Below are 230,686 nucleotides of genomic sequence, written 5' to 3'. Positions count from 1 at the left end.
AAGCATCAAGCATTGCAGAATTTACGCCTTCTCCGTTTGGAGGCAATAAATGCGCCGCGTCACCAAGCAAAGTTATGTTAGGTTGAGATTCCCAATATTGGTCTAAAGGCATAGAGAATAAAGGTCTTGGTATAAAATCGGTTTTTTCGTCGTCGAATATTTCAAGCCAGATGCTATCCCAATTGGCGTATTCTTTTTTAAACCATTTCAAAACTTCGGTACTGTTTTTAAAATCGATACCACTTTCTTTAGCCCAGTTTAGATCTGTTTTAAAGCCAATATAAATATCCATCGTACCATCGCCTTTAGCACTAGCAAATATTGTTTTTGATTCATCAAGCGCAGCAATTTTTCCGCCTTTTAATAAATCATAAACTTTAGGAGCATTCTTTTCAGCGTCATCAATATTACATACTAAATAAGTAACTCCTGAATAAACGGGTTTGATTGGCGTAAGAAACGGACGAATTTTAGAATTGGCGCCATCAGCTCCAATTACAACATCTGCCTTTGCCGTTTGGCCATTCTCAAAAATGATTTCCCAATTTTCCCCAATATTTTCAACTGAAACAATATGGCTGTCCCAAACAACAGTATCCGGTTTCAAAGAATCTATTAGCATATCTCTTAACGGGCCGCGATCAATTTCAGGTCGAAACCATTCATCTCCAAAATCACCCGTTGAATCTTTTTCGTGATCGTCATGAAAAATAACTGCGTTTTTGTCGACAATACGATATCGATCATTGCCGGGTCTGTAAGTTGCTTTAAATGCATCCATTAAATCAGCCGCTTCAAGAGCTTTTAATCCAGAATCAGTATGCAAATCCAGCGTTGCTCCTTGCACTCTTACATGTCTGTTTTCGTCTCTTTCGTAAACTTTTACGTCAACCCCTTTAAGTTGAAGTAATCTTGCCAACGTTAATCCTCCGGGTCCGGCGCCAATAATTGCCACCTTTTTATTTTTAAGTAATGTACTCATCTTCTTTTATTTAATTATTATGAAGCAAAATTATTGTTACTTTTACGAACAAAATAACCGTAAATGATAATAAAATAGTCATAAATGAAAATATCAGTTGTAGATCAAAAAGGTTCGGGAATTACACGTCAATTTGCAAAAGCGATTGGTGCAACCGTTCGCGGACGTTTTATTGATATTCCTGAAAGCAAAGGCGGAGGTTATTTGACGGGATTTTCCTGGAAACAAAATAATCTTCGAATGATGATACGCAATTATTATCTGCATGAAGAAATTTTACTGGAGCGAACCAATATTTTAGATGAAGGACAAGAAGATGTTGTTTTTATGCTGAGTGATGTTTTTCCGTCTCCGTTAGAAACAGAAAAACAATTATTGCCAGAACAGTCGAATGTGTTTATTTGCATGCATGCCGTTTCTGCCGTACTTACAATGCCATCAAATACTGTTTTTAGAAGTATTACAATTGCGGTTTCACGACAATATTTACGAGAAACTTTTGGAAATATAGAACATCCTGTAGTGGCAACGATTTTAAATGGAAAAGAAAACTTTGCATTTGAAACCAGCATTTCACCAGAGATGATTAAAACTGCCAGCGAAATTCTGGAACAACCCGTATCTGAAAGTTTAGAAAGTCATTACAGCAAACTGAAATGCGAAGAATTACTTTGCTGCATTTTTTCTCAATTGATACAACGCGAAGCTACGCCAACAAGTAACATGCATATCGAAGATATTAAAGCGATTTATGCGATCAAACTGAGTTTGCAATCAAATCTCGACGAACCGCCCAATATTGCTTTGCTTGCAAAAGAAGCCGGAATGAGCGAACCTAAATTGCGAAAACTTTTTAAACAAACTTTTGGCAAAGGCGTTTTCGAATATTTTCAATCCATGCGAATGCAGGAAGCAGCAAGATTGCTAAAAGAAAAACACTTGACAGTTTCAGAAGTTGGCTATCAATTAGGATTTACAAATCTCAGCCATTTTTCAAGAGTTTTTGAACAGCATATTGGCATGAAACCGAAGAAGTATTCTGTGAGTTAGTGTTTAAGAAAAAATAGTTTACTTTTATGATATAATCAATCAATTCAAAAAATGACACAATCAACAACTCAATTCGAAGAAACAATCAAAAAAGCATATACTGCTTTTAACGAAAGAAACATTGACAATGCACTTTCAACAATGCAACCGGATGTGCAATGGTCTAAAGCATGGGAAGGCGGCTACATAAGCGGACACGACGAAATCAAAAAATATTGGACAAGACAATGGACGGAAATTAATCCGAAAGTTGAACCAGTTGGTTTCGATGAAAGAGAAAACGGAAGCTTAGAAGTAAAAGTACATCAAAATGTAAAAGACTTAAAAGGCGATTTAATGTTTGACGGAATGGTGAAACATGTTTATACTTTTCAGAATGGATTGATAAAAACTATGGATATTGAATTGGTTGAGAATTAAATAATTTTTTCTACAACAAATAAAAATCTATGAAGAAAGTATTTATTTTATTGTTTTTGTGTTTTCAGTTTTATTCTTGCCAAAATAAAAAAGCAGAATTAAAGAAATTTGACGCTAATGGAAAACTTATCGTGTACAGCGAAGAAGTTTACGCCAATATGTGGATGAAAAATAGAAATTTAGATGTTACGGTAATTGATACGTTTTGTATTAATCAAAAAGCGAGAGCGCTTAGTGATATTAAAAATGGAAAATTAATATATTTTGGTTATGCTATCGACGGGATATTTAAAAAACTTTCGAAAAAGCTTAGTAAATATGGAATAGAAACAAAGGAACATTTAAGTGGATGTACCAGAATGGGTAGTTTTGAGCCTTATTGTTATCAAATTGAAATGTGGAAAGAGATAGACAGAAAATATGGAGAAAATTTTATTGATTCTCTTTCTGAGGAAGCAAAAAAAGAATTCATAATAGAAAATCCGAATGTTAAATACATGGAAGATGGAAAAGATTTAAGAGAAAAATATTTGCCTAAATAAAAGGATAAATATTGTTTCTTAAAAAACAAGACCGTTACCTTGGTTTGTAAAGTTCCAATATAAATTCTACAATTTTTCAGTTCCTTGTTTTTAAACTATTTTTGCATCGCAATTATTACGAAGTCAAAATCAAGTTAAATAAAGAGCAATTGGAAAAAGTGGAGAATGAAGAAGCAAGCTGGACGATTTGTCCCGAATGTAAGGGACGAGGCAAAAAAAGCCGAAGACTCAGCAAGAAAGTGCGACTCCATTACCAAAGAGAACTTGATCAATTTGAAAAATCAAACGGAGAAGGTACAACTCCAATCAAACCTAAAGCCCATTTAGATTCATGTCTAAACTGTAGTGCATCAGGATTGATTCCTTCTGTTAATCCTCCGGCAGCAGATAAAGAAAATTACCCGCACGTCGCCATTATTGGCGGCGGAATTGGCGGAGTGGCGCTGGCCGTGGCTTGTTTACACCGAGGAATTCCTTTTACGCTTTATGAGCGTGATATCAATTTCGATGCTCGATCTCAGGGCTACGGACTCACATTGCAACAAGCCAGTAAAGCAATCGAAGGATTGGGAATTTTCTCTTTACAAGAAGGAGTAATTTCAACAAGACATTTGGTTCATACTACAGAAGGAAAAGTGATCGGTGAGTGGGGAATCAGAAAATGGATTCCGTCAGAAACCAAAACATCTCCCAAACGTACCAATGTGCATATCGCGAGGCAATCTTTACGCCTGGCATTATTGGAACAACTTGGCGAAAAAGATGCCGTACAATGGGGACATCAATTAATAGATTTTAAGGAACAGGAGAACGAAAGTATTGATTTAACTTTTCAGGTAAACGGAGAGATAAAAACAGCCAAAGCAGATCTTGTAGTTGGCGCCGATGGAATTCGAAGCTCAGTCCGGAAGTTGCTGATTGGTGATGAAATTGCTCCTTTACGTTATCTGGATTGTATCGTAATCTTGGGTATTTGCCCTTTGAGCGCTCTCGAAGGAGTTGATAGTTCTCTACTGGATTCTGCAACTGTATTTCAAACTGCCAATGGCAACGAACGAATTTACATAATGCCTTATACGGCAGATTCGGTAATGTGGCAGCTTAGTTTTCCAATGTCAGAAGAAGAAGCTAAAACGTTAAGCGTTCAAGGTCCGAAAGCACTCAAAGAAGAAGCTTGTCGAAGAACACAATGGCACGATCCAATTCCTCAGATTTTAGCAGCAACATTAGAAGCGCAAATTTCCGGATATCCCGTTTATGACCGCGAATTACTTCAATCAGAATTATTAGAAAAAAACGGAGCAATAACTTTAATTGGAGATGCAGCTCATCCAATGAGTCCATTTAAAGGACAAGGTGCAAATCAAGCACTTTTGGATGCACTTTCGCTGGCTCGCGAAATCGTAAAAGAATGCAGGCCTTTATCGCAATGGAGAAAAGCAGGAGTGAGGCAAAGTGTATTAACCGAGTTTGAATCAGAAATGCTGGAACGAAGCGCCACCAAAGTAAAAGATTCTGCAGATGCCGCACAGTTTCTACATTCAGAAATCGTACTTTATGAAGGCGATGAACCGCGAGGACGAGTCTTAAAGAAAAAAGACGTTTAAATCAATAATTAGATTTTATTCGAAATATTTTTTTAATTGATTTAAAAAAAAACATAAGCAAAAACGCTCAATATAATAATTTCCTATATTCGTAGAGAACAAATTCAAATTCGATTGAGCAATTTATATGAAAAAAGCCCTAAGTAATCAGGAAGATTGGGAACAAAAACGAGGTGGTTATTTATTAGTTGCAGTAATTTCTATTCTTGTGGGCGTTTATTTTCTGATTAATTTAAAAATTGGCAGCTACGAAATAAAACCATCAGAACTTGAAATGGTTGAAGGTTTAATTATCAAAAAAAAACCGGAATTCAAAGTAAGTGGAGGTAAAAATAAAAGACACTGGATTGAATTTAAATGTTATAATAACCAAACTACATTCGAAATTGCCGATTATGATTACAAATGCATAAATAAGGAAGAAGTAGTAAACGAAATAAATATTAGCGATACTATTTCGGTTATGGTTTTGAAAAAGGACTTAGGAAATATTGATACTGAAACTTCTTGCGAAATTCATTCGTTGGTAGATAAAGACAAAGAATATCTCGATATTAATTGCAGAAACAATAAAGACCAAAAAGATGGAGAGGTGGGATATTTAATTTGTTCTGCAATTACGGTTATAACTGGTTCTGTATTTTTATTTAAAAAAAAGCCTAAGTTTTTTGATGATGTTGATCCACGTGTTATGATTTGGATAATTATAATTTTACTTTTTGTTGTACTTCGATCGATATTGACAAAATAAAAGAAACAGATGAAATTGAATTTAAAAAGAATGTGAAAAAATACAGAAAAATTGCAAAATCAGTTCAGAATTAAAAGGATAAAATTATTAATGTTTTTTTTACTATTACCATTTTTTGCACAAAGTCAAATTGACAGCGTAAATATAGGTGGTGTAAAATACTCTTATAGATATTTAGCAGAAATCATAAAAAAGGAAAAGAATGCATTATATTGGAGAATGCCTGAAGATTTTACAGGTTATTCGACCGACTTTAAAAAAGACAGTTCATATATTTTTATTAAAAAAAGAAAGTACTTGCAGGTAATTTATTTTTCAGATAAATTTAAATTAAAGACACTTAGGCCTATAAATAAAATGCAAAGGAAAATTTATATACAAAATGTTATAAATAATAAAAAAGGTGTAATTGAATTTACTGAAAATTGTGATTTAACTTTTAAAGGAGTAAGACAGAACAAAAAGTTAACGACCTTTTACTTTCAGGCAAAATCCGATGGTTATGAACAACGTTTCAGCTTAAAGTTTGATAAAGCTTTGATGCTTTTAAATTTTGATTTTCCATTTTTAAAAAAATGCAATTAACTAAATTCTAATATTGAGAAATCTTAATCGTTTTGCTGAATTTATGAATGCAAAACTCATTTTGAAACGATAAATTTAGCAACTACTTAATTTATATTATTATGAACGTACAAGATCAAATAACAGAATATATTGCAAATCAGCCTGAACCAAAACGCAGCGAAATGCAAGAGTTGCACCAACGTATACTTCGTATAGCTCTGGAGTGTAAATTATGGTATGAAGATGGTAAAAACAGCGAAAATAAAACGGTTAGTAACCCAAACATTGGGTATGGATTTCAGGTTTTAAAATATGCTGACGGAAAAACCAAAGAGTTTTTCCGAATTGGTGTGAGCGCAAACACAACGGGAATCTCTGTCTACATTCTCGGTATTAAGGATAAAACATTTTTAGCTCAAACATTTGGAAAAGATCTTGGTAAGGCAAGTGTAACGGGTTATTGCATTAAATTTAAAACGCTAAAAGATATCAACATTGATGTACTTGAAGCGGCGATTCGATATGGAATTGAAACAACGTGAAATGGTATAATATTTTTTATTGATTTGAATTAGTTAATTATTTAGAATAAAATAATAAAAATAACAGTTGTAGTAACAATATTGTTAATTTCACGTCCTATAAAAAAACATCAATCAATGAAAATAATTACAAGCGTTTTAATTTTATTATTAAGTAGTCAATTTATTTCGGGACAATCAGCAGTAAAAAAAATAGATTCTATTTGTCAGTCTATTTCCAATAAAAATCCGGAAATAGGTATTAGTATAGGATTTGTTGAGAATGGTAAGGAGTATTTTTTTAATTACGGAAAAATTAGCAGGGAAAGTAATTTGAAGGCAGATCAAAATACAATTTATGAAATAGGATCTATTACCAAGTTTTTTACAGCCAATTTAATAGTACAAGCCAACAATGAAGGCAAACTAAAAATTGATGATTTTATAGATGATTATCTGCCAAAAGAATATGTATTATCAAAAGAAATTAAAGGTAAACTTAAAATTTCTGATTTAGCTTCGCATCAATCCGGTTTGCCTGATCTGGATATAAAAAAACAAATGGAATTAAATCCTAAGCAGCCTTTAGATATAGGAAAGGAAGCAATTCATTCTCTTATCAACGAAAATACAAAGTTGATTGATTACGGAAATTATCGTTACTCAAACATTAACTTCATTTTAATGGGGATAATTTTAGAGAAAGCGTATGGAAAGGATTTTGAAACTTTATTGAAAGAAAAAATTCTTGTTCCTGTCAAAATGGAAAATACTTTGACAACATCTTTTGATGTAAAAAACAAAGTGACAGGATACGATTATAAAGGAGTTCAGCAAGATTTTTTTAATTGGAATTCGTTTGTGGCGCCGGCAGGTTTGCTAAAATCTAATACTTCAGATCTGACAAAATTTTTAAAAACCCTCTTATCAAATAAAGGTGAAATCTCAAAAGCAACTATACTTGCAGAAAATACTTTTTATAAAAATACGCAAAGAGAAATAGGTTTAGGATTGCAAATGGAACGAACCGATAAAGATGTTTATTTCTATAAAACAGGAAATACAATGGCGTGTGCTTCAATTCTTGCTTATGATAAAAAATCTAATTGGGGAATTGTAATCTTGTTAAACCATAACAATTCTGGTTTGATTGCAGATTTTATTAATATAAATTATGATGAGGTTTTGAAGAAAAAATCATTTTCAAAGTAATAAAACGCAATACATAAACGAGCTAGTTTTTATGAAACATACTATAACAAATAAATTATTAATTCTCTTATATACACTAATCGTAGGTTTAACGTTTTTTATGCTAATAGAAAGGCAGAAAGAATTATGGGAAAAATTAGCCTTACTAGCACTTGCCGTAATAATGGTATTATTATATATTAAGAATACAAACAGAATTAAATACTTCATGTTCGTTGATGATGTTTTAATTATTAGCCAAACATTCTCAAAGCAAAAACAATACAGTTTAAAAGATGTTTCTGGTTGGACTGAAAATCATTATCATTTATTGGACTTTAAAACTGGACGAGAAATAGTCTTAAAGATGAAGGAAGGAACTAAAATCAATCTATTCGAAAAGAATTCTAAAGATTTTGAAAAGCTTTCGGACTATCTGAGTGAAAATTTTCCTGAAGCTTTCGAAACTAAAAACAACAACGGTTTTACAAAATGGTTAAAAATATTTGAGCTATAACAAAAAACTCCTTAAGAAATTAAGGAGTTTTTTGTGGTTATTATGAAACCCGTTTACGAACCATTTTTTGCAGGATTTAAAGAATTTAGTAATCAAATAGAATACATCTTTTAGTTATATAAATTCCATAATTTCGGATAAGTTGCTGGTAGTTCTTCCTCTTTCCAATCAACACCTTTTGTTGGTGGTGCACCAAAATCATAATCTAACCCTTTTCCGATTGCAACATCTCTTGGGAAACTTTCATCTTCCTCCTCTTTACCTATTCTTATTTTATATGCATTCGTTGCGACATACATTAGTTCTTCAAAATCTGATTCCTCATCTTGATTTATATTTTCCGATAAAAAATCAGGATTTTTAAGAGTTTCTGTATAATTTTTTTCTCCTTTTCCAATTAGCCAACAACGAAAATATAGATAACTATCATCAGAAACATAACCTTCAATAATTTTTTGAGCTGCCATTATTTTAAAATCATCTGCTTGAATAACTAATTGTCTAAAGATTATTTCAAATTCAATAATTTGTTCAGGATTATACGTTGATAATTTTTCAATAATAACTTTTTCCTGTTCTAATTTATCATCATTAGATTTTGCAATCGAATATTCTATTATTTTCCAAAATTCAGTTTTATCCATTTTGTTATTTTTTATAAATTGTTTTACTTCAGATTTTGATTTTTTTTCTGAATCATTCTTACCTATTTGTCCGCATGATACAATTAGTAATATTATGAACAGTATAAATTTATGATTTTTCATTCTCTTTACGAATTTTGTCAAATGTTAACTAATAGCAGCTTTTATTCATTTGATGCTTTCCAGTATTTTTACAGTTGATTCTGTACCGGTTATTTTACAGTTTTCTTCATAGCTTACTTTTGGATTTAAACCGAACTCTTCCATAATTTCATTTTTCAATGTTTCATTTTTTGGATTTCTTAAATCAAATTCAGTTTTATAATAAGGATCACGATTGAAATCGAAAACATTATTATTCTTTATCGTTTCGATAATATCGACTTTGTAATAATGTGTACTAAATCCACAAGAATAATACCCATAAGGATTTTGTGTTAATATTGAATTGCTATTTTCTCGACTTATATATTTGTTGAATTTTGACAAGGGAAGTTCTTTATGTATAAATCCCCATTGAAGAAAAACATTTGCACTCCCATAACTAATGCTCCTCCCATAAGATATAGGAAACTCGAATTCTTTTTCTTCTAACTTTTTATTACCAATAATTTCATATTCTCCATAATGAAAATGATTGTCCATCATATAATCTGATGGTAAAGCTGTTAGATTTTCTAATATTTTTGTGTCTATATTTTTTTCCAGTGATATATATGGATATAATTTTACTAAAACAGGAGGTCCCATTAATAAATGTAAACCATGATTTTTTTCTAAAAAATTACTTTTTCTTATTTTATTAACGTCAAGTAAAATTCTCCCGAAACCATAATTTTTCCTGTCTATTTTGTATGCAAAAAAATCACCCGATTTATATTTTACATTTTGTTTTTTAGCATTTTTGAATTTACTAATTTCTTGTAAATGATTTTCGTCAGCATTTTTTATAAAATCTTCAACCCAAAAACTCAATTTATTTTCTGTTCTTTTTTTTCTGTCTTCCCAATTGCTGGAAAAAAAGGTAGTTTTAGTTGTGTGATTCCCGATCCATAAATCCCCAAAAAGATTTAAAGAAACATGTACACCAATTGGAGTTTTTGTCGACAGAACAGACGCTGTTAGTTTCTGTTCTTTTCCTTTTGCCGTTTTTGGAACTAAAATTTCTCTATTTTTTGTTAACTCATTATACTGAGTTTCTACATATTGATTTGAGTTTGAAATAATATGTCTTTTTATTGTATTATCTTCAAAATATAGAATGCTTGGTTCACGATAAGTATCTCCTTTTAATATTACTTTTTCCCAATTAGGTTTTATTTCTTCTAGACCTAGATATTCTCTTTCTTTATTTGATAATTCAAAATTCATTGCGTTTCAGTTTTTTTTTGGTAGATGATGTATAGTTATTTATAAAAAGAACTAAAATAATGTTTTTAATCATCTTTACGAGAGTTATTATTAAATGCTGTGCGAATGTCTTTGACTTCGCATCCGCAAATCTAAATTCGAAAATTATGGACATAAAAAACTCCTTAAGAAATTAAGGAGTTTTTTTATAAAGGATAGCCAATTTCCCAAATGTGTCCAAAAGGATCTTTCAGTTTTCCTATTCTCCAATCTTCTTCGGTTGTCATTGGACAAATTTCTGTTGCGCCAAATTTTAGTGCATTTTCAAATATTTCGTCCGCATTTTTAGTTTCTAAAATTATTCTAACCGGACTATTCAGATTTGGACTTAAATTCTCATTGCAAGGTTCTTCATCACTTAGATAAAAACCCGCATTTTCAATTTCAATTACTGAAGATATTTTTTTGTTTTGCAGTTCAAATCTTTTTACCTCAATAGCTCCAAAGGCCGATACATAAAACTCAACTGCTTTTATACCGTCGTTGACTGTCAGAAAAGGTTTTATAGTAGTTTTAAAGTTAGTCATACAAATTTATTTTTATTGTTTTGTTGATTAAATGAATTTGTGTCGTTTTACAATCGCAGTTATTTTCCTGGCCAGAAGTAGCACATATTAATATTTGTTTCTTTATAAACTAACCAATAATAAAATTACAAGAAATAAATTGTTGAACAAAAAAACTACTTAAGAAATTAAAGAGTTTTGGTGTAAATAGATTGTTTTACTTTTCTTTAAGTATAGCTTGTATTGAATTACTAATTTCTTCTAAGTTATTTTGTTTATTATTGGTCATTAAAATAATTGTCGAATTAAGATTGCTTATTAATAAAGCTTGATAATTAAAAGCTGCACCATCATGTATATGACTTATTACTTGTCCATTTTTAATATTTCCTGCACCAAGACCAGTTTGACTGTCTTTAGAAAAAGGTTCAAAAAGTTCACGTGTTGATTCTGGATTAATTATTTTAAATGAATTGATGGCTTCAGACCATTTATTGAAATCCTCTAAATTTAATGCTGTCCAGCCTGAAATGTTGTATTTAAGAACATCTGGTTTTCCTTTATTATTAAATGATTTTGCAAAAAGCGTTTCATTTTCATCAGGATCTACAACAGCATTTTTTATTCCGACAGGCTTTAATATTTTCTTAACTACAAATGAATTGAAATTCATATTTGTGATTTTTTCAATAATACGCCTTTGTAAAAACACATTATTGTTATTATAATCATATTTTGTTCCCGGTTCGAAGTCAAGTGCCAAAGTATTTTGCAAATGCGCCATGTTATCAGAATCCTGATTGACTTCACTCCATTTTATTTGAGGTAGTCCGCTTGTATATTGAAGCAAATGAATAATTTTAATTTTATTGGCCCATGACGGAAGTTCAGGTAAAAATTTAGAAATAGGGTCATCAAGTTTTAATTTGCCCTGTTCTTTAAGCATCATAATTCCAATGGCATTAAATTCTTTAGCAATTGAACCTATATGAAACCGATAATCCTTACTTAATTGTATGGTGTTGCTTGCATCAGCTTGTCCAAAAGCTTTTTCATATAATATTTTACCTTTTTCTACAATTAAAACATTTCCGTTAAAAGCTTTTGAGTTAAGTGCATTTTGGAATAAAGTATCAAGTTTTGCTTTTGTTTGATTTCTCTGGCTGTAACAATTAGCGCCCATTATTAGTGTAATAGTAAAAACTATAATTTTGATTTCTTTAATGATTGTACTCATTTTCTAAATTTTAATAAATATAAAAAAAAACTCCATTAGTAATAATGGAGTTTTCGGATGTTTTGCAAAAGGCTATTTTCCTTTTATTATTTTTTCAAGATATTCGATTTTGTCTTTTTCTGCTTGGACTAAACGTTCATATAGTTTGATTTGCTCTTCATGAGCTTGTATTAATTTATCTAAAGGATTAAAAGTGCAACCATAATTAACTGCAGAAGAATTGTCTACATGATAAGTATTACCAATAATATTTAAGACAGCTTCTTCTGAAAAATTTTTAATAGCTTCTACAGTTACACCTAATGCTTTTGCAATTTCTGCAAGTTTTCCATCTTCTATTGTTTCACTGTTTTCAATAGCAGATATAGCTTGTTGATTTGTTCCTAAAGCTTGTGCCAAAGCTTCTTGTTTCATGTCGCGAAGTTCACGAATACGGCTAATTTTTCGCCCTATGTGATTTGGTTTTGATAGTGTGCTCATAATTCAAAGATATTTAAAATTTCTCAGAAATTTCCCATTTGGTAAAAAACAGATTTAAATTGTGCGATACAATTATGTGGAAAACTCAAAATCTCATGATTTGATTTTCTTTTTTCAAAAGCTGAAGACTGTAGTTACAAAATCGGACATTACATAGTTCATCTTAAGATGATAAGCTGTTTACAAATATTTTACCAACTTGTATATAGTAATCTATTTTTGCTATTGGAATTCTTTTAGTAGAAACCAAAAATGCACCTGTATTAATTTGTAAGTAAGCTCCATAAGTAGAAATTATTACAATTTTATAATTGCCATATGTGCTAGAGGATCTATGTGCGACGTGATTTCTCACTTTTCTCATCTCTTCGTAAAAAGGTCCAAAATTTACTAATTCGACCCTTACTTTTTCAGTTGCTGGAATTATTTTTTTAATTGTATCAATTGAATATCTAGAATTTGTCCATTTAGGGCTTTTAGGAGTGACACGATTAAAATTTTCAAATTGTTTTAAGGCATTATTTACAGTTGTACATGTATGTAGAAGAGTTGGTAAATTACCGCTTCTATATGGAGATGCACAAGCAATTTTAGATGAAACATCTTTTATGTAGTTTTCTATTAAAGAAAATAAACGCAACAGAATAACCTCTGCAATCAAATGCTGATATTTAGGTTCTAAAGTTAACGAAGAATTTCTGTAGTTCTCTAGTCTATTTATGTCAATAATTACTTTGTTGTATGAAACAACTAAGCTAGGAGGTGGCATTATTAAGAAACAAATTTTTTAATATAAGAATCTCTTACTTTACGGCTTATAACACTTTGAGTTGTTGCTGCTAATGCTGCTGTAAAGTCAATATCATCTTTAGATTTGTCATCAACATTATCCATTAGAAATATAGAATCGATTTCAAAAAGACCTTTTGCTATTTTCTTTGTGTCTATCTTGTCCAAACTGTCAATTACTATCATCAAAGATAAAAGTAATGGAGGCCTGTTGAAAATTGTATTTTTTATGCTTTCAGGATCTAACTTAATAAGGGTTTCAAATATTTTATTTAGTCTAATAGAAATTTCTTCTGACTGATTAAATTCTAAATCATATAATTTATAAATTTTATTTATACTCGCGGAAGTATATCCAATTACTCCTTTAATAAGATTGATTATCAGATCTGAAATGAATTGTACTTCCGTCATCCTTGAAATATCTGTAGGTGTAAATATTCCATAATTCCTCCAAAATTCTAATCTAATTACCGATTGGCGAACAGCAAATTGCTTAAATTCTCCACTGAAATTTGCGTTTCTCTTCTCTTGTGCATTTAATGTTTTTGAAACGGAATTTATACGAGCGAAAATATCAATAACATCACTATCATTTGCACCTTGCAAATAACCGACAGGAACAGGAGTTAGTAAAAAATTTTGTTTCTGAGCTTTAGATAAATTTTCATATTTTACTCTTTTTTGCGTTTCTGGATGAATCGCAGAAAATTCATTATTGCAATACGAAAGAATTGCTCTTGACCTTTGTTGCCCATCAACAACTTCTTTAATGCTTTTTCCTAACTCTAAATCTAAAGAATGCCTTATGTAAATTGCAGGTATTGGCTTTCTTTCAAATAAAGTATTGATTAAGTAAGATTTTTGGCTATCATTCCAAACAGATCTACGTTGATACCAAGGATTTAGATTTAGCTCATCTAAATTTTTTAAATTAATAATATCTTGAATAATTAGTGATTGATAATCTACTCTTTCCATTTTGAAATTTTTATCAAATTTAATATAAAATAACGAATGTTGCTTTTTCTACAATTTACTTAAAAATGTATCCTAATAAACTTATACAATACTACGCAAAAAAACACTTACAGTTATTGTGGTTTTCCATAATTGTAGTTTTTTTTGGATAAGACAAAAATAATTACCTGCGTTAATGAAAATAGTAATTATAGATAATTAAATTTATTTATAAATTCAATAGAGCTTATTTGCAATATGTGCCAATAGTAGTTATATACTAAATATGGACATAAAAAAAACTCCTTAATTTCTTAAGGAGTTTCTTGGTGGGCGATGAGGGGTTCGAACCCCCGACCCCCTCGGTGTAAACGAGGTGCTCTGAACCAGCTGAGCTAATCGCCCTATTTTACTAGGTTGCTATCATTTTGTGATTGCGAGTGCAAATATACGCTAGTTTTTGAGTTCTGCAAAGAAAATAGAATAAAAAAGAAAACTTTTTTTTAAATTAATTATATCTTGCTGTTTATGAATTTGTTATTAAAATGTTTTTTTCAAACTTTTTTCTGCAAATTCAGATTTGCTTAGTTCAAAGGCAATTCTGCAACAACAAAAGTACTTCCGCCAACATAAATAAAATCGTTTTTCCCGGCATTATTCTTTGCAGCAGCAAAAGCTTCTTCAACAGAAACGTATCTTTCACCTATTAAATTATATTTTTTTGCCGCATCTTTTAATATTACGGTAGCTAAACCTCGCGATGAATTTGGCCTGCAGAAATAATATTGCGCCTTTTTAGGAAAAAGAGGCAAAATCGAATCAAGATCCTTATCATTAACAACGCCTAAAACAATATGTAAATTCTCGTAAGTCTCTTTCTGAACCTGATTCATGACAACAGCCAAACCGTGTTTGTTATGTGCCGTATCGCAAATTATTTTCGGATTTTCGCCCAATTGCTGCCATCTTCCCTGTAAACCCGTATTTTTTGAAACATTCAATAAACCCGTTTTTAAATTCTCAATAGAAACTTTAAAATCCGTTTTTGAGTTTAAAAGAGCCACAACCTGCTGCACCGTTTTTTTATTATGAAACTGATAATCCCCAATTAAATCAGAAGGAAAAACTCCCGAAATTAAATCAGCCGCAAAATAAATAGGCGCATCGTTTTCTTTGGCTTTGGCTAAAAATACAATTTCAGTTTCCTCTGTATATTCACCAATTACAACAGGAACATTTGGTTTAATAATCCCTGCTTTTTCACCTGCAATTGCCGTGGTTGTATTTCCTAAAAACTGAGTGTGGTCTAAATCGATGTTCGTAATTACCGAAACCAAAGGCGTAATGATATTCGTAGCGTCTAATCTTCCACCCAAACCAACTTCAATAATCGCAATATCTACTTTTTCTGAAACAAAATAATCAAAAGCCAAACCAACAGACATTTCGAAAAAACTCATGTCATTAGCCTCAAAAAAATCTTTGTGTTTGGCAACAAATTCACAAACAAAATCTTCAGAAATATCGTTTCCGTTAATTTTAATTCGCTCTCTAAAATCTTTTAAATGCGGAGAAGTATACAATCCAACTTTATAACCCGCTTCCTGCAAAACCGAAGCCAGCATGTGCGAAGTCGATCCCTTTCCGTTAGTTCCCGCAACGTGAATGCATTTTAATTCCTTTTCAGGATGACCCAGATGCGCCGCAAGTAATTTAATATTTGTTAAGTCTTCTTTGTATGCCGAAGCGCCTTGAAGTTGATACATTGGCAATTGGTTAAACATCCAATTTGTTGTTTCCTGGTAGTTCATTTATTTTGGATAAAATAGTGTTGAATTGAAATAATTTCCCGTTTTTTTAGTTTAATATTACAATGAAAATTATCTTTAGTGCAAATTTCAAATATTTTTTAGAATTAATTATTAAAAACCAGAATTAATATATGTTTAGTTTCATTCAATTACAAACAGATACCATTGCAAACGCCGCATCTAACGTAGTTATCGAGAAAATTGCTCCAAATACTGAAATCTCTGTTTTAGGATTTATCTTAAAAGGAGGTTTTTTCTTAATACCAATTGCCATTTTATTGTTTTATACTATTTACGTAATTTTTGAACGTTACTTATATATCAGCAAAGCGTCGAAAATTGATGCACGATTAATGCAGGATGTTGGAGATAAATTGAATGCAGGAAATATAGAATTAGCAAGAACAATTGTAGAAAGAAGCGATACAGCTGCCGCAAATATTCTGAAAGAAGGAGTTTTGGTTATTGGAAGACCAATTGCCGAAATAGAATCAAACATGGACCGCGCTGCTGATATTGAAATTGGTGAAATGGAAAGACGTTTAGGTCATCTTGGACTTATTGCCGGTATTGCGCCAACATTAGGTTTTATTGGAACTATTTCCGGAGTAATTAAAATTTTCTATAGTATTTCGGTAACTGAAAATATCAGTATCGGAAACATCTCCGGAGGTTTATACGAAAAAATGATCAGTTCAGGTTCAGGATTAATCGTAGGTATTATTGCGTATAGTGCTTACCATTTATTGAACGGAAAAATTGATGATTTTGCCTTAAAAATTCAGAAACAAATTTTAGAATTTGTAAATATAATTCAAAGAGCATAAGGTATGTCTATTAAAAGAAAAAGAAGATTTCATGCCGAAGTAGCAACTTCGTCATTGAGTGATATTATGTTTTTCTTGCTGTTGTTTTTCTTAATTATATCAACGCTAGCAAATCCTAATGTTATTAAAATGACATTGCCAAAAGCGAAATCAAATGAAAAAACCAATAAACAACTAATAAGTTTATCAGTTACCGAAGATAAAAAGTTCTACATAGATAAAGAACCCGTAGATTTCGAAAATCTGGAAACAAGTTTAATGTCAAAAATAGGAGCAGACAAACAACAAACCGTTGTCGTTCGAATTCCGTTTAATTTGCAAGTGCAGGATTTAGTAGATGTATTGCAAATAGGAGTAAAGAACAATTTGAAGTTTGTAATTGCTACAAGTCCGAAGTAATTTTTATCATTAGGGCGTGACCACAATAAAAAAATGGGCCAATCAGCATAACGTTGATTCGCCCATTTTTTTATTGCGGTCGGGCTATCCGCGCTACTTCGGTAGCCAGCTCCTATCCCTCACGCGGAAAAAAGAGAGAATAGAGTATAGAGAATAGAGTATAGAGAATAGAGTATAGAGGAAAGAGAAAAGAAGAAAGAGAAAAGAAGAAAGAGAAAAGAAGAAAGAGAAAAGAACATAGAACAAAAAGTAGCCATAAAGTATGTGTCATTTCGACGGAGGAGAAATCTCCGCAAGTAACTCCGCAGCGGGAATCAAATGTTTATCGAGCTTCTTGCGGAGATTTCTCGTTCCTTGAAATGACACAAAAAAGAGAAGAATAAAAGACAATAAAAAAGGCTTTCTGAAATTTTCAGAAAGCCTTTTTTATATAAATCTAATTCGTAAAAATTAGTGTAATTCGTGTTTTAATTCAAACTAAAATTATACACAATTTTTCCCACTTGTTTTGCTGCTGCATTATCATCAGGCGACCATTTGGTATTCATTGCGGCAATTTTGGCTTGTTCTAATAAACAGCTTGCCGTGTTTGTTGTTCCTTTTATTCCTGCAGTTGCGCTAATAGTTTTTCCGTTTTGGTCAACCGTAACTTCAACAACTACTTTTCCTTCTTCGTTACACGTATATTTTGGTGCAGGTTTCGATAACGCTTTTCGGTTTCCTAACGAATATCCTGATCCACCGCCAGAACCTCCGCCGCTTCCGGCTCCGTAACCGCTTCCGGTACCAATACCATTTCCAGTTCCGTTTCCACCGCCAGTTCCGCCACCAGAACCTCCGGTGCCATAATAACCGTTAGATCCTAAACTTCCGTTCGCTTTTCCTTTATTTCCTGCTGCTTTATCATCACCGTCTCCGCCTTTGTTAGAGCCTTTCAAAATGCTTGATAAAGCATCATTTGTAGAGTTCGAAACTTTTGGTTTTTCAGGTACAGGTTTTGTTTCCGGTTTTACAACAGGAGTATTTTTTTTAGGCTTTTCTTTTACGGGAATAATTACATCTTCTGCATCAGTAGTTGCGTTTTCTTGTGTAATAATAGCTTCGTCAGGAGTTGCTTTTGCAGGCGTTTGTTTGGCCTCGTTTTTAACATCTAAAACTTCGCTTTTATAATTAGCTCCGGAACCTAAATCACTGTCTCCAAAATTTACGGTCACGCCGCCACCGCCGCCACCTTCAGCAAGTGCAACATTATTTTCCGGATTGTATGGAGGCCAAAAACGAATAAAAAACAATAATAGAATAATTACTGCATATATCGCTGTGGTGAATAATAGTGATTTCTTTTTATCTGAAGAATCTGTCGAAGCCATTGTGATTCTGAATTTTGTATTGTATTAAATAAAAACGTTTAAAAGTACTAAAAATTGTTTAGAATCAAAGAGGGAACTCATTTTGGAAGTGATTGTTTTTTTGCTCGCAGATTTGGCAGATTTGGCAGATTTTTTGGCTCTTTTTTTGTTTTGCCACAGTTTGAATGAATTAAAATGATTTTTCTAAACTTTATGATAAGAGTTTCACGCAGATTTTATACAGATTTAAGCAGATCCGCGCAGATTTTTTCTTTGATTTTTTTAATCAATAATTATAAAATTTATATCTGTGCGGATCTGCTTAAATCTGCCAAATCTGCGTGAAACTTAACTTTGCATTTTAATTTATAGCAAAAAAAACGAGCCAAATTATTATTTGACTCGTTTAGAATATAATGTATAAAATATTATACTAATTGTTTCAGTGCAATCTCAAAAGCAGTTGCGCTGATATTTGTTTTTGATGGATTTAAAGCGTGAGCTTTTACAATCGCATTTTTTATAATTTCAGAAGTATCATTAAAAATAGCTTCATCGGTCATTTGAACTTTTTTCTCCATGAAATAAGCAAAAACCCTTGCCATTCCGCAGTTTGAAATAAAGTCAGGAATCAAACTTACTTTACGATCCACTTCTTCCATGATAGAACCAAAGAAAATCTCTTTATCTGCAAAAGGAACATTCGCTCCACATGAAATAACCTCTAATCCGTTTGCGATTAAGCTGTCAATTTGCGATTGAGCAACCAATCTTGAAGCAGCACAAGGCGTGAAAATTTCAGCACCAATTGTCCATATTTTAGCGTTGATTTCTTCAAACGGAATCATATTGTCGGCCACTAATTTGTTTCCGTCTTTATTTAAAAACAACGTTCTGATTTCTTCAAAAGAAAAACCTTCTTCTTTAATTAATCCGCCATCACGATCAATAATCCCGATAACTTTTGCGCCCATTTCAGCTAAATAAAATGCGGCTGCAGAACCAACATTTCCAAAACCCTGAACGATTGCTTTTTTACCTTTTATATCTCCACCGTAAGTTGCATAAAAATGACGAACAGCTTCTGCAACGCCATAACCCGTAATCATATCGGCAACTGTATATTTATGAGTTACATCCGGTGAAAATTTAGGGTTTTCGATAACCTTAATTACACCTTGACGTAATTGTCCAATTCTATTGATTTTATCAGCTTCGGTTGGTTTAAAATGTCCGTTGAAAACACCTTCCTGCGGATGCCAGACACCGCATTCTTCTGTCATCGGAATAACTTCATGAATTTCATCAACATTCAAATCTCCACCAGTTCCGTAATAACTTTTTAATAAAGGAGAAACTGCTTTGTACCAACGTTGCAAAACACCTTTTTTACGAGGATCGTTTGGGTCAAAGTTAATTCCGGATTTAGCGCCTCCAATTGCAGGACCAGAAACAGAGAATTTTACTTCCATTGTTTTGGCTAATGATAAAACTTCGTTCATATCCAAGCCTTTTCTCATTCTTGTTCCACCACCTGCGGCTCCTCCACGAAGTGAATTAATTACTGTCCAGCCTTCAGCTTCTGTTTCAGAATCTTTCCAGTTAAAAACAATTTCAGGTTCTTTATTTTCAAATTGCTGTAATAAATCTTTCATTTTGTTAAGATATGTATATTTTGCGTAAATGTATAAAATAGAATAATGCGAATAATGTATTTTCGAGCAATTTTATTTCAATAAAAAAATAAAGCCGAAAACGTAATAGTTATCGGCTCTAAAATTTATATAAAACGGGATATTAGATTATTGTCCCAATAAATGTTTTTTTAAGGTATCATCAACGGGTTTGTCTGAAAGCCAGATTCCGAATAATGCTTTTTTGAAATCGAATCCGGGAATTTGTCCTTTTACAACATCATTTTTAATAACATTTGTAGTTTGATCAAGCGGATTGTATGCCAAAATAAATACATCTTTTTCAGTAATTGCATCGCTTAACAATGTTTTAAACTGCTCAATTCTTGGTCGCAATTCTTCAAGATTGCTTCCTGCAGATTTTTCAAAACCGGCATTCATCGCTTTAGTCAATTTGTTTGAAGAAACCATAGATGAGGTAATTTCAATTCTGATCGCCATTTCGGTATCGCTGTCAATAATAAATTTTGGATCCTGGCTTAATTGAGATAAATACAAGGCCTGAACATAAACTTCTAACCACATTTTTGATCTTCCACCGGCGCCATTTAATTGTAAAGTTTTGTTTTGAAATTCAATTTTTCTAGGAACAGTAACGCCGTTTACCTCAAGGTGAGTTTGTGCAGAAACTGTCGAAAATTGTAAACTTAAAAGGAATGTAATTAATGGTAAAATCTTTTTCATACTCTATCGATATTTATTTTTTTTGTGGACAAAATTAGGGTTAATTTCTTAAATTTTAACACTTTAGATTTATTTTTTTTTATTCTACTCTATTCATAATCAAATTAGTAAGAGTTGCTTTACGTAGATATACGTGGTTTTGTAACTTTTGGTTTTAATTACATTCATATTATCTAAACGTTTATAAATTATGTCTTTTAATCAATAACTTAATTCTTAAATTTTAAAGAAAATGTTGCAAAATCAAGCTTAGTCAGTAGAAAATTCAAGATAATTACGAAAACGTTATCGTGATTCTTGATAATATCTTAAAATTATATGCACGCATTGTTAATTCGCATTTAAAAATTATCTTTGAAAACCTTAAATAAATGAATAAAAAGAGCATTCAAAAAACATAAAAAATAACAATTACCTGAACTAAATGTTTTGAGATTTGGTTTAGAAAAACAAAAAATAAAAAAACTATGGATTTCAACCTTACCGAAGAGCATTTAATGATTCAACAAGCAGCAAGGGATTTTGCTCAAAACGAATTATTGCCGGGTGTTATTGAACGTGATGAAAAACAAATTTTTCCGACTGAGCAGGTTAAAAAAATGGGACAACTGGGTTTCATGGGAATGATGGTTGATCCTAAATACGGAGGAAGTGGCCTTGATGCGATTTCATACGTAATTGCGATGGAAGAAATTTCTAAAGTAGATGCTTCGGCTTCTGTAGTAATGTCTGTAAATAACTCTTTAGTATGTTGGGGTTTACAGGAATTTGGAACTGAAGAACAAAAACAAAAATATCTTCCGGGTCTGGCTTCAGGAGAAATTCACGGTGCTTTTTGCTTAAGCGAGCCGGAAGCAGGAAGTGATGCGACTTCTCAAAAAACGACTGCCGTAGATATGGGAGATCATTATATTGTAAACGGAACAAAAAACTGGATTACGAATGGTAACACGGCTTCGGTTTATTTGGTAATTGCACAAACGCATCCTGAGAAAAAACACAAAGGAATCAATGCTTTGATTATGACCAAAGATATGCCAGGTTTTTCTATTGGCCCGAAAGAGCAAAAAATGGGAATTCGTGGTTCTGATACACATTCATTAATGTTTAGTGATGTAAAAGTTCCAAAAGAAAACAGAATTGGTGAAGATGGTTTTGGATTTAAATTCGCGATGAAAACCCTTGCGGGCGGACGTATCGGAATTGCTTCTCAGGCTTTGGGAATTGCTTCGGGAGCTTATGAATTGGCTTTGAAATATTCTAAAGAGCGTAAAGCTTTCGGAACAGAAATTTGCAATCATCAGGCAATTGCTTTTAAATTGGCAGATATGGCAGTGAATATCGAAGCGGCGCGTCATTTATGTATGAAAGCAGCGTGGGATAAAGACCAGCATAAAAATTATGATGTAAGTGGAGCAATGGCAAAATTATTTGCTTCGCAAGTTGCAATGGATACTGCTGTTGAAGCGGTTCAGATTCACGGAGGAAACGGTTATGTGAAAGAATATCACGTAGAACGTTTTATGCGTGATGCAAAAATTACCCAGATTTATGAAGGAACTTCTGAAATTCAGAAAATCGTAATTTCAAGATCTGTTATTGCAGGATAATCTTCTATAAAATAATTCATAAAAACCCTTTTGAAGTTTAGGCTTTAAAAGGGTTTTGTTTTTTCTGGGCTTTAGATTGGCACACGGATGACACAGATTCGCTTCGCGAAAACACTGATAAAAACGGATTTTTTTATGTTAGGAAAATAAAAATCTGTGTCAATCCGCGTTTTCGCGAAGCGAATCTGTGTCATCCGCGTTCCTAAAACTTATAATTAGATTTATTGTTAATTTAATTACATTTACACCAACAGATTTAATTTTTATGTACGAAGATTTAAAATATTGGTACTTGCGGGATCATAAATTGTTTAGAACACTTAGTTTTTCGCAAATCAAGCAATTGTGCATTATTACAGGTTTTAAAAAAGCATCAAAAGGAGAAATTATTTATTTTTCTTCTTCAGATGTGCCTCGTATCTTTTTACTTAAAAAAGGAAATATAAAAATTGTTGCTATTGATGAAGACGGCAATGAAACCATAAAAGACATTATTCAAAAAGGAGATTTATTTGGTGAATTGACTTTAGAAACAGATAATAAAGTCGAAGAATACGCAAAAGTACTTTCTGACGATGTTGCTATTTGCAGTTTTTTAATGTCTGATTTTGAAGATTTATTATTGCGAAATCCAACATTGGCCATTTCGTATACCAAATTTGTGGGTTTGAAAATGAAACGGATTAAAAATAGTTATGCTAATTTAATTTCTAAAGACGCTAAAACGAGATTGTATCAGTTTCTAAAAGACTGGGCTGAACAAGAAGGCATTAGAGAAGGAAATTCAATAGCAATCGAAAACTATTTAACCCAAAATGATATTGCCCAAATTATCTGTACTTCAAGACAGACCGCTACACAATTGCTGAATGAAATGGAAACAAATCAGCTTTTAAGCTACAACAGAAAAGAAATTATCATTCCCGATATTACCAAATTATAATTATTTTGGGCTAAGTGTAAATTAGCCGACATTTTGCTTTTTCATAGTACAATAATTTTACATCATCAAAAAAGATGTAAAACAATACACTATGAAAAAAATACTTTTTATGTTTTTAGTAACCCTCACTTCGGTTGCTAATGCGCAGAACATGATTGCTAAATCTGCGACAGATATCGCTCCTTTATTAATAGGAGAAAAGATCCCAAACTTTACTTTAAAAACATCTGAAAACGCAGATGTAGATATTTCAGATCTTCTTAAAAAGAAAAAAACAATCCTGATTTTTTATCGCGGCGGTTGGTGTCCGTATTGCAATATGCATTTGCAGGCAATGGCCGAAGCCGAAAAACAAATTCTGGATTTGGGCTACCAAATTATTGCCGTAAGTCCGGATTCTCCTGAAAACTTGAAAATTACAGAAGAAAAGGATAAAGTAAAATACACCTTACTTTCTGACTCAAAAGGATCATTAATTAAAGCGGTTGGAATTGCTTATGAAGCTCCGGAAAACTACAAATCGGTAATTAACGTACATTCTAATGAAGTCAATAAGAGTTTTTTACCAGTTCCGTCAGTTTTTGTAGTGAATACGGAGAGCGATATACTTTTTGAATATGTTTCTCCAGATTTTAAACAGCGCATTACGACAGAATTACTTGTTTCAGTATTAAAAAACTTAAAATAAAATAAGATGAAAAAGCTAGTATTACTTTTATTGATTTTGGTTTCAGGAATTTCATTTGCTCAAAATGATGCCAAACGAGTTAGCCAATATAATTTAGAAAATAAAATTGCCATTCAGGGTTATGATCCCGTGGGATATTTTAATCAGGGAAAAGCAATTAAAGGGAAAAAAGAAATTTCGGTTTCCTATCAGGGAGTGATTTATAATTTTTCATCAAATGAAAATAAAAATGCCTTTTTGAAAAACCCGTCAAAATACGAACCTCAATATGGCGGCTGGTGCGCTTATGCGATGGGAAGTGCCAATGAAAAAGTTGAAATAAATCCGGAGACTTTTAAAATTGTTGATGGTAAACTGTTTCTGTTTTACAATGCCTATTTTAATAATACGCTGAAAAGCTGGAACAAAGACGAGAGTAATTTGAAAACTCAGGCCGATAACAATTGGAAAAAAATCTATAAATAATAAGAGCCATGAAAAAGGAAATTATAGTTTGGATTCTTAGAATTGTGGCTTCGGTAATTTTATTGCAAACCTTGTATTTTAAGTTCAGCGGGGCCGAAGAAAGTATTTATATTTTCTCGACTTTGGGAATTGAACCTTACGGAAGAATTGGTTCAGGAATTGCCGAATTGATTGCAGCGATTTTGATCCTGATACCAAGAACAACCTGGATTGGCGCTCTTGGCGGATCCGGAATTATGATTGGCGCTATTTTATCGCACTTATTTGTGTTAGGAATAGTTGTTAAAAATGATGGTGGAACGCTGTTTACTTTGGCAGTTGTTACATTATTATGTTGCCTGGGATTGCTTTATTTCAATAAAAACAAATTGTCTAATCTTCTAAATTAAAAACCATGTTACTAAAATCAATACGTCACAGTTTAGATGAATTAATTGGTCTGTTGGATCAATTATCTGATAAAGATTATTCAAAATCATGCGAAGCTTTAAGCAACGCAACTATTGGTGAACACACAAGGCACATTCTTGAAATGTTTCAATGTCTTCAAAATGGATATGATTCGGGAATTTTAAATTATGATAATCGTGAAAGAAATACCAGAATTCAAACTGAAACCGAATTTGCAAAACAATGTATTATCGAAATTAAAGCGGGATTGCAAAGCGAAAATAAAATAATGTTTCTGGAGCAGTTTATTGACGGGCTTACGATGAGAATTCAGAGTAATTATTATAGAGAATTGCTTTATAATCTGGAACATTGCGTGCATCATCAGGCTTTAATAAAAGTGGCTGTGCTGCAATTTGAGAATATCTTAATAAATGAAAATTTTGGCGTAGCGCGCTCGACTATCGAATATAGAAAACAATGTGTACAGTAAGTTTTGTAAATAATAAAGGAGTTGCCATTATTACTTCAAACCGGGACGAAAAAGTAATTCGTCCCGGTGCTGTTGTGCCAAGAAATTATGCTCACAACGGCAAAAACATCATGTATCCAAAAGATTCAAAAGCCGGAGGAACCTGGTTTGCAATGGATGAAAATGGAACTGTTTTGGTTTTATTAAATGGCGGAATCAGAAAACACAATCCAATATTGCCTTATAGAAAAAGCCGCGGATTAATTGTTTTGGATATTATCGCGCAGGATTCATCAAAGGATTTTTGGCAACAAATTGATCTGGATAATATTGAGCCTTTTACTTTGGTTTTGTATCAGGAAAGAGAATTGTATGAATTGATTTGGGATGGTTTTGAAAAACGAACAACAAGATTAGATGAATCTCAAAACCATATTTGGTCGTCAGTTACTTTATATCCTAAAGAAATTAGAAAAGAAAGATCAGATTGGTTTTTTGATTTTTTGAAAGATAAAAATGAAATATCAGCTTTAGATATGCTGGATTTTCATAGAAATACACATAGCGATGATGCTCAAAACGGCTTAATCATAAATCGAGAGAATATGATGAAAACGCTGAGTGTAACGCAGGTTGTAACAGAACAAAATAAGGGCGTAATGAAATATTATGATTTAGTAAAAACAGAAGATTTTTCAACCTCTTTTATTCGAATTTAAAACATGTACAAATGAAACTATTTTTTCACAAAGTAACCAATTGGGAGTATTGGCCATTTCAGGTTTTGTATCTTCCTATCTATTTTCTTTGGGCATATTATGCCATCAAGGCAAGATCAGTTTTTTTCTTTAATGCCTCAAATCCAAAAATTAAAAATGGCGGATTTATCATGGAAAGCAAAAAACAGATTTATGATTTGCTTCCTAAAAAGCATTATCCAAAAACGATTTTAATTCGGGAGAATTCTGATTTAAAAGACATCGTAAATCTATTGGTCGAAAAGCAAATTTATTTTCCATTAATCGCAAAACCGGATATTGGTTTGCGTGGTTCCGGAGTGAAAAAAATTAAAACCGTTTCTGATCTCACAGATTATGCTAAAAAAGCAAATTTTGACTTTTTGCTGCAGGATCTTATTCCGTTTAAAAAAGAAGTAGGCATTTTTTATGTACGCCGTCCGCTTCAAAAAAACGGAAAAATTACCGGAATTGTTTCGAAAGAATTTTTGATTGTTATAGGAGACGGAAAATCAACTATTGAAAATTTAATCAAACAAACGCCAAGATTTGAGCTGCAGTTTGATGTTTTGAAAGAAGAATACGGAGATCAATTGCACCGAATTCTGGGAAAAGGAGAAACGTTGAATTTGGTTCCGTTTGGAAATCACGCCCGAGGCGCAAAATTTTTAGACGGCAGTCATTTGATTACACCAAAACTAACTAAAATGATTAATGAAATTGCGACTCAAATTCCTGAATTCTATTTTGGACGTTTCGATATCATGTACAATACTTTTGAAGAATTAGAACAAGGAGAAAATTTTCAAATTGTTGAGCTTAACGGTGCCGCGAGCGAACCTACACATATTTACGATCCTAAACATTCCGTTTGGTTCGCGTGGAAAGAATTGGCGCGACATATTACTTATATGTATGAAATAAGTGTTGAAAATCATAAAATGGGAGTTCCCTATTTAGATTACAAAGTGGGCATGCGCGAATACAGATTGCATGTGGCGCAAAACAATAAAATCATAAATTTTTAGAAATGAAAAGTTTAAAAAATATCTCGGTCGGGTTTCTGGTAAGTTTTCTGGGGTCAATTCCGCTGGGATATTTAAACTTAGTGGGATTAGAAATTTATGCAAAATCAGGACTTCATAATTTGGTTTTCTTTTTGTTTGGAGTTGTTTTTGTAGAAACTTTCGTGATTTATTTTACGTTGCTTTTTGCCAAACAACTTACAAAAAATAAAAAATTAATGAAGATAATCGATTTGTTTTCAGTCGTATTCATGTTTGTGCTCGCGATTGTTTTTTATGTCAGTTTTAATCAAACAATAAAATCAGATAATCATTTGCATAAATATTTAATGTATTCGCCTTTTGTAATTGGCGTAATTTTAAACTGTTTAAATTTTTTGCAAGTTCCTTTTTGGACGAGTTGGAATTTATATTTACTTAAAGCAAAGTGTATTACAATAGAAAAAGAGTTAAAATATTATTATATTGCAGGAACTTTGATAGGTGTTTTTTTAGGAATGTTTAGTTTGATTGTAATTTTAGAGAATGTTTTTGAGAAAACAAACCAATTTTCAAAGTATATAATGCCTGTTTTTGTTCCGTTATTTTTCATTGTTTTAGGAAGCGTTCAGGTGTTTAAAGTCTATAAAAAATATTTTAACCATCAACTTTAGAAATTTGAATTCTGAAGTTCATAAAAGCTTCATTCATGAAAAAAATCTACTTTCTTGTACTTCCATTTGTTTTATTAGGATGTAAATCAAATCCGTCTGCAACAACTGATAAAGCGTCAAAATCAGATTCAAAACCTGTTGAAATTGTCTATAAAGTTGAAGAATCAGAAGTTTCAGATTTCTTAAAATACCTTTCTTCGGATGAATTAGAAGGACGCGAAACCGGAACAAGAGGTATCGAAAAAGCAGCGGTATTTTTAGAAGATTTTCTAAAAAAGAATAATGTAAAACCTTATTTTAAAACCTATCGCGATACACTAACCAATTTTAAAGCCCCCGCATTTAATATTGTTGGCGTTATTGAAGGTACAGATCCTGAACTTAAAAAAGAGTTTGTGGTTTTAAGCGCACATTACGATCATATTGGTTTATTGAAAGATAAACAAGGTGATCTTATCAATAATGGGGCGAACGACGATGCTTCTGGAGTAACGGCTGTGGCTCAAATGGCAAAATATTTTACTCAAACAAAATCGAATAAACGCAGTATTCTTGTGGTGTTTTTTGCCGGAGAAGAAAAAGGTTTGCTAGGTTCTAAAAGTTTGGTTCAGAAACTTAAAAAACAAGATTTTAATTTATACGCACAATTAAATATCGAAATGATTGGCGTACCAATGAAACGCGATTATTTAGCCTACATTACAGGTTTTGATAAATCGAATATGGCCGAAAAAATAAATCAATATACAGGTAAAAACACGATTGGTTTTTTGCCGAAAGAAGCCGAATATAAATTATTCTACAGATCAGATAATTATTCTTTTTATGAAGCCTTCAAAAAACCCTGCCAGTCGATAAGTACTTTTGATTTTGAAAATTTTGAATTCTACCACCATGTTTCAGATGAATTTAAAGTGATGGATATTCCGCACATGACTTCTTTTATACAGGAATTTTTACCAGCAATAACTCAAATCTCAACTTCGCCAACAGAAGAAATTACAATGAAATAATAACAGTTCGTTTTATTGGATTTGCTTATTTTTGCTTCATGAAAAATATTATTATTACAGGTACAAGCAGAGGAATTGGTTACGAATTGGCTTTGCAATTTGCTAATGCAGGTCATCAGGTTTTGGCCATTTCAAGAAAAACTCCACAAACCCTTATAGAACATCAAAATGTAACTTGCCTTTCTGTTGATTTGGCAGATGAAAGTGCTTTGCAGGTTGTAGATGATTTTTTATCATCGACCTGGAAAAAAGTAGATGCCGTAGTGCATAATGCCGGCGCTTTATTATTAAAGCCTTTTGCAGAAACAACACAAACTGATTTTGAAAGTATTTATAAAGTGAATGTTTTTGCTGTGGCAAACCTTACCAGAATTTGTTTGCCGTATCTTCAAAAAGGAAGCCATGTTGTAACCATTAGTTCGATTGGCGGTGTTCGCGGAAGTCTTAAATTCGCGGGTTTAGCAGCGTATAGTTCCAGTAAAGGTGCTGTGATAACATTAAGTGAATTATTGGCAGAAGAATATAAAGAAAAAGGAATCTCGTTTAATGTTTTAGCATTAGGATCAGTTCAAACAGAAATGTTAAATGAAGCTTTCCCCGGATATCAGGCGCCAATTTCTGCTGAAGGAATGGCAACTTATATTTACGATTTTACTCTTAACGGAAATAAATATTTTAATGGAAAAGTTCTCGAAGTTTCATCTACTAATCCTTAAATTATTCTTATAACTAATCCCCAAATTAATCAACCAAAATTTATGAAAAAAAGAATTTTAATTCTTGTAGTTGCACTTTTTACTGTCTTTTTAAATCAAAAGCTTTCTGCTCAATCTTATAAATCAGAAACTTTAAGCTTTTATAATTTTGTTTTTCCAGAAAGTTATATTCCTGCAGGTTATAAAACTTATGGCGTTAAAATGAATCTTTCGGACAGTCCAATAGCAATATTAGTTGATGGAGAAAAAAAAGGGACACGTGATCGACTTTCTTATAATGAATTTTTTAAAGAAGAATATTTAATCAGGCCTCTTGCCGGAACAGTAACAGAGGTGAATTATAAAGGAACTCAAATTTCATCGATTGTTGATTTAAATTACAGAAGCCAACAGTTAAAAGCAGAAGACAATCTTATAATTGATATTTATATTAATAACGTTGCTTATGAAGGGTTAATAACTGTGAGCAATAGTGATACACCATATTCTTATGAAACATATTATAAGTATGATGTTGTTTATAAATTAAGAAATAGTGTGAACGACAATGTAATCATGGAAAAAACTTTTAAAGTTAAAGAACAAAAACTTGGTTCTGGAAGTTCTGAAGGTTATCAGGCTAATTTTAAAACAAAGCCAGAAGCGGTAAATTATCTAGCTGCAAATCTTGATAAAAATTTAATTTATAACGACCTTATAAATCATATTCAGAAAAATATGAGGATTCGACTGATGTCTTGGATTGGTGTTCCATTTTATATGGATAGTTATTATTTTTCCAGAATTTCTAAAGAAGATAAAAATCCGTTCTTTGTCAAATTAAATCAAGATGTAGATGTTATTGAAAGTTGGTGTAAGGGCAAATCTACGCCTAAAATAGATGAGGAACTTTTAAATAGCAATGCTGAATTTGTCAAGAATAATAATTTGGTAATTACAGATAATTCAAAAGCTTTTCACGATGAGGGAGATTTAATTAATTACAATAATTTTCAAGACAAGAAAAAAAATTTATGTGATTTTATTTTAAAAATGGATACATACGCCAAACAATTAGATGCAAATGATAAAGGCCAGAAAGCAGCTATGTGGGCTTGCTATGTAAATATTGCTTCGAGTTTTGAACTTTTACATAATTATAAAAGCAGTTTAGAATATATTCAAAAAGCACGTGCTTTAGATTATCAGGAAAATAAATTAAAGTATATGGAAACAGATGTTACAAAAAGACAAGCGAATAGAAATGTTTTTTTTGATGCAAATGGAGAAATTAAAAAAGATGTAAATAGTAATTACCTTAAATATTTAAATTTATAAATGGTTTTTATTTTTTGAATTAATTAAATAGCACTCCTTTGAACGAAACTTTAGCTAAATATTTACCGGAACATGCTGTAAAGCCTGCTTTTGATTTGATTGTTGCAAATCAGGTGCATCTTAAAATTGTTAATGAGCGTCAGACGCGTCATGGCGATTATAGAAGAGGGCATACCGGAAAACATGAAATTACAGTAAATTCGAGTTTAAATAAATATCGTTTTTTAATTACGCTTATTCATGAAATCGCACATTTGGTTGCGTTCGAAAAATTTGGCAGAAATATAAAACCGCACGGAGATGAATGGAAATTTTCATTTCAGCGTTTAATGGTTCCTTTTATTCGTCCGGAAATATTTCCGGGACAGTTATTGCCGTTATTAGCGAGGCATTTTAAGAATCCCACGGCAAGTAGTGATACTGATACGACTTTGTCTTTGGCTTTGAAGCAATACGACAAAGAAAACGATAAAAATTACATTTTTGAGATTCCGTACGGAAGTGTTTTCAGGATCAAAAATGGAAAAATATTCAAAAAATTAGCCGTAAGAACTAAACGTTTTGAATGTATAGAAATTAGCTCAGGCAGAACTTATCTTTTTAATCCAAATGCTGAAGTCGAGCTTTTACCCGGGAATCATTAATTAAATTCCAATAAAAAAATCCAAATTCCAACATTCATTCGGTTGAAATTTGGATTTTTTTATTGGAATTTTTCTCTTCTATATATTAGTTTTTTGTAAAGACTTAGTTTTATCAATTTATGATGTAGAATTTATCTTATATTTAAAAAATATTAAACCTTTATAAACTGCTATTAAATTGATTATGATAAAAAAACTACTTAAGATTATTTTTGTTTTAACGCTTTCCACTTCAATCTACGGGCAACAAACAAATGATGTTGAATCAAAAGAAAAAACCAATCCCATTATTTATGCAGAGCTTTTTGGAGGTTTTTCAGCTATGGACCATGTTGGTTTTTCCGGTGGCGTCGAACTAAATTATCAATATAAAAAGAGTCTTTTTAGTTTAAGATATGCTAATGCAACTGGATATATCTCAAATGAAATTAATCCTTTTTTTCCGTTTCCAACCTATTATAAATCCGAAGATAATTCTGAATACGCTTTATTATATGGTAGAAGATGGATGTCTGAAAGACGTTCTTTTAGTGTTTCTGCCGGAATAAGTTGTAATAATCTGGATTCAAAGAGAAGGTTTATTGATGAGGAAGCAGAAACTTATGGCTTTAATCAAAAATATGAAACCTTTTACGGCGTTCCTTTTGAGGCTAGTTATAAATGGTTTTACAAGAAAAAACGATCTAAATTAATTTACAATGCTTTAATACCGAGTATTGGCGCAAAGATTTTTGGTAACATTTCTAAAAACAGTTATATAGGATTTGGATTGTCAATTGGACTTGGATTTTCTAAGGAATATAAATAAATGTAAATAATAAAATACCAATAAAAAACTCCAAATTTCAATCTTATAAAATTGGAATTTGGAGTTTTTTATTTTGAAATTTAAAGAAGTTTAACCTTCTCTCAAATAAGCTTCTCTTACTTTTTTAAACAAGTTTGAAGAGTACACAAATTTGACAATATCTTTGTTGTCTGTTCTAAAGATTTCTTCTTTAGTTCCCTGCCACGCTTTTAATCCTTTTTTTAAGAATACGATATTCTCGCCAATTTCCATTACCGAGTTCATATCGTGCGTATTAATCACAGTTGTAATATTATATTCTTTAGTAATTTCCTGAATCAGATTGTCAATCAAAGTCGAAGTGTTCGGGTCTAAACCTGAATTGGGCTCATCGCAAAACAAATACTTTGGATTATTTACAATCGCGCGGGCAATCGCCACACGTTTTTGCATACCTCCCGAAATCTCTGAAGGTAATTTTTTGTGAGCATCAACTAAATTAACTCTTTCTAAAACGAAATCAACACGCTCTTTAATTTTAGCTTTGTTGTCATTCGTAAACATTCTTAAAGGAAAAGCTACGTTTTCGGCTACAGTCATTGAATCAAATAAAGCACTTCCTTGAAAAACCATTCCAATTTCAGTTCTTAATTCTCTTTTTTCATCTGGGTCTAAATCAGCATAAACACGTCCGTCAAACTCAATCGTTCCTGCATCAGGCGTATGAATCCCTAGTAAACTTTTTAATAAAACTGTTTTTCCGGATCCACTTTGTCCAATGATCAGGTTGGTTTTTCCAGTTTCAAAAACTGTCGAAACCCCTTTCAGAACTCTACTATCTCCAAATGATTTTTCTAAATTTTTTACTTCTATCATGATCCTAGTAACAATTGTGTTAGTATATAATTAAAAAGAATGATACAAACCGATGTCCAAACAAATGAAACAGTACTGGCTTTACCAACTTCAAGAGCTCCACCTTTCATATAATAACCATGAAAAGATGGGATTGTTGCCAATAACATTGCAAAAATTAAAGTTTTGATGAAGGCATAAACAATATGAAACGGAATAAATTCCATTTGAGCTCCGTCAATAAAAGCGGCACTTGTTGTAAATCCTCCATAAACACCTGCAAGCCATCCTCCAAAAATTCCTAGAAACATACTGATACCAATAACAAAAGGATATAATAGTAAAGCGATTATTTTAGGAAACACTAAGTAGTTTAATGAGTTTACACCCATAACTTCTAAAGCGTCGATTTGCTCTGTAACACGCATTGTACCAATACTTGAAGTGATAAATGATCCCATTTTTCCGGCCATAATCACCGAAATAAATGTTGGGGCAAATTCTAAAATCACGGATTGACGTGTAGCGAAACCAATTAAATATTTTGGAATTAATGGATTTGTTAAGTTTAAAGCGGTCTGAATGGCAACAACTCCTCCTACGAAGAAAGAGATAAAACAAACGATACCAAGTGAATCGATTATTAGGTCATCAATTTCTTTAAAAATTAAATTTCTCATAACAGACCATTTTGTCTGTTTATTAAAAATTTCTTTTAGCATTAAAAAATATCTTCCTATCTGAGATAAGTAACGAATTAGCATCATAAGTTTTACAAATATTGGCTAAGGTAAAAAGAAGTTACGAGTTTTGGGCAATGAGTTCAGGTAATTCGGTTGTTTTACTAATCAAATTAACTTTTGTTTCATTTTTTGTAAACGGTAATTTCTAATAAATTTAGCTTGTTCGGGGGTAACTAATAAAGGAGTTTTAGCTTTTTTAGCTTTCAAAAACCCTCTGATATAATCAAAAAAGAGAAAAGGTTTTTTCTTCATCATCGACAATTTAGCCGATGCAATTGCTGTAATCCAGAAACCGTATCCTAAAGTAAAAAAGGCTTCACCTTGTTTATAACGTGCCGTTTTGTTGTAATTGGCACCTGTTGGTTTTAGATGTTTTACATGTAAAGATTCATCGGTAACGATTTTCCAATCGTAATATTTACAAAGTAATTCATCTACGGTGTCCCAACCCATTGCAGGTTTTAGGCCTCCAATTTGCTGAAAAGTTGCTTTTCGATACGCTTTTAAAGCGCCGCGTATGTGATCTTTATCGGTTAGGTTTTCTAAAACCCAATCGCCATTTTTTTCGATGTAGCAAAATCCTCCGGCCATTCCAATTCTTGAATCAGATTCGAAATGTTTGATTATAGTTTCGAAATAATTTGGAGGAAAAATTAAATCTCCATCTATTTTTACAATAATATCATAATCAGAATCGAGCGTTTCAAAGCCTTTTTGAAAAGCCTGAATTACTTTGCTTCCCGGCATATGAATCGCATCTGAAGTTTTGTTTATAACAGAAATAAACGGATTTTCCTTTGCAAAACCCAGTACAATTTCTTCTGTTTTATCTGTAGAATTATCATTTACAACAACAACTTTTGAAGGTAAAACAGTTTGAGAAACTAAAGATTCTAAAGTTAAACCAATTAAATCTTGTTCATTGTGAGCAGGAATGACGATGTAATACTTCATTTAAAAAATTTTAGATTTCAGATTTCAGATTTTAGATTGTGTGAAAGTCATCTAAAAATCAAAAATCAAAAATCGTTAATCGAAAATCTTAGATCTTGATTTTTTCAGCCACAACAATATAATATCGCGGTGTGAAATATCTTAAAAGTGGTCTAAAACCAAACTTTTTTACCGGATGTGTAAATTTTTGACGGTCGATTATTTTCCAGCCTGTTTTTTCTAAAAGCCAGTCTAATTGCCAGTCTTCAAATTCATGATAATGTCTGTCCCACATATCTGTTTTAGAACGATATGCTGGTGAAAACCATAAACGTAACGGAATTGAAATTAACAATTTATCACATTTTACGTTTTCTAAAATGGTGTACGGATTTAATAAGTGTTCGAAAATTTCAAATGCTGTGAAAACGGTATATTGTTCTGTTTGTAGCGCCGTTTGATCGTTGTCTAAATCTTCACCTTTTGTGTTTTTTACGGTATACCCATTTTCTTCCATTATTTTTGAGAATGGATTTGGCACACCAAAATCAAAGATAGTTTCTGATTTGCTAACGTGCTTTTGTAAAAACTCTAAAGTAAGTTTGAATCTTTTATTTGGAAACGTTTTTTCGTACATAGTCATTGCGAGGAACGAAACAAGCTATCGTTCTTGATTTTAATTAGGTCGCAAATATACTAAAAAGTCCGCATTCTAAAATGCGGACTTTTTTAAGTTTTAAGTATTTAGTCTCAGTTTACAGTCACAGTGTTCATCAGCTGAAAACTGTGACTGCGACTGAAAACTAATATCGGTATACAAATGCATTAACATTCATTCCTGCCCCAACTGAAGCAAAAATGATAACATCGCCTTTGTTAATTTCGTGGTTTTCGATTTTTCCTTGTAGAATTAAATCGTATAAAGTTGGAACTGTTGCAACACTGCTGTTTCCTAAATCATGAATACTCATTGGCATAATGTCTTTAGGGGCACTTTTATCGTATAATTTATAAAAACGCTCAACAATTGCTTCGTCCATTTTTTCATTGGCCTGGTGAATCAGGATTTTTTTAACTTCATCAATTCCAATTCCGCTTTTGTCCAAACAATTTTTCATTGCTAAAGGAACCTGACTTAATGCAAACTCGTAAATTTTACGACCGTACATTTTAATGTATTTAATATCCGGATCTAAATCTGGATTATATGATTTTCCGAAGTAAAGATAATTAGCTTCGTCTGTTGCATAAGTAGCACTTTCATAGGATAATAAACCTGCTTCATCTTCTGAAGCTTCTAAGATTGATGCTCCCGCGCCATCAGAATAAATCATAGAATCGCGATCGTGATCGTCTACAACTCTTGATAAAGTTTCAGCTCCAATAACTAAAACTCTTTTTGCCATTCCGGATTTGATAAATGCGTTGGCTTGCAAAACGCCTTCAATCCATCCCGGGCATCCAAAAAGAATGTCATAAGCGACACATTTAGGATTTTTGATATTCAATTTATTTTTAACACGTGTTGCCAGACTTGGTAAAATATCAGTTTGATTTGTTCCTGATTTTACATCTCCAAAGTTGTGGGCAAAAATAATATAGTCTAAAGTTTCGCTGTCAATTCCGGCATTTGCGATTGCTTTTTCAGCAGCAAAAAAGGCTAAATCAGAAGCTGTGTGTTGAGTTTCAGCATAACGACGATTTTCAATTCCGGTGATACCCTTGAATTTCTTAATAACAACTTCATTCGGATAGCCAAAAGGAGTTCCGTCTTCATTCAAAAAAACATGTTTGTCGAAGTCAGTGTTCTTAACTTCTTTATTAGGAATGTAACTTCCTATACCTATTATTTTTATTTTCATTATTCCTCGATTATCCAATAAATTTAGGGCTAAATTATAAATAAAAATATGATAACTATCATAAAAAATACTATGCATGCATATAATTATGAAATAATAATTTTTTGAAGGATATATTGTTTATTTTTTAATGAATTTTGAATTTTACCGAGATTTCAAACGTTTGAGGTTAAGTTAAGATTATCTTTTTTTTATGGAGAGATTAATAAAATTTTAAAAAGTTTCAAGTTTCAAGTTTCAGTTTTAACTTAACCCGAAACTTGAAACCTGAAACAAAAAACAATTAAAATAGAAAACCCGACAGGTTTTAAAAACTTGTCGGGTTTGGATATTAATATGTTTAAACTAAAATTTCTTAGTTTTCCATGTAAGCTTCAATAGGAGCACAGCTGCAAACTAAATTTCTGTCACCATAAGCATCATCTACACGACGAACTGATGGCCAGAATTTATTGTCAGCAATGTATTCTAATGGATAAGCCGCTTTTTCTCTAGTATAAGGGAAATCCCAAGAATCTGTAGTTAACATTGCTAATGTATGAGGTGCATTTTTCAATACATTGTTTTTATCATCGGCAGTTGCAGTTTCGATCTCTTTTCTGATTGAGATAAGAGCATCACAGAAACGATCTAATTCTGCTAAATCTTCAGATTCAGTTGGTTCAATCATTAAAGTTCCTGCTACAGGGAAAGAAACCGTTGGAGCGTGGAAACCGTAATCCATCAAACGTTTTGCGATATCACCAACTTCAATTCCGTTTTCTTTAAATGAACGACAATCTAAAATCATTTCGTGAGCTGCTCTTCCACATTCTCCTGTATAAAGAATTGGATAGTGACCTTCGAAACGAGATTTCATATAGTTAGCATTCAAAATAGCATGTTCTGTAGCACTTTTTAATCCTTCAGCACCCATCATTGTGATGTAACCATAAGAAATTAAACATACCAAAGCAGATCCGTAAGGTGCGGATGAAATTGCTGTAATAGCTTGTTCACCACCTACTTTAAGGATTGGGTTTGTTGGTAAAAACGGAACTAATTTTTCGTTCACACAGATTGGTCCAACTCCAGGTCCGCCACCACCGTGAGGAATAGCGAATGTTTTGTGTAAGTTTAAGTGACAAACGTCAGCACCAATTGTAGCAGGATTTGTTAATCCAACTTGCGCGTTCATGTTTGCACCGTCCATATATACTAATCCACCATTATCGTGGATTAATTTTGTGATTTCAATAATTGAAGATTCGAAAACTCCGTGAGTAGAAGGATACGTTACCATCAAACAAGACAAATCATCTTTGTGTTCAATTGCTTTTTCTCTTAAATCTTCTACGTCAATATTTCCTTCCGGAGTAGTTTTAGTAACAATGATTTTCATTCCGGCCATCGCTGCAGAAGCAGGATTTGTTCCGTGAGCTGATGAAGGAATCAAACATACATTACGGTGACTTTCGTTTCTTGACAAATGGTAAGCACGAATCGCCATTAAACCAGCATATTCTCCCTGAGCTCCAGAGTTTGGTTGTAATGTTGTTCCGGCAAATCCGGTAATTACATTTAATTGTTGCTCTAATTTTTTAAGCATCGTGATGTAACCTTCAGCTTGTTCTACTGGTGCAAATGGGTGAATGCTGTTCCAGTTTGGCATTGATAAAGGCAACATTTCAGAAGCAGCGTTTAATTTCATCGTACAAGAACCTAATGAAATCATCGAATGATTCAACGATAAATCTTTACGTTCTAATTTTTTGATGTAACGCATGATCTGACTTTCTGAATGATGATTGTTGAAAACATCATGTGTTAAGAAAGATGAAGTTCTTTCTAATGAAGCAGGTAATTGACTAGCATCAGTTAATTCAGAAACCGTAACAGTTTCTTTTCCTAAAGCTTCAGCAAAAATGGCAATAATTTGGTTGATGTCGTTAATTGAAGTGGTTTCGTTTAATGAAATCGAAACAGAGTCAGCATCAGGATAAAAGAAGTTTACTTCGTTTTTCTCCGCTACAGCTTTTACTTTTTGTGCATCTGCTTTTACCAAAATAGTATCAAAGAAAGCTGTGTTAGTTTGAAAAACTCCTAGTTTATTTAAAGCTTCAGCAGTAGTAACCGCCGATGCGTGAACTTTGTTTGCAATATATTGTAACCCTTTTGGTCCGTGGTAAACCGCATACATTCCGGCCATAACCGCTAATAAAACCTGAGCGGTACAAATATTTGAAGTTGCTTTTTCACGTTTAATGTGTTGCTCACGAGTTCCTAAAGCCATACGTAAAGCACGGTTTCCATTTACATCAATAGAAACTCCGATAATACGACCTGGCATAGATCTTTTGTATTCGTCTTTAGTTGCAAAAAATGCAGCGTGAGGTCCACCGTAACCCATTGGTACACCAAAACGTTGTGAAGTCCCAACCACTACTGCAGCTCCCATTTCTCCCGGAGAAGTTAAAGCAGCAAGTGATAAAATATCAGCAGCAAAGGCAACTTTGATTTCGTTTTCTTTTGCTTTAGCGACAAAAGCGCTGTAATCATTTACCTGACCGTATTTTCCTGGGTATTGTAAAATAGCTCCAAAAAACTCATTTGAAAAATCAAATGTTTCGTGATTTCCAACAACTAATTCAATTCCAATAGGAGTCGAACGTGTTTGAAGTACAGATAAAGTTTGTGGTAAGATTTCTTCAGAAACGAAGAATTTGTGTGTATTGTTTTTCTTTTGATCTCTTGTACGAACATCAAATAATAAAGCCATTGCTTCGGCAGCAGCAGTTCCTTCATCAAGTAAAGAAGCATTTGCAATTTCCATTCCCGTTAATTCGATAACTGTAGTCTGAAAATTTAAAATAGCTTCAAGACGACCTTGTGCAATTTCTGCCTGGTAAGGCGTGTAAGCTGTATACCATCCCGGGTTTTCGAAGATATTTCTTTGAATTGGAGCCGGAACGATAGTTGGATGATAACCCAAACCAATATACGATTTGAATACTTTATTTTTCTTTCCTAATTCCTGAATATGATTTGCGAATTCGTACTCTGTCATTGCAGGATCTAAATTCAAAGGCGCTTTTAAACGAATATCGTCTGGAAGGGTTTCATAAACAAGTTGTTCAATAGATTCAACACCAATTGTTTGTAACATGTGTTGAAGATCTGTTTCTCTTGGGCCAATGTGTCTTAAAGCAAAAGCATCTGTTCTCATTTGTAGCTATCTATTTTTTAAAGTAATGTAATTAGCAAAGTGTAATCTTCAATTAATCAAGTCTACACAGGGTTTATTACATTTTATAGTAAATGTGTTGTTTTTTTGTGGCGCAAAATTAAGTATTATTAATAATTTAATGGGTATTTTTAACTTCAATTTTTATGAAATTTATAACTAAAGAGTTGATTTGTTACCAATTGATTAGATTTGAGGCATGAAACTTCTAAAACAAATATTAGATTTTTATTTAAACAGCAGTATTCACGTGGCTTTATCGTGTTATGCTTTGGTTCGGATTACTTTTCATTTCTTTCATATTCAGTATGATGAGTCAATGGCTTTGTTTGTTTTTTTCGGAACAATTGTAGGATATAATTTTGTAAAATATGATGCTTTGGTTCGGGTGAAAAGAAAACCAGTTGGCATTCAATTAAAAATTATTGCTGTTTTGAGTTTCATTTCGGTAATTTTAGTTGGTTATTATTTTTTCCATCTCAAAAGAATTACGCAGATTGTATCAGTTGTAATTTTTGCGATAACGGCGCTTTATACTTTACCGTTTTTCCCAAACAGAAAAAATGCCCGAAACTGGGCAGGAGTAAAAATCTACATTGTAGCACTTTGTTGGGTAGGAGCAACGTTAGTTTTACCTTATATAAATGCCGAAATCCCGTTTACAGGTAACTTTTTCATAAAATGTATTCAGCGTTTTGTTTTGGTATTTGTGTTGATTTTGGTTTTTGAAATTTTGGACTTGGCCAATGACGATCCGCATTTGCAAACTGTTCCACAAACGATAGGTGTAAAGCGTACTAAGATTTTAGGATTTTCACTTTTAGTTCCGTTTTGGGTTTTAGGAATTTTATCTTTTACACTTCATGATCTTATTATCAACCTGATAATGGTTGTGACTTTAATGTTGTTTATTTTGTTTGCCAACACAAACCGATCTAAATATTATACTTCTTTTTGTGTAGAAAGCGTTCCGATATTTTGGTGGCTAATGATTGTTTTTTTGTAATACTTTTACTTTTAAATGTTATATTTGAAAAATAAATAAAAATAACATGGATAAAGAAATTACTTTTCTTGGGTTTAAATTTACAGCGCTACAGTTTACATTATTTTTTTTCGGATGGATGATTTTTCTGGGTTTTATTTGGCCTCTAATTATAGGATCTTACCTTTTTATGTCCATTTTTGTTTGTGGTTTTTCTGTTATTTTTGTAGATCTTTTTAATAGATTGCTTGTTGGAATATTTTCTGTAGAAGAATCACGTGTACGCGTTTATCAGAATTTCATGTTGGTTGTAACGGCCGTTTTTGCCACTTTAATTTACACGATCTGGATTCCAATGAATTTCTTTATTTATACAGCACATCTTGCAATTAATGTTTTTTCTGTCTTTTTAATGTTTCCGATGTTTTATAAAAAAGAAAGCAAAATACTCAGGCTAAAATTATTAATATTAAGGAAGAGTAAATCTTTTAAAGTCTGCTTCTGAGACTTCTTTCAAAACCTTATTTCTTTCCAAAAGAAACTGAGTCATATGTTTTTCTAAAAATAAAATATCAAAAAGTTCTCCGAATATTCCAAACGGAGTTTCATATTGCAATACATCTTTCATGATAGTTACGCCATTTTGTTCCTCAAAAATATGTTCATGTCTGAAAGATTTGAATTTTCCTTCTTCCATTTCATCTACAAAATAATCGTAGAGATTCATTACGGGAATTCGGGTTTTGTGTGTGAGATAAAAACCAAAATGTTTTCCGCGCCAGGTTACCGTTTCGTTTAGATTGATCAAACCTGATGTTACGCCGGCTATTGCTTTTTCTTTTGTAGGACTTGCAGATTGTTGGTGAATATCGATATTTCGTGATGCATCAAAAACGATTTGTTTCGGTGCTTTTATTTTAGTTGTTAAGTTTATTGTTGTCATGATTCTGTTTCATCTTTAAAATATTGTGTAAAAAATAATCCTGTTATAATTGATGAGATTGAATAAGATATGGCAAGGTCAAGCCATACAGTTCCATTTATAAGTGCTGTTGTTATAAAAACTCCAATCATTACAATTATAATTAGAGCTATTTTTTCATTAAGCATTTTTATCTTTTTGTGCTTAAAATGGGTAAGAAGAAGAATGTAAAAAACATAAGTTGGCAGGGAAAAGAGAAATCCGATGAAGATCATAAACGGATAGAGTTGAAAAAAATCAAAATAATTATTTGAACTCCAATTGGTGTCAAAGCCATTTATTACTGCAAAAATAATTGGTCCGCATAATAGTGTGAAAGTCCAATGTCTACCCGTAAAAGTCCAATTCATTTGTTTAATAAATTTTTAAAAGTGGCATCAATATCCCCAAACTTAAATTGAAACCCGTTTTCTAAAAGTCGTTTCGGAATCACATTTCTACTTTTTAAAACCAATTCAGGTTCTGTTCGAATAAAGAAAGATCCAATTTTTAGAAGAAAAGTATTCATCGGAATTCCGAAAGGGAAACCAACTGCCTTTCGAAGTTTTTGCATAAAATCAGCATTGCGAATTGGTTCAGGAGAAACCACATTTATAATTCCGGTAATTTCTTTTTGAATTATAAAATCAACTGCATTTGCAAAATCTTCTTCATGAATCCAGCTTATAAATTGATTTCCTTTTCCTTGTTTTCCTCCAAAACCAATTTTTGCCAAAGTTTTTAACGGAATAAAAGCACCCCCATTTTTGCCCAAAACAATTGAAGTTCGCAAAGCTGTTTTTAAGGTATTTGGGGTTTCGGTTTTAAAGAATGCTTTTTCCCAAGATAAAGCGACATTTATAGAAAAATCATTTCCAATTTCGCCGTCGATTTCATTCATTTGTTTGTTTAATGAAAATCTATAAATTGTTGAAGTTGATGAATTCAGCCAATGTTTTGGTGGATTTTGGCAATTCAAAACGGCTTCATTTAAAATCTTAGTGCTTTTGATTCGGGACCATAAAATTTCTTTTTTGTTTTCTTTTGTATAACGACAATCAACAGATTTTCCTGCGAGATTAATTAAAACGGTTGCATTTTCTAATTCATTTTCCCATCCGGAAAAAGTTCTGGCATTCCAGTTTACATATTTAATTCCGTCAATTGTTTTTGAATTTCCTCGGGTCAGAATTACAATTTCTTCAAATTTATCTTTGAAATGGTTGACTAAAACTTCTCCTAGAAAACCAGTTCCGGCGGCGATTATGAGTTTTTTCATTGGGTGTAGATTTTTTGCCACGAATTATTGGCAACCTATTATTTTACAATTAAAAAGTTTGTTTTTTTTCAATATTGGGAAACACATTATCAATTCTTTTTGCCAATTCCGGTAATTTAATTGTTGGAACAGCTGGAAATAAATGATGCTCTAAATGATAAAACATGCTGAATGTAATTTTATTTTTCCAGCCTTCTCGCTGTGTTCTGGCAAATTCCGGAGAATCTTCGGTATCATGATGCACAGTCCAAACAGCAAAGAAAGCCATTAAAAATTCAGCGAAGACCATTATAATAAAATGATAGATTAGAAAATGAATTTGAAAATAGAAAATTATAAAGGTTACAACTGTAATAGAAAAAAGTTCTAATATTACGTTTTTGATATAATTTCTATTTCCTTTCTGCAAAGTTACTTTGTGAATCAAGAACATGTGAATTGGCCCATAAAGAATAGCTCCGTACCAGGTCATTTTTGCTGATTTTCCTTCGTAATCTTCATCAGACAAACAATATTTATGATGTCTTATGTGATTGAATTTAACTGCATGAATTGAAACCATCAATAAAATACTATTTGAATAAAGAGTAAACCAGGTTAAAAATTTGTTTGTTCCCAATGAATTATGAAAACCATTATGTACTTGTCTTAATCCGGCCAGAAAGAAAAAAGCTGAAAAAGGAATCGCTGCTAAATAATAGCCAAAATAAGCAAGCGTCATAGAAATTAAAAACCACGGAATTGTCAAGTTGTTTTCAATTAGCATTTCTTTAAAGCTAAGCGTTTTCAAATCTTTCCATTGCACTTTTTTGAGTATTTCCTGATGTGTCATTTTTTATGATTTAAGGTTTTCTTTAAACCTAACAGGTTTTTAAAACCTGTTAGGTTTCGTTTATCAGTTATGCTTTAAAAACCAATCTTTCTTCTCTTTGAGCTTCTTTAGCTTTTCTTTTTCCTCTAAAGAAGAAATACAAGTTGAAGAACAACATTATACCAAGATAAATAGAAAATCCTCCAATTTTATAGCTTAGCCTTTCAATTAATTCCTGATAACTGTTATCGCTTAATTGCATTTGTAAAATCATTAAGGCGAAACCAATGTTTAACAAATAAAATCCGGTTTCAAAAAGTTTGTTGGTTGCCTCTGCAATATCTTCACGGCCTTTAAAAATGTCCAGCATAAATATTTTTCCGTTTTTGAAAAGTGTTTTAGAAACATAATAAGTAAGGAATAAAGCGATTGGTAAATAGATGCCGTAACCGATTAGGATTTTTGTAGTTTCCATGATATTTAAATTTAAAATGTTATTGAATTAATTTATGAATGTATTTGGTTAGAATAATAATGTTGAGATAATGCAATATTGATATAATGAATATGATGATGGCAGTTTTTATACCAATTGTTTCAATTAGCTGAGTAGACGAATTAATTTTTTTCCAGGAAATTAAAGTCATCGCACAATAACCAATGTTTAACAGATAATAACCTAAAAGTAAAACCTGATTAATTTTTTGACATATATCAGCATGATTCGGAATTAGTTCTGCGACGTAAATGTTTCCGTTTTTGTAACAGATTTTTCCAACCTTTAGAATAATGAAAATCGTAATTGCGAGGTAGATAAAATATCCTATTATGTTGAGATTCATAGCTATGGAATTTTGTGAATTATTAAAGTAAGATAGATTGCGAGTATTGGTGGCATTGCAAACCATGCATAAGATAATAGATCGTTATAATTTATCTCAAAACTAGTAAGCCATAAAATGAAAAATAATACAACTCCCGCCATATATTTTTGAAGATCTTTATTTTTTGGACTATCAACCAACATTTTTACTCCTATAGAAAATTGCAGAAAACCTGTAATTATAGTTGATAACAAACTAAAGATAAGTGCTCCTTCCTGAATGAACGGATATGTCAATAAAATTGCCAAAGGCAATGCTAGAGCGAATGTATTGGTGTTCTTTATAGTTTTCATACTTATTGATTATTTTAAACTTTCAGAAAAAAATGAAAGTTTTAATTAAATTTTTTTAATTTGAAGATTTACTTCATAATTTTTAAAACCAAACGGCCTAACCAGTTATCATTAAATTCAGTCATTTTATCTAACATATTATCTGCTTTTAAAACAAAATCATACAATTTAGAAGTTTGATCTACAAAGTGTTTTTCTTCTTCTGAAGATTCTTTTGCCTCAATAGTTGAAACTTCTTTTAAGATTTTAAGAGCAGGTTTAATTTCTCTTTTGCTTCTTTCTCTTGAAATTTTTACGGCTAATTCATCTAAATCTTTTTCGGCAGTAAAAAACTCTCTTCTTTCTCCTGCTTTGTATTCTTTATAAACAATTCCCCAATCCATTAAAGCTCTTAGATTCATGCTGGCGTTTCCGCGCGAAATCTGCAATTCATCCATAATGTCTTCCATCGAAACAGCATCGTTCGAGACCATTAATAAAGCATGGATTTGTGCCATGGTTTTATTAATTCCCCATTGAGAACCTAACGCTCCCCAGGTTTGTACAAACTTATTTTTTGCTTCTTTGAATTCCATGGATCAAATGTAAACAAAAGTTTTTAAACTTTCAAAAATAAATGAAAGTTTATTAAAATAAATAAATAAACGTAATCTAATTCTTATCTTTACATTTGTCTTAGTGATCATTTGCCTTGCAACTAAATTTTAGTTGCAAAGCAAATGAAATATTTATAAATTTGTATGAGTAAAATTGATAAGCTTGTTGAAAGATTGAAATCTAAACCCAAAGATTTTACATGGGATGAATTATTAAAAGTTCTCTATTATTTTGGATATATTCAAATTGAACAGGGAAAAACGGGAGGATCAAGAAGAAAATTTGTAAATGAAGATATGCATATTATAAGTTTGCATGAGCCTCATCCACAAAAAGTATTAAAATCGTATCAGTTAGATATTATAATTGAATGTTTAAAATTGGAAAAATGAAAAATTATTTAGAATATAAAGGATATATCGGTACAGTTGAGTTTTCGGCAGAAGATAAAATTTTCTTCGGAAAAATTCAGGGAATTAATGATGTAGTAACCTTTGAAGGAACTTCTGTAACAGAATTAGAGAAAGCATTTCAAGAAAGCATTCTGGATTATTTAGAAACATGCAAAGTTTTGAATAAAGCTCCTGATAAAGTTTTTAAAGGTTCGTTCAATGTAAGAGTTTCACAAGATCTCCATCAAAAAACGGCCCTTCTGGCTTCTAAAAAAGGATTGAACCTAAATGATGTTGTAAAAGAAGCTTTATCTTACATTATTAAACATGAAGAAGTTTTAAATATTCATTAATAATAGCCTTTACAGATTGTTTTTATATGAAATAAAGTGATTTAAATAATAATCAAAATACGTAAAACCACTAATAACTTACTATAAAGTTGTTAGTGGTTTTTTTATGCAAATTATTTTTTCTTATAAAATAATCTTATGTCTTTTTTTACCTCATTCACAACCAAGAATCTCCCCCTTATACCATTTTTTTATTTAAGTCTATGAATCTGATATAGTTTTGAAATAGAAAATGAAAGAAAATCAATATTATTTTTCAAATCTGTCATAAAATTTCAGGTTTGAAGAATGAACAAACAAGTGGAGCAGAACCCACTTAAAAAAACGAGGCGGATCCGAAAAGCCTTATGAGTAGGAAAACCCAAAAACAAAAGTTATGTCAGATTTATTAGTAGGTGCTTATTTAGCAAATGGCACTATCGGAAATGTTGGAACACCAGGTGCTCCAATCGCTAAATTTAGTTTAGTAGTTGTCCCATCACAACATACAGTGACAGGTACAGTAGTTATTACACAGGCTATAAACGGTCCTGATAGTCATATTGTTGTTCAAGTAAAAGGAAAAATATATTCAGCAGGATTAGGAAAATATACTCAGTTAGTTAGTTTACACGGACAATATGTTCAATCTTTTCCACCTCCTGCAATTGGTGCTTTTTTAGCTGATTTTGATGCTCATTTTGCTATCGATAATGCGTGGAACGGAATTGGAGGTTTTTCATACTACCAACATCATATCGAAAATGTACCAGTTGCATCAGTAAAAAATTTACAAGAGGAATTGGCATAAGAAGTAAAATTCTCCATAAACAATTCAAAGAGGAATAAAAATCTGCAATATTCCCTACTCAATAAAATTTTATATAAAAGATCGCCTGGTTTGGGCGATCTTTTTGTTACCGGTTAACTTGAAATAGTATAATTCATTTGAGTTAAAAAAGAATTTACCAAAAAAACAAAAACACTATGAATGATCTTATTCCACAAACTAAAAGTTGTTGCTGCGCTGCTAAAGAGCAGAAAACTAAAGAACAGAAACCAATTTCTAAAACCAGAAAAACCCTAAAAGCAATTCCATCAATGTTTTTGAGCGTTCTTATTGCTTTTTTTCCAAAATGCCCAGTTTGTTGGGCAGTTTATATGAGCATGTTTGGAAGTCTGGGTTTGGCACGTTTGCCTTATATGGGATGGTTATTACCTGTTTTGATGTTTTTTTTGGCGGTTCATTTATTCATGATCTATAAAAAGTCGGCCTCAAATAATTATTCAGCTTTCTTCTTGAGTTTAACAGGAGCAGTAATTATTCTTGTTGGCAGATTTTCGTTTCCTAACGAAAAATGGTTGCTTGTAACCGGTATGATTTTTATTATTTCAGGATCATTACTTATTCAGTTTCCATCTTTTCGAATTCATTTATTTACACCTAAACATACCAATATCTAAAACCTATAACTATGGCTACCCAAAACCTGAAAATTAGAAAATCTATATTAGAAATACAGAGAGAGTACGAGAACGGCAATAAAACCGAATTAGAAAATTTAATGCGTGCCTGGAAAGGAATTAAAGAACTTCCTGCAGAAGATTCTCATTCGTTTTTTAAATTAGGCGGTTTCCACGGAGAACCTTTTAGAGGTGCCGGATGGGGAAGTAATGCTTATTGGGGAGGTTATTGCAATCACGGAAATGTGTTGTTTCCAACCTGGCACCGTATTTACATTTTAAAAGTAGAAGAAGCATTGCAAAGCATTAAAGGTTGTGAGTCTGTTATGTTGCCTTATTGGGATGAAACAAATGAAGATTCGTTAGAAAAAGGAATTCCATCTTGCTTAACAGATGAATTTTTTGAATTGGATGGAGAAAAAATCGCAAACCCATTGCGTTCTTTTGTTTTTCCTAAAAACATTGTAGATAATGTACAAGGCGATAATAATCTTTACAATAAACCAAAAGGATATGAAACAGTTCGTTATCCATTATCAGGTTTAGTTGGTTCAGATGAAGATCGTGCTAAAACAGCAGAACACAATGCAAAATATCCGGACTATAATAAAAATGTAGAAATATTAAATGATAATGTTTTAAACTGGCTAAACTCTTTCATTATTGTTAAAGGTAAAAGAATCGAGACAAACGTTAATCAAAAGTTTAAAGACTGTTTGAATGCTCCCAATTTTACTGTTTTTTCGAACACAACTTCAGCAGCCGAATGGAATATAAATTTAGAAGAAGGCAGCCTGCCGGTTGTATCGCTCGAATCTCCACACAATAGTATTCACCTTGCAGTAGGCGGTTGCGATTTGCCAACGTATGATCGTTCGCCTATTCCCGATGCTAATGGAGACATGGGAGAAAATGACACAGCAGGATTAGATCCTATTTTTTATTTTCATCATTGTAACATAGATCGCGTATTTTGGCTTTGGCAGAAAAAACACGGATTTACAGATCATCTTGAAATTTTTCCTGAATATCCCGGAACTAATACAGTCGACAATCAAGGGCCAACTCCCGGAATGGCACCTAATTCATGGCTAGATTTAGAGACTCCGCTTAATCCTTTTAAGATAACCGAAAACGGAATTGAAAGAACTTATAATTCTTTAGACTGCATTAACATCGAAAAACAATTAGGAATTACTTATAGTATTGGTTCTCTTGATGAATTTTCTAAAAACCGACTTTTAAAAGTAGAGGAAGATGATGCAAAAGTGATTAAAGTTTCGAGAATTAATAAAGCGCCAATAAGAGGTTCTTTCCTGATTTCTGCATTTGCAACGATCGACGGAAAAAAACAGCATTTGGGTACAGAAGCTGTATTAAGCCGTTGGAGTTCTCAATATTGTTCAAATTGCCAAACACATCTCGAAGTAAAAGCATTTTTTAAACTACCTGTTTTAAAAGAAACATCAAAAAGTACCTTAAAAGCGTCTGTTAATAGTGTAGAAATAGAAATACACGGTAGAGACGGTTTGCTTTCGGGCAATAACAATACCAGAAAACTATTTTCATTATTTAAAAAGACTGAAAAACCAGCAGTCAATTTTCATGTTGAAGTAGTTTAATATTTTAAATCAAAAGAATAAAAAACAAAAGAAAAACAAACCCATTAACAACACAAAATCATGAAAAAAATAAACATAAGAACGATAGCTATGTTTGCTGCAGTTTTGATAATCCTTTTTTTAGGATGTAAAAAAAATGATATTCTGGCTAAAGCAGATTCAGAATATGAATATCTGCCGCAAGATGTAAAACAATCTTGTACAGTAACAGAAACTGATTTTAATTCCTGGTTTAAATCAGGAAAAGCAACTGAAAACGGACTAGTTGAACCCGCAAATAGTGTAACATTTCCTCATAATAACAACTGTGATTTTTATAAATGGTCTGAGCAAATGTTTTTATGGATTACTTCACCAGCTTCTGGCGGAGCATATAAAAGTGGAGGAACTGTAATGGAATCTCCTGTGTTTTATAATGTTTCGGCTGCAGATAAAAACGGAAATCGCGTATTGACACCTCATGCTCCTAATACTATAATGAGTGCGGTAGGTAATATTGTTCAAACAGGACCAAATAGACTTCCGATTATAGTTGACAAGGATGGAAGAACATTTGAAGTAGAATCTCAAAAAGAGCACGAAGCTGTTAAAAATGCTGAGAATAAATCAGTTGAGGTAGGAAGTATTGTCTCTAATGCCAATGGATTACATTCTTTTATCGATACAAAAGGTAAATTGATCTCAAGTCCTAAAGCAATCATTGACAGCAAAGTTCATCCTGAAAATATTCTGCAAGAATTTAAACAAGGAAATAAAGCTGTTTTTCTGGATTCAAAAGGACATATAGTTGATACTGAACAAGGTCAGGCAGGTTCTAGTGGAGCATTAGTTGCAGTAAATAAATCATTAGTTTATTATATAACAATGGTAAATGATGTTTATGCTTACTTTTTGACTGGTGTAAAAGATAAAAAATTAAACGGAAATCAATTTCCAACAACTGCAGCTGCGAGAGATAGTATTCTTGCTTATGCAAAAGCGAACGGTTTGGCAACACCACCAGATCCGGATGCTTTAGCAATGGAATTAAAAACATCATGGGTTGAAGCTAAAGATTTACCAAATGCAGACAGCTATATCACCATTAAAGCTAAAGTTCCCGTGTATGATAAATCAAATCCTAAGTTGTGGGTATTAACAAATAAATCAACGACAACAACATTGGCATTGGTTGGAGCGCATGTGGTAGGAAGTGTTGCCGGACACCCTGAAATGATTTGGGCAACTTTTGAACATCAAAAAAATTCACCAAATACGGCATATTCGTATAGAGATGTTAATGATAAAATAAAACAAGTAAAAGCAGATAGCGGTACAGATTGGCTTTTTAATGTTAATGCCGATGATACAACTAAAAATACGCAGAGAATGACCGTTAAAAATAATACGATCATTATAGATTCTTTACATCCGGAATTAATATATAAGCCAGATGTAAAAAGAATTATGGCCTGGGGAGTTGCCTCAGATACTATACCAAATGGAGAAGATAAAACACCTGCAGATTCTAATAGTGAAATAATTTCTATTAATAATGCAATACGTAAAATGTTAGTTGGCAACGACATCAGGAAAAATTATTTGCTAATAGGTGCAACCTGGACTTTTGGTGGCGCACAGCCAGATGGTTCATCTTACCCTTATGGAGGAACTCCGGGAGCAGCTATTGGAACCGGACGATTAGCAAATAGTACTATGGAAACCTTTTTTCAGTCGCAGAGCTCAAATGCAGTTCCAAGCAAAACAGATCATAAAGCAGTTACTTCTTGTTTTTATTGTCATGGTTATTCATTAACTCCGGGAGGATTGAGTCATGTATTCGATTCTATAGTAGCATTACCGACTAATAAGAGAAACTTATTGAAAATAAAATAAATTACTAATTCAAGAAAAAAAGCCAGTACTAATTGTTTTTAGTTACTGGCTTTTTAATTTGTCATTATCTTTTATCATCTTTAGAATAATTAGAAGCTCCGTTGATATCAATTGGATGTCCTAAAAAATGAGGTTCACGATTTCTTAAAACATCAAAAAAAGATTTAAAAATAGAAAGATATTCCCTAAAAGTCACATATTGGTATCCTCGATATTCTCCTGAATTTGCAGAATATCCAACCGATCTTATTCCCAGTTTTTGACCAATATAAATTGCACGGTTTAAATGATATTGCTGAGAAATTAAGGTCGCTTTTTTAATGTTGAAAATGTGTTTAGCGCGATACATTGTAGAATAAGTATCAAAGCCGGCATAATCAATAAATATTTTTGTCGTGTCAACCCCATGGTTGAAACAATATTTTTTCATTACCGTTAATTCATCATATTCATCACGACCATTATCTCCTGAAAGAAGAATTTTATTGATTCGGTTTGCTTTATATAATAAAATACCGGCATCAAGACGATCCTTTAAATATTTACTTGGCTGATCACCATTAATTCCAGCTCCAAAAATAATCCCGACATCATTTTTAGGAAATTTTTTCAACGAATTATAAATATGTGTTTTAGTTTTAGACTTTACATACCAATTTACAGAAACAACTGCAACCAATCCGATAATGACAAGGTAAACGAAGATTTTGAAATATTTTTTCACTTTATTTATTTTGTAAGATTAATATTTAAAAAACGGCGAAGATAGATGAAAATATATTTATCAACTTAATCAAATGTAAATAAAAACCGAAGTATTTCTACCCCGGTTTTTAAAATATATTATAATCTAACGATCTAAGAAGTCTAAACCAATCCCGCTCTTTTCAATAAAGCTTCAGGTTTAGGTTCCTGACCTCTAAAACGTTTATACAAAATCATAGGATGTTCTGTTCCTCCTTTTGAAAGTACATTCTCTTTAAATTTTGTTGCTACTTCAGTATTAAAAATTCCTTTTTCCTGAAAATATTCAAAAGCATCAGCATCAAGAACTTCTGCCCATTTATAACTATAATATCCAGAAGAATATCCACCTTGAAAAATATGAGAAAAAGCCGTACTCATTGCATTTTCCTTTACATCAGGATACAATTGCGTGTTCGCAAATTGTTCTGTTTCAAAAGCTTTTAAATCAGTAATATTAGTTGGATCTTGTCCGTGCCAGGCCATATCTAATAATCCAAAACTTAATTGGCGCAACGTTGCCAAACCTTCCTGAAAACTGGCACTTTCTTTAATCTTCTGAACATATTCAATCGGAATAATTTCTCCCGTTTCATAATGATTCGCGAACAAAGCCAAAGCTTCCGGTTCGTAACACCAGTTTTCCATAATCTGACTTGGTAATTCTACGAAATCCCAAAAAACAGAAGTTCCGGATAAACTCGGATACGTTGTATTCGCCAACATTCCGTGTAAACCGTGACCGAATTCGTGAAATAAAGTCGTAACTTCATTAAAAGTCAATAATGACGGTTTAGTTTCAGTAGGTTTTGTAAAATTACAAACGTTCGAAATGTGTGGTCTTTCGTTTACGCCGTCTTTTATAGATTGTGATTTAAATGAAGTCATCCAGGCACCGTTTCTTTTCCCTTTTCTTGGAAAGAAATCAGCATAGAAAATCGAAACCAAATTGTTTTCAGCATCGGTTACTTCATACGTTGTAACTTCTTCGTGGTATTTATCGATATCAAAAACTTCCGTAAAAGTTAATCCGTATAATTTTTTAGCAACGGTAAATGCTCCGTCTAAAACTTTTTCTAACTGAAAATAAGGTTTTAGTTTTTCATCATCTAAATTAAAAAGCTGTTGTTTTAATTTTTCAGAATAATAAGCGCCGTCCCATTTTTCCAGTTTTTCGATTCCATCTAATTCTTTTGCGAAAGCAGTTAATTCTGCAAATTCTTTTTGCGCTGCAGGTTTTGCTTTTGCCAATAAATCATTCAAAAAAGAAAAAACTTTCTCCGGGCTTTCAGCCATTCTTTCTTCCAGAACAAAATTTGCATGCGTTTTATAACCTAATAAATTAGCTCTTTCAAAACGTAATTTGGCAATTTTTAGAACATTTTCCTGATTGTCGAATTCGTTATTCTGAAATGCTTTTGCACCAAAAGCGATTGCCATTTTTTTACGCAATTCGCGATTATCCGCATAAGTCAAAAACGGAATATAACTAGGATGGTCTAAAGTAAAAATCCAGCCTTCTTTTTCCTGACTTTTTGCCAATAATCTTGCAGCCTCAATTGTACCTTCAGGCAATCCGGCTAAATCACTTTCATTCGTTAAATGCAATTCGAAAGCATTTGTTTCAGCCAAAACATTTTCACCAAACTGTAAACTCAATTTAGATAATTTTTTATCGATTTCTCTTAACTGATCTTTTTTGTCTTCAGGCAAATTAGCTCCGTTTCTCGAGAAGCTTTTATATTTTTTGTCTAAAAGTGTAGTTTGTTCTGCACTTAAATTCAGTTTTTCCTTTTGCTCATAAACGGTTTTTATTTTAGCAAATAAAGCAGCGTTTAAAGTAATGTCATTTCCAAATTCAGATAATAAAGGCGAAACTTCCTGAGCGATTTTTTGCATTTCGTCACTCGTTTCTGCCGAATTCAAATTGAAGAAGACACTTGAAAGACGATCTAAAATATCGCCCGAAAAATCCATTGCAACAACAGTATTTTCAAATGTTGGAGCTTCAGGATTATTTACAATAGCATCAATTTCGGCTTTAGCCAAAGCAATTCCTTCCTGAAAAGCAGGAACATAATCTTCGATTTTAATTTGCGAAAAAGGTGCTGTATTATGTTTAGTTATAAATTTTGAAAGTAAAACGTTCATTATGATGTAATATTTTTTATTAATTGAAGTCAATATTTTTGAATTCCAAAGATAGTAATTTATAAAAATGTAATCATCTAAACAAAATCGATTCTCGGCATAAAATCCTCTTAAATTGTGTTATAGATATGTTATTTATTTCTGTAGACATTTTTAAAAGCGTAAATTGAAAAAATAAGATTAGAACTATAAATTGCTAATCAAAAATTGTAAAAACAGAAAAAGAATGAACTACCAAATTGTAATAAAGAGAATTGATACGGTTAATGAAGTAGAAGGATATTGGTCTGATGAAGATTTTGTTCAGTTATTAGAAAAATTCAATTATCCGGATGGTGCAACTGCGGATAAAAGTAGTTTGCCGGAGTTATTAGAAATGGCAATTTCCGATTACGAACCTAATGAAGCGGCCGAAATAGTATTGAAATATAAATTTCCTGATAGATTAAGCGACGGGCAAATAGAACAAGTAGCGCACAATATGTTAATTGATAAAGTGTGTGAGGAATATCCCGAAATAGATATGCAAGGCACTTTGTTCCATATTAATCAATTGCTTTTTAAAGCTTATAATGGCAAATTCCCAAATGCGAAAGCTTCTGTTGTTTATTTTTCATTAACACCAACGGACGGTGAACCACAAAAGCTAACTGCTGAAAACGTACTGAAATTATTGGATAATGGTTTGTCTGACAGAAATCTTATCAAAAGATTGTTTGAAAATCAAATATCTCATAACATTCCGTTTCCCGAAGCCGAAGGTATTATTTGGCAATTGACAACAGAAGATGATATAAATTATAATCTTGTCACTTCAGAAAATTGGATAAATAAAGAAGATATAACTGAATATGAATTTGAGTCTGTTCTGGAGGAAATTGAAGATGAAGTGTAATTTCATAACAGATCTTTTGAACAACAAAGGCTTCGCGTAATGTGAAGCCTTTCTGTTTGTATTTTTATCCTGCAAGGTTTTCAAAACCTTGTAGGTATTTGGATTTATAAAGTTCAATTAATACTTTAAAACACCTACAAGGTTTTGAAAACCTTGCAGGAATTGAGAAATGCTTTATTTCTTTAAACCTTCAGCAGCTTTATTAACCGCCGCTTTCAATTCTTCTTTATAAGAGATAATAGTTTCAAGCACTTTTTTATCATGGCTCCCGATGATTTGTGCTGCTAAAATTCCGGCATTTTTGGCTCCGTTTAAAGCTACAGTTGCCACAGGAACTCCGCCCGGCATTTGCAGAATCGATAATACAGAATCCCAGCCATCGATAGAATTACTTGATTTTACAGGAACGCCAATTACAGGAAGCGGCGACATCGAAGCCACCATTCCAGGTAAATGTGCTGCACCGCCCGCACCGGCAATAATTACCGAAATCCCGCGAGTATGTGCATTTTTACTGAAATCGAATAATTTTTCCGGCGTTCTATGTGCCGAAACGATATCTACTTCAACTTCAATATTAAATTGTTTTAATATGTCGATGGCATCCTGCATAACTGGCATGTCTGAAATGCTTCCCATTATAATGGCTACTTTGCTCATGTTTTGTATTTAAAGATTATATGATTGAAAGATTTAAAAATTATTACATTAATCTTTAAATTTTTCAATCTTTAAGTTTTTTAATTATTGTGAAATCACTTTAATAGTATTCTTAACTTCCTCGGCAATGCGTCTAGCTTCCTGCATATTTTCATTTACGATGGTAACGTGACCCATTTTTCTGAACGGACGTGTTTGTTTTTTACCATAAATATGTGGCGTAACACCATTCCATCCTAAAATAGTTTCTATGTTTTCGTAAACTACATCTCCGGAAAAACCTTCGGCACCAACTAAATTTACCATAACTCCGGCAACTTTACTATCTGTATTTCCTAACGGAAGATCTAATATTGCGCGTAAATGATTTTCGAATTGCGATGTATAACTTGCTTCAATAGAATAATGACCTGAATTGTGTGGGCGAGGAGCAACTTCGTTAACCAAAATTTCATCTTCGTTAGTTTGAAACATTTCAACCGCTAAAAGACCAACATGGTTAAATTTCTCCGAAACATTCAAAGCAATCGCTCTGGCTTTTTCGGCTACTTTTTCATCGATTCTTGCAGGACAAATTACATATTCAACCTGATTTGCTTCAGGATGAAATTCCATTTCTACAACCGGATACGTTTTAATTTCTCCAGATGGATTTCTTACCACAATTACCGCCAATTCGTTTTTAAACGGAACCATCGTTTCTGCAATACATTCTACATTTGGTAAATCATCCATATCAGAAATCTGGCGAATTACTTTTACACCATTTCCGTCATAACCAAATTCAGTACATTTCCATACAAACGGAATCGTAATTTCATTATTTCCAACTGATTTTTGCAAATGCAACGGACTTTCAAAACGTAAATAAGCTGCCGTTGGAATATTACTTTCAGTATAAAAATCTTTTTGAGTTCCTTTATTCTGAATTCCTTTTAAGGTTTTTGGAGAAGGATATACTTTTACGCCTTCGTTTTCTAATTGTGTTAAAGCTTCAAGATTAACCAATTCGATTTCAAAAGTTAGAACATCAACTTGTTTTCCAAAATTGTAAACCGTTTCATAATCCATCAAATCGCCTTTAAAGAATTTATTACAGGCAATTTTACTCGGAGCTTCGTCACTCGGATCTAAAACATAAGTTTGTATATCAAATTTTCGGGTGTCAAACAACAGCATTTTACCTAATTGCCCGCCGCCTAATATTCCTAATTTAAAATCAGAAGAAAAATAATTCATTGTAGTTGTGTTTCTGCAAAGATAATTGATAAAATAGAAATGCCAATTTATTGTATGTCGAATTGCTGTTTTTTCAAATTTCATAAACAAAAAAAATAATTATTTAAAACTGTAATTATTTTTAAACATCCGACTTATAATTTTTGGTTTGTTTGCCCGAATTTACTACGTTTGATGCTGATCTTCAACCACGACAGCTATAATAAACGCCATGAACACAAACAATTGGACACAACATATTCAGAAGTTTCTTTTTCTTTTAAAAGATGGCTTTTTCGAATTGCCTTATTTGTCTAATTCTCCTCAGGTAATGTTGGATGGACTTATTAAGCTGCCAATTGTAAAACATAATCCGGTACAACAAGTAATTGTTTCTGATAACGCGCTTTGGAAAGGCACAATGCGCTACCGAACGATTGAAGATGGTTTTTGGATTTTGGAAACAAATTTGTCATTGAACGAAAATATAGTAGCAAAGGCAAATTATACACAAGATCATGTTAAGGATTATTATATTTTATCTTTTTCTGTTTTTGAATATCGATTTCCGGTTAAAGGTTCTGAAGATATTGTTTTACTGAGTACTTGTTGGACATTTTATAAACCGGATACTGAAACTGCAACCTATTTTTATAAAGGAACCGAAGGCAAGTTTTTTAATATTGCCATGAACAAGCAATGGGTTGATAAAAATCTCAAATCAGATAAATTTTGTAAAAAAGGTGTTCTTGAACGTTTTTTTAATTCACAAAAAGGATTTTATACCTGGCTTGATATTGCTCCCAAAGCGCATGTTTTATCAAAAAAAATATCGAAAATTATGGAGGCAGAGAATCAAATTCATTTGAATAATGCCGAATTAAGAAAAAATACAATGAAACTGATTACGGAATTTTTTAATAATGCTTTTGAGGACAGCCGTATTGAAGATAATATTTCGTTAAGTAATTTAGACTATTATAATGTGGCAAAGGCCGAGAAAATAATTTTGCATAATTTGCAATCGGCTTTTTTAGGAATAGAGCTAATCGCATCTGAGGTTAATACTTCTCCAACAAAATTAAAGAACAATTTCAAAACCGTATTCGGGTTTTCGATGTTACAATATCATAAAGAAAAAAACATGCTTTTAGCGAAACAGCTCCTTCAAAATTCTGAAATTGAAGTTAAGATTATTGCGATGATAACTGGTTTTGAAAGTGCCAGTAAATTTACTGCAGCGTTTAAAAAACGTTTTGGGGAATTACCTTCTATCTTTAGAGAAAATTAAATTTTGAACTTGATGATATGAATGTAGGAAAGTGGATTAAATTTATAAAAGAGAATGTAAATTTTTATAGAGACGGTTTTTTCGAATTGCCGTATTTGTCCAATTCTCCTCAGGTAATTGTAAAAAGTATCGTAAATTCTCCATCAGTAAAACATGTTGAAGAAGAACAGGCTGTTTACAGAAACAATCCTTTTTCTAAAGGTGTAATGCGATACCGTGAAATCGAAGAAGGTTTTTGGGTTATCGTGACCAATATTACTTTTAAGAAAAACGTAATGCTTAAAGCCATTTACGACGAAGATTTTCCCATAGATTATTATACGCTTACTTTTTCTGTTTTTGAGAGTGAAGTAAAACTACAAAATACATTTGCCGATAAAACGCCTTTTTCGAGCAAATATTGGGGTTTTAAAAGACCTGGAACAGAAGTTGGCGCTTATTTTTATAAAGGATCTGAATGCGAATTTTATCTTTTTGCTTTTAGTAAAGAATGGGCAGAACGCAATTTTTCTTTTGAAACGCTTCCGGAAGATAATCAGATTAAAAAATTCCTCAATTCTGATAAAGGATTTATTACCTATCAGGATATTGTGCCAAATGCTGTAGTATTGTCTAAGGAAATCTCGGTTATTTTAGAAAATAATAAACAAGATCTTTTAAGCAAATCACTTTTAAAAACACAGGCATTTCAACTAATTTCTACTTTTTTTAAAAATGCTTTTTTAGATCAGCGTATTGGAAATTATACACTTACAGAAACTCCTGATTACAGAAAAATTGCAAAAGCTGAAAAATTGATTTTGGATACTATAGCAAGTCCATTTTTGGGTGTAGAATATATTGCTGAAAAAGTTGGAATGTCGCCCACAAAACTCAAACTAACTTTCAAATTAGTTCATGGTGTTTCGATGATGCAATTTCATAAAGAGAAGAAATTACTTCTCGCCATGCAGATGATTCAAAACACCGATATGCAGATAAAAAATATCGCTTTGGCAACGGGTTATAAAAGTTCTAGCAAGTTTACGGCAAATTTTAAAAAGCGTTTTGGAAAAATGCCTTCTGAAACCAGGCTTTAAGCGCTGTAAAATTCTTTCTTTTTTGCAGTTTTTGCTTTCTCAGGTATATTTTTTTATTTATTAAATCGTTTTAGTAAAAATAATTACTTGTTTGATTTTCAGTGATTTATTTTTTTTAAAGAAATCCATTACTTACACTTATTTTTTCTGAAATTTAGTTGGTCGTTTCGGGCTATCGATGTGTCCGAATGGGCTATTCGTGATTTTGATTTCAATATATTTTTGTTATGTAATCCTAAAGAAACACGTATGGTATAAAACTACGCTACACCGCGAATTGGTTTCGCATTTTTAAAAAACATCGCATCAAATTTGCGCATTAAAAAAATGGCAAATAGAGTATCACCCTTTCTGTCCCAAGAATTTGAATACTTAACGAGCAAAAAATTAAAAAAGTTATTCTGCTGTTGCACAGTACTATTCGTGCAAGAATAACTGATTTAAGAATTAGTAAGCACTTATTTTTAGCAATGTTTGCCAACAAAGTATTGGTAAAACTTATGGTAAGCACAAAAAATTGAACGAATTTTTTTTTCGTTTTAAATTTTAATATCCCCCAATAATTAGGATTTTAAAACGAAGATTAGTTTTATTTTTTATTGAGTAGTAAAAAAAAGAGGGCATAGCCTACAGCTGCCCTCTTTTTTGATTTTATAAATATCCTGAAAAATATAAATAGTTATTTTATTTTCTTCAAAACTTCTTTTGCAACAGCTTTATATGCTGCCGAATGATCTGCATAATCTTTGTTTAAAATAATCTGCAGTTCAGGATGAATCCAATCGTAATGATTTCCTAAAATATATAAGGTTCTGATAGAATAAGCTTTTGTTGCAACTTTAACATCATTTATCAGCCAGTCAAAAGATGCTTCAATGCAGTTTTGAAGATTATCTTCAGAAAGCAAAATGCCATTTTCGTCCTTCTTATAATGTGATTTTATTAAAAGTTGTGTCACTTTTGCAATTGGTCGAATGGCACTTTCATCTTTTAAGTTTTTAAGATTAGTACAAAAAAAGTCAAGATGAGGTTGTAGCCAGATTAACTCTTCATAAGATACAAATTCTAAAATCCAGCAAGCTTTATGATGGTTTTTATCAGATGCAGAAAAGCAAATCGAAACCAGTTCATCAAATAAAGATGAATTCTCCAGGATTTCCTGTGCAATTTTTGTCCTGTTTTCTCTGTAAGCAGTTACATAGTTTAGTTTTTTCTGTAGCTCAGCGTACATTTTTTTTGAATTTGGTTTTAAAATCAGCATCTAAAATAAATAATTTAGTGAAACGCTTCCGTAATAATTTATCGGAAGTCCGGGATAATAATAGCGTGGAGCAGCATTTCCAACGCCAACCGCATTAGGTAAAATCAACGAAGCATATTTTTCATTCGTTGCATTATTTATCCCAAATGCAAATTGAGTATTTAAGCGAGGTAAAATTTCAAAACCATAACCTGTTTTAAAATTGATAATGTTATAAGAATCGGAATAAGCCGAATTTGCATCATTCATGGGTATTTTATCTACAAATTGATAATCAGCAGAAAAATAAACTCCTAAACTTGTATTTAAAATAAGTCCGGCATTTACTTTATTTGCAGGAACTCCGGTTAATTTATTTCCCGAAAAATCATTTCCATTATCAACAAACTCTTTAAATTCATATTTTCCTAAAGATGATGCAATGTAAGAATTTATAGCAATAAACCGATTAATTTGCCAGTTGTGTTTTAAAGTAATTTCAATCCCTTCATGCAATGTTTTACCAGCATTTACTCCTTCATATTGATCATCACCAATTCTTTTTGCAACCAATAAATCTTTTATCTCCATTCTGTAAACCGCAAATTCTGTGTAAAGTTTTTTATTAAAAAAATAGAATTTTCCGCCAACTTCAAGATTATATCCATTTTCAGGTTTGATATCAGGATTTATAGTTCCGTCACTTTTCAGAGTTTCCTCCGTTGCCGGCATCGAAAATCCACGGCTTGCAGAAAAATAGAGCGTCTGTTCAGTATTTGGTTTAAACAACAAAGAAAGTTGAGGTGAAAAAACACCATCATAATTATATTTTTCAACAGAAGTTTTATTCGGAATATCATTTTCAATTTCAAAATGAGTCTGATTGTAATTTAATCCTGCCTGAAACTCTAATTTCTCTGAAAATAAAGTTCTGATTTGAGAGAAGATATTATAAAAATGTCTTTTTTGATTGGTCGCCGTAAGCTGATCGCCCTGTAAACTTCCCAAACCATTATTTTGAAGATATAAATTTTCAAAAGTATTTCCGTTATAATTATCACTGAAATATTCAGCGCCAACAATGAATTTCGTTTCTGTTTTTCTAATTTTAAAATTCCCGGAATACTGCGTTCTTGCTCCGGCAGCAAAAGTATATTGGCGCAAAATGTCAAAAGGTCTTGGCTCATTACTATCCTTATAATTGATGAAAACCGAAGTCGAATTGCTTAAATTATCATCAATTTTATAATCATAAGCAAGTCCGCCCAAAGACGATTTGTATTCCTTAAATCCTTTTGAAGCAACCCAGGTTGGAGCGCCCGATTTCGGATTGTTTTCATAAGCCGTTTTGTTGATAGAACTCGGAATAAAAGCTTTTAAATAAGTGTAATTTGAGAAATAAGTAAGTTTACTGTTTTGCTTTTTAAACAATTCTCCCGCAAGCGTTATTCCTTCTCTGTTGTAAGCACTATTTTCTCGCCAGCCATCTGTTTTTAGATTATGATAACTTAAATTCAGGCTTCCGCTTTTTTCATTCAGGCTATAATTTAAACTGTTTTTTAGCAAACCAAAAGAACCAAAAACAGCACTTATTCCGGCAGCTTGTCCGTCATGTTTTGAAAGTTGAGGCGAAATTAAAATAGCACCGCCCAATCCCGCACCATAAACACTCGAAAGCGGACCTTTTATAATTTCAATCTGGCCCATATTCTCCAAATCAATATCATCAATAACCGTTTCGCTATTTCCTGAAGTCAACGGAATACTGCCATAAAAAGCTCTTATTTTATTAGTTCCATACGGAGTTCTCGCGCCAATACCACGAATCGAAATTCGGGTTGTTGTAAAATTAGAAGACTGCATAAACACACCCGAAAGCGTATTAAGAACCGTGCTTATATCTGTCTTATTATTTTGTTGAAGATCATTTTTTGATAAAACACCAATTGCCGCCGGAGTTGTCTGCAACCGATTATCAATATGAAATGAGCTAATTACAACTTCTTCAAGTTTTTCTGTTTTGAGAGAATCAATAGGTTTGTCTTCTTTTTCTTGAGCTGCCATATTTTGGAAAAGGCAAAACACAAGAAAGAGAAAACAATATTTTTTTAAAATCATAAAAGAGTTTTTTGAGCAGTTTTAGGCGTGATTAAACACAATCTTGTGTCATTTCGACGGAGGAGAAATCACACTCGGGATTCGACAAAGATTAGCGATTTAGATTGCGGAGTTTCTAGTGCGATTTCTCCTTCGTCGAAATGACAAAAATGACTAAAGCTTTCTGTTCTCTGCGTTAAAATTTGAATTTGTAATTTACTTATTCGCAGTAACCTTCCAAATCGTATTTCCGCTATCATCATTTACCAAAAGTGATCCGTCATTCATAACCGTTACCGCGACAGGTCGGCCATAAACTTCAGCTTTTGCTTCATCAGCAACAAAACCCGTTAAAAAATCTTCAGGTTTTCCAGAAGGTTTTCCGTTTGCAAACGGCACAAAAATAACTTTATAGCCCGATATTTTTGCACGGTTCCAGGAACCATGTTGCCCAACAAAAGCACCGTTTTTATATTTAGCAGGAAAAGCATCTTTAGTATAAAAAGCCAAACCTAAAGAAGCCGTATGAGCACCAACAGAAACATCAGGAACAATAGCTTTTGCCACTAAATCTTTTCGTGCACCTTTTAATCTTGGGTCAGGAATATTTCCATAATATGAATATGGCCATCCGTAAAAACCATCTTTTTTTACACTCGTAATATAATCCGGAACCAAATCATCTCCCAATTCATCACGTTCGTTAACCGCAGTCCAAAGTTCCTTATTTGCCGGATTCCAATCCATCCCAACCGGATTTCTAATACCCGAAGCATAAACCTTTTCGCCAGTTCCGTCAGGATTAATTTCCAGGATAGCAGCGCGACGAACTTCTTTATCCATACCATTTTCACCAACATTACTTCCGGAACCAACAGAAACATAAATTTTAGTTCCGTCAGCATTTGCAATTAAATTTCTCGTCCAGTGATTGTTGTAACCTCCGGCAGGAAGTTCAAGGATTTTTTCTCCTTTGGTTTCTAATTTCAAAGGATTGTTTTTATATGGATATTTGTATAAACCATCCGTATTGGCAATATAGAAAAAGTCTTTAAGAACAAGCATTCCAAAAGGTTTATTCAGGTCTTTTATAAAAACTTCGCGAGTTTCAAATTTCCCGTCTTTATCTTTATCACGAAGAACCGTAATCTGGTTTTTACTGGTTCTTGTTCCGCTTTCCACCACAAAAATATCGTTGTTTGGTGCGATATAAGTCCAACGCGGATTTTCGAAACCGTCAGCAAATTTAGTTACCGTAAAACCTTCCGGGGCTTTTGGCGTTTTGCCTTCCGGCCAGCCAATAACTTTGCTATTATTAGTTTTAGATTCAGTTGCATACGGTGGAGGTAAAGTAATATCGCCAACAGCCGTTTTTACAATATTAGCAGGTTGTTTTGCCAAAGCCTCTTTTTCTTCTTTTTTTACCTGCCCTGTGCAGGCAGTCACTAATATTAAGAATGATGCCGAAAGTAATTGTATGGTTGTCTTCATTTTTGATTTGGGTTAAATGTTTTAAAAACAACAATTTAATAAAATTAGAAATAGTGACAAGAAACGATTTGTAATTATTAACTGATATTTAACATTGTTAAAATAAAATATACTGCGACTATAAAAAAATGTATGCAGACGCTATTTTTGATACTGACAGTTTGGTTGTAATTCTGTATCTTTGCGCATTATTTTAAATATAAAAATAATGATACAACTTCACGATAAACAATTTGTTCCGTTTATTTCGGCTAAAGAAATTGATTTTGCTTTAACAAAAATAGTTGCACAAGTAGAAGATGATTTTGCAGACGAAACCCCAATTTTTATTGGTGTTTTAAATGGAGCATTTATGGTCGTTGCTGATTTTCTGAAAAAATATAAAAGCCCTTGCGAGGTTTCATTTATCAAAATGGCATCTTACGAAGGAACTGAAAGTACAAATTCGGTTAAAGAATTAATTGGAATAAATCAGGATTTATCTGGCAGAAGCGTTGTTATTATTGAAGATATTGTAGACACAGGAAATACTATTGAAGAATTAAAGCATCTTTTTAAAGAGCAAAACGTAAAGCACTTTAAAATTGCGACTTTGTTTTTTAAACCTGAAGCCTATAAAAAAGATATTAAAATAGATTATATCGGGATCAGGATTCCAAATAAGTTCATTGTTGGTTACGGTTTAGACTACGATGGTTTAGGAAGAAATTTGACCGAAGTATATAAATTAGCAGAATAATATTAAACAAAACACAACTATATATTCATTTTAAACTTCTTTCATAAAAAGTTAGAAGTCACAACACTCACTCATATTATGATTAACATTGTTTTATTTGGAAAGCCAGGAGCAGGAAAAGGAACTCAGGCAGAATTTTTAAAAGAAAAGTACAAATTAACACATCTTTCGACAGGAGATATTTTTCGTTTTAATTTAAAAAATGATACAGATTTAGGTAAAAGAGCAAGAGTTTTTATGGACAATGGAGAATTGGTTCCTTGCGAAGTTACTACTGCAATGTTAATAGATGAAGTAAATAAACATCCGGATACAGAAGGTTTTTTGTTCGACGGATACCCAAGAACTTTAGATCAGGCAGAAGCTTTAGATAAGTTTTTACCAACAATAGGTTCAAGCGTTACCGCTACAATCGCGTTAGAAGCTGATGACGAAATCTTGGTTGCACGATTATTAGAAAGAGGAAAAACAAGTGGTAGAGTTGATGATCAGGACGAAGAAAAAATTCGTGTAAGATATCAGGAATACAACGAAAAAACAGCGCCATTAATAGGATATTATAAAGCGCAAAATAAATTTTATGCCGTAAATGGTATAGGAACAATTGAAGAAATTACAGAAAGATTAACGTCAGTTATAGATAATTTGTAGAAGCTAATCCAGCTGTCGTTTCATCCCGAAGTTTCGGGACGCTAAAAAAACTATTTTTCTAACCATAAAGCGAGCTTATCCGGATGCTTTCGGAGCCGACTCTTTTCTGGCAAGAAAAATTAGTTTTTTTAGCTCCGGGCTTCTGACATCTGGGCTGCAAATACAAATTCAGATTACCCAAATATATTAACGAACCAAACTAATAACGAATCTACTAAACATTGGAAATACTAATAATATTTTTTCTAATACTATTAAACGGAGTTTTTTCTATGTCTGAAATTGCATTGATTTCGGCCAGAAAAAACAGACTGGAAACAGCAGCAAAAAAAGGAAACAAAAGTGCCAAAACTGCGCTCGATTTAGCCAATTCTCCAAACAAGTTTTTATCAACCGTACAAATCGGGATTACTTTAATCGGAATTTTGACGGGTATTTATAGCGGTGATAAAATCACGGTAGATGTTGAGACTTTTGTAAGCGGATTTGCAATTTTAAAACCTTATGCACATTCAGTTGCCGTAGGAATTGTGGTTGTGGTTTTAACGTTTTTCTCTTTAGTTCTAGGAGAATTATTGCCAAAACGTATCGGATTAAATTATCCGGAAGCAATTGCAAAAGCTGTGGCGCTGCCAATGAAAATTATTTCTATAATAACGGCGCCTTTTATTTGGATGCTGACAACTTCAACTGATTTTTTATTGAATGTTTTGCAAATAAAACCTTCAGCTGACGGTAAAGTTACCGAAGAAGAAATTAAAGCGATCATTAAAGAAGGAACAGAAGGCGGAGAAGTACAGGAAATAGAACAAGATATCGTAGAGCGTGTTTTTCATATTGGAGACAGAAAAGTAAACTCGTTAATGACACACCGAAAATCGGTAGATATGTTGCCTTTAAATGCAGATAAAGCCAAAATAAAAGAATTGGTTTTAATGGATTTACATACCGTTTATCCGGTTTACAGCGACAACTATGATGATATCGTGGGTATCGTAACATTAAAAAATATATTTGCCAACATCGAAAGTGATCATTTCGATTTATCAGCAATAATGACAGATCCTCCATATTTAATGGAGCAGACAACGGCTTATAAGGCGTTGGAAAATTTTAAAAGAACAGGTGTTCATTACGCATTGGTTTCAGATGAATATGGTGTTTTTCAAGGTATAATTACCTTAAATGATATTCTTGAAGCTTTGGTTGGTGATGCATCTGATTTTTATAAAGATGAATTTCAGCTTATCGAAAGAGAAGATGGTTCATGGATGGTAGACGGACATTATTCATTGCACGATTTCCTAACTTATTTTGAGTTAGATGAATTGACAAACGACTACGAAGTAAATACCGTAAGCGGAATGATTATGACCGAGCTTTCTCATATTCCAAAAGAAGGAGAAAAGCTTATCTGGCAAAAATTTGTATTAGAAGTCCTGGATATGGACGGCGTAAAGATTGATAAAGTGTTGGTAAAAACGCTTAAAGAGTAAGAGAATTTGTTTCAGGTTTTATTATGTTTCAGGTTTCAGGTTAAGTGCGTTGCACCAACTTGAAACCTGAAACTTTAAACTTTAAACTATACATAAACAAAAAGAAAATGACAGAAGGAAATTTTGTAGATTATGTTAAGATTTATGTTTCTTCCGGTAAGGGAGGAAAAGGATCTACACATTTACATAGGGAGAAATTTATTGAAAAAGGAGGCCCGGACGGAGGTGATGGTGGTCGCGGTGGACACGTATATTTGGTAGGAAATAAAGGTTTATGGACATTATTTCATTTAAAATTTGCTCGTCACATTAAAGCCGGTTACGGCGGAGATGGAGGAGGAGACCGTAGTACAGGTGCTGACGGGGAAGATAAATTTATCGAAGTACCTTTAGGAACCGTAGTAAAAGATAAAGAAACCGGAGAAACGTTATTTGAAATTACGGAAGATGGTGAAAAAAGAATTCTTTCAAAAGGTGGAAAAGGTGGTTTAGGAAACTGGCACTTTAGAAGCTCAACCAATCAAACACCAAGATATGCGCAACCAGGTTTACCGGGTGTAGAAATGGATGTTATTCTGGAATTGAAAGTTCTGGCAGATGTTGGTTTAGTAGGTTTTCCTAATGCAGGAAAATCAACGTTGTTGTCTGTATTGACTTCGGCAAAACCAAAAATTGCAGATTATCCTTTTACAACCTTAAAACCAAACTTAGGAATTGTGGCTTACAGAGATTATCAATCTTTTGTAATTGCCGATATTCCGGGTATTATTGAAGGGGCTGCAGAAGGAAAAGGTTTAGGACATTATTTTCTTCGCCATATCGAACGTAACTCAACTTTACTGTTTTTAGTTCCCGTTGATACGCCTGATATTAAAGGAGAATATGATATTTTGGTTAATGAGTTAACAAAGTATAATCCTGAAATGCTTGACAAAGAGCGTTTATTAGTAATCTCAAAATGCGATATGCTTGATGATGAACTTAAAGCTGAATTGAAAGTAGAATTAGACGTTGCCTTCAAGGATATTCCATATATGTTTATTTCATCTGTTGCACAACAAGGTTTGACAGATCTAAAAGATAAACTTTGGAAAATGTTGAATGATTAAAAATCTTCTTATTTTAAAATAATAAACCCGACAATTATTAATTGTCGGGTTTTTACTTTTTGCGCGAATAAACAAAAAGAGTTAAAATTTAGATTGGCTAATATCTAAATATTATAGGTCAAAGTTTTTAGAAATTCCAAAATTGAAAGTTTTTCCAAAATTAAAACCAAAACGTTCTTGTCTTGGATCATTTTTGCCGTCAAGGTTATCATAGTTAACTCCTCCAATAGAGAAATTTAAACCAAATCCTCTTTTCACATTAATAAATAATGCAGGAGTAAGACTTGCATACATTCCTTTTGCATTGTTTAAAGAAGTGTTTTGATAACCAGCTCCTAAATCTGTGTAGAATGCAAATGTTTCAGAAAGAGGGATTGAATAACGTACAAAACCTCCAATTTTATAAGTTTCACTTTTGCCAAAACCTGTAATTTTTGAGTTAACAATAGAACCTTCTACACCGGCAGTCCAATTGTCTGTAAATTGATATCCAACTTTTGGAGAAAATTCAAAATCTTCTGCTTTAGTATTACCAATTTTCTCTGAAGAAAATCCAACGTTTCCACCTAATAAAACGGATCCTTTTTGAGCACTTGCAATAGTTGTAACGAAAAGTACAACTGCTAATAATAATTTTTTCATTTTTATTCTTTTTAAATAGAATGGCAAATTAAAGCAATTATTATTTGTAAGAAATACTTTCTTTTGTAATTTTATTATTGAAAGTTAATTTTTACAAATAGTATAGTTTTTTAATTTTTTCGAAACATTAAATATTTAATTTTAATTATTTTAATGATCATTTGTTATTAAAAACCTGTTTGTTTTTCTTCTTCATAAAATTATGGATTTCGCAATATTGGCTTCTTATAACTTTGATATTTTTATTTTAAGAATGAGTTAGTTGATATAATTACGAAAATGAGCTATATTCGCAATACTTAAACAAAATAACATGAAAAAAATAATTTTATTCTTAACCATGTGTCTAATGGCTTTTCCTGTAAGAGCAGATGAAGGAATGTGGTTTTTGATGTTTATCGAAAGGTTGAACCATAGAGATATGGCAAAAATGGGCTTGCAATTAACAGCCGAAGAAATTTACAGTATTAATCACCATAGTTTAAAAGATGCGATTGTACAATTTAACGGAGGTTGTACGGCTGAAATCGTTTCTAAAGACGGATTGGTTTTAACGAATCACCACTGTGGCTATAATGCCATCGCAGAACTTTCGACAGCAGAACAAAACTATTTGAAAGATGGTTTTTGGGCAAAAGAAAGAACCGCTGAAATGAAACCAAAATCATTATACGTTCGTTTCTTTGTTCGTATGGATGATGTTTCGAAAAGAATCTTGTCAAAAGTAAATGATACAATGACAGAAACGGAAAGAAACAAAATTATTCAGCAAGAAATTGCTTTGATCGAAAAGGAAAATAATGAAGGTGGAAAATACACTGTTTCTGTTCGTCCTTTCTTTCAGGGAAATGAATATTACTATTTTGTTTACCAGGATTATACAGACGTTCGTTTAGTGGGAACTCCACCAGAAAGTGTTGGTAAATTCGGGGGAGATACTGACAACTGGGAGTGGCCTCGTCAAACAGGAGATTTCTCTATGTTTAGAGTATATGCTGATAAAGACGGAAATCCTGCAACATATTCTAAAGATAATGTGCCTTTGCAGCCAAAACATTACTTACCAGTAAGTATTAAAGGTGTAAAAGAAAATGATTTTGCTATGATTCTTGGATATCCGGGAAGAACAAACCGTTGGATGCCAGCCGGAGGAATTGAGCAAAATATAAAATATGCTTATCCTGCGTGGGTTGAAGGTGCTAAAACCGGAATGGACGTAATGAAAAAGTATATGGACAAAGATGCAACAGTTCGTTTGCAATATGCTTCTAAATATGCTTCGACAGCGAATTACTGGAAAAACCGTCAGGGAATGATCGATGCTTTAACAAAAGCGGGAACGGTAGATGCTAAAACAGCGCAAGAAGATAAGTTTTATGACTGGGCAAGTAAACCGGTTAACAAGGAAAAGTATGAAAATGTAATACCAACTATTAACAGCTATTACAGAGAAACAAATTTAAAAGCACGTCATGATAATTATTTAATGCAGCTTTTACGTACATCAGCTTATGCAGCGGGACCAGCCAATTTAGGAAATGCATTGATTGCTTACTATAATGAAAATGATGCTAAAAAAGCAGAATTATTGCCTAAGATTAATACCTTAATCGATAACATTTATGGCGAATTTTATGCACCTCTTGAAAAAGATGTGTTAACTGCACAATTGAATTTGTACGCGTCTAAAGGTGAAGAATATGGTTTAGCAACACAAATTGCTAAAATGAAAACGGCAAATAATGGTGATTTTACTGCAGATGTTGCAAAAGCAACTGAAATAAGTTATTTTACAACTAAAGAAAAAGTATTGGCATTTATGGCTGATCCAAAACCATTAGCGATTGTACACGATCCTTTGTACATTATCTCTAATGATTTGATGTCAAAATATCGCACTAAAACTGAAGATCAAACAAAAGCTGATGATGGTTTTGCAATTGCTTACCGTGAATTGGTTGAAGGTTTAAGAGAATCAAAATTAAATGCAATTCAATATCCTGATGCAAACTCAACTTTGAGACTGACTTACGGAAAAGTTCGTGCTTTACCTGCAGATCCTCGTAACGATGCAACGATCAACAATTATACAACCATGGAAAGTATGGTGAAAAAGTATAAAGCAGGAGATCAGGAATTTGATTTGCCAAAACGTTTATTAGAATTAAACAAAGCAAAAGATTTTGGACAATATGCTGATAAAGCAGGGTATATGCCGGTAAACTTCTTGACTGATAACGATATTACAGGAGGAAATTCTGGTTCTCCGGTATTAAACGGAAAAGGAGAATTAATTGGAATTGCTTTTGATGGAAATATTGAAGCTATGGCCGGAGATGTTATTTTCGATCCTAAATTGCAAAGAACAATTAACGTAGATATTCGTTATGTACTTTGGATTATCGACAAATACGCCGGAGCTAAAAACATTATTGATGAAATGACGATTATAAAATAATCTGAGTTTTATTATAAAAGTAAACCCGACAGTTTTTTAAACTGTCGGGTTTTTGATTTTTTTTTCCGCCTCGAATTCACGAATTATTTTTTGACAATCTTTGAAAATAAAATTCGTGAATTCGTGGCGGAAATTTTTTTGCTGTATTCTTTGGAATTTTATTAATTTACTTTTACTCGAATTCCTTTAGTATGACTTGCAAATTCCGGAGCATACATACTTTCAATTGTGGTAATTCCGTTTGAGAATTCTCCGCTGTTGTTTACTCGAATTTCATATTCTAAAATATAAGCCCCTTTATTGATTCGATCAAAAAAGAAATGTGTTGCAGCATCTTTTGTACTCATATAATATCCTAGTCGATCTTTATATTGATATTCCGAAAGAACATTTACAGGTTCAAAACACGAAGCTCGCATATCTTTTAGATGCACAAATTCCATATCTTCTTTGGATGTAATTATTAATCTTACTGTAACTAAATCTCCTGTTTTTAAAGGGTTTTTATTTGTAATTCTTTCTAATTGATCACCTTTTGCCGAGTTTTTCTTTAGATATAATTCTTTCTTAACAGATAAAACAGCTCCGGAATTATTTTTTATTTTATCTAAATCTTCAAAATATTGCCAGTAAACACCACCAAAAGCAGGAACTTTAGATTTGTTTTCAATTTTTATCGAAGCCATTTCTTTTTTGATTTCGGCTGTTTTCCAGTTTAGTTTTATATAACCAGTTTCGGCTTCTTTTTCATTTTCTGCCAATTTTTTGGTTAGTATTTTTTCATCTCCAATTTTAATGACAGTGTTATCTTTTACAGAAAGCCAATCAGTTCCTTGCATCAATAAAGCATAAACAGCTTCGGTAGTTGCTTTTGTTGTTGGCCAGTTTTTGGTTTGCTTGTTTTTTAGCAGCCAAACTTTCATTGCATCGACAGATTTTGTATCATGATTCACTTCGGCGAAAGCCTCAATCAATAAAGCCTGAGTTTCTATTGGCGCCTGATACCAATACCAACCTGCTTTATTCGCGATCCAGTACATTCCCCAATCTTCATTGTTGGATGCAGTTTCTTTTAAACTTTCTATGATTTTTTTAGCAGATTCACTTTCTCCAAAACGATTTAAAGTCAATGCAGCCAATCCTTTTTCATAAAGCGAATATTTTAACCAATCTTTTTTAGCTGTTTCCAAATACAGTTTGGTTGCTTTTTTCAAAGTATCAGAAAGAGGATATTTTTCTAAATAAAAACTTCTGGTATAGAGATAATGCAAATCAGAATAAGGATTAATCCAGATCAGTTTATTTGTTGCTTTTAAGTTTTTAGTCTGGGTTTTATAATAGTCTAAAAATTTATTGTCGAGAAACGGAATTCCGGTTTTGGCAATAGCATCAATTTTAGCATCATTATCTTTGGTTTTATTCAATTTAGATAAATGACCTAAACCTGCCAAAATATGTCTCGTAATAAATTCGCTTTCGTTATCTCCATCAAACCAGGGGAATCCTCCCGATGGTTTTTGTTTCTGTTTTAATTTATCAAACGTGGTTTCCTGCGAAGTTTTCATTTTCTCTAAATCAAATAAAAGTGCCAGATTTTTTTTCTTTTCATCTTCACTTTGTGCATCATTTAGCCAAGGCGTTTCTGCCAGAATGATCGATTTTAATTCTTCGTTTTCTTCAAGTTTCGAATTCAGTTTTCCGTTTTTTCTCCAATCTTCAAAAACAGTTGCAATTTTCGGATTGCTTGAAATAACTTCTGAAGCCAAAGCATTTGCATAAAAACGGGCAAAAGTTTGTTCAGCGCATTCGTGTTCGTATTCCATTAAATAAGGCAAAGACTGAATGGCAAGCCAAGACGGATTTGAAGTATATTCTAATGTAAGTTGATGATTTTTTAAAGTGGTTGAATTGTTATTTTTCAAATTCTCAAACGTATATTCTTTCGTTGAATTCTCACGAACCCAAATCGGAATACTTTCTGTAACCAACATATTGTTTGTGAGAACCGGAAGTATGTTTTCTTCTCCATCTGAAAAATTACCTGATTTAGCCAGAATTTTATATTGAACGCCTTGTAAACCCTCAGGAATTGAAATCGTCCAGCTTGCCGTTGTATTTCCGAAAGCACCAACATTAAAATTTCTAACATTTTTTACATTTAGCATTTTCGCATCAATTGGCTGCATTGTTACAGCATCAAAAAACTGTAAAATGGCGATTCCGGTTTTTGCTTTATCTGTAATATTCGAGATTTTAGCAGAAATTACAATAGTATCTTTCTCTCTAAAGAAACGCGGGAAATTCGGTAAAAGCATTAATTCTTTTTGAGTTACAACGCTTTTCTCTAAATAACCGGAAACAGCATCTTTATTGTGTGCCAATAAACGAAGTTTCCAGGCTGTTAAAGCTTCCGGAGAAGTAAAGTTGAAACTCACTTTTCCGTTTGCATCTGTTTTTAAATTAGGTAAAAAGAAAGCGGTTTCAGAAAGATTTTTTCTGGCTTTTACTTTGGTTAAAGCTTCTAAAGCTTTTTTTGTTGTTATGATTATGGCGCCGTTTTTGGCTTTGCTTCCGTAAATGTTTTTTGCTTTTTCAGGAGTTAGAAAATCTATATCGAGAATACTTTCCGGACTTATATTTTTAAAATTGTTTTCAGATGAAATTTCCCCATCAATTATATACAATGTGAATGGATCTATAACCATAGAGGTCAGGCCATTGGTTATTTTTTCCCCAGGTATGAATTTGATTTTATTAGTTCGAAAATAATATTCTGGATTGTTTTTAGAGCGATTACCCATATATACGGGTTTTATAAAGAATACTTTGTCAACATTAACCGATTGTTCTGCAAGTACAGGAGCTGCATTTCCAACAGATTCTTCAACGGTTAAAATAGCATCAGGATCTCCTTTAATTGTTTCGCTGCCTACTTTTTTATCTTTTATGTCATAAATAGAAGTTCCAAAAGAACCATACATATAACCGCTGTCATTAAAATCAAATCCAAACCAATTTAATTTTGTTTCTTCATTGCGGAAAGCAGGATAAGTGATTTCTATTTCTTCATTTAAATTTTGTAATGTCACATAAGCAATTTCAGAACCTAAAAATCCTTTAAAATTAGTTCCATTATAATTGTATTGGTTAAATTTTAAAGTTTCCCATTCTTTTTTAGAAAACTGATCTAAAGAACTGTCATACATAGAAGCTAAAACTTCGGCTTCAGCTTTTGTATTAAAAGCTTTTAATTTGAATGACCAGGTTTCATCGCTTCCGGGCTGTATTTTGTTTCTAAAACTTTCAACTGTCCATTCTAATTTTGTTTCTTCGGTTTTTAGAACTATGCTAATTTCTTCCGTAAAATCGTCATTCTCAAAAACAGTTTGAAAACCTAATTTTATGCTTTTTTCAAACTCATTTTTCAACGGAATTTTTATAGTAGTCTCGTTATTTTGTAAATGAATATTGTCTTCAAAATACATGCTGCTATTGTAATTTCCATTCACCAGAATATAAAGTTCAGGAATAACCGAAGATAGTTTTACTTCTACATAACCATCTTTTTTTGGATCTTCATTGATTTGTTTTACAGTAAATAATTTACTCGGATCGAATTTATCCTTACTTTGAATAAGTTTAAAGTTTGAAATAGATTCAATAGAGTTATTAAAACTGTCTTTAGCCGAAAAAACAATTTTATAACTTCCCGATTTATAATTTGAAATAAAATCTAATACTATTTTTTTGTCTTTTTGAGTATCTATTTTTTGAGTGAATAATAAGATTTCAGATAGCTTTTCATTTGTTTGTTTTTCAGATTTCTCATAAGGAAATAATCTTTCAAAATCTTCTGCTGAAATAGTATCAATTTCCGGTTTTTGCCAAATACGATTTTTAAATTTATTCGATAGAGGTTCAACAAAATAAAGCTTGATTTCGCCTTTAGCAGCTAAAAACTCTCCGTTTAAATTGGTACTGGATAAGTTGATTTCGTTCTTGTCTTTGGTTTCAATCTGATTAGGTACACTGACATTAACAATCAAATTGTGGTAACCTACTTTTATAACCGTTTCTGCAGAATGTGTTTCGCCGTTAATGTCTGTAATTGTTGCGTATACTTTGTAATTGAAGACCGGTAAAAGTTCTTTTTTATTGTTTTTGGAAGGCAAAGCAACAAAATCAATACTAAATTTTCCAGAAGCATCGGTTTTCGTTTCACCAAAAGTTAAAACTTCGTTTTCTTCATCCTCAAAATAATTTCTTAAATAGCTTGTATATCTTGTATATCGTGTAACCGTGTATGTAACTTTTGCATCAGAAATGTTACTTCCTGCAAATGCTTTAGCGTTTCCTTTTACTTTGATCGCTTGATTTACTTGAAAACTTTCTTTTTTGGGATCAAAGGTTACTTCAAATTTTGGGCGCTTGTATTCTTCAACTTTAAAAGAAATTATTGATATTTCAAATTCTGCATTTTCCCAAAATGGAGAGTTGCTTTGTGGTTTAAGCGCATTGAGGCTAAATTCTCCTGTCAGGCCATTTTTTGGTAAAACAAATTCTCCCGAAAATGAACCAAACTCATTTGTGGTAACTTCAAACTCTTTAATTATTTGGTGATTTGTATCGTTTGCAGTTATTTTAAAAGTTGTGTTGGCAAGTATACTTGTTTTGTTTTTAATTTTCTGGATTGCAATTCCTTTATAAAAAACAGTTTGTCCCGGTCTGTAAATAGCACGATCCAGATAAAATTCAATTTTTACATTTGTTTTTTCGTTTTTAGATTCGTTATAATCTTTACTATATTGAATGTATCCTTCATTAACTAAAATGCTATCGTTTTGTGCTGAGATTTCGAGAATTTCATAATTATGATTATCGCTGACTTTTTTATAAGACGCTAATCCATTTAAATCTGTTTTAAGCGTAAAGTTTTCTGAACTTATAGTTGCATTTTCTATTGGTTTTCCCGTTTTTCGATCTAAAACCTGATAGTTTTCTATGCCATTTTTTTGGTCAGCAAGAACGGTAATATTAGAAACGGTAATAATTTCATAAGCATAATCTTCCTTATGTTTTGAGTCGGAATCACTTTCAAAATAAACCAGATAATTTCCGGTTTCTAAATGTGGCAAAAGAACTTCTGTAGTATACTCAAAATAATCTTGCTTATTTGGGAGTTCGTATTTCTGTGATGCAATTTTACTTTGTTTTTTAATAATTAGAGGCGCTAAACTATCTAGTAAATCATCATCGTACCTAAGTTCCAGGGTTTTCTTCTGAGTAATTTTAAAAAAGGAAATTGTTAAATGATTTACATTACTGTAATGAATCAGAGCTCGTGTATTTTCGTTATTGTAAGTATATTTTTGAAGCTGAACGGACAATGTCTTCGAAAGGATTTGTTCTTTTTTAACTAAAGCGGAGTGTGCAACTTTTGACTCATTATTTATTTTTATTATAGCATCATATATGGCAAGAGCTTCAATATTGTTTTTGGGATATGTTTCTTTTGAAGCTTGATTGAAGAGAATGTTCGCAATCTCTAATTTTATTTTCTGCGTTAAAATATCATCTTTAGATTTGTTTTGAATTTGATTTAAATACTTCATAAAATCCTCATCAGATTCTAATAAGTAAGTTTTGCAAAATTGCGCACGCTCAAATTGATTTTCTAATGCTGGATTATTTAGTTCCTGTTTTTGATATAAGGACAAAACTTTTTTTACATTTTCGTCTTTTATAAAATCTAAATTGAGTTTTATAAAAGTATCAGAATCAGCAAATAGTTGATCTTTATATGTTATAAAAATGCTTTTGTCAATTTCCCATTCGTCAATTTTTTCAGTATAATAAGCAATGTTTTCTTTTAGTAAATAATCGTAGAGATTTTCATTTTTAAGTTTCTCTAAAGTAAAAAAGTAAAAAATAGCCTGATAATTTATTAACGGTGTTGCTTTTAAAATGGTTTCATTTTCTAATGTTTTTTCGAAAACAGCAATAACTTCTTTTTCAGATGTTAATTCAGCAGATGGACTAACATAATCTTGCGCTGAAGGAACATCAACACTATCACTAACAGCAGATGTTTCTTTATCTACAACTGCTGCAGCGCTATCAACTACGGCAGCTGCATATTCTTCGTCAGAATAATCTTTTAGGCATTTTCCATAAACCAAATTCAATATTGCCTTTGAAGGAATTGAAACGCGATCAATATCTGTTTTAAGATTATTTAAAATTTTCTTTTTAGAATTTTCATCGACGGCCTGTAAATATCTCGATTGATAAAAAAAACATTTTATCATTTGTACTTCATCTTTGTCTGCAACTGCTTTTTTGTAAATTTTAACGACAATCTTGTTTGCAGACTTTATTTTTCCTTTCTCTTCAAAAGCGCTGACTTTTTCCCATCTTTTATCTGTTTGTTGCGCGAATAGTGCTGAAGAAAGTAATAAGAATACAAATAATATGTTTTTCATAAGTTGGTTTTAGTATATAGAGAGCGGTTTTTAGATAAACGTTGGCAAGCTTAGAAAATAAATTTCGTACAAATTAGTAATTTATCTCTAAAAGCAAATCACGGATGCTATATTTCCTTATTTTTGAAATATGAAAAAACTACTCCTTCTTTTTTTAGTTGCTCCAATTTTAGTTTGGTCACAAACTAATTTTGAGAAGGGAGAGAAATTATTTCAGGCAAAAAAATATAATGAAGCTCAAGTTATTCTTGAAGGAGTTTTAAAAACCAAACCATCAGACATTAAAACTCTTACCTATTTAGGAGAAATTGCAGCGTATCAAAAATCGTGGGTAAAAGGAGCACAATATTACAAGAAACTGAAAGAGCTAAAACCTACAGAAGCAGATTATTTTTATAAATATGGCGGTTGTTTGGCAATGCGAGCTGTTGAAGTGAATAAAATAAAAGCTTTTGGAATGGTCGATGACATGAAAGAAGCTTTTGAGAAAGCGATAGAATTAAATCCAAAACATATTCCGGCAAGATGGGCGTTAATAGAGCTGTATTTACATTTGCCGGGGCTTTTAGGCGGCAGCGAATCGAAAGCAATTTCATATTCAAATGAATTGGCTGTTTTATCTCCAGTTGATGGTTATATGTCAAAAGGACGAATAGATGAATACTTTGAAAGATATCCAGCTGCAGAAAAAAATTATATAAAAGCAAATGAAATTGGTAAATCAAAAGTCACATTTCAAAAATTATATAATTTATATTTGAACAAATTAAAAGACCCGAAGAAAGCGCAGGAATTGAAAAGAAAATTTGAAGCGTAAAGGTCAAATATCATAGACGAATTTCAAGTAATATTTGGAATTTAGAACATAAAAATTGGAATTTTAAATGAAAACACATTTCATCGCCATTGGCGGAAGTGCCATGCACAACTTAGCATTAGCATTGCATAACAAAGGATATCAGGTTACAGGAAGTGATGATGCTATTTTTGAACCTTCAAAATCAAGATTAGAAAAGAAAGGAATTCTGCCTGCTGAAATGGGTTGGTTTCCTGAAAAAATCACTTCAGATATTGAAGCTGTAATTTTAGGAATGCATGCCAAAGCTGATAATCCTGAATTGCTTAAAGCACAGGAATTAGGTTTGAAAATCTACTCTTATCCTGAATTTTTATACGAGCAATCTAAAAATAAAACCAGAGTTGTTATTGGAGGTTCTCACGGAAAAACCACAATTACTTCGATGATTTTGCATGTTATGCATTACCATAATATCAATGTTGATTATATGGTAGGAGCACAGCTTGAAGGTTTTGATACGATGGTGCATCTTACAGAGGAAAATGATTTTGTGGTTCTGGAAGGAGATGAATATTTATCTTCTCCGATAGACAGACGCCCGAAATTTCATTTATATCAACCTAATATTGCTTTGATTTCAGGAATTGCGTGGGATCACATCAACGTGTTTCCAACTTATGAAAACTATGTAGAGCAATTCGAAATTTTTATTGGTAAAATTACAAATGGCGGAATTTTAGTGTACAACGAAAATGATCCTGAAGTAAAACGTGTTGCAGAAGCAGCTACAAACCCAATTCGTAAATTAGCTTATCATACTCCGGAATATGTAGTTAGCAATGGTGTAACATTATTGAAAACGCCTGAAGGAGATATGCCAATTGAAGTTTTTGGAGCACATAATTTAAATAATCTTGCCGGAGCAAAATGGATTTGCCAAAACATGGGTGTTGATGAAGCTGATTTTTACGAAGCGATTGCAAGTTTTAAAGGAGCTTCAAAAAGACTGGAAAAAATTGCTGAAGGAAAAGGAAAAGTAGCTTATAAAGATTTTGCGCATTCACCAAGTAAAGTGGCAGCGACAACAAAAGCGGTAAAAGAACAATATCCGAACAGAACTTTGGTAGCGTGTTTAGAATTGCATACTTACAGTAGTCTTAACGCAGAATTCTTAAAAGAATACGAAGGCGCACTTGAATATGCTGATGTTGCAGTAGTATTCTATTCTCCAGATGCTGTAAAAATTAAACAATTGGAAGAAGTTACTTATGATCAGATTGCGAATTCTTTCAATAGAAAAGATTTAATTATTTACACAAATCCAACAGAATTTAAAGAGTATTTATTCAATTTAAATCTTGAAAATTCAGCTTTATTGTTGATGAGTTCAGGAAATTACGGAGGATTAAACTTTGATGAAGTTAAAGGTTTGATTGAGTAAATGATCACAATATAAAATTGAAAGGAGAAATCTAAGCAATACAAAGCCACGATTTCTCCTTTTTTGTTTTATTGTTTTTTATTGAATGATTTTTCTTATTTTTTATATATTAGCCATTTAAGATTTTATAAAATGAAACCATCTATAGAAGTTGTAAAAACAACAAGTGAAAACTCTGATTTTGTATTTTTAATTGAAACTTTCGATACCTTTTTATGGGAGAGATACCCGGAATTGAAAACAGATTATTGGGGAAATAATTTAATTGAGTTTAACGCGAACGTAATTATTATTTATTTGAATAGAAAACCTGTTGGTTGCGGTTGTTTCAAAAAATATAATGATACTACTGCAGAACTAAAAAGAATGTTTGTTTCGCCCGAAGCAAGAGGTTTAGGCTTGGCTCAGTTAATCATTAAAGAACTGGAAAATCAAGCCAAAAACCAAGGTTTTGAAACTTTCATATTAGAAACCTTATACAAACAAATTGAAGCAATAAACTTATACCAAAAAGTAGGCTTTGAAATCGTTGAAAACTATGAACCTTATGTAGGTTTGACAAATAGTGTTTGTATGAGTAAATCTATATAATTCCTGCTTGATATGAAAGAAGGGTATTTTCCAATTTCAGATTGGTCAAAAGACGATCGTCCGCGAGAAAAATTAATGCTAAAAGGTATTGATGCTTTAAGCGATGCCGAATTAATTGCCATTTTGATAGGATCGGGAAGTCGTAACGAATCGGCAGTTGATTTAAGTAAAAGAATTTTAGCCAGCTTAGATAACCTAAATTCTTTAGGTAAAATGTCAATCTCTCAATTAATGAATTTTAAAGGAATAGGAGAGGCTAAAGCAATTACAATTGTTGCTGCTTTAGAATTAGGAAAACGTCGAAAATCTAAAGATACAACTGAGTTTATAAAGAAAATTACATCCAGTAAATTAGTGTTTGATATTATGCAGCCAATCATCGGTGAGTTGGCTCACGAAGAATTTTGGGTGCTTTTTCTTAATAATTCTAATAAAGTAATTTCTAAATCACAATTAAGTAAAGGAGGAATGACCGGAACTATTGTTGATCCGCGTTTGGTTTTTAAATTAGCATTTGAAACTAATGCTACAAGCTTGATTTTGTGTCATAATCATCCTTCTGGCTCATTGATTCCAAGTGAAGCCGATAAGCAAATCACGAAGAAACTGAAATTGGCAGGTGAAAGTCTAGATGTTAAAATTTTAGATCATTTGATTATTACTGAAACAAATTATTATAGTTTTGTAGATGAAGGAATTTTTTAATTTATGAAAACTAATATTACCGACATTTTTTTCGACTTGGATCATACGCTTTGGGATTTTGATAAAAATTCTGAAATGGCTTTTGATCGCATTTTTAAAAGTAAGTTTCCCGAAATTAAAACAGAGGATTTTATTATAAAATACGCGCCAATAAATCAGGCTTGTTGGAAATTATATCAAAACGATGAAATTACACATTTGGAATTGCGTTATAACAGATTAAAATTTTCTTTTGATGCATTGAATTTCGAAATTTCAGATGAAAACATTAATGAAATCGCAAATGATTATATTGAATTTTTAACTGATAATAATTACCTTTTTGATGGGGCAATCGAGGTTTTAGAATATTTAAAACCAAAATATAAATTGCATATTATCACGAATGGTTTTGCCAATGTTCAGGATAAAAAGATAAATAATGCTGGTTTGGGAAGTTATTTCAGCACTATTACAAATTCAGAATTAGCAGGCGTAAAAAAGCCAAATAGTATTATCTTTGATTATGCTGTTAATTTGTCTAAAGCTTCAAAAGAAAACTGCATTATGATTGGAGACTGTCTTGATGCTGATGTTAATGGCGCATTAAATGCAGGTTTGGATGCTATATTTTTTAACGATAAAAAAATAGAAGCTCCCCAAAATATTAAACAAATAAACCATTTATTAGAACTTAAAAAATATTTATAATTATGAAAATTAAATTTTTGTTAGTTACACTTTTAATTTCAGTGATCGGATTTTCGCAATCTGTTAATGATTTTAAAGCTGTTATAATTCCATTAAAGTATGAATTTCTTAAAACAGAAAATCAATATAGATTAGCGACAATGACAAAATCTAATTTGATTAAAGCTGGTTTTACTGCTTTTTACACAAATGAAGAAATTCCTGCTGAATACAGTGATCGTTGTCAGCTTTTATATGTTGATGTAAAAAAAGAAAGTGGTTTTTTAGTTACGAAACTTTTTGTTGAGTTTAAAGATTGCTTTGGAAAAGTGGTTTATACTTCAGAAATTGGAAAAAGCAAAGAAAAAGATTATGAAGTAGCATACAAAGAAAGTCTTGATTTGGCTTTTGTATCTATAAATAAATTGCATTATAAATATAATGGTAAAGTTGTGGCTACAACGTCTAAAATTTCACCATCAGCTGCATCTGTTGCTGTACAAACAGTTGCGGTGGCTACAACTCCTCCTGTTGCAGATATTTCAGATCCAAATTTGCTTTACGCACAACCAACAGAAAACGGATATCAATTAATTGATAAAACGCCAAAAGTTGTAATGAAGTTGCTTAAAACATCTCGACCAGATTCTTTCATCGCAATAAAAGATGGAGTTCAGGGTTCATTAAACGCAAAAGACAATCAATGGTTTTTTGAGTATTATCAAAACGACAAACTAGTTTCTGAAAAGGTATCAGTTAAATTCTAAATATAAAATACGGTTCTAGTAACCGTATTTGTCTTTCCAACGGTTCTTTAAAAATTCGCGGTTGCTATTCTCTCTGGAATTGCTTCCTGGATTATAAAGAACCGTTTCTTTTATAGCATCCGGCAAAAATTCCTGTTCGGCAAAATTATTGGCATAATCGTGCGAATATTTATAATCTTCACCATAACCTAATTCTTTCATAAGTTTTGTGGGTGCATTTCGCAAGTGAATCGGAACAGGTAAATCTCCGGTTTGTTTTACCAATTGCTGCGCATTTCCAATCGCCATATATGAAGCATTACTTTTAGGAGAAGTTGCCAAATAAATAGCACATTGGCTTAATATGATTCGGCTTTCCGGATAACCAATCGTAGAAACAGCCTGAAAAGTATTGTTTGCCATAATAAATGCCGTTGGGTTTGCATTTCCAATATCTTCACTAGATAGAATAAGCATTCTGCGGGCAATAAATTTTACATCTTCACCACCTTCAATCATTCTTGCCAGCCAATAAACAGCTCCATTAGGATCACTGCCACGAATCGATTTTATAAAAGCAGAAACAATGTCATAATGCTGTTCTCCTGTTTTGTCATATAAAACAGTATTTTGCTGCACCAATTCAAAAACACGATCGTTGGTTATTACAACGTCATCGCTTGCGGAAGCATTAACAACAAGTTCGAATATATTTAATAATTTTCGGCCATCTCCGCCAGAAAGACGTAAAAGAGCTTCTGTTTCTTTTAGGACAATATTTTTTGCTGCTAATTCAGAATCTGTTTTCATTGCTCTGTGCAATAAAGCTTCTAAATCATCTTTAGTAAAAGCATTTAGTATGTAGACTTGACAACGCGATAATAATGCGGGAATAACTTCAAAACTTGGGTTTTCTGTTGTTGCACCAATAAGTGTTATCCACCCTTTTTCGACTGCCGCCAAAAGAGAATCTTGCTGAGATTTACTAAATCTGTGAATCTCATCAATAAATAAAATAGGATTTTTAGTAGTGAATAATCCACCGCTTTGTTTCGCTTTTTCAATAACATCACGAATATCTTTTACACCTGAATTTATAGCACTCAAAATATAAAACGGACGTTTAGATTCCTGGGCAATAATTTGAGCCAAAGTCGTTTTTCCAGTTCCGGGCGGTCCCCAAAATATAAGTGACGGAATAATTCCTTTTGAAATTTGTTGCGTCAATGAACCATTTGGTCCAACCAAATGGTTTTGACTAATATAATCTTCTAATTTCTGTGGGCGAATACGCTCTGCTAAAGGTGCTTCCATTTTGTAAAATTACTATTTTCAATTTTAATTATAAATTTTTAAAAGTTAATTACGCTCAAAGATCTATTTATCCGGCTGACAAATTATCAGTAAATTGTAATTGGTTAGTTTTTTGATGTTGATCTTTGAACTGATTATCAAAAACATGAACGACAACCACTTTAAATTTTCAACTTCCGTAATTGGGCTTCCAGTATTTTTTGTTCTTTTTTTGTGGATAGTGTATTGGGTTCAAATTAGGTTTGACTTCGATTTTTATCAAAACGGAATTTATCCTCGTGATTTTTCAGGTTTGCAAGGTGTTGTGTTCGGCCCTTTTATTCACGAAAACTTAGATCATTTATATAATAATTCTATTCCGCTTTTAGTATTGTTGGCTGCATTGCAGTTTTTTTATCCTAAACAAAGTTTTGGTGTTATTGCTTACGGAATTTTATTTTCGGGTTTAATTACTTGGGTTATCGGACGCGAAAATTATCATATTGGAGCAAGTGGATTAATCTACGTTTTGGTAAGTTTTATATTTTTTAAAGGAATTCAAACAGGTTATTATAGGTTGGTTGCATTATCATTATCTGTAATATTGCTTTATGGAGGAATGATTTGGTATGTTTTTCCGGATGTTGATGCAACAATTTCCTGGGAAGGTCATTTGGGTGGTTTTATTGCCGGATTTATGCTGACCTTATTTTATAAAACCCCTGAATATACTAAACCGATAGTGTATGATTGGCAAAAACCGGATTTCAACCCTGAAGACGATATTTTTATGAGGCATTTTGATGAAAATGGCAATTTTGTAAATACCGAAAAACCTGAAGAAGAATCTGACTCTGTTGATACTTATTTTAATTCTAATGTTTGGGTAAATTATACCGTAACTAAATCAGAATCAAATGACAAGTTGTAGATCTGGATGTTTGGTTTAAATTAAATGACTATTTTTGTATAGGTTGTTCTTAATTTAATTTACCAGATTATGAGAAATATAAATTTAGCAATTGTGTTTCTATTCATTATAATGAGTGCAAAATCGATTGCACAATGCGAGGCGAAAAATAGAATATTACCAGATGGAACTCTCGTATTTTATTTTGATCCTGCGGATTTCTATATTTCAAAATCAAAATCTTTAAAAATTAATATTCAAACAGATAAAGAACATTTTTTTATTGCATTGCAACCTTTACCATTTCCGTCGAAAGCTGAAGGAAAGAAAATCAAAGACGATTTAATTATTCTTTTGGCAGATCAAAAAGAATACGAATTATCCCATTATGATACACAATACAGACATAACGATTCGGTTATGCAGGTTTTGTATCTAATGAATGATAAAGATGTTGAAGCTTTCTCTAAGTTTGAAGCTGTAACAGCTAAAATTAATATGAAAGGAACTGAGTTTGTTCGCGATTATAATTTCAAATTGCATAAAAACGCCATAATACAACAATTGAATTGTTTTTTGAAAGAGGAGAAGAAAGATTAATCTTCATTTGTAGTAGTCTTGTTTTTATCTAATGATTTCTTATTAAGGTTTTTAAAAAGATTATTAAATGTAAGCGTAAGGGCGGCGGCATTTGTAATTTGATTTCCACCGTTTCTTGGAAGATATTCATTAGCATAAGTTAACTCTATCTGAATATCATCTGTAAATAAATAACCTCCTCCGATGTTAAATTTATTGCGATCAAAAAAACTTTGACCTGTTACTTTTGTTCCGGATTTAATATACACTTCGTCTGAAGCAACAGCGTAAATAACGCCTTCCCTAAGAACTTTGCTATTTATTGGTTGTAAGTACTTAATTTGCTGGCGATATCTAAAAACATTTTCAAAATCATCATCTCCATTTTTCATGTGCCTGAGTTCTATTCTCATTCGAGTACTTAAAGTATATCCCGTTTTGTGAAAATAATAGATGCCTTGTAAAGCAAATCTCCATTCAGGAGATTTATATTGACCTATTTCAGGAACATCTTTATTGTTGTAATATGCCAAAAAAGTGGAGAGTTTCCAGCGAGGAGACAAATAATAATGTCCCCATCCTCTGAATGATTTTTGTATGTTATTTTGAAAAATATTTGAAGTTGATTCTGTACTGCTATAAGAAGTCCCTAAATCCAGTTCAGTCGACCATTTATTATTTATTGTTGTATTGAGTTGAATTTCATTCCAAAATTGGCCATACGTTTTAGTCTGAGCATAATTGATTCCTGCAATAAAAAATAGCGCAAGGACACAATAGCTTAATTTAAATGACCTATTTCGAGTTAATGAAGAAGACATCAATTAAATATTTATTTTGTTGTCTGAAATTCTTAATAGTATTTAACTTCTTTGACGAACAGTTTCATAAAGAAAAGCTCCACAAGCAACAGAAACGTTTAACGATCCGATAGTTCCAAACATTGGTAATTTAGCCTTTTCATCAACAATTTTTAAAACAGATGGATTAATACCTCTGTCTTCAGATCCCATAATAATTGCTAATGGTTCGTTTAGAGATAAATCATAAATATTTGATTCTGTTTTTTCTGTAGCGGCTACAGTTTTAATACCTGATCCTTGCAAATAGAAAATAGCATCTTTAATATGTTCAACTTTACAAATTGGTACGTTAAAAACCGCTCCGGCAGATGTTTTTACAGTATCTCCATTAACAGGAGCAGAGCCAGCTTTTTGAACAATGATTCCGTTTACGCCGGTACATTCAGCAGTTCTGATAATAGCACCAAAATTTCTTGCATCAGAAATCTGGTCTAATATTAAAAATAATGGCTTCGCGCCAGATTCAATAGTTGATTCAACAAGATGTTCTAAATCAATGAACCCAATAGGAGATATTGTTGCAACTGCACCCTGGTGATTATTTGGTGTTAAGCGATTTAGTTTTTCTACAGGAACATAAGAGAAATTAATGTTAGCGCGTTTCATCACTTTCATTAAATCTTTCATTAATTCTCCAGAAATTTCTTTTTGGATGAATACTTTGTCTACCTCTTTTCCTGCCTGAATTGCTTCTATAATGGCTCTAATTCCAAATATTTGATGTTCTTTTTCCATGTGGCAAATATAGGTATAATGTTTATATAAAAAAAAACCACTCTGAATGAACAGAGTGGTTTAATATGTTTATTTGAGAATAAATTAGAATTTATCCCAGAATAATTTTGTTGTCAATAAATCTCCACCGATAGCATCCGAAGCTGCTTTCCAGTTTGTAGAATTAGCTTGTTGCTCAAGAACAGGATATGCCATTCTTACTGGAACTTTACCACCAGCATTAGTAATAGCTGTTGAAGGAGCTAATAAAACAGGGAAGTCTAATCTTCTCCAAAAGTTCCAACCAGTTAAAGCTTGATTGAACATGGCTACCCACGCTTGCTCCCCAATTGATTTTTTCCAATTAGCTGCATCATAAGGGTTTGCTGCTAGGTAAGTAGTAGCTTCTACAGTTGTACCACCCCATTCTGTGATAGAGGCAGTAACAGCTGTGTTATATGCTGCTGCTGCTGCTGCTGTATTCCAACGAGCATTTGCCTCAGCAATATAAAAAGCAACTTCAGTGTAGTTTAAGATTATACCAGGAGTAGTAGTTGTATAAGCAAATGAACCGATATTAGAAAAATCTCCAGGTTCACCACCTTGACCAATAACTTGACCAGTATAACCACCACCTTCTACTTCATCAAAATAGTGACCGATTCGTGGATCATTTGTTGCATTCATGTAATCAACTAGTGTTTTACCTGCAAAAAAGTCATCTCTACCACTAGCTGCTAGATTTTCATACAAAGGACTGTAGTTTGGAGATGCTGATAAATATTGAAATTGGGCATTATCAGCTGGAGATGTCATTACTCCGGCAGTGATAGCTGCTGTTGCTGTTGTTTGTGCTAAGCCTGGATTTGAATCAGCTATTCCAATTGCAAGTTTTAATTTTAAAGAGTTAGCAAATATACGCCATTTTGAAGCGTCACCATGATAATATTTATCACCATCACTAAAAGTGTCAAAATCATGATCTTCATCGACATCTACTAAATTTGGAACGGCAGCATCGATTCTTGCAATTAAATCTTGATAAATAGTAGCGCCATCATCATATTTAGGCAAAGGAAAAGCAGTAACGTCACCAGCTTGAGTGTAAGGAATGTTACCAAAAGTGTCTACTAAACGCTGGTAAGTAAAAACTTCTAAAATTTCAATTATAGCTAATTGATTTTTTTTATTAGTTGGCCAGTTTGCTAATTCAGTAGCAGTTGGTGCATACGCATTAATTATCTCTTTAGCTTTACCTAGGTTCTTTAATACATTTACATAATTATCTGAGTAAATTTGGTTAGAAACATTTCGGTTTGTAAAGTCATAATTACTTTCATTTACATACGTTGTTTCTTGCCAATATTGCATTGTTAGCCTAAAGTTATTTTCATTTACACTTGGAGTATTTAAGTAATCACTTAATTCTTTTTCAGCATAATTAATTAGCGACCCTGGCACAGTGGTATATGCACTGTTAGGATCTGTATTTACATCCTCATTAACACAAGCTGTCATCGACAGACCAATTGTTAATATTGCTATTATTTTTTTCATTTTCATTTTTTTTAAAAATTAACTTTGACATTAAAAGAAATATTTCTTGTTGTCGGCATAGGTCCTGATTGGTATCCTTGTGTGTTACCTGATGACAATCCAGCTTCTGGGTCTGAATATGGTAAGCTTTTATCAATGATCCAAAGATTATTACCTATTAAGCTAAATGAAGCTCCTTTTATAGATTTTCCTAAGATGCTTTCAGGAAGATTATATGTAAATACAACTTCTCTTAATTTTACAAATCCTGCATCGTAAACAAATGCAGCAGCAGGAGGATCTGTACCTAGAACCTGGCTAGATTGAGATCTGTCTAATCTTGTAGTGTTTGTTACATATTGTGGTTGACCGTTTCCTGGAGTATATGCAGGATTTGCCATAACACCTTGTAAAATTTCACCACCACCATTAGCTAAAGTATTTCTAATTGGATTTCCTAAATCATTGTTTCCAACTGAATTAGCGTAAATACCTGTTCCGTATCCATAATATTGATCAAGTGAGAAAACACTTCCACCTTTTTTAACATCAATTAAGAAGCTGAAAGAAAGATTTTTGTAAGTGAATTTATTATTGATACCACCTGCCCAATCAGCTTGATATGTACCTAGTTTATTATCTGTAGTAGTAGAAACTACATAAGCACCATTGTCTCCGATAATTCTGTTTCCAGCATTATCTAATACATAAGTTGTTCCCCAGATTTGACCATAGTCCTGATTAAGAGGAGCGTTAATACTAATACCACCTTGAAGAGAGTTAATATTGATGTTTTCGATACCCGGAGCCAATTTAGTAACTTTTGTATTAGGATTAGACCAGTTTACATTTACATCCCATGCAAAGTTTGCCGTTTTAAACGGTGTAAGGTTTAATGTAACCTCAAATCCTTTTGTTGTTAATGTACCCGCATTGATAGTGTTAAATGCTGATCCAGTAGAAGTTGATACCGGTAATGGTAAAATTTGATCGTAAGCTTTGTTTTGGAACCAAGCTACATCAAATCCAATTCGGTTGTTAGCAAATTGCATGTTTAAACCTAATTCGACGTTGTCTAATTGTTGAGGCTTTAAGTTTGCATTTTTTGCAGTAGTATTGTAAGAATAAACTGGAGTTCCGAATGGAGTTCTAGCAGTATAAGTATTTTCTAGTTGATTAGGATCTGTGTCAGAACCCACCTGAGCGTAAGCTGCTCTAAATTTACCAAAATTGATAAATTCAACATCTTTTAACCAGTTTGAGAAAACAACACTTCCAGAAACTGCAGAATACCAGTAAGCATTATTGTCTTGAGGCAAAGCAGATGATTGATCTCTTCTAACAGAACCTTCAAGATAGTAAGTTCCTTTATATCCTAAAGTAGCTTGTCCGAATAAACCAAGAACCTCTTTTCTTGTATCAATGATTCTAGGCAAAGCTGGAGCTGAAACAGAGTTAGAGATAGTATACAATCCTGGGATGTATAAACCTCCAGATGTCATTTGTTGATTAATAAATCTGCTTTGCGCATTATAGTTAGTTCCAAGTACAACGGTAAGATTTAATTCCTCTGCTAAATCTTTCTTGTAAGTTGCCAAGAAATCATAATTTTGTTCACTAAAATCATAAAGATCTAGAGCGTAACCAGATGGTTGAGCAGGTAGATTTGCAAGGTTTGAATTCGATCCAAGAGTTGCAGGAACAGACCCTTGAGCTATTCTATCCTCAGTTCTCATAGTAAATCCATCAGTCCCCATTCTACCTGTAAAACTAAGTTCTTTAGATACATCGTAAGTTATACTTGCATTAGCAGCAAATCTTCTTCTGCTATCAGTGTTATAATTCTCGTTTCTTCCGAAATAAGGATTATCCCAATACTGAGGTGCTATGTCTGCAGCGCTTGTCATATTCCAAGAATAGTTTTGGTGGCTCATGTTATAGAAAGCTTCTTGATCTTTAAGATCAACGTTAGTTGCCCACCATTGTCTGAAGCCTGCAATTTGATTTCCTCCGTAACCAGTAGTATTTCTGTTACGTGTGTTTTGAGCAACATAAGTCGCATTAAATGTAGAGCTTAATTTGTCGTTAAACTTGTAAGTAGCCGAAGCATTGAAGTTGTTCTTGCTTAATAAAGAATTTGGAAGAATATCGGTACTATTTGTGTTAGCATAAGTCAATCTGTAAGTAGCTTTATCTGTACCACCACTTAAAGCTATATTATTTACTGTCGATACTCCAGTATCGAAAAACTCAATTGGTCCATTTTTTGCAGCGACCCATGGAGTAGCTTTACCGTAATTAGCAGAACCAGGTATGAATGCATCATATTGATAAACTAAAGAACCATCAAATTTTGGACCATAAGAAGCATCATGTCCGGTTATTGATCTCGGTTGTCCATTATAAGTTGAAAATCTTTGCCCAAGATATCCTTGACCATATTCAGTTTGGTATTCAGGGAAAGTTTTTTTGTCTACAGTAGACATAGTGTAAGAAGATGAAAATTCTACAGCCATGTCATTTCTTGCTTTACCTTTTTTAGTTGTAATGATGATCGCCCCATTTTGTGCTCTTGATCCGTAAAGAGCTGTTGCTGCAGCACCTTTTAATACGTTGATCTCTGCGATATTATTTGGGTTGATATCAGATGCAGCATTTCCGTAATCGTATCCGCCTCTACCGCTTTTTTGATCAGCACTGTTTACGTTGTTGTTTAGAATTGGCACTCCATCTACAACAAATAAAGCTTGGTTGTCTCCTAAAAGTGATTTGAAACCTCTAAGAACTACGTTTGTAGATCCACCAAAGTTTGTACCATTAGTAACACTAAGACCAGCAACCTTTCCTGATAAGTTATTTACAAAGTTTCCTGTAGGAACTGTTGCTACTTGTTCTGCTGATACTGATTGAGCAGAGTAACCAAGAGATTTTTTCTCTCTTTTAATACCTAAAGCAGTTGTTACTACAACACCTTCAAGTTCTTGTGCATCTCCAACCAATTTTACATTGATAGAAGATGAACTTGCAGCTACTTCTTGAGTTTTCATCCCAATGTAGCTAAATACCAAAATTTGGCTTGTTGATGCTTTGATAGAGAATTTACCATCAAAATCAGATTGTGTTCCAGATTTTGTTCCTTTTACTAATACACTTACACCTGGTAAAGGCATACCTGCATTATCAGTAACAATTCCTGAAACAGCTCTTTCTTGCGCAAAAGTTAGTTGCGCCACTAGTACTAATAAAAGCACTAAGAATCCATTGAACTTTAGTTTCATTTTTAAATATTTTGAATTAGTATCGCAAAACTCTTAATAATTTGTTAACTATCCTAATAAATAAAAATCTTTTTTTGGTAAATACTAAAATTTAACATTATAACATATGTTTATGATAGTGTTATATAATTGTAACTCATTAATTTTTTCGCCTCCATTAGTAAGTGTAATTTTTAATAAACCATTTGTAGTCTGAATTCCTGTTCCAAAGCCAATTCCTGTTAATTTTTTAATTTCATTTTGGTTTGAATTACTTGTCAAGTCTTGATATAGGCCATAATCAACAATGGAATTTATGTATAAGTTTTTTGAGACTATATATCTGTATTCTGTAAGAATTAAAGCGCTGAAATTTGCTTGCAAACTATTTTCTAAAAATCCCCGAATTGAATTCATTCCGCCAAACCTGAATAATTCGTTGGAAATGTAGTTTTTACTGTTAAGATAAAAATTTTGTGAATTTATGTTAATGAAATTCTTGTTATTTAGCTCAAAGTTATAAGATAAATTTAGGGTTGTATAAAATTGTTTGCTCGATTCTGCTGTTTCCGGGTTATTGTTAGTGTTTCTTTTTCCGTAACCGACTATAATATTTAATGATGCTTTTTTGGGAAATAAGATTTCAGTATTATCGGTTTTTTTATATTCAAAAGAAGTTGTCAAATATGAGTTTTTATAATCACTAATAGTTAAACTGTTTGTGTTTTGAATGTCGCTTGATTCTGTAGACTGATATCCGAGATAAATTCGGGAATTGTAATTTAGGAAATAACCAAGATCTATTGCAGTTTTGGTGTTTTGAAAAGTACTGTCTTGTTTGAATATATTTAGTTGTGCTTTTATCCCAAGTGGGCAGTTGAAAATATATGGAATTTCTAATTTTGTATTAAAAGTTTTTTGTTGGTTTCCATCACTTTTCCAGTACAATGAAAATTGCTCTCCCGCATGAAGTGTATTTTGTAATGTTATATCTAAATACCCGTTAAGAATTAATTTTTTATTTTCATCGTTCGAAAATCCAATATAACCGTCAAATGTGTTTGCTTTTCTTTTTTGGATATAGGTGTAAATTTTAGTTGAATCTTTAGTAAATAATATTTCAGGATATTTTGTCTGACTTATAAATTCAAAGTTATTGATTTCGTTATATAATTCTTTTACGGTTTCTTGGTTAAAAATTTTATTGATATATTTTTTATTGAGTTGTTTTAAATGTCTTTTTGGAAAAATATTTTTAGTATTGCTATCTGTATAATTTAGAATAATGGAATTAAGGTTGCGTTTTTTTTCGGATTTAAAATTTAAGTCTGCATAAATTATCAAATTCTTTCTTCGAATATTTTCTAGTTTTATTTTAGTAAGTGCGTAACCTGCATTTTCAGCGTTACGTGTTTTTTCATTAAGATAGTTTTCTACTTGGTTGTATGGTAATATTATGCTGTCTTTTTTTGTTTTTTCTGATTCAAAAAAAACATTATTTATACCTATATATATATGTATCTTTTTTATTGGTTTTTTTAGCTCTATGATTGAGGTAAAGGTGCTGTCATTTATTTTATTGGTTTCTAGTATTTTGTTGTCTAAATATCCTTTTTTTGAAAGCTTTTCAGATGTAATTTTGAGTTCGTCAAAAAGAGATTTAATATTTGAATGTTTTGTTGAATAGTTTAAGGAATCTATGATTTGGTTTTCAATTTTGGATGTCCCGTTTATCTTTAAATGAAAACTTTGAGCATAACTGAAAATGCTTATTAGGAAAAAAATGAGTATATGTAGTAATTGTTTCAAGGGCAATTGTTTCTTTATATTATAGTATTGCAAATATCCATTGTTTGTTTCTAAAATCATAAGGATAAATAATGTTATTGAAAATTAATGAATTAACGTTTGTATAGTGAAAAATATTTTATACATTTGCAACCCCGTAAAAAGCGGGAATTTAATATACATAATAAATTTTTAGTATTAATTATGCCAACAATTCAACAATTAGTAAGAACAGGAAGAACTCAGATCACTAAGAAGAGTAAATCGGTTGCTTTAGATTCTTGTCCTCAAAGAAGAGGGGTTTGTACGCGTGTTTACACTACTACACCAAAAAAACCAAACTCTGCAATGCGTAAAGTTGCGCGTGTACGTTTGACAAATGGTAATGAAGTGAATGCTTACATCCCTGGAGAAGGACACAATCTACAAGAGCACTCGATAGTATTAGTGCGAGGTGGAAGGGTAAAAGATTTACCAGGTGTTAGATATCATATCGTTCGTGGAGCGCTTGACACGTCAGGAGTTGCAGGAAGAACGCAAAGAAGATCTAAGTACGGTGCTAAACGCCCAAAAGAAGCAAAAAAGTAATTTAAAACGTTTAAGAGTTGGAGGTTAGGAGTTGAGAGTTAGAGAATAAGCGAAAGCAATAAATCTTTGACACATAACATTTAACGGATAACCTATAACTTTTTATTAAAAAAAAGACATGAGAAAAAGAGCGGCAAAGAAAAGACCACTTTTACCAGATCCTAGGTTTAACGATCAATTGGTAACACGTTTTGTGAACAACTTAATGTGGGATGGTAAGAAATCTACAGCTTTCAAAGTATTTTATGATGCGATTGACATCATTGAGTCTAAAAAGCAAGATTCAGAAAAATCTTCATTAGAAATTTGGAAAGATGCTTTAACAAACGTTATGCCTCACGTAGAAGTACGTAGTCGTAGAGTAGGTGGAGCTACATTTCAAATTCCAATGCAAATTAGACCAGACAGAAAAATTTCTATGGCAATGAAGTGGTTAATACTTTATTCTAGAAGAAGAAATGAAAAATCTATGGCACAACGTTTGGCATCAGAATGTTTAGCTGCTGCTAAAGAAGAAGGTGCTGCGGTTAAGAAAAGAATGGATACTCACAAGATGGCAGAAGCTAATAAAGCTTTCTCTCACTTTAGATTTTAATTCGTAAGAAATGGCTAGAGATTTAAAATATACAAGAAATATCGGAATTGCTGCTCACATTGATGCTGGTAAAACAACAACAACTGAGCGTATCCTTTTTTATACTGGAAAGTCACACAAAATTGGTGAAGTACACGATGGTGCTGCAACAATGGACTGGATGGCTCAAGAGCAAGAAAGAGGTATTACAATTACTTCAGCTGCAACAACTTGTGAATGGAATTTTCCAACTGAGCAAGGAAAAATTTTGCCTGAATCATTGCCTTACCACTTTAATATCATTGATACTCCTGGGCACGTTGACTTTACTGTAGAGGTAAACCGTTCTTTGCGTGTACTTGATGGTTTAGTTTTCTTGTTTAGTGCTGTTGATGGTGTTGAGCCTCAATCAGAAACAAACTGGAGACTTGCTGATCAATACAGAGTTCCACGTATGGGATTCGTAAATAAAATGGATCGTCAAGGATCTAACTTTTTGGCAGTTTGTCAACAAGTTCGTGATATGTTAAAATCAAATGCTGTTGCAATCACTTTGCCAATTGGTGAAGAAAATGATTTCAAAGGTGTTGTAGATTTAGTAAAAAACCAAGCTATCATTTGGCATGATGCAACTCAAGGGGCAACTTTTGATATTGTTGAAATTCCTGCTGACATGGTTGCTGAAGTTAAAGAATACAGATCTATTCTTATCGAAGCAGTTGCTGACTACGATGAAAATCTTTTAGAGAAATTCATGGAAGATGAAAACTCTATTACAGAGGAAGAAATCAACAACGCTTTAAGAGCTGCTACTATGGATATGGCTATCATTCCGATGATTGCTGGTTCTTCTTTCAAAAACAAAGGAGTTCAATTCATGTTAGATGCAGTTTGTAAATATTTACCTTCTCCAATGGATAAGGAAGGTATCGAAGGAATTCATCCTGATGATGCTGAATTATTAGAAGAAGATCAAACTAAAATCTTGCGTAAACCAGACGTAAAAGAGCCGTTCGCTGCTTTGGCATTTAAAATTGCTACTGACCCATTCGTAGGTCGTTTAGCTTTCTTCCGTGCTTATTCTGGACGTTTAGATGCTGGTTCTTATGTTTTGAACACTCGTTCAGGAAGTAAAGAAAGAATTTCTCGTATTTACCAAATGCACGCTAACAAACAAAATCCAATCGAATATATTGAGGCTGGAGATATTGGAGCTGCTGTTGGATTTAAAGATATCAAAACTGGAGATACATTGTGTGATGAAAAACACCCAATTATTCTTGAGTCTATGAAATTTCCTGCTCCGGTAATTGGTATTGCAATTGAGCCTAAAACTAAAGCTGACGTTGATAAAATGGGTATGGCTTTGGCTAAATTAGCTGAAGAAGATCCAACATTTACTGTTAGAACAGATGAGGCTTCAGGGCAAACTATTATCTCGGGTATGGGTGAGCTTCACTTAGATATCTTGGTTGATCGTATGAAACGTGAATTCAAAGTTGAAGTAAACCAAGGTGAGCCTCAAGTTGAATACAAAGAAGCGTTTACAAGAACTGCAACGCATAGAGAAACTTACAAGAAACAATCAGGGGGTCGTGGTAAATTCGGTGATATCGTATTTACACTTGAACCAGCTGATGAAGTTGATGGTAAAGTTCCAGTTGGATTGCAGTTTATTAATGCAGTAAAAGGTGGTAACGTTCCTAAAGAGTATATTCCATCTGTAGAAAAAGGTTTCCGTGAAGCTATGAAAACTGGTCCTTTAGCTGGTTATCAAGTGGATAGTTTGAAAGTAACTTTAACAGACGGATCTTTCCACCCTGTCGATTCTGATGCTCTTTCTTTTGAATTAGCTGCTAGAATGGGTTATAGAGAAGTAGCTAAAGCTGCTGGTGCGATTATTTTGGAGCCAATCATGAAAATGGAAGTTATTACTCCTGAGGAAAACATGGGAGATATCGTTGGTGATATCAACCGTCGTAGAGGTCAGGTTAATGACATGGGTGACAGAAACGGTGCTAAAACTATTAAAGCTGATGTGCCTTTATCAGAAATGTTTGGATATGTAACAACATTAAGAACATTATCTTCTGGTAGAGCAACTTCAACAATGGAGTTTTCTCACTATGCAGAAACACCTTCTAATATTTCAGAAGCTGTAATTAAAAAAGCAAAAGGTAACGCCTAATTTTTAAGAAAATGAGTCAAAAAATCAGAATAAAACTAAAATCTTACGATCACATGTTGGTGGATAAATCTGCTGAAAAGATCGTAAAAACAGTAAAAACTACTGGAGCAGTTGTAACAGGTCCAATTCCGTTACCAACTCACAAAAAACTTTTCACTGTGTTGCGTTCTCCGCACGTTAACAAAAAAGCGAGAGAGCAATTTGAAGTAATGTCATACAAGAGATTGATTGATATTTATTCATCTTCATCTAAAACTATTGATGCATTAATGAAACTTGAATTGCCAAGTGGAGTTGAAGTAGAGATAAAAGTATAATTTTTTTTTATTATATTTTACATATAAAAAGCGAGATAGAAATGTCTCGCTTTTTTTGTGGATAAAAGTTTTGAGGTGTATTTTTTTTAAGATATTTTTTTTGAAAAATTATTTCGGTTTTGCTTGAAATGTCTTTTATTTAGGGTGTTGCGAGAATTTTTTAGTTGATGAGTTAGGTAATTGTTAAGTTAAATAAGGTTGTGAGTTAAGATAGTGAAATTTCATTTTTTCGATAAATTAAATATTGAAAGGAGAGGGAATGATGCTTTGATTTTGATTATGAGACATTTAATTTTTCTAACTGTTTGGTATATTCAATTTTAATGTATACTTTTGCACTCCCTGTTTGGAAATTTCTGTTATTTTCAAATTGAAGGGAATTTTAGTAATTAATAATTAATATTTATGTCTGGGTTAATTGGTAAAAAAATCGGCATGACTAGTATTTTCGACGAAAACGGGAAAAACATTCCTTGTACAGTAATCGAAGCTGGGCCGTGTGTTGTTACCCAAGTCAGAACCAAAGGTGTTGACGGGTACGAAGCGTTGCAACTTGGTTTCGATGACAAAAACGAGAAACATTCCACTAAAGCGGCTTTAGGTCACTTTAAAAAAGCTGGAACTGTTGCTAAGAAAAAAGTCGTTGAATTTCAAGATTTTGCAACTGAACAAAAATTAGGGGATCTTATTGATGTTTCTATTTTTGCTGAAGGAGAATTTGTAGATGTACAAGGTGTGTCTAAAGGTAAAGGTTTTCAAGGGGTTGTTAAACGTCACGGATTTGGTGGAGTTGGACAAGCAACTCACGGTCAACACAACCGTTTAAGAGCGCCAGGTTCTGTGGGAGCTTCTTCATATCCATCTAGAGTATTCAAAGGAATGCGTATGGCTGGAAGAATGGGAGGAGACAATGTAAAAGTTCAAAACCTTAGAGTTTTAAAAGTAGTTGCTGAAAAGAATCTACTTGTTATTAAAGGATGTGTTCCTGGACATAAAAACTCTTATGTAATCATTCAGAAGTAATGGAAGTAAAAGTATTAGATTTCAACGGAAAAGATACTGGAAGAAAAGTTCAACTTTCTGATTCAGTATTCGCAATTGAACCAAATAATCACGCTGTATACCTTGATGTTAAGCAATATCTTGCTAATCAAAGACAAGGTACTCACAAAGCTAAAGAAAGAGCTGAAGTGACTGGAAGTACGCGTAAGATTAAAAAACAAAAAGGAACTGGTACAGCTCGTGCGGGAAGTATCAAAAATCCATTGTTTAAAGGTGGAGGAACAATTTTCGGACCAAGACCAAGAAGTTATTCATTTAAATTGAATAAAAGCTTGAAAAGATTGGCAAGAAAATCAGCTTTCTCAATCAAAGCAAAAGAGTCAAATATTATCGTTCTTGAGGACTTTAGTTTTGAAACTCCAAACACTAAAAATTTCATTAACGTTTTGAAAGCTTTAGGGTTAGATAATAAAAAATCTCTATTTGTGTTGGGAGAGTCAAATAAAAATGTATATTTGTCGTCACGCAATTTAAAGGCTTCTAATGTCGTAACTAGCTCAGAATTAAGCACTTACGCTATTTTAAACACTAATAATTTAGTGCTTTTAGAAGGTTCTTTGGAGTTAATCGAAGAAAATTTAAGCAAATAATAGGAATATGAGCATCATAATTAGACCTATAGTAACAGAAAAAGTAACCAAAGAAAGTGAAGTTTTAAACCGCTTCGGATTCGTTGTTGACAAAAAAGCAAACAAAGTTCAAATTAAGAAAGCTGTTGAAGCTGCTTATGGAGTAACTATCGTTTCAGTTAACACGATGAACGTAAGACCGGATAGAACTACAAAATACACTAAAAGTGGTTTAATCAGTGGAAAGACAAATGCAATTAAGAAAGCAATTGTTCAAGTACAAGAAGGAGAAACAATTGATTTTTACAACAATATCTAAGATAGAAAAATGTCAGTAAGAAAATTAAAACCTATTACCCCAGGTCAGCGATTTAGAGTTGTGAATGGTTATGACGCCATTACAACTGATAAGCCGGAACGCTCTTTGATAGCGCCGATAAAAAACTCTGGAGGTAGAAATAGTCAAGGAAAGATGACCATGCGTTATACGGGTGGTGGTCACAAGCAGAGATATCGTATTATTGATTTCAAAAGAACTAAAGACGGAATTCCGGCTACTGTGAAATCAATCGAATACGATCCAAATCGTACTGCATTTATCGCTTTGTTAGCTTATGCTGATGGAGAGAAAACTTATGTAATTGCTCAAAATGGATTGAAAGTTGGTCAGAAATTAGTTTCTGGTCCAGAATCTCAACCTGAAATTGGTAATACATTGCCTTTAAGCAGAATTCCTTTAGGAACTGTTATCTCTTGTATTGAGTTACGTCCAGGTCAAGGAGCAGTAATTGCTCGTTCAGCTGGTACATTTGCTCAATTAATGGCAAGAGATGGAAAATATGCTACAATTAAAATGCCATCAGGTGAAACAAGATTAATCTTGTTAACTTGTTCAGCTACAATTGGAGCTGTTTCTAATTCAGACCACCAATTAGTTGTATCAGGAAAAGCTGGTAGAACAAGATGGTTAGGAAGAAGACCTAGAACAAGACCTGTTGCAATGAACCCTGTTGATCACCCAATGGGTGGTGGAGAAGGACGTTCTTCTGGTGGACATCCACGTTCAAGAAATGGAATACCAGCAAAAGGTTATAGAACTCGTTCTAAGAAAAACCCGAGTAACAAGTATATCGTAGAACGTAGAAAGAAATAATAAGATATGGCACGTTCATTAAAAAAAGGACCTTTCGTTCATTATAAGTTAGACAAGAAAGTTCAGGAAAACATTGAAAATGGAAATAAAGGAGTAGTAAAGACTTGGTCTAGAGCTTCTATGATTACTCCAGACTTTGTTGGACAAACAATCGCAGTTCATAACGGTCGTCAATTTGTACCAGTTTACGTAACAGAAAACATGGTAGGTCACAAATTAGGAGAGTTTTCACCAACTAGATCTTTTAGAGGTCATGCTGGAGCAAAAAATAAAGGTAAAAAATAAGAAGCAATGGGAGTTCGTAAAAGAGAAACAGCAGATGCGAGAAAAGAGGCTAATAAGTCTATTGCTTTCGCAAAATTGAATAACTGCCCTACTTCACCTAGAAAAATGCGCTTAGTAGCGGACTTGGTAAGAGGTCAGAAGGTAGAAAGAGCACTTAACATCTTAAGATTCAGTTCTAAAGAAGCTTCAAGAAAATTAGAAAAACTATTATTATCTGCAATCAATAACTGGGAGCAAAAAAATAGTGAAGGTAATTTAGAAGAAGCTGGATTATTTGTTAAAGAGATCAGAGTAGATGGTGGAATGATGTTGAAAAGACTTCGTCCAGCTCCACAAGGTCGTGCACACAGAATAAGAAAACGTTCTAATCACGTAACAATCGTGCTTGGAGCTATCAATAACACACAAAGCAATTCTTAAGCAGCATGGGACAAAAGACAAATCCAATTGGAAATAGACTTGGTATCATCAGAGGGTGGGACTCAAACTGGTATGGTGGAAATGATTACGGTGATAAACTTGCCGAAGATCACAAAATCAGAAAGTATATCCACGCTCGTTTATCAAAAGCTAGTGTATCAAAAGTAATCATCGAGAGAACTTTAAAGCTTGTAACCGTTACTATCACTACTGCTAGACCTGGTATCATTATCGGAAAAGGTGGACAAGAGGTAGACAAGTTAAAAGAAGAACTTAAGAAAGTTACTGACAAAGAGGTTCAAATCAACATCTTTGAAATTAAAAGACCTGAATTAGATGCTTATCTTGTGGCGACAAGCATCGCTCGTCAAATCGAAAGCCGTATTTCTTACAGACGTGCAATCAAAATGGCTATTGCTGCTTCTATGCGTATGAACGCTGAAGGTATCAAGGTTTTGATTTCTGGTCGTTTGAATGGTGCAGAGATGGCGCGTTCAGAAGGTTTCAAAGAAGGTAGAATTCCTCTATCAACTTTCAGAGCTGATATTGATTATGCTTTGGCTGAAGCTCACACTACTTATGGTAGAATGGGTATCAAAGTATGGATCATGAAAGGTGAAGTTTATGGAAAGAGAGATCTTTCTCCACTTGCAGGAATGGATAAAAAACAATCTGGAACTGGTGGTGGTAAAGGTGGAGATTCTCCAAGAGGAGATAGAAAACCCTTTAATAAAGGTGGTAAACCAGACGCTCGTAAAAGAAAGTAAATTTTTAAACTAAAGAAAAATGTTACAGCCTAAAAGAACAAAATACCGTAAGGTACAAAAGGGTAAAATGAAAGGTAACTCTCAAAGAGGGCATGAACTTTCTAATGGAATGTTTGGTATTAAATCTGTACATGAAGATGGAATGTTCTTAACTTCTCGTCAAATCGAAGCTGCACGTATTGCTGCAACTCGTTTCATGAAGAGAGAAGGACAATTATGGATCAAAATATTTCCAGACAAACCAATTACTAAGAAGCCTCTTGAGGTACGTATGGGTAAAGGTAAAGGTGCCGTTGAATATTGGGCTGCCGTTGTTAAACCCGGAAGAATTATGTTTGAAGTTGGAGGAGTTCCTTTATCAGTTGCAAAAGAGGCGTTACGTCTTGCAGCTCAAAAGCTTCCAGTAAAAACTAAATTCGTCGTTGCTAGAGATTTCGAAGCATAATTAAATTTATATTATGAAACAATCAGAAATAAAAGATCTTTCTGCAGCGGAGTTGCAAGAAAAACTTAGTCAAACTAAGAAAATATATGCTGACCTAAAAATGGCTCACGCTATTTCTCCAATTGAGAACCCGCTTCAAATTAGAAGTGTAAGAAGAACAGTTGCAAGATTGGCTACAGAGTTAACTAAAAGAGAGTTACAATAATTGTATTCTGCTGAAAGATGGAAGAAAAAAGAAATTTAAGAAAAGAAAGAATAGGTGTTGTTACTTCAAATAAAATGGATAAATCTATTGTTATTGCTGAAGTAAGAAAAGTAAAACACCCATTATACGGTAAGTTCGTGTTGAAAACAAAGAAATACGTTGCACACGACGAAACAAACGACTGTAACATTGGAGATACTGTAAGAATTAGCGAAACGCGTCCTTTAAGTAAAACAAAATGTTGGAGATTAGTTGAAATCTTAGAAAGAGCTAAATAATTATGGTACAACAGGAATCAAGACTAAAAGTAGCAGATAACACGGGAGCAAAAGAAGTTTTAACTATCCGTGTTTTAGGAGGTACCAAAAGAAGGTATGCCTCTGTTGGTGACAAGATTGTAGTATCTATTAAAGATGCAACTCCTAACGGTAACGTTAAAAAAGGAGCTGTTTCAACTGCAGTTGTTGTACGTACCAAAAAAGAAGTGAGAAGAGCTGATGGTTCTTATATCCGTTTCGATGATAATGCATGTGTTCTTTTGAACGCTGCAGGGGAAATGAGAGGGACTCGTGTTTTTGGTCCGGTAGCAAGAGAACTTCGTGAAAAACAATTCATGAAAATTGTATCATTAGCACCAGAAGTGCTTTAATTCGTTTTAAGATGATAAAGCTAAAAATAAAATCAGGAGATATCGTAAGAGTTATTGCTGGAGACCATAAAGGTGCTGAAGGTAAAGTTTTACGTGTTTACCGTGAGAAAAATAAAGCGATAGTTGAAGGTGTAAACATGGTTTCGAAACATACAAAACCAAGTGCTAAAAACCCTCAAGGTGGTATCGTTAAGAAAGAAGCTTCTATACAAATATCTAACATTTCACTAATTGATCCTAAAACTAAGGAAACAACTAGAGTTGGTATTAGAGTAGAAGGAGATAAGAAAGTAAGATTTTCAAAAAAATCTAATCAAGTACTATAGTAATGGCATATACACCTAGACTAAAAGAAGAATATAAGAGTAGAGTAATCTCTGCTCTTAAAGAGGAATTCGGATATACAAACGTAATGCAAGTTCCAAAATTGGAAAAAATCGTTTTGAGCCGTGGAGTTGGTGCAGCTGTATCTGATAAAAAACTTATTGACTATGCAGTTGATGAGTTAACAAAGATCACTGGACAAAAAGCAGTATCTACAATTTCAAAGAAAGACGTTGCGTCATTCAAATTGAGAAAAGGGATGCCTATTGGAGCAAAAGTTACTTTACGTGGTGAGAGAATGTATGAGTTTTTAGATAGACTTATTACTTCTGCTTTACCGCGCGTTAGAGATTTTAGTGGTATCAAAGCTACTGGTTTCGACGGAAGAGGTAATTACAATCTTGGAGTTTTAGAGCAAATCATTTTCCCTGAAATTGATATTGACAAAGTAAACAAAATTTCAGGAATGGATATTACATTTGTTACTACTGCAAAAACAGACAAGGAAGCAAAGTCATTATTGGCTGAATTAGGATTACCTTTTAAAAAGAATTAAGATATGGCTAAAGAATCAATGAAAGCCCGTGAGGTGAAAAGAGAGAAAACGGTAGCTAAGTACGCTGAAAAAAGAAAAGCTTTATTAGAAGCTGGAGATTATGAAGGCCTACAAAAATTACCTAAAAATGCTTCACCAGTTCGTTTACACAATCGTTGTAAATTAACAGGTAGACCAAGAGGTTATATCCGTCAATTCGGTATTTCACGTGTAACTTTCCGTGAAATGGCTAACAATGGATTAATTCCAGGTGTTAAAAAAGCCAGCTGGTAATATAAAAAGTTTATAAATTGATTAAAGGTTCAGGAAGCAAAGTGCTTCCTGAAAACCATAATCGCAATCAAATACATATGTATACAGATCCTATTGCAGATTATTTGACTAGAGTTCGTAACGCTGTGGCTGCAAACCACAAAGTTGTTGAAATTCCAGCATCTAATCTTAAAAAAGAAATAACTAAGATCTTATTTGATCAAGGTTATATCTTGAGTTACAAATTTGAGGACAACACTGTTCAGGGTTCAATCAAAATTGCTTTGAAGTATGATAAAGATACTAAAGAGCCTGTAATTAAAGATATCCAAAGAATTAGTAAACCTGGTTTACGTAAATACGCAGGTGCTGCCAAATTACCAAGAATCCTTAACGGATTAGGAATTGCTATTGTTTCTACATCAAAAGGTTTGATGACAGGAAAACAAGCTAAGCAATTAAATGTAGGTGGTGAAGTAATTTGTTACGTATACTAATTTTAAAGACTAAATAAGATGTCAAGAATAGGTAAAAGCCCAATTGTAGTCCCTGCTGGCGTAACTGTAGAAGTTAAAGACGGTATTATTACAGTAAAAGGAAAAAAAGGTCAACTTACTCAGGAGTTTTCGGACGTTACTGTAAAAGTTGAAGGCGATCAAGTACAAGTAGAAAGATCGTCTGATCATAAAGACCAAAGAGCAAAACACGGATTATACAGATCATTAATCAATAACATGATTGTTGGTGTAAATGAAGGTTTTACAAAAGAACTTGAATTAGTTGGAGTTGGTTATAGAGCTTCAAACCAAGGTCAAAAATTAGATTTAGCTCTTGGATATTCTCACAATATTGTTTTAGAAATTGCTCCAGAAGTAGTTCTAGAAACAATATCTGAAAAAGGTAAAAACCCTATCGTAAAATTAACATCATTTGACAAACAACTTTTAGGTCAGGTTGCTGCGAAAATCAGAGGTTTCCGTAAGCCTGAGCCATACAAAGGAAAAGGTGTTAAATTTGTGGGTGAAGTATTAAGAAGAAAAGCAGGTAAATCAGCTTAAAAAATAAGATTATGTCATTAACAAAATCTGATAGAAGACAGAGAATTAGATTCAGAATTAGAAAATCGATTAGTGGTACTGCTGCTAACCCAAGACTATCTGTATTTAGAAGTAACAAAGAAATTTACGCTCAACTTATTGATGATGTAAATGGAGTTACTATTTTAGCTGCATCTTCAAGAGAAAAAGAAATAGGAAAAGGTACTAACGTTGAAATCGCTGCTGCTGTTGGAAAATTAGTTGCAGAGAAAGCGTTAAAAGCTGGGATCGATACCATCACTTTTGATAGAGGTGGATATTTATATCACGGTCGTATTAAATCATTAGCAGAAGGCGCAAGAGCGGCTGGACTTAAATTCTAATATATTATGTCTAAATACAAAAATGTAGAATTGGTAAAACCAAGTGGTCTTGAACTTAAAGATCGTCTGGTAAGTGTTAATCGTGTTACTAAAGTTACAAAAGGTGGTAGAGCTTTCGGTTTTTCTGCTATTGTAGTTGTAGGTGATGAAAACGGAGTAGTTGGTCATGGATTAGGAAAATCTAAAGACGTTTCTGAAGCAATTGCGAAAGCAGTAGAAGATGCTAAGAAAAATTTAGTAAAAATTCCTTTGAATGGACAATCTGTTCCTCACGAACAAAAAGGTAAATTTGGTGGTGCACGTGTATTCTTAATTCCTGCTTCTCATGGTACAGGGGTTATTGCTGGTGGAGCTGTTCGTTCAGTTCTTGAATCAGTAGGTATTCACGATGTATTATCTAAATCTCAAGGATCATCAAATCCTCATAACGTAGTGAAAGCAACTTTTGATGCTTTATTACAAATGAGAAGCGCTCATACTGTTGCAAAACAAAGAGGTGTTTCTTTAGAAAAAGTTTTTAAAGGTTAATTCAAGGAAATTATGGCTAAATTATTAGTAAAACAAGTAAGAAGCAAAATCAACTGTCCTCTTTCTCAAAAGAGAGGTTTGGAAGCTTTGGGTCTACGTAAAATGGGACAAGTTGTAGAGCATGATTCAAAACCTGCTATCCTTGGGATGATAAACAAAGTTAAACACTTAGTTTCTGTCGAAGAAGCTAAATAACAAATACTGTTATGAATTTAAGTAACTTACAACCAGCTGAAGGGTCAACGCACAATCAAAATAAAAGATTAGGTAGAGGAGAAGGTTCTGGAAAAGGTGGTACTTCTGCAAGAGGTCACAAAGGAGCAAAATCTCGTTCTGGTTATTCTAAAAAGATTGGTTTTGAGGGAGGGCAAATGCCACTTCAAAGACGTGTGCCTAAGTTTGGTTTCACAAACATCAATCGTAAAGAATACGAAGGTGTTAATTTAGATACGCTTCAATTATTAGTAGACAATGGTGTGATTACTGATTCTGTTTCTATGACAGATTTCGTAGCAAATCGTCTAGCTACCAAAAATGAAATCGTTAAGATTTTAGGTAGAGGAGAATTGAAAGCAAAATTAAAAGTAACTGCCCACAAATTTACTGCTACTGCAAAAGCTGCTATTGAAGCTGCTGGTGGAGAGGCTGTAACTATATAACTTATCTATTAAGATGAAGAAATTTATTGAATCAATAAGTAATGTTTGGAAAATCGAAGAACTGAAAAACAGAATCCTAATTACATTAGGATTGCTTTTAGTATATCGTTTTGGTGCACATGTAACGCTACCTGGAATTGACGCAACTCAATTAACAGGTTTAGCGGGACAAACTAAAAATGGTTTAGGATCTATCCTAGACATGTTTACAGGAGGTGCTTTCTCTAAAGCTTCAGTTTTTGCTTTAGGTATTATGCCTTATATTTCTGCATCTATTGTTGTTCAGTTAATGGGAATTGCGATTCCTTATTTGCAAAAACTTCAAAACGATGGAGAGAGTGGTAGAAAAAAGATTAATCAAATCACTCGTTGGTTGACTATAGCTATTACACTGGTTCAAGGTCCAACTTATATCTATAATTTATACAGAACGTTACCTGGAAGTGCATTCTTACTAGGCTTTAATTCACCTGAATTTTTGTTCTCTTCTGTTATCATCTTAGTTACTGGTACAATTTTTGCTATGTGGCTTGGAGAAAAAATTACGGATAAAGGTATTGGAAATGGAATTTCATTATTGATTATGGTTGGTATCTTAGCTCGTTTACCGCAAGCTTTTATACAAGAATTTACAACCAGAGTTACCAATAACAATGGAGGTCCAATGTTGTTAGTTATTGAAATTATTGTGTGGTTATTAGTTATTATTTCTTGTGTATTGCTTACAATGGCAGTACGTAGAATTCCGGTTCAATACGCTCGTCGTACAACTACTGGAGATTACGAGCAAGATTTGGCAGGTGGTAATAGACAATGGATTCCTCTTAAGCTTAATGCTTCTGGAGTTATGCCAATTATTTTTGCTCAGGCAATTATGTTTATTCCTGCAGCTGTAGCCGGATTGTCTAAATCGGACACATCACAATCTATTGTTGGAGCATTTAGTAATATCTTCGGATTTTGGTATAATTTTGTTTTTGCAACTTTAATTATTGTATTTACATTTTTCTATACTGCAATTACAGTACCTACTAACAAAATGGCCGATGATTTGAAAAGAAGTGGTGGTTTTATTCCTGGCGTTCGTCCAGGAGCTGAAACTTCAGACTTCCTTGATAAAGTGATGTCTTTAATAACTTTCCCAGGATCTTTATTCCTTGCTTTGATTGCTGTGTTCCCAGCTATTGTTGTAAGTATTATGGATGTACAACAATCTTGGGCAATGTTTTTTGGAGGTACCTCATTAATAATTATGGTTGGGGTTGCGATAGATACTATTCAACAAATCAATTCATACTTGTTAAACAAACATTATGATGGTTTAATGAAGACTGGTAAAAATAGAAAAGCAGTAGCTTAATATATTTATGGCAAAACAATCAGCAATAGAACAAGACGGATCAATCATTGAAGCATTATCAAATGCGATGTTCCGTGTGGAGTTAGAAAATGGACATATTGTAATTGCTCATATTTCTGGTAAAATGCGTATGCATTACATCAAGTTATTACCTGGTGATAAAGTGAAACTAGAAATGAGTCCTTATGATTTGTCAAAAGCAAGAATTACTTATCGATATTAAAGGATATTCACTATGAAAGTTAGAGCATCAGTAAAAAAGAGAAGTCCCGAGTGCATTATTGTGCGTAGAAAAGGGAGATTGTACGTAATAAACAAAAAGAATCCTAGATTTAAACAAAGACAAGGATAATTATGGCAAGAATAGCAGGGGTAGATATCCCAAAAAATAAGAGAGGTGTTATAGCACTTACCTATATCTTCGGATTAGGAAGAAGTAGAGCTATTGAGATTTTAGAGAAAGCTCAAGTTAGCCAAGATAAAAAAGTTCAAGATTGGAATGATGACGAGATCGGAGCAATTCGTGAAGCTGTTGGAGCATTCAAAATTGAAGGAGAGTTACGTTCTGAAGTTTCTTTGAACATCAAACGTTTAATGGATATTGGATGTTACAGAGGTATCCGTCACAGATCTGGTCTTCCGTTAAGAGGACAAAGAACTAAAAATAACTCTAGAACAAGAAAAGGTAAAAGAAAAACTGTTGCTAACAAGAAAAAAGCAACTAAATAATAAGTAATATGGCTAAAGCAACTGCAAAAAAACGTAAAGTTATCGTTGAATCAACGGGAGAAGCTCATATTTCTGCTACCTTCAATAACATCATCATTTCTTTGACAAACAAAAAAGGTGAAGTTATTTCTTGGTCTTCAGCTGGTAAAATGGGTTTTAGAGGTTCTAAAAAGAATACTCCATATGCAGCCCAAATGGCAGCAGAAGATTGTAGTAAAGTAGCTCTTGAAGCTGGACTTAAAAAAGTAAAAGTTTATGTAAAAGGACCAGGAAACGGACGTGAGTCTGCTATCCGTTCTATTCATAACGGTGGAATTGAAGTTACTGAGATTATCGATGTTACTCCAATGCCTCACAACGGATGTCGTCCTCCAAAAAGACGTAGAGTTTAATTTTATTTATTCATAGTATAAACAAGGTAGAATATAGATTATCGAAGGATTTGACCTGAATTCATAATCTCTACCTTAAATTTAATTTTTTAGAAATGGCAAGATATACTGGTCCAAAAACTAGAATTGCTCGTAAATTTGGCGAAGCAATCTTCGGAGATGATAAATCTTTCGAAAAAAGAAATTACCCACCTGGACAACACGGGATGGCTAAAAAAAGAGGTAAAAAATCTGAGTACGCTGTTCAATTAATGGAAAAGCAAAAAGCTAAATATTCTTATGGAATTTTAGAAAAACAATTCAGAAATTTATTCAAAAAAGCATCAGCTACTAAAGGAGTTACTGGTGAAGTTCTTTTACAATTATGTGAAGCAAGATTAGATAATGTGGTTTTTAGAATGGGTATCGCTCCTTCTAGAAGAGGTGCTAGACAATTAGTTTCTCACAGACACATTACTGTAAATGGTGAAGTTGTAAATATCGCTTCTTACCACCTTAAAGCTGGTGATAAAGTTGCAGTTCGTGAAAAATCTAAATCTTTAGAAGCTATCGAACGTTCTTTATCAAATTCAAGTCATGTTTATGAATGGATTACTTGGAACAATGATCTTAAAGAAGGAACTTTCGTTTCTGTACCTGCGAGACTTCAAATTCCAGAAAACATTAAAGAACAATTAATCGTAGAGTTGTACAACAAATAATAATTGACTTAGTCGAAATTTATGGCAATATTTAATTTTCAAAAGCCCGATAAAGTTATCATGATCGATTCAACCGATTTTGAAGGTAAATTTGAATTTAGACCTTTAGAACCTGGTTACGGATTGACAGTTGGTAATGCACTTAGAAGAGTTTTGCTTTCAGCATTAGAAGGTTATGCAATTACATCTGTTCGTATCGAAGGTGTAGATCATGAGTTTTCTACTATTTCAGGTGTTGTTGAAGATGTTACCGAAATTATCCTTAATCTAAAACAAGTACGTTTCAAACGTCAAATTGAAGATATCGATAATGAAGCAGTTACTATTTCTGTTTCTGGTAAAGATCAATTAACAGCAGGTGATTTTCAAAAATTTATTTCAGGTTTTCAAGTTCTGAACCCAGACCTTGTTATCTGTAATTTAGATTCTAAAATCAAATTGAACTTCGATTTAACAATCGAAAAAGGTAGAGGATACGTTCCTGCTGAGGAGAACAAAAAACAGAATGCTGCAATTGGAACCATTTTTACAGACTCTATTTTTACTCCGGTAAAAAATGTAAAATATGCAATTGAAAACTTCCGTGTTGAGCAAAAAACAGATTACGAAAAATTAGTTTTTGAAATCAAAACTGATGGATCTATAAATCCTAAAGATGCTCTTACTGAGGCTGCTAAAGTTTTAATTCACCACTTCATGTTGTTTTCTGACGAAAGAATTACACTCGAGGCTGACGAAATTGCACAAACAGAATCGTATGATGAAGAGTCATTGCATATGAGACAATTGCTTAAAACTAAGCTTGTTGATATGGATTTATCTGTGAGAGCATTAAATTGCTTGAAAGCGGCTGAAGTTGATACACTTGGTGATTTAGTATCGTTCAATAAAAATGACCTAATGAAATTCCGTAATTTTGGTAAAAAATCTTTAACTGAGCTTGATGAACTTGTTGCAGTTAAAAATTTAACTTTCGGAATGGACTTAGCTAAATACAAATTAGATAAAGAATAATTCAATCCGCCACGGCGGATTAAATTTAAAATAGCAATGAGACACGGAAAAAAATTCAATCACTTAAGCAGACAGACTGGACATAGAAAAGCTATGTTGGCTAATATGGCTTGTTCTCTTATTGAGCACAAACGTATTAACACTACTGTTGCTAAGGCTAAAGCGCTTAAACAATTCGTTGAGCCTTTAATCACAAAATCAAAAGAAGATACTACTCATAATCGTCGTATCGTTTTTGCTTACTTACGTAGTAAATATGCGGTAACTGATTTATTCAGAGACGTAGCTGCTAAAGTTGGTGACCGTCCAGGTGGATACACTCGTATCATTAAAGTTGGAAATCGTTTGGGAGATAATGCTGATATGGCAATGATCGAACTTGTAGATTTCAATGAACTTTACAATGGTGGTAAAAAAGAAGTTAAAAAAGCAAAAAGCCGTCGTGGTGGTAAAGCAAAAAAAGCTGATGAGACTACTCCAGAAGCTCCAGCTGCTGAATCAGAATCGACTACTGAAGCTTCTGAATAATTATGAAAGTAATGATTCTATAGAAATCAAGGATAAACTAATTTTTAGTTTATCCTTTTTTTTTGATTTTTTTGAAAGGACTTTAAATTTAACTTATTTCAGTAGTATGGTTTTATTTTTATGAACGAAATTTTTAAAAAATCTTGGAAGCACTCTTTTAAAGAAGTAAATTTGCAAAATATCTAATTACAAATGAAATGAGCTTTGCGAGTTTCATGAAACAATTAAAAAACAATACAAATTAAAGAATGAAATACACAACACGACAAAGCGCCATTTTATTACTAAGTGATGGGACAATTTTTCATGGAAAATCTATCGGTATTAGCGGTAAGACTTTTGGTGAAGTTTGTTTTAATACTGGAATGACGGGTTATCAGGAGATTTTTACAGATCCCTCTTATTTTGGTCAAATAATGGTGGCTACCAATGCACACATTGGAAACTACGGTGTTAATGATTTAGAAATTGAATCTGATAGCATCAAAATTGCTGGTTTAGTTTGTAAAAACTTCAGCTTTAATTATTCAAGAGAAGATGCTTCGGGAAGTTTAGAAGATTATTTCACTAAGCAAAACTTAATCTGTATCTCTGATGTTGACACGAGAGCTCTTGTAAGCTATATTCGTGATAATGGGGCTATGAATGCTGTTATTTGTACAGATGGAACTTCGATTGAAGATTTGAAAAAGGAATTGGCGAATGTGCCAAATATGGAAGGTTTAGAGTTGGCATCAAAAGTTTCAACTACTGAACCTTATTTTTTTGGAGATGAGAATGCAACGTATAAAATCTCTGCTTTAGATCTTGGAATTAAAAAGAATATCTTAAGAAATCTGGCTAAAAGAGATTGTTATATTAAAGTGTTTCCATACAACTCTACATATAAGGACCTAGCTGAATTTAATCCAGATGGATATTTCTTATCTAATGGACCTGGAGATCCAGATCCTCTTTTTGGTGCTATTGAAGTAGCAAAAGAAATTTTAGCAAATGATAATCCTTTATTCGGAATTTGTTTAGGACATCAGGTAATTGCTTTGGCTAATGGAGTTCAAACTTATAAAATGTTTAACGGGCACAGAGGAATTAATCATCCTGTAAAGAATATTGTTACAGGCAAAGGAGAGATTACTTCTCAAAATCATGGTTTTGCTGTAAATAAAGAACAACTAGATAATCATCCTGATTTAGAGATTACGCATTTACATTTAAATGATGGAACTGTTGCTGGTATGCGTATGAAAAATAAGAACTGTTTTTCAGTTCAATATCATCCGGAAGCGAGCCCTGGACCACACGATTCATCTTATTTGTTCGATCAGTTTGTTGAGAACATAAAACTAGTTACTGCTAAAACGATATAGTTAATAAATAAAGAGGTTTAATAGTCGGAATGCGTTTTTACTATTGAATATTTTTATAATTTCGAAAAAAAATATATAATTTATTAATAAAAAACAAAAAATAATGAGTATTATAATTAAAGTTCACGCAAGACAAATTTTTGATTCCAGAGGTAATCCTACTATTGAAGTTGACGTAGTTACAGAAAATGGTGTTTTAGGAAGAGCAGCTGTTCCATCTGGAGCTTCAACTGGAGAACATGAAGCTGTTGAGTTACGTGATGGTGGAAAAGCATTCTTAGGAAAAGGAGTTTTGAACGCAGTGAATAATGTAAATACTGTTATTGCTGAAGAATTAGTTGGAACTTCTGTTTTCGAACAAAACACAATTGATCAATTAATGATTGATTTAGACGGAACTCCAAATAAATCTAAATTAGGAGCTAATGCTATTTTAGGAGTTTCTTTGGCTGCTGCAAAAGCTGCTGCAAACGAACTTGGATTGCCATTGTACAGATATGTAGGAGGAGTTTCTGCTAATACATTACCTGTTCCAATGATGAATATCATCAATGGTGGTTCTCACTCTGATGCACCTATTGCATTCCAAGAGTTCATGATTTTCCCTGTAAAGGCAACTTCATTTACACATGCAATGCAAATGGGAACTGAAATCTTCCATAGCTTGAAAAAAGTATTACACGACAGAGGTTTAAGTACTGCTGTTGGTGATGAAGGAGGTTTTGCTCCAAATTTAGCGGGTGGTACTGAAGATGCTCTAGATACTATCAAACTAGCGGTTGAAAAAGCTGGATATACTTTCGGTGACGAAATTATGATTGCTCTTGACTGTGCTGCTTCTGAATTTTATGTAAACGGAAAATACGATTATACTAAATTTGAAGGTGAAACCGGAAAAATCAGAACTTCTGAAGAGCAGGCAGATTATTTAGCTGAACTTGCTGCTAAATATCCAATTATTTCTATTGAAGACGGGATGTATGAAGATGACTGGAATGGATGGAAATATTTAACTGAAAAAATTGGACACAAAGTTCAATTAGTTGGAGATGATTTATTTGTTACTAACGTTGAGCGTTTATCAACTGGAATTGAAAAAGGAATTGCAAATTCAATTTTAGTAAAAGTAAACCAAATTGGAACTTTAACAGAAACTATCGCAGCTGTAAACATGGCTAAAAATGCAGGCTATACTTCAGTAATGTCTCACCGTTCAGGAGAAACAGAAGATAATACAATTGCTGACTTAGCTGTAGCTTTAAACTGTGGTCAAATTAAAACAGGTTCTGCATCTCGTTCTGATCGTATGGCAAAATACAATCAATTATTAAGAATCGAAGAAGAGCTAGGAAGCACTGCTTATTTCCCTGGATTAAACGCTTTCAAGATCAAATAATTGTAAGAGTTATATCTTAAATTTAAACCATTCGTTTTAGCGAATGGTTTTTTTTTGGAGTTTTAACAAATTCATAGCAGTATTCTTTTTTTAATTAGTCTTAAATTCCTTAGATTTGATAAATTATTATTTTAAAGATTTATTTCCGATATATTATGTCAAAAATAGCTACATTAGAAGTAGATGGTCAAAAAATTGAACTTCCGGTAATCACAGGAAGCGAAAATGAATCAGCTATCGATATTAACAAATTACGTGATTTAACTGGTATTATTACTATTGATCCGGGATATAAAAATTCTGGTTCTTGTAAAAGTGAAATCACTTTCTTAGACGGAGAATTAGGAATTTTGCGTTATAGAGGATACTCAATCGAAGATTTAGCTGAAAAAGCTAGTTTTCTTGAAGTATCATATCTTTTAATTTTTGGTGAATTACCAACAGCTCAGGAATTAGAGCAGTTCGAAAATGGTATTAAAAAACATACTTTGGTAAACGAAGAGATGAAAAATATCATTGACGGTTTTCCAAAAACAGCTCATCCAATGGGTGTTTTATCTGCTTTAACAAGTGCTTTAACAGCATTTAATCCAAAAGCAGTAAATGTTGAGAATGAAAAAGAAATGTACGAAGCCATTTGTAAAACAATGGGTAAATTTCTTGTAATTGCAACATGGACTTACAGAAAATCTATGGGTTACCCATTAAATTATTATGATAACACAACTGGTTATGTAGATAATTTTATGCAATTAATGTTTAAATTGCCTACAGGACCTTATGCAGCAAATCCTATTATTGTGGATGCGTTGGATAAATTATTTATTCTTCATGCAGATCACGAACAAAACTGTTCGACATCTACAGTAAGAATGGTAGGTTCATCTCATGCTGGTTTATTTGCTTCAATCTCTGCGGGAGTTTCTGCTCTTTGGGGACCACTTCACGGAGGTGCTAATCAAGCCGTTCTTGAAATGTTAGAAGAAATTAACAAAGACGGTGGAGATACAGATAAATTTTTAGCAAAAGCAAAAGATAAAAATGACCCTTTCCGTTTAATGGGATTTGGTCATAGAGTTTACAAAAACTTTGATCCAAGAGCTAAAATCATCAAAAAAGCAGCTAAAGAAGTATTAGAAACTTTAGGTGTTGATGATCCGATTTTGGAAATTGCAAAAAAATTAGAAGCAGCAGCTCTTGAAGATGATTACTTCAAATCAAGAAATTTATATCCAAATGTTGACTTCTATTCTGGAATTATTTACAGAGCATTAGGTATTCCTACAGATATGTTTACAGTAATGTTTGCTATTGGTAGATTACCAGGTTGGATCGCGCAATGGAAAGAAATGCGTGAAAATAAAGAACCAATCGGAAGACCTAGACAAATTTATACAGGACATCCTTTAAGAGACTTTAAGTCTAACAAATAAAATAACTTTAAAAGCTTCACTTAACTGTGAAGCTTTTTTTATATTTGCCCAAAATATAATAAAGTTATGTTGCAATTAAATGTAAAGAACGAAACATCAAGATTACGCGCAGTAGTTTTGGGTTCTGCTGTTCATAATGGGCCAACACCATCTTTGGATGAAGCCTATGATCCCAAATCATTGGAACATATTAAAGCAGGAACTTATCCTCTCGAAAAAGATATGGTTCCTGAAATGGATGCTTTTAACGCCGTTTTTCAAAAATATGACGTTACCGTTTATCGTCCTGAAATGATAGAGAATTATAATCAGATTTTTGCAAGAGATATTGGTTTTGTAATTGATGATACTTTTGTGAAATCAAATATTCTCCCTGATAGAGAACGAGAATTAGATGCTATTCAATATATAATTGATCAAATGGATGTTCAAAAAGTGGTTCGTCCGCCGGAAGAAGTTCATATCGAAGGTGGAGACGTTATGCTTTGGAATGATCATATTTTTATTGGTACTTATAAAGGTAGCGACTATAAAGATTATATTACTGCCAGAACCAATATGCATGGTGTCAACTTTATTAAAAACCTGTTTCCAAATAAAATTGTCAAAGAATTTGATTTAGTAAAATCTAAATTAGAAGCTCGCGACAATGCATTGCATTTAGATTGTTGTTTTCAACCAGTAGGAAAAAACAAAGGAATTATTTATAAAAGAGGCTTTCGCGAAGAAGCTGATTATTTGTATTTAGTAAATCTTTTCGGGAAAGAAAATTTATTTCACATCGAAAGAAACGAAATGTATAATATGTTTTCGAACGTATTTTCTATTGATGAAAATGTAGTTGTTTCAGAAAAGAATTTTACCAGATTAAATAACTGGCTGCGTGCAAATGGCTTTACTGTTGAAGAAATTCCGTATGCTGAAATTGCAAAACAAGAAGGTTTATTGAGATGTTCAACTTTACCTTTAATTAGAGACTAAATATTTGTTTGAAATTTCAAGTTTCACATTGTTATAAACGGAGACTTGAAATTCAAAACAAAATAAAAACATATAAAATGAAACAGACTACAAATGCAATCGTAATGATTAGGCCAGTTGCTTTTAGAATGAATGAGCAAACAGCAGTAAATAATTATTACCAAAAAGTATTAGACGGACTTTTGCCAAGTACAGTAAACGCTAAAGCACAGCAAGAATTTGATGTTTTTGTTGAAAAATTAAGAGCGGTAGGGGTTGATGTAACTGTGGTTGATGATACTTTAGAAACAGATACGCCAGATAGTATTTTTCCAAACAACTGGGTTTCTTTTCATGAAAATGGAGATGTAGCTTTGTATCCAATGTTTGCTGAAAATCGTCGTCAGGAACGTCGTGAAGATATTTTAGATACACTTGAAGATAAAGGTTTTGAGATCGCTAACATAATGGATTATACTTCTGCAGAAGAAGATGGTATTTTTTTAGAAGGAACAGGAAGTTTGCTTTTAGATCGTGCCAACGGAAAAGCATATTGCGCATTATCGCCTCGTGCAGACGAAGAATTATTTATTGAATTCTGTGAAGATTTTGATTATGCTCCTGTCATTTTTGAAGCTTTTCAAACTGTAAATGGCGAACGTAAATTAATCTATCACACAAATGTAATGATGTGTTTAGGTGAAACATTTGCTGTTATTTGTGCCGATTGTATTGATGATAAAAAAGAAAGAAAAATGGTTCTTGAAAATCTAAAGACAGACGGAAAAGAAATTATTTTAATTACAGAAGCGCAAGTGAATAATTTTGCAGGTAATATGTTAGAGGTTAGAGGAACAAATGACAAGAAATATATTGTTATGAGTGCATCTGCACATCAAAGTTTAACTCCAAAACAAATTGCTCAATTAGAAAATCATGCAGAAATTTTAAGCTCAAGTTTAGATACAATTGAAGCTTGTGGCGGCGGAAGCGCCAGATGTATGATGGCAGAAGTGTTTTTGCCAAGAAACTAGAATATTTTATAAAAGAGAAAAAAGGGATAAAACGCTATGTTTTATCCCTTTTCTATTTTGTATAAATGTGGAAATATTACATTAAAAATTTCCTTTTATAATATTGACGATCGAACTTACGATATATTGAATTCCGATAGAAATTACAATAAAACCAACAATTCTGGAAATTGCTACAATTCCTGATGCACCTAATATTCGGGCTAAATAATGAGCGCTTTTTAGAATTACAAAAATAGCAACCGCAATAGCCAGAATGGCTAAACTAGAAATAATGATTTCCTCCATTGCGTGATGTTCCTGGTAAAAAGCAATCAGTAAAGAAATAGACCCAGGTCCAGCAAGCATTGGTATTGCCAAAGGTGTTAGAGCGATATCATTTCGTTGTTGTGCATCGGTTTCGATTTTTTTATTGATACCTCGCTTTTTATTGAATTTTCCTGAAAGCAATGAAAAACCTGAATTTACAATTACAATTCCACCGGCAATTCGCAGAGCATCAATACTAATTCCAAAAAAAGTCAGAACATATTGCCCGATAAAAAAAGAAACAATCAAAATAATAAAAACGTTTATGGCTGTCCATAAAGAAATTCTGGAACGTTCCTTTTGAGAATCGTGTTGTGTAAGTCCAACAAAAATAGGTACAGTACCAATTGGATTTAATACTGAAAAAAGAGCGGCAAATAAATAAATGAATAAATCCATATTGTTTGGGTTAGTAAAGTAAAAATAGTCATTTTTTAGTAGCTTAGAATAAAATCATGATGGGATATCGTTTTTTTATTCTTGTTAATTCTGTATCAACAACCTAAACTAAGCTCATTCTTTTTGATTACTTTTGTGAAATATTTAAAAATGATGAAAAATAAAAAAACCTTAGTTCTTGGTGCTACTACAAAACCAGATCGATATGCTTTTAGAGCCATAAATATGTTAGTTGAAAAAGGACACACTGTATTGGCAATTGGTCAAAATACTGGCGAAGTAGCCGGCGTAAAAATTCAGACCAAAGCTATTCCCGTTAAAAATATTGATACCGTAACTTTATATTTAAATCCTGCACGTCAGCGTGATTATTATAATTACATTATTGAAGCACAACCAAAAAGAGTGGTTTTTAATCCTGGAACTGAAAATCCTGAATTGTATCAATTGTTAGAATTAAACAACATCAAGTCTGAAGTTGCTTGTACTTTAGTTCTTTTAGCAACAAATCAATATTGATTTTATAAAAAAAAACAGTTGTTTCTAATGTCTTTTTTATTCTCTGTTAAAAATAAAAAAGTACGCCAATCTCAACCGGATTAAAAAATAACGATTTATACTATATTTGTATTTTAAAAGTACTGATTTTAGTCGCCCCAAAGACTACTAAACCATTTAAAATATTACTTTTGTCGTCATGGAATTTTCATCAAAATTAATAGAAAAAGCAGTGAACGAAATGTCGCAATTACCAGGAATTGGTAAACGTACGGCATTACGCTTGGTTTTGCATTTATTAAAACAACCCAAGGAACAAACCGGCTTTTTATCTCAGGCATTGCTAAATATGCGTGAGGACATTAAGTTTTGCGAAAATTGCCATAATATTTCAGATACAAAAGTTTGCGAAATCTGCGCTAACGAAGCAAGAAACCATCAATTAATTTGTGTGGTTGAAGATATTCGCGACGTAATGGCTATCGAAAATACAGGACAATATAAAGGCATTTATCATGTTTTGGGCGGAAAAATTTCTCCAATCGAAGGTGTTGGCCCTAGTCAGTTAAATATTTCAAGTTTAGTTGTAAAGGTAAAATCCGGTAAAGTGCAGGAAATCATTTTTGCATTAAGCTCAACTATGGAAGGCGATACAACAAATTTTTACATCTATAAACAAATTGGAGAGTCTGACGTTGTAATTTCTACAATTGCCAGAGGAATATCTGTGGGAGATGAGCTAGAATATGCAGATGAAGTTACTCTCGGAAGAAGTATTATACATCGGGTTCCATTCGAAAAAACTTTCAAAAACAACTAAATAAACCCAAATAACAGTTAGATTTTCTGAAGATTAAAGGAAAACCTATATTTGCCGATAAATTTTAAATAATGACAAAAAAAAGCTTTTATATACTGCTATTAATTAGTACACTTTTTACATCTTGTATTCCTATAAAAGATTTAGTGTATTTACAAGATAAAGATTCTTCAGGAGAACAAAACACTGTTGCTGCAGTTGAATCTAAACCATATCGATTACAAGTAAATGATGTTTTAAGTGTCGATATAAAAGCAATTGATTCAAAACTTGTGTCTATTTTTAACACAACAGATACTGCTTCCGGAGCTTCCGGAAAAACAGAATCAGGTTTATATTTTACCGGCTTCACTGTAGATGATCATGGAAATATTCGAATGCCAATCTTGGGTGAAATAAATGTTATTGGATATACTCTTGAAGAAGTAAGAGTTATAATTGAAAAAAAATTACTCGAGGAATATTTTAAAACTGAGGCTAATATTTTTGTAACCGTAAAATTAGCTGGTTTTAGATATACAATAAATGGTGAAGTTGCAAGTACAGGAACAAAAACATTGTTTAAAGAACATGTTACCATTTTAGAAGCTATTGCAAATGCAGGAGATATTACAACAGTTGGAAATAGAAAAGCTGTAACAGTAATTCGTCAGATTCCTACAGGAGTTGAAATGCACGATATTGATCTTACAGATGTAAATGTTCTTAAATCTCCATATTATTATCTGCAACCTAATGATTATGTTTATGTAAAACCATTAAGGCAAAAAACATGGGGGACTGGTCAAACAGGAATACAATCAATTGGTACAATAATAACTTTGTTGTCTTTAGCAACAACAGTTTATTTGATTCTTAAAAATTAAACTAAATTCAAAAGATGTTAGATATAAAAGATTTTTCGATTTTTGAGAATCATTCAAATTTTGATTTTAAAGGATTTCTATTAAAAATTATCAGTTATTGGAAATGGTTTCTTGCTAGTTTATTAATCGCACTTACAATTGCGTATCAGGTAAATATTCGAAAAGAGAAAATTTATGCGATGCAAACCATGATTTCTATTAAAGAAGAAAGCAATCCGTTTTTTACTTCTAATACTAGTTTGGTTTTTAATTGGGGGGGAATTTCAGATCAGGTAAATGGTATTTCAACAATATTGAAGTCGAGATCACACAATGAATTGGTTGTTGATAAATTGCAATTTTATATTGACTACCTGCAACAAACAAAATATAATTTAGTTGATTCATACGGATCAGTTCCTTTTTATATCAATATTGATAAAACAAAAGGACAGCTTGCAAATGCCTTAATTAGTATTAAGTTTTTGAGTGATAAAGAATATGAAATTCGAATTCCTTTTGAAAACAGTTCGATGTCATTAGTAAATTATTCTACCAATTCTTATGTAAGTACAAACGTTCAGCCTATAGAATTTGTAAAAAAATGTAAAGTTGGGGAACAAGTTGTATTGCCTTTTTTAAATTGGAAATTAGAACTAAATGATAATCCTGGGTTTTATAAAGGGAATGAATATTTTGTGAGATTTAATGACTTTAATGGTACAGTGTCTCGTTACAGAGGTGTAAATATTGATTCTGATGACAAAGGTGGATCAATATTAACTTTAAGTATGACTGGCACAAATAAAGCCAGAATGGTAGAGTACTTAAATGCTACAGTTAAAATGTTGATAAAAATTCAGCTTGACGGAAAAAATCAATTTGCAAACAATACAATAAGATTTATAGATAGCACTCTGGTTGCTATGGAAGGGCAATTGAAGCAAAATGGAAATGAACTAAAATCTTTCAGAAAAGACAAAAACATATACGATATTGAAGCTGGAGGAGCTAAAATTTCGGATAAAATAACTGATTTTGACTTAGAAAAAGATCAGATTTCGAGAAAAATAGCATATTACAATTCACTTAAAACATATCTAAATAATAGTGTTGATTATTCAAGACTGCCTGCTCCGTCTGTTGCAGGAATAGATGATCCGAATATCGTTGTTAATGTTTCAAAAATAATATCACTTTCTACTCAAAGATCTGAAATGTCTTATGCGGTAAAGAGTGATAAGATTTTTAAAGATTTTGATAACCAAATGGCAGCTGTAAAAAATGTTTTGCTAGAAAATATTACCAGCGCTAAATCATCATTATTATATGATTTGTCAATCGTTAACGCAAAGATTGGCCAAGCTGAAAATACAGTTAAGAAACTGCCTGAAGAGCAACAAGAGTTATTGAAAATCAAAAGAAAATATGATTTAAATGACAATATTTATACTGAATTTCTTCAGAAAAGAAACGAAGCAGAAATTGTAAAAGCATCTAATTTATCAGATATTCATTTTATAGATTCTGCAAAAGATATTGGTGGTGGTTTAATAGGTCCAAAAACTTCAGTTAATTATGTACTGGCACTATTTTTAGGAATATTGATACCTTTATTATTTATTTTAGGAATTTTCTTTATCAATAATTCGATTCAAAGTACTGAAGATATTAGTAAATTAACTCAAATACCACTTATTGGAGTTATTGGTGTAAATAAAGACAATGTAAATTTAGCCGTATTTGATAAACCTAAATCTGCACTTTCAGAATCTTTCAGGGCAATTCGTTCATCATTGCAATTTCTATATAAAAAACAGCAAGTAAGTGGCGCTAAAACGTTAATGATTACATCATCTATAAGTGGCGAAGGAAAAACATTTTGCTCTATAAATATTGCTACAATTTTCGCTTTAAGCGAAAAGAAAACAGTTATAATTGGTTTAGATTTAAGAAAACCAAGATTAGCCGATGAGTTTAATTTAACTACTCAGGTTGGAGTTGTTAATTATTTAATTAAACAAAAGACCTTGAGTGAGATAACAAATGCTACAGAGATTCCTAATCTTGATGTTATTCTTTCAGGACCAATTCCGCCTAATCCATCTGAGCTTATTATAAGTGAAGCAATGAAAGAACTAATCGATGAATTAAAACAAAAATACGATTATATTATTTTAGATACTCCTCCTGTTGGTTTGGTTTCTGATGCTTTAGAATTGGCTCAATATGCTGATGTAACATTGTATATTGTTAGACAGAATTATACCAAAAAAGATATGATTACGTTATTGAACACAAGAATAAAAAGGGGTGAGCTCAATAATACCAGCATTGTTTTGAACGGATATGAAAATAAAGCCAAATATGGCACCTACGGATATGGTTATGGAGCCTATTCTAACGGATACTATGAAGTGCAGGAAAAACCAACTTTGCTGAAGTCTATTTTTAATAAATTTGGTAAAAAATAAATCAAGAATATGAAAACATCCACTCAATATAAAATTCTAATTACTGGTGGAGCTGGCTTTATTGGTTCAAATTTATGTGAGTATTTTTTAGAATTGGGTCATGAAGTTGTTTGTTTAGATAATTTTTCAACAGGACATCATCATAATTTGAAAGATTTGAAAGATAATCCCAATTTCAAATTAATTGAAGGAGATATTCGGAATATTGATGATTGTGTTTTAGCCGTTGAAGGAGTTGATTATGTATTACACCAGGCTGCTCTTGGTTCTGTTCCAAGATCTATAAATGATCCCATAACTACAAACGATGTCAATGTTTCAGGTTTTTTAAACATGCTGGTAGCTTCTCGAGATGCCAAAGTGAAACGATTTATATATGCTGCGAGTTCTTCAACTTATGGAGATTCTCAAGGATTGCCAAAAGTTGAAGATGTAATAGGGAAACCTTTATCTCCCTATGCAATTACAAAATATGTAAACGAATTGTACGCCGAAATTTTTAGTAAAACTTACGGATTAGAAACGATAGGATTGCGTTATTTTAATGTTTTTGGAAGAAAGCAAGATCCCAATGGCGCTTATGCAGCTGTGATTCCGAAATTTGTTATGCAATTTATGAATTACGAAAGTCCTGTGATTAATGGGGATGGCAATTATTCGAGAGATTTTACTTACATTTGTAACGTTGTTCAGATGAATGAACTGGCAATGACAAGCGAGAATCCGGAAGCAGTAAATACGGTTTACAATACCGCATTTGGTGACCGAAATACATTGAACGATTTAGTTGGGTATTTAAAAGAATATTTAGCTGAATTTGATCCTAAAATTGCTGATGTTGAAGTTGTTTATGGAGTAAACAGAGCAGGAGACATACCACATTCATTAGCAAGTATTGATAAAGCAAAAAAAATATTGGGTTATGATCCAAAATATTCTTTACAGGAAGGATTAAAAGAAGCTGTAAGTTGGTATTGGAATAATTTGAAATAAATAAAAATTTAAGAAATATATATTAAATGAAAATTACTAAAATTTGTTGCATTGGAGCTGGTTATGTAGGAGGACCCACTATGGCAGTAATTGCTCAAAAATGTCCTGATATTCAAGTAACAGTTGTAGATCTTAATGAACAAAGAATTAAAGATTGGAATGATCCTAATACAGAAAATATTCCTATCTACGAGCCAGGCCTTTCAGAAATTGTAGCAGAAGCAAGAGGTAGAAATCTTTTCTTTTCAACAGAAGTTGAAAAAGCGATTGATGAAGCACAAGTTATTTTTATCTCAGTAAATACGCCAACCAAAACCTATGGAAAAGGAAAGGGCATGGCTGCGGATTTAAAATATATTGAGTTATGTGCAAGACAAATTGCAAAAGTTGCTAAACAAAATAAAATTGTCGTAGAAAAATCTACTTTACCAGTTAGAACAGCAGAAGCAATAAAAAGTATTTTAGATAATACAGGAAACGGAGTTCAGTTTCAGATCTTATCAAATCCTGAATTTTTGGCTGAAGGAACTGCTGTTACAGATTTGCTAAATCCAGATCGTATTTTAATTGGTGGAGATACAACCCCAGAAGGTAAAGATGCCATTAATGCTTTAGTTGATGTTTATGCAAATTGGGTAAGCAGAGATAAAATTTTGACGACAAACGTTTGGTCATCAGAATTGTCCAAGCTTACAGCAAATGCATTTTTAGCGCAGCGTATTTCATCTATAAATGCAATGTCAGAACTATGTGAAAAAACTGGTGCAGATGTTAGTGAAGTGGCAAGAGCAATTGGAATGGATAGTAGAATTGGATCTAAATTCTTAAAAGCATCAGTAGGTTTTGGAGGTTCGTGTTTTCAAAAAGATATTTTGAATCTTGTTTACATAGCGAAATCATATGGTTTAAATGAAGTTGCAGATTATTGGGAACAAGTTATTATAATGAATGATCATCAAAAAAGAAGATTTTCAAATAAAATTGTTCAGACATTATATAATACTGTAGCTGATAAAAAGATTACATTTTTAGGTTGGGCCTTTAAAAAAGATACGAATGATACTCGTGAATCTGCAGCTATATATGTTGCGGACGATTTAATAAACGAAAAAGCAAATATTTCAGTATACGATCCGAAAGTTTCAAGAAATAAAATATTGAGCGATTTAGATTATTTGGAAACAAGATCTGCAGAAGAAAATAATAATTCAATTTTGACGTTTGATAATGCGTATGAATCTTGTAAAGGATCACATGCAATTGCAATTCTTACGGAATGGGATGAATTTACAACTTACGATTGGCAGAAAATTTACGACGCAATGCATAAACCAGCATTTCTTTTTGATGGAAGAAATATTTTGAATGCTAAAGAATTAGAGTCAATTGGATTTATTTATAAAGGTATAGGTTCTTAGTAAGAGATAAATGTAAAAGATAATTGAAGTAAAATTTAAGATGAGATGAGAAGTAATGTGGAAGATATAAATGTTTTATTTCAATATAAAAAAGCATGAGTTGGTATGTAATATATACTAAGCCTAAATGGGAGAAGAAGGTAGCTGAAAAACTGAATCAAATTGGTATAGAATGCTATTGCCCGGTAACTATACAGATAAAGCAGTGGTCAGACAGAAAGAAAAAAGTTGAAGTACCACTATTTAATTCGTATGTTTTTGTACAATTATTAGAAAAAGATCGAAATTCTGTTTTTCAAATTGCAGGTGTGGTGCGATATTTGTACTGGTTAGGAAAACCCGCTATTGTTAGAGACGAAGAAATAGAAAGTATTAAAAATAATTTAGCATCTCCTAATATAAGTGAAGTTTCAGTTAGTTCTATTCAGGTTGGTGATAGAATAAAATTAGAATCAGGCGCTTTTAGTAATCAGGAAGCTATTGTAAAAGAAGTTTCAAAGACACATTATATTTTGGTTTTAGAAGCCTTAGGTTGTGTTTTAAAGATAAAATATAAATAATTTAATGGCGTTACAAAAGTCAATTAATGGCTATAGAGGATAAAATCACTTTATAATATGATTTTTTATCCTCTATTTTTTTTGTAAAAAAATTCTTCTATTATCTGATTTATAGAGGTTTGAAAATAGATGCTTTTTTTATTCTTTTTCTTTTAGGGTTCTAAAGGAAACTGTCTTGAATAAATTGACTGAATGTGTTATATTTGCCTAAATAAATTTCGAGTGCCTGTGTCCAATTTTGTGACTCAGAGTGGCGAAGCTATGAGTTATGATGACCAAAATTGATTAAAATATAAGAAAAAATGGATAAATCCATAAAAATTGCCATAATAGGTTTAGGTTATGTTGGTCTTCCTTTAGCTCGATTATTTGCGACAAAATATCCTGTTGTAGGTTTTGATATAAACGAATCTAGAGTTAGTACTTTAAAGTCTGGAACAGATACAACATTAGAAGTTGATGATGCTACTTTGCAAAAAGTATTAGTTACTGATTCAAATAATGAAAATGGTTTATATTGTACTACCTCTTTAAATGATATTGCAGATTGTAATTATTTTATAATTACAGTTCCAACTCCAGTTGATAAAAATAATCGCCCTGATTTAACGCCTTTATATAAGTCTAGCGAATCTGTTGGAAAAGTTTTAAAAAAAGGTGATATTGTAATATATGAATCAACAGTATATCCTGGTGTAACAGAAGAACAATGTGTGCCTGTTTTAGAAAGAGTTTCTAGCTTAGAATTCAATGTAGATTTTTTCGCAGGATATTCTCCAGAAAGAATAAATCCGGGAGATAAAGAACATACTGTCGAAAAAATTTTAAAAGTAACATCCGGATCAACTACTGAAATAGGTTTAAAAGTAGATGCTCTTTATAAATCAGTCATTACAGCCGGTACACATCTTGCTCCATCCATAAAAGTTGCAGAAGCAGCAAAAGTTATTGAAAATTCACAAAGAGATATTAATATCGCTTTTGTAAATGAATTGGCTAAAATTTTTAATTTGATGGGTATCGATACTCAGGAAGTATTAACGGCTGCATCAACAAAATGGAATTTTTTGCCATTTAAACCAGGCTTGGTAGGAGGTCATTGTATTGGCGTTGATCCTTATTATTTAGCACAAAGAGCACAAGAATTTGGATATCATCCTGAAATAATTTTAGCAGGAAGACGTTTAAATGACAGCATGGGAGAATATGTTGCGTCTCAGGTAGTCAAATTAATGATTAAAAAAGGAATTTCAGTTAATGGAGCTAATCTCTTAATGCTTGGAATTACTTTTAAAGAGAACTGTCCGGATGTAAGAAATACCAAAATTGTCGATGTTGTGAAAGCATTAACTGAATATGGAATTTCAGTTGTAATATTCGATCCACTTGCTAATGCAAATGATGTAAAAAAAGAATATAATTTAGTAACAATTAACAGTATTCCGGATGATAAATTTGATGCAATTGTTCTGGGAGTTTCACATGCAGAATTCTTAAAATTAAATTTTGCCGAATTACAAAAAACAAATAGTTTATTATACGATGTGAAAGGAGTTTTAGGTTCTATAGCTGACAACAGATTATAGCACTTAAAAACCTTTTTTTACTTGAAAAAAAATGGAGAAAAGCAATTCAATTATACATGTAATTTTAACTGGAGGAGTAGGAAGTAGATTATGGCCTCTTTCCAGAAAAAGTCAACCCAAACAATATTTAGAGATATTTGAAAATAAATCTTTGTTTGAAATGACAGTGGATAGAAACAGTCATTTAGCTAATAAAGTAATGGTTGTTGGCAATGTAGACAATCATCATTTGAGTGGTAAAGTTATGGATAAAACCAAAACTTCTTATGTAAATATAGTTGAAGCTACACCACGAAATACAGCTGCAGCTATTGCTTTTGCAGCATTTGCATCTAACCCAGAAGATATTTTAATTGTAACTCCTTCTGACCATATTATTGATAAGATGGATAACTATAATGATGCAATAAATGAAGCTATTTCAAAAGCGCAAGATGGTTTTATTGTAACATTCGGAATTATCCCAACCAAACCAGAAACGGGATATGGTTATATAGAATCAAAAGGAGATAGAGTACTTTCATTTAGAGAAAAACCAAATGAAACTACAGCAAAAGAATTCATAGCAAAAGGTAATTTTCTATGGAATAGTGGAATGTTTTGCTTTAAGGCAGGAGTATTGTTGGATGAATTGAAACAATTTCAGCCTGATGTTTATGAGAAATCTAAAGCTGTTTGGGAATCAAGCAAACAAGGGTTTTTAGATTTAAATTTATCATTAGAAATCCCATCAATTAGCATTGATTATGCTGTAATGGAGCGCAGTAAAAAAATAAAGGTTGTTCCGGCATCATTTGCATGGTCGGATTTAGGTTCTTTCGAATCAGTATACGATTATTTACTAGCAAAAGGACATTCTGTAGATAAAAATGGTAACATGGTTATTGGATCTGAAAAACATACTACATTTTTAGGATTAAAGAATACAATCTTCGTTCATACTGAGACGGCTAATTTAATTTTGCAAAGAGAAAATTCACAAGATGTAAAGGATATTTACAATGAATTGGAAAAGCAAAATTCAGATTTGTTAAACTAATTAAATAGAAAAAATGAAAAGAATTCTTATAACTGGTGGTGCTGGTTTTATTGGATCACATGTGGTTAGGCGTTTTGTAACAAAATATCCGGATTATCAAATTTTTAATTTAGATGCACTTACTTATGCAGGAAATCTGGAAAATATAAAAGACATTGAAAATCAACCTAATTATCATTTTGTAAAAGGAGATATAGTTGATGAAGCTTTTATAAATGAACTTTTTTTAACTTATAATTTTGATGGAGTATTGCACTTGGCAGCAGAATCTCATGTTGACCGTTCTATCGAAGATCCGTTAGCATTTGTAAAAACAAATGTTATTGGTACAATGAATTTGCTGAATGCAGCAAAAAATCAATGGAAAAATAATTTTGAAAGTAAAAGATTCTATCATATTAGTACAGATGAAGTTTACGGTTCTCTTGGAGCTGAAGGGTTTTTTACAGAAACTACATCTTACGATCCTAATTCACCTTATTCTGCTTCAAAAGCAAGTTCAGATCATTTTGTGAGAGCATATGGGGAAACGTATGGTTTGCCTTATGTTTTAACAAACTGCTCTAACAATTATGGATCTTATCATTTCCCGGAAAAGTTAATACCTCTTTTTATTAATAATATCATAAACAATAAGCCATTGCCGGTTTATGGCGATGGAAATTACACTAGAGATTGGTTGTTTGTTGAAGATCATGCAATTGCAATTGATTTAGTTTTCCATGAAGGAAGAAATCATGAAACATATAACATTGGAGGATTTAATGAATGGAAAAATATTGATTTAGTAAAATTGTTATGCAATATTATGGATCAAAAATTAGGTAGAAAATCAGGTGCCTCACAAGAATTAATCACTTACGTAAAAGACAGACCAGGTCATGATTTACGTTATGCTATTGATGCATCAAAAATTAATAAAGAATTAGGTTGGAAACCATCTGTAACTTTTGAAGAAGGTTTGGAAAAAACGATTAATTGGTATCTTAATAATGAAGAATGGTTGCAAAATGTAACTTCAGGCTCTTATAAAGATTATTATCAAAAACAATACTCATAAACAATAAGCAATTTTATTTCAACCAAATTCAGGTTAAATTATAATTCAATATGAAAAAAATAATACACGTTCTTGCTCTGTTTTTTATTTTACTTATGTCCTTGAATGTACATGCACAAGACATACTTAAATCTAAAGATTTAAGCACTGTTCAAGTAGATTATTTATCTGATGATGATATAGCGAAGATTAGTGCACAACTAAAAAGTAATAATGCAACTATTGATCAAGTTGAGCCAATGGCCTTGTCTAAAGGAATGAGTCAGGCCGAATTCAATAAGCTAAGAGTAAAACTTGCTCAGTTTGAGAAAAAAAAGCCTAAAAACATTGATTCTGATAATAGTAAAGCCAAAGCAACAGATAAAGATTCTGAGTTTGGAAGAAAACAAGAGAAAATCAAAAATGAAAAAGTTAAAGATTCTGCCAATGCTCTAATTTTTGGATCAGAATTATTCGATAATCCAACTTTAAATTTTGAACCAGATTTAAAATTAGCAACTCCAATGAACTATAGCTTAGGGCCTGGAGATGAATTGCAAGTTAGTGTATATGGAGTTCAGGAATATAATGCTAGTATTCCAGTAAGTGTAGAAGGTAAAATCACTATTGATTACGTAGGGCAAATTGCTGTTTCAGGAATGTCAATAGAAGCTGCTACTCAAAAAATAAAAGCTGCAATTGCAAGAGTTTATAGTACCGTTCGATCTGGACAGTCTCAAGTTAGCGTAAGTTTGGGTCGCATCCGAACAATCAAAATAACTGTAGTAGGAGGAAAACAACCCGGTAATTATTCAATTTCATCTTTAGCAACAGTTTATAACGCATTGCATTTAGCAGGCGGACCAGGCAAAAATGGTAGTTATAGAAACATTGAATTAATTAGAAACAATAAAATATACAAAAACATTGACATCTATAAGTTTTTAGTAAAAGGAGATCAATCAGATAATGTTAGTTTAAAAGATAATGATGTAATTAGAATTCCTGCCTATACCCAAAGGGTGACAGTTGAAGGAGAAGTAAAACGCCCAGGAATTTTTGAAATAAAAAAAGGAGAAACATTTTCAGATTTATTGAATTTTGCATCAGGATTTAACGAATTTGCTTATACAGCATCTGTGAATGTAACGCAGAAAACCGGAAAAGAATTTAAAGTTCATGATATAAACGAAAGTCAGTACACTTCCTACCTACCACAATCAGGAGATGTTTTTAGAATAACTAAAATTTTAAATCGATTTGAGAATCGTATTAAAATCGAAGGTGCTGTTTTTAGACCCGATTATTATTCATATAGTGAAGGAATGCGAATTTCCGATCTTATTACGAGAGCCGAAGGACTTACGGAAGATGCTTATACTAAAAGAGCAAGAATCATTCGTTTAAAAACAAACTTAACTACAGAAATAGTAAATATTGATTTAAGTGCAGCTTTGTCAGGTGATTTAAATGCTGATGTAGAGCTAAAAAGAGAAGATATTGTAACTGTTTACTCTATTTTGGATTTCAGAGAAGAATATAAAGTTACTATCGATGGAGAAGTAAAAAATCCTGGAGAATATGAATACTTTGAAAATTTGACTTTAAACGATTTAGTTGTACAAGTTGGAGGTTTAACAGGTTCAGCTTCTAAAAGAGTTGAAATTGCAAGAATGGTAAAATCTGATGAAATAGATGATGCTGATCCGAAACGAATAGAATTAGTTGAACTTGAAATTACTGCTGACAATAACGAGCAAATTAAAAATTTCGTTTTAAAACCTTTTGATGTTATTAATATACGTCGAATGGCAGTTTATGAAAAGCCACAAATGGTTATTGTAAGCGGTGCTGTTGGTTATCCTGGCAAATATGTATTAGCCAATAAAAAAGAAACGGTTTACAATGTAGTTATGAGAGCAGGCGGACTAACTTCTATCGCTAATTTAGATGGTATGAAAATAAAAAGACCAATTAAACAAGAGCAAATTGAAAAATTAGAAAGCGTTGATTTAAACCTGTCAAAGAATGACACATTGAATGATAAACTAACTAAACGATTAAAGGAAGAATTAAAATATGCTACAATTCCAGTTAACTGGGAAAAAATTGTTCAAGATAAAAACCATTATTCAAATGTTACTTTATTTCCTGGTGATGAAATTGAAGTATCAGTGTATAATGAGGGTGTGAAAGTTACAGGAAATGTTTTATTGACTTCAGAAATTCCATATAGAAATGGAAAAGGATTTAAATATTATATAAATGCAGTTGGTGGAGTAGATAATAAAGGCTGGAAGAAAAAAGCTTACATTATCTATCCAAATGGTAAAGCTTCAGTTACCAGCTCTTTCCTGTTTTTTAGATCTTATCCTAAAGTGACCCCAGATTCTCAAATTGTGGTTCCTGAAAAACCAGAAACGAAAAAGATGAGCGCTGGTGAATGGGCAGGTCTTGGAACTGCTTTTGCAAGTCTAGCATTATTAATTGTTACAGCTTTTAAATAAGAATTTAATGGATAATACACCTATTCAAAACGACGAAATATCTTTAAAAGAATTAATAATTAAAATAAAAGAATGGTATTCTTATTTGCTATCTAAATGGAAAATTATTGTTTTAGCAGGAATAATTGGAGCTGCTTTAGGATTAGCGTATTCTTTCATGAAAAAACCAATTTATACAGCAACTTTATCTTTTGCATTGGAGGATGAAAAAACTGGCGGAGGTGGTTTAGGAAGTGCATTAGGATTAGCCAGTTCCTTTGGCTTAGACTTAGGAGGAAGTGGAGGAGGCATCTTTACGGGGTCTAATTTAACAGAGCTTTTTAAATCCAGATCTATGGTCGAAAAGACATTGTTATCTCCGGTTAATTTAAATGGTCGAAAAATATCGTTGGCAGAAATGTATATTGAAAATAACGAATGGAGGGACAATTGGAAAAAGAATCCTAAATTATCAAATATACAGTTTTTACCTAATGCAAATCGCAAATATTTCACTAGAATTCAAGATAGCATTATGGGGACAATATATGGTAATTTATCTAAGACAGGATTATATGTTGGTCAAAAAGATAAAAAAGTATCAATTATTGATATCGATGTGTCATCAACCAATGAGCTATTCTCAAAATATTTTTGTGAAGCATTAGCAAAGGAAGTTGGTCAATTTTATGTTGAAACAAAAAGCAAAAAAGCCAGAATGAACATGACCATTTTAGAACGTCAGGTTGATTCTATAAGAAGAGAATTAAATGGAGCAATAACAGGTGTTGCTGTTGCAAATGATAACACCTTTAATTTAAACCCTGCTCTCAATGTTAGAAGAGCACCTTCAGCTCGAAGACAAGTTGATGTTCAGGCTAATACTGCTATTTTAACAGAGTTGGTTAAACAATCAGAATTGGCTAAGGTCACATTACGAAAAGAGACTCCATTGATTCAAGTAATAGACCGACCTATTTTACCTTTACCCAAAGAAAAATTTGGGAAAGCAAAAGGAATACTGATAGGCGGGATTTTGACTGGATTTTTAGCGATATTGTTTTTATTGGTAAAAAGAATATTTAATAATTTGTAGCAGTGCCTTGCGAATCTGCTACCTCACTAATTTTTCTATAACAGAACTCAGAAAATTAAGTTTATATCTTCTGAATTTATTTGGACTAATTTAGGTTTCTTAATTGATATACGATTATTTGGCAGATTGCATTCTATTGATAAAAATGCTAAGCAGGGATTATTGGTACTCCAGTTTATTCTGTCTTTAATAAACTTCAAATAGAAAATTCCCAAGAAGTTAAAACTATTTATACAGCTTTATATAAAATAGATTCACCTTTACTTAACTAAGAAATGAAGAAAAATACAAAAATATACATTGCAGGCCACAAAGGGATGGTTGGAAGTGCCATTTGGAGAGCATTAGAATCAAAGGGATATCACAATTTAATTGGTAAGTCAAGTGCCGAATTAGATTTAAAAAATCAACAGGCTGTCACTGATTTTATTGCTGCTGAAAAACCTGAAGTTATTATTGATTCCGCGGCTAAAGTAGGAGGGATCTTAGCTAATAATGACTATCCTTATCAATTTATTATGGAGAATATGCAAATTCAAAATAATCTGATTGATGCCGCTCATAAAAACGGAACTGAAAAGTTTATCTTTTTGGGGAGTTCTTGTATATATCCAAAGTTAGCTCCACAGCCGTTAAAAGAAGAGTATTTATTAACCGATACTTTAGAGTCAACCAATGAATGGTACGCCATAGCAAAAATTGCAGGTGTAAAAGCCTGTCAGGCAATTCGCAAGCAATTTAATAAAGATTATGTCAGCTTAATGCCGACCAATTTGTATGGGATAAATGATAATTTTGATTTGAATACATCACATGTGCTTCCGGCTATGATACGTAAATTTCATGAAGCGAAAGAAAATAATAATGCCTCAGTTACCCTTTGGGGGAGTGGGACTCCTATGAGGGAGTTTCTATTTGTAGATGATATGTCTGAAGCGGTTGTTTTTGCCTTAGAAAATAAACTTCCAGATTATTTATATAATGTAGGTACTGGTGTTGATTTGACGATTAAAGAATTGGCGGAAACGATTCAAAAAATAACAGGACATCAGGGTGAAATTATTTGGGATTCTACTAAGCCAGATGGAACGCCAAGAAAATTAATGGATGTTTCTAAAATGCATGAATTAGGATGGAAACATAAAGTGAATTTAGAATTAGGAATTCAAAAAACTTACGATTGGTTTTTAGAAAACGATGGTAAATATAAAGAAGTAAAATTATAGAGAAGTGGTTAGTGAATAGTTTTTAGCAATTAGTAAAAGGAATATTCTATCATAACACACAACTTAGAAATTAAATCATATGAGCACACAAAAAAGAGCATTAATAACAGGAATCACAGGTCAAGATGGATCATATTTGGCTGAATTATTATTAGAAAAAGGGTATCAGGTGCATGGTATTAAACGTCGTGCGTCTTCTTTTAATACTCAACGAATTGATCATATCTATCAGGATCAGCATGAAACAAATGTGAATTTTAAATTACATTATGGTGATCTAACTGATTCGACTAATATTATAAGAATTATTCAGGAAGTACAACCAGATGAAATCTATAATTTAGGAGCTATGTCACATGTTAAAGTATCTTTTGATTCGCCAGAATATGTTGCAAATGTTGATGGAATAGGAACTTTACGAATTTTGGAAGCTGTTAGAATACTGCGTTTAGAAAAAAAGACAAGAATTTATCAAGCTTCAACTTCAGAATTGTATGGTGGTTTGGCTGAAAATAAAAATGAAAAAGGTTTTTATGATGAAAACTCCCCATTTTATCCTCGTTCTCCGTATGGTGTTGCCAAGATTTATGGTTTTTGGATAACTAAAAATTATCGTGAAGCCTACAATGTATATGCTTGTAATGGTATTCTTTTTAACCACGAGTCTCCAAGACGTGGGGAAACTTTTGTAACGCGTAAAATTACTATGGCAACTGCGGCTATTGCAAAAGGAAAGCAAGAATGTCTTTATCTTGGAAATCTAAATTCACAAAGGGACTGGGGACATGCAAAGGATTATGTAGAAGCGATGTGGAGAATTTTACAACAAGATGTAGCGGAAGACTATGTAATTGCAACTGGTGTTACTACCTACATTAGAGACTTTGTTATAATGGCTTTTGCTGAAGTAGGTATTGAATTAACTTTTGAGGGTGAAAATGAATACGAAACAGCTAGAGTTGCAGCTTGTAATAATCCTTTGTATCAGGTGGAAATTGGTAAAGTTATTGTTCGTGTAGACCCAGAGTATTATCGTCCTACAGAAGTAGATCTTTTAATTGGTGATCCTACTAAATCTAAAACCCAATTGGGTTGGCAGCCTAAATATGACTTAGCTGCATTGGTTAAAGAGATGGTGGCAAGTGATTTGAGGCTGTATTAAGAGATCAAAATAAAAAATGGGAATTTTTGCATAAATAATTTTCTAACAGTTTAAATAAATAATACCGAAATGGACGTTTTAAAATTGATTGGTAGAGAATCTGAAATATTTGAAAAAGATGTATCAATACATGAGCTTGAATTACAGACAGTCATAAAGCAGTCATCCTTTTTAGTTATTGGTGGAGCTGGTTCAATTGGGCAGGCTGTTACTAAGGAATTATTCAAAAGAAACCCAAAAAAACTGCATGTTATTGATATTAGTGAAAACAACATGGTAGAATTAGTAAGAGATTTAAGAAGCTCTTATGGTTATATTGATGGTGATTTTCAAACTTTCGCATTAGATATTGGTTCTATTGAATACGATGCATTTATCAATGCTGATGGTCAATTTGATTATGTTTTAAATTTATCTGCATTAAAGCATGTTAGAAGTGAGAAAGACCCCTTCACTTTGATGCGTATGATTGATGTGAATGTTTTTAATACAGAAAAGACATTGCAACAATCTATAGAAAAGGGAACAAAGAAATATTTTTGTGTTTCAACTGATAAAGCAGCCAATCCTGTAAACATGATGGGAGCGTCTAAGAGAATAATGGAAATGTATTTGATGCGCAGAAGCCAGCAAATTAAAATTTCGACGGCTCGTTTTGCCAATGTTGCTTTTTCAGATGGCTCACTATTGCATGGATTTAATCAGCGAATTATTAAAAAGCAGCCAATTGTAGCCCCAAATGATATTAAGCGTTATTTTGTAACACCAAAAGAATCAGGTGAACTTTGTTTAATGTCATGTATTTTTGGAGAAAATAGAGATGTGTTCTTTCCTAAATTAAGCGAAAGTCTGCATTTAATTTCCTTCGCCGATATTGCTGTAAAATTTTTAGCAGAAATAGGTTACGAACCCTATTTATGCAAAACTGAAACTGAAGCAAGAGATAATGTTGAAGATTTAATCAAGCAAAAAAAGTGGCCGTGTTTATTTACTGAAAGTGATACTACAGGAGAAAAAGATTTCGAGGAGTTTTTTACCGATAGCGAAATTTTGGATATGGAACGTTTTGAAAACTTAGGAGTTATTAAAAATGAGGCTAACTTTGATGAAACTAAATTAGAAAACTTTACTACCCAAATCAATAAAATGAAAGCTGACAAGAAATGGGAAAAAGAAGAAATTGTAAGTGTGTTTCATACTATGATTTCTAACTTTGGACATAAAGAAACAGGCAAATATTTAGATTCAAAAATGTAATTATGAGCGCTATTAATTCGGCCATATCTTTTATAAAAGAACAATATAAAACTGAAAATTTCATACCACTGCATGTTCCACATTTTGGAGGTAATGAGAAAAAATATTTATTAGATACTATTGATTCCACTTTTGTCTCTTCAGTTGGTGCATTTGTCGACCAATTTGAAGTAACAATGCAAGATATCACCAAGACACAAAAAGCTGTCGCCGTAGTAAATGGTACAGCTGCTATTCAGGTTGCTCTGCGCTTAATTGGTGTTAAGACTGGTGATGAGGTATTAACCCAAGCCCTGACTTTTGTAGCAACTGCAAATGCTATAGCATATCAAAATGCAACACCTGTATTTTTAGATGTTGATCTCGATACAATGGGATTATCTCCTAAAGCTGTTTCCGTTTTTTTAGAAGAATTTGGAGACTTGCGTGAAGACGGATGTTACAATAAAAAAACACAAAAAAAAATAAGTGCTTGTTTGCCAATGCATACTTTTGGTTTTCCTGTACATCTTGACGAATTAATTGCTGTTTGTAACAGATGGAAAATTCCGGTGTTAGAAGATGCGGCTGAATCCTTAGGAAGCCAGTACAAAGGAAAACCAACAGGCAGTTTAGGTAAGCTGGGAGCTTTCTCATTTAATGGAAATAAAATTGTTACATGCGGAGGAGGAGGCGCAATCGTTACCAATGACTTGAAGCTGGGTGAAAAAGGAAAGTACCTCACTACAACTGCCAAAATTCCACATCCTTATGAATATGTTCATGATGAGATGGGATATAATTTCAGAATGCCTAATTTGAATGCTGCTCTCGCTTGTGCACAATTAGAACAATTAGATGGTTTTTTAGAAGAAAAAAGAAGCTTGGCTCTTGAATATCAAACTTTTTTTTCAACTACTGGCATCAATTTTAGAACTGAAACACCCAATACAAAAGCTAATTATTGGTTAATGTGTGTAGAATTGTCCAATAAAATCGAACGTGATTTGTTTTTAAAAGAAACAAATAGTAATAATGTTATGACAAGACCTATCTGGCAATTAATGTTTCGCTTACCAATGTATTCTCATTGTTATAAAGATGAACAGAAAAATGCTGTATTTTTAGAAGAAAGAATAGTTAATATACCAAGTAGTGTCAGATAAAAAAGTCATACTTATAGGATATTCAGGTCATGGTTATGTTGTAGCTGAAACGGCTTTAGAACATAATTTGACAATAGTTGGATACTTCGAAAAAAATGAACAAAAAAATAATCCTTTCAATATTAAGTATTTAGGATTTGAAGAATTTGAAGGTTTTTTAGGCTGGAATGAGGCTGATTGTTTTATTTTGGGTATTGGAGATAATACTATAAGACAAAAGGTTGCAAGCTTAATTACGAGTAAGAAAAAAAATATATTACCCTTAGTTCATAGCTCTGCTTTGATTGCTAAAAGTGCTAAGATAGGACAAGGAACATTTATAAATAAAAATGTTTCAATAAATGCGTTAGCAATTATAGGAGAAAATTCTATTTTAAACACTGGGTGTATAATCGAGCATGAATGTGTTTTGCATGATGCGGTACATATAGCACCTGGAGCAGTTTTAGCAGGAAATGTTCAAGTAGGAGAAAGAACTTTTATAGGAGCTAATGCCGTTGTAAAACAAGGCATAACAATTGGAAAAGATGTTATTATAGGAGCTGGATCTGTTGTGCTGAAAGATGTTTTAGATAATGAAATTTGGTTTGGCAATCCTGCTAGAAAAAAATAAATTGTTTTATGGAAAAAGTTATAATAATAGCCGAAGCAGGTGTAAATCATAACGGTGATTTTGAGTTAGCAAAAAAATTAGTTGATGTCGCGGCTGACGCTAAAGCTGATTACGTAAAATTTCAAACCTTTAAAGCTAATAAAATTGTTAGTAAAGAAGCTAAAAAGGCAGATTATCAGATTAAAAATATAAATGATAATGACGATTCTCAATATGCAATGCTAAAAAAATTAGAAATGCCTGATGAATGGCATTATCTTTTATTAGACTATGCAAATTCTAAAAACATAAAATTTCTATCAACCGGATTCGATGTGGATAGCATTGATTTTTTAGATAAACTGGGAATTGAAGTCTTTAAAATTCCATCGGGTGAATTAACCAATCGACCGTATTTGGAACATATAGCTCGAAAAAATAAAGAAATAATTATTTCGACAGGAATGGCTACTATGTTAGAAATAAAAGAAGCGATAAATGTTTTAATTGAAGCTGGAGCAACAGAAAACTTAATTTCTGTTTTACATTGTAACACGGAATATCCAACTCCAATGAAAGATGTTAATCTAAAAGCCATGAATGAAATAGCTAAGGAGTTTAATGTTAAAATTGGTTATTCTGATCATACGCTAGGTATCGAAGTACCAATTGCAGCAGTGGCAATGGGAGCTAAAATAATAGAAAAACATTTTACAATTGATAGAACGCTCATTGGTCCAGACCATCTGGCTTCTTTAGAACCTGAAGAATTAAAACAAATGGTTTCTTCTATTAGAAATATTGAGTTAGCGATTTCAGGAAATGGTATAAAAGAACCAAGTGAATCTGAAAAGAAGAATATTCAAATTGTTAGGAAAAGTTTACATTTTAAACATGATTTAGATAGTGGACACATTTTACAAAATGAAGATATTTTAATTATTAGACCAGGAAATGGAATTAGTCCAATGCAAATTAATGATTACATTGGAAAAAAACTTATTGTTTCAGTAAAAAGCAGCGAACCACTATCTAAAAAACATTTTGCATGAGAAAAATCTGTGTAATAACCGGAACTCGTGCAGAATATGGCTTGTTGTATTGGACAATGAAGGCTTTACAAAATGATAGTGATGTTCTATTGTCTATTTGCGTAACTGGCATGCATTTATCTCCTGAATTTGGTTTGACTTACAGGCAAATAATAGAAGATGGATTTCATATTGATGAAAAAGTTGAAACATTACTTTCTTCAGATACCTCAGTAGGAATCTCAAAAAGTATTGGTTTGGGAGTTATTAGTTTTTCGGAAGTTTTTAATAGATTACTACCTGATTTAATAGTTGTGCTGGGTGATCGTTTCGAAATTTTTGCCGCATGTACTGCTGCTATGATTTCGAAAACACCAATTGCGCATTGTCATGGCGGAGAAGCCACTGAGGGATTAATTGATGAAGCAATAAGACACTCAATTACCAAAATGTCTCAAATTCACTTTACTAGTACAGAAGAATATAGATCACGGGTTATTCAACTCGGAGAACAACCACACAATGTATTTAATGTAGGAGCATTAGGTATTGAAAACATAAATAAATTAGATTTGCTTAATAAAGATGGGTTTGAAAAATCAATTGACTTTACTTTGAAAGAAGTTAATTTTTTAGTCACATTTCATCCTGTAACATTAGATCATTCCTCTGCAGAAATGCAATTCAATGAGCTTTTATTAGCATTAGATAAATTTGAAAATGCCAGTATAATTTTTACAAAGCCAAATGCAGATACCGAGGGTCGGGTAATTATTCATATGATTGATGATTATGTAAGTAAAAACCATGATAAGGCAATTTCATTTACTTCAATGGGGCAATTAAGATATTTGTCAGCCATACAATTTATGGATGTTATAATAGGAAATTCATCAAGTGGATTAATTGAAGTTCCAACATTTAAGAAGCCAACTTTAAATATTGGCGACCGACAACAAGGACGCGTTAAAGCAATTTCAGTTATAGATTGTAATGCAGATAAAATTGAAATTGAAAAGGGAATACATCTTGCAATGTCTTCAGAATTTAAAGAAAAGATTAAACATTCTAAAAATCCCTATGGTGACCGAAATTCATCAGATGAAATTGTAAAAGTATTGAAAACTATAAGTTTGAATAATATAATAAAGAAACAATTTTATAATTTATAATATGAAGATAATTTATATAGGTTCTGTTATTTTTTCAGCAAAGGCATTAGATAAACTCATCTCTATTGGAGCCGAAATTATCGGAATAGTTTCTAAAAAGGAATCAAGTTTTAATAGTGATTTTTGTGATTTAAAACCAATTGCAGATAATAATAAAATTCCATTCCATTATACTTTAAATATTAATTCAGATGAAACTGTAGATTGGATAAAAAAATTAAATCCAGATGTAATTTTTTGTTTTGGATGGTCAAATCTTATTAAAAAAAATGTTTTGGATATAGCTCATTTAGGAGTGGTAGGATATCATCCAACTTTACTTCCAAACAATAAGGGGCGGCATCCCTTAATTTGGGCTAAAGTACTCGGATTACAAAAATCTGGCTCAACGTTTTTTTTCATGGATGAAGGAGCTGATACAGGAGATATTTTATCTCAGAGTGAGTTTAAAATAAATTTTGAAGATGATGCAACCAGTTTGTATACTAAATTAATTGATACAGCTTTATTACAAATTGAAGATTTTCATTTCAAATTGAAGAATAATGCTTTTATAAGAATTCCGCAGAATAAAGATCAAGGTAATAATTGGCGCAAAAGAAGTATGAAAGATGGACTGATTGATTTTAGATTAAACACAACAACAATCTGCAATTTGGTTAGAGGATTAACAAAGCCTTATGTCGGTGCCCATATAGAATATAAAAATGCCAATATCGTAATTTGGGAAGTAGAAATTGGTAAAGTTAAAAATGATTTGGAGAATTTAGAGCCTGGTAAAGTATTGAATATTGAAGGAAATAAAATTGAAATAAAGACTGGAGATTCCTCTATTTGGTTAGTAAAACATGAATTCAATGACCTGCCACAAATAGGATCATATATACTTTAATTTAAAAAAATGAAAAATATTATAGTTGTTTCAGCACATCCAGATGATGAAACTTTAGGTGCTGGAGGTACATTATTAAAACACGTTAACAACGGAGATAAAGTATATTGGTTAATTGTAACGAATGTATTTGAAAGTCAAGGATTTTCTAAAGAAAGAGTCGAGAGCAGACAAGAAGAAATTAAAAAAGTTGAAAAGTTATTGGGAATTACCAATACTTTTTTTCTTAATTATCCTACCATGACCTTATCTTCAAGTAGTTTGATAAAAATGGTTCCTGAAATTTCTGAAATTTTCACAAAAGTTCAACCTGAGGTAATTTATACTTTAAATCGCTCAGACGCGCATTCAGACCATAGGATAATTTTTGATGCAGTAATGGCTTGCACAAAATCTTTTCGATATCCTTTTATAAAGAAAATTTTAATGTATGAGTGTATATCTGAAACTGAATTTGCTCCAGCTCTTGCAGAAAAGGCTTTTTTGCCAAATTATTTTGTTGACATTACTGATTTCTTAGATTCAAAACTTGACATTATGAAAATTTTTGAAAGCGAATTAGGGGAACATCCATTTCCAAGATCATTAGACAATATTAAAGCGTTAGCCCATTTTAGAGGAGCAAGTGTAGGTGTGAAATATGCTGAGTCATTTCAATTATTGAAGTATATCGATAAGTAATTAAAAAATAAATCCTTTAGATTAAGATGAGAGTATATAAAGATCATTTGATTTTGTCTGGTAGTAAAATAAAACAAGCTTTATTACAGTTAAATGTTTTAGCGCAAGATGCTATTCTTTTTGTTGTAGATAAAGAAGACAAATTAATTGGCGCACTTACTGATGGAGATGTGCGCAGGGGATTGCTTAAAGATTTAACGATCGAAAATTTGGTAGATGAAATTATTCAAAAAGACCCAAAATATATTACTAAAGGTGAAAATAATTTAGATAAAATTATAGCATACCGGGAAGGTAATTTTCGAATTGTACCTGTGCTAGATGAAAATCATAGAGTTGTAAATGTTATTAACTTCAGAATTATAAAATCATATTTGCCAATCGATGCTGTTATCATGGCAGGTGGCAGAGGACAGCGGTTACAGCCTCTCACAGATATAACTCCTAAACCACTGCTAAAAGTTGGAGATAAACCTATAATGGAGCATAATTTAGACCGATTGACTTTATTTGGGATTGACGATTTTTGGGTATCGGTTAAATATTTAGGAGAACAAATTGAAAATTATTTTGGTAAAGGAGAAAGTAAAAACATTAGGATAGAATACGTATGGGAAAATGAACCCTTAGGTACTATTGGTGCTGTATCACAAATAAAAAATTTTGAGCACGATTATATTCTTGTAACAAATTCAGACTTATTAACGAACATTGATTATGAACAATTTTTTCTTGAATTTATAAAACAAAAGGCTGATTTAGCGGTTTTAACAATTCCCTATCAGGTAAATATTCCTTATGCGGTTTTAGAAACAGATAATGGTGCTGTAAAAAGTTTAAAAGAAAAACCTATTTATACATATTATTCAAATGGGGGCATTTATTTAATAAAGAAAGAAATGTTGAATTATATCCCGAAAGATACTTTTTTTAATGCAACTGATTTAATGGAGGAATTGATTAAAAACAAGTTAAAAGTCATTTCTTTTCCATTTTCAGGATATTGGCTGGATGTTGGTAAATACGAAGATTTTGAGAAAGCTCATATTGATATTCATAATATAAAATTTTAAATATGAAGATATTGACAACTATTTGTGCTAGAGGTGGCTCAAAAGGAATTCCTGGTAAGAATATAAAAAAAATTAATAATAAACCATTAATAGGTTATTCAATAGAATTTACAGAAAAGTTAAAAGAAAAATTTGATATAAAAGTTGCATTGTCTACAGATGATGAAGCTATAAAAAGAACAGCAGAATCATTTGGTGTTTTTACAGATTATGTCAGACCAGATTATTTAGCAACTGATTCTGCTGGGAAAATGGAAACGATAAAAGATTTATTATTATATGAAGAATCTCTTGTTAAAGATAAATATGATTTTATTTTAGATTTAGACGTTACTTCTCCTTTGCGAAATCTAGAAGACATTGAAAAAGCTTTAGATTTAATGATTGCTAATCCTGAGGCTAAAAATTTATTTTCTGTAAATCATGCTGTCAGAAATCCATATTTTAATATGGTTGAAGAAAATAGTAATGGGTTTTATTCTTTAGTAAAAACCAATCCCGACGGAAGTTTTATGACTAGACAATCAGCACCAAAAGTGTATGATTTGAATGCCTCATTTTATTGGTACAGAAGATCTTTTTTTGATTCAGATCCAAAAAGTGCAATTACAGATAAATCGTTAATTTTTGCAATGGATCATATTTGCTTCGATTTAGATCATTCTGTAGATTTTTTATTTATGGAATATTTATTGATAAATAATAAACTGGATTTCCAATTATGAATGTTTTGATAATTGGCTTAGGTTCTATTGCTAAAAAACATATTATTGCTTTAAAGGCTATCAATTCAAGTGTAAAACTATATGCATTACGATCGAGATTAGATGCTGAAAATATTGATGAAATTACAAATATTTATAATTTAGATAAATTGAATGTTGTATTTGATTTTGCAATTATTTCCAATCCAACAAGCCTTCATTCGGAATATATTAAACTTTTAAGCGACAAAGAAATAAATCTTTTTATTGAAAAACCTCCTGTGAGCTCACTCGATGAAGTCGATTATTTAATTGGTAAGATTCAGGAAAAAAATATTAAAAGTTATGTTGCTTGTAACTTAAGATTTCATCCTTGTATTAATTTTATAAAAGAATTTTTAACAAAAAATAAGACAAAAATAGTCAATGAGGTTAGTGTTTATTGTGGTTCTTATCTTCCTGATTGGAGACCAGGGAAGGATTTTAGAACAATTTACAGCGCTAACCCGGAAATGGGCGGAGGTGTACATTTAGATCTTTTTCATGAATTAGATTATATTCATTGGCTTTTTGGAACACCAATAAAAACTCAAACTATTAAAAGAAATGTTTCATCACTCAATATAAAAGCTATTGATTATGCTAATTATATTTTAGAGTTTGAATCCTTTACTGCAAATATTGTTCTTAATTATTACAGAAGAGATCCTAAAAGAACAATAGAGATCCTGTTTGAAGATGAAACTATAACAATAGATTTGATAAGAAACAGAATCTTAAATAGTAAAGAAGAAATTTTATTTGAAAGCAAGAATTTTAATATGATTGATACCTATACTAACCAAATGGAATTTTTTATAGAAAGTCTCAATAATAAACAGGAGCAAATGAATACTTTTAGTGAATCGATAGAAGTTCTTAAAATATGTTTGAATAATGAATAGGCTTAAAAATAAAATTATAATTGTTACAGGCGGCAGTGGACTTCTTGGAAGTAATATAATTGATAAAATTAAGAGCGAAGGTGCTTTTTGTATAAATGTTGACATAAATCACGAAACAACAGAAAATCTGTCATTGATTAAATGCGATATAACAGATACAAAATCAATTGATAAATGTGTTAAATCAATTATTGATAAATATAAAAAGATAGATGGGCTGGTAAACAATGCCTATCCAAGGACTTCAGATTGGGGAAATAAATTTGAAGATATTGACTATCAATCTTGGCAAAAGAATGTAGATTCACAGCTAAACAGTTATTTTTACTTTACTCAACAAGTATCTAATTTTATGGTCAAAGAAAAATTTGGATCAATTATTAATATGGCTTCTGTTTATGGTATCGTTGGGCCAGATTTCACAGTTTATGATGGAACTTCCATGACAATGCCTGCAGCATATTCAGCAATAAAAGGCGGCTTAATTAATTTATCCCGGTATCTGGCATCATATTTAGGTCAGTACAATATTCGGGTAAATACAATTTCACCAGGAGGTATTTTTGACAATCAAAACCCAATATTTGTCGATAATTATAACAGAAAAGTACCAATGAAAAGAATGGGGCAACCAGATGATATTTCACCTTCAGTCGTCTTCTTATTATCGGATGAGGCAAGTTATATTACAGGACAAAATCTAGCTGTAGATGGCGGATGGACTGCAATATAATTGGTTTGGTAACGAAAGAGAAATATAACAGCTCGGTACGTTTCTTCGTTCATGGGAGGCTGTATTAAAATCAAAAAATAAGTGTCAATATTAAATGTTTTGACTTAAGTTAAAAGTATAAAAAAAAAATTACCGTTACTAGATAAGAAGAAAAATTATTTTTTGACAATTTATTATTTCTCAATGCATAAGTATTTATATTTTAAGATTAATTTGGATAATTTGTTTTATTTATTTATTTAAATTAATTAGTATGTTTAAAAAAGTTATTTCTCATAGTTTAATTTATGGGTTAGGTCCATTTATTCCAAAAATAATAGCCTTGTTGATGTTGCCCATTTTTACTAAAGTTTTAACAACAGAGGATTATGGAATACAATCAATAATGAATTCTAGTTTAGGCTTGATAAGTGTTTTGTCAATGCTAGGATTGCAGTTACCAATGGCTAATGTTTTTTTTCATCATTCAAACCATTTTAAAAAACGTTGGTCTCAATTCTATGGTTTTTTAAACATTTGGATGCTTTTTTACTCTTTGATATTAGCCGTTATCATCTATTTGATTATACCGAAAGAAGCAAGTGAAAATTTATATTGGATAATAATATTGAATATTGTCCCAATTGTTTGCTTTGGCCCTGCTGATACTATTGGGCAGCTATACTATCAGCTTAATCAAAAACCTAAGCAGGTAGTCGCCAGAACAATTATAATTTCTTTCATAACAATAATTTTAAATTATTATACAATTGTAGTTTTAGATTTGCATTATATGGGTTGGTTTATTGCCAACTGTATTTCAATGCTACTACTTCATTTTTCTTATTGGTATCCTTTACGTTTCATTCTGAAAATTAAACCGATTTATAGGTTTAAAAAAGTAGTAATAAAAAGAGGATTGTCTGTTTCGTTGCCTATGCTCCCACATTATTATGGAAGCTTTTTGCTTAGTTCTTCTGATACTTTATTGTTAAAGTTTTTTTTGATAAGCACGGCTCAAATAGGTTATTATGGTTTTGCTGCATCTTTTGGAGGCTTAATGGCAATGGCTGTAGGCGCAATTAATACAGCAGCTGCTCCTGTTATTTCAGAACAGATAAAATTGAAAAACTATGATTCTGTTAGAAGCCTAACCTGGGCATTACAATTTTTATTATTGATTTTGTCTTCGATAGGCTGTTTTTGGCTTAAAGAAGTTTTTGCAATTATGGTCAATAATATAGAACTTAGAACAACTTATTTTTTAGCGGCTATTTTTATTATGTCACATAATTACAGACCCATGTATTTTGGTGTTAATACCGTATTGTTTTATAGAGAAAGAACCCGTAATTTATGGAAAGTAACTTTTGGAGCAGGGTTAATATGCGTTTTGTTGAATGTTTTGTTTATTCCAATTTACGGAATTAAAAGTCCAGCCTATGTTTTGTTTTTTAGTTATTTAATTATGGGTTATGGAACTTTTTTTCTTAAGGATTATAAAGAAGTTGCAGTTACAGAATTTATGCCTTTACGATGGTTTTTACTTACAATTTTTTCATTTATAGTTGTATTATTAGTAATTGATTTGTCTGTAATTTGTAAATTTTTTATTTCTCTATCATATGTTGTCATTGCCTTCATATTTTTTAAAAAGAATAAAAATACTTATGTCGTGGGTTTTTAAGCAGTAATCCTGTCGCCTATATTTGTCTTTACTAATATGAATTATTGATGCTTTAGATTAAATTTAAAGTCAATTATGTAGTTAAATTAGATAAAATTAGTCTCTGTTTAAAGTGAAAAGTTAGATAGGAAATTTTAAAGTTGTAAATTAATAAAATTATAATTGTAAGGTAAGGATGATTTATTTTTTGGTAAACAATAATTATCATGTCCATTTGGATATGCAGCTGGCAAAACAATTGCCAGAATTTGAATTAGGATTAATTCAAATTCCGTATTCTCTTACTGCAATAGAAGAAAGTGATTTATTTCACAAAATTTACTATCATCCTGATAGATTAGTTGCTTCTCTAAAGAATTTATTGTTAAATCCTAAGAAAATTAGAAGCATTATTAAAAAAGTTGATACTGAATTAATTCCTAAGAATACCGATGTGCTGTTAGTTCATACAGAAATGGATTTATTAAATCAGCACATAATAAAAAAATTTTATAAAGCGGGTTCGAAAATATTTTTACTTGAAGACGGTATAGCCACAATTTGTCATTACAATATGGTAAGCGGTAAAATTAGTTTTAAAGAGAATTTCAGAAAATTTTTATTGAAATATTTTTATAGTTTTGATTATTTGAAATTTAAAAAATATGGAGTGCAAACACTTCCGGAAATGAATAATTTTATTTTTAAAGGTGTTATTTTAAATCATGGAAACAATATAAAAAGAGATATTCCTTTATATAAACTCAAACCTTTTGAAGAACCAATTAAATTTCTTGATCAAAATGGCGTTATTTTTTTTAGCCAGCCATTGTATATATGGTTTTTAACAGAAGAAGAGTATGTTGGGTATATTGATGATTTATTTTCTGTAGCAAGTCATTTTTCTACATTTTATTTTAAATTTCATCCTTCTGATAGTGAAGATGTCAAAAATAAAATATTAAAAATAGTAGAGAAAAAGCATCCTAATGTTATTGTTCTTCATGAAAATGGTATAGCAGAAAGTATTATCGAAAAATATCCTGTTAAATACGCAATAACTTTTAATTCTACAGCTGCATTAAATTTAATAAATAGAGGCGTAGTACCTATTTTTATTAATAATATGTTTAGCAAGCTTTATCCATTGGATTCCTCTGAGGCTTTTGGTCAATTTTTAAAATCAATTAATTGTCATTCACCTTCAGATTTTAATGATATTAAACCTGGATTTGTTGCTTTTTCAAGTGACGAAAAAGAGCAAAAAAAGTATTCACTAATTGATATAATAAATAAATAATGATAAGTATTATTACTGTTGTTAGAAATGGTGCTTCTACAATTGAACAAACAATATTAAGTGTTCTTAGTCAGGATTATCCAGATTTTGAATATGTTATTGTAGATGGAGTTTCAACTGATGGTACTTTAGATATTTTAGAAAAATATTCGGACAAGATAAGGTATGTTTCAGAGTCAGATGCAGGAATCTATGATGCAATGAATAAAGGTATTTCATTAGCAAAAGGTGACTGGCTATATTTTTTAGGCTGTGATGATGTATTTTATAATAATTCTGTATTGTCAAATATCTTTTCAAATTCCAAATACTCAGAGTTTAACGTAGTTTACGGTAACGTACAATTTCTACATTCTAATGTAGTATTTGACGGAGTATTTGACGATGTTAAAATGTATGACAGAACCATTTGTCATCAAGCTATTTTTTATAGAAAAGAAGTATTTGTTGAATATGGTAATTTTAGTATTGAATATAAAACAGCTTCAGATCATATTTTTAATGTTTACGTTTATTGCTTTAATCCGAAAGCTTGGCATTATATAAATCAAATAGTTGCAATTTATAATGAGAAAGGGGCAAGTGAGTTTGCAGATGCTAAATTTTTAGATGATTGTTTTGAAATTTGCTATAAAAACTTTAAAAAACTAAAGTCTAAGTTCATACTGGGGAAAATATTTTGGTCTTCTTTTTTTAGATATTTTAAGACGCATGATAAAAAAAATGCAAAAAAGTATTTCTGGATGGTAATCAAAGACGTGGGGGTTTGGAGTTTATTTTCCACTCTGTTGATTTTAATTAAAAAAAAATATTTAAATGCTTCGTAATTTTTTTTTTAAAGTAAAAAATAATAAATCGTTAATCTTAGTATGGATTACTCTTACTAGTACGGCTCCATTTATTTTTTATTCTTGGCCAGGACACCCCTATAAATTACTTACTTTAGCAGGAATTGGCATTATGACTTTACAAATTCTTCTAAAAAAAGAAAAAAAGATATTTGACTTTAAAATATTTTCAATCATTATATTGCAAATAGCTTATTATATATTTATTTCTTTTTATCACGATGATTATTCTAATATAAATCTGTGTATCCAATTAATTTCTTTTTTTATTATTATCACATACATTAATGCATTTATTGGCTTTAAAACTTTTGTAAGATCTTATATTGATGTGACTCTGGTAACGGCAATTGGAGGGACATTAATTTTCTTCCTTCATGCATTTATCGGAGTAAAGCCGTTGTTTATTGTTGATTACTCTGCAACAGGAACATCTTATTTTTTATGGCTCACAACTACAAATGTTTATTATGATGTATCAGGCATTAGGTTTATCAGATATTCTGGTTTTTTTGATGAACCCGGAGCATTTGGTTTATATTCATTTTTTGCTATAGTACTTAATAAAATTTACTTTAGAAATTCGAAAAAAGAGTTGTGGCTAATTTTACTTACAATGTTTACTACGTCATTAGCTTTTTACATGTCGATGGTCCTTTATTTTTTATTTTTTTATGTTAACAAGTCAAATTTAAAATATGTTGTATTCTTGTTTGTGGGAATTTTAACTATACATCTTTATTTAAGTTCAAATCTAGAAGATGAAACAACAAAAATGATATATGATTCTACTTTTAAACGATTTGAAATAAATGATTCTGGTTTGGCTGAGAATAACAGATCTGAGTTGAGTGATAATGATAAAAAAATCTTTTTGAAATATCCGTTATTAGGTTCAGGAACTACGAAAGAAAAAATTTCCGGATCAAATTTATATTCAATATTATCAAGTTATGGTATTTTTGGTTGTTTATTTTATTATGCCTTTTTATTATATTTTATTTTCCAAATTATCTTAATGTCCTATAAGTATTTTTTGTTTTATTTAAAAATATTGATATTAATATTACTCAATTTTTATTCCAGACCAGAAATATCTTCTGTTTTTACACTATTAGTTTTTGTTTCAATTATATACTATATAAGATATAATTCTGAAATTCAACACAAACAAACACGCAATATATTTACATAAAACAAATATAAATTTTAAATTATGCTACCTAAAATAACAGTAATTACAGCATCGTATAATTCGGAAAAAACAATTTCTGACACTATTGAATCTGTATTGAATCAAAAATATCCTAATATCGAATATTTAATTATTGATGGTAACTCCTCAGATAATACAATATCAATTATAAAACAATATGAAAATTTATTCGAAGGCAGATTAAAATACATTTCAGAGAAAGACTCGGGTATTTATGATGCTTGGAACAAAGGAGTAAAAATGGCTCAAGGTAGTTGGATATCATTTGTTGGGAGTGATGATATAATGTTTGAAGATACATTTTCAGATTTTATAGAATTTGCAAAAGCAAATGAAAATGTAAATTTTATTTCATCAAAATATTTATTAGTCACTGAGAATCTTAAGCCAATTAGAGTAGTTGGTGTACCATGGAGTAATTCAATGAACTCTTATTGTTGTATAGCTCATGTTGGTAGTTTACATCATAAAACTCTTTTTGATAAGAAAGGGATATTTGATTCAAACTTTAAAATAGCTGGCGATTATGATTTTTTGCTTAGATGCAGAGATATTATTAGACCTGGTTTTGTTGATATGGTATCAGCTAATGTCAGGGATGGTGGAATTAGTGGGAGACAGATATCGAGAGTTGCACGAGAAACAGTTATGGCAAAGAAAAATAATAAATCACAAGGGATATTTAAAATATACACAGACTACTGTATAATGATATTTAAGTTTGTTGTTAGAACTAACATTATAAATAAATTAAAATAAATGAAAAAATAGACGTTCTACTATTGATTGAGTTTGGTTGATGAATGAAGAAGTCTATAAAAATATTAATTCTATAAAGAACAATTCTATAATGAAAGTTTTATTAATCGCACCTCTTCCGCAACCAGTTAATGGTCAATCTAAAGCTTCTAAAATGGTTTTGGATAGTTTAGCAAAAGATGATGTAGTTGCTACCGTTAATCTTAGTAAGGAAAGTTTAAAAAATGGGTTTAATTCTTTAGGAAGATTTCGGGAAATTTTTAAAGCTTTTAGTAATGTATGGAAAAATAGAAAAGGCAATGATGTTATTTACTTTTCGATAGCAGAATCATTTGCTGGAAACTTAAGAGATTTGCTAATTTATTTAATTTTTTTTTCAAGCCGTAACAAAATAATAATACATATGTTGGGCGGTGTAGGTATGACAAAAATACTGAATGGAAAGGGACCGCTTAATTATTTAAATCGCTATATAATTTCTAAAATTGGAGGAGTGATAGTGGAGGGTGAAGTTAATTTTATTACATTTAGTAAAGTAATATCTAAGGAGAAAATACATATAATTCCAAATTTTGCAGATGATTTTTTATTTGTTAATGATGAGGAAATTTCTCAAAAATTCAGCAATATAAATTCAATTCAAATTTTATATTTAAGCAACTTAATTCCGGGGAAAGGATATGACGAATTGGCAAGCGCGTATATTGAATTAAGTGATAAATATAAAGAAAATATAGTGATCAATTTTGTAGGTGGTTTTGAATCTTTACAAAGTGAAAAGGATTTTCTTTCTAAAATAGAAACGCATAAAGGATTAAATTACTTAGGAAAATTTATTGATGGCTCTAAAAAAAGAGAATTGTATTGTAAGTCTCATGTTTTTTGCTTGCCAACATATTATCCATTTGAAGGACAGCCTATTAGTATTCTGGAAGCTTACGCAACAGGATGTGCTGTAATTACAAGTAATCATAGCGGAATCCCTTATGTTTTTTCTGATCAAATCAATGGGTTTGGTGTTGAAAAAAGATCAGTTTCTTCGTTAAGAAAAGCAATTGAAAATGTTATTAATCATAAAGACGAATTAATTGATATTGCATTTAATAACAGGAATGAAGCACTAAAAAAATACAGAACTTCAATTTATCAAGATAAAATTAGAGAAGTTTTTGAAACATATAGATAAATGTTTTAAGGTTGAGGAAATCAATTGCTCCTATACGAGATGGTGGTTTCATAGGAAGAAATCTGTACTTAGTACAATAACAAGGTGTTAATCGAAATTTTTTAAAATATTAAACTGAATGAAAAAAGAATCGATGAATAAGTTTTTACAATCGGCCATGACGGAAGAAAATCCGTTTATAAGCACTTCAGAAGTGAAAAACTGGTTGGTTAAGAAAAACAATGAAGTAAACGTTGATGTGCAGCAAATTGAATTTTCGAAATTAGATAATTGGGAGTTTACCCCAGATCAATCGAAGTTGGTTCATCATACTGGAAGATTTTTTTCAATCGAAGGAATCAATGTTAAAACCAATTGGCGTGAAGTGAAAGAATGGGATCAACCTATCATCAACCAACCCGAAATAGGTTATCTGGGTATTATTACCAAAGAGATTAATGGTATTTTATACTTTTTATTGCAAGCTAAAATTGAGCCGGGTAATATTAATAATGTTCAGTTATCACCTACGTTGCAAGCTACTAAAAGTAATTATACTCAGGCTCATGGAGGCAAAGTCCCAATGTATCTGGAATATTTTAAAGATAATAAAAATCCAACAGTTTTATTAGACCAACTTCAATCAGAGCAAGGGGCGCGGTTTTTGAGAAAGCGAAATCGCAATATAATTATTCAGGTAGACGAAGATATCCCTATAGCTGATGAATTTGTTTGGTTAACATTGGGTCAAATTAAGAAGTTGATATTACAGGATAATTTGGTAAACATGGATACTCGCACAGTGATATCAGGAATCCCATTTAAGATAATTAGTGATATAGGTTTATATACCCATATGGAAGAATCTATCAAAACAAGTATGTTGATATCGTCAATAAATAAAGGCATTTCAATGTATTCATTTGAGGATTTAGTAGCTTGGTTAACCGATTTAAAATGTCGCTACGATTTGAATGTGACTTCAATTCCGTTAAATAAAGTTCGCAATTGGACCATAACAAATTCTGAAATTATCAATAATGACCAACGTTTTTTTAAGGTAATAGCAGCCAAAGTCACTATCAGTAACCGGGAAGTAAGCAGCTGGTGTCAACCACTGGTAAAACCTGCACAGGACGGTATTATTGCATTTGTTGTGAAAAAAATTCACGGTATCTTGCATTGCTTGGTGCAGGCTAAATTAGAGTGTGGGAATTTTGATATTTTAGAACTTGCTCCAACTGTGCAATGCTTAACAGGTGATTACAGGCATCCAGATTATGATATTCCGTTTTTAGACTTTGTGCTGAACGCAACTCCGGATATGATCCGGTATGACGCTATGCAGTCCGAAGAGGGAGGCCGTTTCTATCATGAACAAAATAGGAATATGATTATTGAAGTGGGTGATGAGTTTCCAGTACAATTACCGGAAAATTATACTTGGATGACCTTAAACCAGATGAATACATTTATTACATTCAATAATTATTTGAATATTCAATCAAGGAGTTTGTTGTCTGCGATTAGTTTTATATAAAGTGTATTTATGACAAAAAGGGTCTTGTTCATATCAATTGTATTCTAAACTATTGTCGTTTCAAAATTTTAATTTAACATTATTGAATATGAATAATAAAATACGCATCGGTATTTTAGGATGTGCAGACATTGCCAATCGTTTGGTAATTCCAAATATAATTCAAACAGGTAAATTTGATGTAGTAGCAGTTGCTAGTAGATCTATGGAAAAAGCAATTGAGTTTTCAAACAAATTTAATTGTGAACCTGTAGAAGGTTATGAAAATTTGGTATCAAGAAAAGATATTGATGCTATATATATACCTCTTCCTACTGGTATGCACTATGAGTGGATTATCAATTCTCTAAATGCTGGTAAACATGTATTATGTGAAAAAGCATTAGCAATAGATATAAATGAGACATTATCAATTATTGATTTAGCTAGAGAAAAGAAGCTTTGTGTTTTCGAGAATTTCATGTTTGTTTTTCATTCTCAGTTTGATTTTGTAAAAAAGCAAATTAAACAAGACATCATAGGCGACATTCGTCTTTTACGTTCTTCTTTTGGTTTTCCTCCATTTAATGTTGACAGTAATATACGATATAAAAAAGAACTTGGAGGAGGAGCTTTGCTAGATGCTGGCGCCTACACGACGATGGCTGTTCATTTGTTATTGGGTCAAAAACAACAGGTTTTGTCATCTTCACTGGAAGAAGGAAATTGGGAGGTTGATTTTCAAGGAAGCGCTATGTTCAAGAATGAAACAGGTATTATTTCACAAGTGGCTTTTGGATTTGATAATTTTTATCAGAACAACATAGAATTGTGGGGGAGCAAAGGCAAAATGACAATTGAGAGGGCATTTACAGCTGGTCCTGGTTTTATGCCTAAAGTGATTATCGAAACTCAAAATAATAAAACTGAGATTACATTACCGGCGGATAATCATTTCCAGAAGTTGTTAGAAAAGTTTGCAGAATGTATCGTTACTAATCAATACGATTTTTTATTTGAACAGATAATTTGCCAATCAAGTTTGTTAACTCAAATTAGGACATTAGCAAGCTAAAAATTTTATACATAAGAAATGTCAACATCAATAGTTATAGGTTCCAACGGTTATATAGGTCATAATTTAACGGACTATCTAAGAAGCTTAAACGAAGAAGTTTATTGTTTCGATATCCAGGATAAATCAATAAATGATTCTGATAATTATAATCAATTGGATATTACAGATTACAACAGTGTTTGTGAGTTAAATTTAAATGTAGATTATATTTACCTATTTGCCGGTCTGACCGGAACTTCACAAGGGTTTGACAGTTATGGCAAATATATTGACATTAATGAAAAAGGATTGCTCAATATTTTGACAAGAATGAATGAAAGTGGTTCTCAAGCAAGGATTGTTTTTCCGTCAACAAGGTTAGTTTATAAAGGAAAACAAAATACGTTATTGAAAGAAGATGCCGAAAAAGAAACCAATACAATTTATGCACTTAATAAGTTGACATGTGAGTATATACTAGCAATGTACCAAAAAGCTTTTGGAATACAGTATACAATCTTCAGAATTTGTGTGCCTTATGGTTCTTTGGTTAAAAGTGAAATATCATACGGCACTCTTGGCTTTTTTTTACAGAAAGCAAAAAATCAACAAAATATTGAGCTTTATGGCGATGGATCATTGCGAAGAACATTTACCCATGTAGTTGATATTTGTAATATAATCCACAGTGCTATACAATATGAAGAATCGAATGGTAAAACATATAATATAGGCGGTGAAAATCTTTCCTTACTAGATGTAGCTTCAGAAATAGCTAAAAAACATAGTGTTAAAGTTGTTTTCACTGAATGGCCAAAGTTAACTTTGCAAATTGAGTCAGGTGATACTATTTTTGATAGTGAAGATCTTGATAAATTGGTAAATAAAGGAACCTATTATAATTTCCGTGAATGGCTATTAAAAGAATAGAACATTAAGTAGAAATAAAAGTAAGTGTTTTTTGAAATTTTTAAAAAGTAAAAATATATTTTTTGTAAACATAAAATAAAATGAATAAAAGAAATTATCAAATCTGTACCAAAACTATTATGGATACCTCAGATCCGAATATCGTTTTTGATGAAAATGGAATATCAGATTATTATCATAATTTTCAAAATATCATACTTCCTAATTGGCACACAGGCGAAAAAGGTTATGAAGAATTAATGCAAGTTGCAGAAAAGATTAAAAAAGAAGGAAAAGGAAAAGATTTTGATTGTATTATTGGCCTAAGTGGAGGATTAGACAGTTCTTATGTAGCTTATGTAGCTAAAGAAATTATGGGTTTAAGACCACTTTTATTTCATGTTGATGCAGGTTGGAATACTGACAAAGCAGTTGGAAATATAGAAAAGCTATGTAATGGTTTAGGTTTAGACTTGTACACTGATGTAATTAATTGGGAAGAAATGAAAGATTTACAGGTTGCATTTTTGAAATCTCAAATAGCAGACCAAGACTTACCACAGGATTATGCTTTCTTTTCCGGATTATATAAATTCGCTAAAAAAAATAAGATTAAATATGTATTAACCGGAGGAAATTTCTCTACAGAATGTTGTAGAGAACCTGAAGAATGGGGTGGGTTTCCTGGTATTGATACAATGCTGGTAAAAGACATTCATTCTAAATTTGGTAAACGTGCTCTTAAAACTTTTCCTTTGGTAGATATCTTAAGCTATAAACTTTATTATAGGTATGTATTGGGCATGAAAGTCTTTAAACCATTAAACCTGGTTCCGTATATTAAAGCCGATGCTGAAAAATTATTGATGAAGAAATTTGGATGGGAATCATTTCAACACAAACACCATGAATCTCGATTTACGAGATTTTATGAAGATTATTGGCTGCCTAAAAAATTTGGTTATCAAAAACGACGAGCTCATTTCTCAAGTTTGATTCTTACGGGACAAATGACAAGAGAGGTTGCTTTAGAAAGAGTTTCTAAACCTGAATTAAGTGAAGAGTTTTTACAAAAAGAATTTGAATACGTAGCTGATAAATTAGATTTGTCTATAAATGAGTTGAAAGAAATATTTGAAGGCCCAAACAAGACTTTTCACGATTATAAAAATAAAATAAAAATAATTAGATTAGGAGCAAAAGCAATGTCTATTTTAGGTTTAGAAAAGAGATTATTCAGATGATAACAATTATTGATTACGGTGTAGGTAATATTAATGCTTTTATAAATGTTTATAAAAGAGTGAATGTTGCAACTAAGATTGCCAAAACGGCTGCTGATTTAGAAGATGCTCAAAAAATAATTTTACCAGGGGTTGGTCATTTTGATCACGCAATGTCAGAGCTTATAAAATCAGGTATGCGTGAAAAACTTGATGAATTGGTAATCGTAAAGAAAATACCTGTAATTGGTATTTGCGTTGGAATGCAGATGATGGGTAACTCAAGTGATGAAGGTAAATCGCCAGGGTTAGGATGGATTGATGCTTCAATCAAAAAATTTGATGAAACCAAAATTAAGCAAGTTACAAGATTGCCACATATGGGTTGGAATGACGTACAACCTGTAATTTCGAATCCTTTATTTGACGGATTAGAAAAAGATGCTCTGTTTTATTTTTTACATTCTTATTATTTTGAATGTAATAATACTAGGAATATATTGGCAACCTCAGATTATGGAGGGGAATTTGCTTGTGCAGCACACCATGAAAACATCTATGGAATTCAATTTCACCCGGAGAAAAGTCATCATTATGGTGAAACTTTATTACATAATTTCGCAAAACTCTAAACATGCTTAGACCTAGAATAATTCCAAGCCTTTTGGTTCATGATAATGGATTAGTGAAAACTGTAAATTTCAAAAATCCTAAATACGTTGGAGACCCTATTAATGCAGTTAAAATTTTTAATGAAAAAGCAGTTGATGAATTAGCTATTTTTGATATAGACGCGACAGTATTAGGAAAAGAACCTAATTATAGCCTAATTGAAAGACTTGCAAGTCAATCTATGATGCCTTTATGTTATGGTGGTGGAGTAAAAACAGTAGAGCAAGCTCAACGGATTTTTAGTCTGGGCATTGAAAAAATAGCACTAAGTTCAGCAGTATTGCAAAATCCAAATTTAATTACTGAAATTTCTGATCGGGTGGGAGCACAAAGTGTCATTGTTGTTTTAGATGTTAAAAAGAAATTATTAGGAGGGTATGAAGTGTATACCCATAATGGAAAAAAAGGTACAGGAATTAATCCTTTTAAATTTGTAGAAGAAGTTCAGAAATTGGGAGCGGGCGAGATCGTAATCAATTCTATTGATAAAGACGGGCAAATGAAAGGATATGATTTGGATTTAATAGATAAAGTAAGAGAAAAAATAACACTGCCTATGACTGTTTTAGGTGGAGCAGGTTCTTTGAATGATATTGAAAAGATTATTGACAGACATGGTGTTATTGGAGTTGCTGCCGGAAGTTTATTTGTTTTTAAAGGACCTTATAAAGCCGTTTTAATAAATTATCCCACTCAATTAGAAAAAAATAAGATTTTCAAATTAAATCAATAATGAAAATACAAAACAAAACTCTTCTTATAACAGGAGGAACAGGCTCTTTTGGGCATGCAGTGTTGAATCGTTTTTTGCATACTGATCATTTTAAGGAAATTCGTATTTTTTCTCGTGATGAGAAAAAGCAAGATGACATGCGTAATCAATTAAAAAACGATAAACTTAAGTTTTACATTGGTGACGTTAGGGATTATAATAGTGTCGAAAGAGCAATGCGTGGCGTAGATTATGTATTTCACGCAGCTGCATTAAAACAAGTTCCTTCATGTGAATTTTTTCCATTAGAAGCTACTAAAACAAATGTTTTTGGTACACAAAATGTTATCGATGCGGCTGGAGCTAATAAAGTGAAAAAGGTAATTTGTTTAAGTACAGATAAAGCAGCTTATCCTATTAATGCAATGGGAATTTCAAAGGCTTTAATGGAAAAAGTAGCAGTCGCAGCTTCTAGAAACTTGATCGATACTACAGTTTGTTTGACCAGATATGGAAATGTAATGGCATCCAGAGGTTCAGTGATTCCTTTGTTTTTAAAACAAATAAAAGAGAATAATCCAATAACTATCACTGACCCTAATATGACACGTTTTTTGATGTCATTAGATGAGGCTGTAGAATTAGTATTATTTGCTTTTGAAAATGGTAATCCTGGAGATTTATTTGTAAATAAAGCGCCTGCAGGAACAATTGGAGATCTTGCACAAGCCTTGAAAGAGCTTTGTAAAGCAGATACTGAAATTAAGATTATTGGTACGCGTCATGGCGAAAAATTATATGAAACTTTATGTACTCGTGAAGAAATGGTAAAAGCTGAGGATATGGGAGATTTTTATCGTATTCCGGCAGATAATCGCGATCTAAATTATGCACAATATTTTTCTGAAGGAGAAGAAGATGTTTCTTTAATTGAAGATTATCATTCGCATAATACTGAACAGCAGGATATTGAAGGAATGAAAAAACTTTTGTCGACTTTGCCGCTTATTAGAAAAGAAGTTTTCGGTGAAGATGTTACTCAAATGCCAGGCTAGATAACAATGGAACCAAATTTAATTAGTGGAAATTGTCATTCTGATCACCGAGGAACCTTATTGTACAATAATGATTTTGATGCTTCATTAATCAAAAGAATTTATATTATAGAAAATGAGAGTCCACAATTTATTAGAGGCTGGCAAGGACATCAGATCGAGCAAAGATGGTTTTGCGTTGTTAGCGGAAAATTTAAAATCCAGCTAATCAAAGTAGATAATTGGGAAAAACCATCTGTAAATTTAGAAATCCTTACCTATTTAATTGATTCTGAAAAATTAAATGTACTGCATGTTCCTAAAGGATATGTGAGCAGTATTCAATCTTTAGAGTTAAATTCTAAATTACTGGTAATGGCTGATTATTTGCTGGGCGAAATTAAAGATGAATATCGATATGATATTGATTATTTTAAAATATAAAATCAAAGAATGTTAAAAGTAGGTATTACAGGTCAAGCAGGTTTTATTGGGGCACATTTATATAATACAATTGGACTCTTCCCGGAAGAATTTGCACGAATTGAGTTTCAAAAGGAATATTTTGAAGATCAGAATAAATTAAACGACTTTGTAGCAGAATGTGATGTTATAGTACATTTGGCAGCAATGAATCGTCATAATGATCCTCAAGTGATTTATGATACTAATCTAGGGTTGGTTCAAAAACTGGTGCAATCTCTTAAAGCAACAAATAGTAAATCTCATGTACTTTTTTCTTCATCAACGCAAGAGGGAAGAGATAATCTTTATGGAAAATCTAAAAAAGAAGGCAGGGAATTAATGATCAATTGGTCAAATAATTCAGGAGGGCAATTTACAGGAATGATAATTCCAAATGTTTTTGGGCCCTTCGGACACCCAAATTATAATTCTGTTGTAGCGACTTTTTGTCATAAACTTTCACATAACGAAAAATCGATAATTGAGGTAGACGGTGATTTAAAACTGATATATGTTGGAGAATTAGTAGGTACAATTATTTCTGAAATTAGAAGCAAAAAAGGCAAGCCTGAAATTGTAGTGCAACATACATCAGAATCTAAGGTGTCACAAATTTTAACTCTATTAGAAAAATATAAATCAGAGTATCAGGATAAAGGTATTATTCCAAGTATAGAAACTGTATTTGAGTTGAATTTATTCAATACATTTCGTTGCTATATGGATATTAAAAATCATTTTCCTGTAAAATTTATTGAACATACCGATCCCAGAGGTTCATTTGTAGAAATTATTCGTTTAGGAGTTGGCGGACAAGTTTCTTTTTCAACAACCGTTCCGGGAATTACAAGAGGGAATCATTATCATACCAGAAAGATTGAACGTTTTGCAGTTATTAAAGGCAAAGCTTTAATTCAGTTACGTAGAATAGGTACGGATGAAGTTTTGGATTTTTATCTTGACGGAAACGAACCGGCGTACGTAGATATGCCAATTTGGTATACTCATAATATTAAAAATATTGGAGAAGAGGTATTGTATACTAATTTTTGGATTAATGAATTCTATGATCCAAATGACCCAGATACTTATTTTGAAAATGTATAATTAAAAATAATAATATCCTAGATAAGATATAATGAAATCAAAATTAAAAGTGATGACAGTGGTCGGTACGAGACCAGAAATTATTCGTCTTTCAAGAGTAATGGCAGCTCTGGATAATTCAGAAGCTATTGAGCATGTAATTGTTCATACTGGACAAAATTATGATTATGAACTTAATCAAATATTTTTCGATGATTTAGGAATACGTAAACCAGATTTTTTTCTTAACGCTGCAGGAGCAACTGCTACTGAAACGGTGGGACAAATACTTATAAAAATTGATCCTTTATTAGAGACAGAAAATCCTGATGCTTTTTTAGTTTTGGGAGATACAAATAGTTGTCTTTGTGCAATTCCAGCAAAAAAAAGACATATTCCTATTTTTCATATGGAAGCCGGAAATCGTTGCTTTGATCAACGTGTTCCAGAAGAAACGAACAGAAAAATTGTTGACCATATCTCAGATGTTAATTTGACTTATAGTGATATCGCAAGAGAATACTTATTGAGAGAAGGCTTACCTGCAGATCGAATCATCAAAACAGGTTCACCGATGTTTGAAGTTTTAAATCATTATTTACCATCTATCCAATCTTCGGATGTTTTGCAGAGACTAGGACTGGAAGAAGGTAAATTTTTTATAGTTTCTTCACATAGAGAGGAAAATATAAATAGTGAGAAAAATTTTCAGGGTTTAATGGATAGCTTGAATCTTATTGCTGAGAAATACAATTATCCAATCATTGTAAGTACACACCCGAGGACTAGAAATATGATTGAGAAAAAAAATATTCAAATGCATAAAAACGTTCAGTTTTTAAAACCGCTTGGGTTTAATGACTACAACGCTTTGCAAATGAAATCTTTTGTAGTTTTATCAGATTCAGGAACAATTTCGGAAGAGTCATCAGTATTAAATTTTAGGGCTCTTAACATTAGAGATGCACATGAAAGACCAGAAGCGATGGAAGAGACTTCTGTAATGATGGTTGGTTTGAGTCCAGAAAGAATTATGCAAGGATTAGTGCAATTACAATATCAGAAAATTGGAACGGAAAGAAATTTTAGACTAGTAGCGGATTATTCAATGCCAAATGTTTCCGAAAAAATGGTTCGAATTATTTTGAGCTATACTGATTATGTAAAACGTGTAGTCTGGAGTGAAATAAAATAAGCATGAAAATTTTATTTGTTTCTCAGTATTTTTATCCTGAAACTTTCAAAGGAAATGATATTGTTTTTGACTTGGTAAAAAAAGGTCATGAAGTGACAGTTTTGACAGCAAAACCAAATTATCCGGGTGGAACATTTTTTCCAAACTATTCCTTTTTTAATAAAAGCACAGAAATCATAAAAGGTGCTAAAGTAATTAGGACCCCAATTTATCCAAGAAAAAATGGAAAAGGAACTCACTTAATTTTAAATTATTTATCCTTTATCTTTTTCTCTTATTTTGCTTGCATTTTTAGAGTTAAAGGTAAATTTGATGTTATTTTTGTTCAGCAATTGTCACCAGTTACAATGGCTTTGCCTGGATTGTGGCTAAAAAAGAAAAAGAAATCCCCTGTTTACCTATGGGTTTTAGATTTATGGCCTGAAAGTATTTTAGCTGCTAGTAATTTTAAAAATATTAAAATTATACAGATTATTGAAAAACTAGTTAGATATATTTATAATAATTCAGATGTAATTTTGATTAGTTCAAAATATTTTGAAAATTCTATTGTGGAGAAATTAAAAGATAAAAGTAAAAAAGTTATCTATTTTCCTAATTGGGCTGAGGATATTTTTACTGGAGATCCTCAAAAAGAGATTTCTGTACCAAATCTTCCTAATGGCTTTAACATTATGTTTGCTGGAAATGTTGGAGAATCTCAAGATTTTGAAACAATTTTAAAAGCAGCCCATAGTACTAAGGATCAAAATATTAATTGGATTATAGTTGGAGATGGTAGAAAGTTGGATTGGGTGAAAAATGAAATAAATGAAAAAAAAATAGCAAATATTCATTTGTTTGGCAGATATGAAATCGAAGCAATGCCTTTGTTTTTTAAAAAAGCGGACGTAATGCTAGTATCTTTAAAAGATGAACCTGTATTTGCTTTAACTGTTCCTGCTAAAGTTCAAGCATATATGTCTTCGGGTAAAATTATATTAGGAGTGCTTAATGGAGAAGGAAATAAGCTCATAAATGATAGTAAATGTGGTTTTGCGGTAGCTGCGGGAGATGAAATTGAATTGGCTAAAAAAGCTATAGAATTAAAAAATATGACAGTAGAGGAAAAACTTAAAATGGAATATAATGCTAAATCATATTATGAAAATAATTTTTCAAAAAAGATGTTGCTGGATAAGTTAGAATCTTTGTTCTTGAAAAATATAAAATAGGATAAACATTTTTAGATTTTAATTTTTTAGAAGAACAATCAGTAAATTATAACAAATAATGCAATACACAATACTCGCTATTCTTTTAATGATTTTAATGCTTCTTTATTTTAAAGTTGCGGATAGATTTAATATTATTGACAAACCTAACCAAAGAAGTTCGCATACAGAAATAACATTAAGAGGAGGAGGAATCATTTTTTGGTTCTCTGGATTACTTTATTTTGCACAGCATATTCAAAACAACTATTTTTTCTTCATTGGAATAACTTTAGTCAGTTTGGTTAGCTTTTGGGATGATATTAAAAATTTATCAAATAAAATTAGAATCACCATTCATTTTCTTTCGATTACTTTAATTTTTTATGACTTAGACTTGTTTACTTTAGTTCCAGTTTGGGGTATTGCAATAGCTTATTTCTTTGCTGTTGGATTAATAAATGCCTATAATTTTATGGATGGGATTAATGGTATTACCGGTCTATATACTTTAGTAGTAATGGGAAGTTTATTGTATGTTAACACAAAGATCCAGCTTTTTACGGATAATAGTTTTATAAAATATGCAATGGTAGCGAGTCTTGTTTTTTTGTTTTTTAATTATAGAAAAAAGGCAAAATGTTTTGCTGGTGATGTAGGTAGCATTGCTATTGCTTTTTGGATTATTTATTTAGTTTTAAAACTTATTTTGATAACGAATTCAGTTATCTGGCTTTTATTCTTAGCAATTTATGGAGTTGATGCTATTTGTACTATTGCACATCGTTTGTATTTAAAACAAAACATTTTTCAAGCACATCGCTTACATCTGTATCAAATTTTAAGTAATGAATGTAAAATAGAACATAGATTAGTTTCATTATTTTATGCAATTTCTCAACTTATCGCTTCGATCATAATTATCTTTTTATATCAAAAAGTTCAGGATGTAATATTATTTGCGATTGTTATTTTGCCTTTACTTTTAGTATATACACTTAAGTTTTATTTATTAAATAAAAGTAGTTTAAGTAATAATGGATAATAAACGAATTTACTTATCCCTTTCTCAACAAAGTGGTTTTGAGAACGAATATATTCAAAAAGCACTAGAAAGAAATTGGATTACTTCTGGAGGACCAAATGTTAATGATTTTGAGAATCAATTACAAAATTATTTTGATGACGGATCATTCTTGACAGCTTTAAATTCAGGGACTTCTGCTATACATTTAGCATTAATTTTATTAGGAGTAAAAACTGGAGATGAGGTCATTTGCCAAACTATGACATTTTCAGCATCAGCAAATCCCATTTTATATCAGGGGGCAATACCTGTTTTTGTAGATAGCGAACCTGAAACTTGGAATATTAGCCCGGAATTTCTTGAAACTGCAATAAAAGACAGAATAGAAAAAGGAAAAAAACCTAAGGCAATAATTACTGTTCACTTATATGGCAATCCTTATAAAGTCGACGAAATACATGCTATAGCTGTAAAATACGATATCCCGATAATAGAAGACAGTGCTGAGGCACTAGGAAGTTCTTATAAAAAGAAAAAATGTGGAACCTTTGGGAATTTTGGGATTCTTTCATTTAATGGAAATAAAATCATAACAACTTCAAGTGGTGGAGCATTGATTTCTAATTTAGAGGAATCAAAACAAAAAGCGATTTTTTATGCTACTCAGTCAAAAGATACTGCAGTTCATTATCAACATAGTGAAATTGGTTACAACTATCGAATGAGTAACATTTGCGCAGGTATAGGGCTTGGACAAATAAAAATGTTAGAGAAGAATATTGCAGCAAGAAGAGAAACACATTATTTTTATAAAGAAGTTTTTGAGAACATTAAAGATGTAACTCTTTTTGAAGTATTGAATGAAGATTACTTTTCAAACTATTGGTTAAATGCCATTTTGATTGAACCAAATCTTGCAAAAAATAGAAATACAGAAAATTTAAGAATGGCTTTTGAAAAAGCAGATATTGAAAGCAGACCGCTCTGGAAACCAATGCACTTACAGCCAATTTTTATGAGTTACCCTTATTATGGTGATAAAATTGCCGAAGAATTATTTGAAAAAGGATTATGTTTACCATCAGGATCAAATCTCACAGCAGAAGATAAAAATAGAATTAAGGAAGTGATTACTACTTTCTTTTCAGTATAGAATTAAAATTTTAACATGAAAATTGAAAAAACGTTTATAAAAGATTTAGTTATTGTTGAACCAACAGTTTTTGGTGATGAAAGAGGTTATTTTTTTGAGTCATACAATAAAATTAAATTTAAAGATTTAGGAATTAATATTGATTTCGTTCAAGATAATCAGTCATTCTCAAAGAAAGGAACTCTTCGAGGCTTACATTACCAAAATCCTCCTTTTGCACAAACTAAATTAATACGAGTTTTAGATGGTGAAATAGTAGATATTGTAGTTGATCTAAGAAAAAAATCGCCTACTTATGGAAAAGCATTTAGCGTTTTATTATCTGCTGAAAATAAAAAACAATTATTAGTACCACAAGGATTCGCGCATGGTTTTTCTGTTATCAGTGAAACCGCTTCCGTAATGTACAAATGTGATCAGTTTTATAATAAAGATTCAGAAGGTGGTATTAAATTTGATGATCCTTCATTAAATATTGATTGGGGAATGAATTTAGAAGAAGCAATTGTTTCTGAAAAAGATCAAATACTTCCTTTTATCGAAAATTGTAATAGCTTATTTTAATGAAAAAAATACTAGTTACTGGAGCAAGTGGGCAGTTAGGCTCTGAACTTTCAGTTTTATCTTCAAAATACCCACAATATGAATGGATTTTTGCTGACAGAAATAAAATCACACTCGATAATCTAGAGTTGCTTAAAGTTCAATTAAATGAAATTAATCCTAATATAATTTTAAATTGTGGTGCATACACTGCAGTTGATAAAGCTGAAACAGAAAAAGAATTAGCTTTTACAATAAATCATTTGGCTGTTGAATTAATTGCAAAATATGCTTTTGAAAATAATGCAAAATTAATTCACATTTCTACAGATTATGTTTTTGATGGATCTTCTTCTATTGCTTTAAATGAAGATGCAGAGACAAATCCTATAAATATATACGGTGAAAGTAAAAGATCAGGAGAAATCTCTTGCTTAAAAGCAAATCCAAACTCAATCATCATAAGAACTTCTTGGGTTTACAGCAAATTTGGAAACAATTTTGTAAAAACGATGCAACGTTTAATGCAGGAAAAAGAATCAATTAATGTTGTAAATGATCAAATTGGGTCTCCAACTTATGCCGCTGATTTAGCTCAGGCAATAATTGATATTTTAGAATCTTCTGAATGGGTTCCGGGAATCTATAATTATTCAAACGAAGGCGAAATAAGTTGGTATGAATTTGCGTTGAGTATAAAAGAATTAGGAGAATACAATTGTAATGTTGGCGGAATTCCATCTGCGTCTTATCCAACTCCGGCAAAACGACCAGAATTTTCATTATTAGATAAGAAAAAAATTAAAGAGGTTTATAGCTTAAATATTCCAAGTTATAAAGAGAGTTTGAAAAAAATATTTATAAAATAGAGGTGATTTTAAGATTTAATTTAAGATTTCCAAAGGAGAAATTTAAAGTCTAAATCTAAGATCTAAAATCAAATATATGAAAGGAATTATACTAGCAGGAGGCTCAGGAACTCGTTTACATCCATTAACATTGGCAATGAGTAAACAAATGATGCCTGTTTATGATAAACCAATGATTTATTATCCATTGTCGACTTTGATGATGTCAGGAATCAATGAAATATTGATTATTTCTACTCCGCATGATTTACCAAATTTCAAAAAATTATTAGGAGATGGATCAACTTTAGGATGTAAGTTTAGTTATGCTGAGCAAGCTATTCCAAATGGTTTGGCACAAGCTTTTGTAATTGGAGAAGAATTTATAGGTAATGATGATGTAGCTTTAATATTAGGAGATAATATATTTTTTGGATCGAACATGCAAGAACTTTTAAAATCTAATACTAAACCGAATGGTGGTGTAGTTTTTGCTTATCATGTATCAGATCCGGAGCGATATGGCGTTGTAGAATTTGATGAAAATTTAAAAGCTATTTCAATTGAAGAAAAACCAGAAAACCCAAAATCTAATTTTGCAGTTCCAGGGTTATATTTTTATGATAATTCAGTAGTAGAAATTGCTAAAAATATTAAGCCAAGTGCCAGAGGAGAATATGAAATTACTGATGTAAATAAAGTATATCTGGAAAGAGAAGCTTTAAAGGTTGGTATTTTAAGTAGAGGGACAGCCTGGTTGGATACGGGAACATTTAATAGTTTAATGCAAGCCGGTCAATTTGTTCAGGTACTTGAAGAAAGACAAGGATTAAAAGTAGGTTGTATTGAAGAAATTGCCTGGAGACAGGGATATATAAATGATGCTCAACTTGAAGAACTGGCTTTGCCTTTAGTAAAATCAGGATACGGAGGTTATTTAATAGAATTTTTGAAACAAAAGAGAAAAGGTGTTAAAGTTTAAATTCAGCTTAATAACCTAACCTTTTAAAAACTTTAATTTGTATTTTTGTTATCATACAAAGTTTACAAAAACTAAACTAAACCAAAATTGAATCCAGAAGAATCAAATAAAATAAGATCTTTATTTCATAACTTTTTTTCACCAAGGAACTTAAGGGCTAATATAAACAACCTTAGTTATTTACCTAGGTGGATTATTGTTGCCATAGATGTAATGGTTCTTATTTTTTCTTTCACATTTACTTATATGTTGTTTGAAGGAACAGCATTAGGATATATTATCACATCACATAATTTTTCTTTTGTTTGTACTTTAATTTTTGTAAACGTATTTTTCTTTTGGCTATTTAGAACATATTCAGGAATTATTCGACATTCTTCTTATATAGATGCTATAAAACTGTTATTCTCACAAATGTCAGTTTTGGTGTTTTTCTTGTTTTTTAATTTAGTATTTGAATTATATGCAGGACATAAAGCTTTTTTAAATACAGCACTATTTATAAATTTAGTTTTATCCTTTTGTGGACTGTTCTTATATCGTGTAATCGTAAAACAAACTTTTGAACTGTATTTCTCTGAGAAAACAAGTACAAAGCTAATTAGAACAGTAATTTACGGAACTGACGCAAATGCTATATCAGTAGCGAATGCATTAAAGTTTGAAACTCCTTCCCGATTTAAAATAGTCGGATTTGTAGATAAGAATAATCAAAATGCATCCAAAAGAATGTTGGATTTGCCGATTTTGATTTTAAGAAAAAAATTACCTGCCTTAATGCGTTCTGTTGCTGCAGAAGGTATAATTATAGCCGATAAAAGTTTATCTAAAGATGAGCAATTAATTATTGTTGATCAATGTTTAGAATTCAATTATAGAGTTTATACAGTTCCATTGATTTCGGATTGGGAAAATCAAAAGGAAATTTCTCAAAAAGTAAAGAACATTCAAATTGAAGATTTACTGGAAAGAAAACCGATAGTTTTGGATAGTAAATCGATCTCAAAACAATTAAAAGACAAAACGATTCTGATAACTGGAGCTGCAGGATCAATAGGAAGTGAGATAGCAAGACAAGTACTAGGATTTAATCCTAAAAAGGTTATTATCTTAGATCATGCAGAAACTCCTTTACATAATTTGTGCTTAGAAACATTAAGCATGAATTCTCAAACAAATATTGTAGCTGTAATAGCTGACGTAAAGAGTAAAAAAGCATTAGATAAAGTTTTTAAAAATCATAATCCGCATGTAGTATTTCATGCTGCGGCATACAAACATGTTCCGTTGATGGAGGAGAATCCATCACAAGCAATTTTAACAAATATAAAAGGAACAAAGAATCTGGCTGATTTATCATGTAAATATTTTGTCAGGAAATTTGTTATGGTCTCAACAGATAAAGCTGTTAATCCTAGTAATGTTATGGGAGCCAGTAAACGAATTGCAGAGAAATATGTTCAGTCTTTATTCTTGAAAAACCAAAGAGAGAATGTTGAAAATGCTACAAAATTTATTACAACTCGATTTGGAAATGTTTTAGGTTCAAATGGATCCGTTGTTCCTTTGTTTACCAAACAAATTGCAGAAGGCGGTCCGGTAACAATAACGCATCAGGATATTATTCGTTATTTTATGACAATACCCGAAGCCTGTCAATTAGTTCTGGAAGCAGGTGCAATGGGAAATGGAGGCGAAATTTATATTTTTGACATGGGTAAACCCGTTAAAATAATTGATTTAGCTAAAAAGATGATCAAACTTGCTGGTTTTATTCCTGATAAAGAAATTAAAATAAAAATCGTTGGACTAAGACCTGGAGAAAAATTGTATGAAGAGTTATTAAATGATACTTCTAAAACATTACCAACTTATCATAATAAAATTATGATTGCTCAGGAAATACAAGACGAATACGAGAATTTGCATACAGAAATCGACGAACTTATCGGAATTGCAGATTTCTATGATAACGATGATATTGTTGCCAAAATGAAAAAAATAGTCCCTGAATTTAAAAGTATGAACTCGGCTTTTGAAGTTTTAGATAAATAGCTATTCATAGATTTAAATTTACAATCAAATAATTAGAAAGGTGTTTTTTTATAAAAACGCCTTTTTTGCTTTTTAAAACAATTCACAATCGGGTAAAAATCCTACTAATTTACCACATAAAAGATTTTGCAATAATAATGTATAAACAGTTAGGAAAATTGACCTTTATTTCTAATTTTGGGGCACAAATTATTACACCCCAAATTGTAATGAAAAACATAAAATGAACACTACAAATAATTCGAATGATTGGTTGTTTGAAATAACACCCAAAAATAAATTCTTCTCCCTCAACCTTAAAGAAGTTTGGCAATATCGTGATTTACTGTTTCTATTTGTAAAACGCGATGTTATTACCGTATATAAACAAACAGTATTAGGTCCGCTTTGGTATTTAATACAACCATTGTTTACTGCGATAACATTTACTATAATTTTTAATAACGTTGCAGGAATAAATACAGGAACAGTTCCTCCATTTTTATTCAACCTTGCCGGAATTACAGTTTGGAATTATTTTACTTCATGTCTTAACGGAACTTCAGATACTTTTAAGTCTAATGCAGCAATATTTGGTAAAGTATATTTCCCAAGAATTATTACACCACTATCTGTAGTAATTTCTAATTTAATCAAGTTCGGAATACAATTTTTTATTTTTATTGCTTTCTATTGCTATTACTACATAATCGGAAAAGACTTAAGCTTAAATGGTCTGGTTGTATTTTTTCCTCTGTTGATTATTGTTATGGGATTTCTTGGTTTAGGACTTGGAATGCTAATTTCTTCGGTGGTAACTAAATATCGTGATTTTAGTAATCTGTTAGGTTTCGGGATACAATTATTAATGTATTTATCTGCTGTAATGTATCCAATGGAATTAATAAAAGAGAAATTACCAAAGTTTGGCTGGTTAGTAGAATACAATCCATTAGCTTATACAATCGAAACTTCTCGTTATATGCTTCTTAATGTTGGAGGAATATCAGTTTTAGGGTTATGTTATACTTTTGTATTGACCGTTGCAGTATTTTTTATAGGACTTTTGGTTTTCAATAAAACGGAGAAAAGCTTTATTGATACCGTTTAATTTAGAATTCTGAAAGATTTTAAATAATTCATAACTAAAAAAATACAACTGAAAATTGAAAAAAGATATAATATTAAAAGCCGAAAATGTTTCTAAACAATATCGTTTAGGACAAGTAGGAACAGGTACTTTGGCTCACGATCTAAACAGATGGTGGCATCAGATACGTGGCAAAGAAAATCCGTATTTAAAAATAGGTGACGTTAATGATCGTTCTACAAAAGGAACTTCTGATTACGTTTGGGCATTGCAGAATATTAATTTTGAAGTAGAACGTGGAGAAGTTCTTGGAATCATTGGGAAAAATGGCGCAGGAAAATCAACTCTTTTAAAAATATTATCAAAAGTAACAGCGCCAACTACAGGAAGTATAAAATCGCGTGGGCGTATTGCTTCGCTTCTTGAAGTAGGAACCGGTTTTCACGGTGAAATGACCGGGCGTGAAAATATTTTCTTAAACGGCGCTATTCTCGGAATGACCAAAAAAGAAATCGCTTCTAAAATCGATGAGATTATAGAATTTTCGGGTTGTGAGCGCTACATCGATACTCCGGTAAAAAGATACAGTAGCGGTATGACAGTTCGTTTGGCATTTGCAGTAGCTGCTTTTCTGGAACCTGAAATTTTGGTTATAGATGAGGTTTTGGCCGTTGGTGATGCTGAATTTCAAAAGAAAGCTATTGGTAAAATGCAGGATATTTCTAAAGGTCAGGGGCGTACCGTTTTGTTTGTGAGCCACAATATGGCTGCAGTCGAAACATTATGTACAAGAGTTATCAGTATGCATAACGGAAGCATTTTTGGAGATGGTAGCCCTACAAAGATAATATCAGACTATTTGCAAAGCAGTTCTTTCTCTGAGCGTAAAATTAGTTTTGATTCTATAGAAAATGCAAAAGGAAACAAAGACATCAAAATCATGTATGCAGCTATAGAAAATGCTTCTACAACAGATAAAGATGAAATTATAGATGTTGCTTCCTTAATTGATTTTAGAATGAAAGTTGTAAATCAAACAGAGAACGAACGAATTTCAATCGGATTTGATTTACTAACGATAAAAGGCGATGTTGTCTTTGGTTCTGGTGGTAAATTTGATTGTCCTACAGGCGAGACTACAGATATAAGCTGTCAAATTCCGGCTAATTTCCTTAACGACGATGTTTACCAAATACATTGTTATTTCTTTACAGAAGATATGCGACCTTTATTTCATGATGAAGAATTACTAACTTTTGAGGTGAAGGATATAAAGCGCGAATCTGGATATTTAGGAAAAGTAAACGGAATGATTAGACCACAACTAGACTGGACTGTAAAATAATATGTTTAAAATATTTAATTTAAAAGTTAACGCAACAGGACTTTCGATATTCAGGATATTTTATTCTTTCGTTTTATTCTGTGAGCTCTTGCAATTATATAAATTCAGAAATATTATTTATGATAAAGTTCCATTTGTAAATACAGGGGAATTAGATGTTTCATTTATTTTTTATTTCTGGTTTCCGGTTGTTTTATTGATTCTTTTAGGATTGTGCACTCGTTTTGCTACAATCGTTAACTATATATTTTCAGTTATTATATTCAGTTCAGCGACACAGTTTGAATACCATGTTTTTTATGTTTACGTGGGCATAAACTTTTTGCTGATGTTTATGCCAATTTCGAGAGTTTTGTCATTAGATAACTTGCTGCAAAAACTTAAATTCTCTACCATTTATAAAAAATATGAGGTCGATAATAAAGTTTTGCAAATTAATTATTTAATTGTTGTCTTTATTGCAATTGGCTTGGTTTATATTGATTCTATTTTTTATAAGGTTTCCAGTAAAATGTGGATGGACGGTCTAGGCGTTTGGTTACCATCAAGTTTACCAATGGTGACTTGGAATGATACTTCTTTTTTACTAAATCAAGAATGGCTCGTTAAATTTTTAGGTTATTTAGTACTGGTTTTTGAAGCAAGTTTTATATTTATATTTTGGCTAAAAAAATGGAGATTTCCATTATTTATTTTAGGCGCCTTTTTTCACTTTGGTATTTTAATAGCTTATCCAATACCATTATTTGCCCTTACTTATATTTCAATATATTTGCTTTTAGTTCCAGTTTCTTTTTGGGGGAAAATAGCTCAAAAATTAAAATTCAAGAAACCAATTTATAATTTTTATTACGATTCAGAATGTCCTTTATGTCATAAAGTTGTAATAATTATAAATCATTTTGATATTTTTAATGCAATTAGTTGTCAAACTGTTCAGGATAATTATCTAACTAATGAGGTACTTAAAAAATTTGATCAGGAAGTTTTATTATTAAACATTCATGGTTTAAGCACAAATGGAAAAATATCAGTTGGATATTGGGCATATATCGAATTATTTAAATCATTATTATACACCTATCCTTTAGGGTTAATAGGAAGTTTGCCGGGTATTTCGTTTCTAGGTAAAAAATTGTATACGTATATTGCAGGGAATCGTCTTACTGAAAGATGTACGGTTGATAATTGTTCGATTCCGGTTTACAGCAAACCGATTACTGAAGATCAGGATTTTTTGATAAAAGGTTTGAACAGGTTAAGTATAACTCAATTTTTTTGGAAAGCAATAATTATTATTGTTGTATTTGGACAACTACTTATGATTTGGTTTACGCCAACTATTCAAGATCATTTTCCAAAAGTAAATTACATAAATAAAATAGCCAAAGTTTTTTATGAGCCAATGCAAGGCAGTTATAAAAGTTTTCTGGGATTAACACATCATCCTGTGTTTATGTATAACATTCATTTTAATAAATACAATCATATTTTTAAAATTGAAGGCATAACAGATAAGAATGAGAAAACATTAGTTCCTTTATTAGATAATGATGGCCTTGTAAAGAATAGTTACGCTAACGGAGCTTTATGGGTAAATTATACATTTAGAGTAAATCAACCTCAATTTGATTTAGAAAATTTTAAAACCGGAATAGTTCCCTATTTAAAATATTATCAAAAAACGAATAATAAACCTATTGTTGAGTACACTTTTTATGTAAAGGAAATAGTTACTCAGGAAAATTGGGAAAAAGATTTTCTTAAAAAACAAATCGCTAAACCTTGGGTAAAAGTAGGTACTTGTAAAATAGTAAAAGACTCGGCTGCTTTTTATTGGAATGATAAAATGCAAGCGATTTTGAAGAGTGAAGCTAATGCAAAATAAACTATTTTTTAGTGGTTTAAATGAGCTAAGAGCCTTTGCAGCCCTGGCTGTTGTTTTTCATCATATTGAATTATACAAACACCGTTTAGGAATAAGTTCGTTACTCGATGTTAGTGTAATAAAAAGTTTTATAGAAAATTTAGGTAAAAATGGAGTTTATCTGTTTTTTGTATTATCCGGATTTTTAATTACTTATCTATTATTAGAAGAAAAAATAGTTACAGGAAAAATTTCAGTTTCTAAGTTTTATGGTCGTAGGATTTTAAGAATATGGCCTTTGTATTTTATTATTTTAGGAGTTGGTTTCTTTCTATTACCCTTCATCTATAAATTGTTTCCACATTTTTTTGAAGCTCAAACATTTTATAATGAAAAGATTGAAAACTTAATATATGGCAAAAATTTGTTATTGTTTGTTTTCTTTTTCTCAAATGTAGCTTTACAAATTTTTGGCCCGGTTGCTGGTGCATCTCAATCCTGGAGCGTAAGTGTCGAAGAACAATTTTATTTTATATGGCCGTGGATAGTGAAGTTTTTTTCAAATATTTTATGGATTGTTTTGTTGCTGATAATCATTGTAATGACTGCAATTAATTATAAAATTAATTCTTTTGCCTCATTCCCTTATCTTCAGGCATTTCTATCTTCATTCAATATTGATTTTATGGCAATTGGAGGAGTTATAGCAATAATTTACAGAAATTATAAAGACGTTGTTCAAAAATTAATAACCAATAAATTTCTAATTGCATTAATCCTATTTTCAATATTGATTCATTTGTTTTTTGAAATCTCACACATAACTTTAGGATTAAGTTTCGGATTATTGATTTTATTGTTTATCGAAAATAAGGTAGAAATAAAATTGTTTTCAGTTCTGGGAAAATGGTCATACGGCATTTACATGTACCATCCATTAGTAATGTATTTTTCTTTTTCTCTGGTAGATCAAATGCATATTACATCTTTTATAGGAGCAAATTTGGCTTACTATATTCTAATTATCGGTATGACAGTTTTACTGAGTTACTTCTCATATAAATATATAGAATTGTATTTTCTAAAATTAAAACACAAAGTTTCACCAATCGTTAGTGGGAATTTATGAAAATACTAATTACAGGAATATACGGATTTTTGGGAACTCATTTAGCTAATAAGTTAGCTGAAAACCATACCGTTTTCGGATTATATAATACTGAAAAAGACGTTGTGTTTAAGAAAAATATAACCTGTTTTAATCAATTAGATTTGGTCGATATTGTGCCGGATGTCATAATTATGTGCCACGCAGCAGTATCTTCAGGAACAACAAATATTAACAAATCTGCATTAATTGAAACAAATGTGAATTTTACAAAAAAAATTGTTAAAAAATTCGCGACAATTAAAAGTATTTATGTTTCTTCGGTCTCGATTTTTGGCAACCAAAAAGAGGTTGTAAACGAACAGTCAATTCATAATCCGGAAACAGATTATGCGTTGTCAAAACTGTTTGGAGAGAACGAAGTAAGTCAAAATCCGGATTCAGTTATTATACGTTTTTCGTCATTATACGGAAACGGAATGAAAGAGAATACCTTAATACCCAACTATTGCAATCAGGCATTAGAGCATAAAACGATTCAGGTTTGGGGAAATGGAAGCAGATTTCAGAATTACATTCATATCAGCGATGCAGTACGTTTAATTGAAAAAACAATAGATTATAAATCGAAGATTAGTTTTCCTGTTTTGGGAGTTTCATCAAAAGAATATTCTAATGATGAAGTAGCAAAAATAATTTCAAAACAAACTAATTCAGCAATAGATTATATCAATCAGGATAATTCGCCGTCATTTCATTACAATAATAAAATGACTCAAAAAACGTTAGATTGGCAACCTGAAATCGAACTCGAAAAAGGTTTGAAACAATATTTAGAATGGAAAAAAAAGTAATTTTAGTTACCGGAACCGGCGGAAATGTCGGACAAGGCGTTTTACGAAATATAAAATCACTCGATCTTAATATTGTTGTAATAGGAACAGACATTGCTTCTTTTACAGCAGGAAATCATCTTTGCGATTTTACCTATCAGGTTCCTTATTCTTATGCTGAAAATTACATTGCTACAATTCAAAACATTGTCGAAAAAGAGAAAGTCGATTTAATTATTCCCACAACAGATTACGAAATTTATTATCTCGCACTACATCAGGCTGATCTAAAAGCAAAAGTTGTGGCAAGCAACCACGAAACGGCAAAAATATATCTCGATAAATATTTAACCTTTCAGCATCATAAATCATTAAATATTCCGTTTTCACAATCATGGTTGCCAAGCGAGTTTAAAAATGAAATAAATGATATAATCGTAAAACCACGTGAAGGAAGAGGATCAAGAGGAATTCACCTAAATCCCGAAAACCCAAAAAGCTTTTCAGATGATTTTATGATTCAGCCATTGCATAAAGGCATTGAAATTACAACCGCTTTCTACGTTAAAAAAGACGGCAGTCTGCACGGCTTGTTTACAATGCAAAGAGAATTAAGCAATGGAGCAACTTCAAAATCGCAAACCACAAGATTATACGACGATCAATTAAGAAATATCATCGAAAAAATGATTCAGGTAAAAGGATTAGTCGGAAGCATAAATTTACAATCGATAGTAACTTCTAAAGGAGAAATTATTCCCTTTGAAGTAAACTGCAGAATTTCAGGAACAAATTCGATAAGACACAATTTAGGATTTCAGGATGTAAAATATACCATTCAGGAATATTTACTAAATCAAGAGCCGGACGAAGTAAAAACGATTGACGGAATTGCTGTAAGATTGTTGTACGACGTTATATATCCTAATGCAGAAAATGAAGCAGATTTAAATAATAATAAATCTCAACATATAATTTATTAAATGAAGTATTTATTATTAGACGTTGCAGGAACTATTTTGTACAAACCCGAATTAGTTACAAAAATAAACGAAACCCTAAACAGTTTCGGGCATGTTATTGCTGTGGATAAACTTAAATACAATCATAAAGTATTATCAGAAGTAATTAAATTTCCGGATAGAACAAATGCTGATTTTTACACTAGTTTTAATGCAGAATTGCTTTATTCCTTAGGAATTGTTCCGAATGAAGAATTACTAAACGCCATTTTTAAATCGTGTTCATATTTACCATGGGAAAAATTTGAAGACACAAAAGTGCTGAATGAAATTGAAATCCCAATTGGAATCATTTCTAATTTTAATTCTTCACTAAAAGATAAATTGAACGAATATTTTGGACCCATTTTTTCAGATATTTTTGTTTCTGAAGAAATTGGAATTTCAAAACCATCAACAGAATTCTACAAAAAAGCACTCGATAAAATAAATATAAATCCAAAAGACATTTTATACATCGGAGATTCTTTTAAGTTAGATTTAAAACCCGCGCGTGAATTGGGAATTACTTCTTATGTAATTGACAGAGATAACATTTATCCTGACAATGCCAATATAATAAGATCGCTTTCAGAATTAAAAAAACTGATTAACTAATATGAAAACATTAGCTATCATTGGTTCAGGAGATTTAGGACAGCAATTGGCGCATTATGCCTTGTCTGATATTCATTATAGTAATGTGGTGTTTTTTGATGATTTTTCTACAGAAAAAACAGTAAACGATATTCCCGTAATAGGCAAAACAACAGATGTTGAAAAAGCTTTTGAATTGAAACAATTTGATGAATTGTTAATTGGAATTGGATACAAACATCTGGAAGAAAAGAAAAAAATATTCGAAAAATTTCAAACAAAAATTCCTTTTGGCAGAATTATACATTCAACCGCTTTAGTAGATTCAACCGCAATAATAGAAAGAGGCGCAGTAATTTATCCCGGTTGCATCATTGATGCTCAGGCAGTCATTAAAGAAAATGCAGTTTTGAATATCGGCTGCACAATCGCGCACGATACCATTATCGGAAGCCATTCTTTTTTATCGCCAAGAGTTGCCGTTGCAGGATTTACAACAATCGAAGAACAATGTTTTTTAGGAATAAATTCGACAATAATAGATAATATAAATATTACAGCTAAAACCCAAATAGGAGCTGGATCGCTAGTCATAAAATCAATAGATAAAAAAGGTTTATATGCAGGCAGTCCGGTACGATTTATACGATAATGATAAATTTTAATAAACCATATTTAACAGGTAAAGAAACCCAATATATTGAGGATGCAGTAGCTTCCGGAAAAATATCAGGAAATGGAAAGTACACGCAATTGTGCCAGCAGTTTTTTGAACAAAAGTATGGTTTCGGAAAATGTTTATTGACAACATCTTGTACTGATGCATTAGAAATGGCCGCTATTTTAATAAATATCGAGCCTGGAGACGAAGTTATAATGCCGTCATACACTTTTGTTTCAACTTCAAACGCTTTTGTGTTAAGAGGCGCAAAAATCATTTTTGCAGATTCTAATCAAGAAAATCCAAATATAGACGCCAGTAAACTAGAAGCTTTAATTACGCCTAAAACAAAAGCCATAGTTCCCGTACATTACGCAGGTACAGCTTGTGATATGGATACTATAATGGAATTGGCCAATCGATATAATTTATTTGTTGTAGAAGATGCTGCCCAGGCCGTAGACAGTTTTTATACCGGAAAAGACGGAGTTAAAAAAGCTTTGGGATCTATTGGTCATTTAGCGGCTTTTTCGTTTCATGAAACCAAAAATATTATTTCCGGAGAAGGCGGAATGTTAGCCATTAATGACATGCAATTTGCCAATCGTGCCGAAATTATCTGGGAAAAAGGAACAAATCGTTCTGCCTTTTTTAGAGGAGAAATAGATAAATACGGTTGGGTTGATATAGGTTCATCATTTTTACCTTCTGAAGTTATTGCTGCTTTTCTTTGGGCTCAAATCGAGCATTTAGATGAGATTCAGGATAAAAGAAAACATATCTGGAATCAATATTATAACGGATTAAAAGAAACTGCAGCACAGCAAAACTTTAGATTACCGCAAATACCGGAATATGCTACAAATAATGCACACATGTTTTATTTGGTTTTTGAAACCTTAGAAAAAAGAAACGAATGTATTGCCCGCTTAAAAAATAATGGAATTCATGCCGTATTTCATTATTTAAGTTTGCATAAAAGTCCATTTTATACCGATAAACATTCAGGCGGAGATTTGCCTTTAACAGATCATTATTCAGATACATTATTGCGACTTCCGTTTTATTATGAATTGTCGAATGGTGATGTTGAACTTATTTTAAAAGTTTTAAAAAATGAATAAGCTCAACGTATTATTTGTTGTTGGTGCATTGCATAAAGCAGGTGCAGAACGCTTTGCTTATGAAATAGATTTAGCTTTAAATAAAGAAAAATTTAAAACATCAATCTTGTGTTTACAGCAAGAACAGCATACATCTGCCACATGGAGCAGCAGATATTATGAAGATAAACATAAAGCTATCGGTACAAATATTCTTTATATCGATGCGTTTTTAGAAAGTCATAAAACGACCAGATTAGAACGCATCTTTCATAAATTGACAAAAAGGAAATTTAAGAAAGCAAAAGAAAAATACAAAAGCAACCTGATTTCTTATTTAAATGAATTTGACGTAATTCATTGGATGGGAGAATATACCTTCATTCATCAGGTTCCAACAGCAATTAAAAAGAAAAGTTTAATTCATTCTATGTGCGCTAAATTTCAGGTGCCGGCATTATATGATGAATATGATTTTGAATATCCTTACCAGTTTATTTCCGGATTTCATAACGAAGAAATAAAATTTGAATACAGTCAGTTTAAAAATATTTCACATACTTATTTTCCTTTGGCGCTTAAAATGCATCAAAATGAAAACAAATGGAAATACGTTTCAAGCGAAACTAAAAAAATAGGAATATTTACAAGATTAGATAAAAACAAACCGCTCGATCCTTTTTTCTACGCCTTTCATTTGCTTTTAGATACAATTCCAAACTGCGAATTGCATGTTTTTGGAAACGGCGATCCTAAAGCAGAAGGAATGATTGCTTACCTGGACAGACTTGGCATTGTAGATAAAGTGATTTTTAGAGGACATCAGGAAGATATTGTAGTAACAGCAACGACTGAACATCTCGATTTATCATGGTTTCAAGGCTATAATAATCGTACACCGGCAGGTTTTGCAGGTCTCGATATTTGTTTAACCGGAACACCTTTAGTTTGTTGGGATTTTTACTCAAAACCATTAGATTTTTTTAATGGCGTTTATCCACACTTTAAAAATTTAAATCAATTTGTAAATTTTAGTTCAGCCATTTTAAACAATAAAAATGATGCTGAAGAATTATCGAATGCACAATTTCAGGATGTATTGCAAAATCGTGATATGGATAAATTGATTCCCGAAGTAGAAGAATTATACGTAAAAATATCCCAAATAAAATAAAAATGTCAGATCAGGATATTTTAATAAGTATAATAATGCCGGCGTATAATGCTGAAAATTATATCAGTGATTCGATCAATTCGGTTATTGCACAAACGTATCATAACTGGGAATTAATTATTGTAGATGATGGTTCTGTTGATAATACTTCTCAAATCGTAAAAGAGTGGGAGCTAAAAGACAATCGAATTCAATATTATTACCAACAAAACGGCAAACAAGGAAAAGCAAGAAATCTGGGAATTTCAAAATCAAAAGGAATTTACCTTGCATTTCTTGATGCAGACGATTTATGGCTGCCGGAAAAGCTCGATATTCAAATAAAAGCCATTCAGGAAAAAAATGTAGATTTAGTTTTTGCTGATTCTTATATTTTTAATGATAATGAAACAGAAGATATTTCTAAAAAAATGAATATTTCAACTTCAGTTTTTTATGATAAAAATGCTTTAAACTTGTTTTTAGATTGGAACAGAATTCCAATTTTGACCGTTTTGGTAAAAAAAGATAAAGTAATAAATGTTGGCGCTTTTTCAGAAGAATTAGAAATTCAAAACGTCGAAGATTATCATCTTTGGCTAAAACTGCTCATGGCGGGCAATATATTTTATGCCTTAGATTATACATTAGCCAAATACAGAGTTCATGGCAATTCGGCAACATCAAGCGATAAATTAGTATTAGATAAAATTCCAAACATCTTTTTTAGTTTGTCACAACTTTATCCGGAATGCAAAAAGCAAATCCAACAGGAGTTGAAATTAAGATTCAATTTTATTTATAAAAATAATCTTTTTACAAAACCCGAATTATCGGTTTGGATAAACAAGAACACAAAATACTTATCAAAATCGCAAATGCGTTATTTCTATTTATTTTTGAATTTTCTGTTACCAACAAAAGTCACAAAAAGATCCTTAATCTATATATTAAATGCCTAAGATTTCTATAATAGTTCCTTGTTATAATCAAGCTCAGTATTTAGACGAAGCTTTGCAATCTGTAGCGAATCAAACCTATGAAAACTGGGAATGCATAATCGTAAACGATGGCAGCACAGATAATACCGGTGAAACGGCAAAAGGATGGATTGAAAAAGACAAGCGATTTAGTTATTTGCTTCTTGAAAACGGCGGATTAAGCAATGCCCGTAATTCAGGAATTTCTAAAGCAATTGGAGAATTTATATTGCCACTTGATGCAGATGATAAAATAGCATCAGATTATGTAGCATCAGCGCTTGACGCTTTTGAAAAAGACAATACATTGAAAGTCGTTTATTGCAAAGCCGAAAGATTTGGCGAAGAAACAGGAATTTGGAATCTGCCTTCTTTTTCTCTTTATAATCTGGCGCAAAAAAACATGATTTTCTGTTCTGCTTTCTTTAGAAAAAAAGATTGGGAACTTGTTGGAGGATACGATCCCGGAATGATTTACGGTTGGGAAGACTGGGAATTCTGGATCGCTATTTTAAAAAATGGAGGCAATGTAAAATGCTTAGATCAGGTTGGTTTTTATTATAGAATAAAATCAAAATCAATGCTAAATCAGGTAAATCAAGATCATTCAGCTTATTTACAAGAATATGTAAGTATTAAACATGCCGATTTTTTTGTGAAGACTTTTGGTTCTTTTGCATTCCTGAACACCCAACGCGATGATCTTAAAAAGGAATATGAAGCCAAACTAAAAAGCGAAAAATTTGTTATAAACCTGTTTTGTAAAACTTTTTTCGGTTTTAAAATATTTAAAAAATAGATCCCAAATCTTATCAAATACTATTTAGAAATTGCAAAATGAGTCTACATAAAAATAATCCAATTCAGTTTTTAGCCTATTATTTGCCCCAATATCATCCGATACCGGAAAATGATCTTTGGTGGGGAAAAGGTTTTACAGAATGGACAAATGTTGCAAAATCAAAACCTTTATTTAAAGGACATCACCAGCCGGTTTTGCCCGGAGAACTGGGTTTTTATGATTTAAGAGTTCCACAAGTTCAGGAACAGCAAGCACAATTGGCCAAAGAATATGGTATTGACGGTTTTGTATATTATCAATATTGGTTTGGAAAAGATAAAATGCTGCTCGAAAAACCGGCAGAAACAATGCTGCAGAATAAAAATATTAATTTACCGTTTTGCTTTTGCTGGGCAAATGAAACCTGGAAAGGAATCTGGCACGGACTTGAAAATGCAGAAGTTTTAATAGAACAAACCTACGAAGGAGAAGAAGCATATAAATCTTATTTTGATTATTTATTGCCGTTTTTTAAAGATGAGCGTTACATCAAAATAGATAACAAACCAATGTTTCATATCTATAAACCGGATGAAATTCCGGATGTAGATCTTTTCCTGAAATTGTTTAACGATTTGGCCGTAGCAAATGGTTTTAGCGGAATTCATTTTATTGCCACAATATGTTCAGAAGAATTTGTTCTGAGCAAAGATGAAATATATGGAAAAGTGGGCGTTGACGTTTTTATGCAAATGCGTTACGGATCGCAAAACGAGAATTTCTCGGCAAAAGTCAATCGAAAAATAAAAAAGATCATCAGCAAAAAACTGAAGATTAATTATCAAATCGATAAAAGAGTAAAGCCTTTAATATTTGATTATAAAAAAGGAGTAGAAAGATTAAACAGCAAACTGCACAATAAAAAGTCAATACCCTGCGTGTTTCCAAATTGGGATAATGCTGCGCGAAGTGGCAAAAAAGCCATGATTTTTAAAAATTCAACGCCACAAATCTGGCAGGAACATTTACAAAAAGCAGTTGATAGTTTAACGGAAAGCAAAGAGAATCCTCAATTTGTAATCATAAAATCATGGAACGAATGGGCAGAAGGAAACCATTTAGAACCCGATGCTAAATTTGGACATCAATGGCTTCAGGCCGTAAAAAATGTAAAACAAAAACTAGGATAATTGTAATGCAAAAAAGCCAGTTGATTTCTATTATAATCCCATGTTATAGTCAGGCAGCGTTTCTCGATGAAACATTGTCTTCAGTGCTTGCGCAGACTTATCAAAATTGGGAATGTCTTATTCTTAATGACGGAAGTCCGGATAATACAGAAGAAATTGCCCAAAAATGGGTCGAAAAAGACAGCAGGTTTAAGTATTTTTTCAAACAAAATAGCGGCGTTAGCAGCACCAGAAATTTTGGATTAGAAAAAGCAACCGGTGAATATATACAGTTTCTAGATGCAGATGATGTACTTTTTGATACAAAACTGGAATTATCATTACAAGCGATTCAAAATGCTGTAAATGAAGATATTCAAATTGTATTTACGAATTTTAAAATGTTTACCAATAATGCGAAAATAACAACCGAACCTTATTGCGCTTTTCAACAAGAACTGTTTACATACGAAAACCTATTATACAAATGGAATGATGGATTTTCAATTCCAATACAAACCGCATTTATAAAATCATCATTATTGCAAAATATTCGTTTTCCGGAGCACATGACAGCGCAGGAAGACTGGATTTTTTGGGTTAATTTATTTAAAAGCAATCCAAAAGTGCTATTTATAGACCAAACTCTTGCCTTATATCGCGTGAATATGGCCAGCAGAACAATGAGTCGGGATATGCTTGAAGATCAATTAAAAGCGTACGAGTATTTTAGAAATTTTCTTAATGAAGAAGACTTTCATAAAATGTCAGTGGTTTTGATTTCCAGATATTATAAAAAAAGTTCTTATTTCATCACAAAATATAACGACACAAAAAATTCAAACACGTATAAAATTGGGAATTTGATTAAAAAAAGCTTGCGAAAACTACATGTTTTAAACTTGTCAAAATCAATATTAAGAAAATTAAAATTCTAGTTACATGCTTGCAATCGTAATTCCGTATTATAAACTTACTTTTTTCGAAGAAACACTTGAATCTTTAGCACTTCAAACCAATCAAGCTTTTAAAGTCTATATTGGAGACGACGCAAGCCCGCAAGATCCGCAAGATTTACTCGAAAAATACGCTTCAAAAATTAATTTTAAATACCATAAATTCGAAACAAATTTAGGCGGAATATCGTTAGTGAAACAATGGGAACGCTGTATGAAATTAGCTTCTGACGAAGAATGGATGATGATTTTAGGAGATGACGATGTTCTCGAAAATAATTGTATTGCCGCTTTCTATGAAAATTTAGAAGAAATCGAAAAGGGTGAAATTAAAACCGTAAGATTTGCATCAAAAGTAATCAACGGCAAAGGAGAATTTCTCTCAGAAAAATTTTCTCATCCGAAAACAGAAAAAGCAACAGAATTTTTAAGCCGAAAATTGAAAGGCGGAACAAGAAGTTCTTTAAGCGAATATATTTTTAAAAGTAAAAATATAGAAACCATAAAGTTTAAAGATTTTCCATTGGCCTGGAATACCGATTTATTAGCGGTTTTGGAATTTTCCGAATGGAAAAACATTTTTACGATTAATGAAGCCGAAGTTTTTTTTAGATGGAGCGAACTGAATATCACCGGCAAAAAAGATGATTTTATCACTAAAAATAACGCCACTTTTCAGTTTTACTATTATTTGCTTGCCAAACAATCAAATAGATTTCAGAAAGAATTTATCAATATTCTTTTCGAAAAGCTTGAAAAAACCATCTTAGACAACAAGAAAAATAGTATTTACTGGATAAAATTATTTTATCTGTACCTGAAATTTTTAAAGATAAATCGATTTTTAAGTTTAGGTTCAAAAATAAAAAAAAGCATAAAATGAAGATTTTAGTCATTGCACAAGATTTAAGAGTTTCCGGTACGAGCGAAGGTGTTGTATCAAGATCTTTTATTGTAAGATTAAGAAAATTGTATCCGGAAGCAACCATTGATGTTTGCTATTTTATGGGATACAAACATGAATATGATAAAGAATTATTGAACGTAAATTCGATTTCAGAACATACAATAAACAGAAAACCGCCATTTCATATTAAATGGTCAAACGCTATTTACAGACGTTTGTTTACCAAATCGATTTATAAAACGTATTATTTCGGGCAATTTAAAAAAGTTATTGCCCAAATTCCATATCAGGATTACGATCAGGTTTTTATAAGAAGTTCAGGCTTAGAATATGAAACTATTTTGGCTTGTAAAGATTTGCCAATTCTTAGAAATGCCATTATTAATTTTCATGATCCGTATCCGTTTTTCTTTGATACAAGTTCAAGCAAAGATTTGACAAAACGCGAACTCCTTGATTTTCAGGAAATGTATGAAGTCGTGCAATTGGCTAAAGCCTGCACAACGCCATCATCGTTGCTTTCTAAAGATTTGCAGGTGATTTATGGCAATCGCAAAAAGTTTTACACTTTGCCACATCAATATGATGCAAACTCTTTTGATTTATCTGATAATGCTTTAGTTCGAAAAAAAGAAAAAACTATTTCATTTTCTTACCACGGCGGATTGCAGTTTGGGAGAAATCTTGATATTTTATTAGATGCTTTTGCTGAATTGTGCGATGAAAATCAAAATGTTTATGAAAACACAGAAATGGTTTTTAGGTTGAAAAGCTCTGAAAATAAACGCCTGACAGAAAAATACAGTAAGTACAAAAACATTCATATTCTCGACGGATTGAATTTTTCTAACTCGGCAAACGAACAAATAGAAGAATCAGATATAACGCTAATACTCGAAAGCTATTTAGAATACAGCAATATTTTGTTAGGAAAAGCACCTTTTGTAGCGTCATTAAACAAACCGGTTTTTGCATTATTGCCTCAGGAATGTGAGTTGAGAAAAATAATTAAAAACGAAAATTATATTGCAACCTCTAATAACTCAAAAGAGATAAAAGAAAAGCTGCACAATCTTATTACGAACTTTTCGAATGCATCGTCAGAGAATCCTTTTCAGGATTATTTTTCATTAGAACAATTCAAAAATAAGTTAGAAATAATTAATTAGAACATACCGTTTTTAGATGCTTGCAATAGTTATTCCGTATTATAAATTAACATTCTTTGAGGAAACTCTAAAGTCTTTAAAAGCGCAAACCAATCAAAGGTTTAAAGTTTATATTGGCGATGATGCAAGTCCTGAAAATCCAAATCAGTTATTAGAAAAATACCACGAAAGCTTTGATTTTCTATACCATCGTTTTGAGGAGAATTTAGGCGGAACAAGTTTAACCAAACAATGGGAACGCTGCATAAAATTAACCAAAGACGAAAAATGGTTAATGATATTAGGAGATGACGACGTTTTAGACACGAATGTCGTAGAAGAATTTTATAATAACCTGAATGAAGTCGAAAGCGGAAATATCTCCGTAATTCGATTTTCAACCGTAAAAATGGATGAAAACAGTCAAATAACGACAGACGTTTATCAGCATCCAAAAGTGGAAGAAACAATCGATTTTTTGTTCCGAAAAACAAGAACATCATTAAGCGAATATATTTTTTTAAAAGCAAAAGTTGTAGAAATCGGATTCAAAAACTTTCCGTTAGCTTGGTTTTCAGATGTTTTGGCGATAGTCGAATTTTCAGATTTCAAAAGAATTTTTACCATTAATACAGCCATTCTAAAAATTAGAATTTCAAATATAAGTATATCAGGAAATCAGGATAATGTAAAACTAAAATCGAAAGCAACATTCGAATATTACCATTATTTAATAGTCAATAAAAGCAGATATTTCAATAACGAACAAAGGAAAATTCTTTTGCTTAAATTGGGTAAAAGCTATATTAACGATAAAAAAAATGTAGGTTACTTTTTTAAAATCTCAAAAATATATTGGTCTGATTTTTTAATTAGCGATTATTTCGAATTTATAAAATCAGTAATTAAGGCCTTTAAAACTCGTAAAAAAAATATTTAACACATAGAAACATAGTTTTTTTGTTGTTTGAAAAAAGAGCAAAAAAGAAACTAGTTTCTAAACATAGCTATGTGAATTAATGCAAGTGAAACGTCTTTTTATGCGTAAAGAATCTATGTTACTATGTGTTAAAATTAACTAATGCAACGAGCTACAATTAATAATTATTAAAAAAAATGAGAGTAGGATATAATCCACATAAAGACGAAGTATTATCGAAATCAGAATATCTGCATCAAATTATTATTCCTGTTTTTATACCACATCAGGAAGAATATTTTAAAGATAGTTTTGCGATTTTAAAATTATGCCTCGAATCTTTATTTGCAACCATTCACGATAAAACGTTTATAACAATTGTTAATAACGGAAGCGATAGCATTATTGTAAATTATCTTGATTCGCTCTTAAAAGAAAATAAAATTCAGGAACTTATTCATACCCAAAACATAGGAAAACTAAATGCGATTCTTAAAGGTTTGGCCGGAAACAATATAGAATTAGTAACCATTTCAGATTCAGATGTGTTGTTTTTAACCGATTGGCAAAAGGAAACGGTAAATGTTTTTCAAGCCGTCCCAAAAGCCGGAGTTGTGGGCATTGTGCCGCAGTTTAAAATGTATGAAAGCAATTGTGGCAATCTATTATTTGACACATTATTAAGTTCAAAACTTCAATTTATTCCCGTAAAAAACCAAGAGGGCTTAGTCAGGTTTTACGATAGTTTAGGTTGGGCGAGAGATTATAATCAGGATTATTTAAAATATAATTTAGGATTAAAATTAAACGAAAACCAAAGTATTCTTGTAGGTTCAGGTCATTTTGTAGCCACTTATAAAAAAGATATTTTTGAAGAAATAACAAGTTATATCGAGTTTAAAATGGGCGGATCGAGTGAAGAATATTTGGACAAAGCCCCGCTTAGAAAAGATTATTGGCGCGTAACAACATTAGATAATTACGCTTTTCACATGGGGAATACGCTGGAAGAATGGATGACAATTCCTCAGGTTGCAGAAATAAATACAGAACCGGCTTACGGTTTTAGTAAAAATAAAAAAGCCAATAGTTTTATATATTGGCTAAAAAACAGACTTTTTGTAAAGTTTATTTCGATAAAAATACTAGTAAAGTTGTTTTTGAAATGGAAAAAATTACCAAAAGAAATGATCTCAAAATATTAAGCAATGACATTAATTTCTAAAGGATTCTCCATATTAATTACAACCAAAAATCGGAAAGACGATTTGGCTTTTACGTTGCAAAAATGTCAATCTCTTTTAGATCGAGAAGATGTCGTTTTTATAATTTGCGATGACGGATCGACAGACGGAACTAATTTATTTATTCAGGAAAATTATCCAAAGATTCGGTTTATCAGAAATGAAAAAAGCAAGGGATTAATTTACAGCCGAAACAAATTAATGGATTTGGTTACGACTGAATTCGCCATTTCTATCGATGATGATTTGCATTTTATTACACAAAATCCGTTAGAGATTATTGAAAAAGCATTTCATGAAAACCCTAAAACAGGCTTAATCGGATTTAGAATTTTCTGGAACCTTCAGGAACCTGAAACCACATACTCTAATGAAGTTTCACATCGAATGAAAAGCTTTGTTGGCTGCGGACACGTTTGGCGTATGAGCGCGTGGCGTGATATTCCGTATTATCCGGCATGGTTTATTTTTTATGGAGAAGAAGATTTCGCATCCTTTCAGTTATTCAAAAAAAACTGGGAAATACAGTATTTGCCAGAAGTTTTGGTAAACCACAGAGTTGATATAAAATCCCGTAAAAAAAATGCAGATTACGCCGTTCGTTTGCAACGCTCATTACGTTCCGGCTGGTATTTGTATTTTTTATTTTATCCTTTAAAATTAATTCCAAAAAAAATAGCCTATTCAATTTGGATGCAATTGAAACTAAAAGTTTTCAAAGGAGATTTTAAAGCCTTAAAAGCACTATTATTGGCGCAGTTAGATTTGTTTTTAGCAATTCCAAAAATCATAAAAAACGCCAATAGATTATCAATAAAAGAATATCAGGAATATCAAAAATTAGAAGAAACAAAAATTTATTGGAAACCAGAAGATAAATAATTTTGCCAAATGAAAACTATTGCAATTATTCCGGCTCGCGGAGGATCTAAAAGACTACCGCAAAAAAATATAAAACTGCTTGATGAAATTCCATTAATCGCGCACAGTATTTTATACGCCAAAGCAAACAAAATTATCGATGCCGTTTATGTTTCTACAGATGATAACGACATCAAAAAGATTGCTTTAGAATATGGGGCAAAAGTGATTGACAGGCCTGAAAATATTTCCGGAGATCTGGAACCAACCGTTTCAGCCTTAAAAAATGTATTGGAACAAATCGCTGATGAGGTTGAAAATGTTGTTTTATTACAAGCAACAAATCCGCTTCGTCCAAAAGAATTATTACAGGAAGCATTTACGGTTTATCAGCAGGAAAATCACGATAGTTTATTTACCGTTTCCAGAAATCATCAGAAATTTGGAAAAATAATTGATCAGAAATTCATTCCGTACAATTACGAAATTGGTCAGCGAAGCCAGGATTTAGAGCCTCTTTTTTACGAAAACGGATTGCTTTATATTACAAAAGCAACGTTGATTCTTGAAAATATAATTATTAGTAAAAATGCTTTTCCTTTCAAAATAGATTCTATTTTTGCCAACGTAGATATCGATACGCAAGACGATTTTGATTACGCGGAATATTTATACCAAAAACATATAAAACCCTAATTCATAACCTACTTTATGAAACCATTTATAGAAATTGCAGGACGAAAAATTGGACCGGATTTTCCTCCTTTAGTTATTGCCGAAATCGGAATTAATCACGAAGGCTCATTGCAGGTTGCCAAAGAAATGGTAGACGCAGCAAAAAGAGCCGGAGTAGAAGTTGTAAAACATCAAACCCATATTGTTGAAGACGAAATGAGCGGAGCCGCTAAAAAAGTGATTCCCGGAAATGCCGATGTTTCTATTTATGAAATCATGGAGCGTTGCTCGCTTAATGAAGCTGATGAATTAGAACTTAAAAATTACGTAGAAAGCAAAGGAATGATTTTTATATCAACTCCTTTTTCCCGCGCAGCTGCAGAAAGATTAAAGAAATTTGATATTCCGGCCTATAAAATAGGTTCAGGAGAATGCAATAATTACCCGTTATTAGAGCATATTGCTTCTTTTGGGAAACCGGTTATTTTAAGTACCGGAATGAATACGATAGAAAGTATTCAAAAAGCCGTTGCTATTTTCGACAAACATAATATTCCTGTTGCACTTTTGCATACCACAAATTTATATCCAACGCCTATTCATTTAGTTCGTTTTGGCGCAATGGTAGAATTGCATGAAGCTTTTCCTGATAAAGTTTTTGGTTTAAGCGATCATACCTTAAATAATAATGCATGTTTAGGCGCAGTTGCCCTTGGCGCAAGTATTCTCGAAAGACATTTTACAGATCACATGCAGCGCACAGGTCCGGATATTGTTTGCAGTATGGACGAAAAAGCCTGCCAGGAATTAATTGTTTCAAGTGCAGAAATGGCTTTAATGCGCGGCGGAACTAAGAAACCGGCATTAGAAGAACAAGTAACCATAGATTTTGCTTTTGCAACAGTTTGTGCCATCGCTCCAATTAAAAAAGGCGAAAAATTATCCATGCAAAATATCTGGGTAAAACGTCCGGGAACCGGAAAAATACTAGCCGAACATTTCAATGATTTAATTGGAAAAACAGCTTCGAGAGATATTGAAAATGATGCGCAATTAGATTTTTCTGATTTTGAATAATTCAGCAAAAAAAATTCTTTTCCTGACTGGAACACGCGCTGATTTTAGTAAAATAAAGTCATTGATTTCTATTCTCGAAAAACAACCAGAATTTGAAGTTTTTGTATTTGTTACCGGAATGCATTTGCAGGAAACATACGGTTACACGCTCATAGAAATAGAGCGCTGTAATTTTAAAAACGTTTTTACTTTCGAAAACCATACACACGAAACCACGATGGATTTGACTTTGGCCAAAACCATCGAAGGATTGTCTAATTATTGCAAAGACATCAATCCGGATATGATTGTTGTGCATGGTGATAGGGTCGAAACGTTAGCCGGTGCCATTGTAGGATCGCTGAATAATATTTTGGTTGCTCATATAGAAGGAGGCGAAGTTTCAGGAACTGTCGATGAATTAATTCGTCATAGCGTTAGTAAATTAAGTCACATTCATTTCGTGTCTAACAAACTAGCTGCCAAACGATTGATGCAAATGGGGGAGATTAAAGAATCAGTTTTTAAAATTGGTTCTCCAGATGTTGATATTATGTTTTCAGATCAATTGCCGGATTTAAATACGGCAAAAGCGTATTATAAAACAGATTTTGAAGAATATGCCATTGTCATGTTTCATCCGGTTACAACCGAAATTAAAGACATGCAAAAGTATGCAGAAACTTTTGTTGCTTCTTTATTGCAAGACAATCACAACTATATAGTTATATTTCCCAATAATGATTTAGGAAGCCAATTTATTATTGATGCTTACGAAAAACTAAAAGGCAACAGCCGATTCAGGATTTTCCCGTCTCTTCGCTTTGAATATTTTCTGACGCTCTTAAAAAACAGTCAGTTTATTATTGGCAATAGCAGCGCCGGAATTCGTGAAGCGCCTTATTACGGAATTCCGATTATTAACATCGGAACCCGTCAGCAAAACAGAGCCGTTCACGCTGATATTATCAATACAGATTATTCAGAAACAGCTATAAAAGAGGCGCTTTCAATAATCGATTCACATAAAGTACAAATTGTGGAAGATGATTTTGGACAAGGAAATAGTAATGAATTATTTTTGGAATGCCTGCAAAAAGAAGATATCTGGAAGCTAAATCATCAAAAACAATTTAGAGATGTTTAATGAAATTATCACTGTAATAAAATGATAACATTTTCTAAACTTGGAGCAAAAGGAAATCTCGGAAATCAATTATTTCAAATAGCATCTGTTGTTGGTATTGCTGAAAAACATAAACATGGATATTTTTTTCCAAACTGGAATTATTCGAAATGTTTTAAAAATCAGTTGCCCGTTTCTTATATAGACGAAACCTTTAAAATAGTTAAGGAAAAAAAATTCAGCCATTATGAATGGGATTTAGAAACTGAGAATTATGATCTTGACGGCTGGCTTCAGTCAGAAAAATATTTTAATATTGAAAGAACAAAAGCACTTTTTCAGTTTGAAGATTTTAGTCACGATTTATATGAAAAGTATCATTTTCTTTTTTCAAAAAAAACGATACTAATATCAGTCAGAAGAGGCGATTTTGTAAATAATCCGTATTATTTTCAATTATCCTATTCGTATTATTTTAAAGCATTGCTTAAAAATTTTCCGGATTGGAAAGATAGAAATCTCGTATTTACAAGTGATGATATTGATTATTGTAAATATCATTTTTCATTTTTAAAAAATAGTTTCTTTCTGGAACATTTAACTGCGATCGAGCAACTTGCTTTAGGTTCAAGATTTGATGATTTCATTATAAGCAATTCTACATTTTCATGGTGGATTGCGTGGTTGGGAGAAAAGAAAGAATCTAAAATTGTGAGGCCCGTTAAAAACTTTCGTGGCGAATTTGCAAAGTATAACGATGATTCTGATTATTTTCCGGAAAGATGGATAAGCTTTGATGACAATAAGTTTAGCGCACAAAAAAGATATTTTATCTTATATATAAAAGGTTTCATTTACGCGTTTTTAGTTGATGTTAAATACGTATTCAACAAAGGCAAAAAACGAATTAAAAAATTAATAAAACGATTATTTTGGAATTTAAAATGAAAAAAATAGGAATAGTAATTACAGACGGAGTAGGTTTTAGAAACTTCGTTATGAGTGATTTTATTACTGAAGCCGTACAAAAATTTGAAACCATAATTATCTATTCAGGATTACCCATAAACTGTTATAATAATTTCGATTATCCGAACATAGAAATAAAAGAATTACCTGTTTTTAAAGAAGGCAGACTGACTTGGTTTTTTAGAAAATGGAAAGAACTTGCCCATCTTCAAAAAAATAAAAAATTCTACGGAATGCAGGATAACCTGACTTCAGGATATCCAAAAAGTTTTTCTGCAAGAGGAATTTTGATTAAAGCATTGTATTTTTTCACGAGAATAATTCACAGTAATTCAAGTATTTTATTCGCAGAAAAATTACAGTTTTTATCATTTTCAAAAAACAGTATTACAAAAGAATATTTAACGTTACTAAAAAACGATAAACCGTCGCACGTGTTTTTTACGCATCAGCGTCCGCCGTTTTTAGCACCGTTTTTATATGCTGCAATTCAGTCAAAAATTCCAACAAGCACCTTTATTTTTAGTTGGGATAATCTTGCATCAAAAGGCAGAATGTTAGGCGCTTTTGATCAGTTTTTGGTTTGGAGCCAATTAATGAAAGACGAGTTGCTGTATTTTTATCCAAACGTAAAAAATGAAAATGTACAAATTGTTGGAACGCCTCAATTTGAACCTTACGTTCTTGATAAATACAAATCTACAAAAGAAGAATTTCTTGCAAAATTTGGATTAGATGCCAATAAAAAAATAATTTGCTACAGTTGTGCCGATGTTTCAATTGGACCAAATGATCCCGTTGTTATAAAAGCGATTGCTGAGGCAATTAAGAGTAACGAAATAACGTCTCAGGTTCAGCTTTTAGTACGAACATCTCCGGCAGAAGATGATAGTAGATTTAAATCGATTCGCGATGAGTTTCCTGAAATTGTATGGAACGTTCCCAAATGGATTTTAACGAGAGAAAATCATCAGGAAAGCTGGTCACAGCGAATTCCAAGTTATGAAGACATCAAGGATTTAAGAGCTTTATTAGAATTTGCAGATCTTAACGTAAACATGTGTTCTACAATGAGCCTTGATTTTATGTTGTTTGATAAACCGGTTATTAATACGGTTTTTGGAAATATCGAAAACGGATTATATAACGATCAGCGCTTTTTAAATTACGATCACTTTAAAAAAGTAGTGGATAGTAACGCAGTAACGATTGCAAAAAACAAACAAGAATTAATTGACCAGATTAATGAGGCTTTGCAAAATCCTGAAAAAAGAAAATCAGAAAGAAAAGGCATGATCGAAATGCAGGTAAGCAAATCATTATCCGGAACAAGTAATAGAATTGCTGCCGTTTTATCAGAGTTATGAGCAGCGATTTAGAACTTAAAAAAACAGATAAAAGAATTTCAGTATTAGACGGATTTAGGGCAATTGCTATTATTTCGGTTCTTTTATACCATTATTTTTACCGTTGGAACGATGTGGAATATCCTTATTTTGGAGGAGATTATTTTCATTATGGTTTTAAGGGCGTTTCGTTTTTCTTCATCATAAGCGGATTCGTAATTTGCTATTCGCTGGAAAGCACGCAAAGTTTTTTTGCCTTCTGGAAAAAAAGATTTATTCGCTTATTTCCTTCCATGTTTATTGCTTCAATACTAACATTTACATTTTTGTTCTTTTTTGATTTTGATAAAACTTTTGGCGATAGCAATCATTTTAGAAACGTACTTATAAGTTTTACTTTTTTGCCTCCTAATTTGTTCGATTGGCTTTTTAGAATCAAAAATCATTTTAGTTATCTCAATTATTCTTATTGGAGTTTGTGGCCGGAAATTCAGTTTTATTTCCTGGCGAGTGCCATTTATTTCACGGACAAATTTAATTTTAAAAGAAATTTTTTAATCGTTTGTTTTACAATTGTACTCCTTTATCACGGATTGCTTTTCCTTAATTTTAATGAAAATGTATATTTTGAAAAACTGACAAACTTGTTCAATCTTGTACAGTTCTTAGCCCTTTTTCTTTGCGGAGCATTATTTTATATGTTGTATAAAAATAAAATAAACATAGTTTATGCGGTTCTTTTACTGCCGGTTTTTCTTATTCTAAACTTTTCCCACACAAGAATTGATCTTATTGTGACTACAATTACGTTTTTGCTTTTTTACGGATTTATATATAATCCGGAAAAATTACGTTTTTTAGAAAACAGGTTTATAGTAAAAATTGGCGTTTCATCTTATTTCCTGTATCTGATTCATGAATATATTGGCGTAGTCTGGATTCGTAATATCGTAGGCAATTTTTATCCAAACAGTTTTATTGCGCCCGTTTTAATCCTGATTTTCATGATTGTTTTTAGTATACTATATACACAAAAAATAGAATTTAAGATTGGTAAATACCTCAATAACCTTTTGTTAAAAAGAAAAAATGAATAAAATTGCTATCATCTGCAAGTATGAATTACTTCCTGAACGCGTAGGAGGTATGGATTATTTTTTCTGGGATTTTGATAAAAAATGCAAAGAAAATGGCATCGAAATCGATTGGTTTTTTCCCAATCATTCGAACCACGGCCAATATTCTAATTTGAATATTTACAGCAATACAACAAAAAGTCTGGAAAGTAATTTCCTTTCTTTTTGCCAGGAAAACAAACCGGAATACAGTTATATTATTACTCATTTTGTAGAATTATGCACGCCTTTTTTCTCCAAAATCAGCAAATTATCCAAAGCTAAAATTATTGCCGTAGATCATAATCCGAGACCTTTAAACGGATATCCTTTCAAAAAGAGAATCAATAAAAGACTAAAAGGATTTTTGTTTTCAAAATACATCGACGTTTTTGTTGGCGTTTCAGATTATACCGTAAATGCAATTTTGCAGGATTTTGGAAATCATTTAAAATCTAAAACCCAAACCATTTATAACGGCGTAATTATCGACAGCATTTTGGTTAGAGAAACCAGAAATGACATTAAACCCAGTTTTTTGGTCGCCTCGCATTTAAGAGAATCAAAAGGAATTCAGGATTTAATAGATGCTGTAAATGGGCTTTCACCTTCAATAAAAGAAGATATTACAATAGATGTTTACGGAGACGGACCTTATAAAGAAAAATTGCTGGAAAAAATTAAACAATATTCTTTAGAGAAAGTTTTTGTTTTAAAAGGAAGCAAAGCCAATCTAAATGAGATTTTTTCGCAATACGATTATATGCTGCAGCCAACGCACATGGAATGTTTTAGTTTATCGATTTTAGAAAGTCTTGCGGCAAATGTTCCCGTAATTACAACAGCTGTTGGCGGAAACACAGAAGTAATTACAAATCAGGAAAACGGATATATATTTGAAGCAAAAAACACTCAGGCTTTAACCAACATTCTTGAGGACATTTACTTAGGAAACAAAAAGATATCGATTAATACAAGAGAATTAATTGCCAATTCCTTTTCTTTGCCGAAAATGGTAGAAAATCATTTAAAACTAATTGTAGAGAGCACAAATTAAATTTAAAATTTCATAAATATCACAGATGTTTTTTAACTCCATAGCATTTGCTATTTTTTTGCCAATCGTGTTCTTCCTGTATTGGTTTGTTTTCAATAAAAACAAAAGCACACAAAATGCTTTATTAATTATTGCCAGTTATTATTTTTATTCTTGTTGGGATTGGAGATTCCTATTTTTATTGGTTTTTTCGACATTTCTGGACTATTATACCGGAATTCAAATCGAAAAAGGAAAATCAGAAAACAGTCGAAAATTTTGGTTTTGGCTTAGTATTTTAGTCAATTTAGGTTTCCTGGGAATCTTTAAATATTATAACTTTTTTGCTGCCTCATTCTCAGATTTATTAAACTCTGCAGGATTTAAAGCAAGTCCAATTTTATTGAATGTTATTCTTCCGGTCGGAATTTCATTTTATACTTTTCACGGTTTATCGTACGTAATAGATATTTATTTCAAGAGAATAAAAGCCGAATATAACTTTGTAGATTATTCATTATTCGTAAGTTATTTTCCGCTTTTGGTTGCCGGACCAATCGAAAGAGCCACGCACTTATTGCCTCAGGTAAAAGTAAAAAGAGAATTTGATTTTCAGATTGCCAAAGAAGGAGTTTATCAAATTGTTTGGGGATTAGTAAAAAAAGTAATTATTGCAGATACTTGCGCCACGTATGCAAATGCAATTTTTGACAATTATACATCTGTCAATTCCTTCTCCTTAATTATGGGAGCTATTTATTTTGCATTTCAAATTTACGGAGACTTTTCAGGATATTCAGATATCGCATTGGGAGTATCAAAACTGTTTGGGTTAGATTTACTTCGAAACTTTAATTATCCTTATTTCTCAAGAGATATTGCAGAGTTTTGGCGTCGTTGGCATATTTCGTTGTCGTCATGGTTTCGCGATTATTTGTACATTCCGTTAGGCGGAAGCAAAGGCGGAATCTGGATGAAAATCAGAAATACATTTATCATTTTTGTTGTCAGCGGATTTTGGCATGGCGCCAATTGGACGTATATCGTCTGGGGATTCATAAATGCCGTTTACTTCCTGCCATTGCTTTTATCAAACAGCAATCGTAATAATATGGATGCTATTAAACTCAAATTTGATTTTGATTCTGCAAAAGTAGTTATGAGTATTTTATATACCTTTTTCTTAACCTGTGTTGCCTGGGTATTTTTTAGGGCCAAAACCATTACAGATGCTGTTTTGTATCTAAAACGAATTATTACCAATCACGATTTCAGTTTTCAATATCTCGCTAATGAGCGATATAGTTATGAATTATTGCTTGTAATTGGTGTTTTTGTTTTAATTGAATGGAACAATCGAAACCAAATAGAACCGCTTTCAGGAAAAAGAAGCATTTTAAAATTGTCGCTGGCAATATTGGCTATCATGGCTTTTGGAACATTTTCAGATTATAAAGAATTTATATATTTTCAGTTTTAATGAAGAAATTTATAATATATACCGCTAAAGTTTTAATCATTACGATATTGATTGCCGTCGCGTTAGACGGACTTTATACCGCTGTTTTTTTGCAATCTAAAAACAGAGGAAAAATTGAAACCGTTTTTAATTCAAAACCTCAAAAACTAGATGTTGTAATTCTGGGATCTTCAAGAGCGAATAATCATTTTGTGTCGCAAATGTTTGAAGACAAAGGATTAAAAGCCTTTAATTACGGAATGAGCGGCGGACATTTATTTGAGGCTTCATTAATGTTAAAGTTAATGATTGAAAGAAAATACGAAATTAAAAACGTAATTCTCGAAGCAGATTTAAACCTTTCTAACGATCACGAAGCCGAAGGTATCGCAGCTTTGTTTTTGCCTTATATTCATAATTCAACAGTGATTAAAGACCATTTTTCATCTCAGGAAAACTTTAATGAACTGTATTATATTCCCTTTTACAGATATATTAAATATGACACTAAAATTGGTTTCAGGGAAACGTTTTTTACGCTAATCCATAAAAAAACAAATGCGTTAGATAATCTGGGTTATTATCCGTTAGAAAAACATAAAAATGGCAATATGAAAAATAATATTGTCAATTTAAATCCGTTGCCTCACAATAAATATTACGAAGAAATTAAAAATCTTTGCAAAGCCAATAACATTAATTTCATCGCCGTGATGACACCAATGTGCGAAAATGTTACCGGTATGAATTATTTTGATAAAGTAAAAAAAGCATATCCCGAAATTTATAATTATGAAAATGTCGTAGTCGAAAATAAATATTTTTCTTCATGCGGACACATGACAGATACGGGATCAAGAATGTTTACAGCCAGAATTTTAAAAGATTTTTTTAAGAAATAAAACATGAAAATAGCCTTTTTAACACCAGAATATCCGCACGCAAAAACAGGAAATTCAGGAGGACTCGGGACAAGTATTAAAAATCTGGCCATTGGTTTATTAGATCAGGGCGTTGAAGTAAGAGTTCTTGTATACGGTCAAAAAGAAGATACTTTTTTTGATGACAATGGCGTACTTATTCAACAGATAAAAAATGTAAAAGTAAAAGGATTATCATGGTTTTTTACAAGAAAAAAAATTGAAAAAATCATCGATAAGCTATATTCAGATAAAGAAATAGATTTAGTTGAAGCGCCTGACTGGACCGGAATTTCATCTTTTATAAAACCAAAATCATGTCCGCTAATCATAAGATTAAACGGATCTGACGCTTATTTTTGTCATTTAGACAATCGTCCGGTAAAATGGGTAAACAAGTTTCATGAAAAAAGAGCTTTGCAAAAAGCAGACAAATTACTGTCAGTAAGCCAGTTTACAGCAGATAAAACGAATTTTGTTTTTGGTTTAAATAAAAAATTCGGAATTATTCCAAATCCTATAGATTCTCAATTGTTTCAACCGGGAAACCAAAATAATGAAACCGGCCAGAACATTTTATATTTTGGAAGCCTTATTCGTAAAAAAGGACTTTTGGAGTTACCGTTGATTTTTAATAAAGTTGTAGAAAATAATCCTGAAGCCAAATTAATTTTAATAGGCAGAGATGTTCCGGATATTATCTCCGGAAATTCTTCAACATGGCAAATGATGCAGGATCTTTTCTCAGAGAAAGCATTCAAAAATGTTGAATATCTTGGAGGCGTTCCGTACGACCAAATCAGACAAAAAATTCTCGAATCAAAAGTATGTGTTTTTCCATCTTTTGCCGAAGCTTTTCCCGTTTCGTGGTTAGAAGCTATGGCTTTAGAAAAACCTATTGTAGCTTCAAATGTGGGCTGGGCAAGCGAAATGATCGACGACGGTGAAAACGGTTTTTTAGTAGATCCTAAAGATCACGCCTTATACGCACAAAGAATAATTCAGTTTTTAGACGATGAAACATTATGTTTAAAAGCAGGAAAATCAGCCAGAGAAAAGGTCGAGAAATGTTTCGACATTCAGGTTTTAGCCAAAAAAAATATTGAATTTTATAAATCCTTAATCGCTTAGTTTTGGTTCTATTATATCATAATCATAATAAAGTAGTAAAGGTTATTTCAAAAGGTAATGCGATTTTATCTTTTGATAAAAAAGCAACTATAGCTACTGTATTACTAGATTTGGCGATACAAAATCCGCAGTCGAAAATAATTTGGTGCCACGAAAATCACCAGGAATTTTTGAATTTAGATGCAATAGATTCTGTTTTTCATCACAACAAAATGATGTTGTCTTATAACCCGAATGAAATCAGTTTTTTAGGAAAAAAAATAGGCTACATTGATGAATCGCCATTTATTAAAATCAATAAAAAGGTAACATATCCAACTTGGATAATGAGCGGTTTGGTTGGCGTTATTCACGCAACGGTATTATTAGAAGTAAAAAACAAAATAAAACCGGATTCAGATTTTGATTATTATTTAAGTTCTATCGCCAAAGTTTGCATGCCGTTAGGATTATTATGTTATTCTGAGCCAAAATTATTAGCAACGAATAATATAAATGCAACCGTAAAACCTTCAAACTTTACACTCTTTAAGTTTGTAAAACAACATTACAGAACAAGATGGATCTTTTTGCTGTTTTTAAATTTAATGGTTTATGAATTCAAATTTCCTGTTTTAGCATCGATTTATAGCCTCTTTTTTAAGAACAGAAATAACAATACTATAAAACTGGATAAAATTGAAGTTAACGCTTCAACAAAAGCAATCGATTCACAAACCGTAGATATTTTAATTCCTACTATTGGCAGAAAAAAATATTTGTATGATGTTTTGGTAGATTTATCAAAACAGACACATTTACCAAAAAACGTCATTATTGTAGAACAAAATCCTGATTTACAAAGCACATCAGAACTTGATTATTTAGTTTCTGAAAATTGGCCGTTTAAAATAAAACACACATTTATAAACCAAACGGGCGCTTGCAATGCCAGAAATGTTGCTTTAGATCAGGTTGAAAGTGAATGGATCTTTTTTGCGGATGACGATATTAGATTTAATGAAAATTTTATTGAATCAGCAATTGATCTGATTTCTCAATATAAATGTAAAGCGGTTACGTTTAGATGTTTTCAGGAAAACGAAAAGCAAACAATCAAAGAAATATTTCAATGGAGCGCTTTTGGTTCAGGATGTAGTTTTGTTAAAAGTGAAGCAGTCAAAAATGTTCAGTTTGATTTACGATATGAATTTGGATTTGGTGAAGACACTGATTTTGGAATGCAGATTCGCAATTCAGGATGCGATGTTTTGTATTTTCCAACTCCGGAAATATTACATTTAAAAGCGCCAATTGGAGGCTTTAGAACAAAACCAAGCTTACTTTGGAGCAATGATGAAATCAAACCAAAACCATCGCCAACGATAACATTGTATAAACTTTTGCATGAAACCAAAGAACAGCATAACGGATACAAAACCATTTTGTTCTTTAAATACTATAGAAATCAATCTGTTAAAAACCCGATAAAATATTATTTTAAGTTTCAGAAAGAATGGAAGCGAAGTTTGTATTGGGCAAATGAACTAATCAATAAAGCATGAAATTTTCTCTAATCATTTGTACGTATATGCGTCCTGAACCTTTGCTGAAATTATTGCAATCGGTTCATAAACAAACCATTTATCCCGATGAGATTTTAATTATTGATGGTTCATTAAACAATGAAACAGAAGTTATTATAAGTCAAAATCAATTTGAAAATTTAAACTATTATTTGGTTGACAATGCAAATCGCGGACTTACCAAACAAAGAAATTTTGGTATCAACAAGGTAAACAATACTATGGAAATTGTTTGTTTTCTTGATGATGATACCATTTTAGAAACAGACTATTTTAAAAACCTGCTGGATACTTATAATTTGTTTCCTGAAGCTCTTGGCGTGGGAGGTTTTATTACGAATGAAGTAAAATGGGAGAAAACTCCGGAAAATTATATCCCGACAATAAATGAATTTTATTTTGATGGCTGGAAACGTAAAGACGGAAGCCGTTTTATATTAAGAAAAAAACTAAATCTCGACAGCGATTGTCCTCCGGGTTTTTCTCCGTTATTTTCGCACGGCAGAAGCGTTAGTTTTTTACCGCCAACAGATAAAATATATGAAGTAGAACAATTAATGGGAGGCGTTTCATCTTTTAAAAAATCGGTTTTTGAGAAACTTTCTTTTTCAGAATATTTCGCAGGTTACGGATTATATGAAGATGCTGATTTTACATTAAGAGTTGCTAAAACAGGAAAATTATATATTAATACAGCAGCAAAACTGGGGCACTTTCATGCCGCATCAGGAAGACCGAACCAATATTTGTATGGCAAAATGGTCGTTAGAAACGGTTGGTATGTTTGGCGTGTTAAAAATTCAAATCCAAACGTGAAATCGCGTCTAAAATGGAATGCAATTACTATTTTGCTAACGCTAATACGATTTACGAATGTAATTACGGGCAGTGATAAAAAAGCAGCTTTTACCGAAGCCATGGGAAGAACAATTGGCTGGTGGAGTTTGATTTTTAATAAACCGGTATTAGATAAGGAATAACTCAAAACGAAGATGACTTTACTACAAATAATTAATTCAGATTATAAAAAATATAAAAAATACGGAGGTAATTTTTTTGCCATTGTATTTTTTACACAAGGTTTTTGGGCTGTTTTTCAACACCGCATTGCGCATTTTTTTTATGACAATGTAAAATGGAAACTGTTTAGAATTCCGCTTTTGTTTTTGACATTATTATGGCAAAAAACAATTGAAATTATGACCGGAATTTCGATTCCGTCTTCTGCAAAAATTGGACATTCTTTTTATATTGGTCATTTTGGCGGAATCATAATTAATGCAAAAGCTGTTATCGGAAACAATTGCAATATTTCGCAAGGTGTTACGATTGGCGTTTCTGGAAACGAAGATCAAAGAGGAGTTCCTGTTTTAGGCGATGATATTTATATTGGTGCAAATTCCGTTATCGCCGGAAAAATAACTATTGGCAATAATGTTTTAGTCGGTGCCTGTTCTTTGGTCAATTCTTCAGTTGCAGATAATGCGGTTGTATTAGGCGTTCCCGCGATTGTAATTTCGCAAAGCGGATCAAAAAAATATATTTAATGAAATTATTAATTGTTTCGAATGCGCCGCTTATCTACAAAGATGAAAAAGCATTTGCATATAGTCCGTATATTAAAGAACTAAACGTTTGGCAAAAATATGCCGATGTCAGTTTTTGTTGCCCTGTTTGGGAAACGGATAGAGGATTGTTGATTGCCGAAATACCTTTTAAGGTTCACAATCATTATAAATTATTAGACACCAATCTTAACTCATTAAAACAGATTTTAAAATCATTTGTTTTTAATTTCTATAATCTTTTTGTGTTGTTTAAGGCGATGAAAAATGCAGATCATATTCATTTGCGTTGTCCCGGAAATATAGGATTATTGGGTTGTTTGGTTCAGATATTTTTTCCGCATAAAAAGAAAACCACTAAATATGCCGGAAATTGGGATCCAAATAGTAAACAGCCACGTTCATATCGTTTACAAAAATGGATTCTGAACAATACATTTTTAACCCGAAACATGCAGGTTTTAGTTTATGGAAGTTGGGAAAATCAATCCAAAAATATAAAATCATTTTTTACAGCAACTTACTCAGAAACAGAGAAAGAAATTGTAACAAAAAGTGATTTATCTATAACAATAGAATTTGTTTTTGTTGGAAGTCTTGTCATTGGAAAAAATCCGCTTTATGCTATAAAACTGATTCAGAGATTAATTGAAAACGGACGAAATGTTATTTTGAATTTATACGGTGATGGTGTAGAAAAAAATAATCTGGAACTTTACATAAAGGAAAATAAATTAGAAAATCATGTCTTTTTGCAGGGAAACCAAAATCAGGAAGTAATAAAAAAAGCTTATCAAAAAAGCCATTTTGTTATTTTGCCTTCTAAAAGCGAAGGCTGGCCAAAAGCAATTGCAGAAGGTATGTTTTGGGAATGTGTTCCTGTAGCGACGAAAGTTTCCTGTGTTCCGTTTATGCTCGATTTTGGAAATCGTGGTATTTTAATCGAAATGAATTTAGAAAACGACAGTATTCAAATAGAAAAAATGGTAGATGAAGAAACTGCTTTTGCAATCAAAAGTAAACTAGCTTCAAAATGGTCACAAACCTATACAACTGAGTTTTTTGAAGACGAAATTAAAAAGTTATTATAAACAATGAGAATTGCACAATTAATAGATTCTTTAGATGCCGGCGGTGCTGAACGAATGGCGGTAAATTATGCCAATGCGTTAGCCGGAAAAATAACTTTTTCTGGTTTGGTTGCAACCCGAAAAGAAGGAAGTTTGAAGGATCAGATTCATCCGGATGTTTCCTATCTCTTTCTGCAAAAAAAAAGAAGCTTGGATTTTTCGGCAATTTTAAGATTACGAAAATATATTGTTTCCAATAAAATAGAAATATTACATGCGCATAGTTCGTCGTTTTTTATAGCAGTTTTAGTAAAACTGACATTGCCAAAAGTAAAAATCGTTTGGCACGATCATTACGGAACAAGGGCTAAGGAAACGAAAAAAGAGAACCGGGTTTTAATCTTTTTATCAATGTTTTTTTCTTCCATTTTTGTGGTTAATCTTCAATTGAAAGAATGGAGCAAAAAAAACATGAAATGTTCAAATGTCATTTTTATCCCTAATTTTACAGCTTCTGAAAATGTTTTTAAACCGGAAACAACTTTAAAGGGAATAAATGGCAAAAGGATTGTATTTTTGGCAAATCTAAAAAATCCTAAAAATCATATTTTAATTTTAGAAGCATTTTTAGCATTAAAACTGAATGAATTAGATTGGAGTTTACATTTGATAGGAAAAGATTATTTTGATGCTTATTCTGATGTTTTAAAAGATTTTATAAAATTGCATTCGCTGGAAAACGATATACATTTGTACGGCAGTAAAAATGATGTTAAACACATTTTATCGCAAGCCACAATAGGTGTGTTATCATCAACACAAGAAGGTTTTCCGGTTACATTGTTAGAATACGGATTGGCAAATTTGGCCGTAGTTTCTACAAACGTCGGGTATTGTTCGGTTGTTATTAAAAATGAAGTAAACGGATTATTGTTTGATCCGTCTTCTAGTACTGAAACGAAAAAACAATTGTCGAAAATGATTCAGAATGATTCATTTAGAAAAGAAATGAGCAATAATTTGAAACAGTTAGTTGTAGAGAATTATTCAGAAGAGGTTGTGATAAACAAATTAATTTCAGCCTACCAATAAAATAGTAATGAAAAATAAAACATTATCGTACACACTTATCGTAATTATACATGCAGTAATTGCTTTGGCGGTTTTTGTTGCTCCTTTTTTATCCAAATTATATGCACTTTTAATTCCTGTAGTTGGTTTTTATATCGTTTATAACTCACAAAACAGAAACAACGAAGTACTTTGGGTTACAGCCTATTTGGTTGGTGCTGAGGTGTTTCTTAGAATGACCGGAGGTAATTTTAATAACGAATATGTAAAGTTTAATGTCGTATTCTTTATGTTTTTAGGAATGGGATACAGCAATTTTTCTTCCAATGCGTATATCTATTGGTTTTTCCTTATTTTATTAGTTCCCGGAATTTTAATGACTTTTACCGAAATAGATTATAATGGAGATGTTAAAAAATCTTTGGTTTTTAACTTATCCGGTCCGGTTTGTCTGGCCATTTCTTCTATTTATATGTTTAAGCGGAAGATTAGTTTTGATAATCTTCAAACCATTTTGGTAGCGATAGGAATGCCTATTTTAACCACAACGGTTTATTTGTTTTTATACAATCCAAGTGTAAAAGATGTAGTAACCGGAACACAATCTAATTTTGAAACTTCAGGAGGATTTGGTCCTAATCAGGTTTCAACCGTTTTAGGATTGGGAATTTTTATCTTTTTTACACAAGTAATTCTATTTTCAAAAACTAAAAAAGAAACGTTTTTAAACGCAGCTTTATTAATATTTGTTAGTTACCGCGGCGTTGTAACTTTTTCAAGAGGAGGTGTTATAACAGGAATTGTAATGATCGTTTTGCTGTTGTTTGTACTTTATTATTTTTCTAACGCAAAAGGCAAAAGTAAATTTGCCCTTATTTTTATACTCACGGGATTAATGGGCGTGGGAATCTGGACTTATACATCGGTACAAACCGGAGGACTTATTGATAAGCGTTACGCGAATAAGGATGCAAAAGGAAGGATGAAAAAAGATAATTTAGGGGGACGTGAAGAAATCATGGATTCTGAAATAAAACTTTTTCTGGATAATCCTGTAATGGGCGTAGGAGCCGGAATGGGAAAACAGTTTAGAAAAGAAACTTTTGGTGCAGAAATTGCATCTCATAATGAAATAACACGTATGTTGAGCGAGCACGGTATCTTTGGTATATTGGGGCTTTTAATACTATTTATAACACCATTAATACTTTATCTTAATAATAGGCAGCATTTGTATATTTTCTCTTTCTACATTTTTTGGCTGCTTACAATTAACCACGCCTCTATGCGTACAGCGGCTCCAGCATTCGTTTACGCGTTGACTTTACTTTCGGTTCAATTTAAAAATCCAAAAAATCCTGAGAATTAGATCGGTTATATTATTTTTTTTGTAATACATTTGTTCAAGTTTTTGCCCCAAAACAAAACCAAATAACCAATGTTTACAAAAAATAAAATTCATTTCGAGATATCGGAAAGGAAAGTACTACTTCATATTTTTGATGCTTTCTTTGTCCTTGCTATGCTCTATGTTTTGAGCCAGATCTCAAATTTCCAATATTTCAAATTCTCAATTGAAAGCTATTATTGGGAGATTGTATTAATATCCTACATATTCATTTTTGGTTCTATATTTGAAATGTATAATCTGCAAGTTGCAAGTAACCAGCTGCAAACCACTAAAAGTACGGTTTTTACTGTAACCACAACCGTATTTGTTTACCTGTTAACGCCGGTTTTATCACCGGAACTTCCCAAAAACAGGATTGCAATTTTAATCTTTTATTTTGCTATTCTTTTCGCATTATTATCCTGGAGATATTTATATTATTATTTTTTGGCCTCGCATCGTTTTGTCCAAAACGTAGTTTTAATATGCGATAAAAATCAAGTCGAAGAATTGGTTTTAGGACTTGAAAATGTTGACCCGCATTATAAAATAATTGGTTTCGTAAACTCAGATTCTGTTTGCGACAACGAGACCGATTTTCATTATGTAAAAGAAATCAAAAAGGAGAAACTGAGAAGTTTTGTAGTGAGTAATGATATTTCTGAAATTGTAATAGCTTCTCAAAACACAGACGGTATTACAGCCGATTTATATCAGCAATTACTTCATTTACTAGAATCAGGAAATATTATCAGAGAGTATACGCAAGTTTACGAAAGCAAAACACAGCGAATTCCTGTGCAGTATATTGCAAGGGATTTTTATCGTTTTTTCCCTTTTAGCCGAAGCAATAATAACAAGTTGTATTTGTTATTGGTTCGTTTTATTGAGCTTATTTTCTCTTTATTTGGCTTGCTTGTTTGCTTTGTCATTATTCCTTTTCTTTATATCGGAAATCTTATTGGCAACAAAGGAAGTTTGTTTTATACACAAGAGCGAATAGGCAAAAACGGGGTTGCTTTTAAAATCTATAAGTTTAGAACGATGGTTGAAAACTCTGAAGTAAACGGAGCTGCATTTGCAACATCAAACGATAAACGTATTACGCCGCTTGGTAAATTTATGCGTAAAGCCAGAATTGATGAACTGCCGCAGTTTTTTAATGTTTTAATAGGCGATATGGCTGTGATAGGCCCAAGACCTGAGCGACCATTTTTTGTTGACGAAATCGCTAAAATAATGCCGTTTTATGAAACAAGACATGTGGTAAAACCTGGTTTAACAGGTTGGGCACAGGTTAATTATTCTTACGGAGAATCGATCGAAGAAAGTTTGATAAAGCTGCAATATGATTTATACTACATCAAACACCGAAGTGTTTTTCTAGATTTAAGCATAACTTTCAAAACTATTACAACAATTGTATTTTATAGAGGACAATAGTTGTTTAGATAATAATCGGAATACGTTTTTTATTTCGAATAGCAACTCTGACCAAAACAAAACCACTTGTAATTATCATTGGTAAAACAATAAAAAAGTGTGCTTTATTGATCATGAATATCCCGTAAATTATCAGAAAAAGTAAATGTAAAACAGCAAACCTATAAGTCCATCTTTTGTTTTTTGCGATTGAGAAAAAAATCAAAACCAACAAAAGTGGGCTAAATAAAAGGATATTGTAATTCATCGATAATTCGTGGTGGAAAGAATAAAATCCAACAGAAACAAAAAAGATTCCCATTAAGGATAAAATTAAAAGATAGATTTTATCTACAATTTTATTATGGGCCAAAACTACAAAAGCAAGAATAATTAAATAAGAATAAATATTATTCCACCATGAAGTTGGTGTTTCCTTATCAAAACTTATTATCGTTTGGCTTTTTGAAACTAAAGCATGATTTTGATAGGTAGTTTTATCTAAACTGCTTTTTAATTCAAAAGGCAAAAAGATTTTTGTTCCTAACTGATCTACTTTTGTTCCGAAAATAATGCTCGTTCCTAATTTTTCGTAAAAGTGACCATCAAAATAAGGAAATAAAATAGAGCGATAGGTTATATCAGTATCTCCTTTTTTTACAATTACATTTTCATTTAAAACCGAATTGATAACATCGACGACCATCGAAGTACAGTTTTTATCAATAAATTTATAAGTATAATAACGATCTTCAGAAAGTAAAGTCGCATTTAATTTATCAAAAAGCCTCTGCTTTACATCTTGAGGAATCAGTAATTCCTGCTCAAAAACACTTCTTTTCTCCGTATTATATTCATCAACAAACTCTGGGAAAGAATGTGTAATTACAAAATATTGTAAATCTCCTTTAGTAAATTTTGCTACGAAATTTGGAGTCCTGAAATCAAATGCGCCATAATTATAAACCACATCAACATTATTCGCCGGATCTGCAACCCTGATGGCTGTGTGACCAAAATAAGAATATGTTTCATTGCCAAGACCGCAAGTAATAACGCTTATTTTTGCATCGTTTGACAATGGTATACTCTGACCAAAACCAATACTAAAACTTAGTAATAATAATAAACTCAAAAGTGTTTTTTTGAAATTGACTTTTTTCATGATTTAAAATTTTAAGAAGTTGTATGAGGTTTTTAATTATTATCTAAAGATACCTAAATCTACTTTCAATGAGAAAATATTTGAGTATAAAGCGGTACTTTGATTTCCTAAATCAGTTAAAGCATAATCTACCTGAATGCCTTTATACTTAAAGCCTAACCCAATATTAGGTTGAAAGTTTACTTTTTCGCTATTGTCTAACTGCGTTACATTTTGAAAATTTCCTACACCGGCTCTTAAAAAAACCAAGTCAGTATAACCACCTTCAAAACCAATTGCGGGATCAATACTAACTACTTTTGATGAAATAATATCGTTAGTCTGCTCAAAACGCATGTTTAGGTTTGTGGCTATTAAAAGGCTGTAATCATTATGGAATTCAATTTTTTTCGAAACTCCTAATTGCGCTTTTGGTAAAGTGATTTCTGTGCTTTCCGGCAATTCGGTATTTTCTCCCGGAATAGCATTCGCAATTTTTTTGTATTCTTCCTCATCAATATTCCAAACATTATAAGTTGTGGTAATATCGCGAAGCATCAAACCGAATTTCCAGTCGTTTTTTTCAAACTGAAGCCCAAAATCAAAACCAAATCCCCACGAATTAGCAAATTTTCCAATAATCCTGCGAATAACCTTTGCATTAACGCCATATTGAAAACCCTCAACAGGTAATTTTTTTGCATACGAAAATGTAAAAGCATAATCAGCTGTTGAGAATAAACTAACACGATTATAATCTATATTTCCCTGATTATCGATTAATTCCGTAGTATCTAAAATATCATCGACACCAAAACGAATCATCGAAATTCCCCAGGCGCTTCTGTCGTCAATTGGACTTGCATATCCTATATAATCGTACTGCGCAATATTTGCAAAATAATTGGCATGCATCAACGAAATCTGATGATCTTCAAGATGCGTTAAACCAGCCGGATTCCAATAAACTGCATTTACATCATCTGTAGAGGCAACCACAGCACTCGACATTCCTAATGCTGCAGCATCAACACCAATGTTCATAAACTCATTCGAATATTTTCGAACAGTTTGTGCATATTGTGTAGTGCAACTCCAAAATAATAAAAGCCCAAAAAGTTTCTTCAAAGGATATTTTTTTGCAAACCGAAGCCTGTTTTAATTTTTATCAAAAATATAATATTTTACTCATCTAATTTCTTCCTTTCGATAAATATTACGAAAGTGTGAATTTCGGCTAAAAAACTCTTCATAAAACACAATTTAGATACAGTTATTATGTTAAATTTGCTGCTTACCATTTATCAAAAATAAATCATGAATATTAAAAAGCACATTCCAAACCTAATTACGTTAATTAATCTTTTTTGTGGTTGCATCGCAGTTGTTTTTGTTTCTAAAGCGATTCAAACGGGTGATTCCTCAAACTACGAAATGGCTTTTTATTTTGTTTGTTTAGGGATCTTTTTTGATTTTTTTGATGGTTTTTTCGCCAGATTATTCAAAGTGTCAAGCCCGCTTGGTTTACAATTAGATTCTTTAGCAGATATGGTAACAAGTGGCGTTGCTCCTGGTTTTGTTATGTACACAATGTTTCTAAACAGTGCTCATGAATTAGGAACAAATCCTGCCATTCCGTTTTTAGGATTCATAGTAACTTTAGGATCTTGCTACAGATTAGCGAATTTTAATATCGATACACGCCAAACTGATTCTTTTATTGGTTTGCCAACGCCGGCTAACTCACTTTTTATTTTGAGTTTGCCATTAGTTCTTAAATTTTCAGATTCTTTATTCATGCTGGAAATTTTAACGAATCAATGGATTTTATTAATAATTACGTTGTGTAGTGCTTATATTTTGAATGCTGAAATTCCGTTATTTTCTTTGAAAATCAAGAAATTCAATCTTAAAGATAATGCACTTCAAGTAGTATTTTTATTGATTTCTATCGTATTGGTAGTATTGCTTCATTACATTGCAATTCCTTTAATCATCATTTTTTACGTATTGCTTTCGATCGTAAATAATCTGTTTCTGAAAAAGTAGTTTTATTCGAATGGCAAGAAAAACGACACGACGAACTTCTTATTCCCGAAAATCTCAACCAACACGGTCTGTTTTTAGCAGAGTGATTCGCTTTATTGTATTTTCTTTTTTAGCCTTGGTTTTGCTTGCGACTATTTATCATTATCGCGCCGGATTAGCTTTTTATCTTGGTTTTAAATCAGGAAAGGTTTTAGAAGAGGATGAAGTTGATAAACATCTTTCGGATGTGCGAAACATTCAGGTTCTGGAAAATCACAAAGGAAAAGTGATTGGAATCGACGTTTCTGAATTTCAGGGAACTGTCGATTGGGATGACGTTGAGATCCTTGAAGAAAAATATCCTGTAAAATTTGTTTTTATTCGCGCAACGGCCGGAAATGACAGAGTCGACAGACAGTTTAAACATAATTGGGAAGGCGCAAAAGAAAATAAAATTATGCGTGGCGCGTATCATTATTATCGTCCAAACGAAAATTCAATAGAACAAGCCAATCTTTTTATTAAAACAGTAAAATTGCAAAAAGGCGATTTGCCTCCGGTTTTAGATATTGAGAAATTACCCAAAAACCAATCTTTAGATAGTTTGAAAAAAGGCTTAAAAAGATGGTTGACTAAAGTAGAAGCGCATTATCAGGTTCGTCCGATAATTTATACGGGAGAACGCTATTACAGTGATTTCTTAAAAGAAGAATTTGGAGAATATTTGTTTTGGATTGCCAACTACAATTTCTACAGAGAAAAAATTGAAGATGACTGGCTTTTTTGGCAGTTTACAGAAAAAGCATCATTGCCAGGAGTTGAACATCGTGTTGATGTGAATATCTACAACGGCGATTTAGAACAATTGCAATTTATTACTGTTGAGTAATTTTCAGTTTAACTGATATGCTGTTTATCTGGATAATAATCCGAGAACAGCTATTGACAGTATCGCTAAAATAATAAAAGTAGAAAAAGGATTGGCGAAATTAATCGTATTACCCATGGATGGTATTCTCTTAGGGGGAAATAATCTTTTGTCTTTTGGATTATAATAAAAACAGAGCAAATACCAATTGTTTGGATCTTTGTGCCAATTGTCGTAATCTTCCTGAGTTGGTTTTTCTGAATTCATATCTTTAAAAAGTTTTTAGTCGCAGTCAAAAACGGAAAACTGCGACTGAAAACTGAATACTTTTTTAAAACTCAAGTTTCTTTTTACGAAGTTCGAAGTTTTGTCCAAGATAAACACGGCGAACCATTTCATCTTCAACCAATTCTTCAGGAATTCCCGCTTTTAGGATTCCACCTTCAAACATTAAGTATGTTTTATCGGTAATTGCTAATGTTTCCTGAACGTTGTGATCCGTAATTAGAATTCCGATGTTTTTGTTTTTTAATTGCGCAACAATTCTCTGGATATCCTCAACTGCAACCGGGTCAACTCCGGCAAAAGGCTCATCCAGTAAAATAAATTTTGGATCAGTTGCCAAAGCACGTGCAATTTCGGTACGACGGCGTTCTCCTCCTGAAAGTAAATCGCCTCGGTTAGTACGAATATGTTCTAAACTAAATTCTTCAATTAAACTCTCCATTTTTGCAATTTGTGCCTCTTTAGAAAGTTTGGTCAATTGTAAAACGCTTAAGATATTATCTTCAATACTTAATTTTCTAAATACCGAAGCTTCCTGAGCCAAATAACCGATTCCTTGTTGAGCACGTTTGTACATCGGATAATCAGTAATATTCAAATCATCAAGATAAATATTTCCCTGATTTGGTTTTACCAGTCCAACAATCATGTAAAATGAAGTTGTTTTTCCGGCACCGTTTGGTCCCAAAAGTCCAACGATTTCCCCTTGATTTACTTCAACAGAAATTCCTTTTACAACGCTGCGTCCTTTATAAGTTTTGATTAAATTATCGGCTCTTAATTTCATTTTTTAATTTTAATCGTTTAACTGTTTAGTTGTTTAATCGATAAATCGTTTAGTCGTTGCAAATAAACGAATAAACGATTCAACAAATAAACCTATTAACAATTATTTAGTTTCAGATTCTTCTAAAGCTTCCCAGAATTCGTAAGCTCTTCTTAAATGAGGAATAACAATTGTTCCTCCAACAAGAGTTGCAATTCCCATTGCTTCCATCATTTCTTCTTTGGTAACACCTTCTTTATGGCTGGTTTCTAAATGGTATTTTACGCAATCATCGCAACGTAAAACCGCAGAAGCGACCAATCCTAAAAGTTCTTTTGTTTTTACATCAAGAGCTCCGGCAGCATAAGCGTTAGTGTCAAGATTAAAAATTCGCTTTACAATTTTATTGTTGTCAGCCAATAATTTTTCGTTCATTTTAGAACGATAGTCGTTAAATTCTTGAATGATATCAGACATTATCTTTTAATTTATTTTTATAAACAATCCTCGAAATCAGGATACTTACTTCATATATAATCAACATTGGTATCGCAACAATAGTTTGACTCACAACATCCGGAGGCGTAACAATTGCAGCAATAATCAGGATTAATACAACGGCATATTTCCAATATTTTCTTAAAAACTCAGGAGTTACTAATCCTAATTTTGTTAAGAAATAAATAATAATAGGCAATTCGAAAAATAATCCGCTGGCAAGAACACTCGTTTTTACCATTCCCATATAAGATTCTAATGTAAATTGATTTTTTACAACATCACTCACAGAGAAAGTCGCAACGAAATTTACAGACATCGGAATTACAATAAAATAACCAAATAATACACCTAAGAAGAATAAAAGGGAAGAAGTGAAAATAAATACTCTCGCATTTTTTCTTTCTTTCTCATACAAAGCCGGGCTAATAAATTTCCAAAGTTCCCATAAAATATAAGGAAAACTCAAAATAAAACCAGCCAAAAGACACATCCAGACAAAAATATTTACTTGTCCTTCCATTTCCGTATTCTGAATAATGAAATTCAGTTCGGTAATACAAATACTGTCAGCAAATCCTAATTGATGTGATAAGTCACAAAACCAAACGTAAGTAAAAAATGTTGGTCTTATGGGGCCTAAAATAATTTGATCAAATAAATAATCACTAATAAAATAGGTAACAAAAGCCATTATCATGATGGCAATTGTACTTCTAACTAATAACCATCTTAATTCTTCAAGATGGTCTAAAAATGACATCTCGCCAAGGTTTTTTTTTGCCATTATACGATTCCTTCTTTTAAAATGTCATGTAAATGTAATACTCCTTTGTACTCGCCATTGTCAGCAACAATTAGCTGTGTTATCGAAAAATCTTCTAAAATATTCAGAGCATCTACCGCCATGGTTTCCGAAGATACTAATTTAGGATTTCTTGACATAATATCTTTTGCAGTTAAGTCAGCAATAGTATCTACGTCATTTAGCATTCTTCGGATGTCTCCGTCAGTAATAATTCCGATAATTTTATCATTTTCGATAACGGCTGTTACACCTAATCTTTTTTCTGAGATTTCAAAAATCACCTTTTTAACCGAAGTTTCCGGAGTAACTTGAGGTTTTAACGAATGTTCAATCATGTCTTTTACACGAAGCAATAATTTTTTACCTAAAGCTCCGCCCGGGTGATAAACCGCAAAATCTTCTGGTTTAAAATCGCGCATTTCCATAAGGCAAACTGCAAGAGCGTCACCCATTACAAGTTGAGCCGTTGTACTGTTTGTTGGTGCCAAGTTGATAGGACAAGCTTCCATATCGACTGTAGTGTTCAAAACATAATCAGAACCTTTTGCCAAAGATGAAGTTATATTTCCTGTAATAGCAATCAGAATATTTCCGAAACGTTTTAATAAAGGAACTAAAACTTTGATTTCAGGACTATTACCACTTTTTGAAATGCAAATAATGATATCTTCTTTCTGAATCATGCCTAAATCACCGTGAATGGCTTCTGAAGCATGCAGGAACATAGATGGCGTTCCGGTTGAGTTAAAAGTGGCTACCATTTTTTGAGCAATAATGGCGCTTTTTCCGATGCCTGTAACGATCAATCGGCCTTTAGTTTCGTAAATACGTTGGGTTGCTTCGTAGAAATTTTCGTCCAGAAAATCAATTAGCTTTGTAATTGCTTCACTTTCAGAGAGTATTGTTTTTTTGGCGATCGCCAATATATTTTCTTTTGTAATCAAAACAGGATATTTAAAATTTGTATGTATAAAAGAAAGTTGTATCTTTATGTGTTGCAAATTTATACAAAATATCCATTAATATAAAGAATGAATTCAAACGAAATTGAAATACACAAGGAATTAAAGAAGTATTTCGGCTTTAGCCAATTTAAAGGCTTGCAGGAGCAAGTCATTACAAGTATATTAGGTAAAGAGAATACATTTGTAATTATGCCTACAGGCGGTGGAAAGTCTCTTTGTTATCAATTACCCGCTTTAATTCAGGACGGAACAGCTATTGTTGTTTCTCCTTTAATTGCTTTGATGAAAAATCAGGTTGATGCTATTCGAAGCCTTTCTTCAGAAAACGGAATTGCGCACGTATTAAATTCCTCACTCACAAAAACTGAGATTGCACAAGTAAAAAAAGACATAACTTCCGGCTTAACAAAACTTTTGTATGTAGCACCAGAGTCTTTAACAAAAGAAGAATATGTAGCATTTTTGCAAAGTGTGCCTATTTCGTTTGTGGCTATTGATGAAGCACATTGTATCTCAGAATGGGGACATGATTTTAGGCCGGAATACCGAAACCTAAAAAATATAATCAAACAATTGGGTCAGGTACCTATTATAGGACTTACTGCAACCGCAACACCAAAAGTTCAGGAAGATATTCTTAAAAACCTGGATATGTCTGATGCAACTACTTTTAAAGCATCATTCAACAGACCTAATTTATATTACGAAGTTCGTACAAAAACTAAAAATATAGAATCGGATATTATTCGGTTCATCAAACAACATAAAGGCAAATCAGGAATTATTTACTGTTTGAGCCGTAAAAAAGTAGAATCGATTGCCGAAGTTTTACAGGTTAACGGAATTAGTGCCGTGCCGTATCACGCAGGTTTAGATGCAAAAACTAGAGCCAAACATCAGGATATGTTTTTGATGGAAGATGTAGATGTTGTAGTTGCAACAATCGCATTTGGAATGGGAATTGACAAACCCGATGTTCGTTTTGTAATTCACCATGATATTCCAAAATCATTAGAAAGTTATTATCAGGAAACCGGTCGTGCAGGTCGTGATGGAGGAGAAGGACATTGTTTAGCCTATTACTCTTATAAAGATGTAGAAAAGCTGGAGAAATTCATGTCTGGAAAACCCGTTGCTGAACAGGAAATTGGTTTTGCATTATTACAGGAAGTTGTGGCTTATGCCGAAACATCAATGTCAAGAAGAAAGTTTTTACTGCATTATTTTGGTGAAGAATTTGACAGTGAAACAGGCGAAGGAGCAGATATGGATGACAACGTTCGTAATCCTAAAAATAAAATTGAAGCGAAAGAACAAGTCGTTAAATTGTTAGAGATTGTTCGCGATACCAAGCATATCTACAAATCAAAAGAAATTGTCTTTACTTTAATAGGTAGAATAAACGCTGTAATTAAAGCGCATAAAACAGATACACAGCCTTATTTTGGTGCAGGTTCTGGTCATGACGAAAAATATTGGATGGCTTTGCTACGACAAGTTTTAGTTACGGGCTATCTATCAAAAGATATTGAAACTTACGGAATTATAAAAATCACTCAGGAAGGATTGGATTTTATTAAAAGTCCGGTTTCATTTATGATGTCTGAAGATCATGAATATAACGAATCTGAAGACGAAGCAATCGTAACAGCAGCAAAATCATCAGGAACTGCTGATGAAGTTTTAATGGGAATGTTGCGTGAGTTGCGTAAAAAAGTAGCCAAAAAACTGGGAGTTCCTCCATTTGTAGTTTTTCAGGATCCTTCTCTTGAAGACATGGCTTTAAAATATCCGATTAGTTTAACAGAATTATACAACATTCACGGTGTTGGTGAAGGAAAAGCCAAAAAATACGGTGGAGACTTTGTTACCTTAATTAACCGTTATGTTGAAGATAATGATATTATTCGTCCAGACGATTTAGTGGTAAAATCTACCGGAGTAAATTCTGCCAATAAATTATATATCATTCAAAATATAGATCGAAAATTATCACTAAATGATATTGCTTCCGCGAAAGGACTTACAATGGATGCCCTTATTAAAGAAATGGAGCAAATTGTATATTCTGGAACCAAACTAAATATCAAATATTGGGTTGATGATATGCTTGACGACGATCAACAAGAAGAAATTCACGATTACTTCATGGAATCAGAATCAGATAAAATCGAAGACGCACTAAAAGAATTCGATGGCGACTACGATATTGATGAATTGCGATTGATGCGTATAAAGTTTATTAGTGAAGTAGCGAATTAAATTGCTTTTATGGGATTTATAAAATTTTATTGTCTTTTTGTTTTTTTAATTTCAACTAAATTATTTGCGACAGCTCAAACTCCAGACTATTTGATAGTCGGAAAAGATACGTTGTCAATTCAGTCAAATCCTTTACAGGAATATTTTGATTTACATCCAATACCTAAAAATTTAAGTACTATGGTCTCGAGTGGAAACTGGAGAGGTTATATTGCTTATTTCCAGTTTTTGGATGGAAAATTGGTTGTAGAGAATATTTACAAAGAAGATTATAAGGGAAATGATGATTATTTTTTGACCTCAATTTACAAGGAAGTTTTTGGTGAGAATAAAAATTTTGAATGTAACTTTTATTCGGGTCTTCTAATTTGTCCTTCGGGAAAAATGCTGCAGTATGTTCATATGGGATATAGTTCTATATTTGAAAATTATACGTTGATAGAATTAAAAAATGGAGTAAACGTAAAATCTAAAAAATTAACCGCTGAAGAATTTATGGATTTTAAAAAGAAATATTTTAAATACTATAAAAAGACTGACGAATACAAACAAAAGGCAAAAGAATTTAAAGGAATGACGGCTGAAAGTGATAAGCTTTTAAATCAATTGGCAGTTGAAAATTCAAATAGTAATAAAAAAGAAAATAAATATTTAAAACAGAAAGAAGCTGATTACAAGGCTGATAAAGAGGTAGAGTCTTTTATATTTATTTTTTCAAATGATTATATAAAAACAATTGAAATTCCCTTGAACTAATTATTATGAAAAAAACATCATTAGTATTCACATCATTAGGCTTTTTAGTATTGACAATGTTGATTTTTGGTTTTTCGACAGAAAATAAAGAACAAGATTCTAAATTAATTGGACTCTGGAAAGGTTTTGAAGTTGAAAAACAGATTGAAGGGGTTGAAAAACACTGGATACAGCAAAGATTTGAAAACGGAACATATGTAATTATGTTTACCACAAAAGAAGATTGTCAAATAGAAACTTTTACCGAAAAAGGGAAATGGTGGACAGAAAAAGGAAAGTTTTATGAACTTTCTTCTAATGCAAAAGATCCAGAAGTGTATAGTTATGAAATGAAGAATGATGAAGTTGTAGAATTTAAAAGCATAAAACTTTCAGGAGAAAAAAATGAGACCTACACCTTTAGCGATTATAAAATTAGTTTCTAATTGCTGTAAAATAAAAAATTCCAAATTTCAATGGCTATAATAGCTTGGAATTTGGAATTTTTTATTAGAATTTTATTCTGTATAAACTTCCCCACGATGCGGTTTCAAAGCATCTCTTACCTGAATCATGTTTTCATCGGTAACAACCATAAAAGCAATTGCCAACATTTCGTTTATAATTGTAAATCCTGTAATATTCAATGGAAGCTTTTCTATTGCGATATATTCTTTTAAGTGAATTTCATGATGTTCTGCTGTTTTTGCAGAAGCTGGGCCACGAAAATCCCAAATCAATTTTATTTTTCTAGACATTTTTTTTGAGGTGCAAAGGTTCTGAGTGGCAAAGGTACAAAGGTTAGTTTGAAAAAAAAGGTTTTGAGGTTCTGAGTTTTTTTGTAGAGACGTAGTGCAGTGCGTCTAACTGTTCTTGAAGCAAATCTTTTTAATCCATTTAATCTGTGGCTAAAAAATACGCACAGATAAATGTAAAATCTGCTTATATCTGCGTAAATCTGCGTGCAAATTTTATAGTAGAGATATAATCTCATTTCAAAATGTTATTTTTGCATGTTCTTTTCATAGACAGAAAAGCTAATAGAATAAATAAGATACAATGCCAAGAGAACTTTTACTTCAGGTAACTCCAGAAATAGCCGCAAACGAATTGTTGCTAAAAGACTATTTGTCTAAACAAATAAAAGTTTCTCCAAAAGAAATTCAACACGTTTCGATTCTAAAACGCTCTATTGATGCACGCCAAAAAGCAATAAAAATCAACCTAAAAGTGCTTATTTATTTGCAGGGAGAAGCATTTGCAGAAACTAAAATAGAGCTACCTATATATAAGGATGTTTCTTCGGCTCAGGAAGTAATTGTTGTTGGCGCTGGCCCGGCAGGACTTTTTGCAGCTTTGCAATTAATAGAATTAGGTTTAAAGCCAATTGTAATCGAACGTGGAAAAGATGTTCGCGGACGCCGACGTGACTTAAAAGCAATTAACGTTGATCATTTGGTAAACGAAGATTCTAATTATTGTTTTGGAGAAGGAGGAGCAGGAACATATTCTGACGGGAAATTATATACACGTTCTAAAAAACGTGGCGATGTTACCAGAATTTTAGAGCTTCTTGTAGCTTTTGGAGCATCAGAAGATATTTTGGTTGAAGCGCATCCGCATATCGGAACAAATAAATTACCTAAAATCATTGAAGACATTCGAAATAAAATCATCGAGTTTGGTGGTCAGGTTTTATTTGATACGCGTGTAACTGACATTCTTGTAAAAAATAATGAAGTTGAAGGAATTGTAACCCAAAACGGAGACAAGATTCTTGCGAATAAATTAATCTTAGCGACCGGACATTCGGCACGAGATATTTTTGAATTATTAGATAAAAAGAAAATCTTTATCGAAGCCAAGCCTTTTGCTTTAGGAGTTCGTGCAGAGCATTCGCAGGAATTAATTGACAGTATTCAATACAGTTGTGATTACCGCGGAGAACATTTACCTCCGGCGCCCTATTCGATTGTAAAACAAGTCAACGGCCGCGGAATGTACTCATTTTGTATGTGTCCGGGTGGTGTAATTGCACCTTGTGCAACAAGTCCAGGCGAAGTAGTTACAAACGGTTGGTCGCCATCTAAACGCGATCAGGCAACGGCAAATTCGGGAATTGTAATTGAATTGAAATTGGAAGATTTTAAACCTTTTGCAAAATTTGGTGCTTTGGCCGGAATGGAATTTCAAAAAAGCATTGAGCAAAAAGCATGGCATTTGGCAGGAGAAACTCAAAAAGTTCCTGCACAGCGAATGATCGATTTTACTCAAAATAAAGTTTCAGCAGATATTCCGAAAACATCGTATGTTCCCGGAACAACTTCGGTAGAAATGGGACAGGTTTTTCCTGGATTTTTATCGCAGATTTTACGTGAAGGTTTTAAGGAATTCGGGAAATCAATGCGCGGTTATTTAACCAACGAAGCGATTTTGCATGCGCCGGAAAGCAGGACTTCATCACCAGTTAGAATTCCCAGAGATCCTATAACTTATGAGCATTTACAAATAAAAGGTTTATATCCGTGTGGAGAAGGAGCAGGATATGCAGGCGGAATTATTTCTGCTGCAATTGATGGCGAAAAATGTGCTTTAATGATTGCGGAAACTTTGAAATAATACCTGAATCAGATTTTTTATTTATTGGAATATCTTATATTTATTATAAAAAATAATCTTATAGTATACGCCAATGAAAAACTTCTTTTCTAATTTGTTTGGTCGAAATAACGACCCTGAATCTATTATTTCTTTTGATGTTATCGATTCAATTTATGCTTATCTGTATCATGAATCAGATAATATTGAATTTAAAATGAAAGGAATCCGTGATTCTGTTGTGGTTAATTTATTCACATTTCCAACTTCATTAGATCATGAAGAAGGAAAGGCGGAAATTGAAAAGGCGGGTTTTAAAAATGCTTATGAAGTTTTAAATGAATTGTATAAAAAAATTGATATTGGAGTTCTTACTGATGAAGTAATGCAACAGGAATTAGAATACGATTTTATACATTTTCAGTTTTATTCAGATCCGAGCACGGAGATGAAAAAGCATTTTAAATATGTGCTGAATAATTTCATAATCTTTTTTTGCAGTACAAATAGTTTGGAAACAAACAATTTTAAAATTTTATATTCCAGCGGACATTTTTTTGATTACACAAAAGGATTATTAGATTCTAAAGCGTTGGATATTAATAATCCTGAAAATGAAACTCAGGAAATTGGAATTAAAGATTTTAAAATTGTTTTGCAGGGAATTTGTCAGTATTTGAATATTGAGATTCCGGAAAGTATTGAACTTCCTTCTCAGGAAAATCTAATAGAAGCTGAAGAAGTTACAGTAGAAACTTTTGAAGAGTTTATCAATTTAGTTTCAAGAGGAAATGCAGAAGAAAAACTGCTAAAAAAACAATCTAAAAAGCTTTTTAAGGATTTTCAAAAAGAAACAAAAGAGTATCACGCTAAAGTTGAAGGACATTGGGCATTTTTTGAAAGTATAGATTGCTGGAACAGTGACTGGAAATTTGATGCTGAAAATGCTGAATATTTCATTTCAGAAATGATTGGTCATGATCTCAATTTCGAATATCCCGAAGAAACGTATAGCCATGATTTGTTTCCGTATATTCAAACTGCTTTAGAAAAATTAGATTTGGAATTAATGACGTATGATACACAAGGAGATAATTATTTGTTTTTTGTGGCTAATAAAGATGATGTCGGCAGGATTTTACAATTGTCTGAATTAACGAAGATTGAAGTTAATCAGCTGTAGGATATTCAGTTTCAGTTTGTCATTTCGAGGAACGAGAAATCTCTGCAAGTAGCTCTACAAAGATTGACGATTTGGCTTGCGGAGTTTCTAGTGTGATCCCTCGTTCCTCGGGATGACAAGATTATGGTGAAAACTGAAAGCTGAGACTGAAAACTGTTCTCTGCGTGAGGGATAGAGCTAAGCTACCAAAGTAGCAGCGAAAGCCCGACAGCAATATAAAAAGGGGCGACTAAGCGTTTGCAATAGTCAGCCTCTTTTTATATTGGTGGCACGCCCATATTATTATTTACGGAATCAGGATAATTTTCCCGGTACTTTTTCTGCTTTCCAAATAATCATGCGCCAGTTTTCCTTCTGATAATTTGAAAGAAGTTGGTTCTGAAAGTTTTATTTTTCCTTCAATAATCCAGTTAAATAATTGATTGGCTCTTTTAATTCTTTCTTCTTTAGAATTTAAATAACTCCATAAATCGCCTCCGGTTAATGTTTTAGAGCCATCCATAAGCATTCTTGGATCTACAAATTCAGGATCACCGCCAGCCATTCCGAAGAAAACAACTTGACCGCATTCTTTTGTTACTTCAAAACTGTCTTTTAATGTGCTTCCGATACTGTCGTAAACAGCATCAACACCTTTAGGAACTGTTTTAAAAATATCCGATTTCCAATCTTCGTTATATAGAAAAACGTGATCTGCTCCTTGTTCATATGCAACTTTTGCTTTGTCTGAAGAGGAAGTCAAGCCAATAACATTTGCACCTAAAAATTTGCTTATTTGAGTTAAAATTTGCCCAACTCCGCCAGCAACAGCATGAATTAATACTGTTTCGCCTTTTTGAGTTTTATGACTGTCGGTCGCCAAATAATGCGCCGTTAAACCTTGCAATAATATAGAAGCTGCGGTTTCAAACGAAATGGCTTCCGGCAACGGCAAAACATGATCTACGTTAACGGCAATCAATTCTGCATTTGCAAAAGGAGCATCGGCGAAAGCCACACGATCTCCAATTTTATATTCCGAATTATTATTGGCATCGACAACTATTCCGGCACCTTCGTAACCGGCTATAAAAGGTGGATTTCCTTTTAAATGATAATTTCCCTTTCGTCTGTAAACATCGGCAAAATTTAATCCGATGGCTTTCATTTCGACCAAAATTTCATCGTTTTTTAATTTCGGGTTCGGAATTTCGATATATTCTAAAACATCTGAATCTCCGAAAGAAGAGAAGGTAAGTGCTTTCATTTTTTTATATTTTTAGGAATACAAAGTACGTGAAAATTCAGGTTAAGTTTTAAAAACCTTGTCTTAAAAATGCATAAAAAAACCTCGCTTCAGATAAAACGAGGTTTTGGTTTTTTTGCCACGAATTTCACGAATCTACACTAATTAATTCGTGAAATTCGTGGCGAAAAAAATAATTATATTTTAGGAAGTTTCATTTCGTTGAAAGTGCTTTTTTGAGCAGCCAGTTTTTCGATTTCATCCCATTTTCTTGGCGCATCAGCAGATAGATTTTCGTATGAATCTTTTTTAATAGCAATATCATCTTCGATACGAACACCAATATTCCACCATTTTTTATCGCATTTGCTATTTGCCGGAATATAAATTCCCGGTTCAACAGTAATTACCATATTTTCTTTTAAAAGACTTGTTGGGCCGCTGTAGTTTCCTTTATCGTGAACATCTAAACCAAGAAAGTGCGAGCAACCGTGTGGATAATAAAGTTTTACATCTTTTGGGTCTGTGATGATTCCTAATTTTATTAAACCGGCAGCTAAAACTTCTTTTGCTTTATTGTTTAAATCTGCAAGGGGAGTTCCTTCTTTACAAATTTTAAAAACGGCTTCCTGCGCATCATAAACCAATTGATAAATGGCTTTTTGTTCTGCAGTAAACTTTCCGTTTGCCGGAATTGTTCTGGTAACGTCTGCAGAATAACCGTGATATTCTGAACCAACATCCATCAATAATAATTGATTGTCGATTTTTGTACTGTTGTTTTCTCCGTAATGTAAAATACATCCGTTAGCTCCGGCGCCAACAATTGGCGGATAACCTTCGTCTTCTGCGCCATATCTTCTGTGAATGTAAGCGTGAATTCCGTCAGCTTCATTTTCGCTCATATCAGGCCCAACGGCTTTCATTACCTCATTATGTGCAATACAGGAAAGTTTTACGGTTTTGCGCATCAAAACCATTTCCTCAGGTGTTTTTATTTCTCTAAGTGAATTGGTGATCGTTCTGAAAAGCTCTAATGAAAGTTCATCTTCTTTTGTGATTTCAGCTTTCGTTTTAAAACTTTCAAGCAGGCCAAAAAGATCAAAACCACTTTTGTTATTGCCAATATCGGTTGGAATTTTATCGTAAATGATTTTATCGAATTTTTTAAAATCAATGACAAAATCCTTGAAATCTTTCCCGTTATAAACAGTCGAAATTCCTAATTTAGATTTTGCTTCGTCAATTCCTAAACGTCTTCCCGTCCACATTTCGCGATTTGCATTTTTTTCTCTGACAAAAAACAATTCAGTTTCGCCATTTGTTTGTGCATCTTTAAAAATAAATAAAACAGCATCAGGTTCTTTATATCCTGTTAGGTAATACATATCAGGATTTGCGTGATAATTGTAATTGATATCTCTTGAAAAAACTCTTTCAGGATATGAAAAAACTACAGCTACTGAATTTGCCGGCATTAATGCCCTGAAAGCTTCTCTTCGTCCTTTATGGAATTCTTTTGATAAATAATCTGTTGGTAGATTTTCTTGTGAATGTGCTTGGTTGATAGTAATTAAAAAGATAAAAAGGAACAACAATCGTTTCATTTTTTGATTTTTTTTTGATGATAAATTTTGGTTTTTTGGTCGATGCAAATTACAAAAAATATGCATTGATTTTTAGGAAAAGGGTTTGCCACGAATTACAGGAATTTGCACTAATTTTTTTTCTGCAGAATGCTTATAATGCTAATTCGTGAAAATTAGTGTAATTCGTGGCAAAAAAAAAAGACATAAAAAAACCGTCCATGAAAATGGACGGCAACTCTTATATGTAATTAATAATTATTTCTTTTTTAATTTGCTTTTAAAGACTTTTTCGAATTTCTCTATTTTAGGCTGAATCACCATTTTGCAATAAGGCTGACTTTTGTTGTTTGCATAATAATCCTGATGATAATCTTCGGCTTCATAAAACTTTGTAAAAGGCTCGACTTTAGTTACAATTGGGCTGTCGTAAACTTTTGCTTTGTTAAGTTCGGCAATAATACTTTGAGCAGCTTTTTTTTGCTCTTCGTTTTTATAAAAAATCACAGAACGATATTGAGTTCCAACATCAGCACCTTGTCTGTTTAAAGTTGTAGGATCGTGAACGGTAAAGAAAACCTGAAAAATTTCATTAATATCGGTTACCGTTTTGTCATACGTTATTTGTACTACTTCGGCATGACCGGTTTTTCCTGTGCAAACTTCTTCGTACGTAGGATCAGCAACTTTTCCTCCGGAAAATCCAGAGACAACAGATTTTACTCCGTTTAAATTTTCATAAACGGCTTCAACGCACCAATAGCAGCCTCCGCCTAATGTAATGGTTTCAAGATTTGAAGTTTTTTTTGCCTGAGCAAATCCGTTTAAAGAAAGTGCAAAAAGGCAAATAGCAATTATGTTTTTCATCGTTATATTATTTGTTATCAGGAATAAAATCAAGGGCAATCGAGTTCATGCAATAGCGTTTTCCGGTTGGTTCAGGACCATCATCAAATAAATGACCTAAATGTCCGCCACAGCGTCCGCATAATGCTTCAATTCTTTCCATTCCAAGTGAATCATCATTTTTATAAACAACACTTTTTTTGTTGTCTTGTTCAAAAAAACTTGGCCAGCCGCAGCTGCTTGCAAATTTTGCTCCGGATCTAAAAAGTTTGTTTCCGCATGAAGCGCAATAATAAGTTCCTTTTTCATCCGTGTTCCAATATTTTCCTGTAAAAGGTCTTTCGGTATCGGCCTGGCGCATTACAGCGTAAACATCTTCCGGAAGGACTTTTTTCCATTCGGCATCACTCACATTTAGTTTAGTTGTGTCGGTATTAGAATAATATGGATTTCCGGGTTTACTGATTTTGTTTTCCATTGCAACAGTTTTGGTATTTTGTTTTTTTGAAGATTGTCCGCAAGCTTGAAAAATAAAAAGCGGAATTAAGAAGCAAAGGCTAAAAAATTGGGATTTTGTGTTCATAATTTTCATGAGGCTTTATTTTTGGAATATCAAAGGTACGACTAGAGTTCGTTTAGAAATGTCGGCTAGTTTACAATTGAGTTTTTTTTAAGTATGATTTAACTTTTCTTATTTACGTTAAATAAACAAATTTAGTTTTTATGCCTTATTTTAAAAGGTTTTTAAATAATTTATCAAAACTATAACCTTCAATATTAATGTCTTACGAAAATGTTGTCTCGTTAAACTTTTCACAATCTTTTCTAAGATTTTCAAGCCATTTCTTTTTTCGTATTTTTGTTTGTTCAAAATGCCCTATGATAGAAGAAAACGTAATATTAGTCAATCAAAAAGATGAGCAAATTGGTTTAATGCCAAAATTAGAAGCACACGAAAAGGCGCTTTTACATCGAGCTTTTTCAGTTTTTATTTTAAATAGTAACAATGAAATCATGTTACAGCAACGTGCGCATCAAAAATATCATTCACCTTTACTCTGGACTAATACTTGTTGCAGTCATCAACGCGAAGGAGAAACAAATATCCAGGCGGGAAGCAGAAGGCTTTTTGAAGAAATGGGTTTTAAAACCGAGTTGAAAGAGTTGTTTCATTTTATATATAAAGCGCCTTTTGATAATGGTTTGACTGAACATGAACTCGATCATGTTATGATTGGGTATTATAACGACAATCCGGCTATAAATTTAGATGAAGTAGAGGATTGGAAATGGATGAAAATTGAAGATATTAAAGCAGATATTGAAAAACAGCCCGAGATTTACACCGTTTGGTTTAAAATAATTTTTGATGAATTTTATCATTATTTAGAAGACCATAAAATTTAACCATACTAACCAAAAACCTAATGAAAGTAACCATATCAAGAAAAGCACATTTTAATGCTGCACATCGATTGCATAGGAAGGATTGGACATTTGAGAAAAACGATGCTGTTTTTGGAAAATGTAATAATCCTAATTTTCATGGTCACAATTATGGTTTAACAGTTAGTGTTACAGGAAAAATTGACCCGGAAACTGGTTTTGTTTTAGATGTGAAAGTATTAGCGGATATTATACGTGAAGAAGTAGAAATACCGTTTGATCACAAAAACCTGAATCTGGATGTTCCGGAATTTCAGGATTTGAATCCAACAGCAGAAAATATTGCTGTTGTGATATGGAATAAAATTAGAAAAAAAATTCAACCTGATTTTGATTTAGAAATCGTTTTGAATGAAACGGACCGCAATTTTGTAACTTATAAAGGAGAATAATAAATGTCATTAAAAATAGGAGATATAGTTCCGAATTTTACTGCAAAGAATAGTCACGGAGAAGTTTTTGAAAGCCAAAGTATTTTAGGACGAAAGCCACTTGTAATTTATTTTTATCCAAAGGATAATACACCGGGTTGTACGACTGAAGCTTGCAGCTTTAGAGATCAATACGAAGACTTTAAAGATTTAGGTGCCGAGGTTATCGGTATTAGCAGCGATAGCGTAAAATCGCATCATAAATTTGCCAAAAAACATGAATTGCCTTTTATATTGTTATCAGATCAGGATAAAAAATTAAGACATCTTTTTGGTGTTCGAAATAATTTATTTGGTCTTTTACCAGGAAGGGTAACTTATATAATAGACAGAAATGGTGTTGTGATTTATATTTTTGATAGTATGAATGCAGCGAAACATATTCCGAAAGCATTAGGAATCATCAAAGAATTAGTATCGTAAATTAGTTAAAATAAAGAAGTAATAAATATTAGCCCAAAATAAACTTATGAAACCGAAAATGTACCCTTTGCAATTTGAACCCATTTTAAAAGACAGAATCTGGGGAGGAGAAAAACTAAAAACAATTCTTAACAAACCAATTACTTCTAAAATTACCGGAGAAAGCTGGGAATTATCGACTGTAGAAGGCGATGTTAGTGTTGTAGCAAATGGAGTTTTGAAAGGAAAATCATTGATGGAACTTATTGATGAAACGCCAAATGAAATTTTAGGAACTGAGGTTTATAAACGTTTTGGAAAACAATTTCCGTTACTTTTTAAATATCTTGATGCAAGAGAAGATCTTTCGATACAAGTTCATCCAAATGATAAATTAGCAAAAGAGCGTCATAATTCATTTGGTAAAACCGAAATGTGGTTTGTAACCCAAGCTGATGCTGATTCACGTATTATTGTTGGATTTAAAGAAAATTCAAGTAAAGAAGAGTACCTGAAACATTTACATGATAATACATTAGTTTCTATTCTGGATGATGTGAAAGCAAAAGCCGGAGACGTTTTCTTTTTAGAAACAGGAACAGTTCACGCTATTGGTGCCGGTTTGGTTGTTGCCGAAATTCAACAAACATCAGATATTACGTATCGTTTATATGATTTTGATCGTGTAGATGCACAAGGAAACAAAAGAGAATTACATGTAGATTTAGCACTAGATGCAATAAACTATAATAAGGTTGAAACGCAGAAGAAATACGATTCAAAAGCAAATACTTCAAACGTAGTTGTTGATTGCCCGTATTTCACAACTAATTTTATTCCGTTAGAAAGTAAAGTTGAGGTTAAAAAATCCGGAGCTTCTTTTACAGTTTATATGTGTATCGAAGGAAGTTTTGAAATTGAATATGATGGTTTTAAAAATACCTACATAAAAGGAGATACAATTTTGGTTCCGGCTGAGATAAATGCATTTATTTTGAACGGAAAAGCTTCAATTTTAGAAATTTACATTTCATAGCACTTAATAAAAAGATTATATGTACTTTTGCAGTCGCAAATTAAAATTAAAATAAAATGGCAAACGTTAAAAATTTAAAGAAAGATATCAATTTCGTATTAGGAGATATTATTGAGGCAATTTACTTATTTGAAATGTCTACATCAGGAAATCCAACTCCGGAAACGAATGCTTTGATCGATGAAGCTATCGCTGCTTTTGATACTTTGATCACAAAAGTAAATGCAAAGAACGTTGAAAATAAAAAAGCACATTTCAAACAAATAAATGTTGAATTGGAAGAAACTGCAAATCAATTGATTACTAAAATCAACGAATTGTAGTCAAAAAAAAGTGTAAAAAGTTTGATTTTTTTTTGGAAAAACGAAAAACAGGCTTATCTTTGCACCCGTAATGAGTCGCCAGCGTAGCTCAGTTGGCTAGAGCAGCTGATTTGTAATCAGCAGGTCGTGGGTTCG

General features: G+C 32.0%; 235 protein-coding genes and 1 tRNA gene (1 of these 236 cut by a window edge). 181 read left to right on the top strand and 55 right to left on the bottom strand.

Going from position 1 to position 230,686, the window contains the following annotated elements:
• On the bottom strand, positions 1-982 hold the 5' portion of the coding sequence (locus GKZ86_RS14455; RefSeq protein WP_154783788.1) for an NAD(P)/FAD-dependent oxidoreductase. It extends 188 nt beyond the left edge of the window; the window shows 982 of its 1,170 coding nt (coding positions 1-982); its start codon is at positions 980-982; its stop codon lies beyond the left edge, outside the window.
• A gap of 84 nt (positions 983-1,066) precedes the next feature.
• On the opposite strand from GKZ86_RS14455, the gene GKZ86_RS14450 reads away from it, so the two are divergent.
• The 9 genes from GKZ86_RS14450 to GKZ86_RS14410 all read left to right on the top strand — a co-directional run bounded on the left by GKZ86_RS14450 (position 1,067) and on the right by GKZ86_RS14410 (position 8,148).
• The gene (locus GKZ86_RS14450; RefSeq protein ID WP_154783787.1) at positions 1,067-2,032 is read left to right on the top strand and encodes a helix-turn-helix transcriptional regulator; all 966 of its coding nucleotides are present in this window, start codon (positions 1,067-1,069) and stop codon (positions 2,030-2,032) included.
• Between the two features lie 51 nt (positions 2,033-2,083).
• Entirely contained in the window at positions 2,084-2,452 is a 369-nt protein-coding gene (locus tag GKZ86_RS14445; RefSeq protein ID WP_154783786.1) for a nuclear transport factor 2 family protein, read from the top strand.
• Positions 2,453-2,481: 29 nt separating this feature from the next.
• Positions 2,482-2,994, top strand: a complete 513-nt coding sequence (locus GKZ86_RS14440; protein ID WP_154783785.1) for a hypothetical protein — start codon at positions 2,482-2,484, stop codon at positions 2,992-2,994.
• Between the two features lie 149 nt (positions 2,995-3,143).
• Complete coding sequence (locus GKZ86_RS14435) at positions 3,144-4,601, top strand: NAD(P)/FAD-dependent oxidoreductase (protein WP_154783784.1); 1,458 nt, start codon at positions 3,144-3,146, stop codon at positions 4,599-4,601.
• 127 nt (positions 4,602-4,728) lie between these two features.
• Entirely contained in the window at positions 4,729-5,352 is a 624-nt protein-coding gene (locus GKZ86_RS14430; protein ID WP_154783783.1) for a hypothetical protein, read from the top strand.
• 219 nt (positions 5,353-5,571) lie between these two features.
• Positions 5,572-5,937, top strand: coding sequence for a hypothetical protein (locus GKZ86_RS14425; RefSeq protein WP_154783782.1), 366 nt, complete (start codon positions 5,572-5,574; stop codon positions 5,935-5,937).
• A 101-nt stretch (positions 5,938-6,038) separates the two neighbouring features.
• Positions 6,039-6,461, top strand: a complete 423-nt coding sequence (locus GKZ86_RS14420; RefSeq protein ID WP_154783781.1) for a DUF1801 domain-containing protein — start codon at positions 6,039-6,041, stop codon at positions 6,459-6,461.
• Between the two features lie 117 nt (positions 6,462-6,578).
• Positions 6,579-7,652, top strand: coding sequence for a serine hydrolase (locus GKZ86_RS14415; RefSeq protein WP_154783780.1), 1,074 nt, complete (start codon positions 6,579-6,581; stop codon positions 7,650-7,652).
• Between the two features lie 31 nt (positions 7,653-7,683).
• Complete coding sequence (locus tag GKZ86_RS14410; RefSeq protein ID WP_154783779.1) at positions 7,684-8,148, top strand: hypothetical protein; 465 nt, start codon at positions 7,684-7,686, stop codon at positions 8,146-8,148.
• A gap of 110 nt (positions 8,149-8,258) precedes the next feature.
• On the opposite strand, the gene GKZ86_RS14405 is transcribed toward GKZ86_RS14410, so the two are convergent.
• From GKZ86_RS14405 to GKZ86_RS14365, 9 genes are all read right to left on the bottom strand, one after another.
• Complete coding sequence (locus tag GKZ86_RS14405) at positions 8,259-8,915, bottom strand: DUF4240 domain-containing protein (RefSeq protein WP_154783778.1); 657 nt, start codon at positions 8,913-8,915, stop codon at positions 8,259-8,261.
• A 45-nt stretch (positions 8,916-8,960) separates the two neighbouring features.
• Positions 8,961-10,163, bottom strand: coding sequence for an immunity 26/phosphotriesterase HocA family protein (locus tag GKZ86_RS14400; RefSeq protein WP_154783777.1), 1,203 nt, complete (start codon positions 10,161-10,163; stop codon positions 8,961-8,963).
• A 185-nt stretch (positions 10,164-10,348) separates the two neighbouring features.
• Positions 10,349-10,729, bottom strand: coding sequence for a VOC family protein (locus GKZ86_RS14395; protein ID WP_154783776.1), 381 nt, complete (start codon positions 10,727-10,729; stop codon positions 10,349-10,351).
• 196 nt (positions 10,730-10,925) lie between these two features.
• Positions 10,926-11,945, bottom strand: a complete 1,020-nt coding sequence (locus GKZ86_RS14390) for a serine hydrolase (RefSeq protein ID WP_154783775.1) — start codon at positions 11,943-11,945, stop codon at positions 10,926-10,928.
• A 72-nt stretch (positions 11,946-12,017) separates the two neighbouring features.
• Complete coding sequence (locus tag GKZ86_RS14385) at positions 12,018-12,425, bottom strand: helix-turn-helix transcriptional regulator (protein ID WP_154783774.1); 408 nt, start codon at positions 12,423-12,425, stop codon at positions 12,018-12,020.
• A 163-nt stretch (positions 12,426-12,588) separates the two neighbouring features.
• Positions 12,589-13,194: a hypothetical protein gene (locus GKZ86_RS14380; RefSeq protein WP_154783773.1), complete on the bottom strand. Its 606-nt coding sequence runs from the start codon at positions 13,192-13,194 to the stop codon at positions 12,589-12,591.
• Positions 13,195-13,196: 2 nt separating this feature from the next.
• The gene (locus GKZ86_RS14375; RefSeq protein WP_154783772.1) at positions 13,197-14,195 is read right to left on the bottom strand and encodes a DUF262 domain-containing protein; all 999 of its coding nucleotides are present in this window, start codon (positions 14,193-14,195) and stop codon (positions 13,197-13,199) included.
• A gap of 306 nt (positions 14,196-14,501) precedes the next feature.
• Positions 14,502-14,579: transfer RNA gene (locus tag GKZ86_RS14370), tRNA-Val, on the bottom strand.
• A gap of 179 nt (positions 14,580-14,758) precedes the next feature.
• Positions 14,759-15,985 carry a folylpolyglutamate synthase/dihydrofolate synthase family protein gene (locus GKZ86_RS14365; protein ID WP_154783771.1) on the bottom strand — a complete coding sequence of 409 codons (1,227 nt, stop codon included), beginning with the start codon at positions 15,983-15,985 and terminating at the stop codon, positions 14,759-14,761.
• Positions 15,986-16,116: 131 nt separating this feature from the next.
• Between GKZ86_RS14365 and GKZ86_RS14360 the strand changes: the two genes are divergently transcribed.
• Both GKZ86_RS14360 and GKZ86_RS14355 read left to right on the top strand, forming a co-directional pair.
• Positions 16,117-16,812 (top strand): MotA/TolQ/ExbB proton channel family protein, encoded by a 696-nt coding sequence (locus GKZ86_RS14360; RefSeq protein WP_059113932.1) that lies wholly within the window; start codon positions 16,117-16,119, stop codon positions 16,810-16,812.
• A gap of 3 nt (positions 16,813-16,815) precedes the next feature.
• Complete coding sequence (locus tag GKZ86_RS14355) at positions 16,816-17,211, top strand: biopolymer transporter ExbD (RefSeq protein WP_059113933.1); 396 nt, start codon at positions 16,816-16,818, stop codon at positions 17,209-17,211.
• A gap of 467 nt (positions 17,212-17,678) precedes the next feature.
• On the opposite strand, the gene GKZ86_RS14350 is transcribed toward GKZ86_RS14355, so the two are convergent.
• The 3 genes from GKZ86_RS14350 to GKZ86_RS14340 form a co-directional block, all read right to left on the bottom strand.
• A complete protein-coding gene (locus tag GKZ86_RS14350; protein WP_154783770.1) occupies positions 17,679-18,581 on the bottom strand; it encodes an energy transducer TonB in 903 nt (300 codons plus the stop codon).
• A gap of 407 nt (positions 18,582-18,988) precedes the next feature.
• A complete protein-coding gene (locus tag GKZ86_RS14345; protein ID WP_154783769.1) occupies positions 18,989-20,215 on the bottom strand; it encodes a Glu/Leu/Phe/Val dehydrogenase dimerization domain-containing protein in 1,227 nt (408 codons plus the stop codon).
• Positions 20,216-20,362: 147 nt separating this feature from the next.
• Positions 20,363-20,938 (bottom strand): chalcone isomerase family protein, encoded by a 576-nt coding sequence (locus GKZ86_RS14340; protein WP_154783768.1) that lies wholly within the window; start codon positions 20,936-20,938, stop codon positions 20,363-20,365.
• 467 nt (positions 20,939-21,405) lie between these two features.
• Between GKZ86_RS14340 and GKZ86_RS14335 the strand changes: the two genes are divergently transcribed.
• From GKZ86_RS14335 to GKZ86_RS14270, 14 genes are all read left to right on the top strand, one after another.
• Positions 21,406-22,548 carry an acyl-CoA dehydrogenase gene (locus GKZ86_RS14335; RefSeq protein ID WP_154783767.1) on the top strand — a complete coding sequence of 381 codons (1,143 nt, stop codon included), beginning with the start codon at positions 21,406-21,408 and terminating at the stop codon, positions 22,546-22,548.
• Between the two features lie 265 nt (positions 22,549-22,813).
• Positions 22,814-23,491, top strand: coding sequence for a Crp/Fnr family transcriptional regulator (locus tag GKZ86_RS14330; RefSeq protein WP_154783766.1), 678 nt, complete (start codon positions 22,814-22,816; stop codon positions 23,489-23,491).
• Between the two features lie 91 nt (positions 23,492-23,582).
• Positions 23,583-24,179, top strand: coding sequence for a peroxiredoxin-like family protein (locus tag GKZ86_RS14325; RefSeq protein ID WP_154783765.1), 597 nt, complete (start codon positions 23,583-23,585; stop codon positions 24,177-24,179).
• A 6-nt stretch (positions 24,180-24,185) separates the two neighbouring features.
• The gene (locus GKZ86_RS14320) at positions 24,186-24,644 is read left to right on the top strand and encodes a YHS domain-containing (seleno)protein (protein WP_154783764.1); all 459 of its coding nucleotides are present in this window, start codon (positions 24,186-24,188) and stop codon (positions 24,642-24,644) included.
• A gap of 8 nt (positions 24,645-24,652) precedes the next feature.
• Complete coding sequence (locus GKZ86_RS14315) at positions 24,653-25,033, top strand: DoxX family protein (RefSeq protein ID WP_154783763.1); 381 nt, start codon at positions 24,653-24,655, stop codon at positions 25,031-25,033.
• Positions 25,034-25,038: 5 nt separating this feature from the next.
• A complete protein-coding gene (locus GKZ86_RS14310; protein ID WP_154783762.1) occupies positions 25,039-25,527 on the top strand; it encodes a DinB family protein in 489 nt (162 codons plus the stop codon).
• The gene (locus tag GKZ86_RS14305) at positions 25,515-26,225 is read left to right on the top strand and encodes an NRDE family protein (protein ID WP_154783761.1); all 711 of its coding nucleotides are present in this window, start codon (positions 25,515-25,517) and stop codon (positions 26,223-26,225) included. Before GKZ86_RS14310 ends, GKZ86_RS14305 begins: the two co-directional genes overlap by 13 nt.
• 11 nt (positions 26,226-26,236) lie before the next feature.
• The gene (locus tag GKZ86_RS14300; RefSeq protein WP_154783760.1) at positions 26,237-27,271 is read left to right on the top strand and encodes a D-alanine--D-alanine ligase; all 1,035 of its coding nucleotides are present in this window, start codon (positions 26,237-26,239) and stop codon (positions 27,269-27,271) included.
• Between the two features lie 2 nt (positions 27,272-27,273).
• Positions 27,274-27,921 carry a hypothetical protein gene (locus GKZ86_RS14295; protein WP_154783759.1) on the top strand — a complete coding sequence of 216 codons (648 nt, stop codon included), beginning with the start codon at positions 27,274-27,276 and terminating at the stop codon, positions 27,919-27,921.
• A 35-nt stretch (positions 27,922-27,956) separates the two neighbouring features.
• Complete coding sequence (locus tag GKZ86_RS14290; RefSeq protein WP_154783758.1) at positions 27,957-28,934, top strand: M20/M25/M40 family metallo-hydrolase; 978 nt, start codon at positions 27,957-27,959, stop codon at positions 28,932-28,934.
• Positions 28,935-28,972: 38 nt separating this feature from the next.
• Complete coding sequence (locus GKZ86_RS14285; protein WP_154783757.1) at positions 28,973-29,650, top strand: SDR family oxidoreductase; 678 nt, start codon at positions 28,973-28,975, stop codon at positions 29,648-29,650.
• 42 nt (positions 29,651-29,692) lie between these two features.
• The gene (locus tag GKZ86_RS14280) at positions 29,693-30,967 is read left to right on the top strand and encodes a hypothetical protein (RefSeq protein ID WP_154783756.1); all 1,275 of its coding nucleotides are present in this window, start codon (positions 29,693-29,695) and stop codon (positions 30,965-30,967) included.
• A 38-nt stretch (positions 30,968-31,005) separates the two neighbouring features.
• The gene (locus GKZ86_RS14275) at positions 31,006-31,611 is read left to right on the top strand and encodes a SprT-like domain-containing protein (RefSeq protein ID WP_154783755.1); all 606 of its coding nucleotides are present in this window, start codon (positions 31,006-31,008) and stop codon (positions 31,609-31,611) included.
• A gap of 184 nt (positions 31,612-31,795) precedes the next feature.
• Complete coding sequence (locus GKZ86_RS14270) at positions 31,796-32,419, top strand: hypothetical protein (RefSeq protein WP_154783754.1); 624 nt, start codon at positions 31,796-31,798, stop codon at positions 32,417-32,419.
• A gap of 90 nt (positions 32,420-32,509) precedes the next feature.
• Here the strand turns inward: GKZ86_RS14270 and GKZ86_RS14265 are convergent, their stop codons facing one another.
• The 6 genes from GKZ86_RS14265 to gcvP form a co-directional block, all read right to left on the bottom strand.
• Positions 32,510-33,274, bottom strand: coding sequence for an ABC transporter ATP-binding protein (locus tag GKZ86_RS14265; protein ID WP_154783753.1), 765 nt, complete (start codon positions 33,272-33,274; stop codon positions 32,510-32,512).
• The gene (locus tag GKZ86_RS14260; RefSeq protein ID WP_042565824.1) at positions 33,271-34,020 is read right to left on the bottom strand and encodes an ABC transporter permease; all 750 of its coding nucleotides are present in this window, start codon (positions 34,018-34,020) and stop codon (positions 33,271-33,273) included. The genes GKZ86_RS14265 and GKZ86_RS14260 overlap by 4 nt, the downstream gene beginning before the upstream one ends.
• 81 nt (positions 34,021-34,101) lie before the next feature.
• The gene (locus GKZ86_RS14255) at positions 34,102-34,950 is read right to left on the bottom strand and encodes a glycosyltransferase family 2 protein (protein ID WP_154783752.1); all 849 of its coding nucleotides are present in this window, start codon (positions 34,948-34,950) and stop codon (positions 34,102-34,104) included.
• An 88-nt stretch (positions 34,951-35,038) separates the two neighbouring features.
• Entirely contained in the window at positions 35,039-35,566 is a 528-nt protein-coding gene (locus GKZ86_RS14250) for a methyltransferase (protein WP_154783751.1), read from the bottom strand.
• Between the two features lie 166 nt (positions 35,567-35,732).
• Positions 35,733-36,791, bottom strand: a complete 1,059-nt coding sequence (locus tag GKZ86_RS14245; protein WP_154783750.1) for a 3-oxoacyl-ACP synthase III family protein — start codon at positions 36,789-36,791, stop codon at positions 35,733-35,735.
• Positions 36,792-37,146: 355 nt separating this feature from the next.
• Positions 37,147-39,996, bottom strand: coding sequence for an aminomethyl-transferring glycine dehydrogenase (gcvP, locus tag GKZ86_RS14240; RefSeq protein ID WP_154783749.1), 2,850 nt, complete (start codon positions 39,994-39,996; stop codon positions 37,147-37,149).
• Positions 39,997-40,213: 217 nt separating this feature from the next.
• On the opposite strand from gcvP, the gene GKZ86_RS14235 reads away from it, so the two are divergent.
• Positions 40,214-41,020 carry a hypothetical protein gene (locus tag GKZ86_RS14235; protein WP_154783748.1) on the top strand — a complete coding sequence of 269 codons (807 nt, stop codon included), beginning with the start codon at positions 40,214-40,216 and terminating at the stop codon, positions 41,018-41,020.
• A gap of 448 nt (positions 41,021-41,468) precedes the next feature.
• Here the strand turns inward: GKZ86_RS14235 and GKZ86_RS14230 are convergent, their stop codons facing one another.
• From GKZ86_RS14230 to GKZ86_RS14195, 8 genes are all read right to left on the bottom strand, one after another.
• Positions 41,469-41,942, bottom strand: a complete 474-nt coding sequence (locus GKZ86_RS14230; protein ID WP_154783747.1) for an SRPBCC family protein — start codon at positions 41,940-41,942, stop codon at positions 41,469-41,471.
• A complete protein-coding gene (locus tag GKZ86_RS14225) occupies positions 41,939-42,331 on the bottom strand; it encodes a hypothetical protein (protein WP_154783746.1) in 393 nt (130 codons plus the stop codon). Before GKZ86_RS14225 ends, GKZ86_RS14230 begins: the two co-directional genes overlap by 4 nt.
• Entirely contained in the window at positions 42,328-43,239 is a 912-nt protein-coding gene (locus GKZ86_RS14220; protein WP_154783745.1) for a TIGR01777 family oxidoreductase, read from the bottom strand. Before GKZ86_RS14220 ends, GKZ86_RS14225 begins: the two co-directional genes overlap by 4 nt.
• 49 nt (positions 43,240-43,288) lie before the next feature.
• Complete coding sequence (locus GKZ86_RS14215) at positions 43,289-44,071, bottom strand: fatty acid desaturase (protein WP_154783744.1); 783 nt, start codon at positions 44,069-44,071, stop codon at positions 43,289-43,291.
• Positions 44,072-44,138: 67 nt separating this feature from the next.
• On the bottom strand, positions 44,139-44,525 hold the full coding sequence (locus tag GKZ86_RS14210; protein WP_154783743.1) for a hypothetical protein: 387 nt from the start codon (positions 44,523-44,525) through the stop codon (positions 44,139-44,141).
• A 19-nt stretch (positions 44,526-44,544) separates the two neighbouring features.
• On the bottom strand, positions 44,545-44,892 hold the full coding sequence (locus GKZ86_RS14205; protein WP_154783742.1) for a hypothetical protein: 348 nt from the start codon (positions 44,890-44,892) through the stop codon (positions 44,545-44,547).
• Between the two features lie 2 nt (positions 44,893-44,894).
• The gene (locus GKZ86_RS14200; protein WP_154783741.1) at positions 44,895-45,227 is read right to left on the bottom strand and encodes a hypothetical protein; all 333 of its coding nucleotides are present in this window, start codon (positions 45,225-45,227) and stop codon (positions 44,895-44,897) included.
• Positions 45,228-45,295: 68 nt separating this feature from the next.
• A complete protein-coding gene (locus GKZ86_RS14195) occupies positions 45,296-45,802 on the bottom strand; it encodes a GbsR/MarR family transcriptional regulator (RefSeq protein ID WP_154783740.1) in 507 nt (168 codons plus the stop codon).
• 165 nt (positions 45,803-45,967) lie between these two features.
• Here GKZ86_RS14195 and GKZ86_RS14190 point away from each other — a divergent pair, with 165 nt between their 5' ends.
• From GKZ86_RS14190 to GKZ86_RS14165, 6 genes are all read left to right on the top strand, one after another.
• The gene (locus tag GKZ86_RS14190; RefSeq protein WP_154783739.1) at positions 45,968-46,216 is read left to right on the top strand and encodes a type II toxin-antitoxin system HicA family toxin; all 249 of its coding nucleotides are present in this window, start codon (positions 45,968-45,970) and stop codon (positions 46,214-46,216) included.
• On the top strand, positions 46,213-46,569 hold the full coding sequence (locus tag GKZ86_RS14185) for a type II toxin-antitoxin system HicB family antitoxin (protein ID WP_154783738.1): 357 nt from the start codon (positions 46,213-46,215) through the stop codon (positions 46,567-46,569). Before GKZ86_RS14190 ends, GKZ86_RS14185 begins: the two co-directional genes overlap by 4 nt.
• A 376-nt stretch (positions 46,570-46,945) precedes the next feature.
• Positions 46,946-47,359: a DUF1842 domain-containing protein gene (locus tag GKZ86_RS14180; RefSeq protein WP_154783737.1), complete on the top strand. Its 414-nt coding sequence runs from the start codon at positions 46,946-46,948 to the stop codon at positions 47,357-47,359.
• A gap of 176 nt (positions 47,360-47,535) precedes the next feature.
• The gene (locus GKZ86_RS14175) at positions 47,536-48,012 is read left to right on the top strand and encodes a hypothetical protein (protein ID WP_154783736.1); all 477 of its coding nucleotides are present in this window, start codon (positions 47,536-47,538) and stop codon (positions 48,010-48,012) included.
• A gap of 11 nt (positions 48,013-48,023) precedes the next feature.
• Positions 48,024-49,634 (top strand): tyrosinase family protein, encoded by a 1,611-nt coding sequence (locus GKZ86_RS14170; protein WP_154783735.1) that lies wholly within the window; start codon positions 48,024-48,026, stop codon positions 49,632-49,634.
• A gap of 60 nt (positions 49,635-49,694) precedes the next feature.
• Entirely contained in the window at positions 49,695-51,509 is a 1,815-nt protein-coding gene (locus GKZ86_RS14165; protein ID WP_154783734.1) for a hypothetical protein, read from the top strand.
• Positions 51,510-51,573: 64 nt separating this feature from the next.
• Here GKZ86_RS14165 and GKZ86_RS14160 read toward each other — a convergent pair whose 3' ends face one another.
• Together GKZ86_RS14160 and GKZ86_RS14155 are read right to left on the bottom strand one after the other, a co-directional pair.
• Positions 51,574-52,233, bottom strand: coding sequence for a vancomycin high temperature exclusion protein (locus GKZ86_RS14160; protein WP_194632535.1), 660 nt, complete (start codon positions 52,231-52,233; stop codon positions 51,574-51,576).
• A 143-nt stretch (positions 52,234-52,376) separates the two neighbouring features.
• Complete coding sequence (locus GKZ86_RS14155; RefSeq protein WP_154783733.1) at positions 52,377-54,404, bottom strand: M3 family metallopeptidase; 2,028 nt, start codon at positions 54,402-54,404, stop codon at positions 52,377-52,379.
• Between the two features lie 226 nt (positions 54,405-54,630).
• On the opposite strand from GKZ86_RS14155, the gene GKZ86_RS14150 reads away from it, so the two are divergent.
• Positions 54,631-55,299: a hypothetical protein gene (locus tag GKZ86_RS14150; RefSeq protein WP_154783732.1), complete on the top strand. Its 669-nt coding sequence runs from the start codon at positions 54,631-54,633 to the stop codon at positions 55,297-55,299.
• A gap of 174 nt (positions 55,300-55,473) precedes the next feature.
• Here GKZ86_RS14150 and purE read toward each other — a convergent pair whose 3' ends face one another.
• Together purE and GKZ86_RS14140 are read right to left on the bottom strand one after the other, a co-directional pair.
• Entirely contained in the window at positions 55,474-55,959 is a 486-nt protein-coding gene (purE, locus tag GKZ86_RS14145; protein WP_154783731.1) for a 5-(carboxyamino)imidazole ribonucleotide mutase, read from the bottom strand.
• 84 nt (positions 55,960-56,043) lie between these two features.
• Positions 56,044-57,198, bottom strand: coding sequence for a 5-(carboxyamino)imidazole ribonucleotide synthase (locus GKZ86_RS14140; protein ID WP_154783730.1), 1,155 nt, complete (start codon positions 57,196-57,198; stop codon positions 56,044-56,046).
• Positions 57,199-57,409: 211 nt separating this feature from the next.
• Here GKZ86_RS14140 and GKZ86_RS14135 point away from each other — a divergent pair, with 211 nt between their 5' ends.
• Together GKZ86_RS14135 and GKZ86_RS14130 are read left to right on the top strand one after the other, a co-directional pair.
• Positions 57,410-58,468, top strand: coding sequence for an AraC family transcriptional regulator (locus GKZ86_RS14135; protein ID WP_154783729.1), 1,059 nt, complete (start codon positions 57,410-57,412; stop codon positions 58,466-58,468).
• Between the two features lie 17 nt (positions 58,469-58,485).
• Positions 58,486-59,547: an AraC family transcriptional regulator gene (locus GKZ86_RS14130; RefSeq protein ID WP_154783728.1), complete on the top strand. Its 1,062-nt coding sequence runs from the start codon at positions 58,486-58,488 to the stop codon at positions 59,545-59,547.
• A gap of 679 nt (positions 59,548-60,226) precedes the next feature.
• Here the strand turns inward: GKZ86_RS14130 and GKZ86_RS14125 are convergent.
• The 3 genes from GKZ86_RS14125 to GKZ86_RS14115 form a co-directional block, all read right to left on the bottom strand.
• Positions 60,227-60,778, bottom strand: a complete 552-nt coding sequence (locus tag GKZ86_RS14125; protein WP_194632534.1) for a hypothetical protein — start codon at positions 60,776-60,778, stop codon at positions 60,227-60,229.
• 30 nt (positions 60,779-60,808) lie between these two features.
• The gene (locus GKZ86_RS14120; RefSeq protein ID WP_228526593.1) at positions 60,809-62,851 is read right to left on the bottom strand and encodes a TonB-dependent receptor; all 2,043 of its coding nucleotides are present in this window, start codon (positions 62,849-62,851) and stop codon (positions 60,809-60,811) included.
• A gap of 249 nt (positions 62,852-63,100) precedes the next feature.
• Positions 63,101-64,375, bottom strand: a complete 1,275-nt coding sequence (locus GKZ86_RS14115) for a sorbosone dehydrogenase family protein (RefSeq protein WP_154783725.1) — start codon at positions 64,373-64,375, stop codon at positions 63,101-63,103.
• A 208-nt stretch (positions 64,376-64,583) separates the two neighbouring features.
• Here GKZ86_RS14115 and hpt point away from each other — a divergent pair, with 208 nt between their 5' ends.
• From hpt to obgE, 4 genes are all read left to right on the top strand, one after another.
• Complete coding sequence (gene hpt, locus GKZ86_RS25460; RefSeq protein WP_228526592.1) at positions 64,584-65,114, top strand: hypoxanthine phosphoribosyltransferase; 531 nt, start codon at positions 64,584-64,586, stop codon at positions 65,112-65,114.
• 78 nt (positions 65,115-65,192) lie between these two features.
• The gene (locus GKZ86_RS25455; RefSeq protein WP_228526591.1) at positions 65,193-65,765 is read left to right on the top strand and encodes an adenylate kinase; all 573 of its coding nucleotides are present in this window, start codon (positions 65,193-65,195) and stop codon (positions 65,763-65,765) included.
• A gap of 221 nt (positions 65,766-65,986) precedes the next feature.
• Complete coding sequence (locus tag GKZ86_RS14105; RefSeq protein WP_154783724.1) at positions 65,987-67,261, top strand: hemolysin family protein; 1,275 nt, start codon at positions 65,987-65,989, stop codon at positions 67,259-67,261.
• 107 nt (positions 67,262-67,368) lie between these two features.
• The gene (gene obgE, locus GKZ86_RS14100) at positions 67,369-68,370 is read left to right on the top strand and encodes a GTPase ObgE (protein ID WP_154783723.1); all 1,002 of its coding nucleotides are present in this window, start codon (positions 67,369-67,371) and stop codon (positions 68,368-68,370) included.
• 111 nt (positions 68,371-68,481) lie between these two features.
• On the opposite strand, the gene GKZ86_RS14095 is transcribed toward obgE, so the two are convergent.
• The gene (locus tag GKZ86_RS14095; RefSeq protein ID WP_154783722.1) at positions 68,482-69,012 is read right to left on the bottom strand and encodes an outer membrane beta-barrel protein; all 531 of its coding nucleotides are present in this window, start codon (positions 69,010-69,012) and stop codon (positions 68,482-68,484) included.
• 313 nt (positions 69,013-69,325) lie between these two features.
• Here GKZ86_RS14095 and GKZ86_RS14090 point away from each other — a divergent pair, with 313 nt between their 5' ends.
• The gene (locus GKZ86_RS14090; RefSeq protein ID WP_154783721.1) at positions 69,326-71,470 is read left to right on the top strand and encodes a S46 family peptidase; all 2,145 of its coding nucleotides are present in this window, start codon (positions 69,326-69,328) and stop codon (positions 71,468-71,470) included.
• A 161-nt stretch (positions 71,471-71,631) separates the two neighbouring features.
• Here GKZ86_RS14090 and GKZ86_RS14085 read toward each other — a convergent pair whose 3' ends face one another.
• Positions 71,632-77,952: an alpha-2-macroglobulin gene (locus tag GKZ86_RS14085; RefSeq protein WP_154783720.1), complete on the bottom strand. Its 6,321-nt coding sequence runs from the start codon at positions 77,950-77,952 to the stop codon at positions 71,632-71,634.
• Between the two features lie 130 nt (positions 77,953-78,082).
• Here GKZ86_RS14085 and GKZ86_RS14080 point away from each other — a divergent pair, with 130 nt between their 5' ends.
• The 6 genes from GKZ86_RS14080 (at position 78,083) to GKZ86_RS14055 (ending at position 82,924) form a co-directional block, all read left to right on the top strand.
• Positions 78,083-78,769, top strand: a complete 687-nt coding sequence (locus GKZ86_RS14080) for a lipopolysaccharide assembly protein LapB (protein ID WP_154783719.1) — start codon at positions 78,083-78,085, stop codon at positions 78,767-78,769.
• A 67-nt stretch (positions 78,770-78,836) separates the two neighbouring features.
• Positions 78,837-80,192, top strand: a complete 1,356-nt coding sequence (gene murC / locus GKZ86_RS14075) for a UDP-N-acetylmuramate--L-alanine ligase (protein WP_154783718.1) — start codon at positions 78,837-78,839, stop codon at positions 80,190-80,192.
• Positions 80,193-80,324: 132 nt separating this feature from the next.
• Positions 80,325-80,783, top strand: a complete 459-nt coding sequence (locus tag GKZ86_RS14070; protein WP_154783717.1) for a GNAT family N-acetyltransferase — start codon at positions 80,325-80,327, stop codon at positions 80,781-80,783.
• Positions 80,784-80,795: 12 nt separating this feature from the next.
• A complete protein-coding gene (radC, locus tag GKZ86_RS14065; protein WP_154783716.1) occupies positions 80,796-81,488 on the top strand; it encodes a DNA repair protein RadC in 693 nt (230 codons plus the stop codon).
• 3 nt (positions 81,489-81,491) lie between these two features.
• Positions 81,492-82,178 carry a YjjG family noncanonical pyrimidine nucleotidase gene (locus GKZ86_RS14060; RefSeq protein WP_154783715.1) on the top strand — a complete coding sequence of 229 codons (687 nt, stop codon included), beginning with the start codon at positions 81,492-81,494 and terminating at the stop codon, positions 82,176-82,178.
• A 2-nt stretch (positions 82,179-82,180) separates the two neighbouring features.
• A complete protein-coding gene (locus tag GKZ86_RS14055) occupies positions 82,181-82,924 on the top strand; it encodes a hypothetical protein (RefSeq protein WP_154783714.1) in 744 nt (247 codons plus the stop codon).
• A gap of 15 nt (positions 82,925-82,939) precedes the next feature.
• Here GKZ86_RS14055 and GKZ86_RS14050 read toward each other — a convergent pair whose 3' ends face one another.
• Complete coding sequence (locus tag GKZ86_RS14050) at positions 82,940-84,217, bottom strand: replication-associated recombination protein A (RefSeq protein ID WP_154783713.1); 1,278 nt, start codon at positions 84,215-84,217, stop codon at positions 82,940-82,942.
• A 145-nt stretch (positions 84,218-84,362) separates the two neighbouring features.
• On the opposite strand from GKZ86_RS14050, the gene GKZ86_RS14045 reads away from it, so the two are divergent.
• A complete protein-coding gene (locus GKZ86_RS14045) occupies positions 84,363-85,127 on the top strand; it encodes a rhomboid family intramembrane serine protease (protein ID WP_154783712.1) in 765 nt (254 codons plus the stop codon).
• Positions 85,128-85,196: 69 nt separating this feature from the next.
• Entirely contained in the window at positions 85,197-85,706 is a 510-nt protein-coding gene (locus GKZ86_RS14040; RefSeq protein ID WP_154783711.1) for a hypothetical protein, read from the top strand.
• Here the strand turns inward: GKZ86_RS14040 and GKZ86_RS14035 are convergent.
• The 5 genes from GKZ86_RS14035 to GKZ86_RS14015 all read right to left on the bottom strand — a co-directional run bounded on the left by GKZ86_RS14035 (position 85,703) and on the right by GKZ86_RS14015 (position 93,924).
• Positions 85,703-86,506 (bottom strand): DUF2490 domain-containing protein, encoded by an 804-nt coding sequence (locus tag GKZ86_RS14035; protein ID WP_154783710.1) that lies wholly within the window; start codon positions 86,504-86,506, stop codon positions 85,703-85,705. The genes GKZ86_RS14040 and GKZ86_RS14035 overlap by 4 nt on opposite strands.
• 42 nt (positions 86,507-86,548) lie before the next feature.
• Positions 86,549-87,283 carry a 23S rRNA (guanosine(2251)-2'-O)-methyltransferase RlmB gene (gene rlmB / locus GKZ86_RS14030; protein ID WP_059114044.1) on the bottom strand — a complete coding sequence of 245 codons (735 nt, stop codon included), beginning with the start codon at positions 87,281-87,283 and terminating at the stop codon, positions 86,549-86,551.
• Positions 87,284-87,367: 84 nt separating this feature from the next.
• Complete coding sequence (locus GKZ86_RS14025; RefSeq protein ID WP_154783709.1) at positions 87,368-88,819, bottom strand: SusD/RagB family nutrient-binding outer membrane lipoprotein; 1,452 nt, start codon at positions 88,817-88,819, stop codon at positions 87,368-87,370.
• A gap of 11 nt (positions 88,820-88,830) precedes the next feature.
• On the bottom strand, positions 88,831-92,076 hold the full coding sequence (locus GKZ86_RS14020; RefSeq protein WP_154783708.1) for a SusC/RagA family TonB-linked outer membrane protein: 3,246 nt from the start codon (positions 92,074-92,076) through the stop codon (positions 88,831-88,833).
• A gap of 84 nt (positions 92,077-92,160) precedes the next feature.
• Positions 92,161-93,924 carry a ShlB/FhaC/HecB family hemolysin secretion/activation protein gene (locus GKZ86_RS14015; protein WP_228526590.1) on the bottom strand — a complete coding sequence of 588 codons (1,764 nt, stop codon included), beginning with the start codon at positions 93,922-93,924 and terminating at the stop codon, positions 92,161-92,163.
• 123 nt (positions 93,925-94,047) lie between these two features.
• On the opposite strand from GKZ86_RS14015, the gene rpsL reads away from it, so the two are divergent.
• The 37 genes from rpsL (at position 94,048) to ctlX (ending at position 117,718) form a co-directional block, all read left to right on the top strand.
• Entirely contained in the window at positions 94,048-94,431 is a 384-nt protein-coding gene (rpsL, locus tag GKZ86_RS14010) for a 30S ribosomal protein S12 (RefSeq protein ID WP_007136570.1), read from the top strand.
• Positions 94,432-94,549: 118 nt separating this feature from the next.
• Positions 94,550-95,026 (top strand): 30S ribosomal protein S7, encoded by a 477-nt coding sequence (rpsG, locus tag GKZ86_RS14005; protein WP_007803600.1) that lies wholly within the window; start codon positions 94,550-94,552, stop codon positions 95,024-95,026.
• A 10-nt stretch (positions 95,027-95,036) separates the two neighbouring features.
• Complete coding sequence (gene fusA, locus GKZ86_RS14000) at positions 95,037-97,193, top strand: elongation factor G (protein ID WP_029272048.1); 2,157 nt, start codon at positions 95,037-95,039, stop codon at positions 97,191-97,193.
• An 11-nt stretch (positions 97,194-97,204) separates the two neighbouring features.
• A complete protein-coding gene (rpsJ, locus tag GKZ86_RS13995) occupies positions 97,205-97,510 on the top strand; it encodes a 30S ribosomal protein S10 (RefSeq protein ID WP_007803605.1) in 306 nt (101 codons plus the stop codon).
• Positions 97,511-97,915: 405 nt separating this feature from the next.
• Complete coding sequence (gene rplC / locus GKZ86_RS13990) at positions 97,916-98,533, top strand: 50S ribosomal protein L3 (protein ID WP_007803612.1); 618 nt, start codon at positions 97,916-97,918, stop codon at positions 98,531-98,533.
• The gene (gene rplD / locus GKZ86_RS13985; RefSeq protein ID WP_042565876.1) at positions 98,533-99,162 is read left to right on the top strand and encodes a 50S ribosomal protein L4; all 630 of its coding nucleotides are present in this window, start codon (positions 98,533-98,535) and stop codon (positions 99,160-99,162) included. The genes rplC and rplD overlap by 1 nt, the downstream gene beginning before the upstream one ends.
• A gap of 7 nt (positions 99,163-99,169) precedes the next feature.
• A complete protein-coding gene (gene rplW / locus GKZ86_RS13980) occupies positions 99,170-99,460 on the top strand; it encodes a 50S ribosomal protein L23 (RefSeq protein WP_017495018.1) in 291 nt (96 codons plus the stop codon).
• A gap of 9 nt (positions 99,461-99,469) precedes the next feature.
• Positions 99,470-100,294 carry a 50S ribosomal protein L2 gene (gene rplB / locus GKZ86_RS13975; protein WP_007803623.1) on the top strand — a complete coding sequence of 275 codons (825 nt, stop codon included), beginning with the start codon at positions 99,470-99,472 and terminating at the stop codon, positions 100,292-100,294.
• Between the two features lie 6 nt (positions 100,295-100,300).
• Entirely contained in the window at positions 100,301-100,579 is a 279-nt protein-coding gene (gene rpsS, locus GKZ86_RS13970) for a 30S ribosomal protein S19 (RefSeq protein WP_007803626.1), read from the top strand.
• Positions 100,580-100,585: 6 nt separating this feature from the next.
• Positions 100,586-100,999, top strand: coding sequence for a 50S ribosomal protein L22 (rplV, locus tag GKZ86_RS13965; protein WP_007803631.1), 414 nt, complete (start codon positions 100,586-100,588; stop codon positions 100,997-100,999).
• Between the two features lie 5 nt (positions 101,000-101,004).
• Positions 101,005-101,766 (top strand): 30S ribosomal protein S3, encoded by a 762-nt coding sequence (rpsC, locus tag GKZ86_RS13960; protein WP_007803635.1) that lies wholly within the window; start codon positions 101,005-101,007, stop codon positions 101,764-101,766.
• A 19-nt stretch (positions 101,767-101,785) separates the two neighbouring features.
• The gene (rplP, locus tag GKZ86_RS13955; protein ID WP_007803637.1) at positions 101,786-102,211 is read left to right on the top strand and encodes a 50S ribosomal protein L16; all 426 of its coding nucleotides are present in this window, start codon (positions 101,786-101,788) and stop codon (positions 102,209-102,211) included.
• Positions 102,212-102,224: 13 nt separating this feature from the next.
• On the top strand, positions 102,225-102,416 hold the full coding sequence (gene rpmC / locus GKZ86_RS13950; RefSeq protein WP_007803639.1) for a 50S ribosomal protein L29: 192 nt from the start codon (positions 102,225-102,227) through the stop codon (positions 102,414-102,416).
• 17 nt (positions 102,417-102,433) lie between these two features.
• Complete coding sequence (rpsQ, locus tag GKZ86_RS13945) at positions 102,434-102,694, top strand: 30S ribosomal protein S17 (RefSeq protein WP_007803646.1); 261 nt, start codon at positions 102,434-102,436, stop codon at positions 102,692-102,694.
• A 2-nt stretch (positions 102,695-102,696) separates the two neighbouring features.
• Positions 102,697-103,065 carry a 50S ribosomal protein L14 gene (gene rplN, locus GKZ86_RS13940; RefSeq protein ID WP_007803649.1) on the top strand — a complete coding sequence of 123 codons (369 nt, stop codon included), beginning with the start codon at positions 102,697-102,699 and terminating at the stop codon, positions 103,063-103,065.
• 11 nt (positions 103,066-103,076) lie between these two features.
• Entirely contained in the window at positions 103,077-103,391 is a 315-nt protein-coding gene (rplX, locus tag GKZ86_RS13935) for a 50S ribosomal protein L24 (RefSeq protein WP_007803650.1), read from the top strand.
• Positions 103,392-103,393: 2 nt separating this feature from the next.
• Positions 103,394-103,945, top strand: coding sequence for a 50S ribosomal protein L5 (rplE, locus tag GKZ86_RS13930; protein ID WP_017495015.1), 552 nt, complete (start codon positions 103,394-103,396; stop codon positions 103,943-103,945).
• A 3-nt stretch (positions 103,946-103,948) separates the two neighbouring features.
• Positions 103,949-104,218, top strand: coding sequence for a 30S ribosomal protein S14 (gene rpsN / locus GKZ86_RS13925; RefSeq protein WP_031456037.1), 270 nt, complete (start codon positions 103,949-103,951; stop codon positions 104,216-104,218).
• Positions 104,219-104,295: 77 nt separating this feature from the next.
• Positions 104,296-104,694, top strand: coding sequence for a 30S ribosomal protein S8 (gene rpsH, locus GKZ86_RS13920; RefSeq protein ID WP_007803657.1), 399 nt, complete (start codon positions 104,296-104,298; stop codon positions 104,692-104,694).
• Positions 104,695-104,712: 18 nt separating this feature from the next.
• The gene (rplF, locus tag GKZ86_RS13915) at positions 104,713-105,255 is read left to right on the top strand and encodes a 50S ribosomal protein L6 (protein ID WP_154783707.1); all 543 of its coding nucleotides are present in this window, start codon (positions 104,713-104,715) and stop codon (positions 105,253-105,255) included.
• Between the two features lie 11 nt (positions 105,256-105,266).
• A complete protein-coding gene (rplR, locus tag GKZ86_RS13910; protein WP_089058805.1) occupies positions 105,267-105,617 on the top strand; it encodes a 50S ribosomal protein L18 in 351 nt (116 codons plus the stop codon).
• Positions 105,618-105,620: 3 nt separating this feature from the next.
• Entirely contained in the window at positions 105,621-106,145 is a 525-nt protein-coding gene (gene rpsE, locus GKZ86_RS13905) for a 30S ribosomal protein S5 (protein WP_085950926.1), read from the top strand.
• 12 nt (positions 106,146-106,157) lie between these two features.
• Positions 106,158-106,340 carry a 50S ribosomal protein L30 gene (rpmD, locus tag GKZ86_RS13900; RefSeq protein ID WP_154783706.1) on the top strand — a complete coding sequence of 61 codons (183 nt, stop codon included), beginning with the start codon at positions 106,158-106,160 and terminating at the stop codon, positions 106,338-106,340.
• Between the two features lie 11 nt (positions 106,341-106,351).
• On the top strand, positions 106,352-106,804 hold the full coding sequence (gene rplO, locus GKZ86_RS13895; protein ID WP_017495009.1) for a 50S ribosomal protein L15: 453 nt from the start codon (positions 106,352-106,354) through the stop codon (positions 106,802-106,804).
• A 13-nt stretch (positions 106,805-106,817) separates the two neighbouring features.
• Entirely contained in the window at positions 106,818-108,164 is a 1,347-nt protein-coding gene (gene secY, locus GKZ86_RS13890; RefSeq protein ID WP_089049758.1) for a preprotein translocase subunit SecY, read from the top strand.
• A 7-nt stretch (positions 108,165-108,171) separates the two neighbouring features.
• The gene (gene infA / locus GKZ86_RS13885) at positions 108,172-108,387 is read left to right on the top strand and encodes a translation initiation factor IF-1 (RefSeq protein WP_007136545.1); all 216 of its coding nucleotides are present in this window, start codon (positions 108,172-108,174) and stop codon (positions 108,385-108,387) included.
• 12 nt (positions 108,388-108,399) lie between these two features.
• Positions 108,400-108,516: a type B 50S ribosomal protein L36 gene (gene ykgO, locus GKZ86_RS13880; RefSeq protein WP_072945378.1), complete on the top strand. Its 117-nt coding sequence runs from the start codon at positions 108,400-108,402 to the stop codon at positions 108,514-108,516.
• 2 nt (positions 108,517-108,518) lie between these two features.
• Positions 108,519-108,893 carry a 30S ribosomal protein S13 gene (gene rpsM / locus GKZ86_RS13875; RefSeq protein WP_056245953.1) on the top strand — a complete coding sequence of 125 codons (375 nt, stop codon included), beginning with the start codon at positions 108,519-108,521 and terminating at the stop codon, positions 108,891-108,893.
• Positions 108,894-108,901: 8 nt separating this feature from the next.
• Positions 108,902-109,285 (top strand): 30S ribosomal protein S11, encoded by a 384-nt coding sequence (gene rpsK, locus GKZ86_RS13870; RefSeq protein ID WP_007803677.1) that lies wholly within the window; start codon positions 108,902-108,904, stop codon positions 109,283-109,285.
• Positions 109,286-109,380: 95 nt separating this feature from the next.
• Positions 109,381-109,986 (top strand): 30S ribosomal protein S4, encoded by a 606-nt coding sequence (rpsD, locus tag GKZ86_RS13865; RefSeq protein ID WP_154783705.1) that lies wholly within the window; start codon positions 109,381-109,383, stop codon positions 109,984-109,986.
• 21 nt (positions 109,987-110,007) lie between these two features.
• A complete protein-coding gene (locus GKZ86_RS13860; RefSeq protein WP_026109818.1) occupies positions 110,008-111,000 on the top strand; it encodes a DNA-directed RNA polymerase subunit alpha in 993 nt (330 codons plus the stop codon).
• A gap of 36 nt (positions 111,001-111,036) precedes the next feature.
• Positions 111,037-111,528: a 50S ribosomal protein L17 gene (rplQ, locus tag GKZ86_RS13855; protein ID WP_154783704.1), complete on the top strand. Its 492-nt coding sequence runs from the start codon at positions 111,037-111,039 to the stop codon at positions 111,526-111,528.
• Between the two features lie 248 nt (positions 111,529-111,776).
• The gene (gene carA, locus GKZ86_RS13850) at positions 111,777-112,895 is read left to right on the top strand and encodes a glutamine-hydrolyzing carbamoyl-phosphate synthase small subunit (RefSeq protein WP_154783703.1); all 1,119 of its coding nucleotides are present in this window, start codon (positions 111,777-111,779) and stop codon (positions 112,893-112,895) included.
• Positions 112,896-112,998: 103 nt separating this feature from the next.
• Positions 112,999-114,291 carry a phosphopyruvate hydratase gene (gene eno, locus GKZ86_RS13845; RefSeq protein WP_055093067.1) on the top strand — a complete coding sequence of 431 codons (1,293 nt, stop codon included), beginning with the start codon at positions 112,999-113,001 and terminating at the stop codon, positions 114,289-114,291.
• 155 nt (positions 114,292-114,446) lie between these two features.
• Positions 114,447-115,724 (top strand): citrate synthase, encoded by a 1,278-nt coding sequence (locus tag GKZ86_RS13840; protein WP_154783702.1) that lies wholly within the window; start codon positions 114,447-114,449, stop codon positions 115,722-115,724.
• Positions 115,725-115,790: 66 nt separating this feature from the next.
• On the top strand, positions 115,791-116,705 hold the full coding sequence (locus GKZ86_RS13835) for a dimethylarginine dimethylaminohydrolase family protein (RefSeq protein ID WP_154783701.1): 915 nt from the start codon (positions 115,791-115,793) through the stop codon (positions 116,703-116,705).
• Positions 116,706-116,782: 77 nt separating this feature from the next.
• Complete coding sequence (gene ctlX / locus GKZ86_RS13830; RefSeq protein WP_154783700.1) at positions 116,783-117,718, top strand: citrulline utilization hydrolase CtlX; 936 nt, start codon at positions 116,783-116,785, stop codon at positions 117,716-117,718.
• Positions 117,719-117,799: 81 nt separating this feature from the next.
• Here the strand turns inward: ctlX and GKZ86_RS13825 are convergent, their stop codons facing one another.
• Entirely contained in the window at positions 117,800-118,426 is a 627-nt protein-coding gene (locus tag GKZ86_RS13825) for a MarC family NAAT transporter (protein WP_154783699.1), read from the bottom strand.
• Positions 118,427-118,579: 153 nt separating this feature from the next.
• Here GKZ86_RS13825 and GKZ86_RS13820 point away from each other — a divergent pair, with 153 nt between their 5' ends.
• The 84 genes from GKZ86_RS13820 (at position 118,580) to GKZ86_RS13405 (ending at position 209,137) form a co-directional block, all read left to right on the top strand.
• On the top strand, positions 118,580-118,945 hold the full coding sequence (locus GKZ86_RS13820) for a CoA-binding protein (protein ID WP_154783847.1): 366 nt from the start codon (positions 118,580-118,582) through the stop codon (positions 118,943-118,945).
• A 178-nt stretch (positions 118,946-119,123) separates the two neighbouring features.
• Complete coding sequence (gene recR, locus GKZ86_RS13815) at positions 119,124-119,744, top strand: recombination mediator RecR (protein WP_154783698.1); 621 nt, start codon at positions 119,124-119,126, stop codon at positions 119,742-119,744.
• Positions 119,745-119,815: 71 nt separating this feature from the next.
• Positions 119,816-120,610 (top strand): polysaccharide biosynthesis/export family protein, encoded by a 795-nt coding sequence (locus GKZ86_RS13810; RefSeq protein ID WP_154783697.1) that lies wholly within the window; start codon positions 119,816-119,818, stop codon positions 120,608-120,610.
• A gap of 14 nt (positions 120,611-120,624) precedes the next feature.
• Positions 120,625-123,063, top strand: coding sequence for a polysaccharide biosynthesis tyrosine autokinase (locus GKZ86_RS13805; protein ID WP_154783696.1), 2,439 nt, complete (start codon positions 120,625-120,627; stop codon positions 123,061-123,063).
• A 9-nt stretch (positions 123,064-123,072) separates the two neighbouring features.
• On the top strand, positions 123,073-124,056 hold the full coding sequence (locus tag GKZ86_RS13800) for an SDR family oxidoreductase (protein WP_154783695.1): 984 nt from the start codon (positions 123,073-123,075) through the stop codon (positions 124,054-124,056).
• A 26-nt stretch (positions 124,057-124,082) separates the two neighbouring features.
• On the top strand, positions 124,083-125,474 hold the full coding sequence (locus tag GKZ86_RS13795; protein ID WP_154783694.1) for a UDP-glucose 6-dehydrogenase: 1,392 nt from the start codon (positions 124,083-124,085) through the stop codon (positions 125,472-125,474).
• Positions 125,475-125,569: 95 nt separating this feature from the next.
• Positions 125,570-126,034, top strand: coding sequence for a UpxY family transcription antiterminator (locus tag GKZ86_RS13790; protein WP_154783693.1), 465 nt, complete (start codon positions 125,570-125,572; stop codon positions 126,032-126,034).
• A gap of 302 nt (positions 126,035-126,336) precedes the next feature.
• On the top strand, positions 126,337-127,620 hold the full coding sequence (locus tag GKZ86_RS13785; RefSeq protein ID WP_154783692.1) for a nucleotide sugar dehydrogenase: 1,284 nt from the start codon (positions 126,337-126,339) through the stop codon (positions 127,618-127,620).
• Between the two features lie 31 nt (positions 127,621-127,651).
• Positions 127,652-128,659, top strand: coding sequence for a mannose-1-phosphate guanylyltransferase (locus GKZ86_RS13780; RefSeq protein ID WP_154783691.1), 1,008 nt, complete (start codon positions 127,652-127,654; stop codon positions 128,657-128,659).
• A gap of 13 nt (positions 128,660-128,672) precedes the next feature.
• The gene (gene rfbB, locus GKZ86_RS13775; RefSeq protein WP_154783690.1) at positions 128,673-129,719 is read left to right on the top strand and encodes a dTDP-glucose 4,6-dehydratase; all 1,047 of its coding nucleotides are present in this window, start codon (positions 128,673-128,675) and stop codon (positions 129,717-129,719) included.
• A gap of 50 nt (positions 129,720-129,769) precedes the next feature.
• Positions 129,770-132,205, top strand: coding sequence for an SLBB domain-containing protein (locus GKZ86_RS13770; RefSeq protein WP_154783689.1), 2,436 nt, complete (start codon positions 129,770-129,772; stop codon positions 132,203-132,205).
• Positions 132,206-132,212: 7 nt separating this feature from the next.
• A complete protein-coding gene (locus GKZ86_RS13765) occupies positions 132,213-133,280 on the top strand; it encodes a Wzz/FepE/Etk N-terminal domain-containing protein (RefSeq protein ID WP_154783688.1) in 1,068 nt (355 codons plus the stop codon).
• 275 nt (positions 133,281-133,555) lie between these two features.
• On the top strand, positions 133,556-134,506 hold the full coding sequence (locus GKZ86_RS13760) for a GDP-L-fucose synthase (protein ID WP_154783687.1): 951 nt from the start codon (positions 133,556-133,558) through the stop codon (positions 134,504-134,506).
• 79 nt (positions 134,507-134,585) lie between these two features.
• Entirely contained in the window at positions 134,586-135,668 is a 1,083-nt protein-coding gene (gene gmd, locus GKZ86_RS13755) for a GDP-mannose 4,6-dehydratase (protein ID WP_154783686.1), read from the top strand.
• A gap of 69 nt (positions 135,669-135,737) precedes the next feature.
• On the top strand, positions 135,738-136,925 hold the full coding sequence (locus GKZ86_RS13750) for a UDP-N-acetylglucosamine 4,6-dehydratase (RefSeq protein ID WP_154783685.1): 1,188 nt from the start codon (positions 135,738-135,740) through the stop codon (positions 136,923-136,925).
• 2 nt (positions 136,926-136,927) lie between these two features.
• The gene (locus GKZ86_RS13745) at positions 136,928-138,070 is read left to right on the top strand and encodes a LegC family aminotransferase (RefSeq protein ID WP_154783684.1); all 1,143 of its coding nucleotides are present in this window, start codon (positions 136,928-136,930) and stop codon (positions 138,068-138,070) included.
• Positions 138,060-138,683: an acetyltransferase gene (locus tag GKZ86_RS13740; protein ID WP_194632533.1), complete on the top strand. Its 624-nt coding sequence runs from the start codon at positions 138,060-138,062 to the stop codon at positions 138,681-138,683. Before GKZ86_RS13745 ends, GKZ86_RS13740 begins: the two co-directional genes overlap by 11 nt.
• An 8-nt stretch (positions 138,684-138,691) precedes the next feature.
• Positions 138,692-139,714 (top strand): N-acetylneuraminate synthase, encoded by a 1,023-nt coding sequence (gene neuB, locus GKZ86_RS13735; RefSeq protein ID WP_154783683.1) that lies wholly within the window; start codon positions 138,692-138,694, stop codon positions 139,712-139,714.
• Positions 139,711-140,865 (top strand): UDP-N-acetylglucosamine 2-epimerase, encoded by a 1,155-nt coding sequence (gene neuC, locus GKZ86_RS13730; protein ID WP_154783682.1) that lies wholly within the window; start codon positions 139,711-139,713, stop codon positions 140,863-140,865. Before neuB (GKZ86_RS13735) ends, neuC (GKZ86_RS13730) begins: the two co-directional genes overlap by 4 nt.
• Position 140,866: 1 nt before the next feature.
• Entirely contained in the window at positions 140,867-141,757 is an 891-nt protein-coding gene (locus tag GKZ86_RS13725) for a formyltransferase family protein (RefSeq protein WP_154783681.1), read from the top strand.
• Positions 141,758-141,766: 9 nt separating this feature from the next.
• The gene (locus GKZ86_RS13720) at positions 141,767-142,438 is read left to right on the top strand and encodes a PIG-L deacetylase family protein (protein WP_154783680.1); all 672 of its coding nucleotides are present in this window, start codon (positions 141,767-141,769) and stop codon (positions 142,436-142,438) included.
• Between the two features lie 26 nt (positions 142,439-142,464).
• Positions 142,465-143,511 carry a nucleotidyltransferase family protein gene (locus GKZ86_RS13715; protein ID WP_154783679.1) on the top strand — a complete coding sequence of 349 codons (1,047 nt, stop codon included), beginning with the start codon at positions 142,465-142,467 and terminating at the stop codon, positions 143,509-143,511.
• 2 nt (positions 143,512-143,513) lie between these two features.
• Positions 143,514-144,236 carry an acylneuraminate cytidylyltransferase family protein gene (locus GKZ86_RS13710; RefSeq protein WP_154783678.1) on the top strand — a complete coding sequence of 241 codons (723 nt, stop codon included), beginning with the start codon at positions 143,514-143,516 and terminating at the stop codon, positions 144,234-144,236.
• Positions 144,233-145,159, top strand: coding sequence for a Gfo/Idh/MocA family protein (locus tag GKZ86_RS13705; RefSeq protein ID WP_154783677.1), 927 nt, complete (start codon positions 144,233-144,235; stop codon positions 145,157-145,159). The genes GKZ86_RS13710 and GKZ86_RS13705 overlap by 4 nt, the downstream gene beginning before the upstream one ends.
• Positions 145,152-145,892, top strand: a complete 741-nt coding sequence (locus GKZ86_RS13700) for an oxidoreductase (RefSeq protein WP_154783676.1) — start codon at positions 145,152-145,154, stop codon at positions 145,890-145,892. Before GKZ86_RS13705 ends, GKZ86_RS13700 begins: the two co-directional genes overlap by 8 nt.
• A gap of 253 nt (positions 145,893-146,145) precedes the next feature.
• Complete coding sequence (locus tag GKZ86_RS13695) at positions 146,146-147,558, top strand: lipopolysaccharide biosynthesis protein (protein WP_154783675.1); 1,413 nt, start codon at positions 146,146-146,148, stop codon at positions 147,556-147,558.
• Positions 147,559-147,778: 220 nt separating this feature from the next.
• Positions 147,779-148,837: a polysialyltransferase family glycosyltransferase gene (locus GKZ86_RS13690; RefSeq protein ID WP_154783674.1), complete on the top strand. Its 1,059-nt coding sequence runs from the start codon at positions 147,779-147,781 to the stop codon at positions 148,835-148,837.
• Entirely contained in the window at positions 148,837-149,664 is an 828-nt protein-coding gene (locus GKZ86_RS13685) for a glycosyltransferase family 2 protein (RefSeq protein ID WP_154783673.1), read from the top strand. The genes GKZ86_RS13690 and GKZ86_RS13685 overlap by 1 nt, the downstream gene beginning before the upstream one ends.
• The gene (locus GKZ86_RS13680; protein WP_154783672.1) at positions 149,654-150,880 is read left to right on the top strand and encodes a hypothetical protein; all 1,227 of its coding nucleotides are present in this window, start codon (positions 149,654-149,656) and stop codon (positions 150,878-150,880) included. Before GKZ86_RS13685 ends, GKZ86_RS13680 begins: the two co-directional genes overlap by 11 nt.
• A gap of 21 nt (positions 150,881-150,901) precedes the next feature.
• Positions 150,902-151,660: a glycosyltransferase family 2 protein gene (locus GKZ86_RS13675; RefSeq protein ID WP_154783671.1), complete on the top strand. Its 759-nt coding sequence runs from the start codon at positions 150,902-150,904 to the stop codon at positions 151,658-151,660.
• 91 nt (positions 151,661-151,751) lie between these two features.
• Positions 151,752-152,846 carry a glycosyltransferase family 4 protein gene (locus GKZ86_RS13670; RefSeq protein WP_194632532.1) on the top strand — a complete coding sequence of 365 codons (1,095 nt, stop codon included), beginning with the start codon at positions 151,752-151,754 and terminating at the stop codon, positions 152,844-152,846.
• Positions 152,847-152,964: 118 nt separating this feature from the next.
• A complete protein-coding gene (locus tag GKZ86_RS13665; RefSeq protein ID WP_154783669.1) occupies positions 152,965-154,365 on the top strand; it encodes an NDP-hexose 2,3-dehydratase family protein in 1,401 nt (466 codons plus the stop codon).
• 88 nt (positions 154,366-154,453) lie between these two features.
• Complete coding sequence (locus tag GKZ86_RS13660; RefSeq protein ID WP_154783668.1) at positions 154,454-155,419, top strand: Gfo/Idh/MocA family protein; 966 nt, start codon at positions 154,454-154,456, stop codon at positions 155,417-155,419.
• 18 nt (positions 155,420-155,437) lie between these two features.
• Positions 155,438-156,331 (top strand): NAD(P)-dependent oxidoreductase, encoded by an 894-nt coding sequence (locus tag GKZ86_RS13655; RefSeq protein ID WP_154783667.1) that lies wholly within the window; start codon positions 155,438-155,440, stop codon positions 156,329-156,331.
• Between the two features lie 80 nt (positions 156,332-156,411).
• Positions 156,412-157,554: an N-acetyl sugar amidotransferase gene (locus GKZ86_RS13650; RefSeq protein WP_154783666.1), complete on the top strand. Its 1,143-nt coding sequence runs from the start codon at positions 156,412-156,414 to the stop codon at positions 157,552-157,554.
• Positions 157,551-158,165: an imidazole glycerol phosphate synthase subunit HisH gene (gene hisH, locus GKZ86_RS13645; RefSeq protein ID WP_154783665.1), complete on the top strand. Its 615-nt coding sequence runs from the start codon at positions 157,551-157,553 to the stop codon at positions 158,163-158,165. The genes GKZ86_RS13650 and hisH overlap by 4 nt, the downstream gene beginning before the upstream one ends.
• Positions 158,166-158,167: 2 nt before the next feature.
• A complete protein-coding gene (locus GKZ86_RS13640) occupies positions 158,168-158,938 on the top strand; it encodes an AglZ/HisF2 family acetamidino modification protein (RefSeq protein ID WP_154783664.1) in 771 nt (256 codons plus the stop codon).
• The gene (locus GKZ86_RS13635; RefSeq protein ID WP_154783663.1) at positions 158,938-159,972 is read left to right on the top strand and encodes a polysaccharide biosynthesis protein; all 1,035 of its coding nucleotides are present in this window, start codon (positions 158,938-158,940) and stop codon (positions 159,970-159,972) included. Before GKZ86_RS13640 ends, GKZ86_RS13635 begins: the two co-directional genes overlap by 1 nt.
• A 6-nt stretch (positions 159,973-159,978) precedes the next feature.
• Complete coding sequence (locus GKZ86_RS13630) at positions 159,979-160,395, top strand: WxcM-like domain-containing protein (protein ID WP_154783662.1); 417 nt, start codon at positions 159,979-159,981, stop codon at positions 160,393-160,395.
• A 9-nt stretch (positions 160,396-160,404) separates the two neighbouring features.
• Positions 160,405-161,523: an NAD-dependent epimerase/dehydratase family protein gene (locus tag GKZ86_RS13625; protein ID WP_154783661.1), complete on the top strand. Its 1,119-nt coding sequence runs from the start codon at positions 160,405-160,407 to the stop codon at positions 161,521-161,523.
• Between the two features lie 31 nt (positions 161,524-161,554).
• Positions 161,555-162,697, top strand: a complete 1,143-nt coding sequence (gene wecB, locus GKZ86_RS13620; RefSeq protein ID WP_154783660.1) for a non-hydrolyzing UDP-N-acetylglucosamine 2-epimerase — start codon at positions 161,555-161,557, stop codon at positions 162,695-162,697.
• A gap of 2 nt (positions 162,698-162,699) precedes the next feature.
• Positions 162,700-163,911: a glycosyltransferase family 4 protein gene (locus GKZ86_RS13615; RefSeq protein ID WP_154783659.1), complete on the top strand. Its 1,212-nt coding sequence runs from the start codon at positions 162,700-162,702 to the stop codon at positions 163,909-163,911.
• Positions 163,912-164,008: 97 nt separating this feature from the next.
• The gene (locus GKZ86_RS13610; RefSeq protein ID WP_230328248.1) at positions 164,009-164,935 is read left to right on the top strand and encodes a glycosyltransferase family 4 protein; all 927 of its coding nucleotides are present in this window, start codon (positions 164,009-164,011) and stop codon (positions 164,933-164,935) included.
• Positions 164,928-166,070: a DegT/DnrJ/EryC1/StrS aminotransferase family protein gene (locus tag GKZ86_RS13605; protein ID WP_154783657.1), complete on the top strand. Its 1,143-nt coding sequence runs from the start codon at positions 164,928-164,930 to the stop codon at positions 166,068-166,070. Before GKZ86_RS13610 ends, GKZ86_RS13605 begins: the two co-directional genes overlap by 8 nt.
• Positions 166,071-166,085: 15 nt before the next feature.
• A complete protein-coding gene (gene rfbC, locus GKZ86_RS13600; RefSeq protein WP_154783656.1) occupies positions 166,086-166,634 on the top strand; it encodes a dTDP-4-dehydrorhamnose 3,5-epimerase in 549 nt (182 codons plus the stop codon).
• The gene (gene rfbD / locus GKZ86_RS13595; RefSeq protein ID WP_154783655.1) at positions 166,634-167,482 is read left to right on the top strand and encodes a dTDP-4-dehydrorhamnose reductase; all 849 of its coding nucleotides are present in this window, start codon (positions 166,634-166,636) and stop codon (positions 167,480-167,482) included. The genes rfbC and rfbD overlap by 1 nt, the downstream gene beginning before the upstream one ends.
• Positions 167,483-167,558: 76 nt before the next feature.
• A complete protein-coding gene (gene rfbA / locus GKZ86_RS13590) occupies positions 167,559-168,443 on the top strand; it encodes a glucose-1-phosphate thymidylyltransferase RfbA (RefSeq protein ID WP_154783654.1) in 885 nt (294 codons plus the stop codon).
• 246 nt (positions 168,444-168,689) lie between these two features.
• Positions 168,690-170,498 carry a nucleoside-diphosphate sugar epimerase/dehydratase gene (locus tag GKZ86_RS13585; RefSeq protein WP_228526588.1) on the top strand — a complete coding sequence of 603 codons (1,809 nt, stop codon included), beginning with the start codon at positions 168,690-168,692 and terminating at the stop codon, positions 170,496-170,498.
• A gap of 223 nt (positions 170,499-170,721) precedes the next feature.
• Complete coding sequence (locus GKZ86_RS13580; protein WP_154783652.1) at positions 170,722-171,588, top strand: ABC transporter permease; 867 nt, start codon at positions 170,722-170,724, stop codon at positions 171,586-171,588.
• Between the two features lie 55 nt (positions 171,589-171,643).
• A complete protein-coding gene (locus GKZ86_RS13575; RefSeq protein WP_154783651.1) occupies positions 171,644-172,912 on the top strand; it encodes an ABC transporter ATP-binding protein in 1,269 nt (422 codons plus the stop codon).
• 1 nt (position 172,913) lies between these two features.
• Complete coding sequence (locus GKZ86_RS13570; RefSeq protein WP_154783650.1) at positions 172,914-174,800, top strand: DCC1-like thiol-disulfide oxidoreductase family protein; 1,887 nt, start codon at positions 172,914-172,916, stop codon at positions 174,798-174,800.
• The gene (locus GKZ86_RS13565) at positions 174,790-175,908 is read left to right on the top strand and encodes an acyltransferase (RefSeq protein WP_154783649.1); all 1,119 of its coding nucleotides are present in this window, start codon (positions 174,790-174,792) and stop codon (positions 175,906-175,908) included. Before GKZ86_RS13570 ends, GKZ86_RS13565 begins: the two co-directional genes overlap by 11 nt.
• A complete protein-coding gene (locus tag GKZ86_RS13560) occupies positions 175,905-176,741 on the top strand; it encodes an NAD(P)-dependent oxidoreductase (RefSeq protein WP_154783648.1) in 837 nt (278 codons plus the stop codon). Before GKZ86_RS13565 ends, GKZ86_RS13560 begins: the two co-directional genes overlap by 4 nt.
• Entirely contained in the window at positions 176,726-177,703 is a 978-nt protein-coding gene (locus GKZ86_RS13555; RefSeq protein WP_154783647.1) for an ATP-grasp domain-containing protein, read from the top strand. Before GKZ86_RS13560 ends, GKZ86_RS13555 begins: the two co-directional genes overlap by 16 nt.
• Positions 177,704-178,339: an HAD family hydrolase gene (locus tag GKZ86_RS13550; protein ID WP_154783646.1), complete on the top strand. Its 636-nt coding sequence runs from the start codon at positions 177,704-177,706 to the stop codon at positions 178,337-178,339. It abuts the gene before it with no gap.
• Between the two features lies 1 nt (position 178,340).
• Entirely contained in the window at positions 178,341-178,970 is a 630-nt protein-coding gene (locus GKZ86_RS13545; RefSeq protein WP_154783645.1) for an acetyltransferase, read from the top strand.
• Positions 178,970-180,103 carry a dTDP-4-amino-4,6-dideoxygalactose transaminase gene (rffA, locus tag GKZ86_RS13540; RefSeq protein WP_154783644.1) on the top strand — a complete coding sequence of 378 codons (1,134 nt, stop codon included), beginning with the start codon at positions 178,970-178,972 and terminating at the stop codon, positions 180,101-180,103. Before GKZ86_RS13545 ends, rffA begins: the two co-directional genes overlap by 1 nt.
• Positions 180,096-181,256, top strand: coding sequence for a hypothetical protein (locus GKZ86_RS13535; RefSeq protein ID WP_154783643.1), 1,161 nt, complete (start codon positions 180,096-180,098; stop codon positions 181,254-181,256). The genes rffA and GKZ86_RS13535 overlap by 8 nt, the downstream gene beginning before the upstream one ends.
• A 2-nt stretch (positions 181,257-181,258) precedes the next feature.
• A complete protein-coding gene (locus GKZ86_RS13530; protein WP_154783642.1) occupies positions 181,259-182,197 on the top strand; it encodes a glycosyltransferase in 939 nt (312 codons plus the stop codon).
• On the top strand, positions 182,190-183,014 hold the full coding sequence (locus tag GKZ86_RS13525; protein WP_154783641.1) for a glycosyltransferase family A protein: 825 nt from the start codon (positions 182,190-182,192) through the stop codon (positions 183,012-183,014). The genes GKZ86_RS13530 and GKZ86_RS13525 overlap by 8 nt, the downstream gene beginning before the upstream one ends.
• 38 nt (positions 183,015-183,052) lie before the next feature.
• On the top strand, positions 183,053-184,186 hold the full coding sequence (locus tag GKZ86_RS13520; RefSeq protein ID WP_154783640.1) for a glycoside hydrolase family 99-like domain-containing protein: 1,134 nt from the start codon (positions 183,053-183,055) through the stop codon (positions 184,184-184,186).
• A gap of 5 nt (positions 184,187-184,191) precedes the next feature.
• Positions 184,192-185,103: a glycosyltransferase family 2 protein gene (locus GKZ86_RS13515; RefSeq protein WP_154783639.1), complete on the top strand. Its 912-nt coding sequence runs from the start codon at positions 184,192-184,194 to the stop codon at positions 185,101-185,103.
• 4 nt (positions 185,104-185,107) lie between these two features.
• A complete protein-coding gene (locus GKZ86_RS13510; protein ID WP_154783638.1) occupies positions 185,108-186,004 on the top strand; it encodes a glycosyltransferase family 2 protein in 897 nt (298 codons plus the stop codon).
• Complete coding sequence (locus tag GKZ86_RS13505) at positions 186,001-187,197, top strand: hypothetical protein (RefSeq protein ID WP_154783637.1); 1,197 nt, start codon at positions 186,001-186,003, stop codon at positions 187,195-187,197. The genes GKZ86_RS13510 and GKZ86_RS13505 overlap by 4 nt, the downstream gene beginning before the upstream one ends.
• 16 nt (positions 187,198-187,213) lie before the next feature.
• The gene (locus GKZ86_RS13500) at positions 187,214-188,116 is read left to right on the top strand and encodes a glycosyltransferase family 2 protein (protein WP_154783636.1); all 903 of its coding nucleotides are present in this window, start codon (positions 187,214-187,216) and stop codon (positions 188,114-188,116) included.
• A gap of 176 nt (positions 188,117-188,292) precedes the next feature.
• Positions 188,293-189,300, top strand: coding sequence for a glycosyltransferase family A protein (locus tag GKZ86_RS13495; RefSeq protein WP_154783635.1), 1,008 nt, complete (start codon positions 188,293-188,295; stop codon positions 189,298-189,300).
• Positions 189,301-189,303: 3 nt separating this feature from the next.
• Complete coding sequence (locus tag GKZ86_RS13490) at positions 189,304-190,221, top strand: glycosyltransferase family 2 protein (RefSeq protein ID WP_154783634.1); 918 nt, start codon at positions 189,304-189,306, stop codon at positions 190,219-190,221.
• Positions 190,222-190,230: 9 nt separating this feature from the next.
• The gene (locus GKZ86_RS13485) at positions 190,231-190,896 is read left to right on the top strand and encodes a cytidylyltransferase domain-containing protein (RefSeq protein ID WP_154783633.1); all 666 of its coding nucleotides are present in this window, start codon (positions 190,231-190,233) and stop codon (positions 190,894-190,896) included.
• A 15-nt stretch (positions 190,897-190,911) separates the two neighbouring features.
• Positions 190,912-191,952 carry an N-acetylneuraminate synthase gene (gene neuB / locus GKZ86_RS13480; RefSeq protein ID WP_154783632.1) on the top strand — a complete coding sequence of 347 codons (1,041 nt, stop codon included), beginning with the start codon at positions 190,912-190,914 and terminating at the stop codon, positions 191,950-191,952.
• On the top strand, positions 191,945-193,078 hold the full coding sequence (gene neuC, locus GKZ86_RS13475) for a UDP-N-acetylglucosamine 2-epimerase (protein WP_154783631.1): 1,134 nt from the start codon (positions 191,945-191,947) through the stop codon (positions 193,076-193,078). The genes neuB (GKZ86_RS13480) and neuC (GKZ86_RS13475) overlap by 8 nt, the downstream gene beginning before the upstream one ends.
• Before the next feature lie 21 nt (positions 193,079-193,099).
• Positions 193,100-194,005 (top strand): alpha-1,2-fucosyltransferase, encoded by a 906-nt coding sequence (locus tag GKZ86_RS13470; protein WP_154783630.1) that lies wholly within the window; start codon positions 193,100-193,102, stop codon positions 194,003-194,005.
• On the top strand, positions 194,002-195,393 hold the full coding sequence (locus GKZ86_RS13465) for a hypothetical protein (RefSeq protein WP_154783629.1): 1,392 nt from the start codon (positions 194,002-194,004) through the stop codon (positions 195,391-195,393). Before GKZ86_RS13470 ends, GKZ86_RS13465 begins: the two co-directional genes overlap by 4 nt.
• A complete protein-coding gene (locus GKZ86_RS13460; RefSeq protein WP_154783628.1) occupies positions 195,390-196,469 on the top strand; it encodes an acyltransferase in 1,080 nt (359 codons plus the stop codon). The genes GKZ86_RS13465 and GKZ86_RS13460 overlap by 4 nt, the downstream gene beginning before the upstream one ends.
• Complete coding sequence (locus GKZ86_RS13455) at positions 196,462-197,544, top strand: glycosyltransferase family 4 protein (protein ID WP_154783627.1); 1,083 nt, start codon at positions 196,462-196,464, stop codon at positions 197,542-197,544. Before GKZ86_RS13460 ends, GKZ86_RS13455 begins: the two co-directional genes overlap by 8 nt.
• Positions 197,545-197,569: 25 nt before the next feature.
• On the top strand, positions 197,570-199,003 hold the full coding sequence (locus GKZ86_RS13450) for an MBOAT family protein (RefSeq protein ID WP_154783626.1): 1,434 nt from the start codon (positions 197,570-197,572) through the stop codon (positions 199,001-199,003).
• Positions 199,003-199,884, top strand: a complete 882-nt coding sequence (locus GKZ86_RS13445; RefSeq protein ID WP_154783625.1) for a hypothetical protein — start codon at positions 199,003-199,005, stop codon at positions 199,882-199,884. Before GKZ86_RS13450 ends, GKZ86_RS13445 begins: the two co-directional genes overlap by 1 nt.
• A gap of 3 nt (positions 199,885-199,887) precedes the next feature.
• Positions 199,888-201,033 carry a glycosyltransferase family 4 protein gene (locus GKZ86_RS13440; RefSeq protein WP_154783624.1) on the top strand — a complete coding sequence of 382 codons (1,146 nt, stop codon included), beginning with the start codon at positions 199,888-199,890 and terminating at the stop codon, positions 201,031-201,033.
• A 2-nt stretch (positions 201,034-201,035) separates the two neighbouring features.
• Complete coding sequence (locus GKZ86_RS13435; RefSeq protein ID WP_154783623.1) at positions 201,036-202,577, top strand: glycosyltransferase family 2 protein; 1,542 nt, start codon at positions 201,036-201,038, stop codon at positions 202,575-202,577.
• Entirely contained in the window at positions 202,574-203,578 is a 1,005-nt protein-coding gene (locus tag GKZ86_RS13430; RefSeq protein ID WP_154783622.1) for a glycosyltransferase family 2 protein, read from the top strand. The genes GKZ86_RS13435 and GKZ86_RS13430 overlap by 4 nt, the downstream gene beginning before the upstream one ends.
• A gap of 12 nt (positions 203,579-203,590) precedes the next feature.
• The gene (locus GKZ86_RS13425) at positions 203,591-204,145 is read left to right on the top strand and encodes a serine O-acetyltransferase (RefSeq protein ID WP_154783621.1); all 555 of its coding nucleotides are present in this window, start codon (positions 203,591-203,593) and stop codon (positions 204,143-204,145) included.
• Positions 204,145-205,254, top strand: coding sequence for a glycosyltransferase (locus GKZ86_RS13420; RefSeq protein WP_154783620.1), 1,110 nt, complete (start codon positions 204,145-204,147; stop codon positions 205,252-205,254). Before GKZ86_RS13425 ends, GKZ86_RS13420 begins: the two co-directional genes overlap by 1 nt.
• A gap of 3 nt (positions 205,255-205,257) precedes the next feature.
• Positions 205,258-206,325 carry a glycosyltransferase family 4 protein gene (locus tag GKZ86_RS13415; RefSeq protein ID WP_154783619.1) on the top strand — a complete coding sequence of 356 codons (1,068 nt, stop codon included), beginning with the start codon at positions 205,258-205,260 and terminating at the stop codon, positions 206,323-206,325.
• Positions 206,326-206,332: 7 nt separating this feature from the next.
• Entirely contained in the window at positions 206,333-207,673 is a 1,341-nt protein-coding gene (locus GKZ86_RS13410) for an O-antigen ligase (RefSeq protein ID WP_154783618.1), read from the top strand.
• Positions 207,674-207,742: 69 nt separating this feature from the next.
• Positions 207,743-209,137 (top strand): exopolysaccharide biosynthesis polyprenyl glycosylphosphotransferase, encoded by a 1,395-nt coding sequence (locus GKZ86_RS13405; RefSeq protein WP_154783617.1) that lies wholly within the window; start codon positions 207,743-207,745, stop codon positions 209,135-209,137.
• 4 nt (positions 209,138-209,141) lie between these two features.
• On the opposite strand, the gene GKZ86_RS13400 is transcribed toward GKZ86_RS13405, so the two are convergent.
• The gene (locus GKZ86_RS13400) at positions 209,142-210,281 is read right to left on the bottom strand and encodes a DUF4105 domain-containing protein (RefSeq protein ID WP_154783616.1); all 1,140 of its coding nucleotides are present in this window, start codon (positions 210,279-210,281) and stop codon (positions 209,142-209,144) included.
• Positions 210,282-210,320: 39 nt separating this feature from the next.
• Positions 210,321-211,388, bottom strand: coding sequence for a PorV/PorQ family protein (locus tag GKZ86_RS13395; protein ID WP_255460050.1), 1,068 nt, complete (start codon positions 211,386-211,388; stop codon positions 210,321-210,323).
• A 189-nt stretch (positions 211,389-211,577) separates the two neighbouring features.
• Between GKZ86_RS13395 and GKZ86_RS13390 the strand changes: the two genes are divergently transcribed.
• Together GKZ86_RS13390 and GKZ86_RS13385 are read left to right on the top strand one after the other, a co-directional pair.
• Positions 211,578-212,309, top strand: coding sequence for a phosphatidylcholine/phosphatidylserine synthase (locus tag GKZ86_RS13390; RefSeq protein ID WP_154783615.1), 732 nt, complete (start codon positions 211,578-211,580; stop codon positions 212,307-212,309).
• A gap of 10 nt (positions 212,310-212,319) precedes the next feature.
• Positions 212,320-213,177, top strand: a complete 858-nt coding sequence (locus tag GKZ86_RS13385) for a glycoside hydrolase family 25 protein (protein ID WP_154783614.1) — start codon at positions 212,320-212,322, stop codon at positions 213,175-213,177.
• A 24-nt stretch (positions 213,178-213,201) separates the two neighbouring features.
• On the opposite strand, the gene GKZ86_RS13380 is transcribed toward GKZ86_RS13385, so the two are convergent.
• The 5 genes from GKZ86_RS13380 to GKZ86_RS13360 form a co-directional block, all read right to left on the bottom strand.
• On the bottom strand, positions 213,202-213,423 hold the full coding sequence (locus tag GKZ86_RS13380) for a DUF5808 domain-containing protein (RefSeq protein WP_154783613.1): 222 nt from the start codon (positions 213,421-213,423) through the stop codon (positions 213,202-213,204).
• A gap of 64 nt (positions 213,424-213,487) precedes the next feature.
• Positions 213,488-214,228, bottom strand: a complete 741-nt coding sequence (gene lptB / locus GKZ86_RS13375; protein ID WP_031455966.1) for an LPS export ABC transporter ATP-binding protein — start codon at positions 214,226-214,228, stop codon at positions 213,488-213,490.
• Between the two features lie 102 nt (positions 214,229-214,330).
• On the bottom strand, positions 214,331-214,684 hold the full coding sequence (locus GKZ86_RS13370; RefSeq protein WP_154783612.1) for a carboxymuconolactone decarboxylase family protein: 354 nt from the start codon (positions 214,682-214,684) through the stop codon (positions 214,331-214,333).
• Complete coding sequence (gene tatC / locus GKZ86_RS13365; protein ID WP_154783611.1) at positions 214,677-215,492, bottom strand: twin-arginine translocase subunit TatC; 816 nt, start codon at positions 215,490-215,492, stop codon at positions 214,677-214,679. Before tatC ends, GKZ86_RS13370 begins: the two co-directional genes overlap by 8 nt.
• Positions 215,492-216,457: an SIS domain-containing protein gene (locus GKZ86_RS13360; protein ID WP_154783610.1), complete on the bottom strand. Its 966-nt coding sequence runs from the start codon at positions 216,455-216,457 to the stop codon at positions 215,492-215,494. Before GKZ86_RS13360 ends, tatC begins: the two co-directional genes overlap by 1 nt.
• An 87-nt stretch (positions 216,458-216,544) precedes the next feature.
• Here GKZ86_RS13360 and recQ point away from each other — a divergent pair, with 87 nt between their 5' ends.
• Genes recQ through GKZ86_RS13345 form a run of 3 tightly spaced genes read left to right on the top strand, consistent with a single transcriptional unit; the run spans position 216,545 to position 219,921 of the window.
• Positions 216,545-218,740 (top strand): DNA helicase RecQ, encoded by a 2,196-nt coding sequence (gene recQ / locus GKZ86_RS13355; protein WP_154783609.1) that lies wholly within the window; start codon positions 216,545-216,547, stop codon positions 218,738-218,740.
• Between the two features lie 9 nt (positions 218,741-218,749).
• On the top strand, positions 218,750-219,496 hold the full coding sequence (locus tag GKZ86_RS13350) for a hypothetical protein (RefSeq protein WP_154783608.1): 747 nt from the start codon (positions 218,750-218,752) through the stop codon (positions 219,494-219,496).
• Between the two features lie 5 nt (positions 219,497-219,501).
• Positions 219,502-219,921 (top strand): hypothetical protein, encoded by a 420-nt coding sequence (locus GKZ86_RS13345; RefSeq protein WP_154783607.1) that lies wholly within the window; start codon positions 219,502-219,504, stop codon positions 219,919-219,921.
• 72 nt (positions 219,922-219,993) lie between these two features.
• On the opposite strand, the gene GKZ86_RS13340 is transcribed toward GKZ86_RS13345, so the two are convergent.
• Entirely contained in the window at positions 219,994-220,233 is a 240-nt protein-coding gene (locus tag GKZ86_RS13340) for a hypothetical protein (protein ID WP_154783606.1), read from the bottom strand.
• Positions 220,234-220,534: 301 nt separating this feature from the next.
• Between GKZ86_RS13340 and GKZ86_RS13335 the strand changes: the two genes are divergently transcribed.
• Positions 220,535-222,094: an NAD(P)/FAD-dependent oxidoreductase gene (locus GKZ86_RS13335; RefSeq protein WP_154783605.1), complete on the top strand. Its 1,560-nt coding sequence runs from the start codon at positions 220,535-220,537 to the stop codon at positions 222,092-222,094.
• Positions 222,095-222,167: 73 nt separating this feature from the next.
• Complete coding sequence (locus GKZ86_RS13330) at positions 222,168-223,256, top strand: hypothetical protein (protein ID WP_154783604.1); 1,089 nt, start codon at positions 222,168-222,170, stop codon at positions 223,254-223,256.
• A 286-nt stretch (positions 223,257-223,542) separates the two neighbouring features.
• Here the strand turns inward: GKZ86_RS13330 and GKZ86_RS13325 are convergent, their stop codons facing one another.
• The 4 genes from GKZ86_RS13325 to msrB form a co-directional block, all read right to left on the bottom strand.
• Complete coding sequence (locus tag GKZ86_RS13325) at positions 223,543-224,502, bottom strand: quinone oxidoreductase (RefSeq protein WP_154783603.1); 960 nt, start codon at positions 224,500-224,502, stop codon at positions 223,543-223,545.
• A gap of 176 nt (positions 224,503-224,678) precedes the next feature.
• Positions 224,679-226,088, bottom strand: a complete 1,410-nt coding sequence (locus GKZ86_RS13320; protein WP_154783602.1) for an aminopeptidase P N-terminal domain-containing protein — start codon at positions 226,086-226,088, stop codon at positions 224,679-224,681.
• A 237-nt stretch (positions 226,089-226,325) separates the two neighbouring features.
• Positions 226,326-226,934 carry a peptide-methionine (S)-S-oxide reductase MsrA gene (gene msrA / locus GKZ86_RS13315; protein ID WP_154783601.1) on the bottom strand — a complete coding sequence of 203 codons (609 nt, stop codon included), beginning with the start codon at positions 226,932-226,934 and terminating at the stop codon, positions 226,326-226,328.
• 7 nt (positions 226,935-226,941) lie between these two features.
• Positions 226,942-227,496: a peptide-methionine (R)-S-oxide reductase MsrB gene (msrB, locus tag GKZ86_RS13310; RefSeq protein WP_154783845.1), complete on the bottom strand. Its 555-nt coding sequence runs from the start codon at positions 227,494-227,496 to the stop codon at positions 226,942-226,944.
• 296 nt (positions 227,497-227,792) lie between these two features.
• Here msrB and idi point away from each other — a divergent pair, with 296 nt between their 5' ends.
• Genes idi through GKZ86_RS13285 form a run of 5 tightly spaced genes read left to right on the top strand, consistent with a single transcriptional unit; the run spans position 227,793 to position 230,551 of the window.
• Positions 227,793-228,320, top strand: coding sequence for an isopentenyl-diphosphate Delta-isomerase (gene idi, locus GKZ86_RS13305; protein WP_154783600.1), 528 nt, complete (start codon positions 227,793-227,795; stop codon positions 228,318-228,320).
• A gap of 20 nt (positions 228,321-228,340) precedes the next feature.
• Positions 228,341-228,751, top strand: coding sequence for a 6-carboxytetrahydropterin synthase (locus GKZ86_RS13300; protein ID WP_154783599.1), 411 nt, complete (start codon positions 228,341-228,343; stop codon positions 228,749-228,751).
• Between the two features lie 3 nt (positions 228,752-228,754).
• Positions 228,755-229,213: a peroxiredoxin gene (locus GKZ86_RS13295; protein WP_154783598.1), complete on the top strand. Its 459-nt coding sequence runs from the start codon at positions 228,755-228,757 to the stop codon at positions 229,211-229,213.
• Positions 229,214-229,259: 46 nt separating this feature from the next.
• Positions 229,260-230,228, top strand: a complete 969-nt coding sequence (locus tag GKZ86_RS13290) for a type I phosphomannose isomerase catalytic subunit (protein WP_154783597.1) — start codon at positions 229,260-229,262, stop codon at positions 230,226-230,228.
• Between the two features lie 56 nt (positions 230,229-230,284).
• Positions 230,285-230,551 (top strand): hypothetical protein, encoded by a 267-nt coding sequence (locus GKZ86_RS13285; protein WP_059114230.1) that lies wholly within the window; start codon positions 230,285-230,287, stop codon positions 230,549-230,551.
• The last annotated feature ends 135 nt before the right edge of the window (positions 230,552-230,686 follow it).

This window comes from Flavobacterium sp. LC2016-13 (genome assembly GCF_009707955.1).
Classification (GTDB): Bacteria; Bacteroidota; Bacteroidia; order Flavobacteriales; family Flavobacteriaceae; genus Flavobacterium.
This window is presented reverse-complemented; position numbering and strand designations above follow the sequence as displayed.

Coding starts and splice junctions, on each gene's coding strand:
- GKZ86_RS14450 (WP_154783787.1), top strand. CDS start 1,067: ATGAAAATATCAGTTGTAGATCAAAAAGGTTCGGGAATTACACGTCAA.
- GKZ86_RS14445 (WP_154783786.1), top strand. CDS start 2,084: ATGACACAATCAACAACTCAATTCGAAGAAACAATCAAAAAAGCATAT.
- GKZ86_RS14440 (WP_154783785.1), top strand. CDS start 2,482: ATGAAGAAAGTATTTATTTTATTGTTTTTGTGTTTTCAGTTTTATTCT.
- GKZ86_RS14430 (WP_154783783.1), top strand. CDS start 4,729: ATGAAAAAAGCCCTAAGTAATCAGGAAGATTGGGAACAAAAACGAGGT.
- GKZ86_RS14425 (WP_154783782.1), top strand. CDS start 5,572: ATGCCTGAAGATTTTACAGGTTATTCGACCGACTTTAAAAAAGACAGT.
- GKZ86_RS14420 (WP_154783781.1), top strand. CDS start 6,039: ATGAACGTACAAGATCAAATAACAGAATATATTGCAAATCAGCCTGAA.
- GKZ86_RS14415 (WP_154783780.1), top strand. CDS start 6,579: ATGAAAATAATTACAAGCGTTTTAATTTTATTATTAAGTAGTCAATTT.
- GKZ86_RS14410 (WP_154783779.1), top strand. CDS start 7,684: ATGAAACATACTATAACAAATAAATTATTAATTCTCTTATATACACTA.
- GKZ86_RS14405 (WP_154783778.1), bottom strand. CDS start 8,915: ATGAAAAATCATAAATTTATACTGTTCATAATATTACTAATTGTATCA.
- GKZ86_RS14400 (WP_154783777.1), bottom strand. CDS start 10,163: ATGAATTTTGAATTATCAAATAAAGAAAGAGAATATCTAGGTCTAGAA.
- GKZ86_RS14395 (WP_154783776.1), bottom strand. CDS start 10,729: ATGACTAACTTTAAAACTACTATAAAACCTTTTCTGACAGTCAACGAC.
- GKZ86_RS14390 (WP_154783775.1), bottom strand. CDS start 11,945: ATGAGTACAATCATTAAAGAAATCAAAATTATAGTTTTTACTATTACA.
- GKZ86_RS14385 (WP_154783774.1), bottom strand. CDS start 12,425: ATGAGCACACTATCAAAACCAAATCACATAGGGCGAAAAATTAGCCGT.
- GKZ86_RS14380 (WP_154783773.1), bottom strand. CDS start 13,194: ATGCCACCTCCTAGCTTAGTTGTTTCATACAACAAAGTAATTATTGAC.
- GKZ86_RS14375 (WP_154783772.1), bottom strand. CDS start 14,195: ATGGAAAGAGTAGATTATCAATCACTAATTATTCAAGATATTATTAAT.
- GKZ86_RS14365 (WP_154783771.1), bottom strand. CDS start 15,985: ATGAACTACCAGGAAACAACAAATTGGATGTTTAACCAATTGCCAATG.
- GKZ86_RS14360 (WP_059113932.1), top strand. CDS start 16,117: ATGTTTAGTTTCATTCAATTACAAACAGATACCATTGCAAACGCCGCA.
- GKZ86_RS14355 (WP_059113933.1), top strand. CDS start 16,816: ATGTCTATTAAAAGAAAAAGAAGATTTCATGCCGAAGTAGCAACTTCG.
- GKZ86_RS14350 (WP_154783770.1), bottom strand. CDS start 18,581: ATGGCTTCGACAGATTCTTCAGATAAAAAGAAATCACTATTATTCACC.
- GKZ86_RS14345 (WP_154783769.1), bottom strand. CDS start 20,215: ATGAAAGATTTATTACAGCAATTTGAAAATAAAGAACCTGAAATTGTT.
- GKZ86_RS14340 (WP_154783768.1), bottom strand. CDS start 20,938: ATGAAAAAGATTTTACCATTAATTACATTCCTTTTAAGTTTACAATTT.
- GKZ86_RS14335 (WP_154783767.1), top strand. CDS start 21,406: ATGGATTTCAACCTTACCGAAGAGCATTTAATGATTCAACAAGCAGCA.
- GKZ86_RS14330 (WP_154783766.1), top strand. CDS start 22,814: ATGTACGAAGATTTAAAATATTGGTACTTGCGGGATCATAAATTGTTT.
- GKZ86_RS14325 (WP_154783765.1), top strand. CDS start 23,583: ATGAAAAAAATACTTTTTATGTTTTTAGTAACCCTCACTTCGGTTGCT.
- GKZ86_RS14320 (WP_154783764.1), top strand. CDS start 24,186: ATGAAAAAGCTAGTATTACTTTTATTGATTTTGGTTTCAGGAATTTCA.
- GKZ86_RS14315 (WP_154783763.1), top strand. CDS start 24,653: ATGAAAAAGGAAATTATAGTTTGGATTCTTAGAATTGTGGCTTCGGTA.
- GKZ86_RS14310 (WP_154783762.1), top strand. CDS start 25,039: ATGTTACTAAAATCAATACGTCACAGTTTAGATGAATTAATTGGTCTG.
- GKZ86_RS14305 (WP_154783761.1), top strand. CDS start 25,515: ATGTGTACAGTAAGTTTTGTAAATAATAAAGGAGTTGCCATTATTACT.
- GKZ86_RS14300 (WP_154783760.1), top strand. CDS start 26,237: ATGAAACTATTTTTTCACAAAGTAACCAATTGGGAGTATTGGCCATTT.
- GKZ86_RS14295 (WP_154783759.1), top strand. CDS start 27,274: ATGAAAAGTTTAAAAAATATCTCGGTCGGGTTTCTGGTAAGTTTTCTG.
- GKZ86_RS14290 (WP_154783758.1), top strand. CDS start 27,957: ATGAAAAAAATCTACTTTCTTGTACTTCCATTTGTTTTATTAGGATGT.
- GKZ86_RS14285 (WP_154783757.1), top strand. CDS start 28,973: ATGAAAAATATTATTATTACAGGTACAAGCAGAGGAATTGGTTACGAA.
- GKZ86_RS14280 (WP_154783756.1), top strand. CDS start 29,693: ATGAAAAAAAGAATTTTAATTCTTGTAGTTGCACTTTTTACTGTCTTT.
- GKZ86_RS14270 (WP_154783754.1), top strand. CDS start 31,796: ATGATAAAAAAACTACTTAAGATTATTTTTGTTTTAACGCTTTCCACT.
- GKZ86_RS14265 (WP_154783753.1), bottom strand. CDS start 33,274: ATGATAGAAGTAAAAAATTTAGAAAAATCATTTGGAGATAGTAGAGTT.
- GKZ86_RS14260 (WP_042565824.1), bottom strand. CDS start 34,020: ATGATGCTAATTCGTTACTTATCTCAGATAGGAAGATATTTTTTAATG.
- GKZ86_RS14255 (WP_154783752.1), bottom strand. CDS start 34,950: ATGAAGTATTACATCGTCATTCCTGCTCACAATGAACAAGATTTAATT.
- GKZ86_RS14250 (WP_154783751.1), bottom strand. CDS start 35,566: ATGTACGAAAAAACGTTTCCAAATAAAAGATTCAAACTTACTTTAGAG.
- GKZ86_RS14245 (WP_154783750.1), bottom strand. CDS start 36,791: ATGAAAATAAAAATAATAGGTATAGGAAGTTACATTCCTAATAAAGAA.
- gcvP (WP_154783749.1), bottom strand. CDS start 39,996: ATGAGAACAGATGCTTTTGCTTTAAGACACATTGGCCCAAGAGAAACA.
- GKZ86_RS14235 (WP_154783748.1), top strand. CDS start 40,214: ATGAAACTTCTAAAACAAATATTAGATTTTTATTTAAACAGCAGTATT.
- GKZ86_RS14230 (WP_154783747.1), bottom strand. CDS start 41,942: ATGACAACAATAAACTTAACAACTAAAATAAAAGCACCGAAACAAATC.
- GKZ86_RS14225 (WP_154783746.1), bottom strand. CDS start 42,331: ATGAATTGGACTTTTACGGGTAGACATTGGACTTTCACACTATTATGC.
- GKZ86_RS14220 (WP_154783745.1), bottom strand. CDS start 43,239: ATGAAAAAACTCATAATCGCCGCCGGAACTGGTTTTCTAGGAGAAGTT.
- GKZ86_RS14215 (WP_154783744.1), bottom strand. CDS start 44,071: ATGACACATCAGGAAATACTCAAAAAAGTGCAATGGAAAGATTTGAAA.
- GKZ86_RS14210 (WP_154783743.1), bottom strand. CDS start 44,525: ATGGAAACTACAAAAATCCTAATCGGTTACGGCATCTATTTACCAATC.
- GKZ86_RS14205 (WP_154783742.1), bottom strand. CDS start 44,892: ATGAATCTCAACATAATAGGATATTTTATCTACCTCGCAATTACGATT.
- GKZ86_RS14200 (WP_154783741.1), bottom strand. CDS start 45,227: ATGAAAACTATAAAGAACACCAATACATTCGCTCTAGCATTGCCTTTG.
- GKZ86_RS14195 (WP_154783740.1), bottom strand. CDS start 45,802: ATGGAATTCAAAGAAGCAAAAAATAAGTTTGTACAAACCTGGGGAGCG.
- GKZ86_RS14190 (WP_154783739.1), top strand. CDS start 45,968: ATGAGTAAAATTGATAAGCTTGTTGAAAGATTGAAATCTAAACCCAAA.
- GKZ86_RS14185 (WP_154783738.1), top strand. CDS start 46,213: ATGAAAAATTATTTAGAATATAAAGGATATATCGGTACAGTTGAGTTT.
- GKZ86_RS14180 (WP_154783737.1), top strand. CDS start 46,946: ATGTCAGATTTATTAGTAGGTGCTTATTTAGCAAATGGCACTATCGGA.
- GKZ86_RS14175 (WP_154783736.1), top strand. CDS start 47,536: ATGAATGATCTTATTCCACAAACTAAAAGTTGTTGCTGCGCTGCTAAA.
- GKZ86_RS14170 (WP_154783735.1), top strand. CDS start 48,024: ATGGCTACCCAAAACCTGAAAATTAGAAAATCTATATTAGAAATACAG.
- GKZ86_RS14165 (WP_154783734.1), top strand. CDS start 49,695: ATGAAAAAAATAAACATAAGAACGATAGCTATGTTTGCTGCAGTTTTG.
- GKZ86_RS14155 (WP_154783733.1), bottom strand. CDS start 54,404: ATGAACGTTTTACTTTCAAAATTTATAACTAAACATAATACAGCACCT.
- GKZ86_RS14150 (WP_154783732.1), top strand. CDS start 54,631: ATGAACTACCAAATTGTAATAAAGAGAATTGATACGGTTAATGAAGTA.
- purE (WP_154783731.1), bottom strand. CDS start 55,959: ATGAGCAAAGTAGCCATTATAATGGGAAGCATTTCAGACATGCCAGTT.
- GKZ86_RS14140 (WP_154783730.1), bottom strand. CDS start 57,198: ATGAATTATTTTTCTTCTGATTTTAAATTAGGAATATTAGGCGGCGGG.
- GKZ86_RS14135 (WP_154783729.1), top strand. CDS start 57,410: ATGAACACAAACAATTGGACACAACATATTCAGAAGTTTCTTTTTCTT.
- GKZ86_RS14130 (WP_154783728.1), top strand. CDS start 58,486: ATGAATGTAGGAAAGTGGATTAAATTTATAAAAGAGAATGTAAATTTT.
- GKZ86_RS14125 (WP_194632534.1), bottom strand. CDS start 60,778: ATGTACGCTGAGCTACAGAAAAAACTAAACTATGTAACTGCTTACAGA.
- GKZ86_RS14120 (WP_228526593.1), bottom strand. CDS start 62,851: ATGGCAGCTCAAGAAAAAGAAGACAAACCTATTGATTCTCTCAAAACA.
- GKZ86_RS14115 (WP_154783725.1), bottom strand. CDS start 64,375: ATGAAGACAACCATACAATTACTTTCGGCATCATTCTTAATATTAGTG.
- hpt (WP_228526592.1), top strand. CDS start 64,584: ATGATACAACTTCACGATAAACAATTTGTTCCGTTTATTTCGGCTAAA.
- GKZ86_RS25455 (WP_228526591.1), top strand. CDS start 65,193: ATGATTAACATTGTTTTATTTGGAAAGCCAGGAGCAGGAAAAGGAACT.
- obgE (WP_154783723.1), top strand. CDS start 67,369: ATGACAGAAGGAAATTTTGTAGATTATGTTAAGATTTATGTTTCTTCC.
- GKZ86_RS14095 (WP_154783722.1), bottom strand. CDS start 69,012: ATGAAAAAATTATTATTAGCAGTTGTACTTTTCGTTACAACTATTGCA.
- GKZ86_RS14090 (WP_154783721.1), top strand. CDS start 69,326: ATGAAAAAAATAATTTTATTCTTAACCATGTGTCTAATGGCTTTTCCT.
- GKZ86_RS14085 (WP_154783720.1), bottom strand. CDS start 77,952: ATGAAAAACATATTATTTGTATTCTTATTACTTTCTTCAGCACTATTC.
- GKZ86_RS14080 (WP_154783719.1), top strand. CDS start 78,083: ATGAAAAAACTACTCCTTCTTTTTTTAGTTGCTCCAATTTTAGTTTGG.
- murC (WP_154783718.1), top strand. CDS start 78,837: ATGAAAACACATTTCATCGCCATTGGCGGAAGTGCCATGCACAACTTA.
- GKZ86_RS14070 (WP_154783717.1), top strand. CDS start 80,325: ATGAAACCATCTATAGAAGTTGTAAAAACAACAAGTGAAAACTCTGAT.
- radC (WP_154783716.1), top strand. CDS start 80,796: ATGAAAGAAGGGTATTTTCCAATTTCAGATTGGTCAAAAGACGATCGT.
- GKZ86_RS14060 (WP_154783715.1), top strand. CDS start 81,492: ATGAAAACTAATATTACCGACATTTTTTTCGACTTGGATCATACGCTT.
- GKZ86_RS14055 (WP_154783714.1), top strand. CDS start 82,181: ATGAAAATTAAATTTTTGTTAGTTACACTTTTAATTTCAGTGATCGGA.
- GKZ86_RS14050 (WP_154783713.1), bottom strand. CDS start 84,217: ATGGAAGCACCTTTAGCAGAGCGTATTCGCCCACAGAAATTAGAAGAT.
- GKZ86_RS14045 (WP_154783712.1), top strand. CDS start 84,363: ATGAACGACAACCACTTTAAATTTTCAACTTCCGTAATTGGGCTTCCA.
- GKZ86_RS14040 (WP_154783711.1), top strand. CDS start 85,197: ATGAGAAATATAAATTTAGCAATTGTGTTTCTATTCATTATAATGAGT.
- GKZ86_RS14035 (WP_154783710.1), bottom strand. CDS start 86,506: ATGTCTTCTTCATTAACTCGAAATAGGTCATTTAAATTAAGCTATTGT.
- rlmB (WP_059114044.1), bottom strand. CDS start 87,283: ATGGAAAAAGAACATCAAATATTTGGAATTAGAGCCATTATAGAAGCA.
- GKZ86_RS14025 (WP_154783709.1), bottom strand. CDS start 88,819: ATGAAAAAAATAATAGCAATATTAACAATTGGTCTGTCGATGACAGCT.
- GKZ86_RS14020 (WP_154783708.1), bottom strand. CDS start 92,076: ATGAAACTAAAGTTCAATGGATTCTTAGTGCTTTTATTAGTACTAGTG.
- GKZ86_RS14015 (WP_228526590.1), bottom strand. CDS start 93,924: ATGATTTTAGAAACAAACAATGGATATTTGCAATACTATAATATAAAG.
- rpsL (WP_007136570.1), top strand. CDS start 94,048: ATGCCAACAATTCAACAATTAGTAAGAACAGGAAGAACTCAGATCACT.
- rpsG (WP_007803600.1), top strand. CDS start 94,550: ATGAGAAAAAGAGCGGCAAAGAAAAGACCACTTTTACCAGATCCTAGG.
- fusA (WP_029272048.1), top strand. CDS start 95,037: ATGGCTAGAGATTTAAAATATACAAGAAATATCGGAATTGCTGCTCAC.
- rpsJ (WP_007803605.1), top strand. CDS start 97,205: ATGAGTCAAAAAATCAGAATAAAACTAAAATCTTACGATCACATGTTG.
- rplC (WP_007803612.1), top strand. CDS start 97,916: ATGTCTGGGTTAATTGGTAAAAAAATCGGCATGACTAGTATTTTCGAC.
- rplD (WP_042565876.1), top strand. CDS start 98,533: ATGGAAGTAAAAGTATTAGATTTCAACGGAAAAGATACTGGAAGAAAA.
- rplW (WP_017495018.1), top strand. CDS start 99,170: ATGAGCATCATAATTAGACCTATAGTAACAGAAAAAGTAACCAAAGAA.
- rplB (WP_007803623.1), top strand. CDS start 99,470: ATGTCAGTAAGAAAATTAAAACCTATTACCCCAGGTCAGCGATTTAGA.
- rpsS (WP_007803626.1), top strand. CDS start 100,301: ATGGCACGTTCATTAAAAAAAGGACCTTTCGTTCATTATAAGTTAGAC.
- rplV (WP_007803631.1), top strand. CDS start 100,586: ATGGGAGTTCGTAAAAGAGAAACAGCAGATGCGAGAAAAGAGGCTAAT.
- rpsC (WP_007803635.1), top strand. CDS start 101,005: ATGGGACAAAAGACAAATCCAATTGGAAATAGACTTGGTATCATCAGA.
- rplP (WP_007803637.1), top strand. CDS start 101,786: ATGTTACAGCCTAAAAGAACAAAATACCGTAAGGTACAAAAGGGTAAA.
- rpmC (WP_007803639.1), top strand. CDS start 102,225: ATGAAACAATCAGAAATAAAAGATCTTTCTGCAGCGGAGTTGCAAGAA.
- rpsQ (WP_007803646.1), top strand. CDS start 102,434: ATGGAAGAAAAAAGAAATTTAAGAAAAGAAAGAATAGGTGTTGTTACT.
- rplN (WP_007803649.1), top strand. CDS start 102,697: ATGGTACAACAGGAATCAAGACTAAAAGTAGCAGATAACACGGGAGCA.
- rplX (WP_007803650.1), top strand. CDS start 103,077: ATGATAAAGCTAAAAATAAAATCAGGAGATATCGTAAGAGTTATTGCT.
- rplE (WP_017495015.1), top strand. CDS start 103,394: ATGGCATATACACCTAGACTAAAAGAAGAATATAAGAGTAGAGTAATC.
- rpsN (WP_031456037.1), top strand. CDS start 103,949: ATGGCTAAAGAATCAATGAAAGCCCGTGAGGTGAAAAGAGAGAAAACG.
- rpsH (WP_007803657.1), top strand. CDS start 104,296: ATGTATACAGATCCTATTGCAGATTATTTGACTAGAGTTCGTAACGCT.
- rplF (WP_154783707.1), top strand. CDS start 104,713: ATGTCAAGAATAGGTAAAAGCCCAATTGTAGTCCCTGCTGGCGTAACT.
- rplR (WP_089058805.1), top strand. CDS start 105,267: ATGTCATTAACAAAATCTGATAGAAGACAGAGAATTAGATTCAGAATT.
- rpmD (WP_154783706.1), top strand. CDS start 106,158: ATGGCTAAATTATTAGTAAAACAAGTAAGAAGCAAAATCAACTGTCCT.
- rplO (WP_017495009.1), top strand. CDS start 106,352: ATGAATTTAAGTAACTTACAACCAGCTGAAGGGTCAACGCACAATCAA.
- secY (WP_089049758.1), top strand. CDS start 106,818: ATGAAGAAATTTATTGAATCAATAAGTAATGTTTGGAAAATCGAAGAA.
- infA (WP_007136545.1), top strand. CDS start 108,172: ATGGCAAAACAATCAGCAATAGAACAAGACGGATCAATCATTGAAGCA.
- ykgO (WP_072945378.1), top strand. CDS start 108,400: ATGAAAGTTAGAGCATCAGTAAAAAAGAGAAGTCCCGAGTGCATTATT.
- rpsM (WP_056245953.1), top strand. CDS start 108,519: ATGGCAAGAATAGCAGGGGTAGATATCCCAAAAAATAAGAGAGGTGTT.
- rpsK (WP_007803677.1), top strand. CDS start 108,902: ATGGCTAAAGCAACTGCAAAAAAACGTAAAGTTATCGTTGAATCAACG.
- rpsD (WP_154783705.1), top strand. CDS start 109,381: ATGGCAAGATATACTGGTCCAAAAACTAGAATTGCTCGTAAATTTGGC.
- GKZ86_RS13860 (WP_026109818.1), top strand. CDS start 110,008: ATGGCAATATTTAATTTTCAAAAGCCCGATAAAGTTATCATGATCGAT.
- rplQ (WP_154783704.1), top strand. CDS start 111,037: ATGAGACACGGAAAAAAATTCAATCACTTAAGCAGACAGACTGGACAT.
- carA (WP_154783703.1), top strand. CDS start 111,777: ATGAAATACACAACACGACAAAGCGCCATTTTATTACTAAGTGATGGG.
- eno (WP_055093067.1), top strand. CDS start 112,999: ATGAGTATTATAATTAAAGTTCACGCAAGACAAATTTTTGATTCCAGA.
- GKZ86_RS13840 (WP_154783702.1), top strand. CDS start 114,447: ATGTCAAAAATAGCTACATTAGAAGTAGATGGTCAAAAAATTGAACTT.
- GKZ86_RS13835 (WP_154783701.1), top strand. CDS start 115,791: ATGTTGCAATTAAATGTAAAGAACGAAACATCAAGATTACGCGCAGTA.
- ctlX (WP_154783700.1), top strand. CDS start 116,783: ATGAAACAGACTACAAATGCAATCGTAATGATTAGGCCAGTTGCTTTT.
- GKZ86_RS13825 (WP_154783699.1), bottom strand. CDS start 118,426: ATGGATTTATTCATTTATTTATTTGCCGCTCTTTTTTCAGTATTAAAT.
- GKZ86_RS13820 (WP_154783847.1), top strand. CDS start 118,580: ATGAAAAATAAAAAAACCTTAGTTCTTGGTGCTACTACAAAACCAGAT.
- recR (WP_154783698.1), top strand. CDS start 119,124: ATGGAATTTTCATCAAAATTAATAGAAAAAGCAGTGAACGAAATGTCG.
- GKZ86_RS13810 (WP_154783697.1), top strand. CDS start 119,816: ATGACAAAAAAAAGCTTTTATATACTGCTATTAATTAGTACACTTTTT.
- GKZ86_RS13805 (WP_154783696.1), top strand. CDS start 120,625: ATGTTAGATATAAAAGATTTTTCGATTTTTGAGAATCATTCAAATTTT.
- GKZ86_RS13800 (WP_154783695.1), top strand. CDS start 123,073: ATGAAAACATCCACTCAATATAAAATTCTAATTACTGGTGGAGCTGGC.
- GKZ86_RS13795 (WP_154783694.1), top strand. CDS start 124,083: ATGAAAATTACTAAAATTTGTTGCATTGGAGCTGGTTATGTAGGAGGA.
- GKZ86_RS13790 (WP_154783693.1), top strand. CDS start 125,570: ATGAGTTGGTATGTAATATATACTAAGCCTAAATGGGAGAAGAAGGTA.
- GKZ86_RS13785 (WP_154783692.1), top strand. CDS start 126,337: ATGGATAAATCCATAAAAATTGCCATAATAGGTTTAGGTTATGTTGGT.
- GKZ86_RS13780 (WP_154783691.1), top strand. CDS start 127,652: ATGGAGAAAAGCAATTCAATTATACATGTAATTTTAACTGGAGGAGTA.
- rfbB (WP_154783690.1), top strand. CDS start 128,673: ATGAAAAGAATTCTTATAACTGGTGGTGCTGGTTTTATTGGATCACAT.
- GKZ86_RS13770 (WP_154783689.1), top strand. CDS start 129,770: ATGAAAAAAATAATACACGTTCTTGCTCTGTTTTTTATTTTACTTATG.
- GKZ86_RS13765 (WP_154783688.1), top strand. CDS start 132,213: ATGGATAATACACCTATTCAAAACGACGAAATATCTTTAAAAGAATTA.
- GKZ86_RS13760 (WP_154783687.1), top strand. CDS start 133,556: ATGAAGAAAAATACAAAAATATACATTGCAGGCCACAAAGGGATGGTT.
- gmd (WP_154783686.1), top strand. CDS start 134,586: ATGAGCACACAAAAAAGAGCATTAATAACAGGAATCACAGGTCAAGAT.
- GKZ86_RS13750 (WP_154783685.1), top strand. CDS start 135,738: ATGGACGTTTTAAAATTGATTGGTAGAGAATCTGAAATATTTGAAAAA.
- GKZ86_RS13745 (WP_154783684.1), top strand. CDS start 136,928: ATGAGCGCTATTAATTCGGCCATATCTTTTATAAAAGAACAATATAAA.
- neuB (WP_154783683.1), top strand. CDS start 138,692: ATGGAAAAAGTTATAATAATAGCCGAAGCAGGTGTAAATCATAACGGT.
- neuC (WP_154783682.1), top strand. CDS start 139,711: ATGAGAAAAATCTGTGTAATAACCGGAACTCGTGCAGAATATGGCTTG.
- GKZ86_RS13725 (WP_154783681.1), top strand. CDS start 140,867: ATGAAGATAATTTATATAGGTTCTGTTATTTTTTCAGCAAAGGCATTA.
- GKZ86_RS13720 (WP_154783680.1), top strand. CDS start 141,767: ATGAAAAATATTATAGTTGTTTCAGCACATCCAGATGATGAAACTTTA.
- GKZ86_RS13715 (WP_154783679.1), top strand. CDS start 142,465: ATGAGAGTATATAAAGATCATTTGATTTTGTCTGGTAGTAAAATAAAA.
- GKZ86_RS13710 (WP_154783678.1), top strand. CDS start 143,514: ATGAAGATATTGACAACTATTTGTGCTAGAGGTGGCTCAAAAGGAATT.
- GKZ86_RS13705 (WP_154783677.1), top strand. CDS start 144,233: ATGAATGTTTTGATAATTGGCTTAGGTTCTATTGCTAAAAAACATATT.
- GKZ86_RS13700 (WP_154783676.1), top strand. CDS start 145,152: ATGAATAGGCTTAAAAATAAAATTATAATTGTTACAGGCGGCAGTGGA.
- GKZ86_RS13695 (WP_154783675.1), top strand. CDS start 146,146: ATGTTTAAAAAAGTTATTTCTCATAGTTTAATTTATGGGTTAGGTCCA.
- GKZ86_RS13690 (WP_154783674.1), top strand. CDS start 147,779: ATGCAGCTGGCAAAACAATTGCCAGAATTTGAATTAGGATTAATTCAA.
- GKZ86_RS13685 (WP_154783673.1), top strand. CDS start 148,837: ATGATAAGTATTATTACTGTTGTTAGAAATGGTGCTTCTACAATTGAA.
- GKZ86_RS13680 (WP_154783672.1), top strand. CDS start 149,654: ATGCTTCGTAATTTTTTTTTTAAAGTAAAAAATAATAAATCGTTAATC.
- GKZ86_RS13675 (WP_154783671.1), top strand. CDS start 150,902: ATGCTACCTAAAATAACAGTAATTACAGCATCGTATAATTCGGAAAAA.
- GKZ86_RS13670 (WP_194632532.1), top strand. CDS start 151,752: ATGAAAGTTTTATTAATCGCACCTCTTCCGCAACCAGTTAATGGTCAA.
- GKZ86_RS13665 (WP_154783669.1), top strand. CDS start 152,965: ATGAAAAAAGAATCGATGAATAAGTTTTTACAATCGGCCATGACGGAA.
- GKZ86_RS13660 (WP_154783668.1), top strand. CDS start 154,454: ATGAATAATAAAATACGCATCGGTATTTTAGGATGTGCAGACATTGCC.
- GKZ86_RS13655 (WP_154783667.1), top strand. CDS start 155,438: ATGTCAACATCAATAGTTATAGGTTCCAACGGTTATATAGGTCATAAT.
- GKZ86_RS13650 (WP_154783666.1), top strand. CDS start 156,412: ATGAATAAAAGAAATTATCAAATCTGTACCAAAACTATTATGGATACC.
- hisH (WP_154783665.1), top strand. CDS start 157,551: ATGATAACAATTATTGATTACGGTGTAGGTAATATTAATGCTTTTATA.
- GKZ86_RS13640 (WP_154783664.1), top strand. CDS start 158,168: ATGCTTAGACCTAGAATAATTCCAAGCCTTTTGGTTCATGATAATGGA.
- GKZ86_RS13635 (WP_154783663.1), top strand. CDS start 158,938: ATGAAAATACAAAACAAAACTCTTCTTATAACAGGAGGAACAGGCTCT.
- GKZ86_RS13630 (WP_154783662.1), top strand. CDS start 159,979: ATGGAACCAAATTTAATTAGTGGAAATTGTCATTCTGATCACCGAGGA.
- GKZ86_RS13625 (WP_154783661.1), top strand. CDS start 160,405: ATGTTAAAAGTAGGTATTACAGGTCAAGCAGGTTTTATTGGGGCACAT.
- wecB (WP_154783660.1), top strand. CDS start 161,555: ATGAAATCAAAATTAAAAGTGATGACAGTGGTCGGTACGAGACCAGAA.
- GKZ86_RS13615 (WP_154783659.1), top strand. CDS start 162,700: ATGAAAATTTTATTTGTTTCTCAGTATTTTTATCCTGAAACTTTCAAA.
- GKZ86_RS13610 (WP_230328248.1), top strand. CDS start 164,009: ATGCTTCTTTATTTTAAAGTTGCGGATAGATTTAATATTATTGACAAA.
- GKZ86_RS13605 (WP_154783657.1), top strand. CDS start 164,928: ATGGATAATAAACGAATTTACTTATCCCTTTCTCAACAAAGTGGTTTT.
- rfbC (WP_154783656.1), top strand. CDS start 166,086: ATGAAAATTGAAAAAACGTTTATAAAAGATTTAGTTATTGTTGAACCA.
- rfbD (WP_154783655.1), top strand. CDS start 166,634: ATGAAAAAAATACTAGTTACTGGAGCAAGTGGGCAGTTAGGCTCTGAA.
- rfbA (WP_154783654.1), top strand. CDS start 167,559: ATGAAAGGAATTATACTAGCAGGAGGCTCAGGAACTCGTTTACATCCA.
- GKZ86_RS13585 (WP_228526588.1), top strand. CDS start 168,690: ATGTTGTTTGAAGGAACAGCATTAGGATATATTATCACATCACATAAT.
- GKZ86_RS13580 (WP_154783652.1), top strand. CDS start 170,722: ATGAACACTACAAATAATTCGAATGATTGGTTGTTTGAAATAACACCC.
- GKZ86_RS13570 (WP_154783650.1), top strand. CDS start 172,914: ATGTTTAAAATATTTAATTTAAAAGTTAACGCAACAGGACTTTCGATA.
- GKZ86_RS13565 (WP_154783649.1), top strand. CDS start 174,790: ATGCAAAATAAACTATTTTTTAGTGGTTTAAATGAGCTAAGAGCCTTT.
- GKZ86_RS13560 (WP_154783648.1), top strand. CDS start 175,905: ATGAAAATACTAATTACAGGAATATACGGATTTTTGGGAACTCATTTA.
- GKZ86_RS13555 (WP_154783647.1), top strand. CDS start 176,726: ATGGAAAAAAAAGTAATTTTAGTTACCGGAACCGGCGGAAATGTCGGA.
- GKZ86_RS13550 (WP_154783646.1), top strand. CDS start 177,704: ATGAAGTATTTATTATTAGACGTTGCAGGAACTATTTTGTACAAACCC.
- GKZ86_RS13545 (WP_154783645.1), top strand. CDS start 178,341: ATGAAAACATTAGCTATCATTGGTTCAGGAGATTTAGGACAGCAATTG.
- rffA (WP_154783644.1), top strand. CDS start 178,970: ATGATAAATTTTAATAAACCATATTTAACAGGTAAAGAAACCCAATAT.
- GKZ86_RS13535 (WP_154783643.1), top strand. CDS start 180,096: ATGAATAAGCTCAACGTATTATTTGTTGTTGGTGCATTGCATAAAGCA.
- GKZ86_RS13530 (WP_154783642.1), top strand. CDS start 181,259: ATGTCAGATCAGGATATTTTAATAAGTATAATAATGCCGGCGTATAAT.
- GKZ86_RS13525 (WP_154783641.1), top strand. CDS start 182,190: ATGCCTAAGATTTCTATAATAGTTCCTTGTTATAATCAAGCTCAGTAT.
- GKZ86_RS13520 (WP_154783640.1), top strand. CDS start 183,053: ATGAGTCTACATAAAAATAATCCAATTCAGTTTTTAGCCTATTATTTG.
- GKZ86_RS13515 (WP_154783639.1), top strand. CDS start 184,192: ATGCAAAAAAGCCAGTTGATTTCTATTATAATCCCATGTTATAGTCAG.
- GKZ86_RS13510 (WP_154783638.1), top strand. CDS start 185,108: ATGCTTGCAATCGTAATTCCGTATTATAAACTTACTTTTTTCGAAGAA.
- GKZ86_RS13505 (WP_154783637.1), top strand. CDS start 186,001: ATGAAGATTTTAGTCATTGCACAAGATTTAAGAGTTTCCGGTACGAGC.
- GKZ86_RS13500 (WP_154783636.1), top strand. CDS start 187,214: ATGCTTGCAATAGTTATTCCGTATTATAAATTAACATTCTTTGAGGAA.
- GKZ86_RS13495 (WP_154783635.1), top strand. CDS start 188,293: ATGAGAGTAGGATATAATCCACATAAAGACGAAGTATTATCGAAATCA.
- GKZ86_RS13490 (WP_154783634.1), top strand. CDS start 189,304: ATGACATTAATTTCTAAAGGATTCTCCATATTAATTACAACCAAAAAT.
- GKZ86_RS13485 (WP_154783633.1), top strand. CDS start 190,231: ATGAAAACTATTGCAATTATTCCGGCTCGCGGAGGATCTAAAAGACTA.
- neuB (WP_154783632.1), top strand. CDS start 190,912: ATGAAACCATTTATAGAAATTGCAGGACGAAAAATTGGACCGGATTTT.
- GKZ86_RS13470 (WP_154783630.1), top strand. CDS start 193,100: ATGATAACATTTTCTAAACTTGGAGCAAAAGGAAATCTCGGAAATCAA.
- GKZ86_RS13465 (WP_154783629.1), top strand. CDS start 194,002: ATGAAAAAAATAGGAATAGTAATTACAGACGGAGTAGGTTTTAGAAAC.
- GKZ86_RS13460 (WP_154783628.1), top strand. CDS start 195,390: ATGAGCAGCGATTTAGAACTTAAAAAAACAGATAAAAGAATTTCAGTA.
- GKZ86_RS13455 (WP_154783627.1), top strand. CDS start 196,462: ATGAATAAAATTGCTATCATCTGCAAGTATGAATTACTTCCTGAACGC.
- GKZ86_RS13450 (WP_154783626.1), top strand. CDS start 197,570: ATGTTTTTTAACTCCATAGCATTTGCTATTTTTTTGCCAATCGTGTTC.
- GKZ86_RS13445 (WP_154783625.1), top strand. CDS start 199,003: ATGAAGAAATTTATAATATATACCGCTAAAGTTTTAATCATTACGATA.
- GKZ86_RS13440 (WP_154783624.1), top strand. CDS start 199,888: ATGAAAATAGCCTTTTTAACACCAGAATATCCGCACGCAAAAACAGGA.
- GKZ86_RS13430 (WP_154783622.1), top strand. CDS start 202,574: ATGAAATTTTCTCTAATCATTTGTACGTATATGCGTCCTGAACCTTTG.
- GKZ86_RS13425 (WP_154783621.1), top strand. CDS start 203,591: ATGACTTTACTACAAATAATTAATTCAGATTATAAAAAATATAAAAAA.
- GKZ86_RS13420 (WP_154783620.1), top strand. CDS start 204,145: ATGAAATTATTAATTGTTTCGAATGCGCCGCTTATCTACAAAGATGAA.
- GKZ86_RS13415 (WP_154783619.1), top strand. CDS start 205,258: ATGAGAATTGCACAATTAATAGATTCTTTAGATGCCGGCGGTGCTGAA.
- GKZ86_RS13410 (WP_154783618.1), top strand. CDS start 206,333: ATGAAAAATAAAACATTATCGTACACACTTATCGTAATTATACATGCA.
- GKZ86_RS13405 (WP_154783617.1), top strand. CDS start 207,743: ATGTTTACAAAAAATAAAATTCATTTCGAGATATCGGAAAGGAAAGTA.
- GKZ86_RS13400 (WP_154783616.1), bottom strand. CDS start 210,281: ATGAAAAAAGTCAATTTCAAAAAAACACTTTTGAGTTTATTATTATTA.
- GKZ86_RS13390 (WP_154783615.1), top strand. CDS start 211,578: ATGAATATTAAAAAGCACATTCCAAACCTAATTACGTTAATTAATCTT.
- GKZ86_RS13385 (WP_154783614.1), top strand. CDS start 212,320: ATGGCAAGAAAAACGACACGACGAACTTCTTATTCCCGAAAATCTCAA.
- GKZ86_RS13380 (WP_154783613.1), bottom strand. CDS start 213,423: ATGAATTCAGAAAAACCAACTCAGGAAGATTACGACAATTGGCACAAA.
- lptB (WP_031455966.1), bottom strand. CDS start 214,228: ATGAAATTAAGAGCCGATAATTTAATCAAAACTTATAAAGGACGCAGC.
- GKZ86_RS13370 (WP_154783612.1), bottom strand. CDS start 214,684: ATGTCTGATATCATTCAAGAATTTAACGACTATCGTTCTAAAATGAAC.
- tatC (WP_154783611.1), bottom strand. CDS start 215,492: ATGGCAAAAAAAAACCTTGGCGAGATGTCATTTTTAGACCATCTTGAA.
- recQ (WP_154783609.1), top strand. CDS start 216,545: ATGAATTCAAACGAAATTGAAATACACAAGGAATTAAAGAAGTATTTC.
- GKZ86_RS13350 (WP_154783608.1), top strand. CDS start 218,750: ATGGGATTTATAAAATTTTATTGTCTTTTTGTTTTTTTAATTTCAACT.
- GKZ86_RS13345 (WP_154783607.1), top strand. CDS start 219,502: ATGAAAAAAACATCATTAGTATTCACATCATTAGGCTTTTTAGTATTG.
- GKZ86_RS13340 (WP_154783606.1), bottom strand. CDS start 220,233: ATGTCTAGAAAAATAAAATTGATTTGGGATTTTCGTGGCCCAGCTTCT.
- GKZ86_RS13335 (WP_154783605.1), top strand. CDS start 220,535: ATGCCAAGAGAACTTTTACTTCAGGTAACTCCAGAAATAGCCGCAAAC.
- GKZ86_RS13330 (WP_154783604.1), top strand. CDS start 222,168: ATGAAAAACTTCTTTTCTAATTTGTTTGGTCGAAATAACGACCCTGAA.
- GKZ86_RS13325 (WP_154783603.1), bottom strand. CDS start 224,502: ATGAAAGCACTTACCTTCTCTTCTTTCGGAGATTCAGATGTTTTAGAA.
- GKZ86_RS13320 (WP_154783602.1), bottom strand. CDS start 226,088: ATGAAACGATTGTTGTTCCTTTTTATCTTTTTAATTACTATCAACCAA.
- msrA (WP_154783601.1), bottom strand. CDS start 226,934: ATGAAAAACATAATTGCTATTTGCCTTTTTGCACTTTCTTTAAACGGA.
- msrB (WP_154783845.1), bottom strand. CDS start 227,496: ATGAACACAAAATCCCAATTTTTTAGCCTTTGCTTCTTAATTCCGCTT.
- idi (WP_154783600.1), top strand. CDS start 227,793: ATGATAGAAGAAAACGTAATATTAGTCAATCAAAAAGATGAGCAAATT.
- GKZ86_RS13300 (WP_154783599.1), top strand. CDS start 228,341: ATGAAAGTAACCATATCAAGAAAAGCACATTTTAATGCTGCACATCGA.
- GKZ86_RS13295 (WP_154783598.1), top strand. CDS start 228,755: ATGTCATTAAAAATAGGAGATATAGTTCCGAATTTTACTGCAAAGAAT.
- GKZ86_RS13290 (WP_154783597.1), top strand. CDS start 229,260: ATGAAACCGAAAATGTACCCTTTGCAATTTGAACCCATTTTAAAAGAC.
- GKZ86_RS13285 (WP_059114230.1), top strand. CDS start 230,285: ATGGCAAACGTTAAAAATTTAAAGAAAGATATCAATTTCGTATTAGGA.